Here is a 163,351-nt window from a genome sequence, read left to right on the forward strand (position 1 = left end):
GCCCGCATACGATTGCAGCAGTACCTCGTCGCTCAAAGTCAGCATCGCCTGCTGGCGCTGCTCCGCCTTTTTCTCGGGAGTCATGCCCAGTTCGCCCGTCTTGTACGGACCCAGCACAGGCAGCAGGTCACGCAGCACGGAATAGTTACCTGGCGTGGTCTTGTCCGATTCCAGCTTGCCCAGGAAATACTTCATGACATGCTCGGACTGGTTGCCCTCCTGCCGCAAGCTCGCCTTGACCATCTTGCCATCCTTGTAGGCCACCTGCGCGTCGCTGCTGGCCGTATCTTCGATCTGGTGGTAGGTATAGTTCTGCGATTCCGTATTGTCCAGCAAGCGCAGCGGCACGCCGGGGACGAGCGTCTCATGGAAACTGGCGCTCAGCTTCGATTGCTGCTGCTGCCTGACCGAACGCTCATCCTGGCTGGCGCCGGCCTGCAGCGTCTTTTGCGACACGTCATAATTGAAGCCATCCTTTTCCGCACTGCGCATGGGATTGCTGAATTTCACGGCTTGAGACACGGAGGCGCTGAAATCGGCCAGCCCCGTCAGGATGGACTTGTCCTCGGCCGCCAGGCGCCACTTGCCCGTCTCGGGACTCTCTGCGACCACCTGCGGCGCGGCGGTATTGCTGTGCAAGGCCGTGAAGCTATCCTTGAGCATGGCCACCAGGCCCGCGTCGCCATGGCCGCGCGACGCCGCCTGGTCGAACTGCTGCATATAGCTGCCCAGCGCCTTGGCTTGCCGCTCCTTGCTGCCCAGGGTGTTGAGCTGACTGGCATCGACCTTCAGGTCCAGGCTGCCGGCCTCGCCGCTGAAGCTGACCTTGCGCTGCGCGCCATCGGCCTGGAAATCCAGGGTTTGAATACTTTCCGGCTCGCCGCGTACCTTGACTTCCGCATGCAGCTTCACCGACTCGAGCACTTGCTGGTCGAACTGCATCAAGCCTTCCAGCTTGATTTTCGGCGTACTTTGTCCCATGCCGTCAATGGCTTCCTGGAAACCCTTCGCCAGATCGCCCAGCGCGCTGGCCTCTGCGTCGCTGAGGTCGCCGCTGGTCGTCATGTTCACGGCCAGGCCGTCGCCCTGACTGTCGAGTGACAGCTTGACTTCCACGCCGCTCTTGGTCGTGATGCTCAGGGACACCCTGTCTTCGCCATTGCCATGCAGGCTGCCGGGCGCGATGCCGGATGCGCCATAGATATTCGGCGTGGTGCTGGGTGGCGGCTGCCGCATCGCCTGCGAGAAATTGTAGTTACCGAGCTTGGCCTGTCCCAGCATGGCCGCGCCCAGACCGCTGAAGCGGCCGCCAAACGCATACGCAGAAAAACTCTTCGTCATCGCTTCGCTGACCTTGTCGCGCGTCGCGCTTTCCCACACCATCGGCGGTTTCACTAACGCTGCCGGGATACTTCCGTTCACGCTCTCCGGGCTGAGAGCAACGATGGAAGACGACGTGGATGCGGGCGATGATGACGCCGACTCCGCTCGGTTAGGCGGAGTGGCCGAGGCCCGCGACGGGGCGCTATTCCAGCTTGAAAGTGGAGAAATGGAGGTCATGGCGCTGTAACCTTGCAAGTGGCGAGAAGATGCATCATAAAAGTTCGATATGGTTAGTTTTTTTGCAATTACCTGGCGCCAGGCAAGCCTTGCGTCACGTTATCTGGCGTGGTGGCAAGTACTGCATGGCAATACTGCATTAACGGCAAGAAACAGCAAAGCATGAGTGTCGGGGAAATGAAACATTTTCATACAGATGGCCCAGCCTCCCCGCAACAAGTTGATTCACTGCCGGGAATGTCTCAAAATGTACCGTATGGAACACAAGATTCTGCGCGCGCCGCTGGCCAGCTTTACCGACTTGTTGCTCGACGCCGTGTGCATGGTCGACGTGGACGGGCGCTTCGTGTTCGTCAGCGCCGCGTGCGAACGCATCTTCGGTTACACGCAGCAGGAAATGATCGGCAAGCTCATGATCGATCTCGTCGCTCCCGCCGACCGCGCCCGCACCCTGGCCGCCGCGCGCGCCATCATGGATGGTCATGCGCAGACGCATTTTGAAAACCGCTACCTGCGCAAGGATGGCAGCCTGGCGCACATCATGTGGACAGCCCGCTGGTCGGCCGCCGACCAACTGCGCGTGGCGGTGGCGCGCGACATTACCCTGCTGAAACAGGCGCAGGCAAAGCAAGCCGCGCTGTACGCCATTTCCGAAGCCATGCAGGCGACACAGGACTTGCCCGCCCTGCTGCACCGCATCCAGCACATCGTCGGCGAACACTTGCCCGCACGCAGTCTGACCTTGCTGCTGCATGACGAACACGGCGCCCAGCCTCCGATGACCTGCCATGCCGACGACAGCGCACCGCAGCCGACGTCATCGCTGGCCAGCCTGCTGTGCAATGAAGTGCTGCGCAGTGGCCGTCCCCTGCTGCTGCAGGCGGGACAACTGGCCGGCCTGCCGCCTGCGCTGCAAATGGCGGCCGATGCCCTGTCCTCGTGCTGGCTTGCCGTGCCGCTGTATTCCTCTCTGGGCAGCATCGGCGTGCTGGCCTTGCAAGGCGGCCAGGACGCCGTCATCGGCACGGAGCAAGACCAGGATTTGCTGCAATTTGTCGCCAAGCAACTTGCCACCGCCATCGAGCGCCGGCAGTTGCAGACGCAAATGCAGTTCATGGCCATGCACGACGAGTTGACCCGCCTGCCGAACCGCCGCCTGTTCCACGACCGCCTGCACACGGCATTCGCGCGCGCGCACCGCCAGGAAGGCCGGCTGTCGCTGCTGTTCCTGGACTTGAACAACTTCAAGCGCGTCAACGACGAGCACGGCCATGCCTGTGGCGACCTGCTGCTGCAAACGGTGGCGAACCGGCTGCGCGATTGCATGCGCGAAACCGATACCCTGGCCAGGATGGGCGGCGATGAATTCGTCGTGCTTCTGGAAAGCAATGTCACGCCGGCCGATGTCAGCCTGATCGAGCAAAAGATCCACGCGGCCCTGGCCGCGCCGCTGCACCTGGGCAACGGACAGCAATTGCAGATCGCCGTCAGCATCGGCGTGGCCCACTATCCGGAAGACGGCGATACCATGCAACTGCTGCTGCGCCATGCCGACCGGGCCATGTACGCATCGAAGCTGCTGGCCGCCGCCTCGCGCTAGGGGGCGCCTGCTCCTGACGGCAGTGCCCCATGCTATACTTTCCCGCGATGCTGAGACTCTTCAAAACATGGCTGATCCTGATGTTGATCACGGCGGTGCCGCTGCAAGCGGCCGCTGCGGGCGCCATGCGGACGTGCGCAGCACCAGCTGCAGCCGAAATGATGGCGGCCTGCCAGCATCACGATGCGCAGTCATCCACCGTCCCGCACAGCGCCAGTTCGCCGGAAAACAGCAAGTCCCCTGCCAAGCACCCCGCGTGCGGCGCCTGCTCCAGCTTTTGCCTCGGCGCGCTGATGCCGCCCGGCCTCGCCCTTCCCGCCGTCGTCGTCAACGGCGCGCAACAAGTCACCACCGCAACGGCCACCTTGCTGACGGGATTCATCCCTGACGGCCCGCGCCGGCCGCCGCGGCCGCTTTCCGCATAAATTTCAAGCACGTTCCAAGCAAGCCACCCAGGTGGCCACGATAGACCTACTTCGTCTGAAAGCAACACATGATCAACCATTTATTAGTGCGCGGCGCCTTCGCCGCCATGCTGGGCCTGCCCACGTTCGCCATGGCGGCCCTGCCCGTCATTGAAGTCTACAAGAGCGCCTCGTGCGGCTGCTGTTCCGCATGGATCAAGCACCTGGAAACGAACGGTTTTACGGTGCGCGCGAAAAATGTCGAGATGCCGGCGCAATACCGCAAGCTGGCCGGCATTCCTGACGCGCTCGGTTCGTGCCACACGGGCCTCGTCAACGGCTACGCCATCGAAGGCCATGTACCGGCCAGCGAGATCAAGCAATTGCTGCGCGAAAAACCCAGGGCCAAAGGCCTGGCCGTGCCGGCAATGCCGATGGGCTCGCCAGGCATGGAAGGACCGCGCAAGGATGCGTATGACGTCTTGCTGGTCAAAAGCAATGGCAGCACCGAGGTCTACAAGCACTACAAATAGGCACTGAGGAGAAATGAAAAACGCCGCCGGAATCGCTTCCGGCGGCGTTTTTTTATCAGGCAGCAGTAAAGAACCTACCGCCTGTCAGTACTGCATCAGATGCTGTCCAGCACGGCATTCAGGCTGGCGCTAGGACGCATGACCGCTTCCGTCTTCGCCGGATCTGGCAGGTAGTAGCCGCCGATATCCGTTTCCTTGCCTTGTACTGCTTTCAGCTCGGCAACGATCTTTTCTTCGTTGTCGGCCAGGGCTTTGGCCACTGGCGCAAAATGCGCTGCCAGTTCCGCGTCGTCCTTCTGCGCTGCCAGAGCTTGCGCCCAGTACATGGCCAGGTAGAAGTGGCTGCCGCGGTTGTCCAGTTCGCCGGTGCGTGGCGATGGCGATTTGTTGTTGTCCAGCAGCTTGCCGGTGGCTTCATCGAGGGTTTTCGCGAGGATTTTGGCCTTCGCATTGCCCGTCTTGATGCCCATGTCTTCCAGCGACACGGCCAGGGCCAGGAACTCGCCCAGCGAATCCCAGCGCAGATGGTTTTCTTCCACCAGCTGCTTGACGTGCTTAGGAGCCGAACCGCCGGCGCCCGTTTCGTACATGCCGCCACCGGCCATCAAAGGCACGATCGACAGCATCTTGGCGGACGTGCCCAGTTCCAGGATCGGGAACAAATCGGTCAGGTAATCGCGCAGGATGTTGCCGGTCACCGAGATGGTGTCCAGGCCGCGGAAGGCGCGTTCCAGGGTGTAGCGCATGGCGCGCGTCTGCGACATGATCTGGATGTCCAGGCCCTTGGTGTCGTGATCCTTCAGGTAAACCTGTACCTTCTTGATGACTTCGTTCTCGTGCGGACGGTAGGAATCGAGCCAGAACACGGCAGGCATGCCCGAGTTGCGCGCGCGCGTGACGGCCAGCTTGACCCAGTCGCGGATCGGCGCGTCCTTGACCTGGCACATGCGCCAGATATCGCCCTCCTCCACCGTTTGCGTCAGCAGCACTTCGCCAGTTTCCAGGTCGGTGATGTTGGCGATGCCGCCTTCGGGCACTTCAAACGTCTTGTCGTGCGAACCGTATTCTTCCGCTTGCTGCGCCATCAGGCCCACGTTCGGCACGGTGCCCATGGTCTTCGGATCGAAGTTGCCATGCCATTTGCAGAAGCCGATCATTTCCTGGTAGATGCGCGCGAAAGTCGATTCCGGCATGACTGCCTTGACGTCTTTCGGACGGCCATCGGCGCCCCACATCTTGCCGCCGATACGGATCATGGCTGGCATCGACGCGTCGACGATGATGTCGTTCGGCGAATGGAAGTTGGTGATGCCCTTGGCCGAATCGACCATGGCCAGTTCCGGACGGTGCGCGTGGCAGGCGTGCAGGTCCTTGAGGATTTCATCCTTTTGCGACGCTGGCAGCGTGTCGATCTTGTCGTACAGGTTGCTCATGCCATTGTTGACATTCACGCCCAGTTTGTCGAACAGCTCGGCGTGCTTGGCGAACGCGTCCTTGTAGAAGATGCGCACGCAGTGGCCGAAGACGATCGGGTGCGACACCTTCATCATGGTGGCCTTGACGTGCAGCGAGAACATCACGCCCGTCTTGAACGCGTCGTCGATTTCCTTCTCGTAGAACTCCAGCAGCGCTTTCTTGCTCATGAACATGCTGTCGATGATTTCGCCCGCTTGCAGGGAAACCTTCGGTTTCAGCACGATGGTCTTGCCCGAGGCCGTGACCAGTTCCATCTTGACGTCGCGCGCCTTTTCCAGGGTCAGCGATTTTTCGCCATGGTAGAAGTCGCCATGGTGCATGTGCGACACGTGGGTTTGCGACGATTGGCTCCACTCGCCCATCGAGTGCGGGTGCTTGCGCGCATACTCTTTGACGGCCTTCGGTGCGCGGCGGTCGGAATTGCCTTCACGCAGGACCGGGTTGACCGAGCTGCCGATGCACTTGCCGTAGCGGGCCTTCAAGGCTTTTTCTTCTTCCGTCTTCGCGTCTTCCGGATAGTCCGGCAGCTTGTAGCCACGGCCTTGCAATTCGCGTACGCAAGCGATCAGCTGACCTTGGGAAGCGCTGATGTTCGGCAGTTTGATGATGTTGGTGTCCGGATTCTGGGTCAATTTGCCCAGTTCAGCCAGGGTGTTCGGGACTTTTTGCGCGTCCGTCAGGAATTCGGGGAATTCAGCCAGTACACGTGCCGCCACCGAAATATCGCTGGACACCACGTCCACGCCGGCCGGCGCGGTGAATTTTTTGATGATTGGCAGCAGGGAATACGTCGCGAGCAGCGGCGCCTCGTCAGTCAGCGTGTAGATGATTTTGGATTTTTGTGTTGCCATGTTCATTCCCTTGTATGCGGTGATGCCTGGTGGTTAACTTTCTTCATTCCAAACACAGGACGGTTAGCCTTGCTTTGGACGGCTAGTGTGCCGGCGGTGACGCCGTGCTTGCCCACCACGTATTTTAGACTGTCCTGCCGCTGTTTGTGTATCCGATGGCGTCGAATCTTATATAAGACAGCAAATATCTGAGGCAGACGGGGAAATATGACGGTTTCAGACGGGAAATCGGTGCAAGCGGGCCGGCAAGCCATGTATGCACCAATGGAAACAAATATGTAAATAGAAATATATTTGAGCAAATCCTGTCCCGCTCACTCGTTTTTGACGATCCCTCGCACGTTCGTCAACGCCAGGCAGACATTCAGGACGATCAGGGCCCAGGCCCCGTCATGCCAGCCCCAGCAGACCCACAGCACATTGCTGAACAGGAAAACCCAGAAGCCGGCAAAGCGCCGCGCGGCCGCGCGCGACCCCACCAGCCAGGCTGCCAGCAGCGAAGCGGCCATGGCGGGCCATTGCAACAGTTCGATGAAGTCGGACATGGCGCCTCCCGTTTGCGAGGAGCGTAGCAACATTTCCGCGATATCAGCGCACGCTTGGCAGACGGCAACTACATTGATATTTATCAAATTGACATCCCGATGCCTGGGCTAATGTCGGTGCCATCTTTGATTTGAAACAGAAACTCTGCTGCCAAGACTCAACCATTCCAGACACAACGCCAGTTTTCGCCAGGCTCTTCATTCCCCAGCTGATAACGCTCGCCAAGTGCCGTAACACGCAGCGTCCCTGTCCCTTGCGTACACGTGCAGGGGCAACTTTTGCTGGCGATTTTGCAGCCTTTTGATTAATGAACGTTAAAAAGGAATTTCGTATGAGCACGTATTCTGACATTTGCATCGTTGGCGCCGGCATAGGCGGCTTGACTTGCGCCAACCGCCTGATCGGCGCCGCCGCCGGCAGGAAACTGCGCATCCGGGTATTCGACCTGAATGCCACTGTGGGCGGCCGCATCCAGTCGCGGAAGATAGACGATGAGGAAATCGCCGAACTGGGCGCCGCCCGCTATTCGCCGCAGCTGCATCCGCATTTCCAGCAACTGATGCAGGGCAGCGGTCTGCCGCATGCGGTCTACCCGTTCACCGAGGTCATCTCCCACGATAGCGTGCTGGACGAGCTGAAGGCGACGCTGGATGAGCTGAGCCCGAGGCTGACAGAGCATCCTAACCTCTCCTTCCTCGATTTCGTCAGCCATTACCTGGGCGCCGCCAAGGCCAGCAACATCATCAAGGCGACCGGCTATGACGCCTTGCTGCTGCCGATGGTGTCGGCGGCCATGGCCTACGACATCATCAAGAAACACCCGGAAACGCAGCACTTCACGGAAAACGCCACCAACCAGTGGCACTATGCCACCGATGGCTACCACGCGCTGCTGTGCCAGTTGCAGCACCAGGCCCAGGTCGCCGGCGTGGAATTCCAGCTCGAACATCGCTTGCTGTCTGTTGAAAAATCGGGCACCGACCATGTGCTCGCCTTCAGCCACCATGGCGACACGCAGATGCACCGCACACGTCATCTGGTGATGGCCATCCCGCCGTCCGCCATGCCGCGCCTGAACCTGGATTTCCCGGCCGCATGGAGCCCGTTCCAGTACGACTCGTTGCCTCTGTTCAAGGGTTTCTTCACTTTCGACACGGCCTGGTGGGATGCGCTTGGGCTGACCGACAAGGTGCTGATGGCGGCAAATCCCCTGCGCAAGATCTACTTCAAGAGCGACAAATATGTGCTGTTCTACACCGACAGCAAAAGCGCCAGCTACTGGCGCGACAGCCTGGAACTCGGTGAAGACGTGTACCTGGAGCGTGTCCGCAGCCACCTGGAAGAAGTCCTGCCGCTCGATGGCCAGCCGCTGCCGCGGATCAAGGCGCACTTCCACAAGTTCTGGCCGCATGGCGTCGAGTTTTGCGTGGAACCGGAAGCCGAACACCCGGCCGTCCTGCTGCACCGGGATGGCATCATTTCCTGCTCGGATGCCTATACCGCGCATTGCGGCTGGATGGAAGGCAGCCTGATCAGCGCCCAGCACGCCAGCGGCCTGTTGCTGCAACGGCTAGATCAACTGGACGAGGTCGCGGCCGCCAATGATACCTTCATCACTTCCTCGACCGAGCGCGCATGAGCCTACTTGACTTCCCCCGCCTGCATTTTCGGGGATTTGCCCGCGCCAATGTGCCGACGGGGAATCGCAATACGCACGGCAACATCGATATCGCCACGAATGCGGTATCGATGGCGGGCGAGGCCGTCGACCTGAGCCGGCCACCGTCCGAATTCCATGCGCACCTGAAACAGCTTGCCCCCCGCTTCAATGCAGAGGGCAAGCCCGATCCGGACGGCATCTTCAGCCAGGCGGCAGGCTACAATTTTTGCGGCAACAACCATTTCTCGTGGGAAAACGCGCGGATCACGGGCGTCCAACTTGGCACTGGCGAGGTCGATACGCAGGACGCGCTCGTGGGCGCCAAGCTGGCCCTGTGGGGGCACTACAACGAGTATCTGCGCACGACGTTCAACCGCGCCAGGTGGATCGACAACAATCCATCGCAGCCGGACACCACGCTGATCTACGCCGGTCAGTTCACCTTGAGCGACAAGCTGGCCACGCCCAACACGCCCACCTTGTTCACAGCCGATATCGCGCAGGCGCACTCGGTACGCTGGCTCGGCAGCGGCCATGTCACGGAACGCAGCGGGCATTTCCTGGACGAGGAATTCGCCCGCTCCAGGCTGTTCCAGTTTTCGGTGGCCAAGCAAGATCCGCATTTCCTGTTCAATGGGGATCTGCCGCTGCCGGCCAGCATGCAGGCCTTGCGGCAAGCCCTGGACGACGACGCGGTGCTGGGCCTGACGGTGCAATATGCGCTGTTCAATATGTCGACGCCGCTAAAACCCGATTCACCCGTGTTCTACGACTTGGCCGGCAGCATCGGCCTGTGGCGGCGCGACGAGCTGGCAAGCTATCCGGCCGGCCGCCTGCTGCAGCCGCGCCAGGGCAGCCTGGGGCCGGTGCTGGTGAAAATGCATGCGGACCGCGTCACTTTCAACATGCCGACGGCCATTCCCTTCACCACGCGCGACCCGCGCGCCGTCTCGGAACAGCATCCCACGCATGCCTTGGGCGACAAGCAGGCGCTCGGCGACCTGCTGCTGCAGGACGGCGCCGGCACCTTGCTGGCGCGGATACCCGAGCAGTTGTACCGCGACTACTGGCGCCATCACGGCGTCTTCGACGTGCCGCTGCAGCACGCTGGCGCGGCCACGGGTTCGCTCAGCCTGGGCAGCGCGCAGGCGCAGTGGGACGAAGCCGACTGGGTACTGCAATCGGACAGCAACCAGTTGTACCTGGAAGCGCCGAACCGCAACAAGCATGAGCAATTTCCGCAGACGATCACCGTGCAAAGCCGCTTCCGCGGCGAGCTGGCGGCGCCTGTGTCCCTGCCGGCGCAGGCCGAGGACGGCGCGCTGCTGGCCGTGGAGCAGCAGCCATCGCCGCTCGGACATGGCTACACGGCGCTGACCCTGACGGGGCGCCAGCCGGGCGCGACCAGGATCGTGCTGGGGGCAGGCAAGGATAAGCAATACCTCGGCGTGCGCGTGCTGCCCGACGACTGGGACCTCGACGACGTACCGGCCGAACAGGTCGACTACGCCTTCCTCTACCGGCATGTGATGAGCTACTACGAGCTCGTGTATCCATTCATGTCGGACAAGGTCTTCAGCCTGGCGGACCAGTGCAAGTGCGAAACCTATTCTCGCCTGATGTGGCAGATGTGCGATCCGCAGAACCGCGACAAGAGCTACTACATGCCCAGCACCCGCGAACTGTCGCTGCCAAAGTCGCGCCTGTTCCTGAAATACCTGACGCAGGTCGAGGCAAAGGCCAAGGCGGCGGTGCCGGAAACGGGGGTACCGCCTGTCATCGGCAGCAAGGCCGAGCTGATCGAGGAACTGAAAAAGGCCATCGACCTGGAACTGTCGCTGATGCTGCAGTACCTGTATGCCGCGTATTCGATTCCCAATTATGCGCAGGGGGCGGCGCTGGTGCAGGCTGGCCGCTGGCTGCCGGCTGAGCTGGAGTTGGCGTGCGGCGCCGAAGACCGGCGCCGCAACAGCGGCACGCGCGGCGCGCTGCTGGAGATCGCCCATGAAGAAATGATTCACTATTTATTGGTCAACAATGTGCTGATGGCGCTTGGCGAACCGTTCTATAGCGGCACCCCGGTGCTGGGCCAGTTGGCGCGCAAGCGTTTCGGCCTGGACACGGAATTTGCGTTCGAGCCATTTTCCGAACACGTGCTGGCCCGTTTCGTGCGTTTCGAATGGCCCGACTACATTCCCACGCCGGGCAAATCCATCGCCACCTTCTATATCGCGATCCGCCAGGCCGTTGCCGACTTGCCCGGCCTGTTCGAGAGCGGCGGCGGCAAGCGCGGCGGCGAACATCATTTGTTCCTGAAAGAACTGACCAACCGCGCCTATCCCGGCTACCAGCTGGAAGTGTCGGACCGCGACAGCGCGCTGTTTGCCATCGACTTCGTCACCGAACAGGGGGAAGGCGTGGCCGTCGATTCGCCGCATTTCGCCTCGTCGCACTTCCAGCGCCTGCGCGCCGTGGCCGGCAAGTTTTCAGCCTGCGGCAAACCGTTTGAGCCGGCGCTGCCGGCGCTGAAGAATCCCGTGCTGGAAGCGCGTGCGGACTGCACCGTGGTGACCGACCGGAAGGCGCGCGCGCTGATGCAGCTGTATCAAGGCTGCTACGAACTGACCTTTTTGATGATGGCGCACCATTTCGCGCAGCGGCCGCTAGGCAGCCTGCGCCGCTCGCGCCTGATGAATGCCTCGATCGACATCATGACCGGTCTGTTGCGTCCCCTGTCGGCCGCCCTGATGAACATGCCGTCCGGCGTGCCCGGCCGCCATGCGGGACCGCCCGTGCCAGAGCCCGTCAGCAGCCTGATCAGCAGCGACTACAGCCTTGGCTGCAACATGCTGGCGCAGAAATGCCAGGCGCTGGCGCAATGCGCGCGCGGCCTTGAGAGCGATGTCATCGGCATGGCGCCGATAGAGATGTTGGAGTTTTTTAATCAGCAACTTACCGATTTATCTCGGGGAAAGATGTCAAGAGAGGCTTGAAATGCATAAAATCATTATCGTCGGCGGAGGCCTGGCAGGTAGCCTCAGCGCCATTTATCTGGCGCAACGGGGACACGATGTCCACGTTATCGAAAAACGCGGCGATCCGCTGCTGGAGAATGCCGCAAACGCCGACCCGGTCAACTCGCGCGCCATCGGCGTGAGCATAACGGTACGCGGCATCAAGGCCGTCCTGGCAGCGGGCATCGGCAAGCAGGAGCTCGACCAGTGCGGCGAACCCATCGTCGGCATGGCATTTTGCGTGGGCGGCCGGCACCGCATACGCGAGCTGACCCCGCTCGAAGGCCTGTTTCCCCTGTCGCTGGACCGCACCGCCTTCCAGCGCCTGCTGAACCGGCATGCCGCCCTGCACGAAGTGAAGTATTACTTTGAGCATAAATGCCTGGATGTCGACCTGGAAAGAAAGATCGTGCTGATCCAGGGCCCGGACGGCGCCTTGCAGCAGCTGCATGGCGACCTGGTCATCGGCGCCGACGGCGCCCACTCGGCCGTGCGGCGCGCCATGCAAAGCGGCGTGCGCCGTTTCGAGTTCAAACAAAGTTACTTCCGCCACGGCTACAAGACGCTGGTCTTGCCGAACGCGGCGGATCTGGGTTTCCGGAAGGATTTGCTGTACTTCTTCGGCATGGATTCCAAGGGCCTGTTTGCCGGCCGCGCGGCCACCATTCCGGACGGCAGCATCAGCTTCGCCCTGTGCCTGCCCTACATGGGCACGCCCAGCCTGGGCACGCTCAACCGCGAAGCCATGGCCGACTTCTTCAGCCGCTACTTCGGCAACCTGCCGCCGGACCGCCGCAAGGAAATGCTCGACCAGTTCATGGCGCTGCCTAGCAACGACCTCATCAATGTCCGTTCCAGCACCTTCCACTACAAGGCCAATATCCTGCTGATCGGCGATGCGGCGCATGCCACCGCCCCATTCCTCGGACAAGGCATGAACATGGCGCTGGAAGACGTCCATGTCTTCGTTTCCCTGCTGGAAAAGCATGGCAATGCCCTGGGCCCTGCCCTGTCCGAGTTCACGCAACAGCGCAAGGTGCAGGCGGACGCCATGCAGGACATGGCGATCGCCAACTATGAAGCGCTGAGCAATCCGAATCTGATTTTCTTCCTGCAGACGCGCTACACGCGCTACATGCACAAGAAATTCCCCCGTGTTTATCCGCCAGACATGGCGGAGAAACTGTACTTCACATCGGTTCCTTACGATGAATTGCAGCAAATCCAGAAGAAACAAAACGTTTGGTACAAACTTGGAAGGGTAAATTAATGAACATTCTCGTTATCGGCGCAGGCCCCGCAGGACTGCTCTTCGCCAGTCAGATGAAACAAGCCCAGCCCGGCTGGAATATCAGCATCACGGAAAAAAACACCCCGGAAGAAGTGCTGGGCTGGGGCGTGGTGCTGCCGGGACGCCCGCCGCGCCATCCGGCCAATCCGCTCTCTTACCTGGAGCAGCCGGAACGGCTCAATCCGCAGTTCCTGGAAGAATTCAAGCTCGTGCACCACGACCAGCCCAACCTGATGAGCACCGGCGTGACCCTGTGCGGCGTGGGACGCCAGGCCCTGGTGCAAGCACTGCGCGCCAAGTGCGTGGCGGCCGGCATCGCGATCAGTTACGAAACGCCGCCGGCGCCCCGGGCGCAGCTGGAAGCCGAGTACGACCTGGTGGTGGTAGCGAATGGCGTCAATTACAAATCGCTGGAGTTGCCGCCAGCGTTGGTGCCGCACATCGATTTCGGCCGCAACAAATACATCTGGTACGGCACCACCCAGCTGTTCGACCAGATGAACCTGGTGTTCCGCAGCAATGAGCAAGGCATTTTCATCGGCCATGCCTACAAATACTCGGACACGATGAGCACCTTTATCGTCGAATGCAGCGAAGAAACGTACGCCAGGGCCGGGCTGGAAGCGCTGTCCGAGCGCGACGCCGCCGCATATATCGCCAAGACGTTCAAAGCCGAGCTCGGCGAACATGGGCTGCAGAGCCAACCGGGCCAGGGCTGGCGCAACTTCATGACCCTCAGCCGCGACCGGGCCTGCGACGGCAAGTTCGTCCTGCTCGGCGATGCGCTGCAATCGGGGCATTTTTCCATCGGCCATGGCACCACCATGGCGGTGGTGGCGGCCCTGCTGCTGGTCAAAATCCTCAATACCGAAGCTGGCGCGGCCGCCGCCCTGGACAGCTTCAATGCCCGCGCCGTGCCTCTGATGCAATTGTTCAAGGACCACGCCAACGCCAGCCGCCTGTGGTTTGAAACCGTAGGCGAGCGTATCGACCTGAGCAATGCAGAGCTGACCGACAGCTTCGACGCCCGCCGCAAGGACTTGCCATCGCTGCAGGAAGCGCTGATGGCCAGCCTAGGCTACGCGCTGGGCCGCTAGGGAGATACCATGCCGACACACCTCTCCCCGCCGCTGCTGCCGATGCAATGGAGCAGCGCCTATGTTTCCTACTGGACGCCGATGCAGGAGGACGACCAGGTCACGTCCGGCTATTGCTGGTTCGACTATGCACGCAACATCTGCCGCATTGATGGCCTGTTCAACCCCTGGCCGGAAAAGGAACATGGACACCTGCTGTGGATGTCGGAAATCGGCGACGCCAGGCGTGAACAAAGCCGCAAGCAAAAAGTGGCTTATGCACGGCAGGCGCAGGCAACTGGCGAACAGCTGCAGGGAACGGCGCTGGCCGACGAGGTGACGCCGTTTCAGGCGCTGTTCCTGCCGCAAGCGGTGCTGCTGGACGGCGGCGCCCGTCACGACGGCCGCCACAGCGTGCTGGGCCGCGAGGCGGATGCCTGGGTAGTCGAGCCAGCGGGCAAGCCGCCATCGGTGTTTTACCTGGAGGCCGATGGCAACCGCCTGCTGCGCATGGTCACCGGCAATGACCCGCAGCACCGTTCGGTACGCGACTTTCCCAACCTGTCTGTCAGCGACATTCCGGACAGCGTCTTTACGTCTTGCAACACCTGACCAGCACGTGGCGCGCTCCGGCCGCATGAGGCGGGAGCGCGCCACGCCTAGCTAGTGTTTTTATTATTACTCTCGAAGGATATTGCTATGCCGCTGGTTGTTTACATTCTGGGGTTGACGATCTTTTCGTTAACCACCTCCGAATTCATGGTGGCGGGCATGATGCCGTCACTGGCCCTGGCCATGGACGAACCGGTGACACGGATCGGCTATCTGATCTCCCTCTACGCCATGGGCATGGTCATCGGCGGGCCGCTGAGCACCATCGTCCTGCTCAAGCTGCGCGTGCCGAACAAGCAGGGGCTGCTGTGGCTGCTGGGCTTTTATGTCCTGGCCCAATCCGTCGCCGCCTCCGCCACCAGCTATGACATCCTGGCCGCCGCGCGGGTGGTCACGGGCGTGGCCGCCGCCACCTGCTTTGGCCTGTCCCTGGCGATCTGCGCCGATATCGTCAGCCCCAACGCGCGCGGACGCGCCGCCGCCGTCGTGATCGGCGGCCTCATGCTCGCTTCTGTGGTGGGCGTGCCGGTCGCCACGCTCATCGACCAGCACCTGGGATGGCGCGCCAGCTTCTGGCTGGTGGTGCTGCTCGCGCTGATGTGCCTGGCGCTCATCAGCGCACTGGTGCCGCCCTCAAAACCATCCGAAGTCGTCAGCCTCGGCAAGGAGCTGAGGGAATTCCGCAACCGCCACCTGTGGGCGGCGTACGCCAGCAGCGGCCTCATCATCGGAGCGATTTTCGCGGCATTCAGCTACTTCGCGGCCATCCTGACGGAAGTTACCGGTTTTCCGACGTCCGCTATCCCCTGGCTGCTGGGCGTCTACGGCGTCGCCAATGTAGTGGGCAATGGCGTGGTCGGCCGTTATGCGGACCGCTACACCACCGTCATCATGGCCTGGGGCATGGTCATTCTGAGCATCAGCCTGGCGCTGTTCGCCGTCTTTGCGCACGACAAGACCATCAGCGTTGCCCTGCTGGTCGTCACGGGCCTGGTCGGCATGTCGATGAATCCCGCCATCATCGCCCGTGTGATGAAGACCGCCCATCCGGGGCCGCTGGTCAACACCGTCCATACCTCTGTCATCAACATCGGCCTGGGCGCCGGCTCATGGCTCGGCGGCCTCGGCATCGCCGGCGGCTACGGCTTGCGCTCGCCGCTGTGGGTCGGTGTCGCGCTGGCCATACTTGGCCTCATCAGCTTGCTGCCTTACCTCGGGCACAGGCCGCGCGATTCGGTACTGTCGCATTAGCGGCTGGCGGCGCGCTCTTAGTTGCTGACCGGTTTGATGCGTCTGGCGCACGTCGCCAGCCAGCACAGGATGGCGCCGCCGCACACCATCGCCGCGCCTTGCCAGAAAGCCAGCGACAGCGGCGTGCGCAGCAGCAGTGACGACAGCGCGGCAGACAGCACGGGGATGAAATACGAGGCGCCAGCCAGAATCGTGACATTGCCGTGCAAAATGCCCACGTTCCACGCGGCATAGCCAAAGGCCATGGCGCCGGCGGCCAGGACCAGGTAGATGATGGCCTCGGCAGTAAACGCCATGTGCCCGCCCCCTTGCAGCCAGTATTTGATCCACAAGCTGAGGGAAACGAGGATGAAGAACAGGGTCACGCCGTTCTTGCCCTGCGCGAGGCGCGCCGTCACCGTGCAATACGCGGCCCAGATCAACGCGCCCGCAAAGGCCAGGCCATAGCTGAGCGGATTGCCGCACACATTGGCCACGGTGCCGGCCAGGTCAACGCCCTGCTCGCCGCCCAGCACCCAGCAGATGCCGGCGACGGACAGCAGGAAGCCCGGCACGATCAATAAATTGCTCTTTTGCCCGTTGAACAGGATGGCCGCGACAATGGTGAAGGTCGGCCACAGGTAATTGACCATGCCCACCTCGATGGCTTGGCGCGCCGTGCTGGCATAGCCGATCGACAGCGCCAGGCACAGCTCATAGGTGACGAACAGCACGCTGCCCCAGAGTAGGTAGCGCCGCGGAAACTCGCTCAGCCTCGTATAGCCGACGGACAACAGCAGGAACACCGACGCTACGCTGTACATCATCGCCGCCCCGCCCGTGGGGCCCAGCAGGTCGCTGACACTGCGGATGAGCCCGATAATGGCGCTCCACAGCAGAATGGCGCCCAGCCCGGTCAAGGTGGCCTTGTTGGTGTTTTTCATGTTTATATCATTCAGGTGAGGCAATCAGGCGCTCGGCGATACCCGCCAGGCGCCGGGCTTGCGAGACCATACACGGTGTCGTTCGCCAGGGCAATCTGCAGTGACAATTATTGAGATTTCATCAATTATTTGCGGATACTATGTCTTTCAATAACTAAACTTAAAACAGGTGCATTCATGTCCGCTCCCAAGTTAGTGTCCGCCAGCCTCGCCGTCCTGTTCTGCGCCACCGCGGCCGCCGGCACGCCCGCCTACCAGCCCTTCCCCAAGGGCTATGGCTATCTGGAACCGGCAGAAACCCGCGCGCTGCAAACGGCGATCAAGACAGGCGACAACGCCGTCGTGCGCGCACACGGCTGGCGGTTGTGGGCCGGCATCATGCAGCCGGCCGCCGGCCTGGACTGGCCAGTCTGGTACACCTGGCCCAACGGCACTGACGCGTTCGCCGACACGGCGGCAGTGACCGGCACTGCGGCAACCGCCACGGCGGACGTGAAGCCAGCCAAACGCCGCATGGGTCGCCTGGGGGCGAGCACATTGACTCCCGTCAACCTGGAAAACACACCGTTTTACCGCATCCCGGAACAGGTCATCGCGGCGTATCCTGGCGCCATAGTCCGCACGACGGAACGAGGGAAAGTCAAAATCAGCATCCGCGACGGCATCCACTTCGCCTTCAACGGCGATATCATGATCGCGACGGAATCGTTGAGCAAGGAGGCGCTCGCATTCATCCGCGACCCGAAACAGCCCGTCTACAAGCAAAGCACGCTCAACGCCCTGTACAGCAAGGACGATCCGGCCAAGCGCGTGCATAACCTGAATGCGCCAGCCAGCTATGTCGTGACCAAGCACATGTATTGGCCCGTGAAAGCCAGGGGACTGACCGCCTTGCCCGTGTGGCACGACGACTTCAGCGCCAAATATACCGGTTATGCGGGCTACGAACAGTGGCATACGGCCGTTGCCATCGACCCGGACGGCAAGCAGGTCGGCCAGATGGCCAAGGTCAGCTACCTCCATGGCGTGTACAAGCACGACACCACCACGCCATGGCCCCTCATCACCAAAGCCGCCAAAGTATATGGCTTGCAAGACTTCTACCACCACAAGGTGAGCGAAGCCGACTGGGCCAGTTTCGACGAAGCCGACAAGGCCATCATCAACGCCGCCAGCTACTGGCTGAACGGCCAGCCATTCGGCGCCGGCGACTATCTGGTCACCGTCGCCATGCACATCAATACCAAGGAAATTCCCAGCTGGGGACTGCAGAGCGTGTGGTGGTCGGATCGTCCTGACAGCATGCCGTATGCCGCCAACCGTCCCGCCGGCCTCCAGGCCCGGGGACCGTGGAAACACTATTTGCTGACGGAAGCCTACGGCATCCCGGAAAAAGGCAATCCGGAACTGCTCCCCGTCGCCACCAACCCGTACATCGAACTGGTGACGCACCCGGTCGGCACCAGTTGCTACACCTGCCACGCCAACGCAGGCTGGCCAGCCAGTTCGCAAGCGATGACACCAGGCGTGGCCAGCTATCAAAATCCAAAGTGCCCGAACCTGCGCGCCTCGCTCAACCCCAAGAGCTCCTGCCTGGCGCCCTTCACCCTCACGGATTTCCAATGGATCATCCCGGATCGGGCGGTGGGCAATTAGCATACGCAAGCAATTGCCGCCTCCCGGATTGATGCCGGGAGGCGCATCCTGACGATTCAGGCCGCCTCCCCGAACAGTCATCTTGTCGCGGCAATTATCGGCATGAACAGCTTCGCCCTCGCCGCTCGCTACGGCACGCTGGCGGCAATGTCCCGTCAAATGACCGTTGACACAAAATTATTCACCCCCTCTGTGTCGGGATCGTTGTCGCGTCGCCTGATTTACCGTAGGATTGCCAAATAGCATACTTATTGAACGCGATCGCGATTGCTTACCAGACAAGCAGCACATCCTGCACTGGCGGCTTTACATCCTGCGTCCAAATACACCGCGATTGAAATCGCCGACCAGAACACACTTTCAAGAAAAACAATGCGAAAACCTCGTTCCATAATTATTTTTACCATGTTGGCCAGCTTGGCCATGCCTGTATTCTCGGCCGATAAGCCGCTATCTTTGCCAGACCGCTTGGCCGCCCTTCGCACGACTATCGCAGTCGATCATGGAAAGATGGTTGGTCCAGGCGCGGCAACATTGATGGACGCGGGTCTGGAAAGCCAATTCGTACTCATCGGTGAGGACCATGGCATTGCAGAAATTGCGCATTTTTCGGCGGCATATTTTGAAGAATTGGCAAGTCAAGGATTTACGACGCTTATTGTCGAAAATGGGCCGGCTGTTGCCGATGCTTTGGAAAAAACATTGAAGTCCAATACTGGCGTCGCTGGCATAGCAGCATTTAATCAGGCATATCCCGTCGCTACTGCTTTTTACAAGTGGCAGGATGAAGCGCAATTCCTGGCCCGTATCGCTAAAGCCGCCGGACCATCGTTCCAATTAGTGGGAATGGATCAGGAACTCATGGGCGCTTCGAAATATTTGCTCGACCAAATGGCGGCGCAACCGCTTGGTCCTTTGGCGAAATCAAAAGTCGAGGCCTTTCGCAAGCTTGAAAGCGACGACTATCGCCGAGCGTCGGAAAGCGGAGACCCAAGAGAGCTTTTCATGGTCAAAATCAAAGAAGAAGAATTATTCGCGTTACAGAAGCTGCTCACAACACCCAAGGAAATGCCCGCCCTGGCGATGTTAAATTCCTTGATTGAAAGCCGCAGCATTTATATTAAAAACATGACTCCGGGACAAGGGTATTCGTCGAATACACAGCGTGCCAGGCTGATGAAGCAGTATGTGACCAGCCATTTGACGCTTGCGCCCGCACAGCGAATGCTGCTGAAAGCCGGCGCAATTCATGTATTCCGAGGTTATAACCCGCTTGGTGCCGGCAGCCGGGAGATCGGCAATTATTTGGCTGAATATGCGGAAGGCCGCGGACAAAAATCGCTGCATGTGTTGGTGCTGGCTTCCAAAGGCCAGCAGGCGCAATTTGCTGGCATTGGGCGCGCGTCGGCTACAACAGAAATCGGAAAAGTCGATACCAAATCCGCCATGGCTGGCGTATTGCCCTTCTTTGCCGCAGCGAAAGAGCATAAGGAATGGTCATTGTTCGACGTGCGCCCCTTGTTGGGATCGGCTAAATCCCTGGCGAATGGAGACAGCAGTGTCCAAGGCATGATTCAGGGCTACGATTTTGTACTGGTCATTCCCGATGGGAACGCAACGTCGGACCTGTGACAATATCGCCATCGGTCATCAGCCAAGCGCTGCCGATCTTGCGTCATGATGGCTCGATCTGAACCAGGACGATCTCCCCAACGGCGATCCAGGCAACTCGAGTCCCTGGGAAGGACACAGGAATTGGCATGCCGTCAGCGTGCCTTTTTCCACCTGCTCCACAACGCTCAGTTTCAAAACCAGGCTGTCATCTCGCTGACTGCGTCGAAACCCTTGTTCCACCGGACACTCCTTTCTATCGTGAAAAAGTGTCAACTCATTCCAGGATGGGTCACACGCAATAAAAAAGCCGACCACATAATGTGTCGGCTTTAATATGTCTTGCGAATTCTTGGTGGGAAGTGCAAGTTTCGAACTTGCGACCCCTGCAGTGTGAATGCAGTGCTCTACCCCTGAGCTAACCTCCCGAAGCGAGGCGAATTATCGCATAGGTGTTGCGGCATCTGCAAGGGCTGGCAAGAGGAAATTTGCCATGCGCCGCTTTTTTCTCAGACGGCCGCTGGCGGCGCCGTGACGGCGGTCCAGATGCACTGGCCTTTGGCGGCCTTGTCGAGGCCGGCGATGGTGGCTTCGTGGGCGGCCAGTTCGTCGGCCGTGGCGCTCTGGAAGATGACTTCGGCCAGGGGCACGATTTCCAGCACGGCGCCGTCCGCGGCCACTTCCACTTCTTCTTCCATGCTCAGGCTGTTTTGCCCGCGCGTCATGGCCAGGTAGACGTCGGCCAGCAATTCCGAGTCGAGCAGCGCGCCGTGCAGCTTGCGGTGGGCGTTCGAGACGCCGTAGCGGTCGCACAGGGCGTCCAGCGAGTTGCGCTTGCCCGGATGCATTTCCTTCGCCTGTACCAAGGTGTCGATCACGCCAACCACTTGCTCGTGGACTGGTGGCAGGTTCAGGCGCTTGAATTCCGCGTTCAGGAAGCCGATGTCGAACGGGGCGTTGTGGATGATCAGTTCTGCGCCGGCGATGTAGGCACGGAACTCGTCGGCGATTTCCGCGAATTTCGGTTTGTCGCTGAGGAATTCCGTCGTCAATCCGTGGACGGCCAACGCGCCCTCTTCCGAATCGCGCTCCGGATTGATGTAATGGTGGAAATTATTCCCCGTCAACATGCGGTTGCTCAGCTCGACCGCCCCGATCTCCAGGATGCGGTCTCCCGTGCGCGGGTTCAGGCCGGTGGTTTCAGTATCGAGAACAATTTGACGCATGGCGGATTCAGTCGTAAAAGCAAAAAGCGAAGGGCACAGTATAGCAAACCTGCACCCTTCGATTACGCCCTGCTCGCTGTTTCGCGGCAGGAATTTTTAACATCAGGCGCGCACGGTTTCCACGCCCAGGTTGGCCAGCTGATCAGCCCGCTCATTGCCCGGATGGCCGTTGTGGCCGCGCACCCAGCGCCATTCCACTTCATGGACGGCCTGGGCCGTATCGAGCGCTTGCCACAGGTCGACGTTTTTCACGGGCGCCTTGGCCGCCGTTTTCCAGCCGCGCGCTTTCCAGCCGTGGATCCATTCGCTGATGCCCTTCTGGACGTACTGGCTATCGGTATACAACACCACCTGGCACGGACGTTTGAGCGCCGTCAAGGCTTCGATCACGGCCTTCAATTCCATGCGGTTATTCGTCGTATTCAGTTCCCCGCCATAAATTTCTTTCTTGGCGCCATCGGCCACCATCAGTGCACCCCAACCGCCTGTGCCGGGGTTGCCCTTGCATGCGCCATCGGCGTAAATCTCTACCTTGTCTTCAAACTTAGCCATCTTGCTGTTCCCGCCTTTTATTCGTGACCGGTGCGCCTGCGGGCGCCGTCGCCGGTTTTTTGGTCCACGCCGGACCGATCAAACGCATCCCTTTGACGCGCTTGATCGCCTGCACTATATACACTGCGCCCAGATATGGCCACCAGCGCGCACCGGCCCTGTCCATGAAAGCGTTGCGGCGCAGCCATTTTTCTGTCCTGCAGGCAGGTGCGTAGCAGCCGAAGTAGCTTTGGCTGACGCCCATGTTCAGCAATTTTAACCAGTCTTTCATGCGCGGCATAGAGATCAGCTCGCCTGCCTGCGGCAGGTAATGGCGTCCCGTGACCCGTCCCAGGCCCTGGCGCATGCCCCACAGGCTGGCCGGATTGAAGCCGCAGACGATCACCCGCCCTTCCGGGATCAGCACGCGCTCGACTTCGCGCAAGACCTGGTGAGGCTCGGCGGCAAATTCGAGTACGTGCGGCAAGACCACCAGGTCCAGGCTTTGCGAGTCAAACGGCAGCTCGTCGAAGGCCGACACGAGGGTCGGGCGACGACCCTGCGGCGACTGCAAAGGCAGGCGCGCATCGAGCAGCCATTTGTTGGGCATGCGGTTGGCGGCCAGCGCGTCGAGCTGGGGCAAGCCGATCTGCACGGCATTAAAACCGAAGATGTCGACGGTCAGGCTGTCGAGGCATTGCTGCTCCCAGGCGCGCACGTACAGACCGGCCGGCGTCTGCAGCCAGCCGTCAAGCGCTATAATGGATTTTTCGGATGCCGCACTGTCCATTCAGTTTTCTCTTTTGCTCATGACACACTCCCCTGAACACGCTTTATCGGTACTTGCCGTGCCCGCCTTTGCCGACAATTACCTGTGGCTGATCCATGACGGCCGCCACGCCGCCGTGGTCGACCCCGGCGACGCGACGCCCATCCTCGATGCGCTGCAAGCCCATCAATTGACCTTGTGCGCCATTTTACTCACGCATCACCACGCCGACCACACGGGTGGCGTGCCTGAATTGTTGCAGCATTTCGCCGTCCCCGTCTTCGGCCCGCGCAATGAGGCTATCACAGCCATCACGGAACCGCTTGCCGAAGGCGATGTCGCCCACGTGCCCGAGCTGGGCTTGCAGATGAGCGTCATCGACGTGCCCGGCCATACCAAGGGCCATATCGCCTACGTGCGCCAGCGCGACGAGCGCAGCGGCGCGCCGTGGCTGTTTTCCGGCGACACCCTGTTTGCGGGCGGCTGCGGCCGACTGTTCGAAGGCACGCCGGGCCAGATGGCCGATTCGCTGGGCAAGCTGGCCGCCCTGCCCGACGATACCGAGGTATTCTGCGCGCATGAGTACACCTTGTCCAATTTACGCTTTGCCAACGCCGTCGAGCCGGGCAATGCAGCCTTGCAGGAACGCATCGCCATCGATACGGAAAAGCGCCAGCAGGGTTTGTCGACCGTGCCGTCGACCATCGCCCTGGAAAAGGCCACGAATCCCTTCCTGCGCTACCGCGAACCGGCGATCCTGACCAGCCTGAAAGTGGAAGGCAAGCTGGCGGCAGATGCCTCACCCGTGGAAGCGTTTGCCGCGCTACGGATGTGGAAGAATAATTTTTAAGCGAACTCTTCCACAATAAAAAATCCCGGCAGATGCTTAAGGCATCGCCGGGATTTTTTATGCTGCTATTTGATCAGGATCAGATTTCCTCGTACAGCGGCAAGGTCAGGAATTCGGCGAACGATTCCGACGTCGACATTTCCTCGAAAATCTGGCCGGCGCGCACATAGGTCGGGCCGTTGCCGCCTGGCGCATCGCGCTGCACCTTGGCCAGCTCTTCGGGAATCATGGCGCGCACCATCTCGGCCGTGACCTTGCGGCCGTCTTCCAGCACGCCTTTGCTGGAACGAATCCACTGCCACACTTGCGAGCGGCTGATCTCGGCCGTGGCCGCGTCTTCCATCAGGTTGTGAATAGGCACGCAACCATTGCCGGCCAGCCAGCTGCCCAGGTAATGGATGCCCACGTTGATGTTGTAGCGCAAGCCCGCTTCCGTGATCGGCGCTTCCGGCTGGAAGTTCAGCAGATCCGATGCTTTCACGTCGATGTCGGGACGCTGCTTCTCGATCTGGTTCGGCTTGTCACCGAGCACTTTCGTGAACTCGCCCATGGCCAGTTCCACCAGGCCCGGATGGGCAACCCAGCCGCCGTCGTAGCCGTCGGTAGCGTCGCGCGCCTTGTCGTTGCGCACGCCACCCATGGCGATGTCGTTCTTTTCCGGATCGTTCTTGATCGGGATCAAGGCTGCCATGCCGCCGATCGCTGGTGCACCGCGCTTGTGGCAGGTTTTCAGCAACAGCAAGGCATAGGCGCGCATGAATGGCGCCGTCATGGTCACTTTCGCGCGGTCGGCCAGGCAGAAATCCTTGTCCAGCTTGAATTTCTTGATGCACGAGAAGATGTAATCCCAGCGGCCCGCGTTCAGGCCCGAGCTGTGTTCTTTCAGCTCGTACAGGATTTCATCCATTTCGAAGGCCGCCAGAATGGTTTCGATCAGCACCGTCGCCTTGATCGTGCCTTGCGGCAAGCCCAATTCGTTTTGCGTCATGACGAAGATATCGTTCCACAGACGCGCTTCCAGGTGCGATTCCATCTTCGGCAGATAGAAATACGGGCCGGCGCCGCGTGCCAATTGCTCCTTGGCATTATGGAACATGAACAGGGCGAAATCGAAAATGCCGCCGGAAATGCGCTTGCCATCGACCAGCACGTGCTTTTCATCGAGGTGCCAGCCGCGCGGACGCACGACGAGTGTCGCGATTTTGTCGTTCAGCTTGTACGACTTGCCATTTTGCTCCAGCGAAATCGTCTTGCGCACGGCGTCGAACATATTGATCTGGCCTGTCAGCTGGTTATCCCAGTTCGGCGTGTTCGAATCCTCGAAGTCCGTCATATAGCTGTCCGCGCCAGAATTGAAGGCGTTGATGACCATCTTGCGCTCGACGGGACCCGTGATTTCCACGCGGCGGCATTCCAGCGCCTTCGGAATCGGCGCGATCTTCCAGTCGCCGTCGCGGATGTGCGCGGTTTCTGGCAAGAAATCGGGACGCTCGCCCGCATCGAGGCGCTTGGCGCGTTCCACGCGCACGGCCAGCAATTCCTGACGGCGCGGCTCGAAAGCACGCGTCAGCTTGGCCACCAGCGCCAGCGCGGCCGGCGTCAAGATCTGTTCATAGCCGGGCTGGATGTCACCCGTGATTTGCATGCCTTCTGGAAGTGCGATCGTGTTCTGCGTCATGAAGTTCTCCGGTTTTTAATAAATATAAGCAAAGGTAATCTGGTGATCCAAGTATAAGCTGAACGACTGCGGGGACAAGCTGGACAGAGGCGCAAAAACACTCTGCAAGGCGGCGCGTTTGTTCTATAGTATTGCACTATAAGGCATGGAAACGAGATTAAAAATCACTTCATCTATGCGTTTTTATCACAAGTGAAGACATAGCAGGAGCCGTAATGGGCCAGTTCAGACAAATATCGACGTTCGTGGAAGTGGTCGCCAAGGGCAGCCTGTCGGCCGCCGCGCGCGCGGAAGGGATCGCACCGGCCATGATAGGCCGGCGCCTCGATGCGCTGGAGCAGCGCCTGGGCGTCAAATTGCTGCAGCGTACGACGCGCAAGCTGGCGTTGACGAATGAAGGCGCCGCCTTCCTGGAAGATTGCCAGCGCATCCTGGGCGAACTGGAGGAAGCGGAAGCGGCCGTGGCAGTACGCAGCGTGAAAGCCAGCGGCCATTTGCTCATTTCCGCGCCAGCTGGCTTCGGGCGGCAGCACGTGGCACCTTTAATTCCCTCTTTTGTCGCCGAGCACCGCGACGTGACGGTGTCGCTGAACCTGAACGACCGCCTCGTCGACCTGATCGGCGAAGGTATCGATGTGGCCATCCGCATCGCCAGCCTGTCCGATTCCTCGCTCGTAAGCACCAAGCTGGCCGACAACCAGCGCGTGCTCGTCGGTTCACCCGCCTACCTGAAACGGGCGGGCACGCCCCGCATCCCGGCCGATCTGGCCAAGCACAATTGCCTGGCGATCAGCAGCGAAGGTAGCCAGCGTGGCTGGACTTTCCGCGAAAACGGCAAGAATGTGATCTTAAAAGTGGCCGGCAATATGGTCTGCAACGATGGCGAAGTGCTGCACGACTGGGCGCTGGCCGGCAAGGGCCTGGCATGGCGCTCGATGTGGGAAGTGGGCGCCGAGATCGCCTCGGGCCAACTGGTGACGGTGCTGGACCAGTTCGCCGCCCCGGGCAATGATATTTATGCCGTGTTCGCCCAACGCCGCCACTTGCCGCTGCGCATACGGGCGTTCGTGGATTTTTTAAGGCACAGTTATTCGCAACCCGACTACTGGCGTGAACGAGCAATCTAGCTACTGCCGGCCGGACTGGTAGAGCGTCGTTTGACGCAGAGTGGTGTAGGTCGGCGTAGGTCGGCTTAGCGCAGCGTAAGCCGACACCAGCTCACACATCTTGCCAACGCCACTCTTGTCGGCTTACGCGCAAGCGCTAAGCCGACCTACCTGATGATGCAATGCATGCCAAAAAGAGCCGCGTAGCCCATAAAGCACTCGAAAAACCCATGCTTCACGGAAATTCAGGCGAAAAAAAATCCTCGGAGACCGAGGATTTCTTTATTTCGTTTGATCCAGCGTATTAGATTGGCTGAATGTTCGAAGCTTGCTTGCCTTTAGGGCCAGCGGTCACTTCAAAAGAAACGCGTTGGTTCTCTTGCAGGGACTTGAAGCCGTTCGACTGGATAGCCGAGAAGTGAGCGAACAGATCTTCGCCGCCTTCGTCAGGGGTAATAAAGCCGAAACCCTTCGAATCATTGAACCATTTTACGATGCCAGTTGCCATTACAATTTCCTATTTCAGTTAAGTTGGGCTTGCGCCCGTTATATCGTTTGAAGCAAGAAAGAAATGACAGACAAACTGCACTACTACCTCGAATCCAACGATGCCCAATTATACCAACAAAACTGAGAAAAACCATTCTTTCGCAAAATAAACTTACGAACACTACTTTAATAGCCAAATCCCCGTCTTGCGGCGCCCTGTAGCAGCGGCATGGAGACACTATATCCTAATCTGCGACGCGGGTGCTTTGCGTTGTATCAAATGAATCATTGCAACCACATCTCTATAGTACTGTCGCTCACGCGGTGAAATGGGTGGCGGCCGCATCGCGTCCCGCCCAGTCCAGTAGCGCCGCCACCTGCGCCCGCACGGCGGGCCATTCCGCCACCGCTAGCTCGGGGGCATTGAGCATGGCGCGCACCAGTTGTTCGATGCGCCGGCATTCCTGGCCCAGTGCGGCAAAGCCGAAGGTAGCGGCCGAGCCGGCCACCGCATGCAGTGCGCGGTGCAGCTCCGTCAACGGTTCCAGGCGGGGGCCTTCGCTGTCGCAGCGGCTGCTTGCCTGCGCGATCGCCTGCAACAGGGCCGGCACGCCAGCCGCATATTTTTCATTCAAGGCGCGCAAACGCGCGCGAAAGTCCGGATCGATCAAGGTTGCCATAGCAATACTCGCTTGATGCGGTTTACTTGGTGCCGAAGATGCGGTCGCCGGCGTCGCCCAGGCCTGGCACGATGTAGGCGTGGTCATCCAGGTGCGAATCGAGCGCGGCGCAGAACATCTTGACGTTCGGATGCGCGTTCTGGAACACGGTCACGCCTTCCGGAGCGGCAACCAGGGCCAGGAAGATGATCTGCTCGTCCGTCACGCCGCGCTTTTTCAGCACGTCGACGGCATACACGGCCGAATTGCCGGTCGCCACCATCGGATCGCACAGGATAAAGGTGCGCTCATTCAGGTCCGGCAGGCGCACCAGGTATTCCACGGGCATGTGGGTGGCCGGGTCGCGGTACACGCCGATGTGGCCCACGCGGGCCGATGGCACCAAGTTCAGCAAGCCATCGCTCATGCCGATGCCGGCGCGCAGGATGGGCACGATGGCCAGTTTCTTGCCGGCGATAACAGGCGCGTCGATCGTGACGAGCGGCGTCTTGATTTCACGCGTGGTCAGCGGCAGGTCGCGCGTGATTTCATAGCCCATCAGCAGGGTGATTTCCTTGAGCAATTCGCGGAAGGTGCGCGTCGACGTATCGTGCTCGCGCATGTGGCTCAGCTTGTGCTGGATCAATGGGTGATCGGTAATGAACAAATTCGGGAAGCGTGGGTCTTGTTTCATATTGTTTTTCTTTCTCTACTGTCTGGCGCGGCGGCAAGCCTGGGCCGCAAGCGCCGTGTATCGATAAAATGATGGATTGCAGCATTATCCCAGCCCGCAGCCCGCCTGTGGCCGGAATTTTCGAAATAATCGGATTTATTGAAATCAATACTCGCGTAGCGCGCGCGCCAGGATGGCCGCGCAATCGGTGCCGGCCGGCAAGCGGCCATACGCCCCGCCCGGCGCCTGCATCAGGCGCGACTGCAGGAATGCTTGCGCGATGAAGGGCGGCGCATGGCGCAACAGCAAGGCCGCTTGCACGGCCAGCACGATGCGTTCGGACAATTGCCTGGCACCAAATTCATCGGTTTGCGGCCCGTCCAGGTCAGCCAGCAGACGCGCGCGATAGCCAGCAAAGATGGCATCGCCATCGCCGGCCAGCGCCAGCTCGGCCGCCAGGGCGTCGCGCGCGGCCGGCGATTTTCCGAACGCGCGCAAGACATCGAGGCACATGACGTTGCCTGAACCTTCCCAGATCGAATTGACGGGCAGTTCGCGGTACAGGCGCGCCAGCGGCGCGTCTTCCACATAACCGGTGCCGCCCAGCACCTCCATGGCCTCGAAGCCGAAGCCGGGACCGCGCTTGCAGATCCAGTACTTGCCGGCCGGCGTCAGCACGCGCGCCAGCATCGCTTGCCGCGGATCGTCCTTTTCATCGAAGCAGCGGGCCAGGCGCAGCGCGAAGGCCGTGGCCGCTTCCGATTCGAGCGCCAGGTCGGCCAGCACGTTTTGCATCAGGGGCTGCTCGGCCAGCGGCTTGCCGAAGACGGCCCGCTGGCGCGCATGGTGCAGCGCCTGCGTCAAGGCGGCGCGCATGATGCCGGTGCTGCCCAGCACGCAATCGAGGCGCGTATGGCTGGCCATTTCCAGAATCGTGGGTATGCCCCGCCCCGGCTGCCCCACGAGCCAGCCGTAGGCATTCGTGAATTCCACTTCCGACGAGGCATTCGAGCGGTTGCCCAATTTATCCTTCAGGCGCTGCACGCGGATGGCGTTGCGGCTGCCGTCGGGCAGGTAGCGGGGCAAAAAGAAACACGACAATCCCCCCTCTTCCGCCTGGGCCAGGATCAGATGGGCGTCGCACTGGGGCGCCGAAAAAAACCATTTGTGGCCGACGATGCGCCAGGCGCCGCCGGCCTCGCCGCCGAACAGGGCTTGCGCTTCGTCCGGCGGCACGGGCACGGCGCGCGTGGTATTGCTGCGCACGTCCGAGCCGCCCTGCTTTTCCGTCATGCCCATGCCGACCAGCGCGCCCCGCTTCTGCTCGACGGGCAAGGAGCGGGGATCGTATTCGCGCGACAGGATTTTCGGCAGCCAGCGCGCGGCGATGTGCGGCAGATCCAGCGCCTGGCGCAAGGCCGGCACCGAGGCATACGTCATCGTCACGGGACATTGCGTGCCGTTTTCCACCTGCCCCACTAATAGATAGGCGGCCGCGCGCGCCACCTGGGCGCCAGGACCGGGCGCAGCCCAGGGCGAAGCATGCGCCCCGGCGCCCACGAGGATGGCCATCAGTTCATGCCAGGCCGGATGGAACAGCACCTCGTCGATGCGGCGCCCGGCCCGGTCGAACTGCTGCAGCTCGGGCGTGTGGATATTGGCCTGGCGCGCCAGCGCATAGGTCTCGGCGCAGCCCAGCCTTTCGCCCAGCGCGTCGAGTTCCTGCAGCGCCGCCCCGCCGCCCTCGCGCAGCAGCGCTTCGATCAGCGCCGGATCGCAGGCGAACAGATTGACGTTTTCAAACGGCGTGGCCTGGTTGAAAACTTCATGCGTGTCAAAAGCATTCATGGGGGTCCCCCGCGATTTGTTATCATGGCGCCCTTGCCTGCCGTGGACGCACCGTCAACACCGTCTGCCAGCCAGACTAGCGTAAAGCGCATGACGGGGCAAGCGCGCCAGTGGAAGCGAGCGCAGATAAATGTTTCCATGTGGAATGAAAATGCCTGCGTGCGTCGCGCGGCATGATTTTTTTCATGGAAGGCAGGAATATTTGCAAAACCTGAAGCAATGTTGCTCTATTTCATGTAATCGGGTGCTTTTCAATGATACATTTCGTGTGGATCGCGTTCCGATAGCCGCCCTTCGGCCCCTATGGCGCGCGTCATGCACGACGCACTCTTTCCGTTGGCGCCCTGCCCTGCAGCGAGCGCCGGCACTGATAATAAAAAGGTAAAAGCCAGCACGATGTTTTCCAGTACCCCATCCGCCGCCCACCGCGAGGCTCGCCACGAGTTGGACAACCTCATGGAAGAGGCAGGCGACGTCGTGTTCCGGCTCGATATGGACGGCCTGATCCTGTTCGCCAGCAAGCGCGCGGCCACCCTGTTCGGCGCACCATCGGGCCTGACCGGCCACTTGCTGCTGCCGCTGGCCACGGAAGCGTCGCGCGCGGCGCTGCAGGCAGCGCTGGAAGACGCCCTGGCCGAACCGGGCCGCCTGGAAGTGCGCCTGCAAACGCCGGACCAGGAAATCTGGTTCGAGCTGCGCCTGTCTTCTTATATGAACGCGGCCGGCGTGGCCGAATTGCTGGTGGTCGGGCGCGACACGTCGGCCCAGCACAATACGGAAGAACGGCTGCGCCACATGGCCACGCACGATGCGCTCACGGGCTTGCCGAACCGCTTGCTGCTGTCGGACCGCATCCGCATGGTGATTGCCCAGGCCGCCCGTTCGGGCCAGGGCTTTTCCGTCGCCACCATCGGCCTCGATGGTTTTAAAAAGGTCAACGATGGCCTGGGCCACCCCGTCGGCGACGCCGTGCTGCGCCTGGCCGCCGCGCGCCTGCGCAAGACCCTGCGCGACAGCGACACCCTGGCACGCGTGGGCGGCGATGAATTCGTCGCCGTGCTGCCGGGCAGCGCCACGGACGCGCAGATCAAGCTGGTGACGGGCCGCTTGCTGGCGACCCTGCAGGCGCCGTTCGAAGTGGACGGCCACACGATCTACGTGGGGGCGTCAGTGGGCGTCTCGATATATCCCCTGCACGCGGAAGATGAAGTGCGCCTGGTGGCGCTGGCCGATGCGGCCATGTCGCGCGCCAAGGAAACGGGCAAGGCCCGCTGCCTGGTCTATAGCCCGCGCCTGAATGGCCCGTCGGAACACGATATTTCGCTGGAAGCGGCCATGTTCCAGGCCGTGCGCGAAGGCGAATTCCTGCTCTTTTACCAGCCCATCGTCGATGCGCACACGCGGCAAATCCAGGGCTTCGAAACCCTGATGCGCTGGAAGCACCCGACCCTGGGCCTAGTGCCGCCCGTGCGCTTCATCCCGATTGCCGAAGCCAATGGCCTGATCAACCTGCTGGGCGCCTGGGCGCTGAAGGCGGCCTGCGTACAGCTCAAGCAGTTTCAGGAAGTGGCCAAGCGGCCGTTGTACATCTCCGTCAACATCAGCCCGCGCCAGTTCCGCAACGACAAATTCCTCGACGTGCTCGATGACGCCATCGCGTTTTCCGGACTCTCCGGCGAACACCTGGTGCTGGAAATTACGGAAGGCACCTTGATGATCGACCCCGTGCATGCGGAAACCATCCTCGTCAAGATGACGGAGCGCCGCGCGCGCATCGCCATCGACGATTTCGGCACCGGTTATTCTTCGCTCGCGTATCTGAAGCGCTTCCCCATTTCCGTGCTGAAGATCGACCGCACCTTCATCAAGGACTTGCCCGCATCGAGCAAGGATGCGGCCATCTGCAACACCATTCTCGATCTGGCCAAGCATTTGAACCTGTCCGTGGTGGCCGAAGGCGTGGAGACCGAAGAGCAGATGCACTTCATCGAATCGCGCGGCTGCCAGTACGTGCAAGGCTACCTGACGGGTAAACCGATGCCGGCCCATGCCGCGCTAGCGGCCCTGAGCGAGAAAACCTATGCGGCGCTGGTGCCTGTGCCGTCTGCCAATGAACCGCGCGGAGGGGTGCAATGAATCCAGGTCATTTCACGGTACCGACACAGCTGGGCAAAAACACCCTCGACCTGCTGTGGGCGCGCACGCGCCAGCAGGGCGACATGCCCGGCTTCGCGAAAGCCATCAGCGCCATCCTCGGTGCCATGCGCGGCGAGGACGACCACGAATTCGACATCACGCAAACGGTGCTGTCCGACCCTGTCCTCACGCACAAGGTGCTGCGGCTGGCCAACAGCGGCATGTATTCTGCCTTCGGCCAGCGCGTCAACACGGTCTCGAAGGCCGTGCTGGTGCTGGGCATCGACGCCATCGGCCACCTGGCGCTGGGCCTGAAATTGATCGAGGAATTGTCGCAGGCCTCGCCCGATTCCGTCAGCGCCCACGTGGAAATGGAAAAGGCCGTGCTGGCCGGGATGGTGGCGCAGCAGGTGGCCACCAGCGCCGGCAGCCTGCAGGCGGAGCAGGCCGTCGTCTGCTCAATGCTGCACACCCTGGGCCGCATGATGGTGACGTTCTACATGACGGACTTCTGGGCGCGCATGCAGGCGCATGCGGGTCCCGGCAACGAAGCTGCCGCCGCGCGCGAAATCCTCGGCCTGTCGCTGCCGGAAGTGGGCTATGCCACGGCCGCCCACTGGGGCTTGCCGCAGCACCTGATCAACGGCATGCGTCCGATGGACCCGTCGCCCGACAACGCTCCCGTCAGCGGCGCCGACTGGATGGCGGGCCTGTCGACGATGGCGGCGCGCTGCGCCGACTCGCTGTGGCACGACGATGCGGCCGGCGCGGCGCAGGTCCACGCGCTGATCGACGATTATGCGGGCACCCTGGGCATCACCGCGACCGACCTGGTGGTGGCGGTGGACAAGGCCAAGGCGATGGCGGCGGCCGACCTGTCGATCGCGCCCCTGTCGAAACCGGCCGAACGGCGCGCGCGCCAGCTGGCGTCGACGCGCATGCGCGCCGAAGGCAACCGCGTATTGATCGGCGGCCTGGCCGACCTGCGCGGCGCCATCGGCAGCGCCAGCCCGGGACAGATGGTCTCGATGGCGCTCGAAACGCTGCACCAGGGCTTCGATTTTTCGCGCTCGGTGGCATTCGTGCGCAACCACAGGGATCATCTGTATTCGGCGCGCATCAGCATGGGCGAAGGCATGGCCGACTTGCAGGATTTGATGGTGTTTGGCGATGCGTATGAGCCGAATGTCTTCCACGCGGCCCTCAATAGCGACCGCGTGATCTTCATCGACAATGCGCGCGACCCGAAATTTGCCGCCAAGCTGCCGCAATGGTGGAAGGCGACGTTGTCCGAAGCGCGCAGCTTCGTCGTGCTGCCCCTGTCGGCCAACGGCCACCCCACGGGATTTTTGTACGGCGACTGGGACGACAGCTTCCCGCCGATCCAATTGAACCAGACGGAATTCAACCTGATCAACGATATCCGGGCTTTGCTGGTGCAGTCGGTGGAGATGCGGCACCAGCTGGAGCTGGTGGCGAACAAGGTGGCGTGACAGGAAGCGCCAACGATGTTGTCGGATTACGCGGGGCGATGCCCCGCTAATCCGACCTACACGCACGCATGCCGTGGGCCGTAGGTCGGGTTAGCCAGAATGGCGTAACCCGACATCACCGCAACGCAGGCCCGTCATCCGACAACATTTCAATTTACTTCAACTTCGGCGTCGAAACCGACACATCGCCGCATTGCGCGCGGTGCATCAGGGCGTGGTCGATCAGCACCAGCGCCAGCATGGCTTCGGCGATCGGCGTGGCGCGGATGCCCACGCACGGGTCGTGGCGGCCGAACGTTTCCACCATCACGGGGTTGCCTTCTTTATCGATCGAGCGGCGCGGCGTGCGGATCGACGAGGTCGGCTTGATGGCGATCGAGACACTGATATCCTGCCCCGTCGAGATGCCGCCCAGTACGCCGCCGGCGTTATTGCCGATAAAGCCTTCCGGCGTCAGTTCGTCGCCGTGCTCGGAACCCTTTTGTGCCACGGAATCGAAACCGGCGCCGATTTCCACGCCTTTCACCGCATTGATGCCCATCATGGCGTAGGCGATGTCGGCGTCGAGCTTGTCGTAGATGGGCTGGCCCAGGCCGACCGGCACGTTTTGCGCGATCACGTCGATGCGCGCGCCGATGGAATCGCCATCGCGGCGCAATTGGTCCATGGCCTCTTCCATGCGCGCGATCAGGTCCGCGTCGCCGCTGGCGGCAAAGAACGGATTCGCATGCACGTGTTCCCACGACTGGAATGGCACGGGGATGTCGCCCAGCTGGCTCATGCACCCCTTGAAGGTGGTGCCGTATTGCTGCAGCAGCCATTTCTTGGCAATCGCCGCCGCGCCCACCACGGGCGCCGTCAGTCGCGCCGACGAGCGCCCGCCGCCGCGCGGATCGCGCACGCCGTATTTATGCCAGTACGTGTAGTCGGCGTGGCCGGGGCGGAAGCTTTCCGCGATATTGCCGTAATCCTTGCTGCGCTGGTCTTCATTGCGGATCAGCAGCGCGATGGGCGTACCCGTCGTCACGCCCTGGTATACGCCGGAGAGAATCTCGACCGTATCGGATTCCTGGCGCTGCGTCACGTGGCGCGACGTGCCCGGCTTGCGGCGGTCCAGCTCGGGCTGGATATCGGCTTCCGACAGGATCAATCCTGGAGGACAGCCATCGATCACGCAGCCGATGGCCGGACCATGCGATTCGCCGAAAGTGGTAACAGTAAACAGCTTGCCAAAAGAATTGCCGGACATAGTAGGAAGTGTGGGGACTGGAAAACTCAATTCTACCAGCCTGCGGGGCATGCCATGCCGCTAATGCCACGACCAAGCCCGATATTGCCCCACCCAAATCGCCATTTTTTAATCCCGTGTATTTTTTCATGCAAAAAACACCAGATATGAGTTGCAATCATGCAAATCAAGAAATATTGCCCCACAGAATAGATTTAAAAAAACATTTTGCTTATTAAATAGCTATATACTTGGATCAAAGCGCGCCACACAATACTGGCTATCAAACCGATTTGGACTGCGCCGAGAGCACATCACAAATGCCCAGGGCTAGGCGCGTTGCCGAAGACAGTACGCAAGTACGGCGAGGCAACGCAACAACGCCATGGGCTTTTGCGACGCGCTCGTATAAACATCGAGTCATCCTGGAGAAGCTATACATGCCCGCACCGATCATCCCCCTTGACGCCAACAAGGACGATCACGACGACCTGGTATTCCTCGATGAGCAACCGGCTGCGCCGCTGACGGCCGCACCGCGCAGCGTCTGGCGGGTGATGATCATCGACGACGATGAAGACGTTCACTCCACCACCACTTTCGCCCTCGGCAACCTGGAAATGCAGCACCGCCCGCTGGAATTCGTGCATGCGTATTCGGCCGGCCAGGCGCGCGAACTGCTCAAGCATGAAGACGACATCGCCGTCATCCTGCTCGACGTGGTGATGGAACAGGATGATGCGGGCCTGCACCTGGTGCGCTACATCCGCGAAACCCTGAAAATGACGGACGTGCGCATCATCCTGCGCACGGGCCAGCCCGGCTATGCGCCGGAAATCGACGCCATCCGCGATTTCGACATCAACGATTACAAGACCAAGTCCGAACTGACGCGCATCAAGCTGTTTACGACGGTGACGGCGGCCATCCGCTCGTACGAGCAGATCCGTTCGATCAACAGCAGCCGGCGCGGCCTGGACCGTATCGTCCACGCCAGCACGCAGCTGATGGCGCTGCACGGCGTGCAGAATTTCTCGGCCGGCGTGCTGGCGCAGATCGCCGACCTGCTGGGCATCCGCGCCGACGGCGTGCTGTGCGTGCAGGACTTGCAGGACAACGGCAGCAAGGAGCTGCTCGTCTCGGCCTGCACGGGCAGCTTTTCCAGCTTGCCGCACAGCGCCCTGTGCGGCCTGCAAAACCCCCGCGTAATGGCCGCCATCGAGCACACCCTGGCGCAGCGGCGCAATGTGTACGCGCACGACTACGCCACCCTGTACTTCGCGGGCAAGGCCAGCCGCGACGCTGCCGCCTACCTGGTCCTGCCGCGCCCCCTGTCCGCCATCGATGAAAGCCTGCTGGAAGTATTCTGCAGCAACGTCGCCGTGGGCCTGGACAACGTCGAGCTGGTGTCGCACCTGCACAACGCCGCCTTCTACGACCAGTTGTCGAAGCTGCCCAACCGCACGCGCCTGGTGGAAATCCTCGACGCCACCTTGTCCGGCCCCGCGCGCGACGACGCCACATTGTCGCTGGTCGACCTCGACCACTTTGCCGAGACCAACGACGCGCTGGGGCACCAGTTCGGCGACACCCTGCTGATCGCCGTGGCGGGCCGCTTGCAAACCCAGCTGGGTCCCCAGCTGACGGTGGCGCGCCTGGGCGGCGACATCTTTTGCGTGCTCGGCGACTCGTCGCAAGTCAACCCGAACAAGATCCTGGCCCTGTTCCAGCCGCCGTTCTGCATCGATGGCCAAGACGTGCAGCTGTCCGCCACCCTGGGCCTCGTGCGGCTCGGTGAACATGCGGGCACGGGCGCCGATGCGCTGAAGGATGCCGATATCGCCCTGAAGCGGGCAAAAAGCCAGCAGCGCGCCGGCCACTTCTATTTCTCGCGCAGCATGGGCATCGAAATCCGCGAACGGGTGCGCATGATGCACGCGCTGCGCACGGCTTTCAGCCAGGACCAGCTGTTTGTCGTGTATCAACCGCAGATCGACCTGACGACGCGCCGCCCCGTGGGCGCGGAAGCGCTGCTGCGCTGGCAGACGCCGGATGGCAAATTCATCTCGCCCGACCGCTTCATCCCGATCGCCGAATACTCGGGCATCATCATCGACCTCGGTGAATGGGTGCTGCGCACGGCCTGCCGCGAACTGGTGCTGCTGCGCGAACAGGGCCACCGCAACTTCGTCATGTCCGTCAACGTGTCGCAAGTACAGTTCCGCCATCCGCTGTTCCTGGAAATGCTGCGCGCGGCACTGGAAGAAACGCAGGCGCCGCCCGAGTTCATTGAACTGGAAATCACGGAATCGATGGCCATGGAAGAGCCGGATCTGCTGATCAAGATGCTGTGGCAGATCAAGCAGACGGGTGTCAGCATCGCCATCGACGACTTCGGCACGGGGTTTTCCTCGCTATCCTATTTGCAGCGCCTGCAAGTGGACCGCCTGAAAATCGACCGCGCGTTTGTGACGGAAATCACGGGTTCCGCGCGCGGCAGCAGCATCGCCGAAATGGTCATCCAGCTGGGCCGCAACCTGGGCCTGGCCGTGATCGCCGAAGGCGTGGAAGACGAACGGCAAGCGCAAATTTTGCAGGCGCTGGGCTGCCCGATGGCGCAAGGCTTTCTGTTCGCCCGCCCGATGACAGCGACGGCGCTGGGCACCTGGCTGAACAACGAGGCGCTGCAGGGCGCTGCCTAGGCATCACTTTGAATCGACCATGCAAAACGCCGGCATCTGCCGGCGTTGTTTTTACTGCATAGTGATCGCTTAATCGGTAGTTTCGGCCGGCCAGTCGCGGATGTACGCTTTGAGCATCTGGTTTTCAAAGCTTTGCGCTTCGAGCACGGCGCGCGCCACGTCGTAGAAGGAAATGACGCCCAGCAAGGTCTTGGCGTTCATAACGGGCAGGTAGCGCGCATGTTTTTCCAGCATGATGCGGCGCACTTCGTTCACTTCCGTATCCGGGGTGACGGTGATCGGGTGGTCATCCATGTGCTTGCGCACGGTGCCGCCGCCGATCTGGCCCGCGTTTTCATGCAGCGCGTTCAGCACTTCGCGGAAGGTCAGCATGCCGACCAGGTCGCCAAATTCCATGACCACCAGCGAACCGATGTCTTTTTCAGCCATGGTATTGGCCGCGTCAAGCAGGGGCTGGTCAGGCGTGACCGTGTAGAGAATATTGCCCTTGACTTGGAGAATTTCAGATACTTTCATATTGGCCGTCCTGTCCGCGTGATTGGTATTTTAGTTATTCTAGCCCTTACTGCGACTGTAGCCTATGCCTGCGGAAAAATCCAGCCTTGCGCGCAATCAAATCGTGGGGGATTGCGCAGCACTTTGCATCACGCGCGGCGGCGGAACCAACCTGCGATGGACAAGCGCTCGCGCGCCGTCGGCAGCACTTCATGCAGCATCTCGCCCGACATGAACATGGCCATGCGGCCCGCTTGTGGCGCTATGTCCACCACGGGCGCGCCTTGCGGGTGCAGTCGCAGTTCACCGCCGTGCTCGGGCAGCCAGTCGTCGTTCAGGTACAGCACGACGGACACGGTGCGCTTGTCGTCGTCGCGGAAACGGTCCAGATGGGCCCGGTAAAAGGCGCCCGGCGCGTACAGGGCGAAATGGCTTTCGTATTCTTCCAGGCCCAGGAACAGTTCGCGGTTGAGCAGGCAGCGCAGCGTTTCCATGTGTTCCAGGTAGCGGTCGCACGCCTCTGAACGGCCCGTTTCCAGCCATTCGATATGGTCGCCGCGGATGTCCGGCTGCAGCAGCGGCGCATGGCCGCTGCCCACGCCGGCGCCCTTCATCTTGCCGCTGAGCATGGATTGCACGCATTCGGCGGCCAGCTGGCGGCTCAGTTCAGGGGAGATGAAATGCTCTTGCATGAGCCAGCCTGCCTGGCACAGGCCGTCGACGATAGAGAGTCCGGGAACGGCAAGGGAGCCGTCGAACGATATTGCGGGCATAAAATCTTTCCTGGTGGACTTGCGATGAGAGTTCGCCTGAAGCCCAGGATTTCGCTGGCACGTAGCAGCCCTCCCTGCGGCGCGGCGCACGCGCACAGGTAAAACAGCCCGAATATCGCTGATCCGGTATCCTACCACCGCCGCACCGCGCCGGTCACTTTTTTTACACTGCTGGTTACACGCCCTGCTTGAGGCCACGGCGCCATGCGCCCTGCACAGGAGCCCTTTTGCTCAGCGGTAAATCAGGTTACGATCTTGCCACTATAAAACTTGGCGGAGACACCATGAGCGGCCCGAAATACCCCGGTTTCGATACTTTATCCCTGCATGCGGGCGCCGCGCCCGATCCGGCCACGGGCGCACGCGCCACGCCCATCCACTTCACGTCCTCGTTTGCCTTCAAGAGTTCGGAACATGCGGCTTCGCTGTTCAATATGGAGCGGGCCGGCCACGTGTATTCGCGCATCTCGAATCCCACCAACGCCGTGCTGGAAGAGCGCATCGCCGCGCTCGAAGGCGGCGTGGCCGGCATCGCCACGGCCAGCGGCCAGGCCGCCATGCACCTGGGCCTGTCCACCATCGCGGGCGCCGGTTCGCACATCGTTGCCTCGCGCGCCCTGTACGGCGGCTCGCACAACCTGCTGGCCTACACCTTGAAACGCTTCGGCATCGAGACCACCTTTGTCGACCCGCGCGACGTGGACTCTTGGCGCGCCGCCATCCGCCCAAATACAAAAGTGCTGTTTGCCGAAACCCTGGGCAATCCGGGTCTCGACGTGCTGGACATCCCACGGATTGCCGCCCTCGCGCACGAGCACCACTTGCCGCTGATGCTCGATTCGACGTTTACCACGCCGTATCTGCTGCGCCCTTTCGAGCATGGCGCAGACCTGGTATTCCACTCAGCCACCAAGTTTTTGTGCGGCCATGGCACGGCCATCGGCGGCTTGCTCGTCGATGGCGGCACTTTTGATTGGCAAGCCGCGTACGACAAGACGGGCCGTTTCGCCGAACTGTGCGAGCCGTACGACGGCTTCCATGGCATGGTCTTCGCCGAGGAATCGACCGTGGCGCCATTCGCCCTGCGCGCGCGGCGCGAAGGCTTGCGCGATTTCGGCGCCGTCATGAGCCCGCACAATGCCTTCGCCGTGCTACAGGGCATAGAAACCCTGGGCCTGCGCATGGACCGCCACGTGGCCAATACGCGCAAGGTGATCGATTTCCTGCTGGCCAATCCGGCCGTGGAATCCGTGTCCTACCCGGAACTGCCGTCGCACCCCGATTACGAGCTGGCCAAGACCCTGCTGCCGAAAGGCGCGGGCGGCGTGTTTACCTTCCGCCTGCGGGGCGACCGTGCGGCGGGCCAGCGCTTTGTCGACAGCCTGAAAATCTTCTCGCACCTGGCCAATGTGGGCGACGCCAAGTCGCTCGTCATCCACCCCGCCTCCACCACGCATTTCCGCGTGCCCGACGATCAACTCGAACAGGCGGGCATCACGCAGGGCACCATGCGTCTGTCCGTCGGCCTGGAAGACGCGGATGATTTGATCGAAGACCTGGCCCGTGGCCTGAAACTGTCGCAGAAAGGCGCCTGAGATGCTGCTCACCATCGACCATACCGCCGCCTACTGCTACACGGGTGGCAAGCCATTCCACCCGAACCAGCCGACGGCCGTCTTCATCCACGGCGCGCAAAACGACCACTCCGTGTGGGCCCTGCAAACGCGCTATTTTGCCCACCACGGCTGGAACGTGCTGGCCGTCGATTTGCCGGGCCACGGGCGCAGCCTGGGCGCGGCGAAAACCACGGTGGAAGAGCTGGCGCGCTGGATACTGGCCGTGCTGGACGCTGCCGGCGCGGCCAGGGCCATGCTAGTCGGCCACAGCATGGGTTCCTTGATCGCGCTGGAAGCGGCATTCCTGGCGCCCGAAAGGATCAGCCACCTGGCCATGCTCGGTTCCACCTACCCGATGAAAGTCTCGCCGGCCCTGCTGGAAACGTCACTCAACGATGAACAGGCGGCCATCGACATGGTCAATATCTGGTCGCACTCGTCGATCGCGCAAAAACCGTCGTTCCCCGGCCCCGGCTTTTACGCCATGGGCGGCGCGCGGCGCTTGAAACAGCGCATCGCCACCCTCAACCCCGATCATGTGTTTCACACGGATTTTTTTGCCTGCAATGCCTACGCGAACGGCGGAATCGCCGCCGCTTCGGTACACTGTCCGACTTTATTTATTTTCGGCGCGCGCGACATGATGACGCCGCCCAAATCGACCCGTTTGCTCACGTCTGCCATCGCGCATGGCACGGTGGTGCAAGTCGACAGCGGGCACGAATTGATGGCCGAGCAGCCCGACGCCGTGCTCGACGCGCTGTTTGCGTTTGCGCAAACGGCAGCGGCATGAGCGCTTTTTTAGGATAGATGCACATGTTGTTGAATACCCTGTTCGATGAATTGACTGGCCGCGGCAGCGGCACGGAAGCGGCGCGGCACGAGCGCTACAACTGGCTGGAACAGCTGCGCTGCGCCAACCCGCAGGCGGACGAAGGCGGCCCCATGGCAGGCATCCCCGGTCACCACTGGTACCGGCTGCCGCAGGCGCTGGTCGTGGCGGGCCAGCAGACAGACCTGCTGGTCGGCACAATGAATGCGCAATATCTGGTCTTCCCAGGCCGCCACGCGGCGGCATTCGCGGCCGAACTGGGCCTGCAATACGACGCCAACAACCGCATCGACCGCCCCGGCGGCCTCGATGAATTGCTCGACGCCTATGAAGAACAGGCCGACGGCAGCTGGACCACCCTGCCGGCAGGCCAACCGGCTCCACCGCTGGCTGGCTGGGACGACGTGTACTTCCGCGTGCGCGACCTCAGTGACGGCAAGGCCATCCAGAGCGTGACCACCATCGCTTACGAAAGCAGCCGCTTTCCCGGCTACACCCTGCTGGGCACGACCCTGGTGGGCGCGGGCGCCATCGCGCACGACGACGAGACGGCGCAATATTTGCAGCAGGTCTTCGCCGACTGGGCCATCCAGCGCGACTGCGCCGATGCCTGCGCGCCATCGTCCGAACCCTGGCCACACGCGCCGCGCCAGACGCCGCCTGCCCCGTTTGACTTCGCCCGCAACCTCGCCTACCTCGACGCCTTGCTGGCCGCCTACGCACGCGCGCAGGCGCAGGCGGAAAACGACGGCGGCGACGCGGCCTACTGGGCATGCGCGGCCGCCAGCACAGCTTACCAGGTCTTCTCGCTGCGCTACACGGCAGGCTTGCCCTTGTCGGCAGTGGAAACGGCGCTGGAAGCGGCCGTCGCCGCTTGCGAAACGGCGCGCGCGGCCCTGGCTGCGGCCTACGATGACGATGCCTTGCCCGCCTTCGATTTCGAACAGTTGACGGATTACGCGCGCACCCTGCAGCTGCTGGGCGCGGCCCTGCTGTTCGGCCGCCACGACCTAGCCATGCGCCTGGCTGCCCTGCAAACGGCCTTCGATGGCGAAGACGGCGTGTACGAAGCGCTGTTGTCCGCCATCGATCCGCAGCGTCCTGCCGTCGACGAATGGTATTTCGCCGAGCCCTATACCGCCCTGTACGACTGCCTGGACGCGGACGACCCTGCGCAGCAGCTCGAGCACCTGCGCCACTACCTGGCCAGCTGGCACGGGGCCCTGGTGCACGAAGACTGGTTCAACGGCCATTTGCGCGCGCAGGGGCTGGGCGGCTATTACGGCCTGTGGGGTTTCGAAGCGGCTGCCGCGGCCAAGCAGCTGGGCCTCGAGCGCAGCGCGCTAGCGCACTGGCTTATGCCGCCGTCGCCCTGATCCCCCAACATTTAACGAAGAGACATGATCAATACCGCAGCCCTGTTCAGCACCGCCTTTTTACCCGGCCAAGCCGGTTTCGACACCGACGCAATCACGGGCCTGGCCGAATGGCGGCTGGATGTACCTCCGCTGTTCAAGCTGCTCATCGGCGCCGGCACGCAAGCTGTCGCCTGGCCCATCTACGGCGATGGCGAAGACTGCCCCTGCGTGCTGGCCGCGCCGATGGCGCAGGCGCAAGCCAGCTGGCAAGCCCTGTCAACGCTGATGGACAGGCCGCGCGACGCGGCCGCCATCGTCGCGCGCGGCGCCATCAGCAGCTTGCTGGCAGGCGCTCAGCCCTGGCTGGTGCTCGACTGCGTGCAGCTGATTCCCCTCGATATCGATACGCCGGAATACGCGGCCGCGCTGCTAGCACTGCGCGAAGAGGCAGCCAGCTTGCACGCCGCCCTGCTGCGCGGCGACCGGGATGCGCTGGCGCCGTTGCTGACCATCGGTGCCGCGTCGCCGGCCACCGGCTACTGGTCGGCCACCGCCAGCGCGCAGCTGGCCGATGTCGAGGAACTGGACGCAGACGAACTGCCTTTCCTGCAAGGACTGGAAGTGGTGGGCTGGGAGGAGGACGCGCTGTGCTATGAAGTGAGCGCCGCCGGCGAACCGGACGTCACCGGCCTGGTCACGCCGTATGGCCGCTGGATCGTGCCACTGTCGCAACGCTATGTGGACCTGGGTGTTTACTATGCGGACGATGGCTGGATCACCTTTGCCACGGCGGACGCGCCCGATGCGCACGGCGTCATGGACTTGAACGGCACGATGGTGCTGCCGCCCGCCCCCGGCGCCCTGTACGTGATCAGCCCCCACTTGCTGCAGAGAATCGATCCCGACGGCGCCAGCCGCTTGTTGCGCCTGCCCGATGGCGCGCTGCTCATCGACAGGGTGGATAACATATGCCTGCGCGAAGATGGCTTGATCGACATCAAGCGCCAGACAGACCAGGCTGACGATGACAACAAACGCAATGTGTATGGCGTGGTCGACAAGATGGGCAAAGTCGTGGTGCCGCCAGCCTACAGCTCCGTGCAGGATTTCGGCACGAAGAAAAAGATCGCCATCGTCAGCCAGCGCATCGACGGGCGCTTCCTGTTTGGCCTGGTCAATAGCCAGGGCGAGCTGCTGGCGCCATGCCAGTACGAAGCCATCGATTGCGCCACGACCTCGTCGCCGCCCAAATTGCGCAAGAACCTGATCTTCGCCATCGACGCGCAAGGTCTCGCGTGCATGCTGACCCTCGATGGAAAACAGGCTTTCACGCCCCTGTATCCACCCGCCCACCATTTGCGTGGCGTGGCCGTGCAAAGCGACTTTTTATATGTCGTCAAGGATGGCATGGCCTGGAGCATGGATTTCACGGGCCAGTTGCTGGAGCAGTTCGACACCGTGGAAAACTTCAAGGCGGCCATCACGGCGCAACTGAGCGAGGCCATGGGACTGGGCAAAAAGAAACCCGCCAGACGCCGCAGCTTCACGCCCGCACAAATCCTGGCAAAGGCCGACCGCGAGCAATTGCGCAGCATGGCCGCCCTGCTCGTGCTGGGCGATGCGGACCTGGCCGCGCGCTGCGTGGACATCACCCTGGAAGCACTGGCGGAGGACGACCCGGAAGAGGAATACGAAGGCGAGACGCCCGAAGCGGCGTGCTTCTTCCTGCTGTGGTCGACAGCCGCCGATGCGCTGGGCCACGGCACCACCTTGGACTGGAAATCGGTGGAGCAGATCGCCCTCATCGGCCGGCATATCGGCCTGCCCGCGCTGCGGGACTTCCGCTGGGCGGACCAGCAAGACGGCGACGCCATGGCCGAGGGACTGGCCGCCATCGCCGCGCACCTGGCGCCGCACCAGCTGCGCCTCGTGAACATGCAGGACGGCGAGGATACGTATTATCTGGGCGTGGTGCGGGCGCAGGATGCGGAAGCGTTCAAGGTAGTGGCGCTGCAGGCGGCCTTGCGGCCGGTCCTGCTATGAGCGGGTTGCCGGCACGTCGTCTTTATTTGGCGGAACGATCAAACATCGCCTTGTCAAAACGCAGGGTAATGACTTCGGTGTCGTCCGGCTTGCCCGGCTTGCGGCCGTCTTCACCCGGGTAGTTCGTGTCGATTGCCACGACCAGCGTCTGGGCATCGAGTACTTCAACGCTCTCCACCGAGTCGAAAGGCATGCTGAACTTACCCACGGGCATATTGCTCGCCTGCCCGCCTATGCCGTTGGGGTCGGAGATGTTTAGCAAGTCCACCAACAACGTTTTCTTGAGCGCGCCGTCAGCGTCTTTTTCTTTCAAGTCGACCAGGTACAGGCGCTTGATCACGGCCTTGGCGCCCCAGAAGCCATCGCGTTCGATCAGCACGAACTTGCTGCCGCCGACATTGGTCATGTCGCCGATCACGACGCCATTGTCCTTGGCCGCGCCATCCTTGCGGTACACGAGGTTCTTGCCCGTGTAGCGCATGGCGCCGGGGTCGAACTCAAAAATGTTCAGGTAGCGCTCATCGGCTGCGGCGGGCCGCAGCGACGGGTCGCTTGGCGCCGCTTCCGGCACCGCGTAGAGCAGGCTGCGGTCGGCGTTGTAGGCCAGGCTCTCGAAGCCGCGGCTGCCTGACAAGGTAATGCTGGCGCCCTTGCCCAGCACTTCCGGATTTGCCGGGCTGCGCAGGAAAGGATGGGGAACCGGGTCGCCCATCAGCGTGCCGTTTTTGTCGAAGTGCAGGATATAGGGGCCGAATTCCTCGCCCACGAAGTAAGTACCGTCGGCAGCGCGCGCGAGCGACTCGATGTCGAAATCAAAACCGGTCAGCAAGCGGCCAGCGCGAATGCGCACATCCACGGCGATACCGCTGTCGGCAAAGACCAGGCCGCCGGTGGTGTTGCTGGGGTAGTTGACGTAGTCGGCCGTGATTTTCAGGTCAACGCCCTTGCCATCGTTTAAGAAACCCTTGGCGTCGTTGAAGGCCAGGAAGCTGTTGAGCTTGATGCTGCCAGGCGTCTTGCTGGCGTCAGCGGCCGTGCGGAAGTTGATGCTGGCGTTATACAGGCCGAGCAAGAAATCGGCCGAATTGCCCTTGGCGCCATAGCCATTGTCGGCCATGGCAGTCCAGCTGCCGTCGTCATTCCTGAGCAGCGCGGAAAAGCCGGGAATCGGCACGCCACTGGCAAACGGCGGGGTGACGCCCAGCACTGCGGCTGTGAACTGTCCCGTAACCGGCCCTGGCCAGCGCGCCGTGTCAGGCAACGCTGCCCATCCGGCAAGCTGGTGCGGCAAGCCTTCCCCGTCCTTGGGCGCAGCCTCAGGAGCGGCAGAGGAACTGCCGCCGCAGGCAGCGAGCACGCCGCTGACCACCACGATGGCCAGGCCGCGGCACACATTCAAACCGCTCAAATGACAACGCATATTTGCTTCCTCAACAAGATGAATGAAGAGGAAAGCTTACCGGCCTTCGGTGACCAGTTTATGACATGCTCGCCTTATCGTGCGGGGCATAGGCCGGCAAGGAAGCGCGCGGCCGGGGCCCGTCACGCGCAGCGCACTACCCCAAAATGCTGCGCCAGACTCAAGCCCAGTCCCTGCTCCACGGCGTTTTCCACCTGCGCCGCCAGCGCGGCCGCTTCCTCGGCCGCCTTGATGTCGCGTTCATTCGTGGAACCGGCCGGGTAACCGGAGTTCACGCGCATGCCGCCGAAGACGAATAAACGGTAGACGTCGGCCAGGCTGATGCGGTTGACGTTGCCCAGCAAGACCCAGTGGTCGGAACTGTCGGCCACGCGCTTGCCCCATTGCACGCGCACGGCGCCATCCACGTTGACTCGTCCCACCCAGCCCTGCTGCACCATCTTGTCGAGCAGGGTTTCCATCTCTTCGAAGCCCAGGCGCGTGCTGCGGCGGATCTCGGCCGCGCCCACCAGGGCCGAATCGGCGCAGTGGCAAGCCTGGTGCAGCACTTTCAGGATGGCGACGGCGTCGACGAACTCGCTGCCCGGCGCCGCTTCGTACCACCAGCGTTCATATTTCACGACGGGCAAGGCGGCCACCAGCAAGGCGCCCACCAGAGTGATCATCCAGCTCAGATAAATCCACACGAGGAACAGCGGCAAGGCGGCCAGCGCGCCGTAGATGCGCGAATACGTGGGGAATTCCTGGATGAATTCGCCGAAGCCGCGCTTGGCCACCTCGAACGCCAGCGCGGCCAGCAAGCCGCCCCAGGCCGCGTCGCGCCAGTCCACGTCGCGGTTCGGCACGGCGATGTAGAGCAGGGTAAACGCCAGCATGGTCAGGCCGATCGACACCAGCGTATAAAACACGGCGCCGATGAAAGGCACGGCGCCCACCACGCCGCTGGTGGCCATGAAGAGGCGCGACGTCACCGTCAGCGACACGCCCACCAGCAACGGTCCCAGGGTGACGATGGCCCAGTAAACCAGCAGACGCTTGGTCCAGCGGCGCTCCTGGCGTACGCGCCAGATGCGGTTGAAGACGCGCTCGATCAAGCCCATCATGCCCACCGACGTGACGATCAGGGCGCCCGCGCCGATGGCCGACAGGCGCGTGGCCTTCGATGCAAACGTGGTCAGATAATCGAGGATGGTGTTCGATATCCCCTTGGGCATCACGCTTTGCACGAAATAATCTTCCAGCGCGTGGCGGAAGGTATTGAATAGCGGGAAGGTGGTGAAGATCGCCAGGGCCAGGGTGAGCAGCGGCACCAGCGCGAACACGGTGGCGAACGTCAGGCTGCCCGCCACTTGCGGCAGGCTTTCCTCGCGCACGCGGCGGCGCGCGAACTGCAGCAGATCACGCGTTTCGGACCATGTCAGGCCACGCACGATGTCGGCACCGACGTGCAGGGTGCGCCACAGGTATTGGAAGAACGGGATTATATATTTTGAAAACATGTGCAAAATCAGAACGGCGCCATGACAGCAGTCGTATCAGGCTGTAAAGCGCCCTATAATACCAATGATGAAGCCAACCAATCTGATTATTCTCGTATTGTTTTATTCACGCCATGGCGCCACGCGCCAGTTGGCCGAGCTGATAGCCCAGGGAGTGGAAAGCGTGCCTGGCTGCGATGCGCGCCTGCGCACCGTGCCCGCCGTCTCCACGGTGGCCGAAGCAACAGCGCCCGAGGTGCCGCTTGACGGCGCTCCTTATGTGGAACTGGACGATCTGCAGGAATGCGCGGGCCTGGCCCTGGGGTCGCCCACGCGCTTCGGCAACATGGCCGCCGCCATGAAGTACTTCTGGGATGGCACGGCCAGCGACTGGCTGGCCGGCAGCCTGGCCGGCAAGCCCGCCTGCGTGTTTACGTCCACGGGCAGCCTGCACGGCGGCCAGGAATCGACCCTGCTGTCGATGATGATCCCCCTCTTCCACCACGGCATGCTGGTCATGGGCCTGCCCTACACGCATCCCGAACTGATGACGACGTCCACGGGCGGCTCGCCGTATGGCGCCACGCACTGGTCCGGCATCGACGGCGACAAGGCCCTGAGCGACGATGAAAAGCGATTGGCCATCGCCCTGGGCCGGCGCCTGGCGGAAAACGCCGCGAAACTGGCAGGCGCATGATGCACGGCGTACTGCACAAGTATTTTCACTGGGGCGCCATCGCCAGCCTCGTCACGCTGATCGTCTGGTGCGTGCTGTGGGAAACCATCGTCGCCCCGCTGCAGCCGGGCGGCTCCTGGGTCGTCCTGAAGGCCGCGCCCCTGCTCATCCCCCTGTACGGCGTCGTCAAGCGCGACGTCTACACCCTGCAATGGTCGTCGATGGTCATCCTGCTGTATTTCACGGAAGGCGTCGTGCGCGGCTACAGCGACACGAACGCCACCTCGGCCCTGATGGCCTGGGGCGAAGCGGTCATCGTCTGCATCTATTTTGTCTGCGCCGTGCTGTACCTGCGCCCGTATAAAAAGGCGGCCAAGCGCATGGCCCGGGAACTGCTGGAAAAAGTGAATAAAGTGAGCATCAAGAAATGACTGTCCAAACCGACTTCCTCGCCGCCTGCCGCGACCTGCTGGGTGACACTTATGTACTCACCAGCGACGCCGACACGGCGCCCTTCCTCACCGACTGGCGCGACAGGTTTACGGGCAAGGCCCTGGCCGTGCTGCGCCCCGCCACTGTGGAACAAGTGGCGGGCGTGCTGCGCACCTGCGCGCAATGGCAGGTGCCCGTCGTGCCGCAAGGCGGCAATACGGGCCTGGTGCTGGGCAGCATTCCGGACGCCGCCGGCACGGCCGTCGTGCTGTCGCTGGCGCGCCTGAACAGCATCCGCGCGCTCGATCCCGTCAACCGCACCATCACGGTCGATGCGGGCTGCATTTTGCAAACCATCCAGGAAGCGGCCAGCGCCGCCGGCTGCCTGTTCCCCCTGTCGCTGGCGGCCGAGGGTAGTTGCACCATCGGCGGAAATTTGGCGACGAACGCGGGCGGCACGGCCGTGCTGCGCTACGGGAACACGCGCGAGCTGTGCCTGGGCCTGGAAGTGGTCACGCCGCAAGGCGAAATCTGGAGCGGCTTGCGCGGCCTGCGCAAAGACAACACGGGCTACGACTTGCGCGACCTGTACATCGGCGCGGAAGGCACCCTGGGCGTCATCACGGGCGCCGTCATGAAACTGTATCCGCAGCCGAAGGCCTGCATCACGGCGCTGGCTGCCATGCCCTCGCCCGCCCACGCGCTGCGTTTATTAAGCCTGATGCAGGACCATTGCGGCGCCAGCCTGACGGGTTTTGAATTGATGTCGCAGTATTGTCTGCAACTGGTGGCGGAACAGTTCCCGCAGCTGCCGCGTCCATTCGCCGAAGCCCACGGCCAGTACGTCTTACTGGAATTATCGAGCAGCCAGTCCGAGGCCCACGCAGTGGAATTGCTGGAAGCGAGCATCGGCGCGGCGCTGGAAGACGAGTTGATAGCCGACGCCGTCGTCGCCAGTTCCGTGGCGCAGTCCGAGGGATTATGGCAGCTGCGCGAACATATTCCGCTGGCGCAGGCGCAGGCGGGCAAGAACATCAAGCACGATATCTCGCTGCCCATTTCCTGCATCGCCGATTTCATCGCCGTCACGGATGCGGCCCTGGCAACGGCCTTCCCCGGCTGCCAGCTCGTGTGCTTCGGCCACCTGGGCGACGGCAACCTGCACTACAACGTGGCGCCGCCCACCGGCATGACGGACCGTGATTTCCTCGCCAACCAGGATGCCATCAACCGCATTGTGCACGACCAGGTCCATGGCTTTGGCGGCTCGATATCGGCCGAACACGGCATCGGCGCGCTGAAGAAAGACGACCTGGCCCGCTACAAGTCGCCGCTGGAACTGCAGCTGATGCGCGCTGTCAAACAGGCGCTGGACCCGCAGAACATCATGAATCCGGGGAAGATATTGTGAAATCGCCGTCCCTCCTGCTCTGTGCCATGGTCTTGCTGGCCGGCTCCGCCAGTGCGCAGGACGTCTACAAATGCGTACAGGATGGCCACACCAGCTATAGCGCCACGCCGTGCACGGGCGGGCAGTTGCAGATCCTGGAAGTCCCCTCGCCACCGCCTGCCGTCGACAAGGGTGCGGCCACGCGCCAGGAACGGGTGGCCAGCCAGATGGAAGCGGCGCGCAAGCAGCAAGAAAAACTGGAAGACCAGGCCCGTGAACGGGCCGCAAAACAGCGCGAGGCGCGCGACAAGCATTGCGCCCAGCTGCGCCTGGAGCAGAAATGGGCGGCGCAGGACGCCGTCGGCGCGGGTGATAAAACCCGCGACACGGCGCAATTGAAAGCGCGGCGCGCCGGTGAACGCCTGGCCGTCGAATGCCTGAATTGAGTGCGCAGGTGGAAAGCCCGGCGACGACGCGCCTGCTGTCGCGCTGGCTGCTGCTGGGCGAATGGCGCGCGCATCCCGTGCGCGCCCTCGTCGCCATCCTCGCCATCGCCATCGGCGTGTCGCTGGGCTTTGCCATCCATTTGATCAACGCGGCGGCCTTCAATGAATTTTCCACGGCCGTCAAAAGCCTGTCCGGCCAGGCCGACGTGCAGGTGGCCGGGCGCGAAGCGCTGTTCGATGAAAGCATCTACCCGCAGCTGGCGCAGCGCGACGGCGTGGCCGTGGCTTCGCCCGTGCTGGAACTGCAAGCGGGCGTGGCCGGCAAAAAGGATGGCGGCCCGCTGCACATCCTGGCGCTCGACGTCTTCCGCGCGGGCTTCATCTCGCCCGACCTGATCGGCGCGCCCGCCGATGGCCAGCCTTTCGACACCCTGGCCGACGACGCCTTATTTCTGTCGCCGGCCGCCTTGCGCTGGCTGGCCGTGGCCGAAGGCGGCCAGGTCGCCCTGCAATCGGGTACGGGCACGGTCAGGCTGCGCGTGGCCGGTTCGCTGCAGCGGACGCGCGCAGGCCAGCGCATCGCCGTGATGGATATCGGCGCGGCGCAATGGCGCTTCAACAAGCTGGGCAAACTGTCGCGCATCGACCTGAAACTGCGCCAGGGCGTCAACCGCGACGCCTTCCAGGAGGATCTTTCCCGCGCGCTGGAAGCGCAGTACCCGGGGCGCTTCCAGGTGGGCCAGCCGAATGACGAAAACCAGAATAGCCGCAACAATAACCTGAGCCGCGCCTACCGGGTCAACCTGACGGTACTGGCCCTCGTCGCCCTGTTTACGGGCGCCTTTTTGGTCTTTTCCACGCAGGCCCTGTCCGTCATCCGCCGCCGGGGCCAGTTCGCGCTGCTGCGCGTGCTGGGCATGGAACGGGGCCAGTTGCTGCGCCAGGTGCTGCTGGAAGGCGCCAGCCTCGGTGTCGTCGGCGCCGCGCTGGGCATCGTCGGCGGCTACGCCATGGCGGCCGTGGCCCTGCGCTTTTTTGGCGGCGACCTGGGCGCCGGCTATTTCGCGGGCGTGCAGCCGCAGGTGCAGTTCACGCCCGTCGCCGCCTTCGTCTATTTTACGTTGGGCCTCGGCGTCGCCTTGCTGGGCTGCGCTGCGCCCGCGCTGAAAGCGGCCCGCGCGGCCCCCGCCATCGCCCTGAAATCGGGCAGCGAGGAAGTCGTGACGACGCGCCTGGCCAAGACCTGGCCGGCGCTGGCTTGTTTGCTGCTGGCTGGCGCTTTGACCTTCCTGCCACCCGTGTTCGAGCTGCCCCTGTTCGGCTACCTGTCCATCGCCCTGCTGCTGATCGGCGCCATCGCCCTGATGCCGCAACTGGCCGCCGTCGTCTTCCGTTTCCTGCAGCGCGCCTGGCTGCGCACGGACACGAGCAAACATGCGCCCGTGCGCAGCCTGACCCTGGCGCGTCTGGCGAACGCCTCGGGCCAGGCAGGCATCGCCCTGGGCGGCGTGCTGTCGAGCTTTAGCCTGATGGTGGCGATGGCCATCATGGTGTCGAGTTTCCGCGTCTCCGTCGACGACTGGCTGCTGCAGATCTTGCCCGCCGACGTGTATGCGCGCACGGCCGCCAGCGGCGGCACGGCAGGCTTGAACCCGCGCGAACAGGCCAGCATCACGGCCCTGCCCGAGGTGGCCAGGGTGGATTTCCAGCGCGTGCGCTCGCTGTCGCTGGCGCCCGACCGCCCCAACGTGATCTTGCTGGCGCGCCCCATCAATTTGCAGGACCCGGGCAAGAGCATGGTGCTGGTGGGCGACACCTTGCCTGTGCCGACTGGCAGACGGTCCGTGTGGCTGTCCGAGGCGGCGGCCGACCTGTATAACGTCAAACCGGGCCAGCAGATAGCCTTGCCGCTGGCCGGCGGCTTGCACCAGTTCTTTGTCGCCGGCATCTGGCGCGACTATGCGCGCTCTTCCGGCGCCATCCAGATGCCGCTGGACGATTACCGCGCCCTGACCGGCGACCTCGATGTCAGCGATGCGGCCCTGTGGCTGGCCAAGGACGCCACGGGCGACGAGCTGCAGCAGCGTCTGAAAAGCCTGCCGTTTGGCGCCAGCCTGGAAGTATCAAACCCGTCGGCCATCCGCGCCCTGAGCCTGCAAATCTTCGACCGCAGCTTCGCCGTCACGTATCTGCTGGAAGCCATCGCCATCGTCATCGGCCTGTTTGGCGTGGCCGCCACGTTCTCCGCGCAGACCCTGGCGCGCGCGCGCGAATTCGGCATGCTGCGCCACGTGGGCGTGACACGCGGTCAGATTTTATCCATCCTGGCGCTGGAAGGCGGCGCGCTGACGGCGCTGGGCATCGCCACCGGTTTTGTCCTGGGCTTGTTGATCAGCTTTGTGCTGGTCTTCATCGTCAATCCCCAATCGTTCCACTGGACCATGCAACTGCACCTGCCGTGGCCCTTGATCGCCACCGTGGCCGGCGCCCTGTTGACGGCGGCCGCCGCCACGGCGCTGATCGCAGGCCGCCAGGCGCTGTCCGCTGGCCCCATCCGCGCCGTCAGGGAGGACTGGTAATGCGCCATATCGCCATCTTGCTGCTTGCGCTGGCCTTGCCTGCCCTGGCCGCGCCGCCCGCCTTCGCCCCCGTCACGCCGCTGCCAGCCGGCCAGACCCTGCGCCTGCCGCACGACTTCGGCGCCCATCCCGCGTATAAAACGGAATGGTGGTACGCCACGGGCTGGGTAAAAACCGCCGGCGGCGAGCAACTGGGCTACCAGGTGACCTTCTTTCGCAGCGCCACGGCCACGGACGCGGACAACCCCAGCGCGTTTGCGCCCAAGCAGCTGATCATCGGCCATGCGGCCCTGTCCGACCCGAAGGTGGGCAAGCTGCTGCACGACGAGAAAAGCGCGCGCGAGGGTTTCGGCCTGGCCTACGCCAAGGTGGGCGACACGGACGTCAAACTCGACGGCTGGCGCATGCAGCGGCAAGCGGACGGCAGCTACCGGGTCAGCCTCGCCGCGCGGGAATTCAACTTGCAGCTGACCCTCGCCCCGACCCAGCCCGTGCTGCTGCAAGGCGAGAACGGCTACTCGCGCAAGGGCGCGCGGCCCGCGCAATCGAGTTACTACTACAGCAAGCCGCAGCTGCGCACAACGGGCACGATCGCGCGCGCGGGCGGCAAGCCGGAAGCCGTGACGGGCGCCACCTGGCTCGATCACGAGTGGTCGAGCCAGGTGCTCGATGAAGATGCCAGCGGCTGGAACTGGATAGGCGCCAACCTCGATGACGGCGGCGCCCTGATGGCCTTCCAGATCCGCAGCAAGACAGGTGCTAAACTATGGGCGCACGCGACATGGCGCGATGCGTCCGGTAAGATGACGCAGTTCGCGCCCGGCGACGTCGATTTCACGCCCACGCAGCTGTGGCGTTCGCCCCGCACGCAAGCCGAATACCCGGTCGCCACCGAAATCCGCACGGGTGCCACGCGCTGGCACATCAAGCCGCTGCAAGCGGACCAGGAACTCGATTCGCGCCGCTCGACGGGGGCCGTGTACTGGGAAGGCGCCGTGACGGTGGAGCGCGACGGCCAGCCGGTGGGCCGCGCCTACCTGGAAATGACGGGCTACGTCCAGCCGATGAAGTTATAAGCAGTACCGTATATGTAAATCAAAGCGAAAAACAATGACAACCAGCACAGAAACAGGCAATACGAGCACAGCAACCGCCGCAAGCACCGCACCCACGCCCGACACCGGCACCAGCCGCGAACTGAAAAAAGGCAGCCTGGCCGCCTTCAAGGGCTTGATGCCCTTTCTGACGCCGTACCGCAAGCAGTTCTTCCTGGCCGGTATCGCGCTGGTGGTGGCCGCCGCCTCGACCCTGGCCATTCCTGCCGCCTTCAAGCAGATGATCGACCTCGGTTTCGGCGGCGCGGCCGGTTCAAGCAGCATCCAGCACGTCGACCTGGTGTTCCTCGCCCTGTTCGGCGTGGCGTCCATCCTGGCGCTGGCCACGGCGGCCCGCTTCTATACTGTGTCGTGGCTGGGCGAGCGCGTCACGGCCGACATCCGCAGCGCCGTGTACCGCCACGTGGTCACGCAAAGCCCCGCCTTCTTTGAAACGACGCAGACGGGCGAAGTCCTGTCGCGCATCACCACCGACACGACCTTGATCCAGGCTGTCGTCGGCACCAGCATCTCGATGGCGCTACGCAATGTGCTGCTGTTCCTGGGCGGCCTGGTGATGCTGTTCGTCACCAGCGCCAAGCTGGCCGGCATCATCATCGGCTTGCTGATCCTCGTCGTCGTGCCCATCATCGTGTTTGGCCGCCGTGTGCGCAAGCTGTCGCGCGATTCGCAGGACCGCATCGCCGACGCGTCGGCCATGGCCGGGGAAATCCTCAACGCCATGCCCACCGTGCAGGCTTTTACACACGAAAAGATCGAATCGAAACGCTTCGGCGACTCCGTCGAAGGCGCCTTCATGACGGCCATGCGCCGCATCCGCGCCCGCGCCCTGCTCACCATGATCGCCATCCTGCTGGTCTTCGGCACCATCGTGTTTGTCTTGTGGCTGGGGGCGCGCGCCGTGCTGGAAGGCTCGATGACGGGTGGAGACCTGGGCCAGTTCATCCTGTACGCCTCCATCGTGGCCGGCGCCATCGGCGCCCTGTCCGAAGTGATGGGCGAAGCGCAGCGCGCGGCCGGCGCCACCGAGCGCCTGCTGGAACTGATGGCCGTCAAATCGGAAATCGAATCGCCGGCCACGCCGCTGCCGCTGCCCGCGCGCGCCGCCACCGGCGCCGCGCTGTCGCTGGACGACGTCATGTTCTCGTACCCGTCGCGCCCAGATACTGCAGCACTCGATCACGTCAGCCTCGACATCCGCGCCGGCGAAACGGTGGCCGTCGTCGGTCCGTCGGGCGCCGGCAAGACCACGCTGTTCCAGCTGTTCCTGCGCTTCTATGACCCGCAAAGCGGCAGCATCCGCCTCGATGGCGTCGATATCAAGCAACTTGACCTGCACACCCTGCGCGACGCCATCGGCATCGTGCCGCAAGATACCGTGATCTTCTCGGCCGACGCGATGGAAAACATCCGCTACGGCCGCGCCGGCGCCAGCGACGCGGAAGTCATCGCGGCCGCGAAGATGGCGGCCGCCCACGAATTCATCGAGCGCCTGCCGAACGGCTACAAATCCTTCCTCGGCGAACGGGGCGTGCGCCTGTCCGGCGGCCAGCGCCAGCGTATCGCCATCGCCCGCGCCCTGCTGAAAAATCCACCCCTGCTGCTGCTCGACGAAGCGACGAGCGCGCTGGACGCGGAATCGGAACGCCTGGTGCAAAAGGCGCTGGAAGCAGCCATGGTGGGACGCACCACGGTCATCATCGCGCACCGCCTGGCCACCGTCCAGCGGGCCGACCGCATCATCGTCATGGAAGACGGCAAGATCGTCGAGACGGGCACGCACGCGTCACTGGTCGCCCTTGGTGGCATCTATGCGAATCTGGCGGCCCTGCAATTCCATCACGTACAACTCAATTAAACAGAACCATCATGAACGCACTTTTCCACGCCAACCTGGGCATCACCGACTTCTGGACCTTTTTACTGGGAACGATCTTCATCGTCATCCTGCCAGGCCCCAATTCCATGTATGTGCTGTCGGTCGCGGCCCAGCGCGGCGTGCGCACCGCCTACCAGGGCGCCTTCGGCATCTTCGCCGGCGACCTGATATTGATGGTCCTGTCGGCCTGCGGCGTGGCCTCCCTGCTGAAAGCCAGCCCGGCCCTGTTCTATGTGGTGAAATACATCGGCGCGGCCTACCTGGGCTGGATCGGCCTGCAAATGCTGATCGGCTGCTGGTGCAAGCTGCGCGCGCCCGCGCCGGCCGACGGTGAAGCGCCTGCCGCGCCAGCGCCCGTCAAGGAAAGCGATCCATTCCGCAAGGCGCTGATCATCAGCCTGATGAACCCGAAAGCCATCCTGTTCTTCATCTCGTTCTTCATCCAGTTCGTCGACCCGGCCTTCCCGAACCCGGTACTGTCTTTCGTCGGCCTGGGCCTGATTTGCCAGGTGATCAGCTTTACCTATCTGACGGCCATCATCTTTGTCGGCGCCCGCCTGGCCGACACCTTCCGCCGTCGTCGCCGCCTGTCGGCCGGCATGGGCGGCGGCGTGGGCGCCATGTTCATCGGCTTCGGCGCGAAACTGGCTACGGCCACCTTGTAAGGAAAACACCGTGAACGAACTTGAGCTGCGCCAGCGCTGCCACACCGTCCTGCCCGGCCACCGCCAGCCCACCCCAAGCGCCACCTTCGCCGCCATGGCCGCCTGGTGCGACGCCAACGACATCGCGCACGACACCTATGGCGAAGGCGCGCTGATCGAACAGTTCGAGAACAAGGTCGCCAGCCTGCTCGGTTTCGAAGCGGCCGTATTCTGCATCACGGGCACCATGACGCAGGTCACGGCCCTGCGCCTGGCGTGCCAGGACCGGGGCTCGCGCCTGGTCGCGCTGCATCCCACTTCGCATATCCTGCGCCACGAGCGGGGCAACCATGAATTGCTCGATCACTTCAAGGGTTTGATACTCGGCGACCCGCACCGTCCTTGGACGGTCGACGATTTGCGCGCCGTGCCCGATGCGCTGGGCGCCGCGCAGGTCGAGTTGCCAATGCGCGAAATCGGCGGCCAGTGCCCGTCATGGGAGGCGTTGAACGACATCAAGCGGCACTGCCGCGACCACAATATCCATTTGCACATGGATGGCGCGCGCCTGTGGGAAGCGCAAGCAGGTTTCAACCAATCCCTGCCCGCCATCTGCGGCGGCTTCGATTCCGTCTACGTGTCGCTGTACAAGGGTATCGGCGGCCTCGGCGGCGCCATGCTGGCCGGCAGCCGCCCCTTTGTCGAACGGGCGCGCGAATGGTTCCGCCGCCAGGGCGGCAACATCGTCCACCGCACGCCGTACGTGGTGGCCGCCGCCATGCAGTTCGACGCGCGCCTGGCCGCCATGCCCCGCTATTTCGCACGCACGCAGTGGCTGTACGCGCAGCTGCGCGACTTTCCATCGATTGCCGTCAACCCCGCCTCCCCGCAGGCCAACATGCTGCACCTGCACCTGCCCGTCTCGCGCGAGCGGGCCATCGCCATCCGCAACCAGCTGGCGGAAGACCATGGCATCTGGCTGTTCGGCCGCGCCAGCCACGCCGCCCTGCCCGGGCACAGCGTGGTGGAATGGTATGTGGGAGATAATTTGCTGGACCTGCCCGATGACACCGTGCGGCTGGCATTGACCCTGCTGGATCAGACCATGCGCATGAAAGCCTGAGCAACGCAGGTCGGCGCAGGTCGGGTAGGTCGGGTTAGCGCGCAGCGCGTAAGCCGACAACACTACAGTCGTCACCAAAAAAAAAGCGCCCGAAGGCGCTTTTTTCATTTCATGGCGGCCGGGTCGGCCGCCACTACCTGCTTAGAACTTGTAGTTGTAAGCGAGACCGATCAACTGCATGCGGGTCTTGAACAGGCCCTTGGTGGTTTCACCGTTGCCGGTGCAGCCAGGGGTCACCGGCGAGCAGTCATTCTTGTAGTTGACGTCAGCATCCTTGAAGTCGATGAAGCTGTAAGCCAGGTCGAGCGAGGAATTGGCGTTCAGCTTCCAGTTCGCGCCGATCGAGTACTGCATGCGGTCGCTGTCCGGCAAGGCTGGATGACGCAGCTCGGCGCTGCGCACTGGCGCCTGGTCATGCGCGATACCGGCGCGCAGCAGCAGGTTTTCGCTGTATTTGTAGTTGGTGCCCAGCGATACGCGGTAGGTGTTCTTCCACTGCTGGCGGATGCGCTCGGCGCCTTCGGCCGTCGGCGGGAACTGGATGTCCAGGTTCTGCAGGCGCGAAGTGCGGGTCCAGGTGACGTCGCCCATCAAGGCCCAACGGTCATCCATCTGATGGAAGGCGTTGATCGACAGGGTTTCCGGCGTGCGCACTTCCACCAGCGCCTTGGAGTTGACCTTGTTCGATGCCTTGGCGATGAAGGCGTTCACGGCGGCGTTGTCCGACACTTGCGAGAAGTCCCAGATCGTGTCGCCTTTCAGCTTGTGCGAAATCGACGAACGGTAGGAAATACCGAAACGCGTGCCTTCATTCATCTGATACAGATAGCCCAGGTTGAAGCCAAAGCCCCAGTCGTCGCCATCCATAGAGGCGTGGCCATCCTTGGCGCCCTTCAGTGCGGCGCCGGCTGCCTGCGCGGCGGCCAGGCCCTGCGTCTTGGCGATATTGGCCAGGAAGGCTTGCGACGCGGCTGGCGCGTGCTGGGCCAGGAAGGCCACGGAACCCGGCACGTCGACCGCCTGGCCCAGTTCCGCCTTCATGTGTTCGGCGGTAACGCCGAAACCGAAGGAATGGTGTTCATTGACCTTGAAGGAAACGGAAGGATTCAGGGCGATGGCTTCGAGCTTGATGTTGGTGATCGCATAGCGGCCGCTCCAGTCATTGCCGTAATCGAGCTTGGCGCCGTAAGGCACGAACAGGCCCATGCCGACGGTCCATTGATCATTGACCTTCTTGCTCGCATACAGGGCTGGCGCAAAGACGGCGTCCGGCGCGTAATCCTTGGTCGTGCCGCCCGGCGTGCGGCCGGTGAAGGTCTTCGAACCCGTGTCCTGGTAAGTCGAATGCGGTACCACCAGGGTGCCGCCGCCAACGAGTTGCGTGCCTTCCAGGCGCGACATGCCGGCCGGGTTGTAGAAAATGGTCGACGCGTCGGCCGCTTCTGCGCCGTTGGCGTCGGCCGAACCCTGGCCCGATACGCTTTGCGAACCAAAACGGTAGCCCGATGCTTGTGCGGTGGAAGAGATGCCGGCGAACGCGGCAACGATCAGGAGGGGCAGATATTTATGTTTCAAGTTAGTCTCTCTTTATTATATGAAGTGTCTTCGGCACACTATCGCGGGCATCTCAACTGCCCCGTCTTGCGCTTTTCTTGCCGCCGTGAACTCCAATTCACTGACGGCATGAGCGAAGCATATAATATTTTTTAGAAAAAAGCGAACGTTCGCTCTTTTTATGAAACAGCGTTGTTTTCCTCGCCAATCACGGCGTTCTACAGGGTCAGCGCCGGGGCTGGAAGCGGTATCAGAAAGCGCTGATGCATCAGCGCCAGCATCTGTTCGGCCGGCACGGGGCGCGAGATGAAATAGCCCTGCACTTCATTGCATTGCAGCACGCGCAGGATGTCGAGCTGCTCGCGCGTCTCCACGCCCTCGGCCACCACGCTCATGCCCAGCGCATGCGCCATCGACAGGATGGCGCGCACGAAGACCTCGCCCTGCTCCGAGCGGCCCAGCTCCATGGTGAAGGCGCGGTCGATCTTCAAGCCATCCATGGCGAACTTCTGCAACTGCGACAGCGAAGAGTATCCGGTGCCGAAATCGTCGACCAGCAGGCGTACGCCCAGCGCGCGGATGGCCGACAGCTGCTCCACGGCGCGGTTCTGTTCATCCATCATGGCCGATTCCGTGATTTCCACCTCGATCAGGCGCGCATCGATGCGGTGGCGCGTCAGCGCGGACGCCAGCACCTGGTGCACGTCGCCACGCCCGAACTGGCGCGCCGAGACGTTGATCGACACGGGCACCAGTTCCAGTCCGCTGGCCTGCCAGCGCGCCATCTGCAGGCATACTTTTTCGATGACGACTTCGCCCAGCTGTGAAATCAGGCCGCTGCTCTCGGCCACGGGAATGAATTCCAGCGGCGGCACCATACCGTGCTGCGGATGGTGCCAGCGCACGAGCGCCTCCATGCTGCACAGCTGCCCGCTCATGGCGTCGACGCGCGGCTGGTAGACGACGAGAAACTGGTCCTGCTCCAGCGCCGCCACCAGGCTTTGCTCGAGTTCGCGGCGGCTGCGGATAGTTTCGAACAGTTCCGGCTGGAAGAAGCGGTGATGGCCCTTGCCCGCCACTTTCACGGCATACATGGCGATGTCGGCGTTCTTCAGCAGCACATCCGTCTCGGCGCCATCGCGCGGATACAGGCTGATGCCGATCGAAGCGCCCATCTTGTGGCGTTCGCTACCCAGGTAAAACGGTTCGTCGAAGGCGATGGCGATGCGCTGCGCCACCTGCTCGGCACGGCTGTCGTCTTCCACCGGGTCGAGCACGACGACGAATTCGTCGCCGCCCAGGCGCACCACGTGGTCGCCCGGCCGCAGCACGGCCTTCAGACGCAAGGAGGCGGCACGCAACACTTTATCTCCCTCGGCGTGGCCCTGCGTGTCGTTGATATCCTTGAAGCCGTCGAGGTCGATGAACAGCAACGCCAGCATGCGCCGCGCGACAGCGGCGCGGCCAAGCGCACCGGGCAGGAATTGCTGCAGCCAGTAGCGGTTGGGCAAGCCCGTCAAGCCGTCTTCGGTGGCCAGGCGGCGCAAGTCGCGCTCGTGCTCCTTGGCCGTGCTGATGTCTTGCAGGGTGACGGCCAGGCGGTCGCCGCTGCGCACCAGGCGCCGGCGTATCCAGCGCAGCTTGAAGGGGTTGCCTTCCGGCAGCTCGATCTCTTCCTCGGAAAAGCCGGAAACCATGGCGGCCCGGTAATTATGGATCAGGTCGCGGAAATACGGTTCATGGGCGCGCGACTGCAATCGCATGCCCAGCAATTGTTCGCGCCGCACGCCGAAATAGCCGGCGCCCGGCTCGTTGCAGTCGACCATCTCGAAATCGAGGATGCTGCCATCCGCACCGCGCAGGGCGGCAATGATATAAAAGCCGTCGCTCGTGCCTTCGGTTGCCATGCGGTAGGCATTGCGCACGCCTTCGGACTGGTGGTGGCGCCACGCCAGGCGCAGCGACAGCACGGTGGCGATGGCGGTAAAGGCCAGCAGCAGCAAAGTGACGGCCAGGGCGATGCCGATATAAATCGTGCGCGTCTCCTCGTAGGGGTGCAGCATTTCGCCATCCGACAGTCCGACCACGGCCGTAAACGGATAGGCTTTCAGCGCTTGCCATCCCACGTAGCGGCTTTGCTTGTCGGAAAAGGCGATCCGGCCGCTCGAATGCAGGGCGCCGCTCTCCGTTTCCAGGAAGCTGGTGTCGAGAAATGGCGTGCCTTCACCGCTCCGTGTCGGCAGCACGCGCGCGCCGAGGCGCGTGCTGAACAGCTCGCCCTCCTCGCCTACCATGGCGGACATGCCGAACTTGCCGAAATTGACGCTGTTGTAGAATTCGGAAAAATAGCTGGAATGAATGGAGATCAACAGCACGCCGTCGAAATTGCCATCTTCGTCTTCCAGCCGGCGCGTGAAATGCACGAGGCTTTCGTCGGCGCCGGGCGCCTCGCTGGCCGCATTGGCCGCATTGGCCCGCCCCAGCGCGATGCGCAGCGCGCTGGAATTGCTGCGCCAGTGGCGCAACAGGAAATCGCTGCGCTCGTTGACCCGCAGGCGCTGCAGCGGCGCCGTGGCCGTCACGGGGTGGCCCTTGCGGTCGAGGATGGCGACGATGGCAAATTGCGGCAAGGCATACATGCCCTGCGTCCTCAATTGATCGAGCCGCAACTGGCCGCGCGAATTTTCCCATTCATACTTGAGCTGCAAGGTCAGCTGGTCCATCTGCTCCAGGGTGCGCAACAGATACTGACCATACGCTTTCGACAACGAGGACACGCTGTCGAGCGCCTGCTGCTGCGTCACCTTCTTTTCCGCCTCCAGTTGCAGCAAGGTGGCCGTCCACAGCACCGCGCACAGGACGAGACCCAGCAAGGGCCAGGCCAGGATCAGGCGCAAGTTGGCCTTGAGGAAATCGGCCCTGCTCATCTCCACCACGGCGCCGTTATTATTATTTACAAATTGTCGCAAGAACATGGTGCAGCGTCTGCCGTTTCTGTGCATTTCTTTAAGGACACACAAATTACCACAGAGTCATGTTTACAGGTAAGACAGCAGTGTAATTAGTGTGCGGTAGTCGGCGGCCCGCATCCCGCCTGTCGCGCCTGCGTTACAATCACCATCCTTACCGTTGGAGAAATACATGCAGCAATATCAAGATTTGATCAAGACCGTGCTCGAAACGGGCAGCTGGCAAGACAACCGCACGGGCATCCGCACCCTGAGCGTGCCGGGCGCCATGATGCGTTTCGACTTGGCCAACGGCAATTTCCCTGCCGTGACAACCAAGAAACTGGCTTTCAAATCCGTGATCGGCGAACTGTGCGCCTTCCTGCGCGCCTCGCGCAACGCGGCCGAGTTCCGCGCGCTGGGCTGCAAGGTGTGGGACCAAAACGCCAATGAAAATGCGCAATGGCTGGCCAACCCCTACCGCGAAGGCGAGGATGACCTCGGTCCCGTGTACGGCGTGCAATGGCGCCAATGGCCCGCCTATAAACTGCTGGACGCCGCCAAACCGGATCAAATCGCCGATGCGCAAGCCAACGGTTTTACCTTGGTCGCCCCCATCGTCGAGGATGGCGTGCAAAAAGTGCTGCTGTACAAGGCCGTCGACCAGTTGCGCGAATGCCTGGACACCATCATGACCAACCCGGGCAGCCGGCGCATCCTGTTCCACGGCTGGAACCCGGCCGTGCTGGACGCCGTCGCCCTGCCCGCCTGCCACTTGCTGTACCAGTTCATCCCGAACGCCAGCACGCGCGAAATCTCGCTGTGCTTATATGTGCGCAGCAACGATATCGGCCTGGGCACGCCGTTCAACATCGCCGAAGGCGCGGCCCTGCTGCACCTGGTGGCGCGCCTGACGGGCTACACGCCGCGCTGGTTCACCTATTTCATCGGCGACGCGCACATCTATGAAAACCACCTCGACATGGTGGAAGAACAATTGAAGCGCACGCCGTTCCCGGCGCCCAAGTTTGTCATTTCCGACCGCGTGCCCGATTACGCCAAGACGGGCAAGTACGAGCCGGAATGGCTGGAAAAGATCGAGCCGTCCGATTTCTCGCTGGAAGGCTATGAGCATCACGCGCCCATCAAGGCCGCGATGGCCGTCTGAGCCGGGTAGCGTAACGCGCGGATCAGTTCATATTATTGAACCGCGCTTTTCAACTCACTCGCCTTCTTTGCGCCGGCCTTCAAAAGTTCCTGAACAATAGCCTGGTCCTTTTTATCGATGGCTTCGTCCAGGGCGGTTGTATGCCAGTTCCCGTCAACGTAATTGGGGTCGACTTTTTGGGCAACTAAAAACTTGACGTGATCGAGATTCCCGAAGCGGGCCGAATACCAGAGCACATATCCGGTATTGCTGCCCCTGAAGTCGGCGTCGTGGCGTACCAGGAGATCAAAGACCTTCCTGGTGCTCGGATTATTGATATCCTTGAACGCATTTGAAAAATTCTCAATCGAGAAGAACGCATGCCTGGACTGTTTCAGGGAGAATTCAAAAGATTCTGCCTTGGAAAACAGCCATTCCAGCACCTTCAGACGTTGTTCCGGTGACAGTGTTTCGCTGTAAACAGCCGCGTACACCACGTCAGTCCAGTCCTGCTCATGACCGGCCTCCGCTACAGCAAAACCTTTTATCTCCAGTGCTTCAAGCAGATCGACCCTGCCTGCCTTGGCCAAGTCTGCCATCAGGTCACGCACATAGCGCCACGTTTTTTCCCGGTCCGGGATCTGATCGAAATAGCTGAAAAACTCGGCAGGCATCCCTGAACTGATCGCTTTGAAAGTTTTGGTGGTCGCACTGGAATTGTATCGATAATCGGACAGCTGCTTTTTGGCGATGGATCTGATTTCATGCGATGACAATAAAAGCGTACTTGCAGCCATAATGCCCAATGCGATCCTGGTGCCATTCTTATTATTCCTGTATAGAAAAATTGCCAGAATGAAAGTATGGACATGCAGTATGCATGCGATAACGAAGATGAAAAAGGCAATTAACGCATCGCCATTGGGCCCACTGCCATCACTGGCCATGGGGAAGGTCTTGCGCATCAAGAACAAATAGACGATAGCCAGCAGACAACATAAAAATACACTGGTCTTGAAATACAATTTCATCATTTGACCGAACCTGCCATCATAGAAGCAGGCAACATATTACAATAAAAATATTATTTGACCTGTCCGGCATTGTCCAGAATTCTACTGGCGGCCGTCAGGAACAGTATCCATTCAACCGAAGTCAGCAGACAAATTAATCAGGAAGACGATGGCGATCACACCACTGGCAGCACTGCACCGCAAACTGTTCGACGAAACCGACGGCGTCAAGTTTTCCAAGCTCAAGGATAGACTGATCAAGAAGCACGGTGAGACCGACCGGCTGGCCGTGCTTGACATATTGAGCGCTTACGCGCGCGACGGCCAGCTGCTGCACTGGCGCACCTCATTGGTACACACCATGGCGGACCTGATACAAGCGCAGGAATTGCAGGAATTTTTCAGCTGGGCCGTGACCATGCCGCAACTGGCCTACTGGGGCATCGACGGCTTGCTGAAAAGCCAGGGCAAGGATGCTTACGAGACCGTGGTGGCGCTGGCTCTCTCGGACTCGCAACCGCTACAAGTCAGGGCCAAGGCCGTGAAAAGCCTGGCCGTGCTGAGCCGCCAGCCATTTGACGCCGGCTTGTCGGCCGTTCCCGACTACTGGAAAGCCGAGAGCCTGCCCCTCGACGATGTGCTGGCCTGGCAGCGCGATGGCTATCCGGACGGTGCGGGGTTTGCGCCACCGGCCACGCATGCGTCTTTGGAAGACCCTCGCTCCCCACTGGAAAAAGCGGCAGCGAAACTGGAAAAAAAACTGGCGGCCGAACGCAAGAAGGACCAGGACCTGGCGCGCCCATCGAACTGGCTGGTCATTGCGGATAATGCCGACCTGGCCGCCATCGACCAGCGCTGGGCTTTGCCGGAACAGTACCGACGCTTCCTGGCCCGCTACTCTCCGCTGCGCGTGTATATCGACAGCAAGCGCTACTTCCAGGGCTTGAACCTGTACGGCGCGGCAGAGCTGCTCAAGGCACAGCACGGCTACTCGTACAATCCGGTTGACCAGGAAGTCATCGCCGGTTGGCCGGCCCACTACGTGGTGATTGCCGATGCGGGCGCCGATCCGTATTGCCTGGATCTATCTGCCATTGAAAATGGCGACGCGCCCGTCTACACGGCCGAGCACGGCGCAGGCGCATGGCATTTTGAACGCCACGCGGACAGCTTTGTCGACTTCCTCAAGGAAATCGCCAAAGCTGCTTAGCCCGGTTCGCCACCGGGACCGCCCTGTCCGGGACCGCCTGGCCCGCCTGGCCCGCGTCCGCCCGGCGGCCCGAAGCGCGGTTCGCGGTCGCCCTCTTTCGCCGCCGACGTGGCCCCGCCCAAGCGGTACGACAGCCCCACATAAATCATGCGTCCATCGAAGCGCCGCGTGCTCGTCTCGCGCAGGGACGCGCTGTTGATGACGGTTTCCATTTTGTTGCTGCTGAACACGTCGGTCACGTTCATGACCAGGCTCAGCTGCGGTGTCACCGTGTGGCGCCAGCTCACATTCAGGGTATTGTTCGGCGAGCGGTAGCCCTGTCCGGACAGCATCTTGCCCTGCATTTGCAGGGCCAGCTGCAGTTGGTTGGCCGCATCGAACTGGTAATTGAGACGCGCGCGGCCGCTCAGGGCGTTGGCCGTGCGCGTGCTGCGGTTGCCCAGGTCGTCGGAACTCGTCTGCTGGCTGCGCGCCAGATTGCCGCTCGTGTTCAATGTCAACGATGGCGTCAGCTTGCCGCTGACGCTGAACTCCAGACCGCTTGAATGGCTGCCTTCGCCGTTTTCCCGCGTGGTCAAGAGCACATTGTCGCTGATAAAGTAGCGATAATCGACGATGGCGTCCGTGTCGCGGCGGTGGTAGGCGCGCAAGCTGCTTTCCAGGCCCGAGATCTTCGTTTCATAGCCGATCTCGAACGAATCCGTCTGCGTGGGTTTCAGCTTCGGATTGCCGGCCGACACATTGAATTCGTCGCGGTAGACCACGTACGGATTCAGGTCGCCCGCGTTCGGACGGCGAATGCGGTGCGCATAGCTGAAACGCAGATTGCTCTCGTCGCTGACTTTATAGGTAGCGAACAGGCTGGGAATGTAGTTGACGTAGTTGTTGCTGGCCTCGACGCCGCTCGTAATCTGGCGCACGTTCAAGTCCGTGTATTCGGCGCGCAAGCCGGCCAGCGCGCTCCAGCGCTCGGTCAGGCGCATCTGGTAGGAGCCGTACAGCGCGACGGTGCGCTCGTCGAGCTCGAAACGGTTGCTGCGCAGGGGGTTGACGATTTCCGCCAGGCTGCCCGGGTTGATGTCCGTATATAAAGTGTCGAAACTGCTCTTGTTGTCGGCCACCTTGTAGCCGAGCTTGGCCGTGCCGCCCGCCAGCGGACGCTCGTAGTCGCCGCTGAAGTCGACGATGCGGTTGCCCGTTTCGCTGTGCTGGCGCGCGCGGCTGTCGAAGGCATTGACGGGCGCCACCGCGTAGGTATTGGCATAATCGCTGTCGCTCTCGTTGGTCGACGAGGACACGCGCAAGTCGATTTTGAGGGTTTCACCGGGCAACTCGCCCTTGTGGTCGTAGCGCGCCCCCCAGCTGTAGTTGCGGCTGTCGCCATTGCGCACGGTACTGCGCACATAGTCGCCGATGGTGCTGCCCGTGCTGTCGCCATTGATGTAGCGGTCGAGCGAACGCTGGTCGTTGCTGCGCCCGTTATACGACACGCTGGCGGCCAGGGTGTCGTTGGCGTTCAGGTTGTAATTGACGGTGCCGTGCAAGCCCAGCGAGTCGTTCAAGCCATTGTTGCTGGACTGCTGGCTGCTGGGGGCGAAAGCTCCTGTGCCGCGCTCCAGGCGTTCGCGGCTGACCTCGCCCACGGAATTGCGGCCGTCATGGCGCACATTGATGCCGCCCTGGTAGCCCCACGGTCCTTCATTGTAGGTGCCGGACACGGCGCTGTTGTAGCGCCCCGCGATGCCCGCATTCGCGTTGACGGTGGCAAAGCCGCCCGGCTTGCGGTTGCGCCGCATCACCAGGTTCAGGATGGGGCCGCCACCGGCTTCGTTGCCGAACTGGGCGCCGGGATTATTGATCACTTCCACGGATTCGATATCGTCGGCTGCCATGGCGTTCAGGGTGGCGCCGCGCGAATCGCCCTGCAGCATGGCGGACGGCTTGCCATCGATCAATATCTGCACATTGCTGCTGCCGCGCAGGGACACGGAACCGTCGGGATCGACGGCCACCGACGGCACGTTATTCAAGGCATCGGCCGCCGTGCCGTTGCTGCTGCCCACGTCGGACTTGACGTCGTAGACCTGCCGGTCGATGCGGCCCGTGGGACGTTCCGCCGTCACGCTGACGGAAGGCGTAGACTCGGCGACGGACGCCTTGGCTGATGCTGGCGCGGGCTTGACGACGGTGTCGCCGCTGGTAGTCGTGGTTTGGGCCTGAACAGCGGCGCCGGAGACGAGCAGGCTGCTGCCCGCCAGACAGTGAAAGAGGATTTTATGCATTTGCTTAAAAAATAATGGAGACGCTACGGATGAGGCGCTACGCCGCAGCGTAAGGGCACGGTGAAAGCATGCCACGACTCCATTGCGCAAAGCAAATGCGAACCATTGTTATTTACTTCAATTTACAAATCTCTTGCACTTGTGGTCATACAGCCTCATCCAATGACCACTACCTCAGCAAGCCGTTGCCGCGCGCCAATTTCAGCCAGCCTGGATACTCCGTCATCAATAAATCATACAGTTCTGCATCGCTGTGCTCGTCGGGCGAGCTGACGGAAAAGTAATTGGCATTGTCGACCAGGCGTCCCTGCAATTCGTCGAGCTTTTCCAGGAACGGGAAGTCGGAGTCGGCAAAAGCGGAAAGAAACTTGCTTTTCGACTTGCGTCCCTTGCCGATGCCCATGAATTGCCAGAAGATAGGTTCATTGCTGGCCCAGCGCAATTGTTTCTCCGTCGTTGCCTGGTCGCTCGTGCCGCCATCCGTCACGAACATGACGTACACGGGCAGCTCGGCCGCGACGGGCCGCGTGCGCTCGCCGCCGGCCTTGTCGGGGAAATAAAACGCACGGATCGCCTGCATGGCGGCGCCATAGCGCGTATCGCCTTCCAGCGGATGGCGCTGTATGGCCTGCCCCACATAGGTATTGCAGTTGTTCAAGGCCATGGGCGCCGGATGGTGGACGTTCTTGCCGAACAGGAAAACGTCGATCTCGCCATCATCGTCGAACTTGCAGCCCAGGGCCAGGATGCGCTCGGCAAAACGCTGCACCAGCCCCTCTTTATACAGCCGTCCCATGGAGCCGGAAATATCGAGGCACAAGCAGACCTTGGCGCGGTGGTCCGATAGCCCCACTTTTTGCAGGGACACGCCCGCCTGCTTGACGAGGCTGACCAGTTGCGGCGCTTCCCGTTCAACGCGCTTTTCCAGGTTGATCTTCGCCTGCTGGATTGCCGACGCCGCGGCAGGCGCGGCCTGGTCGACTTCGCCGCCGAAGTGGCGCACCAGCGCATCGAGTCCGCCATTAAAACCTTGTCCCACGGCCATGCAGCGCCAGCCGCCGTCCTTGCGGTAGATTTCAAGCAGCATGACGGCTTTTTCCTGTGCGAAATCCGTACCGGCGAAGGCAAAGCGGGCCAATTCGCGTCCGCCCGCCTGCAGGCGCACGTGGCCAGACTGCAGCTGCGACATCACGCCGCCGCCATCGATGGACGCCGTGACGACGAGGCGGTCTATGCCGGCCGGCAAGCGCGCCAGTTGCAAGGCAAACTCGGCCGCATCGCCCCCGCTGCCGGCACGCGCCTCTACGCCGCCGCACGGCGTGCGCGGCTGGTTGAAGAAAGTCATGTAGCGCTCATCCGACAATTTGCCGCCGGCATCGAGGCCGAAACAGGCCACGTCGAGCGCCAGCCCCTGCGCGGCCACGCCGACCTGCAGCACGCCGTCGGGAACGAGATTGGCCAGCGGCAAGCGCTGTCCCTTGGATAAGGTTTCCATCAGTGTCTCCTAAGCGATGTAGCGGCGCGGATTGTCCGCATTGCAATCCTCTTCATCTTCCTTGTCCTCGCCCTTGAAGACGACGGGACCGTTGAAAGCCAGCTGCAGGTTCTCGCCCTGCCAGCTCAGCCAAGGCGTCGCTTCGCTGCCCGGTTCCGACGTCTTGCCGGACGGCTCGAGGATGATGCTGTCGGGCGTGATGCGCGCCATGCCGATCACATAGGTGTAGACGGTGTCGTCGTCGGCCGCCTTGGACAAACGAAAATCGAACGCGCACTCGACGATCTGCTCGCCATATTGCATGACCATCTTCGGCCGCATGGACGCCACCGAGACGGCGCCGTTGGCCACCGCCGAATACACGCTGAAGACGAGGCCCACCGTGCCGCCGTAATGCTGCGCCAGCGCAGGATTGACTTCCACCGTTTCCGTGGCCGGCTCCTTGCCCGCCGCGCCCGCCACGTCGCCCAGGTGGCGCACGTAGGGCATGACGTCGAAGCTGCCTGCCGTGTCCGGCGCCTGGATGAAGCGCATCTGGCCGTTCGGCAAGAGGATGCCGACTCTTAAATCGAGGTCGTCATTATCGTCGTCGCCATCGCCGTTATCGACCCAGCTGGCCTTGACGGTGAGTTTGCTCGGCGCGCCCGCGCCCTTTTCCAGCGATACCTTGTGCGTCTGGCCCGCCTTGGTCAGCGAGATTTTGGACAGGGAAATCTTGGCTGACGGCGCAGGTTCCGCTGCCGCCTGCGCCACCTCGCCGCCGAAATGGGCGACCAGCGCATCGAGGCCGCCATTAAAGCCTTGGCCCACGGCCATGAAGCGCCAGCCCCCGTCCTTGCGGTAGAACTCGCCCAGCATGACGGCTTTTTCTTGCGCAAAATCGGAGCCCGCATACGTGTAGCGGGCCAATTCCCGCCCGCCGTCGAGCAGGCGCAGATGGCCGCTGCCCAGCCGTGCCATCGTGGCGTCGCCATCGATGGCGGCCGTGACGACCAGGCGCTCGATGGAGGCAGGCAAGCGGTCCAGCTGGTAGCTGAAACCGGCCGCATCGCCGGACGGCGCAGAGGTTTCCACGCCGCCGCACGGCGTGCGCGGCTGGTTGAAGAAAGTCATGTAGCGGTCGTCGGACAACTTACCGGCGGCATCGAGACCGAAACAGGCAAAATCCAGCGGCACGCCGGCGCTGGCAAGACCCAGTTGCACGACGTTACCCGTGACGAGGCCGGACAGCGCCAGGCGCTGCCCCTTGATCAGGTTTTCCATGGAGTCAGGGAGAAAGAAAGGGAAGACAGAACCGGGCAGCGGCGCCACCCGGTACATTTACACAAACAACTGGTTTTTAAGCATTAATACCGAACGAGCGGGCCAGAGGGCCCAGGCCGCCTTTGAAACCCTGGCCGATGGCCTTGAATTTCCATTCGCTGCCGGCGCGGTAGATTTCGCCGAAGATCATGGCCGCTTCCGTCGAGCCGTCTTCCGACAGGTCGTAGCGGGCGATTTCCGCGCCGTTGTCGCCGTTCAGGCAGCGGATGTAGGCCTTGCCGACCATGCCGAAGTTCTGCTTGCGGTTTTCCGCGTCGTGGATGGTGACGGCCACGGCGATCTTGTCGATGTCGGCAGGTACGTTGGCCAGGTCGACGGCAACTTTCTCGTCATCGCCATCGCCGCCGCCCGTCGTGTTGTCGCCCGCGTGGACGATGGAGCCGTCAGCCGACTTCAGGTTGTTGTAAAAAATGAAATCGGCATCGGAGCGGGCCTTGCCATCCGTTTTCAGCAGGAAGGCGCTGCCGTCCAGGTCAAATGCGGCGCCATCGGTGGCGCGCGGGTCCCAGCCCAGGCCAATCACGATTTTCTTCAAGCCAGGAGCTTCCTTGCTCAGGTTGACATTGCCGCCTTTTTGCAAACTGATCGCCATGGTGTTTCCTCTTTATTTAATTAATGGGTTGCATTCGGTGTTTCAGGTCACGTCGCCGGTACCCCGGCTTGATGAGCCATGAGCCTACCATAAAGTTCCTGCTTGCCAGCCGCGCACTATTGAAAATAATGCCATAAGGAAAATACCACGCCGCTGCCCGAATGCGCAAAATGACGGATAATGCCGCTCGACAAAAATTTTCACCATCTCTTGACCCCAGGCTTGTCCTTGAAGAATACCCAGATACGGCTCGATTGCATTCCTGGCACCCTGTGCGACGAGCGCATGTGGTCGCGCCTGGCGCCTGCCCTGGGCGGCGCCTTTGATCTGCAGCACGTGCCCCTGCATGAGGCGCGCACGCGCCCGCAGATGCAGGCACTGATTGCCAGCCACAGCGCCCAACAGGCCCATCTGGTGGGCTTTTCGCTGGGCGCCTATCTGGCGCTCGAACACGCGCTGGCGCACCCGCAACGCATCAAGTCCCTCACTTTGATCGCCAATTCGGCCAAAGGTTTGCTGCCTGCGGAAATAAGCGCGCGCCAACGCATCGTCGCCATGCTCGATCGCAATGCCTATGCGGGCATCACGCGCCAGCGCCTGCGCGAACTGCTGCATCCGTCGCACTTGGACGATGCATCGATCACGGGCCTGATCCAGCAGATGGGGCTGGACCTGGGCAAGGACGTGCTGCTGGCGCAATTCATCACCACCATCGCCCGCCCTGACTTGATGGCGCGCTTGCCGGAACTCGATTTTCCCGTGCTGATCGTGGGCGCGGAAGACGACAAGCTCGTCAATCCCGACGATTTGCGCGCCATGGCCGCCCGCCTGCCGCAGGCCACCCTGCATCTGCTGAAAGAGAACACCGGCCACATGATTCCGCTGGAAGCGCCGGGCCCGCTGGCCGACGCCATGCGTGCGCATTTGGAGGCAGCGGTCAATTTCAACGATAATGACGGGCATCGGGCATCGCCCCCACCACTTTCAAAGAACCAATGAACCATTTGACCATCATCGTCGCCACCGACCAGCAAGGCGGCATCGGCATCGACAACACCCTGCCGTGGAAATTGCCGGAAGACCTCGCGCATTTCAAGCGTTTGACGACGGGCCACCCCATCCTCATGGGCCGCAAGACCTTCGACTCCATCGGCCGTCCGCTGCCGAACCGCCGCAACATCGTCATCACGCGCAATCCGGACTGGCGCCATGAGGGCGTGGAAGCCGTGTCGTCGGTGGAAGCGGCCATCGCCCTGCTGGCCGGCGCCGAAGGCTATGTCATCGGCGGCGCGGAAATCTACCAGCAGTCACTGCCCCTGACACAGCGTTTGATCATCACGGAAATCGGCCAGACCTTCGACTGCGACGCCTTTTTCCCCGCCGTTGACCATGCTGTGTGGCAAGAAACCGCGCGTGTAGCCCATGTTTCGGAGAAATCCGGCCTGCCGTACGCCTTTGTCACGCTGGAACGCAAAGCCTGATAAGGTTGAGAATGATGAGCAGAATGTTGCTGTAATACCCCTGTCACACCCATGCGTCACGCTAGCGTACGCTTGTGACGCTTTGCTACGATATTTTTTTCCCGCAGAGGCCGCATTTCTGCGAGAATCCCGTTCTTATTTTTTTTCTGCGGCTGCCGGGTTGCACTACCGCCTGACCGTCGCGCCCTAGTCCGCCCCTTCACATCTGTCAGGGGCGGCTTGCTTTTTTGGAGACATGCATGAAATTTCGTTTCCCTATCGTCATCATTGACGAGGATTTCCGTTCTGAAAATACGTCCGGCCTGGGCATTCGCGCCCTTGCCGCCGCAATGGAAAAAGAAGGCATGGAAGTGCTGGGCGTGACCAGCTACGGCGATTTGTCGCAATTTGCCCAGCAACAATCGCGCGCGTCGGCCTTCGTGCTGTCGATCGACGATGAAGAATTCGGCGGCGGTTCCATCGAGGAAACCGACCACGCCTTGAAATCGCTGCGCGCCTTCGTCGAGGAAATCCGCTACAAGAACGCCGACATCCCTATTTATCTGTACGGCGAAACGCGCACTTCGCGCCATATCCCCAACGATATCCTGCGCGAACTGCACGGTTTCATCCACATGTTCGAAGATACGCCGGAATTCGTCGCGCGCCACATCATCCGCGAAGCGAAGTCCTACCTGGACGGCCTGTCGCCGCCGTTTTTCCGCGCGCTGGTGCACTACGCCAACGACGGTTCCTACTCGTGGCACTGCCCCGGACATTCGGGCGGCGTGGCGTTCCTCAAATCCCCGATCGGCCAGATGTTCCACCAGTTCTTCGGTGAAAACATGCTGCGCGCCGACGTCTGCAACGCCGTCGAGGAACTGGGCCAGTTGCTCGACCATACGGGTCCTGTGGCCGCGTCCGAGCGCAATGCGGCGCGCATCTTCAATGCCGACCATTGCTATTTCGTCACCAACGGCACCTCGACTTCGAACAAGATGGTGTGGCACTCGACCGTGGCGCCAGGCGACATCGTCGTCGTCGACCGCAACTGCCACAAGTCGATCCTGCATTCGATCATCATGTGCGGCGCCATCCCCGTGTTCCTGATGCCGACGCGTAATCACCTGGGCATCATCGGTCCTATCCCGCTGCATGAATTCACGCCGGAAAGCATTGCCCGCAAGATCGAGGCCAATCCGTTCGCACGCGAAGCGAAGAACAAGAAGCCGCGCATCCTGACCATCACGCAATCGACCTACGATGGCGTGATCTACAACGTGGAAACCCTGCGCGAAATGCTGGACGGCAAGATCGACACCCTGCACTTCGATGAAGCATGGCTGCCGCACGCCACCTTCCACGATTTCTACAAGAATATGCACGCCATCGGCAAGGACCGTCCGCGCGCCAAGGAATCGATGATCTTCTCGACCCAATCCACGCACAAATTGCTCGCCGGCCTGTCGCAAGCCTCGCAAATCCTCGTGCGCGAATCGGACACGGTCAAGCTGGACCAGGACGCCTTCAACGAGGCTTACCTGATGCATACCTCGACGTCGCCGCAGTATTCCATCATCGCCTCGTGCGACGTGGCGGCGGCCATGATGGAAGCGCCGGGCGGCACGGCCCTGGTGGAAGAATCGATCATGGAAGCGCTCGATTTCCGCCGCGCCATGAAGAAGATCGACCAGGAATGGGGCCAGGACTGGTGGTTCCAGGTCTGGGGTCCGTCCAGCTTCAACGACGAAGGCATGGGCCAGCAGGAAGACTGGATGATACGCGCCGAGGATGACTGGCACGGCTTCGGCGACCTGGCTCCCGGATTCAACATGCTCGACCCGATCAAGGCGACCATCGTCAACCCGGGCCTGTCGCTGGACGGCCAGTTCGGCGACACGGGCATCCCCGCGTCCATCGTCACCAAGTACCTGGCCGAGCACGGCGTCATCATTGAAAAATGCGGCCTGTACTCGTTCTTCATCATGTTTACCATCGGCATCACCAAGGGCCGCTGGAATACCCTGCTGACCGCGCTGCAGCAGTTCAAGGACGACTACGACAAGAACCAGCCGATGTGGCGCATCCTGCCGGAATTTGCGGCGGCCAACCCGCGCTACGAAAAAATGGGCTTGCGCGACCTGTGCCAGCAAATCCACGATTTCTACAAGGCCTACGACGTGGCGCGTCTGACGACGGAAATGTATCTGTCGGACATGATCCCGGCCATGAAGCCATCGGACGCCTTCGCCAAGATGGCGCACCGCGAAATCGAGCGCGTGGCCATCGACGAACTGGAAGGCCGCATCACGTCCATCCTGCTGACGCCGTATCCACCGGGCATCCCGCTCCTGATCCCGGGCGAACGCTTCAACAAGACCATCGTCGACTACCTGCGCTTCGCGCGCGACTTCAACGAGCGCTTCCCTGGCTTCGAGACGGATGTGCACGGTCTCGTGAAACGCGAAGTCGATGGCAAGCGCGGTTATTTTGTCGACTGCGTGAAATTGGACGAGAACGTCTAAAAACGTCGACCTCCGTTGAGCTTCATTAAATAGCGCCGCCTGATGCGAATCAGGCGGCGTTTTTCATTTCATGAACTACCGCGCACGCTTGCGCCAGATCAAACGGCTGGGGTGTCGGGCTTCTAAGATGGGCCACTCGTGCCCTCGTGATGGCTGGCATATGACGCTCAAGGTGTGGCTGGAAATCGTGCAGCAGGCGGCGGCTGGCAGTGGCGCCTTGCTGATGACGGCCTTGAAGCAGGCTCAGGTAACTGTAGCCCGGCGGCACGATGGCGACGAGGATGGGGCGGGCATCGTGCTGTTTGCCGAGGCCAATGCCGCGCTGCTGCAAGCGCTGCCGGCGCTGTGCCACCATGCTTCCGTGCTGGCCATTGCCGCCTGCGGCCAGCCCCCCAGCTGCGCGCAAAAGCGCGCCCTGCTGGCAGCTGGCGCGCTCGATGTGCTGCTGTGGCCCAGCGGTGCCGTCGATGCGGGACAGGTACTGGCCCGCCTGCAACGCTGGCAAGCCGTGGCGCAACTGCTGGCGTCCAGCGCCGTGCGCCAGCAGCTGGTGGGCGACAGCGCGGCCTGGACCGCCTTGCTGCACCAGGTGGTGGAAATGGCGGCCTTCAGCCAGGCGTCGATGCTGATCACGGGCGAGACGGGCACGGGCAAGGATTTACTGGCGCAACTGATCCACCGCCTCGGCAACTGCAGCGGCGACTTCACCATTCTCGACTGCACCACCCTGTCGCCGGAACTGGCGGGCAGCGAACTGTTCGGCCATGAACGGGGCGCCTTTACGGGCGCGGCGGCCGCGCGCGACGGCGCTTTCGCCCTGGCCGACGGCGGCGTGCTCTTCCTCGATGAAGTGGGAGAGCTGCCGCTGCCGCTGCAGGCGCAGCTGCTGCGCGCCATCCAGGAGCGCAAATACAAGCGCGTGGGCGGCAATACCTGGCAGCCGACGCAATTTCGGCTCGTCTGCGCCACCAACCGCGAACTGGAACATGAAGTGGCGCGCGGCGCCTTCCGCGCCGACCTGTATTACCGCATCGCCGGCTGGCGTTGCCAGACCCCGCCCCTGCGCGAACGCCAGGACGACATCCTGCCGCTGGCCCGGCATTTCCTTGCCGAGCTGGCGCAACAGCCGCCGCCCGCACTGGACGCTGCCGTGCGCGAATACCTGCTGCTGCGCGAGTATCCGGGCAATGTGCGCGAACTGCGCCAGACCGTCACGCGCATCTGGCACCGCCATTGCGGCCCCGGCCCCATCACCATCGGCGCCCTGCCGCCCGACGAACGGCTGCTGGCGCCGCTCTGGCCCGACCAGCACTTCGAAGCGGCCGTACGGCGGGCGCTGGCCCAGGGCTGCAAGCTGTCGCACATCACGCGCTGCGCCACCGACATGGCCATCCGCCTCGTGCTGGCGGAAGAACACGGCAACAACCAGCGCGCCGCAGCCCGCCTTGGCGTAAGCGACCGCGCCCTGCAAATCCGCCGCAAGGCTGCCGCCTGCGCGGCTCAGCTGGCGCAGCCTGATGTTGTGCCGCCATAAGACCGGCAATAGCCAGACGGCTATAGTCGGCGCATGTACAGCCCAGCCTGCCACCGCCTGTCCGCCTGTTTCGAGCTCTCGCGCCCCGGCGCGGCACCGCAGCTGCGCGCCATGGAAGGCTTGCGCGGCCTGGCCGTGCTGCTGGTGTTTCTCGTCCACTATGTCAGCCTGGAAGCGCCGTGGCGCGGCGGCGCCGTCACGCCCTTGGCTGCAGCCCTGCACAGCATGGGCAATGCGGGAGTCGACCTGTTTTTTGTGCTCAGCGGCTATCTGATCTATGGCTCGCTGATGTCCCGCCAACAAGCGCTGCTACCCTATCTGCGCCGCCGCGCACGCCGCATCTATCCCGTCTACAGCTGTGTCTTCGCCCTGTACCTGCTGCTGTCGTGGGCCCTGCCGTCCGAAAGCAGGATACCGGCGGCGTGGCCGCAGGCCTTCGCTTACCTGGCCAGCAATTTTCTGTTGCTCAGTGGCTTCACGTCGGCGCCCCCCTTCATCAGCGTGGCCTGGTCGCTCAGCTATGAAATGCTGTACTACCTGCTGATCCCCCTGCTCATCCTGGTCTTCCGTTTGCGCCAGCGCAGCCGCAGCTGGCGCGGGCGCTTCTTCGCCGTGCTCACCTTGCTGGCGGGCGGCCTCTTCGCCATCTTCGGCGGTCCGGCTCGTTTGCTGCTGTTCGTTGCCGGCATCCTCGTCCATGAAGCGCTGGCGGCGCCCGCCTGGCGCGCACCGCCGCCCGCACTGGCCGCCTGCGCCGTGCTGTGCGCGCTGGGCTGTTTGCCGCTGCCGCTGGCGCTGCTGCTGAAACTGGCGCTGCTGGCCTGTGCCTTTTTCCTGCTGTGCCTGTGCTGCTTCCAGGCCCGCGCCAACTGGCTGGCGCGCCTGTTTTGCTGGACGCCCTTGCGCTGGCTGGGCAATATCAGCTATTCCTACTATCTGATCCACGGCCTGGCGCTGGCGCTGCTCCACCCGCCGCAAGCGCAGGGCCTGGCCTTCTTTTTACTGCTGATGCCGTTCATGCTGCTGCTCAGCCTACCACCGGCAATGACGCTGTTCCTACTTGTCGAACGGCCGCTGTCCCTGTCGCCATTGCAGGCGCCCGCCCCTGCGACTGCTGCGGCGCCTGCTGTAGTGTCTAGCCCTGCCTTGCCAGCCGCAGGAAATTTCCCCCCAGGATGAGCCCGGCATCGGCTGGCGGCAATCCCAGCAACTCAATCTTGTGCAATTCCAGCCCCGGATGCAGCCAGGGGCCATCCGAGCCGAACAAGACCTTGTGCGGTCCCGCGCGGCGCACGGCCTGCTGCAGCAAGTCGAAGCGGCGCACGCCCGAGCTGTCCGTATGGATATTCGGATGGCGCACAAGGTGGTCGATCAGCGCCAGCTGCGCCGCCCAGTCGTCGCCGAAGCTGCCCAGGTGGGGCAGGATAAAATCGACGTCGGGATACTGCTGCGCCAGCAGTTCGGCCACGGCCACCTCGCCGGCCGGGTCGTACAGCACGGGCAAGCCGAAGAAGCGCGCCGCCTCGCACAGTTCGCCGCTGATGCGCGCGTCAAGCCGGTGCGCCTTGATGCCGACAAAGCCGTAGCGCTCGACGGCTGTGCGCACCAGGTCCATGATGCGGCCCCGGTCGCGCCGCGCATGCACGAAGGCAAAGCCATAAAAATGCTGCGGATCGGCGGCGACCAGGCGCGCCACGCCATGGTTGGCGATGGCGTAATCGGAGTGGAAGGCGGCGAACAGCACGCTGCGGGCGATGCCGGCCGCCTGGGCGCGGCGCAAGTAGGCCTGCAGCGGCGCATCGCTGTCCCACGGCCCGCTCAAGCCGTCGCCGGGTCCCGCATGGCAGTGGCAATCGATGATCATCATGCCGCGCTATTGCCAGTCGCCCATGACAACGATACGGTTGCCGCGCCGGCGCCAACGCCCGCTTTCATCTTCCTGCTGCGGCGCAGGCGAGCGAAAGTGCGGCAATTGCTGGTGCAGGGCCCGCGTCAGCGCGCTTTCCACGGCGCGCGGGCTGCCATCGCTGTCGCCGGCCAGGCGCGCCGCCTGTCCCGCGATACGCACGAAGCGGCGCGCCAGCGCCAGTTCGCGGTCGGCCGGCGCTTCGCCCTCCGCTTCGCCTTCCATCTCCATCTCCAGCGCATTGCTGGCCGCGCGTCCCAGGGCCGAGCCGAGCGCCGTGCCCACGCCTGGTATCGGGATCATCGAACCGAGGGCGCCGCCGACAAAGGGCAAGGCCGTCTTGGCCACGGCCTTCAAGGCGCCGCCCAGGGGCTTGGCCACCTTGGCGATGGTAGAACCCACTTTCTTGACGCCCTTCCACACGCTCTTGAAGACATTGCCGAGAAACTGCTCCAGTTCCTCCTCGCTGGCCACTTCCAGCAACTCCATGGCCAGTTGCAGTTCTTCCTCTTCGCTGAAGACGGCCGGCGCGCGGCCCTTGCCGGGCCAGTCCCGACCGAATTCCAGCACTTCAAAGGCGGCGCCGGCCCGCTGCCGGCATTGCCCGCATTCACATTCGAGTTGGTGCATGATGGTCTCCTTCGCAGTCGTCAAGGTGCTGGCGTCAGCCCCACATTTCGCCCAGCACGGCCATTTCCAGTTCGCGCCGCTGGTTCGTCAGCACGCCGCGCCGGTGGGTAAACATGTCGCTGTGGATACCCTTTTCCAGGCTGCGCCGCTGTGCGGCCGAGGAGAGCGGCGCCACATAGACGTCATGCCCGCTCATGTCCATGCCCATCATCTTGCCGCACAGGTGGTGCTGTTTCAGGCGCCGCCGCAAATCATCGGTCTGGCCGCTGTAGGCGCGCCGGCCATCCTTGGTGTTGAACTCGATCACATACAGGCCCGGCCCCGTGGCGTTCGCATCGTTGACGGCCTGCGGAATCGCGCCCACCGCCTGGTAGCGCAAGGCGGCCGCGCCTGGTACGCGGCCCAGGGTGGACGCCAGGATGGGCGGCACTTCGCCCTGCATCTGGCCGCCATCCTGGTCCGGATCTTGCCCCAGCCCTTGATCCTGTCCTTGATCCTGTCGTTGATCCTGCCCCTGGTCCTGATCCGTGTCCTGATATGGCGCCGGCTCCTGCTGGCCGCCGAACACGGGATACGGCGCCGGATAAATGGTGGGGTAGATGGCACCATAGCCGCCCCAGCCCCGGTAGCGCGGCGGATACGGCAAGGGCGGCGGCGGGTATCGGGGTGGCCGGCGCCCCTGGCCCTGGCCCTGGTAGCGTGGCGGCGCGGGACGGCGCGGGCCCCGCAGCGGCGGCCTCGCACGCAGGCCGCCACCGCGCATGGCGCCGCGTCCACCTCCAGGGCGCGCACGCTCGCCTTCCCATTCGCTCTCCCATTCACCTTCCCACTCTCCCTCGTCCTCCCCCTCTTGCGTCCCTTCTTGCGACCACTCCTGCGACCATTCCCCCAGCCACTCCTGCTCGCCGGCCGCTCCCGCCTGCCCCGCAAAGGGCAGCATTTCAAACGCTTCGTTCATATCGCCTCCTCGTATGATGTTCAAGCAAGTTCATCGCCTGTTCCAGTTGCCGGGGCGTCTGGTCGGCCCGCAGCAGAAACGTCAGCGCGCCGGGACCGTCCCCCGCTTGCGCCAGCGCCAGCACGCCCGCGGCGCGCAAGGCTGGCTGCAAATGGGCGCGTCCTGGCAGGCGCTGCACGGGAAAGCTGCCGCCCTGGCAAGCGATGCCGGCCGCCGCCATTCCCGTCCGCCATTGCGCCACCCTGTCCGCCAGCCTGGACCGCAAGGCGTCGCCATGGCGCGCATTGAGCGCCAGCGCCCGCCGCGCCGCCGCCAGCACGGCGGCTGAGGGAGGACTGGCATGCACGCGCGTCTGGCTGTGCGCCGCGAAGCGCCGCAGCAGCTTGCGGCTGCCGGCCAGCACGGCCAGCGGCACGCCGAATCCCTTGGCCAGCGAGGCGCCGACGATCAGCGATTCCCCATGCAAGCCAGGCAGCCGCGCCGAGCCGCCGCCCTGTGTACCCGTCACGCCCAGCACCTGGGTGTCGTCCAGCAGCAGATAACCGCCGCCCTGGTGCGCCAGGGCCGCGTAGCCGGCCAGCGGCAAGGCCTGTTCGCTGCCCGGCACATAGCCATCGGCCAGGATCAATGGCCGCCGCCCTTGCCTGCCCCAGGCCGCCACCAACTGCCGCAGCGCCGCCATCTCGCCGCTGGGAAACAATCGTAGCGGCACGCCCAGCGCCTGCGCCCGCTCGGCGCCCCAGCGCGCGATGGCGTAGCTGCCGCCATCGACGAGGATCACCAGGCGCTCGGCAGCCAGCATGCCGAACAGGTCCCAGAACAGGTGCAGGGTCGACGGCAGCAAGCAGGCCGCCTCGCAACGTTGCAAAGCAGCCAGGTCCGCGGCCAGGGCCCGCGCGCCGGGCGGCTCCTGCAGCGCCGCCGGCTGGCCCAGGGTCAAGCTGTTCCACGGCGCCAGCGAGTCCGCCGGATGGCGCATGCCCAGGTACAGGGCGCTGGTAAAATCGAGCATGCACGCGTCTCCCTCCCGCCCTAGACGCTGCGCAGCTGCTGGCTCAGGCGCTGGCGCAGCAATACCGAGGGCATCGTCGCTTCGACCACCGGGTCGCTGCTGTCGACGGACAGATCGACGCCGGTGGCGGCGCGGTAGCCATGGATATAGCCCTGCACTTGCGGCCGCCAGAAGCGCGCCCAGTTGAAGGCCTGGGTCGGCTCGTAAATATCGCTCCAGTTGCCGTAGCGCACAGACAGCAGCAATTGTTCGCCAAAGATGGCCAGGTTACGGAAGTGCATCACGCTCGTATCCGTCCAGCCCTGCAGTTTCTTCATGGCGTCAACCCTGTCCATCCACGGTTCCGGATACGCGACCATCACGCGCGTGGGTAAAAATTCACGGAATTCGGGTCGCGCCAGCATCCACTGCTGCATCAGCATCTCGATGCGCGCCGTCGACGGCAAGTCGCCGAACTGGTTGTGCGCACCCTGCGACAGGATCAGGTGGATCTCTTTCAAGGCATTCAGCACAGGGAAGGCGTCCGCCTTCACGGTGGTGTCGTCATCCTGCTTGTAGAACGAGGTCAGCAGGCGCAGCAAGTGGTGGAACGCTTCCAGGAATTTGGAGCGGCTATCGGCTGGCCGGAAGTGCTGCACTGCCTTGCCGTCCAGGCGCACACCGTAGTGATGGTCATACTCATAGTTCCGGCGCATCACGGTCAGCCGATGCTGTTCATCCTGCGTGTATCCCCAGAGTAGATTATTCAGCGGACGCAGCATGTCGATTTCCGTGTTCGACAGGGGATCGAGATGGTTGCCCGGCGCGCGCAGGTTCTGGAAGCGCTGCGCGATGGCGTTCATGGTTTGTACGAGCATGCCCTCCTCATGCCAGTACGACCAGATCAGTTCCAGCAGGCAGGGGTTGGCCAGCTTTTCCTGGATGATGCCAAAGCACAGGTCGACTTCGCCTTCCTGGCCGCGCGGGATGCTGATGGGAATGTCGGGCAGCTTGCGGCGGATCACGGCCAGATAGGGCAAGGTCTGGAAGCCGTCGATGTTTTCCAGGTAGTCATTGCGCAGCACGGTTTCCAGGTCGCGTCCCTGGGGGATGTCGCGCCGGTCCAGGTAGGCGTTGTCCTCGGATGGATTGAAGGCCAGCGGCTGGTTCAGCACGCCGCAATTGACCATCACGAACGCTTCCGTCGCCACTTTCAGCACGCGGTAGGAGTCGGAATCCGAGAACGGCAAAGCGCGGCGCTGCTTGAGCTGCTGGAACACCTCCGCCTTTTTGACGAAGCGCTCCTGCTCGAAGCCGCGCACGCTGGCCAGGTCGCCGCAAAACAGGCTGTCCATGAAATGCAGGTAATTCGTAAACGACATCGCCTCGGTGCTGTTGCGTATCAGGGTCCACAGCGGCAAGTCTTCCGTCGGCTCCGTTTCCGTGCGCGTCAGCGACACGCCTACATTGCCCGAGATCGGTTGCGGCTGGCGCTCTTCCGTCTCGTATTCCGCATCCAGCGCCAGCATGGCGTTCGGGCTCAGCCCTTCCGGCACGGGCAAGGCGCTGCGCAGTTCGGGCCGCTGCGACAGCATCATCTGCCCCATAAAGCGGTGCATGCCGGCGCGCCGCACGGGCGTGGAAAAAGCATTGGCCGCGCCGCGCATGGGCACCCACGGCGCGGCGGCCAGCACCTGCACCTGGTCGCGCCCGTCGGCGCTTTGATCGCCGTCAAACGAAATGGTGGCCACGGCGCGGTCGCCCACCCTGCCGAAATTGCAGTCGCTGGGATGGCAGTCGGCCGTTTCAAATGCCAGCGTCACCTGCGGGTTGAGCTGGGGCGTGAAGCACAGCACGGCGCTGCAGCCGGCCTGCACCGTCACGCACTGGGGCGACGTGGCGGGGAAATTGCCATACACCCCCACGTAGCTGCCCGTCGCCAGGTCGGTAAACACGGTGCCGCCACGCCCATCCGTCCAGCGCACGCCCACCAGCATGGCGGGGTCGGGCACCCAGGTGGCGACATTGAAATTGTGGCAGTCCGCCTCTGCTCCCCGGTACAGGCTGATGGCGGCATTGACGACCATGGCCCCGCTGTCCTGCTCGTGCACGGTGACAGCGATGCTGCCGCCGTGGTGTTTCGGACCCGCCTGGCCCGCCCCTCTGTTCTTCCCACCCATATTGCTGCTCATCTTGCTGCTCATGTCATTCTCCTCAATGGATAATCAAACGGGATGCCAGGGGCGGCAGCGGCCTGCCGGACTGGCGGCCATGCCGCACGACATCGGCGCACAGCTCCGACGTGTCCAGCGTGCTGCGCAGGGCCCAGTGGGTCAGCAAACGCCCCAGCAGCTCGCTTTCGTCTTCCGGGCTCAAGGTGCCGCTGGCGCGCGCCTGGCCCAGCACGGCGAAGACCAGGGTCGGCGCGGCCTGGTACATCTGCGCCGGCGCCAGGGTCCAGCTGCGCAACAGCTGCGCCAGCATGGCCGGCTGGCGTGTGTGCACGGCCATGGCTTCGACCAGCGAGCCGCCGCGCAAGGCCGGCGGCCGGTGCTGCACCAGCAAGCCCACGAGCGCCGCCATGCTGGCCTGCAACTGTTCCAGCAGCCGCTGCCGGGCCGGCGGCAGGCCGGTCAGCGGGTAGTACGACAGCCACAGCTGCTCCAGGCGGTCCCATTGGGGATGCGGATACAGGGCCCGCCCCATGGCGCAGCTCAGGCGCACCCGCAGCCATGGCACCGGGTGGGGATCGTCGACATTGAGGCGGAAGACAAACACGCGCGGCAGGCTGACCACGCCGATCAGGCCCAGCGTGGCGGCCACGCCGACCCGCGCCAGCGACCAGAAATCGGCCACGATCTCGGAAATCCACCGCTCCCACAGCTGCCACACGTGCACGGCGCCGCTGCCGCCGTGCTGCATGGCTTGCAGCACGGGCCGCAAGGACGCCACCAGGTCCAGCAGCGCCGCGCCCTGGTGCCCCACCTCGTGCACCAGCGACGAGGCGATGCTGCTGCCGATCATGCGTTCGCGCGGCAGACGGATGATGGCGACGGGATTGTCGCCGCCGCCCGGCAGGCGCGTGCGTGCGCGGCGGATGGCCGCGCCCGGGCCCCGGTCCAGGTAGCAGATCACGGGCGGCGCCTGATAGACATTGCCGGGCAGCGCCAGCGCGTCGGCGGCAACGATGTCGAGGCCGGCCAGCCACACGCCCGTCTTGTGCTCGCTGCGCTGCGTGATGACTTCGTTGAACAGGTCGAACTGGGTCAGCGCGGCATTGAATTTCAGGCGCAGGAAAGTGAAGCGGCGCTGCGCCTCGGCGGCCGTGGCCATGCTGGCGCCGTCGGCGTGCTCGCGCCGCAGCCACCACTGGAACTGGGCCACCATGCGCCGCAGTTCGCGCCGGCCCTGCACCAGCTGGCTTTCGATGGCCGACTGGGCGCTGGGCATCAGGGCGGCCGCCAGCACCGTCGGCTCGATCAGCGCGAACGGTTCCAGCCGCGCCAGCCGCGTCAGCAGCGAGCGCGCCTCCTGCGCCAGCATCCAGGCTGCGTAAGCGCCGATGGCCATGATGTCAGACGCCGTACAGGACGATTTTGTGGCCCTGGCGTGCCCAGCGTCCGCTGGCCGGGCGCATGCCGCCCTGCCCCTGGCCGCGTCCGCCACCCTGCGTCATGCCGCCGCCCGCACCGGCGCCGCTGCCGTTCTGCGTGGCGACCTGGCTGCCGGGGCGTCCCAGCAAGCCGGGCGCGAACTGGCGCGCCGCCGCGCTGGCGGCCGCCTGGGCGATGGCGCGCGGATCGCCCGAACCGCGTGCCTGCGCGGCGCGGTTGACGGTGTCGGCGGCCAGGCGCACGAACTGCTTGGCGCCCTCGAATTCGCGGTCTTCGTTCGACGACGCCTCCGCTTCCAGCCCCAGCGCGTTGCCGGCGGCCGAGGCCAGGCCGCTGCCGATCTTGGCGCCCAGCGGGCCGCCGAAATAGCCGCCGATGGCGCCGCCGGCCAGGGGAATGGCTTTTTTCGCTACGCCCTTGAGCACGCCACCGATGGCTTGTCCCACGGGCGACTTGATGATGCCGCCCGCCACCGAGGCAGCCTTGCGCAGGAAATTGCCGAGAAACTGTTCCAGTTCGGCTTCATTGCTGACCGACAGCAGTTCATTCGCCAGCTCCATTTCCTCGGTCTCGGAAAACATGGCGTTCGCGCCACCCTCGCCGCTCCACTCGCCCTGGCCAAACTCGAACTGCTCCGCTTCAAAGCCGGACATCTCCTGCCCATATTCCAGGGTCGTACGATCTATGTCATGCATGATGAGCTCCTAAAAGTTAGCACCTTGGTTGACACCTCAGTTGACACTACAGCGCCGGACAAATGGCCATCCGGCTAACAATCGAGCACGACGATGTGCCCGCCCTCGCGGCGCCAGCGGCCACCGTCCTGCCCCTGCGTTTGCGCCGCCTGCCTGAGCAAGCCCGGCGCCACGCTGCGTGCCACTTGCAGCAGGGCCGTTTCCACCCGCGCCCTGGGCGCGCGCGCACCCGTGCCGCCGTCCTGCGCCAGCGCCGTATTGACGGCATCGATCAGATGCACGACCTGGCGCGCCAGTTCGAATTCCTTGTCTTCCGGGCTCAACCCTTCCAGTTCCATGCCGAAGATGCCGGCGGCGCGCCGCTTGAGCGCCTGCGGCGAACTGCCATGCAAGGGCAGCAGCGGCGCCACCACCTTGCCCAGCAGCTGGCGCAGCGGCCTTTCCAGCGGCGTGCCGCGCAACTGCTGGCCCGCCACCGTGGCGCCCAGCTGGCGCGCCAGGAAAGCATCGAACTGGGCCGGCGCTTGCAATTCCAGCAATTGCGCCGCCAGTGCCAGTTCATCTTCCTGCTGCAAAGGCAGCATGCCCGACGCTTCAGGCAATTCCATTTCGGGACGATAGGCAAGCAGACGGCTGGTCATGGCAGGCTCCGGCAAAACGACAGGGGAAGGCACGCGGCCCATGCCCTGTTATCGCAAGGGCCGTGCCAGCAAAGGCAATGGAAAGGAGTGGGTAGCGGCGAACGGCGTTTCGCCGATAGCGTAAAAACCATGGTTTCCGGCGAAGCGAATTTCGTTGCCACGATGAGCTTTCAAACAAGCTTAATTGGCAGGAATGATTACGTCGCCTATCCGCCACACCGTTCGTTATCGGCAAAAAATATTTTTTATTTTCAAAGAACAAAGTTCGCGCTACCGCGCCGAAAACCGCACCAATACCACGCCAACGTCCGGCAAATAAAAACGTGGCCAACACATAAATAGTTAATTGAAAACAGGATTTTGGTAGCGAAGGCCTACAATGAACGGGCTAAAATTTGATTGCCCGAGAGAAACTAAATGACTGACCCAACTTTGCGCCGTTTGCTGGCCATCACATTGTTCAGCCTGCTTTCAGCCTGCGGTGGTGGCGGCGACAGCAAGAGCGATTCCACCCAGAAACAGGAAGTATCGGTGGTGCCGCCAGCGACCACCGCGCCCGGCGATTCCACGGCCCCCGGCAGCACGCCGGGCGACACCATTCCACCGCCGCCCCTGACCACGCCCCCGGCCAGCCAGGCCGCGGCCACCTTCACGCGCCAGGAAGCGTCGCGTTTCCTGGGCCGCGCCACGTTCGGCCCCAACATGGCAGCCATCGATGCGCTGGCCGCCAGCGACAGCGATGCGTGGTTCAAGTACCAGTTTTCCAGGCCGCAAACCTTGCATCGCGCGTATATCGACAAACTGCTGGCGGCCGAAGCGGCCGGAGGTGAAAAGCTGACGTCGCGAGGCTTTGAGGAATCGTTCTGGCAGCAAGGCATGCACGGCGAGGATCAGTTGCGGCAACGCATCGCCTTTGCCTTGTCGGAAATCTTCGTCATTTCCATGCAAAACGATGCCATCCAGCCAAGGGTGCGTGGCGTGGCGGCCTATTACGACATGCTGGGCCAGCACGCTTTCGGCAACTTCCGCAACCTGCTCAATGACGTGGCCCTGCATCCGATGATGGGCTTGTACCTGTCGCACATGCGCAATCAGAAAGAAACGGCGACCCGCACACCGGACGAAAATTTCGCGCGCGAGGTGATGCAGTTGTTTACCATCGGCCTGTACCAACTCAATGCAGATGGCAGCCTGAAACTGGCTGCAGGCAAACCCATCGCTACCTACACGCGCGATGACGTAATCGGGCTTGCCCGCGTATTTACCGGCTGGAGCTGGGCCGGTCCCGATCTGAGTAACAACCGCTTTGTCGGCAACGTGGCCGATCCCGACCGCGACTGGAAACCGATGCAGAACTACCCTGCATTTCATTCCAGCGGAGAGAAGCGTTTCCTGGGACAAAGTATCTCCGGTGTCACCAGCGGTGAGGCGGACTTGAAGCTGGCGCTCGATACCCTGTTCAACCACCCGAACGCGGGACCGTTCTTTGCGCGCCAGCTGATCCAGCGCCTGGTTAGCAGCAACCCCAGCCCCGCTTATGTGGGACGGGTAGCCGCCGCCTTTGCCAACAACGGCAATGGCGTGCGCGGCGACATGCAGGCCATCGTCCGCGCCGTGCTGCTTGACCAGGAAGCGCTGGCGGCTGCCGGGACGAGTTTGCGCACCGGCAAGCTGCGCGAACCGATACTGCGCCTCGCCGGCTGGATCCGCGCCTTCGACGCCAAAGCGCCCAGCGCCCGCTACCGCATCTATTATCTCGATGATCCCTTGACCGGGCTGGGCCAGGCGCCCATGAATTCCGCGTCCGTATTCAGTTTCTTCCGTCCTTCCTATATACCGCCCAATTCCGCGCTGGCCAACGCGGGCCTGGTGGCGCCGGAGTTGCAGATCACATCGGAACCGTCTGTCACCGGCTACCTGAATTACATGCAGGACGTGCTCGACAGGGGCGTCGGCGAAGCCCGCGAAATCAAACCGGACTACACGCGCGAACTGGCGCTGGCTACCGACACGGGCGCCCTGCTCGACCGCATCAACCTGCTCCTGATGCATGGCAGCATGCCCGCCAGACTGCGCGGGCAAATCCTGACCGCCGTCAACGGCGTCAGCATCCCCGCAGCCACGGCGAGCAATGCCGCCCAAGTCGCCACGGCCCAGGCCAACCGCGTCAAGCTGGCCATTTTCCTGACCATGGCCTCGCCGGCCTACCTGGTACAAAAGTAAGAGCGATCCCATGCAAAACATCCCCTTTTCCCGTCGCCGCTTCCTCGGTTCCATGCTGAGCCTGGCCGGTACCACGGCCGCCCCCTTCGCCATGAACCTGGCCGCCATGGGCAACGCCGCCGCGCAGTCGGCCGACGACTACAAGGCCATGGTCTGCCTGTTCATGGCAGGCGGCAACGACGCCTTTAACACGGTGCTGGCCACCGATCCCCCGTCATGGAATGAATACGCGCGCCTGCGCAACACCGGCGGCGCCGATTCCATCCACTTGCCCGGCGTGGGCGAGGCGGGCGGCGTATTGCCCATCGTACCCGCCACCGCGCAAACGGGCCGCGCCTTCGCCCTGCATCCCCAGCTGGCGCCCCTGAAAGACCTGTTCGACAATGGCCGCGCCGCCATCGTGGCCAATGTGGGCACCCTGATCCAGCCCGCCACCCTGGCGCAGTACAAGGCCGGCAGCGTGGCCTTGCCGCCCAAGCTGTTCTCGCACAACGACCAGCAGTCGACGTGGCAATCGGGTTCGCCGGAAGGGGCCAGCGTGGGCTGGGGCGGCCGGGTGGCCGACGTGGCCGGTTCGTTCAATACGAATGCCATGTTCACGGCCATTTCCGCGGCGGGCAACACCGTATTCCTCAGCGGGCGCCAGGTGCGCCAGTTCCAGGTAGGCCAGGCAGGCGCCGTGCCCATCCGGGGCCTGAGCGGCAGCCTGTATGGCGGCGCGGGCGCGCTGCAAGCCATCATCAATGATGCGGGCAGCGACCTGATCGAACAGGAACACGTGGCCGTCGTGCAGCGCGCCATTTCCAGCCAGAGCGTGCTCAGCGGCGCCATGCTGGCGGCCGGCGCGGGCGGCGTGCCCAATCCGCCACCCTATGTCAATCCGAACACGGGCGTGTCCGGCGTCAATCCGTTGGCCGTGCAATTGCAGACGGTGGCGCGCATCATCGGCGGGCGCGGCGCCCTGGGGGCGAAACGGCAAGTGTTTTATGTGACCTTGGGCAGTTTCGACACGCATGACCGGCAAAAAGTGCTGCATGCCGACCTGATGGCCCGCCTGGCCCATGCGCTTGCGTACTTCGACACAACCCTGGCAGCCCTGCAGGGCGCGGACCTGCGGCGCCAGGTGACGACGTTTACGGCGTCGGACTTCGGCCGCACCTTCAGCAGCAACGGCGACGGCACGGATCACGGCTGGGGCGCCCACCACTTTGTCGTGGGCGGCGCCGTGAAGGGCCGCGACATCTACGGTGCCTTCCCCGTCACGGGCGTCGGCCATGAGCTGGACGTCGGTTCCGGCGCCCTGCTGCCGACCACCTCCGTCGACCAGTACGGCGCCACCCTGGCCAAGTGGTTCGGCGTGGCCGACAGCCAGCTGGCCGAAGTGTTCCCGAACATCGGCAACTTCAGCCGGCGCGACCTGGGTTTCATGACGGCGGCTTAACCATTCACGGCGATCACGAGGGTAGCGACATAGCCATCGGTGGCATTGCCCGTCACCGTGGCCATCTGCAAACTGGCGCCGTCGCTGAAAACATTGTCGCTGGCATAGCTGATCTGCGCCAGGTTGCGCACGCTGGCCGTGTAGCCGCTGGCCGCATAGGCTTCGTTCAAGGTTGCCAGCGGGAAGGTGAACTGCGAGGTCTTGATGCGGTTCGAGGCAGAGGCCGCCTTGGCCGGGCTGGGATAGACCTCAAAGTGCACGTGCGGCATGCGCCCGGCGTAGCAGCCGGGAAAGATGGTCGTAAAGCTGACGTTGCCGGCGCTGTCCGTTTCCTGCACGCCGCGCAGGTAATTTTGCGCCGTCACGCCGCTCGAATACAGCGAATACAAGCCGTCGCGATCACAATGCCATACATATACGGCGTAGCCGGCCAGGCCGGCGCAGCCGCCGCTGGCGTTGAGCAGCTGCAACTTGATGGTCAATGGCACGCCCGCCGCCACACTAGTGGCGCCATTGAAACTGGCGCGGATATCGCTGCGCACGACGCCCGACTGGTTCAGCACGTTGATGATGCTGCCGCCGTTCGTGTTCGTGCCATCGGCCGGATACGGCCCGCCCGTTTCCTCGGCTATCACCGTGCAGGCGCCCGTGCCAGGTGTAGCCAGCGTGCCCGTGCTGGCGCCGCTGCTGGCCACCGTGCCACTGGCGTCCGACCCGCCACCGCAGCTGATCAAAGGCAAAGTGGCGGCGCCGGCCAGCAGCCAGCGCAGCACTTGCCGCCGCTCGGCCGCCTGTCGCCGCATCATTTCGAGGTCGGATGCCAGACCGTGATCATGTAATTCCATATATATTCCATCAAGTGGGGCAAGCCCGCCAAGGCGGGGTTCAGGCTGGCGCACAGGTACAGCGCCTGTGCCGCATGGCGCGAGAGCGCCTGGATGCTGCTGCCCGGACGCAAGGCATGGATGCGCATGCTGGCTCTCCCTGTGCTCGCGCCTGCTTACTCGGCGCGCTGAAGCTGACGCGGGCCCTGGCGGCTGTCGCGCCGCTGCTGCGCCTGCTGGCGCTGTTCCGGCGTCAGCACGGCCAGCAATTGCTGCTCGAGGCGCGCTTGCTGCAAGCTGATCTTCGCCATGGCTTGGCCCGCCATGTTGGCCAGCGCACTGGCTTTCACATCGTCGTAGGCGCTGGACGCAGCCAGTTCGCGCAACTGCTCATGCGCCTTGAAGGCGATCTTTTCCTGTTCCCGCAACTCGGGCGCCTGGGCGTAGGTGGCGGCGAAAATCTTGTCCTGCTGGGCTTCGCTCAACTCGATGCCGCGCATAAACGGCGGCAAGCCAGGCGCGCCGGGTCCGCCAGGACCATGGCTGACGCCGGGCGGCGGTCCTTGCTGGGCCAGCGCCAGCAGCGGCATGCTGCAGGCCGACAACAGCAACAGGGATACGACGATACTCAGGTATTTCATTGGTTTTCCTTTCGTGGCGGTCAGCCCTGATTGTCGGCGTCTGGCGTGTAAAGCAACGTTAGGGGCGCGTAAAAGCGTGTAAAGGAAGGGCCGGAAATGTAAGCGGACGTGTGTAAAAGCGGGTAAAACCGCCGTGAACCGTCCCTGTTGACTGCTATCATCGGGCGATATTCACCCGAAAAAAGCACAGGCATGAGCAAGGTTTTGTTAATCGATGACGACGTGGAACTGGTCGGCATGTTCCAGGAATACCTGACGCAGGAAGGTTTCGACGCCCGCGCCGTGCACGACGGCGAAAGCGGCGCGGCCGAAGCGCTGACGGGCCTGTACGCCATCGCCATCCTCGATGTCATGATGCCACGCATGAATGGCCTGGAAACCCTGCGCCGCATCCGCGCCGGCAGCAACCTGCCCATCTTGATGCTAACGGCGCGCGGCGACGATACGGACCGCATCGTGGGGCTGGAATTGGGCGCCGACGATTACGTGACGAAACCGTGCACGCCGCGCGAGCTGACGGCGCGCATCCGCGCCATCCTGCGCCGCGCGCAAGCGGCGCCACACGATGCGTCGGGCCTGGCGCCGCTGACCGTCGGGCAACTGACGATGTGGCCCGAACAGCGCCGCGTTTCCTGGGCCGGCGCGCACCTGGAACTGACGAGCACGGAATTCAACCTGCTGGAAGTGCTGGTACGCCATGCGGGCAAGCCCGTGAGCAAGAATCAATTGTCAGAACTGGGCCTGGGGCGCCCCATGGCCCGCTTCGACCGCAATATCGACGTGCACTTGAGCAGCCTGCGCCGCAAGCTCGGCAGCCTGGCCGACGGCCGCTCCTGCCTGCAGACCGTGTACCGCCTCGGCTACCAGCTGATCAAGGAGTAAGCGTGGGCCGTCTGTTCTGGAAGTTTTTTCTTTGCATCATGCTGGCGCAAGTGACGGCCACCATCGGCATCGGCGGCACCTTCTGGCTGAAAAACCGGGCTGCGCAGCAGGAACGGGCCCTCGACATCGACACCAGTCCGCCCGCGCAAATGATCATCGAAGCCGCCAGCGCCACCCTGGAAGCGGGTGGCAGCCAGGCCTTGCGGCAATTCCTCGGCAAGCTCGAACGCATGCGCGTGTTTGCCGTCGATGCCAAGGGACAAGAATTGATGGGCCGCGCCGTGCATCCCACCATGCTGGCCAAGGCGCGCGCCATGCTGGAGCAAAGCCAGGCCCATCCCGTCGTGCGCGAAGCGGCCGGCGGCGACGGCAAACGCTACTTGCTGTTCCTGCCCTCGTCCGAACGCTTCCGCAATGCCGAGGCGGGCGCCGCGCGCGACACGCTGAACGCCGTCGCCATGAGCGGCCCGCGTGCCATGGGACCCGCTCCACGACCCCACGAAGCGGGCGCCCCGCCGCCACGCGGCGAATTCGGCCGCGGCATGCCGCCGCGCATGGACACGCCCTATCGCAACTTCATTCCCCTGGCCGCCGCCATCGCCGCCAGCCTGTTGTTCGCCTTTTTGCTGGCCTGGTATTTTGCGCGCCCCATCCGAGACTTGCGGCAAGCATTCGAAGCCGCCTCGCACGGCAACCTGGCGCCGCGCTTTCACGCCAGCGGCAAGCGCGGCGATGAATTGACGGACCTGGGCCGCGATTTCGACCGCATGACGGGCCGCTTGCGCAACCTCATGGATAGCCAGACGCGCTTGCTGCATGACGTCTCGCACGAGCTGCGCTCGCCGCTGGCGCGCTTGCAGGCCGCCATCGGCCTGGCGCACCAGCAGCCGGAAAAGATGGCCGCCTCGATGCAGCGCATCGAACGCGAAAGCGAGCGCATGGATAAACTGATCGGCGAGCTGCTGACTCTGTCGCGGCTGGAGGCTGGCGCCGGGCAGGCGCACAGCGAAGACCTGGGCATCGCCGACCTCGTGCACGACATCGTGGATGACGCCCGTTATGAAGCCAGGGCGCGCCAGCTGGACATCGCGCTGGCGGGAGACGCGGCTACTGCCGACGCCTGCGTCACGGGCCAACCGGAACTGCTGGCGCGCGCAGTGGAAAACGTGGTGCGCAATGCCATCAAGCACAGCCCCGATGGAAGCACGGTGGAAGTGGAGCTGTCGCGCCAGACCGACTGGCTGCGCATCGCCGTGCTGGACCGGGGACCTGGCGTAGCCAGCGCCGACCTGGCCCGCATCTTTGAACCGTTCTTCCGCGCCAGCAATACCCAGCACGGCACGGATGGCCACGGCCTGGGCCTGGCCATCGCCCAGCACGTCATCAGCGCCCATGGCGGCCGCATCAGTGCCAGCTTGCGCAGCGGTGGCGGCTTGTGCGTGGAAATGCTGTTGCCCGTCAAAACGCCAGGCTGAGCTGTCGGCGAGCCTGGCGTTTTTTATGTGTGGATGTGTTGTTACGCCTGCGTATCGATGATGCTGCCCAGGGTCGACGCGCTCGACTTGGCCGGGCTGGCCGCCGTGTCGGCGCTGCCGGCCGTCTGATAGTCTTGTTGCGCCGCCTTCTGCGCGGCCGCCGCTTGCAACTGAGCAATTTGCGCCTGCAAGGCCTGGATTTGCTGCGCAAGCTGCTGCTGCAGCTTTTGCGACGCCTCCGTCTGCTCGCCCTTCTGCGACTCCGTCAATTGCTTTTGCGCCGCCGTGATCTGCTTTTGCAGCGCCGTGATCTGCGAACCGCTGCCCGCACTGGCGCTACCGGCTGCGCCGACTGCGCCGCCTGAACCGATTGCCGCTACCATACTGCCTCCTCAGTGTTTCAATACCAAGGTTAACGGCAGGCATGGGAGCGGAACTAGTGCGGCAGGTGTAAAGGCAGGTAAAGACGACTGACGCCCCCGCCCTTCACCGCGATCAGGTCTTCGGCAATGTCACGCCGACCTGGCCCTGGTATTTGCCTCCACGGTCCTTGTACGACGTTTCGCACACTTCATCGGACTCGAAGAACAGCACTTGCGCCACGCCTTCATTGGCGTAGATTTTCGCCGGCAACGGTGTCGTGTTGGAAAACTCCAGGGTCACATAGCCTTCCCATTCCGGTTCGAACGGGGTGACATTGACGATGATGCCGCAGCGCGCATAGGTGCTCTTGCCCAGGCAAATCGTCAGCACGTTGCGGGGAATGCGGAAGTATTCCACGGTACGGGCCAGCGCGAACGAGTTCGGCGGAATGATGCAATAGCCCTTGCCCGATACGTCGACGAAGTTATTTGCGTCAAAATCCTTGGGATCGACGATGGTGGTGTTGATGTTGGTGAACAACTTGAACTCGTCGGCGCAGCGGATGTCATAGCCATAGCTGGACGTGCCGTAGGACACGATGCGGTTGCCGTCGCGTTCCTTGACCTGGCCTGGTTCGAACGGCTCGATCATGCCCGTTGTTTCCGCCATGCGGCGTATCCATTTATCGCTTTTAATCGTCATCGCAGGGGTATCTTTCTAGAATATCGGAATGGCTGGGACCGCGCGCCTGCTGCAGGCGCGGCCCGGATGGCAGGATTTTACGCGAAAATCCCCCGCTGTTGGCCCCCATCGCCTGAAAATCCTTGGCGATATTCTATTGCTTCGCCAGCAATGCCGTGATCATCTCGCGCACCACTTGCGCCGTCAGTTCCGGGTTTTCCATGGGAAACAGATGGCCGCCCGGCACTTGGCGGAAAAACTTGCCGACCAGCTTGCGCGTGGCCTTCAAGCCCGCCTGGCGGCATTCCACCGATTCCGTGCCGCCGATAAAGCCGATGGGCACTGGAAAACCGTCCTTGACGAGAGCGCCAATATGGTGCGGCAAGCTGCGGTAGACGTCCGTTTCCACTTCCCGCGTAAAACGCAGCTGCACCCCTTCCGGATGCGGGGCCAGGCCGCTGTCGATGTAGTCGCGCAACACTTGCGGCGCCCAGATGGCGAACATCTCCTTGGCGGCAAAATGCTCATACGCGGCTTGCGCGTCCGGCCACAGCTTGCGCCGCCGGGCGGAAAAACGCGACGGCGAGAAACGCTCGCCCAGCGCCGTGTTGCGCGCCAGCCGCACCAGCAAGGCGCGCCAGCCCGCCACTACGGGCGAATCGAGCAAGACGACGCAGCGCACGAGGTCGGGCCGCTGCTTGGCCACCATCACGCTGAGCATGCCGCCGAGCGAATGGCCGACGAGGATCACGGGCGCGCTGTAGCGACGTTCAAGCTCGTCGATATACTCGCGCACCAACTCGGGCCAGCCCGTGCTGACGGGGTATTCCGGGTCGTGCGCATGCATGTCGAGCGCCTGCACGGTGTAATGCTGGCCCAGCAAGCCGAACAGCTTGCGGTAGGTGCCGGCAGGATAACTGTTGGCGTGGGCAAAGTGCAGTTGCGGGAGGGTCATCGTAGGGCGGTGCCGGTAAATGCGATAGGCAATTGTAATGGCATGCCGACAAGACGAATCAGAGGAAGACCTCTAATTGCGGGCGCACTGGCTCCATGCCTGGCACGAACGAGGCCAGCACTTCGCCCAGCTCGGCCATCGAATCCACCACGCAAAAAGCGCCGTCAAACGCGTGATGACGGTTCATGTGATTGCGCACGACGATGCATTCCAGCCCGGCCGCATTGGCGGCGCGCAAGCCGCGCGGCGAATCTTCCACGGCCACGCAGTCGGCGGCGGCCAGGCCCAGGCGCCGCAAGCCCAGCTGGTAGCCGTCCGGCGCCGGCTTGCTTTCGCCATACATTTCACGCGTCAGCACGAAGTCGAAGTGGCCGAGCATGCCTGTGGCCGCATGGCTGATCCGGAAATGCTGTTCGTAGGCACTGGTGACCACGCCCATCGCCACGTGCGGACGCAGCGCCGCCAGCACTTGCTTGACGCCGGGCATGGCCAGCTGGCGCGCCTGGCGCAAGCGTTCGGCAAACAGCACCGTGCGCTCGGCCCGCAGGCGCTCGACCAGCTCGATCTCGTGGCCCAGCCCCAGCAACACATGCCAGGCGCCGTAGTTATTATCTAGGAACCAGTCAAAGAATTGCTTCGGCGTCAGGTCTATGCCGTAGGGCAAGAGCAAGTCGCGGTTGCTTTCGTAAAACAGCTGTTCGGTATCGACCAGCACGCCATCGTTGTCCCACAGCACGCCCTGGATGGTTTTCATGGCTTGTCGGTCAAAAACTTACTTGAAGAAGATGTCGTAGGACAACTTCACGATCAGCAGCACCAGCAACACGAGGAAGAGGATGCGCACGAAGGCGGCGCCGCGGCGCACGGCGATCCATGTACCCGTCAAGGCGCCCAGGATATTGCACACGGCCATCGGTGCAGCGACGGCATACACCACGTGGCCGGCGGGAATGAAGAAGGCCAGCGCGGCCACGTTGGTGGCGATATTCACCAGTTTCGAGCAGGCCGAGGCAAGGATGAAATCGAAGCCGAAGACGCGGATGAACAGGAAAATCAAAAAGCTGCCCGTACCCGGCCCGAACAGGCCGTCATAAAAACCGATGGCGCCGCCGATGACGATGGCAAGGATACGTTCGCGCGGACCGATGGGACGCGCTTCGCGGGTCGTGCCGAAATCCTTCTTGATGAAGGTGTAGATGGCCATGATGATGATCAGCACCAGCACCATGGGACGTACCACCTGCTGCGGCACGTAGGACACGGCGGCCGCGCCGATGAAGGACATGACGAAGGCGCTGGCCACGGCCGGCAGCACCAGCAGCCACGGGATATGTACCTTGCCGACGAAGGAGCGGGCCGCAAACGTGGTGCCGCAGGCGGACGCCAGCTTATTCGTGCCCAGCAAGGACGTCGAAGCCATGTTCGGCATCAGGTTGAACAAGGCCGGCAGCTGTATCAGCCCGCCCCCGCCCACGGCGGCATCGATCAGGCCGGCAAAGAAGGCAAATAAACACAGCAGCGAGATGGTCAGCATGGTAGGCAATATGGAATGGGCGACAGCGGCAGTATAGGCGTCGTGGATTTTTTCCGATGCAACTTCAAATTGCGGAAAACGCAATCAGGCGTAACGCTTGACGGAATGCGCCCCATGCGATCTACTGGCCTCTTTTGCCGGGAGTGACGCGATGTCGATGAAACTGATGTGGGAGATCCGCGCCTTCTGCACCGTGGTGGAAAAGCGCAGCTTCATCCACGCGGCGCGCATGCTGGGACGCTCGCCATCGGCCGTCACGCGCGCCATCCAGTTCCTCGAGGAAGCCATCGGCGCCGAGCTGATCCTGCGCACGCAAAAACAGTTCACCCTGACGACGGCCGGCGAAACGTATTACGCATCGGCCAAGCACTTGCTGGAAACGCAGGCCGAGGCGGAAGACCAACTGGCGGAACTGAGCAACTCGCCGCAAGGCTGGGTGCGCCTCTCGGCGCCGGAAATCCTGTCCCTGGGATTCTTGCCAAAAGTGGTGGCGCAATTTTCGCGCGACTATCCGAACGTGTCGGTGGACATCCATTTCTCGGACAAATCGATCGACCCCATCCAGGAAAAGCTGGACTTCGCCATCCGCGGCGCCTTCCCCCAGTCGAGCGAGCTGATCGGCTATCCCCTGTGGAACTACCGCCGCTACATGTACGCCTCGCCCGACTATATAGAACGCATGGGCGCGCCCGAAGAGCCGGAAGAGCTGGCCGGCCACGACATCATCATGCACTCGGCCCCCCGCATCCTGCGCGACTGGCATTTCGTTTCCACCGAGCGCAACGTGCGCTACCAGGTGCAGCCGCGCTTCCGCTTCACTTCCGGCATCGCCACTTTTCAGGCCGCCCTGGAAGGAGCGGGCATCGTGCGCCTGGCCAGCTGGCTGGCCGAACCTGCCGTGGCCGCCGGCACCCTGCGCCGGGTCTGCACGGCCTACCGGCTGACGTCGTCGAAGGAGCTCGATCCCAGCATCCATGCCGTGTATGGCACGTCGAGGATGGCCAAGGGGGCGCGGCTGTTTCTGGAGTATGTGCGGCAGCGGGGGCTGGAGATACCGGACGAGCGGCACAGCTGACACTGCGCCGATGAACGGACGTTACGGCTTGATGCGGACGGAAACAGGCGTATCCAGGACCCACGCCACGTCATAGATAGGCGCGCTGCCGCGAAACGATATCGCGATGAGCTCCAGCAACGCTTCCGTTCCATGCGCGATAAAGGTTTCCACATAGCCGTCGGAACCCACATGGTGGTAAGCCACCTCCTTCGCTTTCACCAGCGGCGCCGGCCCGACGATGGCGGATCCCTGAAAGCGAAAAACCAGCACGCAGCCTTTTCTTTCCGCCTGCAAAAGCGCGCCCTGCAGTCCCTGCGACAGCGTCACGTGGCCAAAAACGCCTTGCAGCTGTCGCTGCTTCACTATGGCCTCGGCGGTTGACTCGTCCGTCACATGATACAGATAAGGGTGCTGCAGGCGAACGGCGTCAGCTGGCCGTCCTTGCAAATCATATGACAGCGTCTTCGACTGCTTGCTTTGGGAGCGGATCCGTGACTCGAAGTTGATCACCGGCACGGTCACCTTTTTCTTCCAACTAAACCAGCCCATCTCCACCCTTTCAGAATATTCCAGGCAGCACCGGGGCCGCCAACCCATGGCAGATATATACCATTAATGCAGCAGCGTCCGCTAGCGCCCATGCCAGTAGCGCGGCCGGCTGGCCCGATATCGCGTCACATCAATATCTTCGCCAAACTCCAGCACCACCGCCCCTTCCACATCCGTGCGCAGCCGGGCAATCCCCATATCGCCATAGCGCGCATACACTTGCGGCTTCGGATGTTTGTAGCGATTCCTGTGTCCCACCTGGAAAATCGCCAGGGTCGGATGGACGGCGTGCAAGAACGCCGGTGTCGATGACGTGCCGCTGCCATGATGGGGTGACAGCAGCACGTCGGCCGCCAGTTCGCCCTCCGCAGAACGGGCCAGCAATTGCGCCTCCTGCGCCGCTTCGATGTCGCCGGCCAGCAAGATCGAGTGCTTGCCTGCCGTGATTTTCACGGTACAGCTGCGGGCGTTCGGCTTCAGTGCAATGTCCGCGTGGCTGGCTGGCAATGGGTGCAGCATGGCGAAGTGCACGCCGTCCCAGGTCCAGCTCTGGCCCGCCATGCAGTGCAGATAGGGTCGGTGCGATTCCCGCTGGAACTCGACGGCCGGATGGCCGTCGAACAGCGACGAGGCCAGCCAGCCTACTTGCACGTTCTCCAGCAAGGACAGGGCGCCGCCCGCGTGATCGAGGTCGCTGTGGGAAATGATCACGCCGTCGAGCTTGGCGATGCCGCGTGCGCGCAGGTAAGGCACGATGACCCGGCTGGCGCCATCGGAATCGAGGCTGTAGGCGGGACCCGTGTCGTACAGCAGACGGTGGTCGTGGGTTTCCACCAGCACGGCCATGCCTTGCCCCACGTCGAAGGCCGTCACCCACAGCTGGCCCGGCGGCGGGCTGGACGGCAAAGCCGTCAGCAGCGGCAGCCAGCCCAGCATGCCCGCCCACCTATGGGGCCATCCGCGTGGCGCCAAGAGCCAGGCCGTGCCAAACAATGCCCAGCAAAAACTCCACATTGGGGGCGCGGGCGCCGTCCACACGGCAAAGCGGCGCGCGCCCAGCCATTCGAGCACCTGCGCCAGCATCTGCACGATGGCGTGCGCCAGCAACAGTACCCCGTCGGACAAAGGCGCAGGCAGCAGGCTACCCGCCAAGGACAAGGGCGTGACGACCAGGCTGATGACGGGAATGGCCAGCGCGTTGGCCACGGGGCTGACCAGCGACACTTGCGAAAACAGCAGCATCGTCAGCGGCACCAGCCCCATCGTCACCACATATTGCGTGTGCGCGCCCAGCGCCACGGCCGCGCGCAGGCGGCGCCAGCGGCCAGCCTGCGGCGGCATGGGCGTCGTGGTACGGCCCGCCGTCGCGTACAGCATGGTGGCGACGGCGCCGAACGACAGCCAGAAGCCGGGCCACAGCACGGCCCACGGATCGAGCAGCACGACGACACCCAGCGCCAGGCACAGCACGTGAACGATGCTGGTGATGCGTCCCAGCCACAGGGCCAGCGCCACCACCAGCAACATATACAAGGTGCGTTGCGCGGGCACGCCGAAGCCGGCCAGCAGCACATAAAAAAAGGCCGCCAGCGCACCGGCCAGCGCCGCCACCTTTTGCGCCGGCAGCCGCAGGGGCAGCTGCCAATCCGTGAAAAACGAACGGCGCCATAACGCGCCCGCGCCCAAGGCGAACAGTCCCGCGATCATGGTGATGTGCAAGCCGGAAATCGAAATTAAATGGCTCACACCCGTGCGGTTGAACACTTGCCAGTCCGACTGGGGAATGGCGCGCTGGTCGCCCACCACCAGCGCCACGATCACGCCCGCGTACTGCTTGCCTTCCAGGCTGCGGGCGATGCGTGCGCGCAAGGTCGCGCGGCTGGCCTCCACCACGTTGCTGAAGCCGGGCACGAAGGCGACCAGGCGCGCATTGGGCGTATCGGCGCGCGGCTGCGGCCGTACATAACCCGTGGCGCGCACGCCCTGCTCCAGCAGCCACGCCTCATAGTCAAAACCCATGGGGTTCGCATTGCCGTGCGGACGCTGCAGGCGCACCGTCAGCCGCCAGCGCTCGCCCGGCTGCACGTCGCCCACGGCGTTCGTCACCGCATCGCGAAAACCCGCGTACCAGGACAAAGCAATCAAGGGCGGCACCTTCGCGCCAACCGCCTTTTCCACGGCAAAGTTAAAGCGCACGCCCTGCTCGAAGCGGTACGGCAGGCTGGCGATGGTGCCCGTGACAACAATGTCCTGCCCTTCATCAGCCAGCGCCAGCTGCGGCGCCATGGCAGCCTGGGCCAGCCAGGCAGCCCAGTAAAAACCGAGGCCAACGCCAGCGGCGAGCGCAACAACGCAGCACCATCGCGCGTGGCGGCGCAGCAGCAGACTAGCCGTCAAACCTGTGCAAACGATCACCCACAGCAGCACGCCCGCGTGCGGCGGCAAGCTTGCCTGCGTCTGCAACCAGGCGGCGCCAGCGGCAAAGCCGAGTATCAGGATGCGCATGGGAAGGCGGAATCAAGGCAGAATCAGCTCGCTGCGAAAAGGGCTCAGCTACTGTGATCGTTTTCGACTCTTTGCCGTCTGATCTGGCGCAATGGTAGCGTGAATAAGTAAGCTCAGGCACGCCATCCGACACCACCGCAGGCGAAACTTCCCCCATGCTAAGATGGCCATCCGGCGCCCAGGCGCCACGACTTAGCGGATCTTGCATGACCCCACTGACAGCGGCCGAAACCTATTTGCAGGACTTTCATCAAAGGCAAGTGGGTGCGACCAGCGCCGCGTTTGCCCATCTGCCAGCCAGCTCCCCCGCCGGCAACTGGGCCTCGTCCTACGAAGTGCTGACCAGCCTGGTACCGGCCGTGGACAGGCCATTGAGCGTGCTCGACCTGGCCTGCGGCGACGGCCATCTGCTGGGTTTGCTGGCGGCCAGGCGGCAACCCCGGCTGCAACTGTTGGGCGTCGACATGAGCCAGAGTGAACTGGCCGCCGCGCGCGCCGCCCTGCCCGCCTCCGTGCGGCTGCTGTATGGACGCGGCCAGGCGCTCGATCTGCCGTCGGCCAGCGTCGATTATCTCGTCTCGCACATGGCGCTGATGCTGATGGACGACATCGAGCAAGTCGTGCGGGAAATGCGCCGCGTGCTGCGCCCCGGCGGCCAGTTCGCGGCCATCGTCGGCCGGACTTTCTTGCTGGGCGAAGTCAACGAGGTTTTCATGCGCGTGTTCAAACCGATCGCCAGCACCGAGCTGCCCCCGCTGCGCTTCGGCGACCGGCGCACAGGGTCCGAAGCAGGATGGCGCGAGTTGCTCGATGGCAGTTTTACAGACGTTGAATTCGACAACATCGACGTATCATGGACGCCCACGCCGGCTGAACTGTGGACGGCCCTGCTGGAAACCTACGATATCGACCGCCTGCACGACGGAGCCAGGCAGCGCCTGCGCAACGCGTTCCTGGACGCCGTGGCGCCGCTGCAAGCCGGTGACGGATTGATCGCCACCGGCTGGGGGCTACGCGCCGTACGCGCACGGGCGGTCTAAACTCCCATCGTCGCCAGTGACTGTCCGCATCACCTGCAAAAGGCCGCGATAGTGGCTGCCACGGCGCACAGCACTGCTACTGTCCATTGCAGGTTTGCTGGCAGGCGGACCGTTCGGCGTTGCACTCTGCTTGAGCGGTACCGCCAGCAATGCAAGCCCGCCATTCGGCAGCGCAGGCGCTATAGCAGCTTGCAAAGGCTGGCGTCGCAGTCACCGCCAAACCGAGACCTGACGCAAAAAGAAATGCAGCGAGCTTTTTATTCATGGTGTTCTCCAAAGTTGGATGGCTGATGAATCCCTGCGCGCGCCATCCACTGGCGCAGGGCTACATACACAAGTATGTCGGGTGTCATCGCAAGCTGGCCGTGCGTCAGCGCGAAGTGAAAAGTCCTGCGGCCGCCAAAGGATACTGGAGCACCGCCAAATCAAAGCCGTTCATCTAAACGCGGCGCGCCCCAGCTGATAGCCAGACCAGCAGCCAGAATAATGCCGCGCATCGCCGCCAATTTCCGATATGTTGAAAACAGGCAAAAATTTCTCCTCGCGAAATATGAGTCCATAATCAGCTCGCCATTATTAATTGTCAAGATAATTAAATTTCATTTAGCACCATCGGATAATTCCTCATGCAATGACAAATACAGCCGCGATACGGAAACGGTGCCGTATTGCCTCATTTTAAATCGACAGAACTGGAAGGTTTATTCAGTCATGCCGGCTGCTGCTGTCGCATGGCAGAGCGACGGCAATGACTCATTGTCTGGCAAGCGCAAGAAAACAATGCGCACATGATACGAATATCATCACTCTTAATATCAATGAAAACTTACTCTTTGTCATTATCGACAGTTAAGTCTTCATAATAAAATTCACAAAATAAAAAAAAATTAATAAAAATATATTTATAAAATTTCCAGTTGAATAAAATCCAGCAAAAATAAACCGATGAGCACAAAGCACCAGATATCGCATTCCCGTTTGGTGTTCAAGAAAAGTGATTCATCAGAGGGGAAACGCCGCACTCAATGCCTGCCAGTTTCTTATCCGGGCCAGGGAATCAGTACTTTAAAAATCAGCGCTACGGCAACAAGCACTCCGTGCGCCGGGAAAAATCTTTGCCCGGCGCACGGTATAATCGGCCTCGCTTACTTCAACACCCAGGCACGACATGACTTCCTCCGCACTTCCTCCCGACACTTCCACCGACATCTCCGACAGCAGCGAAGACAATAACGACGCCACCCTCGTCGCGGAACTGGGGGAACTGGCCGAGCATATCCGCCTCGTCAAGATGGAAGGCCGCGTCTTCGTGCGCTTTTCCGGCGTGGTCAAGGCCGGCCACCTGGTGGTGCCGTATGCGCTCGTACCAAGCCAAGGCGTGCTGGCGCGGCCGGCCAAGTGGCGCAAGATGGACCGCGAGGCCAAGCTGGCCCTCGTGCGAGAACGGGCCAGCGCGGCCGTCTTCGAGGAGCTGCGCCAGCACGTGATCGATTTCGTCGCCGATATCGCGGGCCTGAGCGAGGATGTGGACACGGACCCGATGGTTTTCCTGCACACACTGGCCGACATGCAGACGTCGGAGCCGGCCGGCATGGTGTTCGACCGCATCCGCCAGCGCTTCCATCACGCCATCGAACGCCAGCAGGAAGAACAGCACGCGGCGCGCACGCGCCAGAGCATCAACCTGGCCGAATACCCCGCCTCGTTCGAGATGGCGCGCCGCCTGCCGCGCCGCTTCGTCGCGCTGCTGGGTCCCACGAATTCCGGCAAGACGCACCGCGCCATGGAAGCGCTGGTCAAGGCCAAGAGCGGCATCTACCTGGCGCCATTGCGCTTGCTGGCCCTGGAAAACTACGAACGCCTGCAGGAAGCCGCGCCGCATGGCAAACCGCTGGCCGTGAGCCTGATCACGGGCGAGGAGCGCCGGGTCGTCGACGGCGCCACGCACGTGGCCAGCACGGTGGAAATGCTGGACACGAAAACCGTCGTGGAAGTGGCCGTCATCGATGAAATCCAGATGCTGGCCGACCCTGACCGGGGCGCCGCATGGACGGCGGCCGTGTGCGGCGCGCCCGCCCACACCGTGTATCTGGTAGGAGCGCCCGAAGCGCGGCGCGCCATCGAAGCGCTGGCCGAGCGCCTGGAATGCCCGCTGGAAGTGCATGTCTTGAAACGCATGGCGCCCCTGTCGATGGAGCCGACGGCCGTGCGCAAGGTGCGCAACCTGCGCCGCGGCGACGCCGTCATCGCCTTTTCGCGCCGCGAAGTGCTGATGTGGCGCGACATGATCACGGAAACGGGGCTGTCGGTGGCCACCGTCTACGGCAACCTGTCGCCCGAAGTGCGGCGCGCGCAGGCGCAGCGCTTCCGCGACGGCACGGCCGATATCGTCGTCGGTACGGATGCGCTGGCGATGGGCCTGAACATGCCGATCGCGCGCATCGTGATGACCACCTGCGTCAAATACAATGGCCGCGAAGAGGAAGAGATTTCAGCCGCGCTGGCGCGCCAGATCGCCGGGCGCGCGGGCCGCTACGGCGTGCATGAAGAGGGCCTCGTGGCCGGCTATGACAACGAAACGCATGAAGTGATGCGCGCCCTTCTCAAGGAAAAGCTGCACCCGCTGAACACGAGCGGCTTTGCCGTGGCGCCGTCGCTCGAACATCTGCACCGTATTTCATCGGTGACGGGCGAGCTGTCGCTGTCCAAGCTGCTGCGCCGCTTCATCCACAATATCGATGTGCCGGACGGCTTCTTCTTTCCCCGTATCACGGAAGACCAGAAGGAGCGTGCCGTCTGGCTCGACACCCTGCCCCTGTCCGTGGCCGACAAGTTCACCCTGTCGCTGGTGCCGATATCGAGCAAGGTGCCGTCCCTGCAAACGGCGTGGGAACACTGGGCGAAGAATCTGTCGCAGGGAAAAACGAGCACCTTGCGCCAGCATGCGTACGGCGGCGGCACGCAGAATCTGCAGCAGGTGGAAGACACTTGCCGCTACTACTCGGCCTATGCGTGGCTCAGCTACCGCCTGCCCGAATTCTTCCCCGATATCTCCGTGGCGCAAAACCTGTCGCGCGACGCGTCCGAGCGGGTCGACTCCATCCTGCGCGCGCACAATGCGGCGTCGCGGGGACGCTCGAAGAAGTTCAAATAGGCGTAAAAAGTAAGCGTCAACCGAGGGGCCAGAACCAGACCTCGCCGCAGTCCCAGTAGCACTCGGTGCCGCAGATTTTCACGCCGATGGAGGGCAGCAGGATGTCGATATGCCCGCCCGCGCCGCCCAGGTAGCCTGGAATGCGGAAGAAGGCGACGAGGCCCTGGCGCTGGCCGATGCCCTCCATGGCCGCATCGCTGCTGAATTTTTCGGGCACGCCGAACATCGATGGGCTGGCCAGCATGTGCGACAACTTGGCCTGTCCCGGTTCGATCAGCGCCCCCTTGAATGGCCCCCTGCGGATGGCCATGCGGCCCTTGACCTGGACGCCGGCCTTGATCAGGGCCAGGCTGACGCGGATGGCGCAGGTGTTGGCAAAGCTGTCCTTGCCGATCAAGTCTTCCCATCCGATTTCGCGGAACAGGGCCGCCTGGTCGACGGCCGCCACGCTCGCGTAATTGTCACGCAGCTTGATGAATGCAGGTTTCACGCCAGCCTCCCGTTGCCCCTGGTCGACAGGGAACATCAGGCCGATTGTAGGAGGATGCGGCAGCCCCGCACTGAGCGAGGTCAAGCATTGGTCCGGTAGGTCGGGTTAGGCCAAAGGCCGCAACCCGACAACACCAATAAAGCCAACAATGATGTCGGATTACGCGCGGCGTTGCCCCGCTAATCCGACCTACACGTACGAGACCGGTGAAAGTTATGGTTTGGCCACCTCGTAATGCAACTTGAGCACCAACCCATTATGGTCGTCAGCCATATAGATATCGCCATCCTGCCCCAGCTTCACGTCCACGGGCGCGCCCCTGCCCTGCTTGCCCTTGCGCTCCCAGTTGCCGATCAGTTCGACGGATTTTCCCAGCGGCGCGCCGGCCTTGTCGGGCAGCAGGGCCACCAGGCGGTGGCCGTTGCTGCGGTAGCCGTGGTAGCCGATGATCAGGCTATTCTTGTACAGCGCCGGGAAGCGGCTGGCCGTGTAAAAGGTCATGCCCAGCGGTGCGGCGTGGCCGGGCAGCAAGCGCTGCGGCGCCGCGTATTGGGCGTCGCAAGCCGTCTTCGGATATTCGGGACTAGCGACATTGTCGTCATAGCAGTACGGCCAGCCGTAGTGCCGGTCGGCCTTGATCAGATTCAGTTCCTCGTGCGGCAGGTTTTCGTCGCTTTTCAACTGAGGCATGGCGGCCTGGATGGCGTCGCGCGCGTTTTCCGCCTGCCACAGCTCGCCCGTCGCAGGGTGAAAAGCCAGCGCCATCGAGTTGCGCAAGCCGCGCGCATGCGTGCGCCAGCTCGTCACCGTGCCAGCCGGCCAGGCCATCGTGTATTCGCGGATGGCGCCCAGCGCTTCCAGCCCCTCCGCCGAAGGACAGGCCTTGGCCGGATCGGGCGCCTTGCCGTCGTTCTCGCAATGGTCGGTGCTCGAGCCCACGTTCACGTACAGGTCGCCCTTGGGGCTGAAGCGCATGTTCGTCAGCAGGTGCAAACCGAGGCCCGGCAGGCGCGGCGTCTTGGACGTGCCGCCGATCACGTCGGTGAGCTTTCGGGTGGTGTCGCGCAGGTCGAAGCGGAAGATGCGTCCCACCTCGCCCACATAGACCATGCCGTCCGGCCCCTGCACGATGCCGTTCGGGCGATCGAGCTTGTCGAGCAGCAGCTTGCGCTCGTAGCCGCCACCGGCCGCCTTGGGCTGCAACAGCCACAATTTACCCTGCTTCGGCGCCCAGCCCACCATGTCCGTGACGAGGATGTCGCCATTCGTCAGCGGCAGCACGCCACGCGGGAACTTCAGGCCATCGGCCAGCACGGCCACGCAAAAGCCGGCCGGCGTGGTGACGTCGAGGCGGGGCATGCCGTCGCACTGGGCGCTTTGCGCCGCCATGGCGGGAGCAAACGCACCGGACAGGCAGGCGGCCAGGATGATCTTGTTGTTCATTGCGGTCTCATTCCATCAAGGGTAGTCGGGGCAGTACGGCGCGCGCGTTGGCGCTGGTGGCAACGGCCACGTCGGCCAATGCCAGGCCGCGCAGCTCGGCCAGCACGGCGCCGATGCGCGGCAATTCTTCGGGGCTGTTGCGGCCAGGGTGGACCCAGGCAGGGGAAATATCGGGCGCGTCCGTCTCCAGCACGATGGCGGCCAAAGGCAACTCCGTGGCCATGCGGCGTATCTGCAAGGCGCGCGTAAACGTCATGGCGCCGCCGAACCCCAGCTTGAAACCCAGGTCGATATAGCCCTGCGCCTGCTGGAAGCTGCCATTGAAGGCATGGGCGATGCCGCCGTTCGGGCGAATCTGGCGCGCGTGCTTGAGGACGATATCCTGCGAGCGTCGCACGTGGGCCAGCACGGGCAAATCGAAATCGCGGGCGATTTTCAATTGCTCGCGCAAAAAATGCTCCTGCTTGACGCGCATGGCCGGTTCGCACAGCATGGGGATGAAGAAATCGAGGCCGATTTCGCCGATGGCGACAAAACGCGGGTCATTCATGGCCAGCGCCACGGCATCGCGCAGGGCGATCAAATCGTCTTCGGTGGCGTGCGGCACGTAGATCGGGTGGATGCCCAGCGCATAGCCGGCGTTGGGCGCCGCTGCCGCCATGTCGCGCACGATGGCGAAATTGGCCCGTTCGATAGCGGGAATGACGATCATGCCCACGCCCTGCTGCTGCGCGCGCGCCGCCACCTGCAGCGATTCGCTGCCGAATTCATGCGCGTCGAGGTGGCAGTGCGTGTCGATCCACAGCATGGCGGTTCCTTAGTATTGCTCAGTATTGATAAGGTTGCAGCCCTTCGTCCGTCAGGCGCAGCACGCGGTCGCAACGCTTGGCCAGCTCGATATCGTGCGTGACGATGACGAAGGCCGTGCCCAGGGTGCGCGACAGTTCCAGCATCAGGTCGAAAATCTGTTCGGCCGTGGCGTGATCGAGATTGCCCGTCGGTTCATCGGCCAGCACGCAGGCCGGCTGCGTGACGAGAGCGCGGGCCAGGGCCACGCGCTGGCGCTCGCCGCCAGACAATTCACCGGGCGTGTGCGTGACCCGCTTGGCCAGGTTCACGCGCGTAAGGATCTGCTGCGCCAGCTCGGTGGCGGGCGCGCGCTTCATGCGCCGTATCATCAAGGGCATGGCGACGTTGTCGAGTGCGGAAAACTCGGGCAGCAGGTGGTGGAACTGGTAGACAAACCCCAGCGAGGCATTGCGCAAGTCGCCGCGCGCCTTTTCGCTGAGGGTGGCGAAGTCCTTGCCCAGCAGGGTGACTTTGCCGCTGGTGGGCGTATCGAGGCCGCCCAGCAAGTGCAGCAAGGTCGATTTGCCGGAGCCGGATGCGCCGACGATGGCGACCCGCTCGCCGCGGTGGACGTCGATGTCGATGCCGGCCAGCACCTGCACTTTGTAGCTGCCCTGCGTGAAAGTCTTGCCCAGGCCGCGGCAGGAAAGGACGGCGGAATCGGCGGAAGCGCCGTTGGAGGCAGGTTTGTTCAGATCGGTCATGGTAGTCGTCAGTGGTTTATTCATAGCGCAGGGCTTCCGCAGGTTTCACGCGGGCAGCCCACCAGCTTGGGTACAGGGTCGCCAAAAAGGCGAGGATCACGGCCAGCACGCCGATCTTGGTGACGTCGGGCCAGCGCAGGTCGGACGGCACGGTGCTGATGAAATAGATGTCCTTGGAAAGGAACTGCACGCCCAGCAAATGCTCGATGAACGGCACGATGACGTCGATGTTCATCGCCACCAGCACGCCGCCGCCCACGCCCAGGATCGTGCCCAGGATGCCCACCAGCGCGCCCTGGATCATGAAGATCTTCATGATGGAACGGGGCGAAGCGCCCAGGGTGCGCAGAATCGCGATATCGGCCTGCTTGTCCGTCACCGTCATCACCAGGGTCGAGACCAGGTTGAAGGCGGCCACCGCGATGATCAGGGTCAGGATGATGAACATCATGCGCTTTTCCGTCTGCACGGCAGCGAACCAGTTGGCGTTCAGCTTCGACCAGTCGCGCAGCCACAGGTCACCCGGCATGGTTTTTTTCAGTTCCGCCGCCACTTGCGGCGCCTGGTTCATGTCGGCCAGGCGCAGACGCAGGCCCGATGGGCCGTCAAGGCGCAGCAAACGCTGGCCATCCTCGATATTGATGAAGGCCAGGCCCGCGTCGAATTCATTGTGGCCCGCCTGGAAGATGCCGCTGACGGTAAAGCTGCGCATGCGCGGCAGCACGCCAGCCGGCGTGACCTGGCCCTGCGCCAGCATCAAGGTGACTTTTTCGCCGAGGTTGACGCGCAAGGCGCGCGCCAGCTCGATGCCCAGCACGATATTGAAGGTGCCCGGCTGCAGCGCCTTGAAGCTGCCCATGCGCGTCTGGCCGGCCACGTCGGACACGTTCGGCTCTTCCTCGGGCAGCACGCCGCGCACGATGGCGGGGCGCAGCGCATCGTCGCGCAGCAGCATGCCCTGCGTTTCCACGAACGGCGCGGCGCCCTTCACGGCCGGATTCTTGAACGCTTGCGCCGCTTCGGCGCGCCAGTCCGGCATGCTGCCGCTGTTGTCGAACACTTCCACATGGGCCAGCACGGACAGCATGCGGTCCGTCACTTCCTTCTGGAAGCCGTTCATCACGGACAGCACGACGATCAGCGCCGCCACGCCCAGGCCGATGCCGGCCATGGAAATGAGCGAGATAAAGGAGATAAAACTGTTGCGGCCACTGCGCTTGCCGGCCCGCGTGTAGCGCAGGCCGACCAGCCATTCGAAAGGAAGATTTTTTAACATGCTCATTGATTCATTAATTCTTTTGTAAGCAACATATCATCGCGTTAGCCCTTAAAGCGAAGGGCTGGGGTCAGACCCGGCGGGTCTGACCCCGGTTTTACAAGCCAGCTATTCGTAGCGCAGCGCCTCGGCCGGCTTGACACGCGCGGCGCGCCAGCTCGGGTAGATGGTCGCCATCAGCGCCAGGCCAAAGGCGATCAGGCCGATCTGCGCCACGTCCAGCCAATGCACGTCGGACGGCACGGCGCTGATCTGGTAGATTTCCTTCGAGATGAAGTGCAGGCCGAAGATGCCTTCGATGAAAGGCACGATGACGCCCACGTTCAGCGCCAGCACGACGCCGCCGATCACGCCCAAAGCACTCCCCAGCAAGCCGACCAGCGCGCCCTGGATCATGAAAATCTTCATGATGGAGAATGGCGAGGCGCCCAGGGTGCGCAAAATCGCGATGTCGGCCTGCTTGTCGGTGACCGACATCACCAGGGTCGAGACGAGGTTGAACGCGGCCACGGCGATGATCATGCTGAGGATGATGAACATCATGTTCTTCTGGCTTTGCACCAGCGCATACCAGCTGGCACTGGCGCGCGACCAGTCGCGCATCCACAGCTGGCCCGGCATCGACGCCTTGAGTTCGCGGGCCACTTGCGGCGCCTTGTTCATGTCATGCAAACGCAAACGCAGGCCGGACGGGCCGTCGAGCTGCAGCAGCTGTTCGGCGTCCTGCATGTTGACGAAGGCCAGGCTGCCATCGAGTTCATTGTGGCCCGCCTCGAAGATGCCGGCCACCTTGAGCGCGCGCATGCGCGGCATGACGATGCCGTTGGCCGGATCACCCGCCCTCGGCTCGCGTTCCAGCATCAGGGTGACGTTCTGCCCCACTTTCACGTCGAGCGCCTTGGCCAGGTCGATGCCCAGCACGATGTTGTACGAGCCTGGCGTGAGATCCTTGAAACTGCCGTGCTTCATCTGGCTCGCCACGCTGGAGACGGTGGCTTCCTGTTGCGGCAGCACGCCGCGCACGACGGACGGGCGCATGGTTTCGTCGTTGAGCAGCATGCCCTGGGTTTCCACGAACGGCGACACGGCCTTGACTTGCGGGTTGGCGTAGGCGGCGCGCTCCTGCGCCTGCCAGTTCGGCATGGAGCCGCTGGTATCGAACACCTCGACGTGGGCCAGCACCGACATGAGCCGGTCCGTGACTTCCTTCTGGAAGCCGTTCATGACGGACAGCACGACGATCAGGGCGGCCACGCCCAGGCCGATGCCGGCCACGGAAATGAGGGAGATGAAGGAAATGAAGCTGTTGCGGCCACTGCGTTTCCCGGCGCGCGTATAGCGCACGCCGACCTGCCACTCGAAGGGAAATTGTTTGATGATGCTCATGCGCTCCCGCGACAACGATGATATGCGAGCGCGCAGTGTGCCACACAATGGGCATTTCATGCATCAAGTCTGCGTGATCCATGTGTGAAACCGCGCACGCCTGCCCTATTTTTCCTCCTGCGCCAGGCCGAACGCGGCCAGCAACCGCCCTGCCAGCGCATATTGCCGCATCTGCGCCAGGGTCAGACGGTGCAGCTGGTCGCTGCGCCGCTGCTGTATCGTGAAGTAGCTGTCGCGCGTCTGGATGACTTGCTGCAGGTTGCGCCGGCCCGCTTCGTACTGGATGGTCCCGCCGCGCACGACGAAGGCCATCTTCTTTTCCTGTTCGTCGAGCAGGGCCAGGGTGCGCTGCGCATTGGCGATGCGCGGCAGCGTGCTGGCCAGGTCGGCGCGCGTGCCCTGCTCGGCGCGCGCCACGTCCGCCTCGGCCGCCTGGGCGCGGCTGATGCTCTCGTCGCGCTGCGCCAGGCTGCCCCCGCCCAGCGGGAATTCCCAGGAAACGCCCACCGACCAGCCCCGCTGCTGGATGGTCGATGGCGGCGGCGTGGTCTTGTTATTCAGCAGATGGCTGACATTCAGGTCGATTTTGGGGGCCAGGGTGGCCGCCACGCCACGCACGCGCAGCTGGGCCGCCGCCGCCCGCTCGCGCGCGGCGCGCAACTGCGTCTGCTGCGTGTCGGCGTTTTCCAAAGCCTGCGCCGGCAGCGGCGCAAACGCGAAATCGGCAAACTGTGCCACCGGCTCGAAGGCCAGCGCTTCGAGCTTGATGCGCGCCGCCTGCTGGTCCGTGAGCAAGCCGTCGTGCACCAGTTCCGCGTCCAGCTGCGAGCTTTGCGCCAGTTCACGGTCCACTTCCGACGCTTTGCCCAGCTCCGCCTGGCGCGTCACCTGCCGCACCAGCTGCGTCACGTCGCGCAGGCGTTCCTGCGATTGCTGCAGGCTGCGCTCCAGGCGCTGCATGTCGAAATACGCTTCGGCCAGCTTTTCCGCGCTGTCCGCGCGCGCGCGCTCCACGTCGAAGGCGGCGCCCGCCATGTCGCGCTCGGCCGCATCGAGTTCGGCGCGGTCGGCGCCGCCGTTGTACACATTCCAGCGCACGCTCGCCTCCACCTGATGCGTGCGGCGTTCGACGTCCAGGGTGCCGTCGAGGTCATTGCTGCGCCCCCGCGTGGCCTGCAGCGCCGCCGTCGGGAACAAACGCGAGCGGGCCTGCTTGTAGCGCGCCTCGGTGGTGGCCAGCGCCGCCTGCGCCGCCACCACCTGCGGATCGCGCGGCACGGCGCGCGCCAGCAAGGCGGGCAAGCCGCGTACGGACTGCGCCTGGAAAGCGGCCGGTGGCGTGGACTGGGCCGTTTGGGCCTCCGCGTTGGCGCAGGCGAATGCCATGCAAAGTAATAAAGTGCGCATCACCGCTCCTGCAGGGAAGACTGCAAGCCGCGCAGCACGGGCTTGAACACATATTGCAGCACCGAGCGACGCCCCGTCAGGATGCCCACGTCGACGGGCATGCCGGGCGTAATCGGCAGCACCTTGCCGTGCGCCGTCAACTGGCTGCGGTCGGTACTCAGCTGCACCTCGAAATAAGGCTCGTTGCGTTCATCGGGAATCGCATCGGCACCCACGCGCACCACCTGCGCCTGCATGCGTCCATAGGTGGTGGCGTCATACGCCAGCACATTGGCCGAGGCGCGCTGCCCTACATGGATAAAACCGATGTCCGACGGCTTGACGCGCACGGAGATCAGCATTTCCGAGTCGGCGGGCACGATTTCCAGAATAGGTTTGCCTGGCTGCGCCACGCCGCCGACGGTTGCCACCAGCACGCGGTTGACGACGCCGTCGACGGGCGCCGTCACGTCGCGCCGGCTGACCTGGTCCTGCTGGCCCTTGACCGTGCTGGCCAGGGCGCCGGCCTTGGTTTCATATTCGCTGCGCTGCGCGCCCCACTGGCCGCGCATGCGCGCTTCCACTTCGCCAGCCTGCGCCTGCGCCTCGGCCAGGGTGGCCGTCAGGCGCGGCACGGAGGCGCGCAGGCCGTCGAGTTCCGTGCGCTGCTGCTGTACGCGCTGCTGGGCATTCAGGTAGTCGCCGCGCGAACCGGCGCCCTCCTTGAACAGCCGCTCTTCGATCGACAGGCTTTCCAGCGCGATTCTCAAGCCCGTGTCGAGTTGGGCGATGCGGCTGTGCGCCTCGGCCAGCTCGCCGCGCCGGCGCGTCACGCCTTCGCGCGCGGCCGCCGTGGCCGACGCGAATTCGCGCTGGCCATCGCGCCACAACTGCGTTTCCTTGGCGATCAGATCGGGCGCCTCCTGCTGCCATTCCGGCGCAAACTGGGGCGTGCCACCGGACAGCAGCGCGTCGAGGCGCGCCCTGCCCGCCAGCGCGGCCAGGCGGTTTTGCACGCTGGCGCCCAGGTTGGCTTCGTACTGGGCCGTGTCCAGGCGCAGCAGCAAGTCGCCGCGGCGCACGCGCTGGCCCGGTTTCACCAGCATTTCACGCACGATGCCCCCTTCCAGGCTTTGCACTTCCTGCAGGTGCGACGGCGGCGTGATGGCGCCACGGCCATTCACGGACACGTCGAGCTGGGCGAAGGTGGCCCAGGCCAGCACCAGCACCAGCAATACGGCGATCAGCGCCAGCATGCGCAGGACGATGCGCTGCGGTTCGCGTTCCGGGTCCGGGTGGGCCGCCGGCAGCGGGCGGGCATTCAGGGCGCTCATGCCGCCACTCCCTGTTCCGCCGCAGGCCTGGCCGCCTGGTTATTGAGCACGCGCATGACCTCATCGCGCGGGCCATCGGCCACGATGCGCCCCTTGTCGAAGACGATCAGGCGGTCCACCAGCGCCAGCATGGCCATGCGGTGGGTGACCAGCACGATGGTCGTGTCTTTCAAGGTACGCAGCCGGGAGATCAAGCGCTGCTCGGTGGCCGGGTCGAACATGCTGCTCGGCTCATCGAGCAGCAGCATGCTCGGTTTCGCGAGCAAGGCGCGGGCCATGGCCACGGCTTGCCGCTGGCCGCCGGACAGGCGTTCGCCCCGCTCGCCCACTTCCGTCGCCACGCCGTTGGGCAGCTGGGTAATGATGTCGTCGAGGCAGGCCAGGCGGATGGCGTCGAGCAGGCACGCGTCGTCAGGCTGGCTGCGTCCCAGTTCGATGTTCTCGCGCAGGGTGCCGTGGAACAGCGTCACGTCCTGCGGCACGTAGCCGATCTGGCGGCGCAGGCTCAAAGGCTCCAACTGGGTGCTCGCCAGGTCGTCGAACAGCACGCTGCCGCTTTGCGGGCCGTACTGGTTCAGCAGCAGGCGCAGCAAGGTGCTCTTGCCGGAACCGAGCTTGCCGATCACGCCGACCCGTTCGCCGGGGCGGATATGCAGATTAAGTTTATCGAGCAGCGGCGGCGAATTCGGGTAGGCAAAGCCCACGTCGCGAAATTCGATGCGACCGGACAGGGGCGGCGCCTGCAGGCTGGCCGCGTCGTCATCGGTCGGCGCTTCCATGATTTTATTGAGGGCGTGGTAGGACAATTTGGTCTGCTCCCAGCGCATGATCAGGCCCGCGATCTGGCTCACGGGCGCGAGGGCGCGGCCCGTCAGCATGCTCACGGCGATGATCTGGCCCAGGGTCAGCAGGTGCTCGCCCATCAGCAAGGCGCCCGTGGCCACTACGGCCACGCCGGACAGGGCCAGCACGGCCGTGTTGATGTAATTGACGCGGCTGACGATTTCGCGCGTCTCGACGCTGTTGGCGGCGATGGCCACCGTCAGGCTTTCCCACTTGCGCCGGCTCCACGCTTCGGCGCCCAGCGCCTTGATGGTGTCGAGGCCATTCATGGTTTCAAACAGGTGCGCCGTGCGCTGCGCGCTTTCCTGCATCGAGGCGGCCACGTGGCGCGCCAGGGCCGCGCGCGAGGCAAAGGCCACCAGCAGCAAAATCGGGATGACGGCCAGCGGCACGAGCACGAGCCAGCCGCCGACCAGGGCGATCACCAGCAGGAACAGCAGCAAAAACGGCAAGTCGCCCAGGGTCGTCAGGGTGGTCGAGGCAAAGAATTCGCGCACGGATTCGAAATCGCGCACGGTATTGGCCAGGGTGCCGCCGGAAGCGGGCCGGCTGGCCGCGCGCAGGCGCAAGCACTGGGCAAAGATGTTCGACGACAGCGCCACGTCCATGCGGCGCGACGCCGTTTCCACCAGTTCACCGCGCAACAGGCGCAGGGCCAGCTCGAAGCCCGTCAGCACCACGACGGCGATCGTCAGCACCCACAGGCTGGAAGTGGCATTGTTCGGAATCACGCGGTCATACACGGCCATCGCATAGAACGGCACCAGCGCGCCGATGACGTTCAGCACCAGGGTGCCCAGCAGGGCCCAGCGGAAGACCCAGCGGTTGCGGTTGAAGACATCCCAGAACCAGCGCCCCGCCACCGGCATGCTGTAGAGCAAGCTGCGCTGGTCGAAAAACAGTACGGGCCGCACGGCCACCCAGCGTGCGTCGGGCACTTCCTGCGCCAGCGCGGCCGCGTCCAGCCAGGCACTGCCTTCGATGCCGGGCACGTGGCATTCATATTTGCCATCTGCAATAGACAGTATCACCAGCGCCTGCCCTTCCCCGTTCAGCAGCAAGGCCGGCATTTCCGTGGGGCGACGCGGCGTGCCTGCCGGCAACGCGGTGCCGGCCAGGGTGGCTTGCGCCAGCGCCTGGTCGAGGAACTCGGCGGCGGCCGGGCTGGCCTGGGCCGCCACGCTGGCGCGCAGGCGTTCGGCCTGCACGGCCACGCCGAAAAAGCGCGCCAGGAAGACGATGGCCTCGGCGAGCGCATGGGTAGACATGCCGGCGGAAGCGGTGGAAGTGTCGGGGGGTGGGGTCATGATGGATTCACAATAAAACGCTGCGGCGCGCCGGTCGGGCGCGCCGCAGCGGGAACGCTATCGCTTGCGCGATGAGCGATGATTAATTCAGCGCGGAAGCGCCCTTGCGGCGGCGCGCCATGAAGCCCAGCAGGCCCAGGCCCGCGACCAGCATGGCCCACGTTTGCGCTTCCGGCACTGGCGACACGGCCAGCAGGGTTTGCGAAGCCGGGTTGACGCTGCTCAAGCTCGTGTAGCTGTACAGGTTCTGGATGGCGCCATTGCCCGTTGCCACGCCCAGCATGGTGTTGGCCTGGCTGACGACGGCATTGCTCAGGCTTTTGAAACGCAGGTCGCCCGTCAGCAGGTTCGTGTTGTCGTTATTCAATTCCCACAGGGCCAGCTGGAAGGCGGCGGCGCTGTTGGCACTGGTCGACACGTTCGCGACGGACGAGGCGTAATAGCCTTCATACAAGCGCTTGACGGCATCGCTGGCGGCGAAGACGCCGCTGCTGTAGCTGTTCGAATTGTTGCTCAGTGCGACATGGGGATCGAGGCAAAACGCCAGGAAGGTGTTGCTGTCGTACTTGACTTCCCACAAGGTCGGCGAGATGGCGCTGCCCGAGCCGAAGGCGCCGCCGGCAGCCGTAAACAGGCTGACGCTGTGCGAATCGACGACTTGCAGGTTGGAGGCGGCCAGGGCGCTGCCGCTGGCAAGGGCGAACGTGGCTGCGGCGATGGCGCCGCGAACGAACAGGTGCATGGATTGTTTCATCGTGGTTTCCCTATTTCTATTATCAAGTGTGCAAAAAAAAGCATGGAAAGCACCGGCGCCCCGTGACGGGCGCGCCGGTGCGGCATTGCCGGGCAGGATTACGGGCCGGCAAGGGACATCAGGCAGCCATTTCCTGGGGCTGGGTATTTGCGTGGGCCATGGCGCGGCGCAAGAGGTCGGCCATCTCGCACTGGGCCTGGGCTTCGGCAGCCGGGGCGACGATGGCAGCCTGAGCGGCAGCGACCGTGTTGACCGCGCCATCCTGGCCCAGCACCACGTCGAGCGTGCTGTCGTCGCGCAGCAGGTCGGCCATGCTCGGCAAGGCCACGCCGGCGGCGGCCGCATCCTTGGCGTCGACGTTGAAATACACGTCCGTCATGTCGACCGACTTGCCGTCGGCCAAGGTGGCGCTGCTGCGCTCGAGGTGCAAATTGCTGTTGGCGTCGAGGAACGGCAGTTCCGTGTAGCTGACCGTCAGACTGGCCACGCCGGCGTCGTGCAGCGACATCAATTCGCCGTCGTCCGTCACGCCGTTGCTGTTGGCGTCGCGCCAGATGCGCAATTCCGCAAACTTGTCATCGTGCGCATCGACCACGCCGTCGCCGTTCGAGTCATAGCTGGACAGCTTGGCAAAGCCCGTGCCCTTTTCGTTGCCGCCGAACAGTTCCGAGATATTGTCGATCTTGCCATTGCCATTGCTGTCGATGGCCAGCAAGCCATCCTGGGCCGAGACCCAGCCTGTCTGGATGGCGTTGCCCGTGCCCAGCAAGTCGAAGCTGCCGTGGAAGTCGGCGCGGGCAATCGTGTGCACGCCGTCACCGTTGAGGTCGATGACGATGGGCGTGATGGCCGCATCCCAGCTCATGTCGTTCTGGCCCGACGCCAGTTTCAGGATGTCCGTGTAGACCACGTTGCCCGTCGTGCCATTGCTGTTGACGTCCGAATCGATGTTGTCGTTGGCACCCACGTTCTTCGCGCCCCACTTCCACGTATCCATGGCGTAGCCCGCGTGATACACGCCCGACTTGTCGAACTTGAGCGAATAGCTGCCCGGATCGAGGTTGCTGAACAGATAGTTGCCGTAGGCATTCGTGTAAGTGGTGGCCAGCAGCACGCCGCTGCCCGAGTACAGTTGCACCTTGATGTTGGCGATGCCCGCCTCGTTGTAGTCCTGCACGCCGTCATGGTCGGCGTCGCGCCACACCTTGTCGCCCAGGCTGGCCTTGCGGTAAATGCCCGCATCCCAGCTCATGTCGTTCTGGCCCGCGGCCAGGTTGATCAGGCCCGAGCGCCCCGTGCTGACATCGACGTCGGAATCGGCCGTGTCAACGCCCACATTGGCCTTGGTGTAGTAAAAGCCCGATGGACGGATGACTTCCACCTTGTAGCTGCCGGCCGCCAGTTCGCTGAACAGGTAATTGCCGCTGGCGTTCGTCGTCGTCGTGGCGATGACCTGGTTGTACGCATTGAGCAGGTTGACTTTCACGCCTGCCACGCCCAGTTCACCCGCCTCCTGCACGCCGTTGTAGTTCTTGTCTTCCCACACGCGGTCGCCGATGGAGGCCGTGTTGAGTTTCACCAGGCCCGCATCCCAGTCCAGCTGGGTTTCGCCCGACTTCAAGGTAGCCCACGTGGTGGTAAAACCGGTGGCCGGATTGACATCCGAATCGGTGGCGTATCCGCCGATGTCGGCCTTCGTGAAGCCATAGCCGGCAGGCGGCACGAAGCCCAGGTAGTAATTGCCTGGCACCAGGTTGCTGAACAGATAATTGCCGCTGGCATCCGTGGTGGCGCTGGCCACGACGGCGCCTTGCTCGTTGTACAGGTTGACTTTCACGCCACCCACGCCCGCCTCGCCCGCATCCTGCGTACCGTTGCCGTTCGCATCGAACCACACGCGGTCGCCGATGGACGCCGTCTTGTACAGGCCGGCATCGAGATCCCTGTAGTTCTGGCCGGCAGCCACCGTCACCTGGCCGCTGTTGCCCAGCGTATTGATGTCGCTGTCGAGCGCATCGTTGCCGCCCGCATCCTTGACCGTCGTCAGATAGCCGGCTGGCGCGACGACGGCGATGGAATAGGTGCCGGGATCGACGCTGAAGTTGTAATAGCCGGTGGCGTCCGTCACGGTCGAACCGATCACGCTGCCGGCCGCGTTCTTCAGCTGCACGGTGACGCCGACTATGCCGGACTCGCCCGCATCCTGCACGCCATTCATGTTGCTGTCATGCCAGACCCGGTCGCCCAGGGTCGCTGGCAAGGCGACGATGCCGGCATCCACGCTGTGGTTGCTGTCGCCCGAGGCCAGCAGCACTTGCGCCGTGCGGCCGTCGGCATTGGCGTCCGAGTCGCGCTGGTCGTCGCCGCCCTGGTCCTGGCCCGTGAAGGCGTAGCCGGATGGCAAGGTGGTTTTGTCGAACTGCACGCTGTAAGCGCCTGGTTTCAGGTTCGTGAACAGATAGTTGCCATTTGCGTCCGTGATGAGCGGGCTGCCGACGGCATTGCCCGACGCATCGAGCAAGGTCACTTTCACGCCTGCGGCGCCTGCTTCACCCGCGTCCTGCACGCCATTCTTGTTCGTGTCGAACCAGACGCGGTCGCCCAGCTCGGCCGTGCGGTACAGGCCCGCATCGAGGGTCAAATTGGTCTCGCCCGGCGCCAGGGTCACGGGCGCCATCTTGCCGGCCGCATCGATATTGCTGTCCTTGGCCGTGTCGCCGCCCTGGTTCGCTGCCGTCGGCACGTAGCCGGCGGGTGCCACCACGGTCACCGAATAGGTACCGGGATTGACGTCGAAGTGGTAGCCGCCGCTGGCGTCCGTCGTGGTGGAAGCGACCACATTGCCGGCCGTATCCTTCAATTGCACGACGACATTGGCGATGCCCGCCTCGCCCGCGTCCTGCACGCCGTTGGCGTTCTTGTCTTCCCACACGAAATCGCCCAGGTGGGCCATCGGCACCTTGAAGGTCAGGTAATGGGGCGCCAGGCTCAGGTCTTGCGCATTGCAGCCAGCCGTGCCGCCATCGTCGCGCACCTTGAAACCGAGGTCGAAGTCGCCGGCCACGGTCTGGCTCGGCACGAAGACCAGGTGGCCCGCGCGGATATCGTCGATCGAGACTTCCGTGCCCACCGCCACGGCCACGCCATTCAACAAGACCTGGCCTGCCGTGGTGGTATTGGTGATGACGATGGACTTGAAGCCGTCGTGCTCGACGTCGTCGTGGAAGCCGAAATCGCTTTCGCTCAGCACGACGCTGGAACCGTCGACCAGGGTGAAGGTCTTGTCGGCCGCATCGGGCGCGTCATTGACGGGGTCGATGATGACTTGCAGGCTCAGCTGGACGATATCGCCATTGCCCTTGTCGATCGTCACCTGGATGGTCGAGAAGCTGCCATTGTAGTTGGCTGCCCAGTCGCCGGGACGCACGTACACGGTGTCCGCGTCGAGCATGCCGAACAGCGGCGTATTGACGGTCGATTCGGTATCGTCCGGCAATAAAACCGTGAAATTCTTGATATTCAGTTCGCCTTGCACCGAGTAGCCGGCCTGGATCAGCAGGTCGCGGATGTCGAAATTCTTGTTGATGTCTTCGCAGACGTGGACCGTGGTCGACAGGTTGTAGGTAGTCATGCGGCCTCCTGACGGCATGCAACGACGGCAGCAGGAGCGGAAATACGGGGGGCCAGGGCGCGATCAGCCTGGCCGCGCAAAGCGGCGAATGTATACATAGGTGGGCTTCCAAGAAGAGACTTGTTTAAAAAATGAAGCCGGCAGATCTTGTATACAGTTTCGAGGGACACAGGAGCCAGACGACGCAACCACGCAGCAGGGGGTGATTGTATTTCTGATATTTAAGTTGTCGCAATTATATCCAGTATCTTTTCAAAAGCAAATTAATTTCCATCAATATCGATAAAATTTTTATAATTTTTGTGCATTTCCAGCGCCGACGGTGTTGCCATAGCAGGCTCGAAAACAGATGCGCCTTTTCGGCCCGCACCACAATCGCCTACAATCTCGGGATGAATCAACTTACCCTTGTCTTGCCCTTCGCCTTGCCCAATGCCGAACTGGCTGCCGACCTGCTCAAGGTCTTGCAGGCGCCCGCGCTGGCGGCGCTGCTGTCGCGCACCTCCACTTGCAATTTAGAAACCTTTGACAACGCCAACCGCCTGCTGCCGCACGAAGCGTGGCTGGCGCACGCCTTGGCCCTGTCGCCCGCGCCCAACGGCGAAGCGGCACAGGCCGCCTTTGCCGCCCAGGCCATGCGCGGCTACGGCCTCGTGCCGGAACCGGGCGCGCGCTACTTCGTTCTGCATCCGGCCCACCTGGCCATCGCCCGCAGCCATATCAGCCTGGAAGACTTGCGCCAGCTCAAGCTGAGCGAGGCCGACGGCCGCACCCTGTTCGACACGGCGCGCCCGTATTTCGACGAGATCGGCCAGCCCCTGGCGTATGGCGACGCGGGCACCTGGTTCATGCGCGCCGACGCCTGGTCCGACTTGCAGTGCGCCACGCCGGACGCAGCCACCACGCAAGACCTGTCCGTGTGGATGCCGGAAGGCGAGCATGCGCGCGCGGCGCGCCGCCTGCAAAATGAAGTGCAGATGCTGTGGCATGAGCATCCCGTCAATGCGGCGCGCGAGGAGCGGGGCTTGAAAGCCATCAATTCATTCTGGATCTGGGGCGGGAGCGTGGCCACGGCGGCACATGCGCCTGCGCGCTGCGCCGCCAGCCTGCATACGCAGGACGCACCGGGCTGGCTGGCCGCGCTGGCGGAACCGGCGCAGCGCGATGCCAGTCCAAACAGTGTGCTGGCGGACCAATCCGAGGCGATCGTCGTGCTGGGCGGCCTGACCGAAGCGGCGCAAGCCCAGGAATGGGGCATGTGGCTGCAGCAGTTGCAAGCGCTGGAAGCGGACTGGTTCGCGCCGCTGCTGGCGGCATTGAAGGATGGCCGCCTGGGCCAGTTGCGCCTGGTGCTGAGCCACCGCGACGCCTGGCTCGATTGCACCACCAGCAAGCACGCGCAGCGCAAATTCTGGCGCGCGATTACCCTGAACAAGTTGAAAGCATCATGACCCGTACCCGCATCGCCACCCGTCCCTGCCCCTACCGCGAATCCGAATTGCTGCGCCAGGGCGGCATCCATCCCGTGCTGGCCCGCTTGTACGCGTCGCGCGGCCTGTCCGACGCGAAAGAACTCTCGATCGAGCCGAAAGACTTGATACCGCCATCCGGCTTGCTGCACATCGGCGCGGCCGGTGTCTTCCTGGCCGACGCGATTGCCGCCAAGAAGCGCATGGTCATCGTGGCCGACTACGATTGCGACGGCGCCACCGCATGCGCCGTCGCCATCCGCGGCTTGCGCGCCATGGGCGCCGACGTCGATTTCATCGTGCCCAACCGTTTTGAATACGGCTATGGCCTGACGCCGGAAATCGTCGAACTGACGGCCCGCGAAAAGTCGCCCGACATCATCATCACCGTCGACAACGGCATCGCCAGCATCGACGGCGTGGCCGAAGCGAACCGGCGCGGCATCCAGGTGGTCGTCACCGACCACCATTTGCCGGCCGACACCCTGCCCGACGCGGCCGTCATCGTCAATCCGAACCAGCCCGCCTGCGGTTTCCCCAGTAAACATCTGGCGGGCGTGGGCGTCGTGTTCTACGTCTTGCTGGCCCTGCGCGCGGAAATGCGCCGGCGCGGCCTCTTTGATGCGCAAACGCAACCCAAGCTCGACAACCTGCTCGACCTGGTGGCGCTGGGCACGGTGGCCGACGTCGTGCGTCTCGATACGAACAACCGCATCCTCGTCGCGCAAGGCCTCAAACGCATGCGCAAGGGCAATATGCACGCGGGCGTGGCCGCCTTGTTCCGCGTGGCGGGCCGCGAAGCGCGCAGCGCCACGCCGTTCGACCTGGGCTTTGCCCTGGGACCGCGCCTGAACGCGGCCGGCCGCCTGCAAGACATGTCGCTGGGCATCGAATGCCTGGTCACGGACGACGAAGGCCGCGCCTGGGCGCTGGCGCAGCAGTTGAACGACATCAATTTGAAGCGCCGCGAAATCGAGGCGGAAATGCAGGATACGGCCCTGCTGCACCTCGATACGTTCGAGCCAGCCAACAGCAGCACCATCAGCGTCTTCGATGAATCGTGGCACCAGGGCGTGATCGGCATCGTGGCCTCGCGCCTGAAGGAAAAGTTTTATCGCCCGACCATCACGTTCGCACCGGGCGCGGACGGCTGGATAAAGGGCTCCGGACGCTCGATTCCCGGCTTCCACTTGCGCGACGCGCTCGATCTCGTGTCGAAACGGGCGCCGAGCCTGATCGACAAGTTCGGCGGCCACGCCATGGCGGCGGGCTTGACCATCCGCGCCGACGCTTTCGACGCCTTTTCCAAAGCCTTCGAAGCAGTTGGCCAGGCCTGGCTCAGCCAGCAGCAGCTGGAACGGGTGGTGGAAACGGACGGCCCGCTGGAAGACGCCTACTACACGACGGCCTTCATCGAGCTGATGGATGGGCAAGTGTGGGGCCAGGGCTTCGCCCCGCCCGTCTTCTGCGACGAATTCCGCGTCGTCAGCCAGCGCATCCTCAAAGAGCGCCATTTGAAACTGCTGCTGGAAAAGAACGGCGTGCGTTTCGACGCCATCTGGTTCGGGCATACGGACGCCCTGGGCGAACGCACGCGCGTGGCATTCCGGCTCGATGCGAATGAATACAATGGCACGACGAAAGTACAACTCATGGTGGAGCACGCCGAACCTGTGTGATGGCACCGGCCCAAACCTATTTATCGCCTTCCCGACACCTCCCAATCCATGCTGACCGGCCTGAACCACCTCACCCTGTCCGTGCACAACCTGACGCGCAGCGTCGTCTTTTACCGCGACACCCTGGGCCTGCGCCTGCATGCGCGCTGGGACCGGGGCGCGTATCTGTCGGCCGGGGACTTGTGGCTATGCCTGTCGCTGGACGGACAAGACACGCCTGTGCTGGCCAGTTCCGCCTATACGCATTACGCGTTTTCCATCGCGCCCGCCGACTTCGCCCCGTTTGCCGCCCGCCTGCGCGCCGCCGGCGTGCCCGAATGGCAGCAAAACCGCAGCGCCGGCGATTCCCTGTATTTCCTCGATCCGGACGGCCACCGGCTGGAAGCCCATGCGGGCAGCCTGGCGCAGCGGCTGGCAGCCTGCCGCGCGGCGCCCTATGCCGGCATGCAATTCTTTGACGATTAAGGTGCTGGCGCGCACATTTGGAAGAGGACAGCATAAATTACAAAAAAGGAGTAATATTTATCCATAAAAGGAGTCCATCATGAATCTTGCCTACGCCTACCCCAAGAGCCGCTTCGAGCCGGCCGTGCTCGTCGACCTGAATGCCAAAGCCGAGCGCGAGCGATTGTCGCAGGCGGCCCTGAAGGGTTTTTTCAAGCTGGCCGCCGCCTGGAAACTGCGCGACGACGATGCGCGCGAACTGCTGGGCGGCTTGTCCAGCAGCGCCTATTACGAGTGGAAGAAGCACCCGGACCGCGTGCTGGAAGTGGACCGCATCACGCGCATTTCGTATTTGCTGGGCATTTATAAAGCCTTGCACATCCTGTACGGCGACAAACTGGCTGACGAATGGGTGAGTTTGCCCAACAAAAACCCCATCTTCGGCGGCCGCACGCCCCTGTCGCAGATGCTGGCCGGCGGCTTGCTGGCCATGCAGACGGTGCGCAAGCTGCTCGACGCGCGCCGCGGAGGACTGTAATCGTGCCCGCAGCCCCGAATACCCACCTGCCGCCGCTGGCCGCGCTGCGTCAGATCGACACTTGCCGGTTGATTCCCTCGCGCTTTGCCGACATGGAAGACTCCGTGCTGGCGCCGCTGGCCGAGGACGACGCGCACCTGCGCGAGCTGTTCGAGCTCGATAACGCCACCAACGCGCGCCTGGTGGCCGAGTATGGCGGCGCACCAGGAATTGGCGTGGACGAACTGGTTTTTGGCGTGCCGCACTTTCGCATCATCAACGCCGCCTACACGTATGCCCGGCCGGAAGGGGCGCGCTTCAACGATGGCGAACGGGGCGCCTGGTATTGCGCCTTCGATATGAAAACGGCGCTGGCCGAAATCATTTTCCATAAAACCGTGGAATACCAGGAAATCGACTATTTCGACGACAGCGTCAACTACCAGTCGCTGCTGGCCGATTTTTCCGCCAGCTTCCACGACTTGCGCGGCCAAGAGCGCTATGCGGCCTGCCTCGACCCGTCCAGCTACATCGCCTCGCAAGACCTGGCCGCCATCCTGCTCGAGGCCGGCTCCATGGGCGTCATCTTTCCCAGCACCCGGCTGGCGGGCGGCACCAACCTGGCCTGCTTCCGCCCTGCCCTCGTGGGCAATGTTCGCAAAGGCGCCGCCTATCGGTTAACATGGCAGGGTACGCCGATACCGCACGTGGAAGCCTTGCCAGGCAAATAAACCGCGCGCATCGGCACCCGACTCACCGCAACCTGATCTCACATGCAAACCAATCCTGAAAAAGACACCGAACTGCGCCTCAAAGTAAACAGCGAAACGGCCCGCCTGGCCTGGAGCGAACTGGAAAAGCACTTCGCCCAAGGCAATGTCGTCTGGGTCGCCGATGAACTGGACCTGGTCGAAGTGGCCGTGCGCATCTCGCACGACGACAAGGCGACCATCACGCAATGGATGGTCGATGGCAAGGTAGCCAAAGTCTCCGACCAGCAGGCGCTGGACTGGCAGGCCGCCGATAGCTCGCTATGGGCCGTCGTCGTCAGCCCGTTCATTCTGGTGCAGCAGGAAAAGCCCACCAAACATTGATGCTTACAGGCTGCGCTCGAACATCAGGCGCAGCGCAGCGCTACTGCCCAGGGTAGTGATGCTGTCGCTGCGGCCCATTTCATCCACATAGGATTGCCCTTGCACCCGCTGCTGATGCAGCAAGTTGGCCGCTGACAGGCGCACGCGCGTTTTCACGTCCGGCTGCCACAGCGCATACGCGTCGAGTGCACGCCGTACGCCCGCATGGCTGCTGGCGTGCGCATCGAGTCGCGCCAGGCCACCCGTCTGCACGTTCAGATTGCCGCCCATGCTCATTTTCGGCGAGAGCCGGTAATCGAGACCCAGGTTGAGCGTCGCCGGCACTTGGCTGGCCAGGCGGTTGCCCGGACCCGGCACGGCGGCGACGCTGGACCAGTTGCGCCCCGCATTGGCGCGCACGTCGATATCGGGTGCCTGTGCCCACCAGGTCCGCAAGGGGAATTTCACATCCATTTCGACTCCGTGCACCGTGGCCGTGCCATTGTTGAACGGGCTGGCGGTCCAGATGCCATCGTGCTGGAACAGGCGCTGCACGGTGACATCGCTGATGCGCCGCGTGAATGCCGACAGGCTGGCCACGCCGCTCTTGCCGAAATAGCTCTCCCAAGCCGCATCCAGCCCCCACGCCAGTTCCGGGCGCAGGTCGGGATTGCCCTGGAAATCGGGATTATTGGCGCTGTTGCCATTGTTGACGGTGTAGCGGCGCGGCACCAGGTTGCGCGTGGTGGGCGCCTTGTAGGTGCGCGCCAGCGCCAGCCGCAGCTGGTCGCGCTCCTGCTCCGGCAGCTTCCACAGCAGCTGCGCCACGGGGCTCCAGACATTGGCCTGCGTGCGCACTTCGCTCAAAGTGCGGCCCTCGGTCGCCGTCTGCAAGCCTTCCCAGCGCACGCCCGCATACATTTGCAGGCGCGGCGTCACTTCCCATTCATCCTGCGCATACAGGGCCAGACGCCGCACGTCGGCCGTGTAGTCTTCATCGAGCGCATACGGCGCGCCACCGTCAAAATACGTATCGCGCTGGCGGCGCGACTCGCTGCGGCGTATCAGGCTGCCGTCCCAGCCCAGGCTCAAAGCATGGCCGCCACCCAACCGGCCCAGGTATTTGCCACTGCTGTTGACGCTGTCGTCAATGGCGCCGGAGACCACGCCGCGCAGCAGCAGGGTGGCGCCACCGGCCGCCTCGCCATGGAAAACGTAATCCGTATCACGCCGGTTGTGGTTGACGCCAAGTTTTGCCGTCAGCTTGCCCGCAGCCCCCAGCGAGTGCGCCCAGCTCACGTCGCTGCGCGCCGAAAAGACGCTCGCTTGCGAGGTGGCGCCATTGCGCGGATAGCTGCTGGCCGCCCCCGTCAATACCGTTTCGCGGGCCACGCCGTCAAACCCCGTGCGGTACCAGTCCAGCAGGCTTTGCCAGGTGATGGAGTCGCCATTGTCCAGGGTCCAGTGCAGACGAGGCGTCAGGCTGGCCTTGTTGACGGAGGAAGCGTTGCGCGTGCGCGTGTCGCGCAGCGACAGCGGCATGCCGGCGGGGCCGGACGTTGTTTCAATCGTCCGCCCCGCTACGTCATCGGCCGTGCGTTCCAGGGCGCCCGTCAGCGAGTAGGCAAAACCCGGCAATTTGTCCGCCACGCGCAAGGACGCGGCAGGCTGCCAGCGGCCATCCTGCCGGCCCGCGCCCAGCTTCCATTCGCGCTCCGCGCCGCTGGCCCCCTTGCGCAAGACCACGTTGATGCTGCCGGCAACGGCTTGCATGCTGTATTCTGCCGTCGCGCTGCGCAAAATCTCAATGCGCTCGATCATGTCCGGGGCGATCGACTCGATGGAAAACCCGGGTGGCGCGGGGTCGCCATTGATCAGCATTTGCGTGTAGCCGGCACCCAGGCCCCGCATGCGCACCTCGCCGCCGACGACGGAAACGCCGGGCTGGCGTTTCAGCGTCGCGGCCAGGTTGCTGTCGCCATATTGGGCCAGGTCGTCGCGGCTGACGATGATCTTCGCGGCCGTGTCGTCGCGCCGCTGCTGCGTGCCACTGACGGCCGAAATTTCAACCTTCTGCAACGGCGCATCGTCAGCGCTGGCAGCGGCGGGCAAAAGCAGGGAAAAAAGCGGGGATAAAAACAGGGAATACGGGCTGGCGCTGCGCATGATGCCTTTTCTACACTGCGGGTAGGGAAGCGCGCAGTGTAGAGGATTTGACAACGCGCAGCAAGCGCATTGTCAGGCCATCATCAGTGCCCTCCCCCCAGATACGCCGCGATCACCTTCGGATCGGTTTTCAGGCTCTCCGCCGGCCCGTGCACGGAAATGCTGCCGTTTTCCAGCACGTAGCCGTAATCGGCCACGTTCAGGGCGGCGGCGGCGAATTGCTCCACCAGCAGCATGGTCACGCCTTCGGCCTTTAAGCGCGTGATGATGCGGAAGACTTCTTCCACCAGGATGGGCGCCAGGCCCATCGACGGTTCGTCCAGCAGTATCACTTCCGGGTTCAGCATCACGGCGCGGGCCATGGCCAGCATCTGCTGCTCGCCGCCCGACAAGGTGCCGGCCAGCTGGTCGCGCCGCTCCTTCAGGCGGGGGAACAGTTCCAGGGCCTTGTCCAGGTCGCGCTTGATGTCGCCTTTCGGACGCGCCCGCGTAAAGCGGGGGAAGGCGCCCAGCAGCAGGTTGTCCGTCACCGACATCGAGGCGAACACGCGCCGGCCTTCCGGCGAATGGGCCAGGCCGGCACGCGCGATCTTGTGCGAATCGAGGCCCGTGACGTCCTTGCCGCCCAGGGTGACGGTGCCGGACTTGGGTTTCAGCATGCCGGAGATGGCGCGCATGGTAGTGGTCTTGCCGGCCCCGTTCGAGCCGATCAGGGTCACCAGCTTGCCCTTCGGGACGTCGAGCGAAATGCCGTGCAGGACTTCGACTTTGCCGTAGGCGGCGTGCAGATTACTAATGGTCAGCATGGTCTTCCTCTCAGTGCGCCGCTGGCGCCAGGGTTTCGGCGCTGCCGCCAAGATAGGCTTCGATCACTTTCGGATCGCTCTGGACAAGCGCGGGTGCGCCTTCGGCGATCTTCTGGCCAAAGTCCAGCACCGTCACCACGTCCGACAGGGCCATCACCACGTCCATGTGGTGCTCGATCAGGATGATGGTGATGCCGTGCTCGCGGATCTTGCGGATGATGGCCATCAGCTCCTTGATGTCGGGCGCCGTCAGGCCCGCCGCCGGTTCATCGAGCAGCAACAAACGCGGGTTGAGGCCCAGCGCGCGGCCGATTTCCAGCAGCCGCTGCTTGCCATACGGCAGATTGCGCGCCTCTTCGTTGGCCAGGTCGGCCAGGCCGACGAATTCGAGGATGCTGGCGGCCCGCTCGCGCGCGGCCGTTTCTTCGCGCTTGTATCGGGGCGTATGCAGCATCACGTCCAGCACGTTCGACTTGAAGGTGTTGTGCAGGCCCACCAGCACGTTCTCGGTGGCCGTCATCTCGCCGAACAGCTGCACGTTCTGGAAGGTGCGGGCCACGCCGCCCAGCGCGATCTCGGACGGCGTGCGGCCAGAGATCACGGCGCCGGCAAATTCCACCTTGCCCGCCGTCGGCTTGTAGATCCCCGTGAGCACGTTCATCATCGTGCTCTTGCCCGAGCCGTTCGGCCCGATCAAGCCATGCACGGAGCCTTGCGTGACGTTCAGGTCCACCTGGTTCAGCGCTTTCAGGCCGCCGAACTGCATCAGGGCCTGATCCACGCGCAGCAGGGTTGCGCCCTGCTGCCCGCCCTGCGCGTGGTCGAACGGCGCCACGCCGTGCGAAGCGACGGCTTGCACATGGCGCCGGCCCTTGCCGATAAAGCTCATCAAGAAGCCGACGATGCCGTCCTGCAGGTAGTACACGACGAACAGCGTCATCAAACCGAAGATGGTCAGGCGCCAGTCGACCATGTTTTCCAGTTTGTAGGAAAACGCGGCCAGGCCGATGGTGGCCACCAGGGGCACGATCACGCCGCGCAGAGTGGAACGCTTTTTCGCCAGCATGAAGGCGGAGCCGATCACGCCCAGCACGGCGGCGCCAACGGCGATCTTGCGGAACAACTCGATGTCCGACAGGAGGCTGGGCAGCATGACGACGATCAGGGCGCCGATCAGCGCGCCCGAACGGGTCTTGCGTCCGCCCATGATGACGGCCAGCAGGAACAATATCGTCAGCTCGAAGTTGTAGGTATTGGGCGAGATGTATTCTTCCGAATACGCGTACAGGCTGCCGGCCAGGCCCGCGAAACCGGCGCTGATGACGAAGGCGTACACCTTGTAGCGGTACACGGACACGCCCATGCAGTCCGACGCGATGGGGCTGTCGCGCAAGGCTTCGAACGCGCGGCCCAGGTTCGACTTCAAGATGCGGTGCACCACCGCCAGCGAGATCACCAGCAGCGCGGCGACCATGTAGTAGTACTCCACTTCCGTCAGTTTGTGGCCGAACAGGACGGGCTTGTGGATCTTGATGCCCATCGGCCCTTCCGTGAGGAAGCTCATTTCATTGATCAGGATTTGCACGATGGTGCCGAAGGCCAGGGTCACCATCGCCAGGTAGGGCCCCGTCACGCGCAGGGCCGGCAAGGCCAGGATGGCGCCAAACACGGCCGCACCCAGGATGCTGGCGGGGATGGCCAGCCAGAACGACACGCCCAGCTTGAACACCAGCACGCCCGTGACGTACGAGCCGATGCCGAACAGGCCCGCGTGGCCCAGCGACACCTGCCCCGTGTAGCCGACGACGATATCGAGGCCGAACAGCAGGATGGCGTAGATCAGGATGGTCTCGGCCAGATGGATGTAATACGGGTTCGGGATGACGATGGGGAACAGTGCGAGCGCGGCCAGTCCCGCCGCACTCAGCGCCAGCATGGTGATTTTCTTGTTCATGTGGTCCTCAGACTTTCTTGATCGCGGCTTTGCCGAACAGGCCGGACGGCTTGACGGCCAGCACCAGCAGCAGGAGCAGCAGGCCTGGCACTTCCTTGTAGCCGGTGGAAATGTAGTAGCCGGTGGTCGTTTCCGCGATGCCCAGGATCAGTCCGCCGACGATGGCGCCCACGCCCGACGTCAGCCCGCCGATGATGGCCACGGCAAACGCTTTCAAACCCAGCGAGGCGCCCATGGTGGCCCCCGTCAGTGTCAGCGGCGCCACCAGCACGCCCGCAAAGGCGGCCGTGGCCGACGACAGCGCGTAGGAAAACGTGATCACCATGCCCGTGTTGATGCCCATCAGGCCGGCCGCATCGCGGTCGTTGGCGGTCGCCACGACGGCCTTGCCGTAGATCGATTTGCGGTTGAACACCTCGACGGCCAGCATGATGGCCAGCGCGCCGACGATGACGGCCACCTGCATCTGCTGCACGTTGGCGCCGAACACCTGGAACGGCGCGGCCGACAGCGGCGACGGGAACATCAGGTCATCCTTGCCCCAGATGTTTTCCGCCACGTTCTTGAAAATGATGGCCAGCGCGATGGTCGACATGATCCAGCCGAATTCGGACTTGATCTTGATGGCGGGCCGCACGCCTATCCATTCGACGAACACGCCCTGCAAGGCGCCGAAGACGATGACGATGGGGATCATCAGGAGATAGCTCATGTACGGGCCGCCGTGGATGGTGCCCACCAGGGAAAGGCCCACGAGCGCGCCCAGCATCAGGGATTCCCCTTGGCCGAAATTGAGGGTGCCGGAAGTGGCAAAGGTCAGCTGGTAGCCGAAGGCGATGACGGCATAGATCATGCCCAGCGCGATGCCGCTGAAGACGAGCTGCAGGAAGATTTCCATGGTATTCCCCGGAAGACGAACGATGAAAAAATGGCCAGTCCTGATTCCTCAAGGCTGGCCACTGCGCGGCGAATGTCTGCCAGGCTTATTTCGCGAGGACGACTTTGCCGTCCTTGACCTCACCGAAGACCGTCAGGTCGGCCGTGATCGCCTCATGGTTGGTCTTGCTGAACGGCTTGTTGTAGGTGGTGACGGCGCCTTCCACTTTTTCATTCAGGTTTTCCAGCGCGGCGCGCACTTTCGGGCCGTCCGTGCCGCCTGCCTGTGTGATGGCCGCGGCCAGCAGGTAGATCGAATCGTAGCCTTGCGCGGCCGAGACGGCCGACGGCATGCGTCCGCCCGAGGGCTTGTAGGCGGCCACGTAGGCGTCGATGAAAGCCTTGCGCTTCGGCGTGCTGGCGTCCTGGATGAAGGTTTGCGGCATGCGCGTGCCATTGCCGTTCTTGCCCGCGTTGTCGATGAAGTTACCCATGGCCAGGGTCCAGCTGCCGATCAGCGGCACTTTCCAGCCCAGTTTTTCCATGCCGTTGGCGATCTGCGCCAGTTCCGGGCCGATACCGTAGGTCAGCACGACTTCCGCGCCCGCCTGCTTGGCTTTCAGCAGCTGGGCCGTCATGTCGACGTCCTTGATGTTGTATTTTTCCACGACGACGGGCTTGATGCCCTTCTTGTCGAGCGCCTTTTCCAGGTCTTCACGGCCCAGCTGGCCATAGTTGGTGGAGTCGGCCAGGATCGCCACTTTCTTGAACTTGCGGTTCTCGATCGCCTCATGCACGATCATGCCGGACTGGATGGTGTCATTGGCCGCATTGCGGAAAATGTAGTTTTCCGGTTGGTCGGCGAACTGCTTGGTGACGATGGAACCCGTCGCCACATTGTTCATGACGGGAATTTTCGCTTCCTGGTAGAAGCGCTGCGATGCCAGGGCCACGCCCGTATTGATGTAGCCGACGGTGGCGGCGACCTTTTCCTTGTTGATGAGCTCCTGGGCGATCTGCACGCCGCGTTCGTTCTTCGCTTCGTCGTCGCGCTCGATCAGCAGCAGCGAACGGCCCAGTACGCCACCTTTGGCATTGATTTCAGCGACGGCCAGCTTGACGCCGTCGCGCATCGACACGCCCATCGGCGCGGAACCGCCCGTGAACGGACCGGACACGCCGATCTTGATGGGGTCGGCTGCGACCGCCGCCTGCGAGAAACCCAAAACCAAACTTGCCACGAGCAATTTCTGTTTCAAATTCATTGTCATCTCCTCTGATACAACGTTTTTAATACCACTTATTTTTATAGTCGTACGCTGGATAACCGCCCCATCGATAAATCATTGTAGGTGAGTAAACATGCACCAGCAACAACTACATATGACGCGTCGCAACATGCGAAAAAGACCAGATTACTGGCCCGATGTCAGTCTTTTGTAAGGAAAATATGGCGCAAATTGACACAGCTGCTGCACATTGACACACAGTACAGGTATCTGATCTGCGTCAAAGTATGGTGAGGCAATGGTGATATGGTCATTGAACCAGGGTCAACCGGCCATGGCGGCAATCCCATCCTTACCACGGAGAACCTATGCGCCAGCCCATGACAACCATCTGCGCCTGTCTGCTGATCGGCGGCATGAGTAGCGCCTGCAAGAACTTCACGCCGGTCGACAAGTTCGCGGGACAGACGGTGGCGGTAACGGAAGCATTCAAACCCATGCTGACGCACTCCATGAACAGTTGCACCAATAATGTACGGCGCAACAGCATCATCACCGACCGCCCCTACGTTGCGCAGGAAACGGAGCAGGACCTGCTCCGGCGCTGCAAGGACTATGCGGCCCAGTTGGCGGGTACGTCCGAACTGAACGATGTATTGAAACGCTACGCGGAAGTACTTGCCGCACTGGCCAACGACAAGCTGGCAAACTACAAGGAAGAGATCGGCGCCCTTGGCGGTTCGCTGGGCGCCTTGCAGCAGTCCAGCGGCATGACGCCCGTGCTCAACGCCGACCAACTGGACAAAGTCACGCGCCTGAGCGCGCTGATCAGCCAAATCGTGACGCAGCACAGACAGCAGTCGGGCATCAACGAACTGCTGGCGCGCGAAGACGATATTTATATCATCAGCAATGCGCTGAAAAAATATGCGCAGCAAAATTACCAGGCCAATTTGCACGACGAGAACCTGACGCTGGCGTCCCTGAACCGCTCGCTCGACAATGCCGCGGCCAGGGAGCCTGTTGCCAGCAACTATCTGAAAGCCAAGCTCTACCAGGATGGGCGGCAACTGCAAGAGCGTGGCAAGGTCATCGATGCCTATATTGCCGCCATGACCGAATTGCAGAACAGTCTGAGCACCTTGCGCGCCAAGTCCATGAAAGACCCGGCATTGGAACGCCAACTGGACACCTTTGCCAAGCAAGTCGGTACCCTGCAAAAGCAGGCAAGCAATTATTCCCCCTCACCCTGGTAGGAGTAAAACATGGGCAACGCTATCGCACTCGATGAAAAACAAACCACGGAAATCGCCGACAAGCTGGCCCAGGCCTCGAACCAGGTACTGGAGCTGCGCATCGCGCTGACCGACCGTACGCCGCCAACGCCGTCAACCGTGCTGCAGGATCTCAAGCAATATGAAAGCCACCTGGACCAGATGGTGTCCTTTTTCCGCGCCCATGGCATCTACCTGATCAACCAGGGCGCGCAGCAGGCATTGGCCAATGTAAACTCGGCAATCGAGCAGGGCAGGAAAACCGTGGCCGACATCCAGCACACGCACGCGGCCATCAAGGCAGCGGCAGGCCTGCTAGACCTGGCTGCCGCCCTGCTGTCGCGCAACCCGCTGGCGATTGCCGAGGCAGCGAACAGCCTGCGGACCTGAGCTGGGGGACAATTACGGCTCGCCAGCCCGGTGACCCATCGCATGCGTGGCCATCTTCAGGTACAGGAAGGACAGCTCTTCATTGTGCGCATAGCCCATCTGTCCTTCGCTCAGCGCGACGGATTTCTGCTGCAGCGCTTCCGGGTAGTCGAGGTCGCAGGCGGCATCTAGCCAGTAGCGCGCCCGCGCTTCATTGCTGTCCAGCAGCATGTTCGCCACGATGAACATGGCCGGCGCCACGCCGCGTTGCGCGGCCAGTTCCAGCCAGCGCAGCGCGGCGGCGCTGTCCTGCGGCCCGCCCATGCCGTTCTTGTGCATCAGGCCCAGGTAATATGCGGCAGGACCGCTGCCCTGCCCCGCCGCCTGTTCGAACAGGGCGCGCGCCTGCGGCTGGGCCGCCTCTCCGGCGCGCATCAGGACCTTGCCCCGGGCCGTGACATCGGGCGCGGCCACCACGGGCGACGCCAGCGCGGCGGCCAGCAGCAAGTTTGCCAGCATCATTTCGACAAGTCGAGCTGGTACAGCGCAAAGCCCTTGCCCGCGCCGTCGTCAGCCTTCATCTGAGTGACGTTGTCGATGCCGGCCGCTTGCGCCAGGTCGATCACGTTCGGCGCCGAGTGGAAGACCACGGGGCCTTTCGTGGCGGCCTTGGCGAAGCGCCAACTGCGCGCCGAACCGTTTTTCGCGCGCGTCAGGTTTTTTTCCTTGGTCACGTAAGCGATCAGGAGTTCGCGGTTGTTGTCGGGCGAGGCCACCACCGTCTTGCTGCCGTCCAGGCCAGGGAAATTGCCGCCGCCGCTGGCGCGGTAGTTATTGGTGGCGATCAAAAATTCCTGGCTGGCGTCCACCGGCTTGCCCTTGTACGTCAGCGCCTTGATGCGCTGGCCGGGCTGTTGCGTGACGTCGATCTGGTAGCGCACGTCGGCGCTCGTGATCGCGTCGAAGTTGTAGCTCGGATGGGCCGTGTTGACCAGTTCCTGCGCTTCCAGCTTGTTCGGGTCGATGGTATTGAAACGCTGCGCCGACTGTTCCAGCCAGGCCTTCAGGTCCGCGCCATTCATCTTCACGCCGTACAGCGCGTTCGGGTACAGGTACAAATCAGCCGCGTTATTCAGCGCCACATTGCCCGCCTTGACGTCCGTGTAGTCGGACACGCCGGCCGAGCCGCTCTTGAACGGGGACGACATCGACAGCACGGGCAGGTGCGCGTACTGCGGCAGGTTCGCTTTGACGTAGGCAGCCAGATAGCCCGTTTGCGCCTGGTTCACCACCTCGATGGCGCTCACGTCGCCCACGTCGGCAAAATACGTCGACATGCGGAAGTCCGTCTTGCCCACGGGCGTCTGCACGTAGGCAATCGTCGCCGCGTGCTCCTCGGCTACCAGTTTGGCGATGGCGGGATCAGGCGCCACATAACTCTTGTCCGCGTTCTGGATGCCGCGCGCTTCCACCGTCGTGGCGCTCTTGTCGACCACCCACTGCTTGCCGTCGTGGCGCAGGCGCAGGCCGATCACGCCCAGGTGCTTGCCCCACAAATTGGCCATCACGGTCGGCACGCCGTTCACCAGCCCTTTGACCTTGTCGACGCCGGGCAAATTAAATTGCGGCACCGTGCTGCTCGCGTTCGGGAACAGCTGGTGCGAGTGGCCGATCAGCATGGCATCCACGCCCGGCACTTGCGACAGGTAGTAATTACCGTTTTCCATGGTCGGCGAATACGGACTGTCATCGAGGCCGCCGTGCGAGATCGCCACCACCAGCTCGGCGCCCCTGGCGCGCATCTCGGGGATGAATTTTTCCGCCGTCTCGCGCACGCCCTGCGTGTAGACGCGCCCTTCCAGCCAGCGCTTGTCCCAGGCCATGATGGTGGGCGGCGCAAAGCTGATGATGCCGACCTTCACGGTAGCGGTGATGGCCTTGCCATCGGGGCCGGTGGCCGTGATTTGCTTGGCGATGATGTGGTATGGCGCAAACAGGGGCTTGCCCGTCTTGACGCTGTAGACGTTGGCCAGCACTTGCGGGAACGCGGGGCCGGCGCAGCGCGGCTTGCTGGCGTCGACGCTGTCGACATCGAAGCGGTTGCCCGTCACCTGGCTCAGGAACGCCAGGCCGTAGTTGAATTCGTGGTTGCCGACGCCGCCGCCGTCCACTTTCAGCAAATTCATCGCCTTGTAGATGGCCAGGGTCTGGTCGCAGGCCAGCGGTTTTACCAATGCCTGGTAGTCGGCCAGCGCCGTGCCCTGGATGGTGTCGCCGTTGTCGAGCAACAGGTTGTTCGGGAATTGCGTACGTGCCTGGGCGATCAGGGCCGCCGTGCGTTCCAGGCCGATCGACGGTTCCGCCTGCAGCTTGTAGTAATCATAACTGAGCACATTCGCGTGCAAGTCCGTCGTCTCCAGCAGGGCCAGGGTGGCGCTGCTGCCGGCCGGCGCGGCCGATGGCTGGACCGGACCGGTGGCGGCGGACGGCAAGGCGCCGCAGCCGGCCAGCAGCAACGGCAACAGGGCAAGACGGGGAGATTGAAGCATGATGTATTCCTGTGGAAAGACAATATCGCCAGCATCATACGCAGCACGGCAGCCCCTATCAAGGCAAAAATATTGTCGCAAATACAGCGAAATGACGATTTTATTGCCCTGTGCGGCATCGATTCGGCGCCCCCGGCATCAGAAACGCGCCGCGCTCGCGTATAATTCAGGGTTTGATTTCACCATAGAAGACCAGAACATTATGGAAGCCGAACGCATCAATATCATCTCCGCCCTGCTCAACGACCTGACGGTCCGCGAAGCCGAACTTCGGAGGTATCTTTGACTTCACTGTCAAGTCGGAGAAACTAGAGCAAGTCAACGAAGAACTGGAAGATCCTACCGTCTGGAACGATCCCAAACGCGCCCAGGACCTCGGTAAAGAGAAGAAGGCGCTGGAAGCCATCGTCTTCACCCTGGCCAAGGCCGATGCCGACCTGCGCGACACCCGCGACCTGTTCGACATGGCCCGCGAAGAGGGCGACGACGATACGCTCGAAGCGATCGAGCAGGACGTGCAGGAAATCCGCAAGGTCATCGAAAGCATGGAATTCCGCCGGATGTTCAACAATCCGATGGACCCGAACAACTGCTTCATCGACATCCAGGCCGGCGCCGGCGGTACGGAAGCCCAGGACTGGGCCTCGATGCTGCTGCGCCAGTACCTGCGCTATTGCGAACGCAAGGGCTTCAAGGTCGAAATCCTCGAGCAGTCCGACGGCGAGGTCGCCGGCATCAAGACGGCCACCCTGAAGGTCGAGGGCGATCACGCCTACGGCTTCCTGCGCACGGAAACGGGCGTGCACCGCCTCGTGCGCAAGTCGCCATTCGACTCGGCCAACGGCCGCCATACCTCGTTTACGTCGCTGTTCGTGTATCCGGAGGTCGACGATTCGATCGAGATCGACGTCAACCCGGCCGATATCCGCGTCGATACCTACCGCGCGTCGGGCGCCGGTGGTCAGCACATCAACAAGACCGACTCCGCCGTCCGCATGACCCACGCGCCGACCGGCATCGTGGTGCAGTGCCAGAACGACCGTTCGCAGCACCGCAACCGCGCCGAAGCGATGGAAATGCTGAAAGCGAAGCTGTACGAGCATGAACTGCGCAAGCGCATGAGCGAGCAGCAAAAGCTGGAAGACTCGAAGACGGACGTGGGCTGGGGTCACCAGATCCGCTCCTACGTGCTGGACCAGTCCCGCATCAAGGACTTGCGCACCGGTTTCGAGACGGGCAATACCAAGGGCGTGCTCGATGGCGACATCGACGAGTTCATTTCCGCCTCGCTCAAGCAAGGCGTATAAGGATGAATGCATCCGCTCCGGCATTGGCAAAGCGCGCCTTCCTGTTCGACATGGATGGCACGATCGTCGACAACATGGCCTTCCACACGACATCGTGGCTGGCGTTCTTTGAACGCCACGGCCATGCGCTGGATGCGGACGCCTTTTTCCGCGACACGGCAGGACGGCAGGGACACGAAATCATCGCCAAGTACCTGGGCGAGGGAGCCGACCACGTCACCCTGCTGGCTGAAAAGGAAGTCGTCTACCGCGAACTGTATGGCCCGCACCTGGCCACGGTCGCCGGTTTCGACCGCCTGATCGCCAGCGCGCGCCAGGCAGGCGTCGGGCTGGTGGTCGGGACGGCCGCGCCGGCCGAGAACATCGCGTTCACGCTCGACGGCCTGGACCTGCGCCACCGCTTCGACGCCATCGTCGGCGCCGCCGACGTGGAACGGGGCAAGCCGCACCCGGACGTTTTCCTGAAAGGCGCGCTGCTGGCCGGCGCGCAGCCGCACAACTGCATCGTCTTTGAAGACGCCCCCCTGGGCGTGGAAGCGGCGCGCCGTGCCGGCATGCGCGTCGTGGTGCTCACCACCACCCTGCCGGCCGAGGCATTTGCCGCCTTCGACAACGTCATTGCCATCGTGCCGGATTTCTCCGCGCTCGACGTCGACGCACTGTTTGCCAGCGTGGCGCCTGCGCTGGCGCCACATCATCAATAATCACCAACGAAGAACACCATGACTACGGATATCCAAGAACAAGCCGCCGCACCCGATGAAAACAAGATCATCGCCGAGCGCCGCGTCAAGCTGGCAGCACTGCGCGAACAAGGCGTCGCCTTCCCGAACGATTTCCGCCCCGAGCACAAGGCGGCCGACCTGCACGCGCAATACGGCGGCAAGACGCGCGAAGAGCTGGAAGCCGAACCTGTCACCGTGGTGCTGGCCGGCCGCATGATGCTCAAGCGCGAAGCAGGCAAGAAAGCCGCTTTCGCCACCCTGCAAGACGCTTCCGGCCCGAAAGCCGACGGCCGCATCCAGATCTACGCCACCCTCGACCTCACCGGCGAAGCGGCCATGGCCGCCCTGCACCACTATGACCTGGGCGATATCCTGGGCGTGCAAGGCACCTTGTTCAAGACGAAGACGGACGAACTGACCATCAAGGTCACGGAACTGCGCTTGATCACCAAGTCGCTGCGCCCGCTGCCGGACAAATTCCACGGCCTGGCCGACCAGGAAACGAAGTACCGCCAGCGCTACGTCGACCTGATCATGAACGAAGAGACGCGCCGCACCTTCAAGGCGCGCACCGCCGCCATCTCGTCGATCCGCCGCTTCATGGAAAAGAACGAGTTCATGGAAGTGGAAACGCCGATGCTGCACACGATCCCTGGCGGCGCGGCAGCAAAACCGTTCATCACGCACCACAATGCGCTCGACATGCAGATGTTCCTGCGCATCGCGCCCGAGCTGTACCTGAAGCGCCTGGTCGTGGGCGGCTTCGACCGCGTGTTCGAGATCAACCGCAACTTCCGCAACGAAGGCGTGTCGATCCGTCACAATCCGGAATTCACGATGATGGAATTCTACGCGGCCTACACCGACTACAAATGGCTGATGGACTTCACGGAAGCCGTCATCCGCCAGGCCGCCATCGACGCGCACGGCACCGCCACCCTGACCTACGGCGGCCGCGAGCTGGACCTGGCAAAACCGTTCCACCGCTTGACCATCGTCGAAGCGATCAACAAGTACGCGCCTGGCTATACGCCGGAGCAGTTGAACGATGCGGACTTCATCAAGGAAGAACTGAAGAAATTCGGCGTCAAGCCGTTCGCCACGGCCGGCCTGGGCGCGCTGCAACTGGCGCTGTTCGAAGAGACGGCTGAAGCGCAGCTGTGGGAACCGACCTACATCATCGACTACCCGGTCGAAGTGTCGCCACTGGCGCGCGCTTCCGACACGGTGGCCGGCATCACCGAACGTTTTGAATTGTTCATGGTGGGCCGCGAAATCGCCAACGGCTTCTCCGAGTTGAACGACGCGGAAGACCAGTCGGCCCGCTTCCTGGCGCAAGTGGCCGCCAAGGATGCAGGCGATGAAGAGGCGATGTTCTACGACGCCGACTACATCCGCGCGCTGGAATACGGCATGCCGCCAGCCGGCGGCTGCGGCATCGGCATCGACCGCCTGATGATGATCATCACGGATTCGCCGAACATCCGCGACGTCCTGCTGTTCCCGCATTTACGCCGCGAAGAATAATCACGGACGCAAGCCGATAAAAAGCCGCCTGATTTTGCGATCAGGCGGCTTTTTTATTGTGCCGACGGCCGTCAGCCTGCCAGGGTCACGCGCTGGTGGCTGCGGCTGGCCTGTTGTGCCGCCAAGGCCGTGGCCAGCGCGCGCATGCCGTCGTCGCCCGTGGCGGCCGGCTGCCCTTCGCCGCGCATGGCGCGCTGGAAGGCGCGCACCGAGCGCACGTACAGGTTTTCATGCTCGACGGGGATGTCAACTTTGCCGCCGTCTTGGGTCAGGCTGATGGTGCCGACGGGGCGCTGCGTCATCACGCCGGTGGCGAAGATGGTGCCCTTCGTGCCGATGATTTCCACACCGGACAGCGAATACGGCGCGTTGAACGCGTCGTGCACCTGCACCAGGGCGCCGTTGTCGAACTCGATGACGGCCATCAGGCCCTCTTCCAGTCCGGCCACCGTCATGCCGCCGCTGGTGGCGCAGGCCGTGACGTGGCGCGGCTCGGAGTCAAGCAGGAAGCGCAGGGTATCGACATCGTGCACGAACATGTCGAGCGTGACGCCGCCCGACTCCGGCGCGTCCAGGCGCCAGCCGCGCAGGTGCTGCGGCAGGTTGTTCGCGTGCAGCACGCGGCCATACAGGGGTTGGCCGATCTCGCCGGCGCGTATCAGCTCGCGCACCTTGCCATGGCTGGCCGCGTTGCGCAGGTGGTGGTTAATCCCCAGCACCACGCCCGCCTCGGCGCAGCCGTCGACCATGCTGCGCGCGTCTTCCAGGTTCAGCGCCAGCGGCTTTTCGCACAGCACGTGCTTGCCGGCGCACGCCGCCTGCAAGGTCTGCGCCATGTGCAACTCGTTGGTGGTGCTGATGTACACGGCGTCCGTTCCCGGATGCGCCAGCGCCGCATCGAGGTCCGTGTAACTGGCGGCGATGCCGAACTGCTCGGCAAAGGCGGCGCCGCGCGCGGCATCGCGGCTGACCACGGCCAGCACTTCGGCATCGCCCTGCTGGCGGATCGCGTCGACCATCCATTCGCGCGCCACGGTGCTGGCGCCGACCAAAATCCATCCGGTTTTCTTCATTCGATTCTCCCGTTAAAAAGTGTGGCGCAGGCCCAGGTTCCAGGCCTGGTTGCCGGTGCCGTTGTCGGTGGCGTTGCCCACCACATAGGCGGCGCCGTTGCGGTTATCGATATGCGCGTAGGCCGCATACAAGGTACTGCGCTTCGACAGCGCGTAGGTGTAGCCGATGCCGATCTGGGAAGCGTCACCGTTGGCGGCGCGCCGGTCGTCGCGCCGCACGTACGAGAACAGGATGCGGTGCGGGCCGACAGGTACGGTGGCGCCCAGCATCAGGTCCGCGCTGTCAACCGTGGCGGCGGCGCCCGCCGTGCTCTTGCTGACTGCGACGGCGCCATGCGCCTTGACCACGCCGAAGTCCCAGGTGGCGCCCAGTACCGTGTTCCTCGCCCTGCCCGCCACCAGCGCGGTCGACAGCGTATTGGCGTCCTGGTGCGCCATGCGCACGTACAGCGGCCCGCTGGCATAGGTGGCCGCCGCGCCCGCGTAGCGTTTGGCCGACGCGTCGCCTGGCACTTCGCCGAAGCCGTACGCCAGTTCGCCGGAAAGGCCGCCGCGCACGGGCGAGCTGTAGGTGATGCTGTTATCGACCCGGCTGATGTAGCCGGCCGTGAAGACGTTGCTTATCCTGCCCGCAAAACCCAGGTAAAACGGGTCCAGCGCCCCCAGGCTGCTGTCGATGAAGGTGTACTGGCGGCCCAGTCGCAGCGTGCCCGCCGCGCCGGCCAGCCCGACGAAGGCCTGGCGCCCGAACAGCAGGCCGCCCTGGGCCGAAGCGCCCGTGTCGGCCAGGATGCCCGCATCGAAGGTAAATATCGCCGTCGTGCCGCCGCCCAGGTCTTCACTGCCCTTGAAACCGAGCCGCGAACCGTTGGCGATGCCGCTGGTCACTTTGAGTACCCTGCCGCCGGGGCCACCGTTCTCGGACACCACGCCCAGGTCCGCGATGCCATACATGGTCACGTTCGACTGCGCGCTACACAGGCCGCCGCAAGCGCCTGCGCCGATGATCATTGCCCTTGCTACCTTGTTCTTCATTTCTTTCCCTGTCTATTTTTTATTGATACTGCTCTTAGCCGACCAGGTAGCGCGGACGCTCGCCGCGCAGACCGGCCAGCAGGTTGTCCACGGCTTGCTGCGCCATGGCGTAACGCGTTTCGTGCGTGGCCGAGCCGATATGCGGCAGCGCCACCACGTTGGCCATGCCCGGCAGCGGATTGTCCGGCGCCAGCGGTTCGCGCTCGAACACGTCCAGGCCGGCGCCGTGGATGGTGCCCTGCTGCAGCGCCTCGATCAGCGCCGCCTCGTCGACGATGCGCCCGCGCGAGCCGTTGATGAAGATGGCGCCGGGGCGCATCAGCGCGAACTCGCGCCGGCCCATCATGCGTTCCGTCTGCGCCGTCAGCGGCAGCACCACGCAGACGAAGTCGGAACTGGCCAGCAAGTCGTCAAGCGCCACCTGGCGCGCGCCCAGCGCCGCCTCCACCTCGGGCACCGCTTCGCCATTCACGTACAGCACTTGCATGCCGAAACCCAGCGCGGCCCGGCGGGCGACGGCGCGGCCGATGCGGCCCATGCCCAGCATGCCGATGGTCTTGCCGTGCACGTTGACGCCGTACTGGCTCTCGCCCACGCTGCGCGTCCAGCGTCCGGCCTTGACGAATTCGGCCAGTTCGACGACGCGCCGCGCGCTGGCAAGGATCAGCGCAAAGATCGTGTCGGCCGTCGTTTCCGTCAGCACGTCCGGCGTATTGGCCAGCAAGATGCCCCGTTCGCGCAGGTAATCGACGTCGAACTGGTCGACGCCCACGGAAATGGTGGAAATGATGCGCAGGTCCAAGGCCGGGTCCAGCAGTTCGCGGTCCAGGCGCACGCTGGCGCCCAGCAAACCGTGCGCGCCGCGGATGGCGGCAGCAAATGCGGCGCGGTTGCCCGCGTCGATCGCTTCGAAGTACGTCACCTCGCATTCGGCGCGCAGGCGCGCCAGCAGCGGCTCGGCCAGCTTTTTATAGACAACCACATGTTTTTTCACGAGTGTTTCCCCTGTACGGTTCAAGATGGGACCAGCGCGTCGAGCTGGGCGCGGGTCGGCAAGCCTTCCATGTCGCCGGCCACCTGGATGGCGAAGGCGCCGACCCGGTTGCCGCGCCCTACCGCCTGCGCCAGCGGCAAGCCTTCCAGCAAGGCGCTGACCAGGCCGGCCGCGAAACCGTCGCCGGCGCCCACCGTGTCGACCACGTTGGCCACGCGCTCGCCCGCCACCATGCCGCTGTCGCCATCGGCCGTGCGGTAATAGGCGCCCTCGGCGCCCAGCTTGATGACCACCAGGCGCGCGCCCTGCTGCAGATAAAAGCCGGCGACGTCGTGCGGCAGGTCGTGGCCGGTGAGGATTTTTCCTTCCCCCAGGCCGGGCAGCACCCAGTCCGCCTTGGCGGCGAGGCGGTTGATCTGTTCGACCATGACGGCTTTGGACGGCCACAGCGACGGCCGCAGGTTCGGATCGAACGATACGCTGCGGCCATTCGCGCGCATGAAATCGAGCGCCTGGCCGGCGAACGCCAGGCTGGTCTCGGACAGCGCCGCGGCCACGCCCGTGGCGTGCAAATGGCGCGCGGACAGGAAATAGGCGGGGTCGAAATGCTCGGGCGCCAGCCGGCTGGCGGCGGAACCCTTGCGGAAGTACTCGACCAGCGGGTCGGCGCCGTTCTCGGCCTTCTCCTTGAGCAGGAAGCCGCTGGACTGGCCGGCGACGGCGACGACCCGGCTGCAATCGACACCCTCTGCCTGCACGCTGGCGCGGATGAAACGGCCGAACGAGTCGTCGCCCACGCGGCTCAGCCAGCCGACTTTCAAGCCCAGGCGCGCCAGGCCGATGGCGACATTCGTCTCGGCGCCGGCCAGGCGGCGCGTAAAGTGCGCCACGGCCGCCAGGTCGCCCGTTTGCTCGGCAACGAACATCGCCATCGCCTCGCCATAGGTGACGACGTCGAGCGCATGCGCTCCTTGCGCCATTTCGTGTTTGATCATGCGGCCTCCAGTATCTGAATGTAGCGGCCCGTTTCGGCCACCAGGTCGGCGCCCTCGAGCGGGAATTCGATGGCCCGCTGCACGCCCGGCGCAAAGTGCGCGAAGACGGCGCGCCAGGATGGATCGGCTGCGGAAACGGCGCAGGCGGACAAGCGGCCACCGTCGTCAAGAACCGCCTTGCAATGCACATAGCGCACGTACGGCGCCAGCAGGCGCGCCGCCTGCTGCGCGTCCTCGCCCACCCAGCGCCAGTTGCCGATGTCGAAGGTCAGTCCCACGGGCAGCCCGATGTCGCGCGCCGCCTCCAGGAAGCGCGCCATCGTCGCCAGTTTTCCGCCGTGGGCCGTCTGGTCGTTTTCCACCAGCAGCGCCACGGGTGCGGCCTCCAGCTGCGCCTTCAAGGCCGGCAAGTCCGGCGCGGCCGGGTAATGGCCCAGCGACACCTTCAGGTAGCGCGCGCCCAGACGCGCAGCCTCGTCCAGCATTTGCCGCAGCAGTTCTTGCTGCAGCTGCCCGTCGGCGTCCCACAATTCGATGGGCGTGGAATACACGCAGTACAGGCCGCGCGCGGCCACGGCCGCGCCCATGCGCGCCAGGTCCGGCACGTCGGAAGTAAACAGTTCGCGGCGGATCTCGATGCCGGCGCCGCCCGCATCGGCCACCACGTCGATGAAATGGCTTTGCCCCAGCTGCCTTACCCTGCTTGCGCCATAGGCCGACGCCGCCACCAGGACGGGGCTCACTTGATCGCTCCCGCGCCGACGAACTGGCGCGCTTCGGGCGTTTGCGGGTTGCTGAAGAAGGCTTCCGACGGCCCGCTCTCCCACACCAATCCCTGGTGCATGAAGACGGTGACGTCGGCCATGCGCCGCGCGAACTCCATCTCGTGCGTCACCAAGAGCATGGTCATGCCCGCCTGCGCCAGTTCTTCCATCACCTTCAGCACTTCCTGCGTCAGTTCCGGGTCAAGCGCAGACGTCACTTCGTCGAACAGCATCACTTGCGGCTCCATCGCCAGCGAACGGGCGATCGCCACGCGCTGCTGCTGGCCGCCCGACAGCTGCTCGGGATAGGCTTCGCGCTTGTGGTCCAGACCCACCTGCTTGAGCACGCGCAGCGCCGTGGCGCGGCCCTGCGCATCGGGTACTTTCTTGACGATGCGCGGCGCCAGCATGACGTTTTCTTCCACGGTCAGGTGGGGGAACAGGTTGTAGCTCTGGAAGACCATGCCGACGTCCTTGCGCAAGTCGAGCAGGTGTTCCTGGCGCGCCGTCAGCGTGTGGCCGGCCACGACGATGCTGCCGCTGTCGATGGTTTCCAGGCCGTTGATACAGCGCAGCATGGTGCTCTTGCCGGAGCCGCTGCGGCCGATCACGGCGATCACCTGCCCCCGCTCGACGGCGAACGACACGCCCTTGAGCACGTGGTTGGCGCCGAAGCTCTTGCTGATATTGTCGATTTCAACGATGGGCATGGAATTTCCTTTCCAGTGAATGGCTGTAGCGCGACAGCGGATAGCACATCGCGAAGTAGATCAGGGCGACGATGGGGAAGACGATGAACGGCAGGAAGGTCGCATTGCTGACCAGTTGCCCTGCCCGCGTCAGTTCCACCACGCCGATGATCGAGGTGATCGAAGTGTTCTTGATGATCTGCACCATGAAACCCACCGTCGGCGGCAGCGAATGGCGCAGCGCCTGCGGCAGGATGACGTAGCGCAGCTGCTGGTAGCGGTTCAGCGCCAGCGCGGCCGATGCTTCCCACTGCTGCCGCTGCACGCCTTCGATGCAGCCGCGCCAGATCTCGCCCAGGTAGGCGCTGGCAAAGATCGTCATCGCCGCGCCGGCCGCGATGACCGGCGACAGCTTGTAGCCGAACAGCGCCAGGCCGTAATAGGTGAGGAACAGCACGATCAGCACGGGCGTGCCCTGGACCAGCTGGATGTACAGGGCGCTGATGAAACGCAGGAAGGGGCTGCGTGCCGTGCGCAGCAGCGCCACGGCGAAGCCGGCGATGCCGCCCGTGACGAAGACGATCAGCGACAGGCCGATGGTCCAGCGCGTGGCCTCGAGCAGGAACTGCAGGTTATCCCAGGAAAAGTCACTGATCATGTCATGCTCCCATGCGCGCCGCGCCCAGACGGCGGCGGCGTTTGAAGACGATCTGGCCCAGCACCCAGAAACTGAAGCGGAACAGCAGGGCCAGCAGGATGTACAGCACCATCACGACGATGTAGATCTCGAAGCTGCGGAAGGTTTCCGAGTCGAGCAGGTGCGCGGCGGCAGTCAGCTCTTCTGCGGAAATGGCCGACACGACGCTCGAGGCGAGCATCATCAAGGTGAACTGGCTGGCCAGCGCCGGATAGACTTTTTCCAGCGCCGGCAGCAGCACCACGTGGCGCATCACCTGCCAGCGCGTCATGCCCAGCGCCTGCGCCGCTTCCAGTTGCGACGGATGCACGGCGCCGATGCCGGCGCGCACGATCTCGGCAGCATAAGCGCCGAGGTTGACCGTCATGGCGACGAGCGCGGCGCCGTTCGCGTCGAGCTGCAGGCCCAGCGACGGCAAGCCGAAGTAGATGATGAACAGCTGCACCAGGAACGGCGTGCTGCGGATGATCTCGACATAGGCGCGCACCATGGCGCGGGCATAGGCGGGACCGTTCTTCAGGATGACGGCGGCGCACACGCCCACCGCCAGCCCCAGCACCATCGACAAGGCGCTCAGGCGTATCGTCAGCGCCGCGCCCCACAACAGGCGGTCCAGCGACTGCATGACGAGTTCGAAATGAAATTCATACGGCATACTCAACTCCTTTCTACGTGCGCATCCCCGGCCGCGCCACCATGGCGGCGCGCCGTGCGGACGAGCACTATCGCTGTGCAGGTTGCGGTATCAGAAGGTCGGCAGCGCCGGCAGCGGCGCGCCGCTCCACTTGCGCGCGATGGCGTCAAGTTCGCCGTTCAGCTTGACGTAGTAGATGAAGTTGTTGAGCCACTGGTGCAGCTCGAAGTCGCCGCGGCGCACGGCCATCGAGTTCGGTTGCAGCGAGTAGGAGAAGCGCACCTCGATCTTGCCGGCGCCGCGCGTCTTGATGATGTCGAGCGCCATCGTGCTGGGAATCGAGACGGCGTCGACCTGCTTGCTGAGCAAGGCCTGGGTGACGGTGGCGTCATCCTCGAAACGCACGATGCTGGTGCCGGCCGGCGCCATGCGGCTCAGCGCCGTGTCATTCGTGGTGCCGCGCGTCACGCCCACTTTCTTGCCCTTCAAGTCGGCCAGGGCCTTGAATTTGCCGCCGACCGGCGCGACGATGGCCAGCTCGAACGCGCTGTAGGGCATGGTGAACATCAGGGTCTTGGCCCGTTCCGGCGTGGGCGCCAGGGTGGCCACGAGGAAGTCGACCTTGCCCGATTCCAGCGACGGCACGCGCGACGGCGCCGTCAGCGGCACGATTTCCACGGGCAGGTTCAGGTATTTGCCGATCAGGTTGGCGACGTCGACGTCATAGCCGACAGGCACGCCCTTGGCGTCGATGCTGCCAAACGGCGGCGTGCCGCTGACCACGCCAATGGTCAGCTTGCCTTTCTTGATCAAGTCGCCAAGCGTCTGGGCGCCGGCATCGGCCGCCGCACCGAAGGCGCATGTTGCTGCGAGCGCGCAAGCCACGATTTTCGCGTAAAACAGTGTAGTCATCTTCATGCTCAGTCTCCTGTGATCCCGGTACCGGCCTCGTCGAGGCGCTTCCGGGAATATTGTCAAATGGACGATTCGGATCGTCTCTTGCCATGTCATTTCAACTTATGTTCAAGCTCCTGCCAACCATTGCCCTGCCTGCCTATCCACGCCCCTTTCCTAGCTGAATACAATCCATGAAACCGGTTCCATAACCTTCCCAAAAAAAAGGGCAAGGCCCTCTTCCCTGTCAGTCTCCGCCCTGGCGTGCTTCCTTACCCCGGGTGGAATGGCGCACAATCAGCTTGCCCGGCAACAGCACCTCGCGCGGCGGGCACTGGTCGCCCTGCAGGCGCGACAGCATGCACGTCATTGCGGAAAAGCCGATCTCATAGGTCTGCTGCTCGATCGTGCTCAGGCCCGCCAGCGGCGACCACGGCAATTCGTCAAAACCCAGCAAGCCCACGTCCTGCGGCATGCGCAATGCGAGGCGCTGCAGCATCAGCGCCAGTTCCAGCGCCACCATGCCGTTCGAGGCCAGCAGCGCCACGCGGCGGCCGCGCCACTGCGCCAGGCATTGCCGCACCTGCGCGTCGATGGCGGGCCGGTCGTCCAGGTCCACCGCCAGCACTTCGCCCACGCAGCCCGGATGCTCGGCCATCACGGCCTGGAAACCGTCGGCGCGCATCAGGCGCGAACTGACGCCCGTCAAGGGCGGCGCGACAAAGGCGATGGCGTCGAAACCCTGCTCGATCAGGTGCGCCGTGGCCAGCCGGCCCGCCTGCACATTGTCCAGCCCCACCAGGTCGAAATCGGCGCCCTCGATGCGGCGGTCGACCAGCACGATGGGCATGTCCGCCTGCTGCAAGTCGGACGACTGGATATTGCGTCCCTGCGTGTTGACGATCAGCCCTTCCACGCTGTACGAGCGCAGCGCGGCAAGCGACTGGCGTTCGCGCTGTTCGTCATTGCCGGTATTACACAAAATCAGGGTATAGCCATGCTGCTGGCAAGCCGCTTCCACGCCTTGCAGCACGGCCACCGTGTAGGGATTGAGCATGTCCGCCACAACCATGCCGATCAGGCGCGTGCGTCCCCGCTTGAGGCCGCGCGCCATCTGGTTCGGCTGGTAGCCGAGGCGCGCGATGGTGCTGGTGATCTGCTGGCGGATGTTCTCGGACAGGGCGTCGAGCTCGCCGCCGAGAAAGCGCGACACGCTCGTCTTCGACACGCCAGCCTCGCGCGCCACCTGGGCGATGGTCACGGGCCGCGCCGGCTCGCCGGAAACTGTTTTTTTACTGCCGCGTACTGAATCCAAGCTTGTTCTCCACTACCTGTTGACCTGCATATTTTTATTTTGGAACCGGTTCCAAAGATAGCACCCACGAATCGATGACGCAAGCGATTTGATTGCCTGTGGCGGCGAAGGAACAAGATGGGGGCATCAATGGAAAGGCGCCGCCCGCCCCCGGCAAACGCAGGAAACGGGCGGCGCGGTGGTTTCAAGACTGTTTACTGGACCACTGTGTAGCACGGCACGTATGCCGTGCCCGCCAGTTTCATGCGGTGCTGCGCCACGAAGGAAGCGAGCAGCGCATCCATGGGGCCGGCGATGGATTTGTCGCCATGGATCTCGAAGTTGCCGTACTTTTCAATCGAACGGATGCCGTCATCCTTGACGTTGCCCGCCACCACGCCCGAGAACGCGCGGCGCAGCTGGGCCGCCAGCAAGTGCGTGGGCTGGTTCTTGTGCAGGCTCAAGTTGCGCATGTTTTCATGCGTGGGCTGGAACGGCTTCTGGAACTCGTGGTCGATCTTCAACAACCAATTGAAGTAATACGCGTCGCTGTGCGCCTTGCGGAATTCGCGCACCTGGCGTATGCCTTCAAGCATTTCGCGCGCCACCAGTTCCGGGTCGTCGATGATGATCTTGTAGCGCTGCTGCGCTTCCGGGCCCAGCGTGTCGTGGATGAACTGGTTGATCTGCACGAAGTACTCGCGCGACGTTTCCGGACCCGTGAAGATCAGCGGGAAAGGAATCTCGGCGTTGTCCGGGTGCAGCAGGATGCCGAGGATGTACAGAATCTCTTCGGCCGTGCCAGCGCCGCCGGGGAACACCACGATGCCGTGGCCGGCGCGCACGAACGCTTCCAGGCGCTTTTCGATGTCCGGCATGATGACGAGGTCATTGACGATGGGGTTCGGCGACTCGGCAGCGATGATGCCCGGCTCCGTGATGCCCAGGTAGCGGCCGTTGTGCAGGCGCTGCTTGGCGTGGCCGATGGTGGCGCCCTTCATGGGGCCCTTCATGGCGCCCGGGCCGCAGCCGGTACAGATGTCGAGGCCGCGCAAGCCCAGCTGGTAGCCCACTTCCTTCGAATAATTGTATTCGGCGCGGTTGATCGAGTGGCCGCCCCAGCAGACGACCAGGTTCGGGTTGAGCTGGGTTTGCAGCACATTGGCGTTGCGCAGGATGTGGAAGACGGCGTCCGTCACGCCTTCCGTGCTCTGCAAGTCGAATTTCGGGTTGCCCGTGACTTCATCGCTGACGAAGATAATGTCGCGCAGCACGGCAAACAGGTGCTCGTGGATGCCCTTGATCATCTTGCCGTCGACAAAGGCGATGGCCGGCGCGCCCTTGATGTCGAGTTTGATGCCGCGCTCGCGCTGGATGATGGAGATTTCAAACGATTGGTAGCGCTCCAGCAGGGCGCGGCCATCGTCGATGGTGCTGCCGCAATTCAAGACCGCCAGCGCGCAGCGGCGGAAGGTGTTGTACAGGCCGCCCTGGCTGGTGTCGAGCAGTTTGTTGACTTCAGTCTTGGAGAGCACGTCCAGGCGGCCTTCCGGTGAAACCAGAGTATCGATAACGTCGTGTTCCATAATGCGAAAAATCCCTTTAAAAATCGATGCTCGAAGGTCTTGCAGCCTTAATATACGACAAGTCAGGCAAGTTGTGCTGTGCCGCCGCAAAATCGCCGGGGCCATCCTTGCATGCAAACCGGTTTGACCAATATGAAACAGTCATTCTTGCTAATGCGAATCGAAATCTTCGCTCAGCGCAATTTGTAGATTAGAATGCCAGCCTATTGGAATTCCCGTGCGTGAGGTTCTTCATGAGAGTCCCCGCCGCCCGCAGGCTTCCATAAGTTTGTTTTATCGATTGACTATAATAATTTTTCAGGAGGAACCGCATGAGCGGTGCGACTACGCCCAACAAGGAAGCCGTTATTCCCGAGTTCAAGCAGATTATGGGCCATCCAAGCCCATTGTGGATGTTGTTCATGACTGAATTCTGGGAACGCTTCGCGTTCTACGGAGTTCGCTGGGCGCTGGTACTGTACATCGTTGCCCAGTTCCACGCTGGTGACGCTTCGGGACAGGCAGCGGCCAACCTGACCTACGGTTCCTTCCTCGCGCTGGTGTACGCCGGCGCCCTGTTCGGCGGCTACATCGCCGACCGCGTCATCGGTTACCAGCGCTCCATCCTGCTGGGCGCCGTCTTCATGGCCGCCGGCCTGTTCTGCATCTCGGTACCGAACCAGGACATTTTCAACCTGGGCCTGGCCACCATGATCGTCGGTAACGGCATGTTCAAGCCGAACATCTCGACCATGGTCGGCAAGCTGTACACGACCGCCGATCCGCGCCGCGACAGTGGCTTCACGATCTTCTACATGGGCATCAACATGGGCGCCATGGTCGCGCCCGTCTTCACCCAGTGGCTGGCCGAGTCGATCTTCGGCACCAGCGCCATGCCTTCGTACAAGATGGTCTTCATGGCCTCCGGTTTCGGCATGCTGATCAGCCTGGTATGGTTCTTCATCGGCCGCCGCGCCCTGAAGGGCATCGGCGCGCCGGAAGCCGGTTCCGGCAACCCGATGCGCGTCGTCTGGGTGGCCGTCGGCTCGCTGTGCGTGATTCCGCTGATGTACTTCCTGCTGACCGTCGGCGCTGAAAAGCTGCAAATCGTCCTGACCGTGCTGTTCGTCGGCTTGGCCGTGATGCTGATGTTCGAAGGCATCCGCAACGGCAAAGTGGCACGCGACCGCGTCATCGCCATGCTGCTGATCTTCGTCTTCAACATCCTGTTCTGGATGTTCTTCGAACAGGCAGGCAGCTCGTTCACCTTCCTGGCCGACAAGATCGTCAACCGCGACCTGGGCTTCTGGATCTTCCCGACCGCCTACTTCCAGACCGTCAATTCGGTCGCCATCATCGTCTTCGCGCCGATCATCGCCGCCGTCTGGGTCTTCCTGGCGCGCCACAACGTCAATCCATCGATCCCGCGCAAATTCGGCCTGGGCTTGCTGGGCAATGCGCTGGCCTTCGGTTTGCTGATCTTCGCTCTGTCGAGCCTGGTTGGCGCCGATAACAAGATCCCGTTCTGGACCCTGACCACCGTCTACGTGCTGCAATCGATCGGCGAGCTGTGCCTGTCGCCTATCGGCCTGTCGATGGTCACCAAGCTGGCCCCGGTACGCCTGGTCGGCATGGGCATGGGCGGCTGGTTCCTGTCGACCGGTATCGGCAACAACCTGTCGGGTATCTTCGCCAGCTACGTCAGCGGCGAAAGCGGCATGTCGGTGCAATCGGCCCTGTCCGGCTACACCTTCGGCTTCTGGTCCCTGCTGGGCGCCGGCGTGATCCTGTTCCTGATCGCACCGCTGATCAACAAACTGATGCACGGCGTGAAGTAAGCTTCTGCCTTAGCTCTGACAACGGCGGCCTGCGGGCCGCCGTTTTTCATTGCGGCGCCGGTTTTCTCCTTGCCGGGCGGTACAATACGGCCAGGGCCACCGGCCACTCCACCCACATCACCAAAGAATATTATGTCCAGCATCTCCACCACCACGCCCCTCTCCGACGACGAATACGCCGAACTCGACACCCTGCTGGCCGCGCCTGCGCTGGAAAGCCGCGCCATGGACGTGTCGATGCTGGAAGGTTTTCTCACGGCCGTCGCCCTGAGCCCGAAGCAGATTGCTACCGAGCAATGGCTGCCATGGATGTGGGACAAGGCGGCCGGCAGCGCCTTGCCGGCACAGGACGAGGCCAGCGAACGGGCGGCCAGCCTGGCGCAGCGCCACCATGCCTACATGGTCGAATGGCTGGCGAAAGACCCGGACAGCTTCGAGCCCATCTACGTATGCGGCCCGGAATGGAGCGTGTCCGCCTGGTGCGCAGGTTTGGTGCTGGGTACGAGCCTGGACAAACCCCAATGGGCGGCCCTGGCCGTCAGCCACCCGCAGTACCTGGCGCCGTTCCAGCACCTGGCCACGGCCAGCGAACTCGATGACGATGCGGCTGAAACAGCCATGGATGGCGTGATTCCCGCCGTCATCGCCATCAACGCGGCCTGGGCGCGCCAGCGCCACCTGAAACAAAGCCAGCCCGGCGCCACCGTCCTGCGCGAACTGCCAAAGACGGGCCGCAACGACCCGTGCCACTGCGGCAGCGGCAAGAAGTATAAAAAATGCTGCGCCGACGCCGATAGCGCGGCCGCCTAAGACGGTAGCTCCTTGCGCCAACTGCTGACGGCCATCCTGCGCTTCCTGCTGCGCCACGCGCTGCAGTTCGCCCTGTTCATCGTCATCCTGCTGGCCGGACGCTTGCTGCTGGCCGAATGGCGCGCCTACAGCGCCGGCAGCGAAGCCGTCGCCGTGCTGAGGCTGGCCGCCGATGGCGCCGACAGCCATGGCGCTGGCCTGGCAGGTGCCGCCACGGCGCGGGCCAACGCCCTGCGGCACTCCTCGCACACGGCCATCGCCACGAGGCTGGAGCAAATCCAGATGCAATTGACCGCCTTGCGCGCGCGGCAGCAACCATCGCTGTTTACCCTTCCCTTGCCCGACACGACCACCCTGACCCTGCATGCGCAGGAGGAAGCGGCGCGGCGCGTGGAAATCGAAGTGCTGGCGCAGGAAGCCCGCTATCTGACGGCCCTGCAAGCGGCGATCAGTGACGAAGATGCGCGCCAGACCCTGGCGCGCCTGCACGCGGAACATGTGCGCGCGTATGCGGCGTTGCAGCACAACCTGCGCCAGCGCCGGGAACTGGAAGCGCAGCACCCGCTGGCGGCTCGCCTGCCCGGCAGCGACGCCTACGCGCAGCTGTCGCAGCTTGAAGCGCAAGGCCAGCGCCTGCGCGACTTCAACCTGCAAGCCTACCAGGCGTGGGCGGCGCAGCGCGCGCGCAGCAGCGCCACTCAATCTGCCCGTCCTGCCCCATTTTCCATCGACGAGCAAGCCTTGGCCGGCGCGCTGGCGCCCATACAAAAGGCCATCGCGGCCGGCGAAAACCAGCTGGCGCGCAACTGGATCGCCCGCTGGCGCGCACCCGTGCTCGACGTGGCGCCCACGGCCGCCCTGCTGGTGCTGTCGGCCATTTTTCTGCCCGCCGCCATCAAGGCCTTCTTTTACTTCGTGCTGGCGCCCGTCGCTGCCCGATTGCCGCCGCTGTCGATCGCACGCGAGCTGCAGTTGCCGGGCAGCTCCCTGCCCCTGCCGCCACAGGGAGAATCACGCATTTCCGCCGTCTCGCAGGCGCTTCAATTACAGCCTGGCCAGCGGATGCTGATCCACCCCGAATACCTGCAAGCGTCGCCCGTCAGCAGCACCAAGCGCACGCAGTGGCTGCTGGACTGGCGTTTCCCGTTCACCAGCCTGGCCGCCGGCATGGTGGCGCTGACCCGGCTGGAAAGCGGCGAACCGGCATCCGTGACGCTTTCCGCCAGCGACGATCCGCTGCAGGAAGTGGCCATCGTCCACCTGCCCGCCGGCAGCGCCCTCGTGTTCCAGCCGCGGGGTCTCGTCGGATTGATCTGCGACGCAGGCCAGCCGCTGGCGCTATCGAGCCACTGGCGCCTGGGCAGCCTGCACGCCTGGCTTACCTTGCAGCTGCGCTTCATCGTCTTTCGCGGCCCCGTCACCCTGATCGTGCGCGGCTGCCGCGGCGTGCGCCTGGAGCGGGCCGGCCAGGGACGCTCGATCAGCCAGTCCGCCACCCTGGGTTTCAGCACCGACGTGCTGTACTCGACCCTGCGCAGCGAAACCTTCATCCCCTACCTGCGCGGCCAGCAGGCGCTGCTCAACGACCGCTTCGATGGCGGCAACGGCGTCTACCTGTACGAGGAAACCCCGCGCCACGGCAAGCAGCCGGGCAAGGTGGGCAGCTGGTTCGAGGGTTTCACGGACGCGATCTTGAAAGTGTTCGGCATCTAGCCGGAAAGGAAACCATGAACGACATCCTGTTTGCCGATTTTCTCGAGCACCATGCCGTGTATGCACAGGTGCAGGCCTACTGGCAGGCACGCCTGGCCTTCCTCGAAGGCCAATGCACGCCGTATCTGCGCACCGCATTCGCCAACGGCCAGCCTTTTTACGACGGCAACCCCATCGTCAACCTGGCGGACCGGAACGCGGGCAAGGCGGCCCGCATCGTGCAGCAATGCCCACGCGAATTCGGCCACGGCTACACGAGTTTCGAGCAAGCCATCGAACTGGCCATCGACGATGGCCACCGCCCGGCGCGGGAAAAGATCATCGTGCTGACCTTGACGCAGGCAACGGCGCAGCGGGCCGAGGATGAATTGCGGGCCTGGTTTGTGCCAGCCTAGGGCTGCCCGCTACGCCGCGATCGAATGCGACACCGTCAGCCACTCGCCCGGCTGTAGATTTTCCGCCGCCTCGCGGGTGGCCAGCACGCTGTCGGGATCCAGGTCGGAGCGTTTCAGCTTGTAGGAATAGGCGAAATCATCGGCATCGAATGCCTGCCCCGCCTTGACGTAATACTTGAAGCCGACAAAGGAGTCGGGATTGGTGACGACCGAGTACTCAAGCGTGACATTGTTCATGGTGGGCCTCGTCAACGGTGGTGAGGCATCCATTATGCGTCAATTCCCGCAGCGGCGATGCGGCGGCTGATCCTTGCGGCAAGTCAATAGCCGTGCCGGCTGCCGGCGCTACAGTAGCCTGAGCCCACCACCAGCCATTACTGCCATGCGCACCTTGCTTGCAAAAATCCGCAATACACTGACGCCGCAGGCGGGCCTGCCGGCGGCCGCGCGCATGGAGCGGCAGTCGGACCGGCGCGGCCTGCCCGCCCTTGACCCCGGGCCGCAAGCCGTCGTCAAGGCCTGCACGGCCTGGCTGTGCGCGGCACAGGACCATTCCAGCTCAAACGACGGCGGCGTCGCACGCGACTACAGCCTGCTGACAGGCTGGTCGAGTTCCTACCCGGAGACCACCGGCTACATCATCCCCACAATCATCACCCTGGCGCAGCGCACGGGCGATGACGGCCTGCACGGGCGCGCGCGGCGCATGCTCGATTGGTGCGCGGCCATCCAGTTCGCGGAAGGCGGTTTCCAGGGCGGGAAAATCGATTCCACGCCGCGCGTGCCCGTCACCTTCAATACGGGGCAAATCCTGCTTGGCCTGGCCGCCGGCGTGGCGGCGTACGGCGAGGCCTGGCAGGATGCCATGCACCGCGCGGCGAGCTGGCTGCGCGACAGCCAGGATGGCGACGGCTGCTGGCGCCGCCATCCGACGCCGTTCGCCAGCGCCGGCGACAAAGCCTATGAAACGCACGTGGCGTGGGGACTGTTCGAAGCGGACCGCGTCGCGCCGGGCCACGGCTATGGCGCGGCCGGCCTGCGCCAGGTTGACTGGGCGCTGACCAAGCAGCGTCCCAACGGCTGGTTCGCCTCGAACTGCCTGGATAACCCGCTGCTGCCCCTGACCCATACCATCGGCTACGCCTTGCGCGGCCTGCTCGAAGCGCACCGCTTTTCGGCGCGGGCCGACCTGCTGGACGCCGCCGCGCGCACCGGCACGAGCGTCGTCAGGGCCGTGGCGGCCGATGGCTACCTGCCGGGCCGCCTCGGTCCGGACTTCCAGCCGGGCGCCAGCTACGCCTGCCTCACGGGTTCCGCGCAAAACGCGCATTGTTTGTTCCTGCTGTACCAGCTCACGGGCGAGCGGCGCTACCTCGACGCGGGGCGCCGGCTGAACCGTTACGTGCGGCGCGCCATCAGCATCGACGGTCCCGCGCATGCGCGCGGCGGCGTCAAGGGCTCGTTTCCCGTCGATGGCGACTACGGGACATGGGCTTACCTGAACTGGGCTGCCAAGTTCTGCATCGATGCCAACCTGCAGGAACTGGAAATTGGCGATGATTGAAAAGGCAAAAAGTGCCATCCACGTCGCGCTGGAAGCATGGCGCCGCACCGTCAGCGCCCGACAGATGCGCCAGAACGCGCCCCATGTGACGCGCGCCGGCTTGGCCGCCGATCTGGCGCGGCTGGGCATCGCGCCAGGCGATACGCTGTTCGTGCATTCTTCGCTGAAAAGCCTCGGCTACGTGGAAGGCGGCGCGCCGGCCGTCATACATGCCTTGCAAGACGCCGTCGGACCGCAAGGCACCCTGCTGCTGCCCACCTACTATCTGCCCGGCGGCACGGTGCGCGCCACCTGCGCCATGCCGGACTATGTGTTCGACCCGCGCCACCATGGCACGCACATGGGCCGCCTGCCCGAAGTGTTCCTTGCCAGCGCAGGTGTCCGGCGCAGCATCCACCCCACCCACTCCGTGTCAGCGTGGGGCCGCCATGCCGTTCACCTTATCGAAGCGCACCACCACGCGCCCTCGATCTTCGGCATGGACTCGCCGTGGCAGCGCTTCATCGGCAGCGGCCATGCGAAGGTGCTGGGCCTCGGCATTTCCATGGGGCCCGTGACGTTCTATCACGCGCTGGAAGACGCCATGGGCGACGCCTTTCCCGTGCCCGTATGGGATGACGATACAAAGCTGCTGCCATGCCTGGACCACGACGGCCGGCGCTGGAACGTGCCCGTGCGCCCTTTCGATCCGGCGGTCGCCCAGCGCCGCATCGACCATCCCGGCCGCGACGACCTGCGCGACTACTTTCACCGGGAATTCGACGCCGCCGGCTTGCGCGTCAACGGGCAAGTGGGCGATGCGGCGTCGTGGTGCATTCCGGCGCAGGCGTTTTATGACCACCTGCGCCAGCTGGCGTCCGACAATGTGACGATCTACGCCACAGCGGCGCAGCTGGCGGCGCGGCCGGTGAGGCTGTGACCTGCAGCGACTACTTGCGCTGCAGGTCATACACACCGCCCCCATTGGCGACAAAATACAGGGTGCCGCCGCCGTCACTCACTTCATCTTCGATGGGGCCATCCGTGCCGCGCTTGATCACCGTCCAGCTTCCCGCCTGCAAATCCGTCACCAGCACCTGCATGGACGCGCTTTGCGCCGGCAACTCGACGGTGACGGTCCCGCCCAGCGGCAAGCCGCTTTTGGAAAACAGCACCACGCGGTCCTGGATTTTCACGCCGGCCAGCAGGGCCGAATCGATGGCCGTCGTCGGCAACGCAGACAGCGTGCTGCTGGCATCCATCACCTGCATCACGTTCAGGAACAAATCCGTTTCGTTCCCGCTCGGCGGCGACACTTCCAGCCGCCACGCGCCCGCTTCCTCGGTCGAATAATCGGCTTCAGGCTGAATCGGATAGTTCGTGCCGCCGACGCTGAATTCATTGCCGCTGCCGCCGACCTTGGCCAGCAACGCATTCGCCGGCAGCAAGGTGCGGTTGATCAGCTTGCCGTTGTACTGCAAGGTGCTGTTGTAGTCCCAGTCCGTGCGCTGGATAAGCACCGTGTCGCCGCTGATTTCCGGCTCAAACTGGCTGTGCAGCAGCCAGGTCTTCTTGAACCCCGCGTCGCTGGCGCTGACCTTGTCGAACACGATCAGGGCCGCCGGGTGATTCGCATCCTTGAGGTTCAAGAACACGAATGACCTCTGGAACTGGCGCACCTTGCTGCTGTACGCGGCCGTCAGGTCGCCCTTGATGTAGCTGAAGTCGGGCGCCCCTGCCGCGCCGCCGACCTGCTGCTGGCGCAGGACAGTGGCCACCTTGTAGCCATTGGCCAGTTCCGCCAGGGATGACGGCTCGTCGCCCGGGAAGCGCTGCCCGCCATCATTGGCATAGCCGTCGAAATTCTCGTCCGGGTCATGCACCAGCATGGTGTTGTGCGCGATGCTGCGCTTGTGATAATTCATGTCGTGCGCACTGCCGTATTCCAGGGGGATGCTGGGATCGGTCACATCCCTGCCGCTATAAATACCCGAATCGATGGCCAGGCCGCCCTTGTAGTAAATCTGGAAATGCCCGGCGTCATAATGTTCGTGATTGCCGAACCAGTCGCCGCCGAGCTTCATCGTCGCCACGACATTGCCTGACTCCACATGTATGCCGTCGGTCCAGCCCGTGCGGGCGATCATCAGGCCGGCGGGATCCGGAAAATATTTGGTCAAGGGCAACGCCGCTGGGCTGGGCGTGCTGCCCATGGCGGTATTGCCCAGCAGGACAGGCCAGATGCTGTCCTTGGGGTGGATAAAACTGGTCGACGGCTGCAGCGACTGCTTCAAATACTCATGCTTCAAGGTGGAATTGTTGTAGTAGGTCGCGGGCAGCATGAAAGCCAGCGGTTCGCTCCAGTACTCCCTGCTGTTGGTGTAGGAGGAGTGATAGACGTCGCCATCACGCATCCATTGTCCGTCGGGGCGGCGCGTGTACAGCCAGTGATACGGCGTCATCTGCTGCACGGGATCGAACACGGGCGCGGCGCCCATGCGCCGGAATATCCATGCGGCGTACATATCCGCCAGGAAACGCACCGTGCCGTACGACGCGCCCTGGTGATAGGCTTGCGCGGCATAAGCGTAGTTGCGCGGCGCGACATAGTCGGCAAAGAAGCGCCCGGCAACGATGTTGTAGACGAGCGGCGCCTCGTCATAAAAGGCGATGGCGGCCGACAACTGGTCGCGCAGCAGCTGGTTGTCGCTGCCATGGCCGACGACGGGGCCTTGCCGCGATGGCGGAAAGCCGATTTCCATCGTGGCCGCCAGCTGCGTAAAGCGCGTGACGACATAGGCGCGCTGCTGCGCATTCATCAGCTGGAAGCACCAGTCATACACCATGGCGCTGGCCAGGATGATGTCGCCCTTTTCGTTCGGGTGATTGTAGCCGGGCGCAAACTGCACGGCCGCCAGGTAGTCGAGCAGCATTTGCACGGCTTCCCGGCCCCGCTGCGCCTGCGCCGCCGAACCGTCGCGTTCGTACAGCAGGGAGTACAGCGCCTTCGCCTTGATCGTGCTCACGACATCGACCTGGTGATTGCTCCTGGCCGGGCCGCCGGGCACGAACACGGGCAACGCCACCACCGCCGGCGCCGCGACAAACCCGTTCAGGACAGCGCGATGCTGCACCATCTCCTGCGCGCTCGACTCGAAACGGCTGCGTATCGCGGCCAGGTCCCCCACCCTGGCAAACACGCGCGGATGCTCGCCGGCGGGCGGCAGCACGGTGGGCAGCGGATACACGCCATAGCCTTGCGGGACAAAGTCGGCCAGCGCCGTGACCAAGAGACAATCGATGCCCGGGCCGCCCTCGCGGTACTGGAGCTTCAGTTCGCGCTCGCCCGCGGCGAGCCAGCGCGTGACGGGCAACCAGGTCCACTTCGGCGGCTGGCCGGCGGTGAACGGCACGGATGCGCTGGCGTAGGCGCCATTGTCGACCGCCAGGTACAAGGACGCGACGTTCGCCGCCGGCGCCAGCACGCGCAGCCAGATCGTATAGTTGCCGTCGCGGGGCACGGCCACGCTGTACGACAATTGCGCCGCCGCGCCTGGCGGCTCGGCGCGCACCAGGTCGGCCGGCGTACTCAAGTAAGCGCCGCCGGACACCACGTTGCTGCCCTGGCTTTCCAGCACCCACGGTGCGCCCGCCGCCGTACTTTCCGCTTCAAACATGGCCTCGACGGGAAAAGGCGTGGCATGCAGGGCAGGACTGGCTGCCAGCAAGGCAAGAGAGATAAAGCCGCGTTGCAGTGGGGACATAAGGAAAACTCCAGTTTGTTGTATTTTAAACAGCAAGAACAATACACCATCTGGCGATATTTGATTTCATTTTTATAACAAAAATACCCGAACATGCCGGCAACGGGCAAAAAAAAACCGCCCGGATCATCATGACACCGGGCGATTTTCATGGGGCTTTGTAACATCAAGCCTGCGGGCGATCCGCCTTCTTCTCTCTTGCGACGATATACAGCAGCACGATGATGACGGCATACGGCAGCAGGGACAGCGCGTCCGAGTGCAGGCCCGCGTAGAACGGGTTGCCGTGCTCGGCCCAGTCGGCCATCATCTGGTCGAAATGCGTGAGCACGCCGGCCGTGATCGCGATGATGATGCCGGCCAGCGCGCCGCCGGCGATGTAGCCGGAGGCCAGCAGCACGCCCGAGCTGCGGTCGCCCGCCAGCTGGCGCTCTTCCTCGTTCAGCTTTGCGTTGTGTTCCAGCTTGTTGTTGCGGCGGTCCGCCAGCCAGCGCACCAGGCCGCCGACGAAGATCGGCAAGGTCGACGACAGTGGCAGGTACACGCCCACGGAAAACGCCAGCGACGGGATGCCGGCCATTTCCAGCACCACGGCGATCATCACGCCGAACAGCACCAGGGTCCACGGCAGCTGCTGGTCGAGGATGCCCTTGATGATGTAGGACATCAGCACGGCCTTCGGCGCATCGTATTTTTTCACTTCCGAACCGTCCGGACGCTTGCTGTAATGGCCGTTGATGCCCGGATCGACCAGGTAGGCCAGCTGGCCGTCTTCCTTGACGAAATACTTGCCGGCCGGGCCGCCCACGGTATCGGTCTTCTGCCAGACTTTATACGTATTGTGGTCCGTATCGGCTTGCGGGCCATGCAGCTCGCCCGTCACCGTCAGCTTCGACGCGTCGACCGTCAGGCCGGGCGCCACTTGCGCGGCAGGCACGTAGACGGTGCTCGCTTCGTTCAGCTTCAGCAGAATCGGACCGAGGATCAGGGCCGACGACAGCGCGCCCGCCAGGATCGCGTACTGCTGCAGGCGCGGCGTGGCGCCCACCAGGTAGCCGGTTTTCAAGTCCTGCGACGTGGTGCCCGCATTGCTGGCGGCGATGCAGACGATGGCGCCCACCGACAGGGCCGTCACATAGTAACGCCCGCCCGTCCAGCCCATGATCAGGAAGATCAGGCAGGTAAACAGCAAGGTAGCCACGGCCATGCCGGAGATCGGGTTCGACGACGAGCCGATTTCGCCCGTCAGGCGCGACGACACGGTGGCGAACAGGAAGCCGAAGACGAGGATCAGCAGCGCACCGAGGAAATTCATGTGCAGCGGCGTGGCGAAGGTGATCACGGCGATGATGGACAGGCAGCCGATGACGACCCATTTCAGGGGGATATCCTGGTCCGTGCGCAAGGTGGAATTGCTCTTGACGCCCTTGCCGATGCCTTTCAGGCCGGCCGACAGGCTGCGCCAGATCATGGGCATGGCGCGCACGAGGGAAATCAGGCCGCCGGCGGCCACGGCGCCCGCGCCGATGTACAGCACGTAGGCGCTGCGCACGTCGTCCGCGCCCATTTCGCTGATCAACTTGGTACCAGGAGACAGCACGGTGGTCAGGCTGTCGCCGAAGAACTTGATCATCGGGATCAAAAGCAGGTACGACAGCACGCCGCCAGCCGCCATAGTGGCGGCGATGCGCGGG

The 163,351-nt window shown here is 63.3% G+C and carries 138 protein-coding genes and 1 tRNA gene; 63 read left to right on the forward strand and 76 right to left on the reverse strand.

All coding sequences use genetic code 11. The features are described 5' to 3' along the window. On the reverse strand, positions 1–1,422 hold a 1,422-nt coding region (locus tag VM94_RS07665), incomplete at its 3' end, for a hypothetical protein (RefSeq protein WP_160309283.1). 22 nt (positions 1,423–1,444) lie between these two features. On the opposite strand from VM94_RS07665, the gene VM94_RS29310 reads away from it, so the two are divergent. The 4 genes from VM94_RS29310 (at position 1,445) to VM94_RS07680 (ending at position 4,097) form a co-directional block, all read left to right on the forward strand. Next, complete coding sequence (locus tag VM94_RS29310) at positions 1,445–1,570, forward strand: hypothetical protein (protein ID WP_260687175.1); 126 nt, start codon at positions 1,445–1,447, stop codon at positions 1,568–1,570. A 246-nt stretch (positions 1,571–1,816) separates the two neighbouring features. After that, positions 1,817–3,160 carry a sensor domain-containing protein gene (locus VM94_RS07670; protein ID WP_046682910.1) on the forward strand — a complete coding sequence of 448 codons (1,344 nt, stop codon included), beginning with the start codon at positions 1,817–1,819 and terminating at the stop codon, positions 3,158–3,160. An 80-nt stretch (positions 3,161–3,240) separates the two neighbouring features. Next, positions 3,241–3,585, forward strand: coding sequence for a hypothetical protein (locus VM94_RS07675; protein WP_138829112.1), 345 nt, complete (start codon positions 3,241–3,243; stop codon positions 3,583–3,585). Between the two features lie 68 nt (positions 3,586–3,653). Continuing rightward, positions 3,654–4,097 carry a DUF411 domain-containing protein gene (locus VM94_RS07680; RefSeq protein ID WP_046682911.1) on the forward strand — a complete coding sequence of 148 codons (444 nt, stop codon included), beginning with the start codon at positions 3,654–3,656 and terminating at the stop codon, positions 4,095–4,097. A 95-nt stretch (positions 4,098–4,192) separates the two neighbouring features. Here the strand turns inward: VM94_RS07680 and VM94_RS07685 are convergent, their stop codons facing one another. Both VM94_RS07685 and VM94_RS07690 read right to left on the reverse strand, forming a co-directional pair. Next, on the reverse strand, positions 4,193–6,424 hold the full coding sequence (locus VM94_RS07685) for an NADP-dependent isocitrate dehydrogenase (protein WP_034756379.1): 2,232 nt from the start codon (positions 6,422–6,424) through the stop codon (positions 4,193–4,195). Positions 6,425–6,738: 314 nt separating this feature from the next. Continuing rightward, positions 6,739–6,969: a hypothetical protein gene (locus VM94_RS07690; RefSeq protein ID WP_046682912.1), complete on the reverse strand. Its 231-nt coding sequence runs from the start codon at positions 6,967–6,969 to the stop codon at positions 6,739–6,741. Positions 6,970–7,301: 332 nt separating this feature from the next. Between VM94_RS07690 and VM94_RS07695 the strand changes: the two genes are divergently transcribed. From VM94_RS07695 to VM94_RS07720, 6 genes are all read left to right on the forward strand, one after another. Then, positions 7,302–8,609 carry an FAD-dependent oxidoreductase gene (locus VM94_RS07695; RefSeq protein WP_046682913.1) on the forward strand — a complete coding sequence of 436 codons (1,308 nt, stop codon included), beginning with the start codon at positions 7,302–7,304 and terminating at the stop codon, positions 8,607–8,609. Then, positions 8,606–11,623 carry an iminophenyl-pyruvate dimer synthase VioB gene (vioB, locus tag VM94_RS07700; RefSeq protein WP_046682914.1) on the forward strand — a complete coding sequence of 1,006 codons (3,018 nt, stop codon included), beginning with the start codon at positions 8,606–8,608 and terminating at the stop codon, positions 11,621–11,623. Before VM94_RS07695 ends, vioB begins: the two co-directional genes overlap by 4 nt. A 1-nt stretch (position 11,624) precedes the next feature. Further along, the gene (locus VM94_RS07705; RefSeq protein ID WP_046682915.1) at positions 11,625–12,914 is read left to right on the forward strand and encodes an FAD-dependent oxidoreductase; all 1,290 of its coding nucleotides are present in this window, start codon (positions 11,625–11,627) and stop codon (positions 12,912–12,914) included. Beyond that, the gene (locus tag VM94_RS07710; RefSeq protein ID WP_046682916.1) at positions 12,914–14,032 is read left to right on the forward strand and encodes a hypothetical protein; all 1,119 of its coding nucleotides are present in this window, start codon (positions 12,914–12,916) and stop codon (positions 14,030–14,032) included. Before VM94_RS07705 ends, VM94_RS07710 begins: the two co-directional genes overlap by 1 nt. Before the next feature lie 9 nt (positions 14,033–14,041). After that, the gene (gene vioE, locus VM94_RS07715) at positions 14,042–14,623 is read left to right on the forward strand and encodes a violacein biosynthesis enzyme VioE (RefSeq protein WP_046682917.1); all 582 of its coding nucleotides are present in this window, start codon (positions 14,042–14,044) and stop codon (positions 14,621–14,623) included. Positions 14,624–14,710: 87 nt separating this feature from the next. After that, positions 14,711–15,874, forward strand: a complete 1,164-nt coding sequence (locus VM94_RS07720) for an MFS transporter (protein ID WP_046682918.1) — start codon at positions 14,711–14,713, stop codon at positions 15,872–15,874. Positions 15,875–15,891: 17 nt separating this feature from the next. On the opposite strand, the gene yddG is transcribed toward VM94_RS07720, so the two are convergent. Next, positions 15,892–16,797, reverse strand: a complete 906-nt coding sequence (gene yddG, locus VM94_RS07725) for an aromatic amino acid DMT transporter YddG (protein ID WP_046682919.1) — start codon at positions 16,795–16,797, stop codon at positions 15,892–15,894. Between the two features lie 177 nt (positions 16,798–16,974). On the opposite strand from yddG, the gene VM94_RS07730 reads away from it, so the two are divergent. Both VM94_RS07730 and VM94_RS07735 read left to right on the forward strand, forming a co-directional pair. Continuing rightward, complete coding sequence (locus VM94_RS07730; protein ID WP_052755610.1) at positions 16,975–18,453, forward strand: hypothetical protein; 1,479 nt, start codon at positions 16,975–16,977, stop codon at positions 18,451–18,453. Between the two features lie 267 nt (positions 18,454–18,720). After that, positions 18,721–20,085 (forward strand): erythromycin esterase family protein, encoded by a 1,365-nt coding sequence (locus VM94_RS07735; protein WP_138829113.1) that lies wholly within the window; start codon positions 18,721–18,723, stop codon positions 20,083–20,085. 332 nt (positions 20,086–20,417) lie between these two features. On the opposite strand, the gene VM94_RS07740 is transcribed toward VM94_RS07735, so the two are convergent. From VM94_RS07740 to VM94_RS07755, 4 genes are all read right to left on the reverse strand, one after another. Next, positions 20,418–20,492 (reverse strand) — tRNA-Val (locus VM94_RS07740). 81 nt (positions 20,493–20,573) lie between these two features. Continuing rightward, complete coding sequence (gene dnaQ / locus VM94_RS07745; RefSeq protein WP_046682921.1) at positions 20,574–21,290, reverse strand: DNA polymerase III subunit epsilon; 717 nt, start codon at positions 21,288–21,290, stop codon at positions 20,574–20,576. Positions 21,291–21,392: 102 nt separating this feature from the next. Further along, positions 21,393–21,842: a ribonuclease HI gene (gene rnhA, locus VM94_RS07750; RefSeq protein WP_046682922.1), complete on the reverse strand. Its 450-nt coding sequence runs from the start codon at positions 21,840–21,842 to the stop codon at positions 21,393–21,395. Then, positions 21,835–22,611: a class I SAM-dependent methyltransferase gene (locus tag VM94_RS07755; RefSeq protein ID WP_046682923.1), complete on the reverse strand. Its 777-nt coding sequence runs from the start codon at positions 22,609–22,611 to the stop codon at positions 21,835–21,837. The genes rnhA and VM94_RS07755 overlap by 8 nt, the downstream gene beginning before the upstream one ends. A gap of 19 nt (positions 22,612–22,630) precedes the next feature. Between VM94_RS07755 and gloB the strand changes: the two genes are divergently transcribed. Further along, entirely contained in the window at positions 22,631–23,440 is an 810-nt protein-coding gene (gene gloB, locus VM94_RS07760; RefSeq protein ID WP_046682924.1) for a hydroxyacylglutathione hydrolase, read from the forward strand. 79 nt (positions 23,441–23,519) lie between these two features. Here gloB and aceB read toward each other — a convergent pair whose 3' ends face one another. Further along, the gene (gene aceB / locus VM94_RS07765; protein WP_046682925.1) at positions 23,520–25,118 is read right to left on the reverse strand and encodes a malate synthase A; all 1,599 of its coding nucleotides are present in this window, start codon (positions 25,116–25,118) and stop codon (positions 23,520–23,522) included. Between the two features lie 215 nt (positions 25,119–25,333). On the opposite strand from aceB, the gene VM94_RS07770 reads away from it, so the two are divergent. Next, positions 25,334–26,245, forward strand: a complete 912-nt coding sequence (locus tag VM94_RS07770) for a LysR family transcriptional regulator (protein WP_046682926.1) — start codon at positions 25,334–25,336, stop codon at positions 26,243–26,245. Between the two features lie 283 nt (positions 26,246–26,528). On the opposite strand, the gene VM94_RS07775 is transcribed toward VM94_RS07770, so the two are convergent. The 4 genes from VM94_RS07775 to VM94_RS07790 all read right to left on the reverse strand — a co-directional run bounded on the left by VM94_RS07775 (position 26,529) and on the right by VM94_RS07790 (position 29,893). Continuing rightward, positions 26,529–26,732 carry a cold-shock protein gene (locus VM94_RS07775; RefSeq protein WP_010398811.1) on the reverse strand — a complete coding sequence of 68 codons (204 nt, stop codon included), beginning with the start codon at positions 26,730–26,732 and terminating at the stop codon, positions 26,529–26,531. A 298-nt stretch (positions 26,733–27,030) separates the two neighbouring features. Next, complete coding sequence (locus VM94_RS07780) at positions 27,031–27,393, reverse strand: Hpt domain-containing protein (protein WP_046682927.1); 363 nt, start codon at positions 27,391–27,393, stop codon at positions 27,031–27,033. 22 nt (positions 27,394–27,415) lie between these two features. After that, positions 27,416–28,066 (reverse strand): uracil phosphoribosyltransferase, encoded by a 651-nt coding sequence (upp, locus tag VM94_RS07785; protein WP_046682928.1) that lies wholly within the window; start codon positions 28,064–28,066, stop codon positions 27,416–27,418. Between the two features lie 144 nt (positions 28,067–28,210). Then, the gene (locus VM94_RS07790; RefSeq protein ID WP_046682929.1) at positions 28,211–29,893 is read right to left on the reverse strand and encodes an isovaleryl-CoA dehydrogenase; all 1,683 of its coding nucleotides are present in this window, start codon (positions 29,891–29,893) and stop codon (positions 28,211–28,213) included. Positions 29,894–30,349: 456 nt separating this feature from the next. Between VM94_RS07790 and VM94_RS07795 the strand changes: the two genes are divergently transcribed. Continuing rightward, positions 30,350–32,029 carry an EAL domain-containing protein gene (locus VM94_RS07795; RefSeq protein ID WP_235432870.1) on the forward strand — a complete coding sequence of 560 codons (1,680 nt, stop codon included), beginning with the start codon at positions 30,350–30,352 and terminating at the stop codon, positions 32,027–32,029. Further along, positions 32,026–33,522 carry an HDOD domain-containing protein gene (locus tag VM94_RS07800; protein WP_046682931.1) on the forward strand — a complete coding sequence of 499 codons (1,497 nt, stop codon included), beginning with the start codon at positions 32,026–32,028 and terminating at the stop codon, positions 33,520–33,522. The genes VM94_RS07795 and VM94_RS07800 overlap by 4 nt, the downstream gene beginning before the upstream one ends. Positions 33,523–33,676: 154 nt before the next feature. Here VM94_RS07800 and aroC read toward each other — a convergent pair whose 3' ends face one another. After that, positions 33,677–34,771, reverse strand: coding sequence for a chorismate synthase (gene aroC / locus VM94_RS07805; RefSeq protein ID WP_046682932.1), 1,095 nt, complete (start codon positions 34,769–34,771; stop codon positions 33,677–33,679). A 419-nt stretch (positions 34,772–35,190) separates the two neighbouring features. Here aroC and VM94_RS07810 point away from each other — a divergent pair, with 419 nt between their 5' ends. Then, a complete protein-coding gene (locus VM94_RS07810; protein WP_046682933.1) occupies positions 35,191–37,452 on the forward strand; it encodes a putative bifunctional diguanylate cyclase/phosphodiesterase in 2,262 nt (753 codons plus the stop codon). 69 nt (positions 37,453–37,521) lie between these two features. Here the strand turns inward: VM94_RS07810 and VM94_RS07815 are convergent, their stop codons facing one another. Continuing rightward, positions 37,522–37,968, reverse strand: a complete 447-nt coding sequence (locus VM94_RS07815) for a CBS domain-containing protein (RefSeq protein WP_010398828.1) — start codon at positions 37,966–37,968, stop codon at positions 37,522–37,524. Between the two features lie 128 nt (positions 37,969–38,096). After that, the gene (locus VM94_RS07820) at positions 38,097–38,720 is read right to left on the reverse strand and encodes a 2OG-Fe(II) oxygenase (protein ID WP_046682934.1); all 624 of its coding nucleotides are present in this window, start codon (positions 38,718–38,720) and stop codon (positions 38,097–38,099) included. Positions 38,721–39,004: 284 nt separating this feature from the next. Here VM94_RS07820 and VM94_RS07825 point away from each other — a divergent pair, with 284 nt between their 5' ends. From VM94_RS07825 to VM94_RS07840, 4 genes are read left to right on the forward strand one after another with little or no spacing between them, the layout of a single operon-like run. Then, complete coding sequence (locus VM94_RS07825) at positions 39,005–40,315, forward strand: O-acetylhomoserine aminocarboxypropyltransferase (protein ID WP_046682935.1); 1,311 nt, start codon at positions 39,005–39,007, stop codon at positions 40,313–40,315. Position 40,316: 1 nt separating this feature from the next. After that, complete coding sequence (locus VM94_RS07830; protein WP_046682936.1) at positions 40,317–41,129, forward strand: alpha/beta fold hydrolase; 813 nt, start codon at positions 40,317–40,319, stop codon at positions 41,127–41,129. Positions 41,130–41,152: 23 nt separating this feature from the next. After that, positions 41,153–42,544 (forward strand): PoNe immunity protein domain-containing protein, encoded by a 1,392-nt coding sequence (locus tag VM94_RS07835; protein ID WP_046682937.1) that lies wholly within the window; start codon positions 41,153–41,155, stop codon positions 42,542–42,544. A 24-nt stretch (positions 42,545–42,568) separates the two neighbouring features. Further along, complete coding sequence (locus VM94_RS07840; protein ID WP_046682938.1) at positions 42,569–44,569, forward strand: WG repeat-containing protein; 2,001 nt, start codon at positions 42,569–42,571, stop codon at positions 44,567–44,569. Between the two features lie 22 nt (positions 44,570–44,591). Here VM94_RS07840 and VM94_RS07845 read toward each other — a convergent pair whose 3' ends face one another. Next, positions 44,592–45,989, reverse strand: a complete 1,398-nt coding sequence (locus VM94_RS07845) for an esterase-like activity of phytase family protein (RefSeq protein WP_046682939.1) — start codon at positions 45,987–45,989, stop codon at positions 44,592–44,594. Positions 45,990–46,111: 122 nt separating this feature from the next. Beyond that, positions 46,112–47,488 carry a YihY family inner membrane protein gene (locus tag VM94_RS07850; protein WP_046682940.1) on the reverse strand — a complete coding sequence of 459 codons (1,377 nt, stop codon included), beginning with the start codon at positions 47,486–47,488 and terminating at the stop codon, positions 46,112–46,114. A 67-nt stretch (positions 47,489–47,555) separates the two neighbouring features. Here VM94_RS07850 and wrbA point away from each other — a divergent pair, with 67 nt between their 5' ends. The 9 genes from wrbA to VM94_RS07895 are packed head-to-tail and all read left to right on the forward strand — an operon-like array spanning position 47,556 to position 57,751. Further along, positions 47,556–48,164, forward strand: coding sequence for an NAD(P)H:quinone oxidoreductase (gene wrbA / locus VM94_RS07855; RefSeq protein ID WP_046683121.1), 609 nt, complete (start codon positions 47,556–47,558; stop codon positions 48,162–48,164). Beyond that, positions 48,164–48,574 carry a DUF2069 domain-containing protein gene (locus tag VM94_RS07860; RefSeq protein ID WP_046683122.1) on the forward strand — a complete coding sequence of 137 codons (411 nt, stop codon included), beginning with the start codon at positions 48,164–48,166 and terminating at the stop codon, positions 48,572–48,574. Before wrbA ends, VM94_RS07860 begins: the two co-directional genes overlap by 1 nt. Continuing rightward, positions 48,571–49,986, forward strand: coding sequence for an FAD-binding oxidoreductase (locus tag VM94_RS07865; RefSeq protein WP_046682941.1), 1,416 nt, complete (start codon positions 48,571–48,573; stop codon positions 49,984–49,986). The genes VM94_RS07860 and VM94_RS07865 overlap by 4 nt, the downstream gene beginning before the upstream one ends. Next, positions 49,983–50,411: a DUF4124 domain-containing protein gene (locus VM94_RS07870; protein WP_052755614.1), complete on the forward strand. Its 429-nt coding sequence runs from the start codon at positions 49,983–49,985 to the stop codon at positions 50,409–50,411. The genes VM94_RS07865 and VM94_RS07870 overlap by 4 nt, the downstream gene beginning before the upstream one ends. Beyond that, positions 50,399–52,990, forward strand: coding sequence for an FtsX-like permease family protein (locus VM94_RS07875; RefSeq protein WP_046682942.1), 2,592 nt, complete (start codon positions 50,399–50,401; stop codon positions 52,988–52,990). Before VM94_RS07870 ends, VM94_RS07875 begins: the two co-directional genes overlap by 13 nt. Continuing rightward, complete coding sequence (locus tag VM94_RS07880; RefSeq protein WP_046682943.1) at positions 52,990–54,066, forward strand: lipocalin-like domain-containing protein; 1,077 nt, start codon at positions 52,990–52,992, stop codon at positions 54,064–54,066. Before VM94_RS07875 ends, VM94_RS07880 begins: the two co-directional genes overlap by 1 nt. A 34-nt stretch (positions 54,067–54,100) precedes the next feature. Then, complete coding sequence (locus VM94_RS07885; protein ID WP_046682944.1) at positions 54,101–55,963, forward strand: ABC transporter transmembrane domain-containing protein; 1,863 nt, start codon at positions 54,101–54,103, stop codon at positions 55,961–55,963. An 11-nt stretch (positions 55,964–55,974) separates the two neighbouring features. Continuing rightward, positions 55,975–56,649: a leucine efflux protein LeuE gene (leuE, locus tag VM94_RS07890; protein ID WP_046682945.1), complete on the forward strand. Its 675-nt coding sequence runs from the start codon at positions 55,975–55,977 to the stop codon at positions 56,647–56,649. A 10-nt stretch (positions 56,650–56,659) separates the two neighbouring features. Beyond that, the gene (locus VM94_RS07895; protein WP_046682946.1) at positions 56,660–57,751 is read left to right on the forward strand and encodes a threonine aldolase family protein; all 1,092 of its coding nucleotides are present in this window, start codon (positions 56,660–56,662) and stop codon (positions 57,749–57,751) included. Between the two features lie 141 nt (positions 57,752–57,892). Here the strand turns inward: VM94_RS07895 and VM94_RS07900 are convergent, their stop codons facing one another. Continuing rightward, the gene (locus VM94_RS07900) at positions 57,893–59,326 is read right to left on the reverse strand and encodes an OmpP1/FadL family transporter (RefSeq protein ID WP_046682947.1); all 1,434 of its coding nucleotides are present in this window, start codon (positions 59,324–59,326) and stop codon (positions 57,893–57,895) included. A 197-nt stretch (positions 59,327–59,523) separates the two neighbouring features. Beyond that, positions 59,524–62,280 carry a bifunctional diguanylate cyclase/phosphodiesterase gene (locus VM94_RS07905; RefSeq protein WP_052755616.1) on the reverse strand — a complete coding sequence of 919 codons (2,757 nt, stop codon included), beginning with the start codon at positions 62,278–62,280 and terminating at the stop codon, positions 59,524–59,526. A gap of 166 nt (positions 62,281–62,446) precedes the next feature. On the opposite strand from VM94_RS07905, the gene VM94_RS07910 reads away from it, so the two are divergent. Next, on the forward strand, positions 62,447–63,421 hold the full coding sequence (locus VM94_RS07910; RefSeq protein ID WP_046682948.1) for a thymidylate synthase: 975 nt from the start codon (positions 62,447–62,449) through the stop codon (positions 63,419–63,421). Positions 63,422–63,453: 32 nt separating this feature from the next. Here the strand turns inward: VM94_RS07910 and VM94_RS07915 are convergent, their stop codons facing one another. Next, positions 63,454–64,434 (reverse strand): ankyrin repeat domain-containing protein, encoded by a 981-nt coding sequence (locus VM94_RS07915; protein ID WP_046682949.1) that lies wholly within the window; start codon positions 64,432–64,434, stop codon positions 63,454–63,456. A gap of 148 nt (positions 64,435–64,582) precedes the next feature. Between VM94_RS07915 and VM94_RS07920 the strand changes: the two genes are divergently transcribed. After that, complete coding sequence (locus tag VM94_RS07920; RefSeq protein ID WP_052755617.1) at positions 64,583–65,623, forward strand: SMI1/KNR4 family protein; 1,041 nt, start codon at positions 64,583–64,585, stop codon at positions 65,621–65,623. Here VM94_RS07920 and VM94_RS07925 read toward each other — a convergent pair. The 4 genes from VM94_RS07925 to VM94_RS07940 all read right to left on the reverse strand — a co-directional run bounded on the left by VM94_RS07925 (position 65,620) and on the right by VM94_RS07940 (position 71,315). After that, the gene (locus VM94_RS07925) at positions 65,620–67,905 is read right to left on the reverse strand and encodes an outer membrane beta-barrel family protein (protein ID WP_046682950.1); all 2,286 of its coding nucleotides are present in this window, start codon (positions 67,903–67,905) and stop codon (positions 65,620–65,622) included. The genes VM94_RS07920 and VM94_RS07925 overlap by 4 nt on opposite strands. A 169-nt stretch (positions 67,906–68,074) precedes the next feature. Then, positions 68,075–69,400: a VWA domain-containing protein gene (locus VM94_RS07930; protein WP_046682951.1), complete on the reverse strand. Its 1,326-nt coding sequence runs from the start codon at positions 69,398–69,400 to the stop codon at positions 68,075–68,077. A gap of 9 nt (positions 69,401–69,409) precedes the next feature. Continuing rightward, positions 69,410–70,663 (reverse strand): TerD family protein, encoded by a 1,254-nt coding sequence (locus VM94_RS07935; protein WP_046682952.1) that lies wholly within the window; start codon positions 70,661–70,663, stop codon positions 69,410–69,412. Between the two features lie 76 nt (positions 70,664–70,739). Beyond that, positions 70,740–71,315 carry a TerD family protein gene (locus tag VM94_RS07940; RefSeq protein ID WP_034784423.1) on the reverse strand — a complete coding sequence of 192 codons (576 nt, stop codon included), beginning with the start codon at positions 71,313–71,315 and terminating at the stop codon, positions 70,740–70,742. A 180-nt stretch (positions 71,316–71,495) separates the two neighbouring features. Here VM94_RS07940 and VM94_RS07945 point away from each other — a divergent pair, with 180 nt between their 5' ends. From VM94_RS07945 to VM94_RS07965, 5 genes are all read left to right on the forward strand, one after another. After that, on the forward strand, positions 71,496–72,314 hold the full coding sequence (locus VM94_RS07945; protein ID WP_046682953.1) for an alpha/beta fold hydrolase: 819 nt from the start codon (positions 71,496–71,498) through the stop codon (positions 72,312–72,314). After that, entirely contained in the window at positions 72,311–72,796 is a 486-nt protein-coding gene (locus VM94_RS07950) for a dihydrofolate reductase (protein ID WP_046682954.1), read from the forward strand. Before VM94_RS07945 ends, VM94_RS07950 begins: the two co-directional genes overlap by 4 nt. Positions 72,797–73,035: 239 nt before the next feature. Further along, a complete protein-coding gene (locus tag VM94_RS07955; protein ID WP_034755510.1) occupies positions 73,036–75,300 on the forward strand; it encodes an arginine/lysine/ornithine decarboxylase in 2,265 nt (754 codons plus the stop codon). A gap of 160 nt (positions 75,301–75,460) precedes the next feature. Then, positions 75,461–76,834 (forward strand): sigma-54-dependent transcriptional regulator, encoded by a 1,374-nt coding sequence (locus VM94_RS07960; protein ID WP_138829115.1) that lies wholly within the window; start codon positions 75,461–75,463, stop codon positions 76,832–76,834. 33 nt (positions 76,835–76,867) lie between these two features. Continuing rightward, the gene (locus tag VM94_RS07965) at positions 76,868–78,013 is read left to right on the forward strand and encodes an acyltransferase family protein (RefSeq protein ID WP_138829116.1); all 1,146 of its coding nucleotides are present in this window, start codon (positions 76,868–76,870) and stop codon (positions 78,011–78,013) included. Here VM94_RS07965 and VM94_RS07970 read toward each other — a convergent pair. From VM94_RS07970 to VM94_RS08005, 8 genes are all read right to left on the reverse strand, one after another. Continuing rightward, positions 77,970–78,701, reverse strand: a complete 732-nt coding sequence (locus VM94_RS07970) for an amidohydrolase family protein (RefSeq protein ID WP_235432871.1) — start codon at positions 78,699–78,701, stop codon at positions 77,970–77,972. The two genes, VM94_RS07965 and VM94_RS07970, sit on opposite strands and share 44 nt — an antisense overlap. A gap of 6 nt (positions 78,702–78,707) precedes the next feature. After that, entirely contained in the window at positions 78,708–79,370 is a 663-nt protein-coding gene (locus VM94_RS27180; RefSeq protein WP_052755618.1) for a hypothetical protein, read from the reverse strand. Between the two features lie 34 nt (positions 79,371–79,404). Further along, a complete protein-coding gene (locus tag VM94_RS07980; RefSeq protein ID WP_138829117.1) occupies positions 79,405–80,328 on the reverse strand; it encodes a GIY-YIG nuclease family protein in 924 nt (307 codons plus the stop codon). Then, on the reverse strand, positions 80,312–81,340 hold the full coding sequence (locus tag VM94_RS07985) for an aminotransferase class I/II-fold pyridoxal phosphate-dependent enzyme (RefSeq protein WP_046682957.1): 1,029 nt from the start codon (positions 81,338–81,340) through the stop codon (positions 80,312–80,314). Before VM94_RS07985 ends, VM94_RS07980 begins: the two co-directional genes overlap by 17 nt. A gap of 20 nt (positions 81,341–81,360) precedes the next feature. After that, positions 81,361–83,523 carry a hypothetical protein gene (locus VM94_RS07990; protein ID WP_052755620.1) on the reverse strand — a complete coding sequence of 721 codons (2,163 nt, stop codon included), beginning with the start codon at positions 83,521–83,523 and terminating at the stop codon, positions 81,361–81,363. 10 nt (positions 83,524–83,533) lie between these two features. Further along, complete coding sequence (locus tag VM94_RS07995) at positions 83,534–84,889, reverse strand: hypothetical protein (protein ID WP_046682958.1); 1,356 nt, start codon at positions 84,887–84,889, stop codon at positions 83,534–83,536. A 4-nt stretch (positions 84,890–84,893) separates the two neighbouring features. Further along, positions 84,894–85,628: a hypothetical protein gene (locus tag VM94_RS08000; protein WP_046682959.1), complete on the reverse strand. Its 735-nt coding sequence runs from the start codon at positions 85,626–85,628 to the stop codon at positions 84,894–84,896. Between the two features lie 74 nt (positions 85,629–85,702). Then, on the reverse strand, positions 85,703–86,269 hold the full coding sequence (locus tag VM94_RS08005) for a hypothetical protein (protein WP_046682960.1): 567 nt from the start codon (positions 86,267–86,269) through the stop codon (positions 85,703–85,705). 417 nt (positions 86,270–86,686) lie between these two features. Between VM94_RS08005 and VM94_RS08010 the strand changes: the two genes are divergently transcribed. Both VM94_RS08010 and VM94_RS08015 read left to right on the forward strand, forming a co-directional pair. Beyond that, on the forward strand, positions 86,687–88,492 hold the full coding sequence (locus VM94_RS08010) for a DUF1800 domain-containing protein (protein ID WP_046682961.1): 1,806 nt from the start codon (positions 86,687–86,689) through the stop codon (positions 88,490–88,492). A 10-nt stretch (positions 88,493–88,502) separates the two neighbouring features. Continuing rightward, positions 88,503–89,933 (forward strand): DUF1501 domain-containing protein, encoded by a 1,431-nt coding sequence (locus tag VM94_RS08015; RefSeq protein ID WP_046682962.1) that lies wholly within the window; start codon positions 88,503–88,505, stop codon positions 89,931–89,933. Here VM94_RS08015 and VM94_RS08020 read toward each other — a convergent pair. The 3 genes from VM94_RS08020 to VM94_RS08025 are packed head-to-tail and all read right to left on the reverse strand — an operon-like array spanning position 89,930 to position 91,398. After that, positions 89,930–90,778, reverse strand: coding sequence for a dioxygenase family protein (locus VM94_RS08020; RefSeq protein ID WP_046682963.1), 849 nt, complete (start codon positions 90,776–90,778; stop codon positions 89,930–89,932). The two genes, VM94_RS08015 and VM94_RS08020, sit on opposite strands and share 4 nt — an antisense overlap. Next, a complete protein-coding gene (locus tag VM94_RS28490; RefSeq protein ID WP_160309284.1) occupies positions 90,736–90,906 on the reverse strand; it encodes a hypothetical protein in 171 nt (56 codons plus the stop codon). Before VM94_RS28490 ends, VM94_RS08020 begins: the two co-directional genes overlap by 43 nt. A gap of 27 nt (positions 90,907–90,933) precedes the next feature. Beyond that, on the reverse strand, positions 90,934–91,398 hold the full coding sequence (locus VM94_RS08025; RefSeq protein ID WP_046682964.1) for a Spy/CpxP family protein refolding chaperone: 465 nt from the start codon (positions 91,396–91,398) through the stop codon (positions 90,934–90,936). Positions 91,399–91,590: 192 nt separating this feature from the next. On the opposite strand from VM94_RS08025, the gene VM94_RS08030 reads away from it, so the two are divergent. Together VM94_RS08030 and VM94_RS08035 are read left to right on the forward strand one after the other, a co-directional pair. After that, on the forward strand, positions 91,591–92,280 hold the full coding sequence (locus VM94_RS08030; RefSeq protein WP_034755491.1) for a response regulator transcription factor: 690 nt from the start codon (positions 91,591–91,593) through the stop codon (positions 92,278–92,280). Positions 92,281–92,282: 2 nt separating this feature from the next. Beyond that, entirely contained in the window at positions 92,283–93,755 is a 1,473-nt protein-coding gene (locus VM94_RS08035; protein ID WP_046682965.1) for a sensor histidine kinase, read from the forward strand. 41 nt (positions 93,756–93,796) lie between these two features. Here the strand turns inward: VM94_RS08035 and VM94_RS08040 are convergent, their stop codons facing one another. The 5 genes from VM94_RS08040 to VM94_RS08060 form a co-directional block, all read right to left on the reverse strand. After that, entirely contained in the window at positions 93,797–94,138 is a 342-nt protein-coding gene (locus tag VM94_RS08040) for a FlxA-like family protein (protein WP_046682966.1), read from the reverse strand. A gap of 112 nt (positions 94,139–94,250) precedes the next feature. Beyond that, on the reverse strand, positions 94,251–94,820 hold the full coding sequence (dcd, locus tag VM94_RS08045) for a dCTP deaminase (RefSeq protein ID WP_034755486.1): 570 nt from the start codon (positions 94,818–94,820) through the stop codon (positions 94,251–94,253). A 133-nt stretch (positions 94,821–94,953) separates the two neighbouring features. Further along, the gene (locus VM94_RS08050) at positions 94,954–95,754 is read right to left on the reverse strand and encodes an alpha/beta fold hydrolase (protein WP_046682967.1); all 801 of its coding nucleotides are present in this window, start codon (positions 95,752–95,754) and stop codon (positions 94,954–94,956) included. Positions 95,755–95,812: 58 nt separating this feature from the next. After that, positions 95,813–96,508, reverse strand: coding sequence for an HAD family hydrolase (locus VM94_RS08055; RefSeq protein ID WP_046682968.1), 696 nt, complete (start codon positions 96,506–96,508; stop codon positions 95,813–95,815). A gap of 18 nt (positions 96,509–96,526) precedes the next feature. Further along, on the reverse strand, positions 96,527–97,288 hold the full coding sequence (locus VM94_RS08060; RefSeq protein WP_034756294.1) for a sulfite exporter TauE/SafE family protein: 762 nt from the start codon (positions 97,286–97,288) through the stop codon (positions 96,527–96,529). Between the two features lie 151 nt (positions 97,289–97,439). Here VM94_RS08060 and VM94_RS08065 point away from each other — a divergent pair, with 151 nt between their 5' ends. Then, positions 97,440–98,363 (forward strand): LysR family transcriptional regulator, encoded by a 924-nt coding sequence (locus tag VM94_RS08065; protein WP_046682969.1) that lies wholly within the window; start codon positions 97,440–97,442, stop codon positions 98,361–98,363. Positions 98,364–98,384: 21 nt separating this feature from the next. On the opposite strand, the gene VM94_RS08070 is transcribed toward VM94_RS08065, so the two are convergent. Together VM94_RS08070 and VM94_RS08075 are read right to left on the reverse strand one after the other, a co-directional pair. Beyond that, entirely contained in the window at positions 98,385–98,894 is a 510-nt protein-coding gene (locus VM94_RS08070; protein WP_046682970.1) for a hypothetical protein, read from the reverse strand. Positions 98,895–98,975: 81 nt separating this feature from the next. Then, the gene (locus tag VM94_RS08075) at positions 98,976–101,399 is read right to left on the reverse strand and encodes a DNA internalization-related competence protein ComEC/Rec2 (protein WP_046682971.1); all 2,424 of its coding nucleotides are present in this window, start codon (positions 101,397–101,399) and stop codon (positions 98,976–98,978) included. A 206-nt stretch (positions 101,400–101,605) separates the two neighbouring features. Between VM94_RS08075 and VM94_RS08080 the strand changes: the two genes are divergently transcribed. After that, positions 101,606–102,439 (forward strand): class I SAM-dependent methyltransferase, encoded by an 834-nt coding sequence (locus VM94_RS08080; RefSeq protein WP_046682972.1) that lies wholly within the window; start codon positions 101,606–101,608, stop codon positions 102,437–102,439. Between the two features lie 76 nt (positions 102,440–102,515). Here VM94_RS08080 and VM94_RS28150 read toward each other — a convergent pair whose 3' ends face one another. Next, positions 102,516–102,704, reverse strand: a complete 189-nt coding sequence (locus VM94_RS28150; RefSeq protein ID WP_138829118.1) for a hypothetical protein — start codon at positions 102,702–102,704, stop codon at positions 102,516–102,518. A 221-nt stretch (positions 102,705–102,925) separates the two neighbouring features. On the opposite strand from VM94_RS28150, the gene VM94_RS28155 reads away from it, so the two are divergent. Continuing rightward, entirely contained in the window at positions 102,926–103,231 is a 306-nt protein-coding gene (locus VM94_RS28155) for a hypothetical protein (RefSeq protein ID WP_138829119.1), read from the forward strand. Positions 103,232–103,607: 376 nt separating this feature from the next. Next, positions 103,608–105,593 (forward strand): helicase-related protein, encoded by a 1,986-nt coding sequence (locus tag VM94_RS08090; RefSeq protein ID WP_046682974.1) that lies wholly within the window; start codon positions 103,608–103,610, stop codon positions 105,591–105,593. A gap of 16 nt (positions 105,594–105,609) precedes the next feature. Here VM94_RS08090 and VM94_RS08095 read toward each other — a convergent pair whose 3' ends face one another. From VM94_RS08095 to VM94_RS27185, 11 genes are all read right to left on the reverse strand, one after another. Further along, a complete protein-coding gene (locus VM94_RS08095) occupies positions 105,610–106,083 on the reverse strand; it encodes a T6SS effector amidase Tae4 family protein (protein WP_046683129.1) in 474 nt (157 codons plus the stop codon). A 213-nt stretch (positions 106,084–106,296) separates the two neighbouring features. Next, the gene (locus VM94_RS08100) at positions 106,297–107,526 is read right to left on the reverse strand and encodes a PQQ-dependent sugar dehydrogenase (RefSeq protein WP_052755625.1); all 1,230 of its coding nucleotides are present in this window, start codon (positions 107,524–107,526) and stop codon (positions 106,297–106,299) included. Between the two features lie 7 nt (positions 107,527–107,533). After that, positions 107,534–108,331 carry a TatD family hydrolase gene (locus VM94_RS08105; protein WP_046683131.1) on the reverse strand — a complete coding sequence of 266 codons (798 nt, stop codon included), beginning with the start codon at positions 108,329–108,331 and terminating at the stop codon, positions 107,534–107,536. Positions 108,332–108,353: 22 nt separating this feature from the next. Continuing rightward, the gene (lolD, locus tag VM94_RS08110) at positions 108,354–109,079 is read right to left on the reverse strand and encodes a lipoprotein-releasing ABC transporter ATP-binding protein LolD (RefSeq protein ID WP_035819561.1); all 726 of its coding nucleotides are present in this window, start codon (positions 109,077–109,079) and stop codon (positions 108,354–108,356) included. A gap of 16 nt (positions 109,080–109,095) precedes the next feature. Further along, a complete protein-coding gene (locus VM94_RS08115; RefSeq protein WP_046682975.1) occupies positions 109,096–110,361 on the reverse strand; it encodes a lipoprotein-releasing ABC transporter permease subunit in 1,266 nt (421 codons plus the stop codon). A gap of 102 nt (positions 110,362–110,463) precedes the next feature. Further along, positions 110,464–111,741 (reverse strand): lipoprotein-releasing ABC transporter permease subunit, encoded by a 1,278-nt coding sequence (locus tag VM94_RS08120; protein WP_046682976.1) that lies wholly within the window; start codon positions 111,739–111,741, stop codon positions 110,464–110,466. 105 nt (positions 111,742–111,846) lie between these two features. Next, on the reverse strand, positions 111,847–113,148 hold the full coding sequence (locus VM94_RS08125) for a TolC family protein (protein WP_235432872.1): 1,302 nt from the start codon (positions 113,146–113,148) through the stop codon (positions 111,847–111,849). After that, positions 113,148–114,461 (reverse strand): HlyD family type I secretion periplasmic adaptor subunit, encoded by a 1,314-nt coding sequence (locus tag VM94_RS08130; RefSeq protein ID WP_046682978.1) that lies wholly within the window; start codon positions 114,459–114,461, stop codon positions 113,148–113,150. The genes VM94_RS08125 and VM94_RS08130 overlap by 1 nt, the downstream gene beginning before the upstream one ends. Next, complete coding sequence (locus VM94_RS08135) at positions 114,458–116,611, reverse strand: type I secretion system permease/ATPase (protein ID WP_046682979.1); 2,154 nt, start codon at positions 116,609–116,611, stop codon at positions 114,458–114,460. The genes VM94_RS08130 and VM94_RS08135 overlap by 4 nt, the downstream gene beginning before the upstream one ends. Positions 116,612–116,693: 82 nt before the next feature. Further along, complete coding sequence (locus VM94_RS08140; RefSeq protein ID WP_046682980.1) at positions 116,694–117,365, reverse strand: PEP-CTERM sorting domain-containing protein; 672 nt, start codon at positions 117,363–117,365, stop codon at positions 116,694–116,696. Between the two features lie 118 nt (positions 117,366–117,483). Beyond that, positions 117,484–120,996, reverse strand: coding sequence for an SdrD B-like domain-containing protein (locus tag VM94_RS27185; RefSeq protein WP_052755627.1), 3,513 nt, complete (start codon positions 120,994–120,996; stop codon positions 117,484–117,486). Between the two features lie 392 nt (positions 120,997–121,388). Between VM94_RS27185 and VM94_RS08150 the strand changes: the two genes are divergently transcribed. From VM94_RS08150 to VM94_RS08175, 6 genes are all read left to right on the forward strand, one after another. Further along, complete coding sequence (locus VM94_RS08150) at positions 121,389–122,447, forward strand: hypothetical protein (RefSeq protein WP_046682981.1); 1,059 nt, start codon at positions 121,389–121,391, stop codon at positions 122,445–122,447. Beyond that, positions 122,444–124,144: a single-stranded-DNA-specific exonuclease RecJ gene (recJ, locus tag VM94_RS08155; RefSeq protein ID WP_046682982.1), complete on the forward strand. Its 1,701-nt coding sequence runs from the start codon at positions 122,444–122,446 to the stop codon at positions 124,142–124,144. The genes VM94_RS08150 and recJ overlap by 4 nt, the downstream gene beginning before the upstream one ends. A gap of 48 nt (positions 124,145–124,192) precedes the next feature. After that, positions 124,193–124,609 (forward strand): fosfomycin resistance glutathione transferase, encoded by a 417-nt coding sequence (fos, locus tag VM94_RS08160; RefSeq protein WP_046682983.1) that lies wholly within the window; start codon positions 124,193–124,195, stop codon positions 124,607–124,609. Positions 124,610–124,688: 79 nt separating this feature from the next. Then, on the forward strand, positions 124,689–125,126 hold the full coding sequence (locus VM94_RS08165; RefSeq protein ID WP_046682984.1) for an MbcA/ParS/Xre antitoxin family protein: 438 nt from the start codon (positions 124,689–124,691) through the stop codon (positions 125,124–125,126). A 2-nt stretch (positions 125,127–125,128) separates the two neighbouring features. Next, positions 125,129–125,836 (forward strand): RES family NAD+ phosphorylase, encoded by a 708-nt coding sequence (locus VM94_RS08170; protein ID WP_046682985.1) that lies wholly within the window; start codon positions 125,129–125,131, stop codon positions 125,834–125,836. A gap of 42 nt (positions 125,837–125,878) precedes the next feature. After that, positions 125,879–126,199 carry a DUF2288 domain-containing protein gene (locus tag VM94_RS08175; protein ID WP_046682986.1) on the forward strand — a complete coding sequence of 107 codons (321 nt, stop codon included), beginning with the start codon at positions 125,879–125,881 and terminating at the stop codon, positions 126,197–126,199. Positions 126,200–126,202: 3 nt separating this feature from the next. Here the strand turns inward: VM94_RS08175 and VM94_RS08180 are convergent, their stop codons facing one another. The 5 genes from VM94_RS08180 to VM94_RS08200 form a co-directional block, all read right to left on the reverse strand. Beyond that, a complete protein-coding gene (locus VM94_RS08180) occupies positions 126,203–128,344 on the reverse strand; it encodes a TonB-dependent receptor plug domain-containing protein (protein WP_046682987.1) in 2,142 nt (713 codons plus the stop codon). A gap of 83 nt (positions 128,345–128,427) precedes the next feature. Continuing rightward, complete coding sequence (locus VM94_RS08185; RefSeq protein ID WP_046682988.1) at positions 128,428–129,150, reverse strand: ABC transporter ATP-binding protein; 723 nt, start codon at positions 129,148–129,150, stop codon at positions 128,428–128,430. Positions 129,151–129,160: 10 nt separating this feature from the next. Then, positions 129,161–131,104: a branched-chain amino acid ABC transporter ATP-binding protein/permease gene (locus VM94_RS08190; protein WP_046682989.1), complete on the reverse strand. Its 1,944-nt coding sequence runs from the start codon at positions 131,102–131,104 to the stop codon at positions 129,161–129,163. Positions 131,105–131,111: 7 nt separating this feature from the next. Continuing rightward, positions 131,112–132,002, reverse strand: a complete 891-nt coding sequence (locus tag VM94_RS08195; RefSeq protein WP_010398938.1) for a branched-chain amino acid ABC transporter permease — start codon at positions 132,000–132,002, stop codon at positions 131,112–131,114. 85 nt (positions 132,003–132,087) lie between these two features. Beyond that, entirely contained in the window at positions 132,088–133,245 is a 1,158-nt protein-coding gene (locus VM94_RS08200; RefSeq protein WP_046682990.1) for an ABC transporter substrate-binding protein, read from the reverse strand. Between the two features lie 344 nt (positions 133,246–133,589). Between VM94_RS08200 and VM94_RS08205 the strand changes: the two genes are divergently transcribed. Further along, positions 133,590–134,465 (forward strand): hypothetical protein, encoded by an 876-nt coding sequence (locus tag VM94_RS08205; protein ID WP_138829121.1) that lies wholly within the window; start codon positions 133,590–133,592, stop codon positions 134,463–134,465. 9 nt (positions 134,466–134,474) lie between these two features. Continuing rightward, positions 134,475–134,873: a hypothetical protein gene (locus tag VM94_RS08210; RefSeq protein WP_046682992.1), complete on the forward strand. Its 399-nt coding sequence runs from the start codon at positions 134,475–134,477 to the stop codon at positions 134,871–134,873. A gap of 12 nt (positions 134,874–134,885) precedes the next feature. Here the strand turns inward: VM94_RS08210 and VM94_RS27190 are convergent, their stop codons facing one another. Continuing rightward, positions 134,886–135,374 carry a tetratricopeptide repeat protein gene (locus VM94_RS27190; protein ID WP_052755629.1) on the reverse strand — a complete coding sequence of 163 codons (489 nt, stop codon included), beginning with the start codon at positions 135,372–135,374 and terminating at the stop codon, positions 134,886–134,888. Continuing rightward, positions 135,371–137,401: a bifunctional 2',3'-cyclic-nucleotide 2'-phosphodiesterase/3'-nucleotidase gene (locus tag VM94_RS08220; protein ID WP_046682993.1), complete on the reverse strand. Its 2,031-nt coding sequence runs from the start codon at positions 137,399–137,401 to the stop codon at positions 135,371–135,373. Before VM94_RS08220 ends, VM94_RS27190 begins: the two co-directional genes overlap by 4 nt. A gap of 91 nt (positions 137,402–137,492) precedes the next feature. Here VM94_RS08220 and VM94_RS28700 point away from each other — a divergent pair, with 91 nt between their 5' ends. From VM94_RS28700 to lysS, 4 genes are all read left to right on the forward strand, one after another. Beyond that, positions 137,493–137,687 carry a hypothetical protein gene (locus VM94_RS28700; protein WP_046682994.1) on the forward strand — a complete coding sequence of 65 codons (195 nt, stop codon included), beginning with the start codon at positions 137,493–137,495 and terminating at the stop codon, positions 137,685–137,687. Beyond that, positions 137,604–138,708 (forward strand): peptide chain release factor 2 gene (gene prfB, locus VM94_RS08230; protein ID WP_138829122.1). Its coding sequence is split into 2 segments (ribosomal slippage): positions 137,604–137,684 and positions 137,686–138,708, totalling 1,104 coding nucleotides; the frame shifts between segments, so codons are not numbered across the junction. Before VM94_RS28700 ends, prfB begins: the two co-directional genes overlap by 84 nt. Before the next feature lie 2 nt (positions 138,709–138,710). After that, the gene (locus tag VM94_RS08235) at positions 138,711–139,412 is read left to right on the forward strand and encodes an HAD family hydrolase (RefSeq protein ID WP_046682995.1); all 702 of its coding nucleotides are present in this window, start codon (positions 138,711–138,713) and stop codon (positions 139,410–139,412) included. A gap of 18 nt (positions 139,413–139,430) precedes the next feature. Continuing rightward, the gene (lysS, locus tag VM94_RS08240; protein WP_046682996.1) at positions 139,431–140,960 is read left to right on the forward strand and encodes a lysine--tRNA ligase; all 1,530 of its coding nucleotides are present in this window, start codon (positions 139,431–139,433) and stop codon (positions 140,958–140,960) included. 71 nt (positions 140,961–141,031) lie between these two features. Here the strand turns inward: lysS and VM94_RS08245 are convergent, their stop codons facing one another. The 11 genes from VM94_RS08245 to ppnN all read right to left on the reverse strand — a co-directional run bounded on the left by VM94_RS08245 (position 141,032) and on the right by ppnN (position 151,615). Further along, on the reverse strand, positions 141,032–142,033 hold the full coding sequence (locus tag VM94_RS08245) for a Gfo/Idh/MocA family protein (protein ID WP_046682997.1): 1,002 nt from the start codon (positions 142,031–142,033) through the stop codon (positions 141,032–141,034). Between the two features lie 12 nt (positions 142,034–142,045). Beyond that, positions 142,046–143,044: a porin gene (locus VM94_RS08250; protein ID WP_052755630.1), complete on the reverse strand. Its 999-nt coding sequence runs from the start codon at positions 143,042–143,044 to the stop codon at positions 142,046–142,048. A 58-nt stretch (positions 143,045–143,102) separates the two neighbouring features. Next, a complete protein-coding gene (locus VM94_RS08255; protein WP_046682999.1) occupies positions 143,103–144,062 on the reverse strand; it encodes a 2-hydroxyacid dehydrogenase in 960 nt (319 codons plus the stop codon). Positions 144,063–144,082: 20 nt separating this feature from the next. Further along, positions 144,083–145,057 (reverse strand): sugar kinase, encoded by a 975-nt coding sequence (locus VM94_RS08260; protein ID WP_235432873.1) that lies wholly within the window; start codon positions 145,055–145,057, stop codon positions 144,083–144,085. Beyond that, positions 145,054–145,800, reverse strand: coding sequence for a sugar phosphate isomerase/epimerase family protein (locus VM94_RS08265; RefSeq protein WP_046683000.1), 747 nt, complete (start codon positions 145,798–145,800; stop codon positions 145,054–145,056). The genes VM94_RS08260 and VM94_RS08265 overlap by 4 nt, the downstream gene beginning before the upstream one ends. After that, positions 145,797–146,531 (reverse strand): amino acid ABC transporter ATP-binding protein, encoded by a 735-nt coding sequence (locus tag VM94_RS08270; protein ID WP_034755389.1) that lies wholly within the window; start codon positions 146,529–146,531, stop codon positions 145,797–145,799. The genes VM94_RS08265 and VM94_RS08270 overlap by 4 nt, the downstream gene beginning before the upstream one ends. After that, the gene (locus VM94_RS08275) at positions 146,518–147,168 is read right to left on the reverse strand and encodes an amino acid ABC transporter permease (RefSeq protein ID WP_046683001.1); all 651 of its coding nucleotides are present in this window, start codon (positions 147,166–147,168) and stop codon (positions 146,518–146,520) included. Before VM94_RS08275 ends, VM94_RS08270 begins: the two co-directional genes overlap by 14 nt. Position 147,169: 1 nt before the next feature. Continuing rightward, complete coding sequence (locus VM94_RS08280) at positions 147,170–147,862, reverse strand: amino acid ABC transporter permease (protein WP_046683002.1); 693 nt, start codon at positions 147,860–147,862, stop codon at positions 147,170–147,172. 90 nt (positions 147,863–147,952) lie between these two features. Continuing rightward, positions 147,953–148,759 carry a transporter substrate-binding domain-containing protein gene (locus tag VM94_RS08285; protein ID WP_046683003.1) on the reverse strand — a complete coding sequence of 269 codons (807 nt, stop codon included), beginning with the start codon at positions 148,757–148,759 and terminating at the stop codon, positions 147,953–147,955. Between the two features lie 223 nt (positions 148,760–148,982). Next, complete coding sequence (locus tag VM94_RS08290; protein WP_046683004.1) at positions 148,983–150,050, reverse strand: LacI family DNA-binding transcriptional regulator; 1,068 nt, start codon at positions 150,048–150,050, stop codon at positions 148,983–148,985. Between the two features lie 194 nt (positions 150,051–150,244). Further along, the gene (gene ppnN, locus VM94_RS08295) at positions 150,245–151,615 is read right to left on the reverse strand and encodes a nucleotide 5'-monophosphate nucleosidase PpnN (protein ID WP_046683005.1); all 1,371 of its coding nucleotides are present in this window, start codon (positions 151,613–151,615) and stop codon (positions 150,245–150,247) included. Positions 151,616–151,983: 368 nt separating this feature from the next. On the opposite strand from ppnN, the gene VM94_RS08300 reads away from it, so the two are divergent. From VM94_RS08300 to VM94_RS08315, 4 genes are all read left to right on the forward strand, one after another. Then, positions 151,984–153,432, forward strand: coding sequence for a peptide MFS transporter (locus VM94_RS08300; protein WP_442905224.1), 1,449 nt, complete (start codon positions 151,984–151,986; stop codon positions 153,430–153,432). A 132-nt stretch (positions 153,433–153,564) separates the two neighbouring features. Continuing rightward, positions 153,565–154,242: a UPF0149 family protein gene (locus tag VM94_RS08305; RefSeq protein WP_046683007.1), complete on the forward strand. Its 678-nt coding sequence runs from the start codon at positions 153,565–153,567 to the stop codon at positions 154,240–154,242. 12 nt (positions 154,243–154,254) lie between these two features. Continuing rightward, a complete protein-coding gene (locus VM94_RS08310) occupies positions 154,255–155,955 on the forward strand; it encodes a hypothetical protein (RefSeq protein ID WP_046683008.1) in 1,701 nt (566 codons plus the stop codon). 14 nt (positions 155,956–155,969) lie between these two features. Then, the gene (locus VM94_RS08315) at positions 155,970–156,350 is read left to right on the forward strand and encodes a hypothetical protein (RefSeq protein ID WP_046683009.1); all 381 of its coding nucleotides are present in this window, start codon (positions 155,970–155,972) and stop codon (positions 156,348–156,350) included. A gap of 9 nt (positions 156,351–156,359) precedes the next feature. On the opposite strand, the gene VM94_RS08320 is transcribed toward VM94_RS08315, so the two are convergent. Further along, positions 156,360–156,587, reverse strand: a complete 228-nt coding sequence (locus VM94_RS08320) for a hypothetical protein (protein WP_046683010.1) — start codon at positions 156,585–156,587, stop codon at positions 156,360–156,362. A gap of 145 nt (positions 156,588–156,732) precedes the next feature. On the opposite strand from VM94_RS08320, the gene VM94_RS28160 reads away from it, so the two are divergent. Continuing rightward, positions 156,733–157,914, forward strand: a complete 1,182-nt coding sequence (locus VM94_RS28160; RefSeq protein ID WP_052755632.1) for a terpene cyclase/mutase family protein — start codon at positions 156,733–156,735, stop codon at positions 157,912–157,914. After that, entirely contained in the window at positions 157,907–158,833 is a 927-nt protein-coding gene (locus VM94_RS27195; protein WP_052755633.1) for an AAC(3) family N-acetyltransferase, read from the forward strand. Before VM94_RS28160 ends, VM94_RS27195 begins: the two co-directional genes overlap by 8 nt. A 10-nt stretch (positions 158,834–158,843) precedes the next feature. On the opposite strand, the gene hepB is transcribed toward VM94_RS27195, so the two are convergent. Beyond that, the gene (gene hepB, locus VM94_RS08335; RefSeq protein WP_052755635.1) at positions 158,844–161,657 is read right to left on the reverse strand and encodes a heparin/heparin-sulfate lyase HepB; all 2,814 of its coding nucleotides are present in this window, start codon (positions 161,655–161,657) and stop codon (positions 158,844–158,846) included. 166 nt (positions 161,658–161,823) lie between these two features. Beyond that, positions 161,824–163,351, reverse strand: a 1,528-nt coding sequence (locus VM94_RS27200) for an OPT/YSL family transporter (protein ID WP_235432874.1), incomplete at its 5' end; no start/stop codon positions are given.

Origin of the sequence: Janthinobacterium sp. KBS0711 (assembly GCF_000988085.1) — a bacterium.
GTDB lineage: Bacteria > Pseudomonadota > Gammaproteobacteria > Burkholderiales > Burkholderiaceae_D > Janthinobacterium > Janthinobacterium lividum_E.

What these genes read in the sequence shown, in the direction of transcription:
- VM94_RS29310 (WP_260687175.1), top strand. Translation starts at nt 1,445, where the DNA reads ATGGAAGACGACGTGGATGCGGGCGATGATGACGCCGACTCCGCTCGG.
- VM94_RS07670 (WP_046682910.1), top strand. Translation starts at nt 1,817, where the DNA reads ATGGAACACAAGATTCTGCGCGCGCCGCTGGCCAGCTTTACCGACTTG.
- VM94_RS07675 (WP_138829112.1), top strand. Translation starts at nt 3,241, where the DNA reads ATGTTGATCACGGCGGTGCCGCTGCAAGCGGCCGCTGCGGGCGCCATG.
- VM94_RS07680 (WP_046682911.1), top strand. Translation starts at nt 3,654, where the DNA reads ATGATCAACCATTTATTAGTGCGCGGCGCCTTCGCCGCCATGCTGGGC.
- VM94_RS07685 (WP_034756379.1), bottom strand. Translation starts at nt 6,424, where the DNA reads ATGGCAACACAAAAATCCAAAATCATCTACACGCTGACTGACGAGGCG.
- VM94_RS07690 (WP_046682912.1), bottom strand. Translation starts at nt 6,969, where the DNA reads ATGTCCGACTTCATCGAACTGTTGCAATGGCCCGCCATGGCCGCTTCG.
- VM94_RS07695 (WP_046682913.1), top strand. Translation starts at nt 7,302, where the DNA reads ATGAGCACGTATTCTGACATTTGCATCGTTGGCGCCGGCATAGGCGGC.
- vioB (WP_046682914.1), top strand. Translation starts at nt 8,606, where the DNA reads ATGAGCCTACTTGACTTCCCCCGCCTGCATTTTCGGGGATTTGCCCGC.
- VM94_RS07705 (WP_046682915.1), top strand. Translation starts at nt 11,625, where the DNA reads ATGCATAAAATCATTATCGTCGGCGGAGGCCTGGCAGGTAGCCTCAGC.
- VM94_RS07710 (WP_046682916.1), top strand. Translation starts at nt 12,914, where the DNA reads ATGAACATTCTCGTTATCGGCGCAGGCCCCGCAGGACTGCTCTTCGCC.
- vioE (WP_046682917.1), top strand. Translation starts at nt 14,042, where the DNA reads ATGCCGACACACCTCTCCCCGCCGCTGCTGCCGATGCAATGGAGCAGC.
- VM94_RS07720 (WP_046682918.1), top strand. Translation starts at nt 14,711, where the DNA reads ATGCCGCTGGTTGTTTACATTCTGGGGTTGACGATCTTTTCGTTAACC.
- yddG (WP_046682919.1), bottom strand. Translation starts at nt 16,797, where the DNA reads ATGAAAAACACCAACAAGGCCACCTTGACCGGGCTGGGCGCCATTCTG.
- VM94_RS07730 (WP_052755610.1), top strand. Translation starts at nt 16,975, where the DNA reads ATGTCCGCTCCCAAGTTAGTGTCCGCCAGCCTCGCCGTCCTGTTCTGC.
- dnaQ (WP_046682921.1), bottom strand. Translation starts at nt 21,290, where the DNA reads ATGCGTCAAATTGTTCTCGATACTGAAACCACCGGCCTGAACCCGCGC.
- rnhA (WP_046682922.1), bottom strand. Translation starts at nt 21,842, where the DNA reads ATGGCTAAGTTTGAAGACAAGGTAGAGATTTACGCCGATGGCGCATGC.
- VM94_RS07755 (WP_046682923.1), bottom strand. Translation starts at nt 22,611, where the DNA reads ATGGACAGTGCGGCATCCGAAAAATCCATTATAGCGCTTGACGGCTGG.
- gloB (WP_046682924.1), top strand. Translation starts at nt 22,631, where the DNA reads ATGACACACTCCCCTGAACACGCTTTATCGGTACTTGCCGTGCCCGCC.
- aceB (WP_046682925.1), bottom strand. Translation starts at nt 25,118, where the DNA reads ATGACGCAGAACACGATCGCACTTCCAGAAGGCATGCAAATCACGGGT.
- VM94_RS07770 (WP_046682926.1), top strand. Translation starts at nt 25,334, where the DNA reads ATGGGCCAGTTCAGACAAATATCGACGTTCGTGGAAGTGGTCGCCAAG.
- VM94_RS07775 (WP_010398811.1), bottom strand. Translation starts at nt 26,732, where the DNA reads ATGGCAACTGGCATCGTAAAATGGTTCAATGATTCGAAGGGTTTCGGC.
- VM94_RS07780 (WP_046682927.1), bottom strand. Translation starts at nt 27,393, where the DNA reads ATGGCAACCTTGATCGATCCGGACTTTCGCGCGCGTTTGCGCGCCTTG.
- upp (WP_046682928.1), bottom strand. Translation starts at nt 28,066, where the DNA reads ATGAAACAAGACCCACGCTTCCCGAATTTGTTCATTACCGATCACCCA.
- VM94_RS07790 (WP_046682929.1), bottom strand. Translation starts at nt 29,893, where the DNA reads ATGAATGCTTTTGACACGCATGAAGTTTTCAACCAGGCCACGCCGTTT.
- VM94_RS07795 (WP_235432870.1), top strand. Translation starts at nt 30,350, where the DNA reads ATGGAAGAGGCAGGCGACGTCGTGTTCCGGCTCGATATGGACGGCCTG.
- VM94_RS07800 (WP_046682931.1), top strand. Translation starts at nt 32,026, where the DNA reads ATGAATCCAGGTCATTTCACGGTACCGACACAGCTGGGCAAAAACACC.
- aroC (WP_046682932.1), bottom strand. Translation starts at nt 34,771, where the DNA reads ATGTCCGGCAATTCTTTTGGCAAGCTGTTTACTGTTACCACTTTCGGC.
- VM94_RS07810 (WP_046682933.1), top strand. Translation starts at nt 35,191, where the DNA reads ATGCCCGCACCGATCATCCCCCTTGACGCCAACAAGGACGATCACGAC.
- VM94_RS07815 (WP_010398828.1), bottom strand. Translation starts at nt 37,968, where the DNA reads ATGAAAGTATCTGAAATTCTCCAAGTCAAGGGCAATATTCTCTACACG.
- VM94_RS07820 (WP_046682934.1), bottom strand. Translation starts at nt 38,720, where the DNA reads ATGCCCGCAATATCGTTCGACGGCTCCCTTGCCGTTCCCGGACTCTCT.
- VM94_RS07825 (WP_046682935.1), top strand. Translation starts at nt 39,005, where the DNA reads ATGAGCGGCCCGAAATACCCCGGTTTCGATACTTTATCCCTGCATGCG.
- VM94_RS07830 (WP_046682936.1), top strand. Translation starts at nt 40,317, where the DNA reads ATGCTGCTCACCATCGACCATACCGCCGCCTACTGCTACACGGGTGGC.
- VM94_RS07835 (WP_046682937.1), top strand. Translation starts at nt 41,153, where the DNA reads ATGTTGTTGAATACCCTGTTCGATGAATTGACTGGCCGCGGCAGCGGC.
- VM94_RS07840 (WP_046682938.1), top strand. Translation starts at nt 42,569, where the DNA reads ATGATCAATACCGCAGCCCTGTTCAGCACCGCCTTTTTACCCGGCCAA.
- VM94_RS07845 (WP_046682939.1), bottom strand. Translation starts at nt 45,989, where the DNA reads ATGCGTTGTCATTTGAGCGGTTTGAATGTGTGCCGCGGCCTGGCCATC.
- VM94_RS07850 (WP_046682940.1), bottom strand. Translation starts at nt 47,488, where the DNA reads ATGTTTTCAAAATATATAATCCCGTTCTTCCAATACCTGTGGCGCACC.
- wrbA (WP_046683121.1), top strand. Translation starts at nt 47,556, where the DNA reads ATGAAGCCAACCAATCTGATTATTCTCGTATTGTTTTATTCACGCCAT.
- VM94_RS07860 (WP_046683122.1), top strand. Translation starts at nt 48,164, where the DNA reads ATGCACGGCGTACTGCACAAGTATTTTCACTGGGGCGCCATCGCCAGC.
- VM94_RS07865 (WP_046682941.1), top strand. Translation starts at nt 48,571, where the DNA reads ATGACTGTCCAAACCGACTTCCTCGCCGCCTGCCGCGACCTGCTGGGT.
- VM94_RS07875 (WP_046682942.1), top strand. Translation starts at nt 50,399, where the DNA reads ATGCCTGAATTGAGTGCGCAGGTGGAAAGCCCGGCGACGACGCGCCTG.
- VM94_RS07880 (WP_046682943.1), top strand. Translation starts at nt 52,990, where the DNA reads ATGCGCCATATCGCCATCTTGCTGCTTGCGCTGGCCTTGCCTGCCCTG.
- VM94_RS07885 (WP_046682944.1), top strand. Translation starts at nt 54,101, where the DNA reads ATGACAACCAGCACAGAAACAGGCAATACGAGCACAGCAACCGCCGCA.
- leuE (WP_046682945.1), top strand. Translation starts at nt 55,975, where the DNA reads ATGAACGCACTTTTCCACGCCAACCTGGGCATCACCGACTTCTGGACC.
- VM94_RS07905 (WP_052755616.1), bottom strand. Translation starts at nt 62,280, where the DNA reads ATGTTCTTGCGACAATTTGTAAATAATAATAACGGCGCCGTGGTGGAG.
- VM94_RS07910 (WP_046682948.1), top strand. Translation starts at nt 62,447, where the DNA reads ATGCAGCAATATCAAGATTTGATCAAGACCGTGCTCGAAACGGGCAGC.
- VM94_RS07915 (WP_046682949.1), bottom strand. Translation starts at nt 64,434, where the DNA reads ATGATGAAATTGTATTTCAAGACCAGTGTATTTTTATGTTGTCTGCTG.
- VM94_RS07920 (WP_052755617.1), top strand. Translation starts at nt 64,583, where the DNA reads ATGGCGATCACACCACTGGCAGCACTGCACCGCAAACTGTTCGACGAA.
- VM94_RS07925 (WP_046682950.1), bottom strand. Translation starts at nt 67,905, where the DNA reads ATGCATAAAATCCTCTTTCACTGTCTGGCGGGCAGCAGCCTGCTCGTC.
- VM94_RS07930 (WP_046682951.1), bottom strand. Translation starts at nt 69,400, where the DNA reads ATGGAAACCTTATCCAAGGGACAGCGCTTGCCGCTGGCCAATCTCGTT.
- VM94_RS07935 (WP_046682952.1), bottom strand. Translation starts at nt 70,663, where the DNA reads ATGGAAAACCTGATCAAGGGGCAGCGCCTGGCGCTGTCCGGCCTCGTC.
- VM94_RS07940 (WP_034784423.1), bottom strand. Translation starts at nt 71,315, where the DNA reads ATGGCGATCAGTTTGCAAAAAGGCGGCAATGTCAACCTGAGCAAGGAA.
- VM94_RS07945 (WP_046682953.1), top strand. Translation starts at nt 71,496, where the DNA reads ATGCCGCTCGACAAAAATTTTCACCATCTCTTGACCCCAGGCTTGTCC.
- VM94_RS07950 (WP_046682954.1), top strand. Translation starts at nt 72,311, where the DNA reads ATGAACCATTTGACCATCATCGTCGCCACCGACCAGCAAGGCGGCATC.
- VM94_RS07955 (WP_034755510.1), top strand. Translation starts at nt 73,036, where the DNA reads ATGAAATTTCGTTTCCCTATCGTCATCATTGACGAGGATTTCCGTTCT.
- VM94_RS07960 (WP_138829115.1), top strand. Translation starts at nt 75,461, where the DNA reads ATGACGCTCAAGGTGTGGCTGGAAATCGTGCAGCAGGCGGCGGCTGGC.
- VM94_RS07965 (WP_138829116.1), top strand. Translation starts at nt 76,868, where the DNA reads ATGTACAGCCCAGCCTGCCACCGCCTGTCCGCCTGTTTCGAGCTCTCG.
- VM94_RS07970 (WP_235432871.1), bottom strand. Translation starts at nt 78,701, where the DNA reads ATGATGATCATCGATTGCCACTGCCATGCGGGACCCGGCGACGGCTTG.
- VM94_RS27180 (WP_052755618.1), bottom strand. Translation starts at nt 79,370, where the DNA reads ATGCACCAACTCGAATGTGAATGCGGGCAATGCCGGCAGCGGGCCGGC.
- VM94_RS07980 (WP_138829117.1), bottom strand. Translation starts at nt 80,328, where the DNA reads ATGAACGAAGCGTTTGAAATGCTGCCCTTTGCGGGGCAGGCGGGAGCG.
- VM94_RS07985 (WP_046682957.1), bottom strand. Translation starts at nt 81,340, where the DNA reads ATGCTCGATTTTACCAGCGCCCTGTACCTGGGCATGCGCCATCCGGCG.
- VM94_RS07990 (WP_052755620.1), bottom strand. Translation starts at nt 83,523, where the DNA reads ATGAGCAGCAAGATGAGCAGCAATATGGGTGGGAAGAACAGAGGGGCG.
- VM94_RS07995 (WP_046682958.1), bottom strand. Translation starts at nt 84,889, where the DNA reads ATGGCCATCGGCGCTTACGCAGCCTGGATGCTGGCGCAGGAGGCGCGC.
- VM94_RS08000 (WP_046682959.1), bottom strand. Translation starts at nt 85,628, where the DNA reads ATGCATGACATAGATCGTACGACCCTGGAATATGGGCAGGAGATGTCC.
- VM94_RS08005 (WP_046682960.1), bottom strand. Translation starts at nt 86,269, where the DNA reads ATGACCAGCCGTCTGCTTGCCTATCGTCCCGAAATGGAATTGCCTGAA.
- VM94_RS08010 (WP_046682961.1), top strand. Translation starts at nt 86,687, where the DNA reads ATGACTGACCCAACTTTGCGCCGTTTGCTGGCCATCACATTGTTCAGC.
- VM94_RS08015 (WP_046682962.1), top strand. Translation starts at nt 88,503, where the DNA reads ATGCAAAACATCCCCTTTTCCCGTCGCCGCTTCCTCGGTTCCATGCTG.
- VM94_RS08020 (WP_046682963.1), bottom strand. Translation starts at nt 90,778, where the DNA reads ATGGAATTACATGATCACGGTCTGGCATCCGACCTCGAAATGATGCGG.
- VM94_RS28490 (WP_160309284.1), bottom strand. Translation starts at nt 90,906, where the DNA reads ATGCGCATCCATGCCTTGCGTCCGGGCAGCAGCATCCAGGCGCTCTCG.
- VM94_RS08025 (WP_046682964.1), bottom strand. Translation starts at nt 91,398, where the DNA reads ATGAAATACCTGAGTATCGTCGTATCCCTGTTGCTGTTGTCGGCCTGC.
- VM94_RS08030 (WP_034755491.1), top strand. Translation starts at nt 91,591, where the DNA reads ATGAGCAAGGTTTTGTTAATCGATGACGACGTGGAACTGGTCGGCATG.
- VM94_RS08040 (WP_046682966.1), bottom strand. Translation starts at nt 94,138, where the DNA reads ATGGTAGCGGCAATCGGTTCAGGCGGCGCAGTCGGCGCAGCCGGTAGC.
- dcd (WP_034755486.1), bottom strand. Translation starts at nt 94,820, where the DNA reads ATGACGATTAAAAGCGATAAATGGATACGCCGCATGGCGGAAACAACG.
- VM94_RS08050 (WP_046682967.1), bottom strand. Translation starts at nt 95,754, where the DNA reads ATGACCCTCCCGCAACTGCACTTTGCCCACGCCAACAGTTATCCTGCC.
- VM94_RS08055 (WP_046682968.1), bottom strand. Translation starts at nt 96,508, where the DNA reads ATGAAAACCATCCAGGGCGTGCTGTGGGACAACGATGGCGTGCTGGTC.
- VM94_RS08060 (WP_034756294.1), bottom strand. Translation starts at nt 97,288, where the DNA reads ATGCTGACCATCTCGCTGCTGTGTTTATTTGCCTTCTTTGCCGGCCTG.
- VM94_RS08065 (WP_046682969.1), top strand. Translation starts at nt 97,440, where the DNA reads ATGTCGATGAAACTGATGTGGGAGATCCGCGCCTTCTGCACCGTGGTG.
- VM94_RS08070 (WP_046682970.1), bottom strand. Translation starts at nt 98,894, where the DNA reads ATGGGCTGGTTTAGTTGGAAGAAAAAGGTGACCGTGCCGGTGATCAAC.
- VM94_RS08075 (WP_046682971.1), bottom strand. Translation starts at nt 101,399, where the DNA reads ATGCGCATCCTGATACTCGGCTTTGCCGCTGGCGCCGCCTGGTTGCAG.
- VM94_RS08080 (WP_046682972.1), top strand. Translation starts at nt 101,606, where the DNA reads ATGACCCCACTGACAGCGGCCGAAACCTATTTGCAGGACTTTCATCAA.
- VM94_RS28150 (WP_138829118.1), bottom strand. Translation starts at nt 102,704, where the DNA reads ATGAATAAAAAGCTCGCTGCATTTCTTTTTGCGTCAGGTCTCGGTTTG.
- VM94_RS28155 (WP_138829119.1), top strand. Translation starts at nt 102,926, where the DNA reads ATGCCGCGCATCGCCGCCAATTTCCGATATGTTGAAAACAGGCAAAAA.
- VM94_RS08090 (WP_046682974.1), top strand. Translation starts at nt 103,608, where the DNA reads ATGACTTCCTCCGCACTTCCTCCCGACACTTCCACCGACATCTCCGAC.
- VM94_RS08100 (WP_052755625.1), bottom strand. Translation starts at nt 107,526, where the DNA reads ATGAACAACAAGATCATCCTGGCCGCCTGCCTGTCCGGTGCGTTTGCT.
- lolD (WP_035819561.1), bottom strand. Translation starts at nt 109,079, where the DNA reads ATGACCGATCTGAACAAACCTGCCTCCAACGGCGCTTCCGCCGATTCC.
- VM94_RS08115 (WP_046682975.1), bottom strand. Translation starts at nt 110,361, where the DNA reads ATGAGCATGTTAAAAAATCTTCCTTTCGAATGGCTGGTCGGCCTGCGC.
- VM94_RS08120 (WP_046682976.1), bottom strand. Translation starts at nt 111,741, where the DNA reads ATGAGCATCATCAAACAATTTCCCTTCGAGTGGCAGGTCGGCGTGCGC.
- VM94_RS08125 (WP_235432872.1), bottom strand. Translation starts at nt 113,148, where the DNA reads ATGCGCACTTTATTACTTTGCATGGCATTCGCCTGCGCCAACGCGGAG.
- VM94_RS08130 (WP_046682978.1), bottom strand. Translation starts at nt 114,461, where the DNA reads ATGAGCGCCCTGAATGCCCGCCCGCTGCCGGCGGCCCACCCGGACCCG.
- VM94_RS08135 (WP_046682979.1), bottom strand. Translation starts at nt 116,611, where the DNA reads ATGACCCCACCCCCCGACACTTCCACCGCTTCCGCCGGCATGTCTACC.
- VM94_RS08140 (WP_046682980.1), bottom strand. Translation starts at nt 117,365, where the DNA reads ATGAAACAATCCATGCACCTGTTCGTTCGCGGCGCCATCGCCGCAGCC.
- VM94_RS27185 (WP_052755627.1), bottom strand. Translation starts at nt 120,996, where the DNA reads ATGACTACCTACAACCTGTCGACCACGGTCCACGTCTGCGAAGACATC.
- VM94_RS08150 (WP_046682981.1), top strand. Translation starts at nt 121,389, where the DNA reads ATGAATCAACTTACCCTTGTCTTGCCCTTCGCCTTGCCCAATGCCGAA.
- recJ (WP_046682982.1), top strand. Translation starts at nt 122,444, where the DNA reads ATGACCCGTACCCGCATCGCCACCCGTCCCTGCCCCTACCGCGAATCC.
- fos (WP_046682983.1), top strand. Translation starts at nt 124,193, where the DNA reads ATGCTGACCGGCCTGAACCACCTCACCCTGTCCGTGCACAACCTGACG.
- VM94_RS08165 (WP_046682984.1), top strand. Translation starts at nt 124,689, where the DNA reads ATGAATCTTGCCTACGCCTACCCCAAGAGCCGCTTCGAGCCGGCCGTG.
- VM94_RS08175 (WP_046682986.1), top strand. Translation starts at nt 125,879, where the DNA reads ATGCAAACCAATCCTGAAAAAGACACCGAACTGCGCCTCAAAGTAAAC.
- VM94_RS08180 (WP_046682987.1), bottom strand. Translation starts at nt 128,344, where the DNA reads ATGCGCAGCGCCAGCCCGTATTCCCTGTTTTTATCCCCGCTTTTTTCC.
- VM94_RS08185 (WP_046682988.1), bottom strand. Translation starts at nt 129,150, where the DNA reads ATGCTGACCATTAGTAATCTGCACGCCGCCTACGGCAAAGTCGAAGTC.
- VM94_RS08190 (WP_046682989.1), bottom strand. Translation starts at nt 131,104, where the DNA reads ATGAACAAGAAAATCACCATGCTGGCGCTGAGTGCGGCGGGACTGGCC.
- VM94_RS08195 (WP_010398938.1), bottom strand. Translation starts at nt 132,002, where the DNA reads ATGGAAATCTTCCTGCAGCTCGTCTTCAGCGGCATCGCGCTGGGCATG.
- VM94_RS08200 (WP_046682990.1), bottom strand. Translation starts at nt 133,245, where the DNA reads ATGAATTTGAAACAGAAATTGCTCGTGGCAAGTTTGGTTTTGGGTTTC.
- VM94_RS08205 (WP_138829121.1), top strand. Translation starts at nt 133,590, where the DNA reads ATGACAACCATCTGCGCCTGTCTGCTGATCGGCGGCATGAGTAGCGCC.
- VM94_RS08210 (WP_046682992.1), top strand. Translation starts at nt 134,475, where the DNA reads ATGGGCAACGCTATCGCACTCGATGAAAAACAAACCACGGAAATCGCC.
- VM94_RS27190 (WP_052755629.1), bottom strand. Translation starts at nt 135,374, where the DNA reads ATGATGCTGGCAAACTTGCTGCTGGCCGCCGCGCTGGCGTCGCCCGTG.
- VM94_RS08220 (WP_046682993.1), bottom strand. Translation starts at nt 137,401, where the DNA reads ATGCTTCAATCTCCCCGTCTTGCCCTGTTGCCGTTGCTGCTGGCCGGC.
- VM94_RS28700 (WP_046682994.1), top strand. Translation starts at nt 137,493, where the DNA reads ATGACGATTTTATTGCCCTGTGCGGCATCGATTCGGCGCCCCCGGCAT.
- VM94_RS08235 (WP_046682995.1), top strand. Translation starts at nt 138,711, where the DNA reads ATGAATGCATCCGCTCCGGCATTGGCAAAGCGCGCCTTCCTGTTCGAC.
- lysS (WP_046682996.1), top strand. Translation starts at nt 139,431, where the DNA reads ATGACTACGGATATCCAAGAACAAGCCGCCGCACCCGATGAAAACAAG.
- VM94_RS08245 (WP_046682997.1), bottom strand. Translation starts at nt 142,033, where the DNA reads ATGAAGAAAACCGGATGGATTTTGGTCGGCGCCAGCACCGTGGCGCGC.
- VM94_RS08250 (WP_052755630.1), bottom strand. Translation starts at nt 143,044, where the DNA reads ATGATCATCGGCGCAGGCGCTTGCGGCGGCCTGTGTAGCGCGCAGTCG.
- VM94_RS08260 (WP_235432873.1), bottom strand. Translation starts at nt 145,057, where the DNA reads ATGATCAAACACGAAATGGCGCAAGGAGCGCATGCGCTCGACGTCGTC.
- VM94_RS08270 (WP_034755389.1), bottom strand. Translation starts at nt 146,531, where the DNA reads ATGCCCATCGTTGAAATCGACAATATCAGCAAGAGCTTCGGCGCCAAC.
- VM94_RS08275 (WP_046683001.1), bottom strand. Translation starts at nt 147,168, where the DNA reads ATGATCAGTGACTTTTCCTGGGATAACCTGCAGTTCCTGCTCGAGGCC.
- VM94_RS08280 (WP_046683002.1), bottom strand. Translation starts at nt 147,862, where the DNA reads ATGCCGTATGAATTTCATTTCGAACTCGTCATGCAGTCGCTGGACCGC.
- VM94_RS08285 (WP_046683003.1), bottom strand. Translation starts at nt 148,759, where the DNA reads ATGAAGATGACTACACTGTTTTACGCGAAAATCGTGGCTTGCGCGCTC.
- ppnN (WP_046683005.1), bottom strand. Translation starts at nt 151,615, where the DNA reads ATGGAACACGACGTTATCGATACTCTGGTTTCACCGGAAGGCCGCCTG.
- VM94_RS08300 (WP_442905224.1), top strand. Translation starts at nt 151,984, where the DNA reads ATGGGCCATCCAAGCCCATTGTGGATGTTGTTCATGACTGAATTCTGG.
- VM94_RS08305 (WP_046683007.1), top strand. Translation starts at nt 153,565, where the DNA reads ATGTCCAGCATCTCCACCACCACGCCCCTCTCCGACGACGAATACGCC.
- VM94_RS08315 (WP_046683009.1), top strand. Translation starts at nt 155,970, where the DNA reads ATGAACGACATCCTGTTTGCCGATTTTCTCGAGCACCATGCCGTGTAT.
- VM94_RS08320 (WP_046683010.1), bottom strand. Translation starts at nt 156,587, where the DNA reads ATGAACAATGTCACGCTTGAGTACTCGGTCGTCACCAATCCCGACTCC.
- VM94_RS28160 (WP_052755632.1), top strand. Translation starts at nt 156,733, where the DNA reads ATGCGCACCTTGCTTGCAAAAATCCGCAATACACTGACGCCGCAGGCG.
- VM94_RS27195 (WP_052755633.1), top strand. Translation starts at nt 157,907, where the DNA reads ATGATTGAAAAGGCAAAAAGTGCCATCCACGTCGCGCTGGAAGCATGG.
- hepB (WP_052755635.1), bottom strand. Translation starts at nt 161,657, where the DNA reads ATGTCCCCACTGCAACGCGGCTTTATCTCTCTTGCCTTGCTGGCAGCC.